This window comes from Abyssibius alkaniclasticus (genome assembly GCF_020447305.1).
Classification (GTDB): domain Bacteria; phylum Pseudomonadota; class Alphaproteobacteria; order Rhodobacterales; family Rhodobacteraceae; genus Abyssibius; species Abyssibius alkaniclasticus.
This window is the reverse complement of sequence record NZ_CP095732.1, coordinates 272,418-495,719: the sequence shown is the minus strand read 5'-3', so window position 1 is coordinate 495,719 and position 223,302 is coordinate 272,418. Positions and strand designations below refer to the sequence as shown.

Here is a 223,302-nt window from a genome sequence, read left to right as displayed (position 1 = left end):
ATCGGGTTTACTTTTGCGGTACGTCAAATTGGCGGAATCCGTCCGATGGATAAAGAGACCGGGCTTCCATCATATGTGTTTGGTCCTTTTGGACTTCACATTGTCGCATACACCCAGGAAGAAGACAGAACGCTTGGCGGAACTTATTTGGTCAAAACCAATGCAAAGAAATTTGAGTCGCGTGAGCAACAAGACCGCGCGATCAAGTTTATACTAGAAGGGTTTTCGGTTTTCACCGGGGCAAATACGCCAAGTGAATTAAAAGAAGGGAAAATTGGTGCCGTTGCAGGTTTTTCGCCTGAAGTTATAGAAAAAATTGCAGCCGGAGACTTTATTGAATTAGCGGTTACACCCTTCAGAACGCCTATGATGAGCTTGCGCAATTTTCGCATTTAACTGGTGACGCGTATTCTGACAAAGTTGCCGAAATATCCAACAAACTTAGTATCGATACTGGAATAGTTGGCACCACCATTGTGTATTCCGGTGGTAATACCACTGCAACAGTCGAGGCCTATGCCGCAAATAGTGCAGAAGCATACAATACCATCGGCCAGACGGATGTTGGAAAATTTTTGGGTAGCCCTGAGGTTAATGACGGATTGAGGAGTGCTTATGGCGTAGCCGCGGGTGCTGATATATACGGCACCCCACTTGGCGACCGCATAGGTGGCCCAACCAACGAAAGTCTGTGGGGACAAGCGTCCGAACGTTTTGCCAGCACTGCGTCCGGTGATGTTATTGCCATTGTTGGCGACGCTAACTCTGGACGTATCTTCTCAGACGTCGAATTGCAGGCATTACTGAATAACGATGCTGTCACGAGCATAAATGGCATTTCTAAATCAGCCCTGCTTGAGATTTATGATTTACCGCCAGATCCGAATGGCGTTAGGCCGTCTGGCATTGACGCGGTATTTGATCAACTAAAGATCAATGCAGCGGCAGCAAGCGCTGCTGGGGCTATCAGCTATGACAGCGATGGCAAAATTACATCAATAGATGTGGGCGCATATTCGCATTTTGTTACAGCAGATGGGCTCGTTTGGACCGAATATTGGAAACAAATCAAAAGTTACGATCTTACATTAGGCTTAAACTTAGGCGATTTATTTGAATTTGCGAACGATAATTATGAAGCATTTAAGAATGGAATGTTCAACGGTGATTGGGAGGAATTTCACGCAGCCCTCGAGGAGCTACCAGAACAAGTCGTAACAAATGCGATAGTTGGAGGGATATACTCTGGCGTAATCTATGGATTAACGGTGGTAGCTCAGGGAGCTACGACGGCGGCGGCGGCGACGGCGGCGACGGCGGCGTCGGTGGTTTTGACGGCGGCGGCCGTAGGATATGTTGCCTACACCGTTACTAAAGCCGTTCTAGAACTTGGCATTGATGTTACAACAGATATATTTAACTATCTCTTTGGCGATGACAATACGGATGCAGGTTCTGCTGGCGGTGAAGCTATTGCCAACGATGCACCTGATGATGGCAGCTTCCTGGATCCGGACACCTCACCTTTAGTTATTGACCTTGATGGTGATGGAATAGAGCTTGTAGCACTAGTGGATTCGACGGTTCAATTTGATCTCGATCTAGATGGATTTGCTGAGCTCACAGGTTGGGTCGCACCAGATGATGCGTTGCTGGCCTACGATGTCAACGGAAATGGCATTATTGACGATCAATCGGAAATTTTTTGGTAATTCAGAAGCATTTGCAAATGGCTTTCTATCGCTAGCAGCACTTGACAGCAATAGTGATGGCGTAATTGATCAAAATGATACGGCTTACGCAGATTTGGTTTTGTGGCAGGATGCCGATGTTGACGGCAATACAGACGCAGGTGAACTTACCACACTGGTTGATGCGGGGGTCGTTAGCATCGATTTGGGTTCTATATCCGTTGATGAGACCAACTCGGGTCACACAGTGAGTGATCGCAGTACGGTGACATGGGTCGATGGTCATTCTACTGTAATAGAAGATATTTGGTTTGAAGTAGACCAGCGCAAAAGCGACTATATTCTGCCAGATAATTTCACTTACTCAGCTGAGGCGATAGTATTGCCTGTTTTATATGGTTATGGACATATCCCCTCAACTTGGGTGGCGTTGTCGCAAGATGCCGCGTTGGTATCAGAATCGAGCAGCCTCGTACAACAAGTCAATAGTGGGGACATAGCTGGCTTTTTGGGGAACTTTGAGCAATTCATGCTAAACTGGGCCGGTGTAGCTGATGTGGACCCAAGCTCTCGTGGAAGCTATATAGATGGCAGACATTTGGCGTTTTTGGAAGAGTTCTACGGCACTGATTTCTTGCAACCCGGTCATGGTTCAAATCCTGGGAGCGCTAACCCCAACGCAAAAGCATCGGTAGACCTCGAAGCACAATTCGACGAGCTGGTTGAGAAATTCGCCGCGCGTTTCATGGCTCAGGCATCAGACTCGGGAATAATATTATCAGTAATGAATTCCGGCTCTCTTCCTACAACAGCAAGTGCGGTGGGATTTCTTAGTGTATTGGCCAGCACATTGGATGCGCAGACAAACCAGCTATCTGGATCAAATGCTGATATTTTCACTGCCGTATTTGATTCAGTTGCAAATGGCGCACTGAATTTAGAAAATGCTTTGGTTGTCATAAAATTATTAAAACTCGACTTAGATGATGGCCAGGGCGGCTATGATGCTGACTTTTCTATTGCCGCTCAAATATATGGCGATCCTGCAATCGCACAAACCATGCTCTATCTATACCAACACTCGAACGACACTTCGAATATGGAGACTGGTACGGATGGTGCCGATTCAATTTCAGGTTCGGCCGCAAATGATTTAATGTTCGGACTTGCTGGTGATGACAACTTAAGTTCGGGTAGTGGTAACAACGTTTTCTTCGGTGGCGCAGGTGATGATACTATGCTCGGAGGAACCGGGGATGACAAATACATCTATCGCTTAGGTGATGGAAATGACGTTATCACAGATCTAAACTCATCTCAGGACCAAGATACACTCGCGCTTATGAATATTGAGCTTAGCGACGTTGTATTTTCCCAAAATGCAGACCGTGATTTGATACTGACTATGCCAAATGGCGAAACAGTAACAATCGTGAATTACTTTAATTCAACCTCGAACGAGATTGAATTTATTGAATTCTCGGACGGCACCGTATTGGATACGGATGCAATTATGGCATCACTTGGGACAGCTGGGAATGACACTTTCTATAGCTGGGGGAAAAGCGATACCTTTGTGCTGCGTGCCGGTCAGGGAGACGATCAGATCGTCTCGACCTCGCATAACTATGGGGAAGTGGACACGCTGCGCTTTGAAGACGGCGTGACGGCAGCCGACCTGTACTCGGTCTATGTTGGCAACGATCTGAAGATCGGCTTCAAGGCATCGGATGGCAGCATCACCATTGTGAATGATGCGCTGGATGGCAGTGGCGCGTCGATCTACCAGATGACCTACTTCGTGTTCTCAGATGGCACAACCATGAGCCGTCAGGACTTTATGAACGCGACACTGGGTACTGCTGGCAATGATGTGTTCAACGGCTCGGGCGAGAACGATACCTTTGTGCTGCGCGCCGGTCAGGGAGACGATCAGATCGTCTCGACCTCGCATAGAAGCTAAGCGCGGCGGCGTTAAGGCCCAGACCATCCGGGGCTACCTTCCATTGCTCAAAACCATCACCGGGCCACTGCTGCAGGGCAGCCCCCAAGAGCGTGTTCACTATGCCTTGACCGGCGAAAAGCCGCACCGCGATGCGAAGCTGCTGTTGATGTTGGGCGACGAATTGGTATCAGCCCTGACAACTGCCCAACTGCGGCGCTGGCATGGCCTTATTCGCGTCGAGGTTGGCGCACACACGGCCAATAGAGTGATGTCGATGCTCAAAGGCATTCTCGCGCTGGCGGAAGAGGATTTTGGTGTGCGGGTCTGCGCGATGCCGACCAATCTGGCCAAGCGTAAATCCAAGCCCAAGAAAGAAATCCTCTCGCCCGAAGAAGTGGCGGCTTTGATCGCCCATGCCAAGGCGGACCCTGAGCGCGGCATCTTTTACGCCTTTCCGTTCCTCACCGGCGTGCGTGTTTCTGAACAGCTCGGCCTGCTCTGGTCGGATATCGATCTTGATCGCAACGTTATCACCATCTGCCGCGTGCAAGAGCGCGATGGCACCACCATCGAAACAACTAAAACCGAGGCTGGAGCGCGCGACATCCCGATCTCCGCCACCCTTCGCGGCCTGCTACTCGCATGGCGCTTGGTGTGCCCGCGCCTTGATGGTGAACTCTATCGGGTATTTCCCGGCCCCGGTGTGCCGCAGCAATGGCCGCTTCCGCGTTTGGGCGGGGGCGGCCCGGTGCTGTATTCAAACTTCCTCAAGCGCTATTGGCGGCCCGCCTTTAAGGCATCGGGCATTCGATACGTCACCCACCATTCTGCGCGGCATAGCTTCGTGTCTGTGCTGCAGGCGCAAGGTGTGGAGGTTGGGCTGGTTGCCAAGCTGGCGGGGCATGCCAGCGCCGCCGTGACACTCGGCCATTATACGCAAGCTGTGCGCGGTGGAGCCGATGCGCTGGCGTTGTTGGATCTGGCCTATCAGGGGCAGGGGGCGTGAAGGGCGGAGTGCGCGGGCGTCATCATTATGGAGATGGCAGGTCGCTCCATTTGACCCGCATATATCGTCCTGAACGCTTTGGCAGATCCTTCCGGTCGATCATGCGCCCAGACACTTGGAAATGTTCGTTGATCTTGACCACAAGCAACTTGTTGAAGTTTCCATTTTTGTCAACGACAACGACGTCTTTGGTCTTGAACGGTGTTATGGTCTTGACCTCGATATGGTCGTTATCAAGCCTTCCGTCCGAGCCTTGGGCATAGGTCTTGTTAAGTTTAATGCCATAGGTGATCGCGCCAAAGAGTTCACCAATGTCACCGTAAACAGCAAGATGTAACCCGGTTTCGTAGTGGTAACTTTCAGCCAAAGAAATCAGTTGCTCAAAATATGGAATCATTGACCGTATGGCATTTGGATACTTCGCACCCCACTCCTTAAAGCGAAGCTGCTCGTCAATTTCAGTCCACGTAACCCACTCGCCATCGTCATAAAACGCGCGATCATCCCAGTCGCTTTCGTCCATATGCCACCTCTCCAACGAAATACTTGGCGGCAATATGCGAGGTTTGTGGCGGCAATACTAGGCGTGCAGCTGACATGGGCTCCGCTCGCATAGTGCACCGCCCCACGGAGAGGCCGCCCTGACGCCCATACTGGCATCGTCGGCTCCGCCCCACCCATGCCACTGCCGCGTGCCTCCCCGGCGCCCCTAGCTGCCTGCCGCGCCGCACGTAGTGCCGCTCGGTCTGCGGGGTCGCCGGGTGATATGGGCGAGGTGGTCGGTGGTCAGCATGGAAGATCGCTCCCGTTTTCGATGCCCGTCGTTCTGGGCCCCGATATGCTTTCCCCGTAAAGACCACCTGCATGACCACCTATGATCTCCGGACCGGCTAGAGGTGGTCACGACCGGGTTCTCGGCCGCAAAAGCGGGCTCGCGCCGATAGTTGTGCCCGATGTTCGCACCATGATTTCCTGAAGTTTTTTGCTTCAGGCGAGGGTGGTGCGATGCGAATTTATTGGCTTACCGACAGATCAAATGGTGACGTGGCGCTGGTGGATTGCGCAACTGTTGAACGGGTGCTCGGCGTCGAGTTGGCGTATGTGGACCAGTGCATCTGGGATGTTGGCGAATTTGAAAACGCGAAGTGGGTGGTGTGGCTGAGCGGGGCGGTTGTGTGAGGCCAAGCAGCGTTTCGCAACAGGCCAGGCCTATAACGGGCCAAACCGGTCATCCATCTAGTCGCGGGGAAGCTCCGACGCACCAGTCAGAGCGGCCATTCTTTGGACAGCGCAGCATTCTCGTCGGCGGGAAGGCGGCAGCGCGGGATATTTTCGGCCACGCGTTGTTCCACTTGCAGGTCGAGTCGACCAATCAGGTTTTCGGCGATCAAATTCTCCCCCAATGTGTTGGTTGATGGAGGCACCAATAACGAGAAACTTTCTGCCGGGGTTGTCAACAGGGGATGCCGCACAACCTCATGTGCGCCAAAGAGCCGGGTCACATCCGCATAAAAAGTTGATCGGAATCCCGTTGGCTTCTATGACGGCGCGTTTCTCAAGCCAATCGCTGTCAACTGCGTTGTACACTCCAGTCCTAGCTTTGCTTGCCAGAGCCGCAAACACTCTGTCACTTGGATCAAAACCCGAATCAATGATTGGCTGCGGTAAGTCCTGATACTCACCGTCGGGCCGTTTTGGTAAGTCCAACCGCACTACCTTGTCCGGATGACTATTGATGACCTCCAGGTAAAATCTATCCCCCACACCTGGCTGCCCGCGTGGTTGGAGGTATCGCCGATACTCCGCTTGAATTGCCCCCTCGCTATCGAGAAACACCTTCCCATTCTCAATTGCATTCAACAATAATTCAACAGCGGCAAGTCGGCAGGTAGCGGAAATTCCGACGTCGTCACCGTTGGCGACAATTGGCACGTTTGTATCAATTACGTACTTCGGCACTTATTTCGCCGTCTTGCGTTTGAGGCGAGCAATTTCTGCTTGCGCTGCCTCACTAAAGGCGTCACCCATGAACTTGTCTGGCCAATTATTAATATTTCCAAAAAGATCAACATCAAGCTTAGTGATTTTACTCTCACCTTTAGGTGCATCACAAAAATACAGTAAAACATCATCGCTAGAAATCGCTTCTTCAGCGATTCTTCGTTGTAGCCGTAGAAGTAAGTGCTCTGAATGACTCTCAAGGATTACTTGAACTTTACGGTGGACTGCGGCTTGAATAATGACATCTGCTAGCGCTGCTTGTGCCAATGGGTGTAAGTGTATCTCGGGTTGTTCTAAAATGACAGTTGATCCTTCAGGCACATACTGAAGTAGTGTGATCACTGGCAATACCTGTGAAATTCCAAAACCTACATCAGTCAACAGGACCTCACTGGCATCCTTTCGCGTTTTCACTCGAGCCTGCCAGCGATTGGAATTCGGAGCGATCTCTTCGACTCGAAATTCTTCGATTAAGCACATTTCTTTCAGCCAATAGGCAATCATCTCCTGAAACGTCTTGAGGTGCCCTTTTTTCTTCAAATTTCGCTGTTCTTTCGCTTCCGTCGCGGCGAGTATTGCGTCGATGGCTTTTTCTCCTCGTTGCCCTACATCGGATGGCCGCGAACGCGACCAAAGATAGTCGCGCTGTGGATATTGCCGCAGCGGCCCGAGATAGTACAGTTGGTCTAATTGCGCCTCATAAGCAGCCTCTAAGTCCGCCAAAAATCCAGCGTTTTGAAAATAGGTTCGCGCTTGGTCGGGGAACGCATATGACTTGATTGGTCCAGGCAATTGCCATGCGCGGCCTTTTGTTCGCAGGAAACTAAAATCGACTGCGCCCTCTTGCAACTTTTTACAAGTTAGATCGAATTGAAGGTTCTGGCTCCCTTTAGGCTCAAGGGTGAATTCCAAACCCCCTAGGCGGTAGCTCAATCTATTAGAAATGGGTGCCTTGTTTTGGACGAAATTCGCCGCACTGACACCAAACTTTCTACTTTTTGCAATCACAGCAGTTCTTTTTTCAGTCGCGTCTGCTAGCGCCAGATCAGTTTCAAGAGTGAACTCCAGATCCCATCGTAGTAACAAGCTTTCATCGTGCCTGTGAATTGCGTCTGAAGCAGTTCCTAAGGATACCATGTCGCCGTTCAGATCGAGAGATATTGCCCTATCGGTTCCGTCTTTTGTTTGCTTCAGCATGAGCAGGAACTGTATCAAGCTTGTTTTGCCAGATGAGTTAGTGCCAAAGAAACCTGTGATGGGAGCGCAATCCAGTTCCGCTTCTCGCCAAGACTTGAAATTTTGGAAATGCAGTGACTTAAGCATAATTCATCCCCGCGGCCTTCCGGTTTGTGACTGCTTCTACTACCTATCCACTGGTAGAGGCCCAACGTGGCGTTGTAAACGCAGAAATCCGAAGAATTCAAAGCGGCATTCGTTCAATATCAGGCTTGCCAAACCGGTTCGGGTTCGCGTCCGTGCTGCTGGTACTTTCAAATTCAGGACGTTGGCTTACGTCATCAAAGGATGGCCGTTTCTGGGTCCATTTCTGGCTCGGGGCGGGCGTGAAGATGCGGCCAGATTTGCGTTCTCTCTCAGCCAGAGAATGTCCGGTCCGGCGCAGAAGCCTGAAATTTCGCGCTACCAGCGACTGACCGGCTCACCGCCCTTACTGTTAAAATGTGCTTGCCGCAGCATACGTCAGTTTGGGTTTATTATGACGGTTTACTGCATCTGAAGCCATCACATGTTCCCCAGTGCATTTATCTGCGCTAGCGCCACACGCAGTTGGCTGTCCGTTAACCCCCGCAACAGTGCCATCGCTTCCGCTTCTGAATTCAATCGGTTCTGGCTGACACCATGATCCAGCTCGCCGCTTGGGAAGAAGTCGCGCATCGGAACGCTAAGCGCCGCTGCAATCGCAATCAGCGTTTCCAGTGTCGGAATGCTTTTGCCGCGCTCGAGATTGGATATCGCTTCAGCGGTTCGTTCGATCCGCGCCGCCAGTTCGGCTTGGGTTAGCCCGGCCTTGCGCCGATACACCCGCAATTGCCCCGCCAGAAATGATCTAAGATGTTGCTCCATCCCTTGAAGTAGGGTTCAAGCGGTGTGCACATAAATAGACCGGGGTTCGATTTAGTTCGCAAAACAGAACTCAACTTCGTATACGAGGCATGAAACGCCAATAATGCGGAGTTAACTTTGTCCTCCAAGCCAAGCCCCAAAGATATTGTCGTCGCGGCTGTAGATGTTGGTTCGCCTAAGAATATCGGCTGGGCAATCATCGTTGGGGGTGATGTTGAGCACGGTACCAACCTAGATACCTTCATTGCGCGTTTTGCAGAAGTTTCGAACGGCAAGCCATCTGCGCTCGGCTTTGAAGCGCCGCTGTTCATCCCTTATGGCCGCCCACTGCAAAAGCTGACGGCACAACGCAGTGGTGATAATGGCCGCCCATGGTCTGCGGGGGCCGGGGCAACGGTTACAACGATTGGGCTTGCGGTTGTGAGCCATGTGCTGAGCGGGATGCGGGCAGCCGGGTGCAAGCAGCGCGCGGTCCTTGATTGGCAATCATGGCCGCGCAACGATGATCTGTTATTGTTTGAAGCCTTTGTTAGCGGCGATAATCATGCTGGGCCGGGCGAACATTGGAAAGACGCTCTAAACGCAGCAGAAGGCTTTGTGCGCGCCTTACCAGACCTCTCAGCCGCAAATGCGGTATCCGAGGCGAACGTGTTCTCAATGATCGGGGCGTGCATGATGCGCACCGGTTGGGCGGAAACCGGTATCGACTACCTATCGCAGTCTTGCCTTGTGATCCGCCCTTAGAAACGGGTTTGTGCGGCGATTTTCGACCTGCTATATCCAGACATTTTTCGATTTTGGAGGCGGTCGCTATGAGCGAAACATCAGAGAACCAATTCACTGCTGCGCTAACGTTCAGGGTTCCACAGAAGGTCGGTTGGTCCGTTCAGCGTGGCACGCAATCCTGGACTGGCGAACATTTGGCGGGACTGTCGGATTGCATGGCTCAAGTAGAGAAAGGCGATCCAGTGACCTTGTCGATATCGTTGATCTTTGAGTTGACCGGGAACGAAGAAACGGTACGTTCGGCGCAGGGGATGCCCCCGGGGGATGATTGATGACCGACAATATAGCATGGATTCAAACTTTCACCGGCAAACGGCTTGACCTTGATCCACCCAATCCTGATCAGATCGACATAGTCGATATCGCACACGGTCTGTCGATGCTGTGCCGCTTTAACGGGCAATGCACACGGTTCTATTCTGTCGCCGAACATTCGGTGCATGTATCCCACGAAATTGCCCCGAAATTTGCTTTGGTCGGACTTTTACATGATGCTGCCGAAGCCTATTTGGGTGATGTGCCCTCGCCGCTCAAGAAGCAACTTAGCCAGTTCAAAACCTTTGAAGGTAAAATGGAGGTAGCTATTGGCAAAAAGTTTGATATCAAGCCCGACCTATTCAAAGATCGCGAGCTGAAACGCGCTGACGTTCAGTTGTTGATAGACGAAAAAGCGGTTTTGATGGTCGACCCACCCGAACCATGGCCGCCCGGTGCGCCAGACGTGAAAGACGCAAGCCGGATCGAATGCTGGGAGCCTGCATTAGCGAAGCAGAAGTTTCTGGAACGGTTTGCGGAGCTCACGGCGATCTCGCCAGCACCAAATGAAACCGAACCACCGATGATCCTCCCCGATATTTTATCGACGGGACTAAAGGTAATATTTTGCGGCACGGCGGTCGGTCGAACATCCGCGCGTGAGGGGCGATATTATGCAAACAAGGGCAACTCGTTTTGGAAAACCTTGTTTGAGATTGGGCTAACCGACGAACCGCTAACTCCAGAGCGGCAACTTGAGCTGCTGCAGTATGGGGTTGGACTAACCGATTTGAACAAGTTCGAAACCGGTATGGATCGACAAGTTTCTCTAACCCAGCGTAATGCTGAACGGCTGGTAGGAATCGTAGAAGCCTACAAACCCCGTTCGGTCGCATTTAACGGCAAAAAGGCAGCGGAGACCGTTTTCGGCGGTAAAATGGATTACGGCATGCAAGCGCGTAGCGCACAATTCGGCGAAGTTGATATTTGGGTGCTACCATCAACGTCCGGTGCAGGTCGCGGATACTTCGACATCGATGTTTGGAATGACTTTGCAGCTTGGTTGAGCAAAACAGGGTGACCTCTTGTTTGAGTTCATTTGCCTACAAGCTCCGGCTTCACATGAACCTATAAAAAACAAGTCGAGCTGCGTTTCAGCACCATATTCTCGCGGATATTCCGAGCATCTAGCGGTGACACCACGGTGACCCGAGACTGCTTGCAAAACGGTGACAATGGCCCCAATAGGTAATCCGCTGTCGCGTAACCCGTTAAAATATATACCGAAAATCGTTCAGAGGAATGGTGGAGCCAAGGGGAGTCGAACCCCTGACCTCTTGCATGCCATGCAAGCGCTCTACCAACTGAGCTATGGCCCCATTCGCGCTTTTGCGCTGCGGTGTATCTATTGCCCCGCCCGCAAAGGTTCAAGCGAAAAAATGCGGGCGGGGCAGGAAATATGCGCTGCTATTACGACTCGTCGTCTTTGCTGGCGACATCGGCGATATCGTCAAGGCTGACGGTATCGTCATCGTCATCTTCCAGCAACTCGTCGCCGGGGTCGACATCATCATCCGAATCGTCGAGCAGATCGACATCATCATCGGCCTCGGCGGCGGCTTTGGCTTCGGCGGCCTTGGCCTTGGCGCCAGAACGCCCGCTCAGCTGCTCCAGAATGCTGGCCAGCGTGAAGCTATGCGCACAGCTCGGGCAAATCATCGGATCTTTGTTCAGGTCGTAAAACCGCGTCGCACATTTCGGGCAGGCGCGCTTTACACCCCATTCTTCATTGGGCATAGCCAATCGACTCCACATTCACTGTTTCGCGCCCAGTTGCCACAGGGGGGCGGGCTTGTCAAAGGCTTTAGAGGCATTTGCCCAGGCCGGAGCAATGCCGTGGCGGCAATTGTTGCATCTGCGAATAAGCCTTGCCGCGCTGCAAAACCGGGCGTAACGTCGCAAAACTGTAAACAGTCCCCGGAGAGCGAATGCTTTATCACGCCTACGAAATGACACATGCAGCCCTGTCGCCGATGCGGGCTGCCGCGCAGTTCAGCCGTGAAACCCTGCAAAATCCACTTAACCCCTTTGCCGCCAGCTATGGCGCGCGGGCCACGGCTGCGGCGTTTGAAATGTTCATCTCTGCCACGCGCCGCTATGGCAAACCCGAATTTGGCCTTGCCACCACGCTGGTTGACGGCGTTGAAACCCCGGTCGTTGAAGAGATCACCCAGCGCCTGCCCTTTGGCGATTTGCTGCATTTCCGCCGCGACACACCCGCCGCCGCCCGCCGTAACGACCCGAAATTGCTGATTGTTGCGCCCATGTCGGGCCATTACGCGACCCTGCTGCGCGGCACGGTTGCCGCCATGTTGCCCACGCATGATGTCTACATCACCGATTGGACCGATGCGCGTGACATTCCGCTGGCCGAAGGCAGCTTCGGGCTGGATGACTATGTCGACTACCTCATCAAATTCTGCGAAACGCTGGGGGCCGATGGCACGCGCCCCGCTGTGCTGGCCGTCTGCCAGCCAGGCGTGCCGATGATGGTTGCCTCGGCGCTGATGTCGGCGCGCGGCGATGCGTTCCGCCCGTCAAGTATTGCGCTGATGGGCTCGCCGGTTGATACCGCGATCAACCCGAAACAGCCCAACGAGCTGGCCACCAGCAACCCGCTTTCGTGGTTTGAAAACAACGTTGTCACCACCGTGCCCTGGCCGAACAAGGGGTTTATGCGCCGCGTCTATCCCGGCTTTTTGCAGCTTTCGGGCTTCATGACGATGAATTTCGAACGGCATATGGATGCCCATGTCAGCCAGTTCCACAATCTTACGCAGGGCGACGGGGAATCGGCGGAATCGCACAATAAATTCTATGACGAGTATAACGCGGTAATGGACCTGTCGGCCGATTTCTACCTCGAAACCATCGAGCGCGTGTTCCAAAAGCGGCTTCTGGCGCAAAACGCCTATGAATATCGCGGCAGGCGCATCGATATGGGCGCGGTCACAGACACCGCCTATATGACGATCGAAGGTGAAAAGGACGACATTACCGGCCTTGGCCAGACCGAGGCCGCGCTTGGCCTGCTGTCAAACTTGCCCGATGCGCAAAAGCTGCATTATGTGCAGGAAGGCGTGGGCCATTACGGTGTGTTCAACGGGCGCCGCTGGCGGGGCGAGATCCAGCCGCGGCTGGCCGCGTTCATCGCCGCGCATCGCGCTGCCCCCGCAAAGCCCCGTGTTTCGAAGGGCTGAACGCGCCCAAGGCGGCACGGTGCTGCACCTGGACGACCCCAAGGCTGCCGTGCATTTGCGCACACATGCCCGCGCCCGCAAGCTGACATTGCGGGTCTCATCGGTCGATGGCACCGTGACCCTGACCATGCCGCCACGCCTGCCCCTGGCCGAAGCACGCGCCTTTCTGGCCCGTCAGGCCGATTGGCTGCGCCCCAGGCTGGACGCCGCGCCCACGCTTATCCCCGTCACCAGCCTCACCCATATCCCCTTTCAGGGCGAAGACCTGCCGCTGCGCCCGCATTCCGGCAAGCGCGCGCAATTCGCCCCCGGCGTGCTGCTGCTGCCACAGGGCGAGGGCGCGGGCCCCGCTTTGGCGCGGCTGCTGAAAGCGCGTGCGCGGCTGGCTTTGGCCGAGGCGAGCGAGTGTTACGCCGCCGCCCTTGGCCGGCCCTATGGCCGCATCACTTTGCGCGACCCGCGCGGGCGCTGGGGCTCGTGTTCATCGCGCGGCGATCTGATGTTTGCATGGCGGCTGATCCTTGCGCCGCCCGCCGTGTTGGACTATGTGGCCGCGCATGAGGTGGCCCATCTGGCGGAAATGAACCATTCACCCGAGTTCTGGGCCGTTGTGGCGCGGCTTATGCCCGATTATGTCACCCCGCGCGACTGGCTGCGCGCCCACGGCGCCAGCCTGCACAGGTTCGACTTTTCTTGACTCTGCCGCGCTTTGTGATCACAAATTCACGATGATCAGACCGCGCCCCATCCAGACAGACCTTGTTTTGCCCGCGCATGAAGTGCTGTATCGTGCGCTGCGCACACGCATCATGCATGGGGAAATGGAGCCGGGCGAAAGCCTGACGCTGCGCGGCATTGCGGCAGCGCATGGTGTTTCGATGACCCCGGCGCGCGAGGCGGTGCGCCGGCTGGTGGCCGAAGGCGCGCTGAAAATGACGCAATCGGGCCGTGTTTCAACGCCCGAGCTTTCCAACGAGCGGATCGAGGAGCTGGCATCGCTGCGCGCCTTGCTGGAGCCTGAACTGGCCGCCCGCGCCCTGCCGCGCGCCCATGCGGCGCTGATCGAGCGGATGAGCGCCATCAATGCCACGGTTGACCAGATGATCGTAAAGGCCGATTCAACCGGCTATGTGCGCACCAATCTGGAGTTTCACCGGCTGCTCTATTTGCGCGCGCAAGCGCCCGCCATGCTGGCGCTGACTGAGACCGTCTGGCTGCAAGCCGGGCCGACGATGCGCGCGCTTTACCAGCGGCTGCGGCGGCGGCAGGGCAGCGAGCATCATCGCACGATACTGGCCTGTTTGCGGGCAGGCGATGAGCCGGGATTGCGCCTTGCGGTGCGCGCCGATGTGACCAACGGGTTGCGGATGCTGCTCGCCTGAAGCCGGCGGCTGGGGGTGTTGCCCCCGTCAGATGCCTCCGGCGGGGATATTTTTGAGCAAAAGATGATCAGGCGTGAACCGCGCCGTCACCACAGGCCAGAGCCGCTTCGCGCATGGCTTCCGAGAAGGTTGGATGCGCATGGCAGGTGCGGGCAATGTCCTCGGCACTGGCGCCGAACTCCATTGCCACGCAAATTTCGTGGATAAGCTCGCCCGCCGAAGGGCCGATCAGGTGGCAGCCAAGCACGCGGTCGGTATCCTTGTCGGCAAGGATCTTGACGAAGCCATCGCCCGCGAACACCGCCTTGGCGCGGGCATTGCCCATGAAGCTGAACTTGCCCACCTTATAGGCGCGGCCCTCGTCTTTCAGCTGCTCTTCGGTCTGGCCCACGCTGGCCACTTCGGGGGCGGTGTAAATGACACCGGGAATGACGCCGTAATTCACATGGCCCGCCTGGCCGGCAATGGTTTCGGCCACGGCAATGCCTTCATCCTCGGCCTTATGGGCGAGCATCGGGCCCACAATCACATCGCCAATCGCGTAGATACTCTCGATATTCGTGCGCCAATGCGCATCGGTTTTCACCTGTTTGCGCTCGGTCATCTCCACGCCCAGTTCTGCCAGCCCCAGCCCTTCGGTATAGGGGCGGCGGCCTGTGGCGACGAGAACGCACTCGGCCTCCAACGCGGCCTCTTTGTCGTTCTTGCGCAGTTTGTAGCTGACCGTGGCCTTGGATTTCGTCGCCTTCACGCCCTGCACAGCCGCGCCCATGATGAATTTCAGCCCCTGTTTGGCGAGCATCCGCTGGAAGACCTTGCAGATCTCGCCATCCATACCGGGGGTGATCGCGTCCAAGTATTCAACCACCGTCACCTCGGTGCCAAGGCGCGCATAGACGCTGCCCATTTCCAGCCCGATCACGCCCGCGCCAATCACCACCATCGATTTTGGCACTTTCGGCAGGCTCAGCGCGCCGGTCGATGTGACAACAACCTTCTCGTCCACCTCGACACCCGGCAGGGTGGAGGGTTCGGAGCCTGTCGCGATGACGATATTCTTGGCCTTATGCACATCATCGCCAACCGTCACCTCGTCCTTCGCGGTGATCTTGCCCCAGCCCTTGATATAGTCGACCTTGTTCTTCTTGAACAAAAACTCGATGCCCTGGGTATTGGCTTTGATGACATCATCCTTATAGCCAATCATCTTGCCCCAATCGACCGTGGGTTTGCCGCCCATCAGGCCCATTTTCTCGAAATTATGCTCGGCCTCGTGCAAGGAATGGCTGGCATGGAGCAGCGCCTTTGACGGGATACAGCCGACATTTAGGCAAGTGCCCCCCAGCGCGCCGCGTCCTTCAACACAGGCCACCTTCAGCCCCAGTTGCGCGCAGCGAATGGCGCAGACATAGCCGCCGGGGCCGCCGCCGATGATGATTACGTCATAGTCAGCCATTTTTATTACTCCTTAACAGCAGTCATGCGCAGCTCACATGAGTTTTGAAGTTTTGTGCGGCACCATCTCGGCAGGGTTTACGCCCGGATCCGATCGGGCCCTCTGCGGCCTGGACCCATCACAGGTCCATCAACAGCCGGCGCGGGTCTTCCAGCGCCTCTTTCACGCGCACAAGGAATGTCACCGCACCTTTGCCATCGACCACGCGGTGGTCATAGCTCAGCGCCAGATACATCATCGGGCGGATGACGATTTCGCCGTTCACCACCATCGGCCGGTCCTGGATCTTGTGCATCCCCAGAATGCCCGATTGTGGCGGGTTCAGGATGGGTGAGGACATCAGCGAGCCGTAGACGCCACCGTTGGAAATGGTGAAGCTGCCGCCCTGCATATCGGCCATGGAAAGTTTGCCGTCGCGCGCCTTCAGGCCCAGTTCGGAAATGGTTTTCTCGATCTCGGCAAAGCCCATCTGGTCGGCATCGCGCACCACGGGCACGACTAGCCCGGTGGGGGTGCCCACGGCCACGCCCATATGCACATAGTTCTTGTAAACCACATCGGTGCCGTCAATCTCGGCATTCACTTCCGGCACTTCGCGCAACGCATGGCAGCAGGCTTTCGTGAAGAAAGACATGAAGCCGAGCTTCACGCCGTGCTTCTTTTCAAATATCACCTTGTATTCGTTGCGCAAATCCATCACCGCCGACATATCCACCTCGTTATAGGTGGTCAGCATGGCGGCGGTGTTCTGCGCGTCTTTCAGGCGGCGCGCAATGGTCTGGCGCAGGCGGGTCATGCGCACGCGCTCTTGCCGGCTTTCATCATCGGCGGCCACGGGCGCGCGCGGGGCGGCGGGGGCGTCAGCCGGTTTGGCGGCGGCGGTTTGCACATCTTCCTTCATGATGCGCCCGTCGCGGCCTGTGCCTTTCACATCATCCGGGCTTAGCCCCTTTTCGGCCATCGCCTTCTTGGCGGAAGGAGCATCCTCCACATCCTTCTTGCCAGCGGGCGCGGCTTCGGCCTTCTTCTCGGCCTTGGCCCCATCGCCCAGAACCAGCGCTTCGGGCTTTCTGGCGGGGGCATCCGCCCCTTCGATGATGGTGCCGAGCAGCGCGTTCACACCCACGGTTTCACCCTCGGCGGCGACGATCTCGCCAAGCGTGCCGGCGGCCTGTGCGGGCACTTCAACCGTTACCTTGTCGGTTTCAAGCTCGCACAGCATTTCATCAACCGCCACGGCATCGCCCGGTTTTTTATACCATGTGGCGATGGTGGCTTCGGTTACACTTTCGCCCAGCGTCGGGACGCGGATTTCGATGCTCATGGTGTTATCCTTCCAATGTCAGCGCGTCATTGACCAGCGCGGCTTGTTGTTCCTGGTGCAGCTTGGCCAGCCCTGTGGCGGGCGAGGCGGCAGCCGGGCGGCCCACATAGCGCGGGCGGGTATGGGCCGCGCCAATGCGTTCCAGCACCCATTCGATATTCGGCTCGATAAAGCTCCACGCGCCCTGGTTCTTCGGCTCTTCCTGGCACCAGATAATCTCGGCATTCTTGAAGCGTTTCAGCTCGGTCGACATGGCCTGCGCCGGGAAGGGGTAGAACTGCTCGACCCGCATCAGATAGACATTGTTCAGCCCGCGCGCATCGCGTTCGGCCAGCAGGTCGAAATAGACCTTGCCGGAACACAGCACCACGCGCTTGATCTTGCTGTCGGCCACCAGTTTCGTATCCGAATTGCCGTATTGCGCATCATCCCACAGCACGCGGTGAAAGGAGGAGCCTTCGGCCATTTCCTCAAGCTTGCTGACGGCGCCCTTATGGCGCAGCAGCGATTTCGGCGTGAAGATGATCAGCGGTTTGCGAATGCTCCGGTGCAACTGGCGGCGCAGAATGTGGAAATAGTTGGCCGGGGTCGTGCAATTGGCCACAATCCAGTTATCTTCCGCGCATTGCTGCAAGAAGCGTTCGGGGCGGGCCGAGGAATGCTCCGGCCCTTGCCCTTCATAGCCATGCGGCAGCAGCATCACGAGGCCCGACATGCGCAGCCATTTCTTCTCGCCCGAGGAAATGAACTGGTCGATCATGATCTGCGCGCCGTTCACAAAATCACCGAACTGCGCTTCCCACAGGGTCAGCGCACGGGGTTCGGCCAGCGAATAGCCATATTCAAAGCCCAGAACCGCGTATTCCGACAGCATGGAATCCACCGCCTCATAGCTTGCCTGGCCTTCGCGGATATGGTTCAGCGACAGGTAGCGTTCTTCGGTTGTCTGGTCGATAATGCCCGAATGGCGTTGGCTGAATGTGCCGCGCGTGCTGTCCTGGCCCGACAGGCGCACCGGAAAGCCTTCCAGCAGCAGGCTGCCAAAGGCCAGCGCCTCGGCGGTGGCCCAGTCGATGCCCTCGCCGCTGTCGATCATCGCCTTGCGGTTTTCCAGCAGGCGCGCCACGGTTTTATGCGGATTGTAGCCTTCGGGCAGGCGGTGCAGGGCCGCGCCCACCTCTTTCAGCCTGTCCAGCGGGGCCGAGGTTTTGCCACGGTCATAATCGGCGCCCTGCTTTTCCATGCCCGACCAGCGCCCGTCCAGCCAGTCGGCCTTGTTGGGCTTATAGTCCTTGCCGATCTCGAATTCGTCATTCAGATGCGCCTGGAACTTGGCCTTGATGTCATCGATCTCGCCTTCGGGGATCAGCCCGTCGGCCACCAGACGCTCGGTATAAATCTGCAATGTGGTCTTGTGCTTCTTGATGTTGGTATACATCGACGGCTGGGTGAACATCGGCTCGTCACCCTCGTTATGGCCAAAGCGGCGATAGCAGAAAATATCCAGCACCACATCCTTGCCGAATTTCTGGCGATACTCGATCGCCACGCGCGCGGCATGAACCACGGCTTCGGGGTCATCGCCGTTCACATGGAAGATCGGCGCTTCCACCATCAGCGCGATATCGGTCGGGTAGGGGGATGAGCGGCTGTTATGCGGTGAGGTGGTAAAGCCGATCTGGTTGTTCACGATGATATGGATCGTTCCGCCCGCGCGGTGGCCCTTCAGCCCCGACAGGCCAAAACATTCAGCCACAACACCCTGGCCGGCAAAGGCCGCATCGCCGTGCAGCAGCAGCGGCAGCACCTTCTTGCGCTCGGTATCCTTGAGCTGTTCCTGCTTGGCGCGCACCTTGCCGATGACAACGGGGTTCACCGCCTCCAGATGGCTGGGATTGGCGGTGAGCGACAGATGCACCTCGTTGCCATCGAACTCGCGGTCCGAACTGGCGCCAAGGTGGTATTTCACATCGCCCGAGCCATCGACATCTTCGGGCTTGAAGCTGCCGCCCTGAAATTCGTTGAAAATGGCGCGGAAGGGTTTGCCCATCACATTGGCCAGCACCGACAGGCGGCCCCGATGCGGCATCCCGATCACGATATCCTGCACACCCAGCGCGCCACCGCGCTTGATGATCTGCTCCATCGCCGGAATAAGCGCCTCGCCGCCATCAAGGCCGAAACGCTTGGTGCCCATGTATTTCACATGCAGGAATTTCTCGAACCCCTCGGCCTCGACCAGCTTGTTCAAAATCGCGCGGCGCCCTTCGCGGGTGAAGGCGATTTCCTTGCCGTAGCCCTCGATCCGCTCTTTCAGCCAGGCCGCCTGTTCGGGGTTGGAAATATGCATGTATTGCATGGCAAATGTGCCGCAATAGGTGCGCTTCACCATGTCGAGGATCTCGCGCATACTGGCGGTTTCCAGCCCCAGCACATTGTCGATATAGATCGGGCGGTCCATATCCGCCGCGCCAAACCCGTAGGTGGCCGGGTCAAGCTCGGGCATTTCGGGGCTATGGGTCAGGCCGAGCGGGTCCAGATCAGCGGCCAGATGCCCGCGAATGCGGTAGGCGCGGATCAGCATCAGCGCGCGCAGACTGTCCAGCACCGCCTGCTTATGGCCAACTTCGGAGACAGGCGCACCGCTGGCTGCGGCTTTCGCCTTGATCTTGTCGGCAATCGCCGGCCATTGGCCATCAAGCGCGGCGGTCAGCTCATCTGCGGCGGCAGGCGGCCAATCGGCCCGCGCCCAGCTTGGCCCGGCGGCGGCCCGCACAGCCGCCTCACCCTCATCCAGTTCCTTGAAGTAATCCGCCCAGCTTCTGTCAACCGAAGACGGGTCGGCCACATAGGCCGCATAAAGCTGGTCAACATAGGCCGCATTATGGCCCTGCAGGAACGAGGAATCGTGAAATTCTTTATTCGGTGAGTGTTCGGTCATAACAGCGTCAGGTCGCGCCTGCTCCCAAAAAGCGGCCCAAGCGGGCCAAGTTCATAAGCCTGCGCACCCGATGCTCCGGCGCACAGGCCGTTGGTGTTTACCCAATCGCCTTCAGCACAGCCTCGCCAAGCCCGGCGGGGCTGTCGGCAACAACAATGCCCGCGGCGCGCATGGCTTCGATCTTGCTTTCCGCATCGCCCTTGCCGCCCGAAACAATCGCACCGGCATGGCCCATGCGGCGGCCCGGCGGGGCTGTGCGCCCGGCGATGAAGCCGGCGGTGGGTTTGCTGCGGCCTTTCTTGGCCTCGTCGATCAGGAATTGCGCGGCCTGTTCTTCGGCATCGCCACCAATTTCACCGATCATGATAATCGCCTGGGTTTCGTCATCTGCCAGAAACCATTCCAGCACGTCGATATGCTCGGTGCCCTTGATCGGGTCGCCACCAATGCCAACACAGGTCGACTGGCCAAGCCCGGCGGCAGTGGTCTGGGCCACGGCCTCATAGGTGAGCGTGCCGGAGCGGCTGACAACACCGACCGAGCCGCGCTTGTGGATATGGCCGGGCATGATGCCGATCTTGCATTCATCCGGGGTAATCACACCGGGGCAGTTCGGCCCGATCAGCCGTGATCTGGAGCCGATGAGCGCACGCTTCACCTTCATCATATCCAGCACCGGAATGCCCTCGGTGATGCAGACGATCAGCTCAAGCTCGGCGTCGATCGCCTCCAGAATGGCATCGGCGGCAAAGGGCGGCGGCACATAAATCGCCGTGGCATTGGCGCCGGTCACATGGCGCGCCTCGGCGACCGTGTTGAAAATCGGCAGGCCGATATGGCTTTGCCCGCCCTTGCCGGGTGTGACCCCGCCCACCATTTTCGTGCCATAGGCCATTGCCTGTTCGGAATGGAACGTGCCCTGCGAGCCGGTCAGCCCCTGGCAGATAACTTTGGTATTCTTGTCGACGAGTACGGCCATGATTCAGATGTCCACTTGCAATTGCGGCACGCTCATCCGGCGCGCCCGGTTATTGTTTATGCGGGCTGTCATCATCACAACCCGTTTGCCCGTGCGATGGCGCTATAGGTGCCGCCGCTGGTGGTTTGGAAAAACACGCCGACGCCGGGAATGCGCAGCGCCGCGAAACTGCTGGCCAGCGCGCCCGCGCCGGAATCCGAACGAAAGACCATTGTGCAGCGCCAGTTGCCCGGATTGTCGTATATCCGGAACTGCGCGTTCAGGCTGCGATGGTAGAACACATCGATCGGCGCTTCGGAAAACTGGCCGCTGGCGCGCATCTGCGGCGCGGCTTCGGCAAAGCTTGGTGCCGTCGCCCCGCAAACCTGCCGAAACAGGCTAACGGCCGTGCCGGTTGGCAGGTTGGCCTTGCCCGGCCCCACACGGGTGGGCAGGTTATAGGGCTGGTTGGGCAGATCCATTGGCACGCAGCCCGCCAACCCAAGGCTGGCGGCCAGAAAAGCGGCTTTTGCGGAAGAAAAGATCAACCCTTGACCGCCTTCACGATTTTATCTGCCGCATCGGAAAGATTGTCGGCAGCAATCACGTTCAGGCCGGATTCATTGATGATCTTCTTGCCAAGCTCCACATTCGTGCCTTCAAGCCGCACGACCAGCGGCACCTGCAGGCCGACTTCCTTCACGGCCACGATCACGCCTTCGGCGATCACATCGCAGCGCATGATGCCGCCGAAGATATTCACCAGAATCCCCTTCACATTGGGGTCGGATGTGATGATCTTGAACGCCTCGGTCACCTTTTCGGTGGTGGCACCGCCGCCAACATCGAGGAAATTCGCCGGGGCCGAGCCGTAAAGCTTGATGATATCCATCGTCGCCATCGCAAGGCCGGCGCCGTTCACCATGCAGCCGATCTCGCCATCCAGCGCGATGTAATTCAGGTCGAACTTGCTGGCGGCGAGTTCCTTCGGGTCTTCCTCGGTTTCATCGCGCAGCGCCAGAATATCGGCCTGACGGTAGAGCGCGTTAGAATCAAACCCCATTTTCGCATCAAGGCATTTCAGGTCGCCATCCGTGGTCACGATCAGCGGGTTGACCTCGAGCATCTCGCAGTCTTTTTCCACGAACATCTTGTAAAGCGTGTTGATCAGCGCCACGCATTGCTTCACCTGCTTGCCCTCAAGCCCCAGCGCGAAGGCAACCTGACGGCCATGAAAGCCTGAAATGCCGCTGGCCGGGTCCACCGTGAAGGTCTGCACCTTTTCCGGCGTGCTATGCGCGACCTCCTCGATATCCATCCCGCCCTCGGTCGAGCAGACAAAGGCAATGCGCGAAGTCGCGCGGTCGACCAGCACGGCCAGATACAGCTCACGCGCAATATCGGCACCGCTTTCGATATAGATGCGGTTCACCTGCTTGCCCGCCGGGCCGGTCTGCTTGGTCACCAGGGTGCGCCCGAGCATCTTTTGCGCCTCTTCGGCGGCTTCGGCGACCGATTTGGTGATGCGCACACCGCCCGCTTCGCCCGCCGAGGCTTCCTTGAACTTGCCCTTGCCGCGCCCGCCGGCGTGGATTTGGGCCTTCACAACCCAGATCGGGCCATCAAGCTCGCCCGCGGCCGATTTTGCTTCTTCGGCGCGCAGCACCGCGCGGCCTTCGGATACGGGCGCGCCGTAGTCCTTCAGAAGTTTCTTGGCCTGGTATTCGTGGATATTCATGGCAGCGCCCTTTCTGTTCGGTCCGGCGGTTTTGCACCCAAAAGGCTGCGAAATCCTTACCCGGTTCACCCCTCCCTATGCCATGCGCCCGCACAACATAAAACGTATTCCTGTGGAATCATCGCGCTTCGGCAGATAATTCCGTGTTTTGTGATCACACGCGAAAATTGTGTGATCACAAAGCCGCGTTCAGTTCAGAAATGCGGCAAACATAAGCCCGTCGCCCTGCACCATCCGGTCAAATGCGCGCCAGCTTGCGGCGTCGATCAGCGGGCCCTGCTCCATATAGGGCAGCAATGCGAATCCCTGCAAAAAGCCGACAATATCGACCGGCGGCGGGTCCATGAACAGCTTGCGGATATTGAGCCCCGCCCCCGGACCAAGCCGCCAGAAAGGCACCAGCTTGTCGCCCGTCAGCATCGCCTCAAGGTCGAACAGCACCGCCTGCCAGGCCTGTCCGGCATCCGCGGGCAAAACCAGCCCAAGCGCGGAAACCTGATTCTTGTTGGGAATCCACTCGCCCATATTATCGCTTTCAGCCGCCAGCGCCGCCCAGAAGGCGCGGTTCTCGCTGATCATGCTTAGAAAATGCGCATGGGCGGCGCGGGTATTGGTGGGGTCGGGCTGTTGGCGCAGGGCTTGGTAGAGCATCGTGAAATAATCCAGCCAATTGTCAAAATCCCCGCCAATCATCATCGCGCCCATATTCATCGGATTGGTGCCAAGGGCGGCGAATTCGGCGCGCACTTCAATCATCTGCGCAATGGCGGCGGTGGGGTCGAAGGCTGCGACCATGTCGGACAGGCCCGAAAGCAGATGCGTATAGGCGGCCAGCCAGCGGGCATCGGCATAGTCAAAGCGCACCACCACCGGCGCGCTGGTTTCATTCAGCCGCCGGTCCAGCGCGGCCGAGGCGATATTGGCCATAGCCTCGCCCGCCTGGCGCTGCCCGTCGGCATTCACATCAAACCAGATATCGGTAATGTTGATGGTCGCGCCAAAATCCGCCCCTTGCGGGATTTGTTCCAGAAAGCCGCGCGCCAGGTCCATATCGGCATCCATATCGGCGAAAATCCGGCTGACCAGTGCAGGTTCAAACGCCAGCGGGGCGGGGTTGGGGGCGATGGGCAGGCGCAGCACCGGAATATCGGTGCCCTGCATGGTCGCGCCATAGGTCCAGCGGGTTTGCATACTGCGCTCGACCCCGCGCAAAAACGCCAGCCCGCCTTGCAGGAACAGCGAGCCCGGGTCGGTCTTGCCCGCAAGCTCGGCCTGTGCAGCGGCAATTCCGCCCGTGGCAAGCGTGGCGTTGATCGGGTGCAGCGCCTGTGCATTGGCGGCCGGGCTGAAGGCAAGGGCAATCAACAGAATGATGCGGCGCATGGCGGCTCCTATTGCTTTTGGTGCAGCCTAGGGGGGAATCGCGCCACTGTCCAACGGCCTGTCAGCGTGCGGCGGCCAGCAGCGCATCAACATCCAGATGCGCCTCGATATGCGCGGCCAGCGCCTCCAGCGCCGCTTCGACCCCGGCGCCATATTCCGCCGCCCCCGCCACGCCCTGTGCCGCCAGCCAGGCATGGCGAAACGCGTCCTGGGTGAACATGCCGTGCAAATAGCTGCCCGCGATCTGCCGGTTGGCGGAACTGGCCCCTTCGGCCACACCGCCCACCGTAAACACAGGCCGCGCGCAATCGGCCCCCGTGGTTTGCCCGATATGAATTTCATAGCCCTGAACCCACGCGCCGCTGGCGATATGCACGGCCTCGACCTCGCTCACCCGTTTGGCGGCTTGCATGGTGGTGCGCACATCGAGCAGGCCCAGCCCGGCTACAGCGCCCGGCGCGCCCTCAATCCCCTCCGGGTCGGCAATCTCGCGCCCCAGCATCTGGTAGCCGCCGCAAATGCCCAGCACATGCCCCCCACGGCGGATATGCGCGGCAAGGTCCACATCCCAGCCCTGGGCGCGGAAATAGGCCAGATCGGCGATTGTGGCCTTGCTGCCGGGGATCAGCACCAGATCGGCATCGCCGGGCAGGGGCTGTCCGGCGCGCACCATCGTAATGCGCAGGCCCGGCTCGGCCATCAGCGGGTCCAGATCATCGAAATTGGCGATCCGGCTGAGCGCGGGCACGGCGATATGGTAGCCCCCCGCACCGCCGCTGCGCAAATCCAGCGCATCTTCGGCGGGCAGGGCATGGGCCTGGGGGAACCACGGCAAGACGCCAAAGCCGCGCCAGCCGGTATGGGCCTCAATCGCGGCATAACCCGCGTCAAACAGGCGCGGGTCGCCGCGAAACTTGTTCACCAGAAAGCCCGCAATCAGCGCGCGGTCCGAAGCATCCAGCACCGCTTGGGTGCCCACGATCTGCGCAATCACCCCGCCCCGGTCGATATCGCCGGCCAGCACCACCGGCACATCATGCGCGGCGGCAAAGCCCATATTGGCAATATCGCCGGCGCGCAGGTTGATCTCGGCCGGGCTGCCCGCGCCTTCGACAAGCACCAGATCGGCCCCCTGCCGCAGCCGCGCAAAGCTCTCACCCACCGCCGCCATAAGCTGCGGCTTCAGGGCTGCATAATCGCGCGCGCGCAGCGTGGTCAGCCGCTTGCCCTGCACGATGACCGCGCTGCCGGTTTCTGATTCCGGCTTCAGCAGAACCGGGTTCATATGCACCGATGCCGCCACCCCGCAGGCCAGCGCCTGCAAGGCTTGCGCGCGGCCTATTTCGCCACCATCTGCCGCCACGGCAGCGTTGTTCGACATATTCTGCGGCTTGAACGGGCGCACGACCAGCCCACGGTTGCGCGCAGCCCGGCACAGCCCGGCCACCAGCATGGATTTCCCTACGTTCGACCCTGTGCCCTGGATCATCAGGCTTCTGGCGCGGCTCATGGCCACTGCTTGCCATAGCAACCCCGCTTAGGCAATTGCCTTAAAATGGCGGGCGGGCATAGCGGCGCTGGCGCAGTTCCAGCCGCCGGATATCGCGCTGTTTGTTGCTGATGCGCGCTTCGAGTTGCTCGATCAGCAGCAATTCTTCCGGCGTCGGGGTCGGGTTCAGCAAAATCGTCTGGATTTCGGCGCGCAGCCGCGAAATGTCGCGGCGCGCATCGTCGATCTCCTGTTCAAATTCGTAGTAATCCAGACCCCAGTTATAGGCATAGCGCATGTTGTCGCGCTGCTGCGGCGTGCAGACCGGCGAAACATCGCGCCCGTCGCGCCCCAGCCTATAGGCATTTTCCGGGCTGCAATATTGCACCAGCCCCGCGTTGCGCCCCGATGTCCAGGCCGCCAGATCGGGCGTTATCCCAAGCTCGCCACAGGCGTCACGATGGGCGTTGATATAGCTGGGCGCGCGCCCGGCCGCGCCGTCGGCAAAGCCGATCTCGGCCCAGTTTCCGGTGGCACATTGCTGCGGAGTCAGGCTGGCACAGGCGCTCAGGCCAAATGCCAGCGTCAGAAAGCCTGTGGCAAAGCGTATCGACATGATGAATCCTTTTGCATGGCCCGTGCTTTGCCTGATACTACGCGCATCACGCGCCAGACTTGGCAGAAAAACCGCATTCATAACCTTGTTAGGCAGGATAATGCCGAAAATCAGCTCATTTACCACACTTGTCTGGCTTGCCATCGTGGCATTGGCTGCCGTCTCGGCGCTGTTTGTGCTTTGGCCGGGGCTGGATCTGGCCATCGCGCGCTGGTTTGGCGATGCGACGGGCTTTTGGCTGGCGCAACAAGGCTGGGCAATTGCCCTGCGGCTTGGCCTGCTATGGGCGACGCGGATCATCGCGCTGCTGGCGCTGCTCTGGCTGCTGCTTGCCCTGCTGCGCGGGGCACGGGCGCGCATCTCCTGGCGCTATCCGGCCTTTGCCTTTTTCTCATTCGCGCTTGGCCCCTGGCTGCTGGTGAACGAGCTGTTCAAAAACAACTGGGGCCGGGCGCGCCCCTATCAGCTTGCCGAATTCGGCGGCGAGGCAGGCTTTACCCCGGCCTGGAAAATCGCCGATCAATGCAGCACGAATTGCAGCTTTGTTTCGGGCGAGTCGGGGATGTCGGCCGCCACGGTGCTGGTGCTTCTGGTGCTGTTTGGCCGCGAAATGCCGGCCTGGGCGCGGGCGCTGCTTGTGGTGCTTGGCGTGGTTGGCGCAGCCTTGCGCATTCCCTTCGGCGGGCATTTCACCTCGGATGTGGTGATTGCCGCGCTGCTCTGCGCGCTGGTCGTTGCCGGGTTTTATGCCCTGCTGTTGCGCGGCCGCCCGCAGCCCGCCGCCATGTGGCGCGGCCTGCGCGACGATCTGCGCTTGCGCTAAAGCCGCCCGGCCAGATAGCGCCGCAGAAAATCGGCATCGCCATCCAGCCGCAACGCATCCAATGCCTGCGCGCGGCTCATGGCCCGCGCCTCGTGGAACGGCTCAGAGGGCTCGCCATAGCGCAGCACGGCGCGGGCCAGCCAGATATTGCAGGTTTTCGCGGCCCAGCGTTCGTATTCCGGCATATAGGTAAAGCGGCGATAGGCGCCAAGCCGGCGGATGGGGGCAATGCGCCAGCCGGTTTCCTCGAAGGCCTCGCGGTGCAGCGCGGCCAACTGCCCTTCGCCAGGGTCGATGCCACCGCCGGGCAGTTGCACCTCGTAATAGGGGCGGTGCTGCACGGTCATCAGCAGCCCGTTGCCATGCAGAATAATCGCATAGGCACCGGGGCGCGGCGGGTAGTATTGCCCTTCGACCACAGGCTCGCCAAACCGCCTCATGGGCGGGGGCTTTCGTGCAGGCGGGTTCGGTAAATCTGCATCAATCGGCCTGTGCTTTGGGTGGCGCACTCTGCCAAAAGCCGCCGCCTAGGGCAAGCGCGCCAGTTGCGCGGCCAGCCAGCTTTGCTCGGCGCTGTTGCTGCTGAGGTTTATCGCGCGCCGATAATCCTGCTTTGCCGCCGCGTGCGCGCCGAGCTGCGCGTGGATCTCGGCGCGGGTGGCGTAAAACGGCTGGTAGCTGGCCAAAGCCGCCTGAAGCGGCGCAAGCATTTCCAGCGCCGCGCCTGCATCGCCGCCAAAGGCAATGGCCGCCGCCCGGTTGAGTGTGACAACGGGCGAAGGCGCAAGCCCCTCCAGCGCCCGGTAAAGCCCGGCAATCTGCGCCCAGTCGGTTGCCGCAAAGCTTGCCGCCTCGGCGTGGAGTGCGGAAATCGCCGCCTGAATCTGGTAAGCACCGGGGTGGCGCTGCCCAAGCGCATGGGCCAGATGCGCGCGGCCCTTGGCGATAAGCCTTGCATCCCACAAACCACGGTCCTGATCGCGCAGGCTGACCAAGGCGCCGCTTTCAGTGCTGCGCGCACAGCGGCGTGATTCGTGCAGGTAGAGCAGGGCGAGCAGCCCCTCCACCTCGGGTTCGGGGCGCAGGGCGAACAGCAGTTCCGCCAGGTGCAGCGCCTCATGCGCCAGGTCGGTGCGGGTCGGGGTGTCGCCCTCATAGGCGCTATGGGCGGCGGTATAGATCAGGTAGACCACCGCCAGAACCTGATCGCGCCGTGCGGCAATATCCGCCGCCTCGGGCAGGCTGAAGGGAATGCCCGCGCCCGCGATTTTTGCCTTGGCGCGGGTAATGCGCGCCGCCATCGTGGTTTCCTGCACCAGAAAGGCGCGCGCAATCTCGCCCACGCTCAGCCCGCACAGGGTTTTCAGCGTCAGCGCGATTTGCGCTTCCGGGGCCAAAGCCGGGTGGCAGCAGGTGAAGATCAGCCGCAGGCGTTCATCGGGAATGGGGGTATCGGCATTCGGCATATCCTCTGCCTCCTCGGCCAGCATGGCGAGCGTGGCGCGCGCCAGCGGGGCGGCGCGCACCTTGGATTGGCGCAGCCTGTCCAGCGCCGCCCGCCGCGCCACGCTCAGCAACCAGGCGGGCGGATTGTCGGGCTGGCCACGCCTGGGCCATGTCTCGACCGCGCGCAAAAGGGCTGTCGCCAGCGCCTCCTCTGCAAGGTCAAAGTCGCGCAACCACGCAATCAGCGCCGCCAGAACCCGCCCGTAATGCGCGCGGATCATGGCGGCGAAATCAGGCGCTAATTGTCCCATACAATGATGGGGCGCACTTCAATCGTGCCATAGCGCGCGGTCGGGATTTTTGCGGCCCAGGCCAGCGCCTCGTCCAGATTCGCGCAGTCGAGCAGATAATACCCGCCCAGCACTTCCTTGGTTTCGGCAAAGGGGCCGTCGGTGACAACCGGCTTGCCGGCCTTCACGCGCACCGCACTGGCGGTGGCAATCGGCTGCAACGCATCGCCCGCCTTGAACACGCCCGCCGCCACCGCATCCTGGGTGAATGTGCCATATTGCGCCATCAGCGTTTGCTCATCAACATCGCTTGCGCCCTCGGCGCTATAGATCAGTGCCATATACTGCATGTGTCTCTCTCCTGTTTCATCGGGCAACAGCGCCCTGATACCATGATGACGCGCGCGCCTTCGCATTTTCGACAGGCGGGCCAAAAATTTTTCCAAAAACCTGCCCAAAGGCGTTAGGTTTTTGTGAATGCAACGCGAAGGCCCGATATGACCACGCCCAACCCCTATACGCAGCAGCCCGCCACTGCCTTCTGGCGCAGCGCCGTGGCTGAAAGGCATATTCTTGACATAGAGAATATCTGGCAGCCGCGTTTTGCCATAGATAAATCCACTCGCATTTCGACCTTCGGCTCGTGCTTTGCCCAGCATTTCGGGCGCGAATTGCGCAAGCGTGGCTTTGACTGGGTGAATGGCGAAATCGCGCCCCATGCGGCGTCAGAAGCCCTGCGCAAGAAATTCGGCTACGATCTGTTCTCCGCCCGCACCGGCAATATCTACACCACCAGCCTGCTGCGCCAATGGCTGCGCTGGGCGCTGGAAGACGCAGCCCAACCCGGCGAGGCATGGCAGGCCAATGGCCGCGTTTACGACCCGTTTCGCCCGGCGATTGAACCCGACGGCTTTGAATCGGTTGCTGAAATGCGCAAAAGCCGCGATGTGGCCGTGGCGGCCTTGGCCCATGTCGTGCGCCATTCCGATGTGTTCACCTTCACCCTTGGGCTGACCGAATGCTGGCGGCGCGTCGGCGGCGAGGTTGAATATCCGATCTGCCCCGGCACAAGTGCCGGCGCCTTCTCGGCGGCGAAATACGAGCATGTGCAGCAGGGGTTTGACGAGGTCTGGCGCAACCTGCGCCGCGCCATCACCTTGCTGCGCCGCGCGCGCCCGGGGCTGAAAATTCTGCTCACCGTCTCGCCCGTGCCGATGACGGCCACCGCGACAGGCGACCATGTGCTTGTGGCCAGCACGGCGGCCAAATCCATTCTGCGCGCCGTGGCCGATGCCGCCACCAAACGCTTTGATTTTGTAGACTATTTTCCGGGATACGAGCTTGTCAGCCAACCCCCTGCGCGCGGGATGTTCTATAGCGCCAATATGCGCAGCGTAAACGCGGTGGGGGTGGAATTTGTGATGCAGACCTTCCTGAAATCCATCACCCCCGCCCCAAGCGCGGCTGATGAATTCATCGGCGCGCTTGGCCCGCCCGAACCGGCGCGCAACCCCCTTGGCGCGGCCCCGAAACTGCCGCAAGCCGAAGAGATGGACGCGCTTGCCTGCGAAGAGGAAATTCTAGCAGCCTTTGGCCCGGATGGCGGGCGCGATGCATGAAAATCCTGCTGGTCGGCAATTCGCACAGCGCCACCCTGATGCGCGGCTTTGCGCATCTGGCCCCGCATTGCCCCGCCGTCAGCCTGACAGCTTTTGCGCATTACCACAGGTTTTTCGGGTTTTTCGCGGCGGATGAGGCGACTGGCCGCATTCAGATGACGCATCCAGCCATCCGCCACCGTTTCATCAAAACCCACGGCGGCGATGGCAGTTTTCGCCCGCTCGATTATGATGTCTGCATCATCATCGGCGGCTATTGGCTCTGGCCCGGCATGGTGCTTGGCCGCCATTCCCGCGCCTTCGAGGCGGCTTTGGTTGAAGAGCAGGTTGAAACCATGCACCCGATGGTGCTGCTGCGCAAAATCAGGGCTGTGTCGGATATTCCCGCGCTGATCATCTGCAACCCGTTCAGGGCCAGCCGTGGTGAGATGCTGCCCGATGCCAAGGCCGAACCAAACAACGGCGCCGCCCTCATCAACGCCGTGCTGACCCCGCGCCATGATGCGCGGCTGATCACGCAACCGCCCGAAACCCTGCTTCATCCGCGCCAGACAAGGCTGGAATATGCCGTGGGTGAAGCCATGTGGGGCAATTGGCCAAATTCCGGTTTTGAGCCTTATTTGTATGACGATATGCTGCATATGAACACCGCTTATGGCGTGCTGCTCATGCGCCAGATTCTGCGCGATCTGGGCCAAGAGATTGGCGCGGTCGACATCCCCCCTGCCGAGGGGCATTTGCCCTATGCGCAGAAAACCCGGCCCGGGCCGTAGCGGCCAAAACCCGGCAGGGGGTTTTAATTCGCCGCGCCCGCGCCTATGTGTGCCGCCTTGTGTGCAACTGCGAGGATGATATGGCCAGCGTGAACGAACTGATCTGGGATGATACCGTGCTGCCCTTCCAGCTGGACAGGGCCGATATGCGGGGCCGTATGGCGCGGATTGATGCAGCACTTGGCGAAATGCTGGCCCAGCATGACTACCCCAAACAGGTGCGCGAAGTGGTGGCCGAGGCGGTGTTGCTGGCCGCGCTCATCGGCCAGACCATGAAGCTGCGCTGGCGGTTTTCGCTGCAAATTCATGGCGATGGCCCGCTGCGCATGGTTGTGGCCGATTACTATGCCCCCAAGGCCGAGGGCGAGTCGGCGCGGATGCGCGCCTATGCCACCTTCGATCGTGACCGGCTTTTGCCCGAGGCCGCGCCCTATAGCCAGCTTGGCAAGGGCACCTTTGGCATAATGATCGACCAGGGCGAAGGCATGGCCCCCTATCAGGGGATTACGCCGCTGGTCGGCAGCTCGCTGGCCGATTGCGCCGAAACCTATTTCGCCCAGTCCGAACAGTTGCCCACCCGCTTTGCGCTGACGATAAGCGCCAGCGAAACGGCGGTGCGCGCGGGCGGGATCATGCTGCAACACCTGCCCAAGGCTTCGCCCCATGCCAATGGCGATGGCGGCTCGGCCGAGGGTGGCTTGCTGACCGGCGATGACCTTGTTGCCGGCGATGATGCCGAGAACTGGACCCGCGCCACAACCCTGCTGGCCACGGTGACCGCCCCCGAACTTCTGGGCCCGGCGCTGACGCCCGATCAGGTTTTGCTGCGCCTGTTCCACGAGGAAACCCCGCGGATTTATGATGCGCAGCCGGTGCGGTTTGGCTGCTCCTGCTCGGAAGCGGCGGTGCGCAAATCGCTGTCGATCTATTCGGCCAAGGACATTGCGACGATGACAACGGATGCAGGCACCGTCACCGCCGATTGCCATTTCTGCGGCGCGCATTACACGCTGGACCCGGCAAGTCTGGGCTTCGAGGCCGACAAGCAAGCCGATTAACCTTTGGCGGCAATGGTTAACATTGCCGCCAAAACGGCGCGATTAAAGTTACAATGTAGCTGCACTTTCGTGCAAAAAGCGCGCATTTCGTGCATTTCCGGCCCCGGCAAGCCCCCTTATTTTGCACCGTTAACCAGGTTAACGCCGGGCGGGCATGACTTGCGCAAAGGCCGATCATACCCCATCTTGAGCGCATGAACCGCCCCGATCCTTTCATGGCCGACACGGCCCGTCTGCGCCGCGCGCTGGCCTGTGCGAGCCCGCAGCCAAGCAGCGATTTTGATCTGGCGCCAAGCCTGCGCGCCAGCCTACCGAAGGGGCGCAAGCTGCGCGCGGCGGCGGTGCTTGTGGCCGTGCAGCCGGGGCCGCATGGCGCGCAGATTCTGCTGACCCGCCGCGCGCCGGGGATGCGCCACCATCCGGGGCAGGTGGCCTTTCCCGGCGGCAAGGTCGATGCGGGCGATGCAACCCCGCTGGCCGCCGCTTTGCGCGAAAGCCACGAGGAGATTGGCCTGCCGCCCGATACCGTAGAGGTGCTTGGCGCCATGCCCAGCCATGAAACCGTGACCGGGTTCGAGGTGGTGCCGTTTATCGGGCTGATTCCGGCCGGCTTTGCCCCGGTGCCCGAGGCGGGCGAGGTTGACGAGGTTTTTGCCGTGCCGCTGCGGTTCCTGATGGACCCGGCCAACCACGCCCGGCAGGCGCGCGTGTGGCAGGGGGTAAATCGCCCATATTTAACAATGCCTTACGGCCCGCACTATATTTGGGGGGCCACGGCGCGGATGCTGCAGGCCCTGTCTGTTGCCTGGGCGCGGGCGCAATGAAGCTGGCTGCGAAGCTGGCTGCCGACTGGCTGCACAGCCCCGAAGTGCAGGCGCTGTTTGCGCTGCTCGGCGGGGCAGGCCATAGCGTTCATGCCGTGGGCGGCTGCGTGCGCAACGCGCTGCTGGGCGCGCCGGTGGCCGATATCGACTTTGCCACCTCGGCCCCGCCCGAAACCGTTGGCCAACTGGCGAAAGCGGCGGGCCACCGCGTGCTGCCCACAGGCATTGCGCATGGCACGGTGACGGTGCTGATCGGGGCTTCGGCGTTCGAGGTGACGACATGGCGCCACGATGTGGCCACCGACGGGCGGCGCGCAACGATTGCCTATGCCGAACGGCTGGAGGATGACGCGGCACGGCGCGATTTCACCATGAATGCGCTGTATGTGGCTGCCGATGGCACGGTGCTGGACCCGGTTGGCGGGCTGGCGGATATTCGGGCCAAGCGGTTGAGATTTATAGGGAATCCTGCCGAACGACTGGCCGAGGACTATTTGCGTAGCCTGCGGTTCTTCCGCTTTTATGCCTGGTATGGGCAAGGCGCGCCCGATGCGGCGGCGCTGGCGGCGATTGCCAGGGCCGTGCCCGGCCTTGCGGGGCTTTCGGCAGAACGTGTGGGGGCGGAAATGGCCCGGCTGCTGGCCGCGCCCGCCCCGGTTGCCGCGTTGGAATTGATGGCGCAAACCGGCGTGCTGGCGGCCCTGCTGCCCGGCGCGGGCTGCACCCTGCTGCCTGCGCTGATGCAGGTGGAACAGGCCGAGGCCGCGCCGCCCGCCTGGCTGCGGCGCCTGGCGGCTTTGGGCAACAGGGCGGATTGGGCCGAAGGGCTGCGCCTGTCCAAGGCCGAGGCAGGGCATCTGGCCGCGCTGGCGCCTGCTGAGCGCGCGCGCAGCCATGCGGTTGCGGCACAGGAATTCGGGGCGGATGTGGCAACGGATGCCGCAGTGCTGGCCGCGGCGCGCGGCAAGGCCTTGCCCTTTGACTGGCGGGCCGAGATTGCGCGCGGCGCGGCGGCAAGGTTCCCGCTGCGCGCGGCAGATTTTCCGCAGCTTGCCGGCCCGGATTTGGGCGCGGCGCTGAAGGCTGCACGGGCGCGCTGGCTGGCAAGCGATTTGCGCGCCGATAAAGCCGTGCTTCTGGCGGGCTGACATATTCTGTGAACGCGGGCGAATTGACACGCCGCGCGGGCTTTGAAACTGTGCCGCGGCCTCAGCCCGAAGGAATGCGCCGTGCCGATAGACTCACTTCTCGCCCTGATTGGCATTCTGGTCGTGTCGGCCTGGACGCCGGGGCCGAACAACGCGATGCTCTCGGCCTCGGGGGCAAGTTTCGGGTTTCGTGCCACATTGCCGCATATGGCGGGCGTGGCCCTTGGCTTTCCGCTGCTGCTGTTTGCCAGCGCAATGGGCCTGGGGCAGGTGGTGCAGCAGGTTGACCTGCTGCGCGAGGCGATGCGCTGGCTGGGCGTGGCACTGCTGCTTTGGGTGGCATTCAAGATTGCCACAGCCCCGCTGCCCAGCCGCGATGCAGCCACGGCCAGCGGGCGCAAGCCGTTCACGTTTTTGCAGGCGGCGGCGTTTCAATGGGTAAACCCGAAGGCCTGGGCGATGGGCCTGGGCATAACCGCGCAGTTTGTCGATGGCAGGGCCCCGCTGCAAACCGGGCTGATTTGCGCAGGCGTGGCGGCATTGGTCGGCGTGACCTCGGCCAGCGGCTGGGCGGGGCTTGGCGTGGTGATGATGCGCTGGCTGCGCAGCGAGGCACGGTTTCGCGCCTTCAGCCTGATCATGGCCGCCATTCTGGTGCTGGGCGTGGCCGCGCTGATTTTCGGCTGAGCGCCGGGCCGCGCTACAGGCTTTGCCACCATGTATCTTGCGCCAGCGCGCGGCGCAGGTTTGTGCTGGTGAGCGCGGGCGCGGAGGTGATGTAGCGATGCGCCTCGGCGAGGTTTTCGCCTTGCAGGGTTTGCAGATAGGCAATGGCGGCGGGCAGTGTGAAGGGCTGCGCGGTGACATCGGTGAAATTGGGGGCAAGGTCTGTCCAGACGGCACCGTCATGGCCCGTGGCGGCGCACCATTTCTGCACCTGGGAAACGATCTCGGGCAGGCGGCCAAAGCATTCGGTTGCGCTGGCATAGCCGATTTGGTCAAGCGGGGTGCGTTCGCGCGCGGCAAGGTCGGCGCGGGCTTCAGCGAGGGTGGCGCGGCTCGAGGCGATGGCGTGGGTCGGGCAGGGCGTGCCGTCAACGGGGTCAAGGCAGACGACCAGCCCCATCTTGCGCTTGGGGGAGATGCGCGAAAACTCCATCGGCAGGGTCGGGCCGCCCTGCATGTGCCAGGGCAGGCGCACATGCGGGGCGAGATCGTCAAGATCCCATAACAGGCTGCCCCAGCCCAGAATGGCTATGGCCATTTGGCGACCGGGGGGAGCGACATCAGCACGGCTTCGGGGTTATGGCCGGTTTGAAGGCCGAACTGGGTGCCACGGTCATAGACGAGGTTGAACTCGGCATAGCGGCCCCGGCGGATGAGCTGATGCTCGCGCTCGGCCCCGGTCCATTCACTGTTCATGTGCTTTTCGGTGAGCGGAACGAAGGCGGCAAGAAAGGCGCGGCCAACGTCTTGGGTGAAGGCGAAATCCTCCTCCCAGTCTCCGGTGCAATGATCATCATAGAAAATGCCGCCCACCCCGCGCGGCTCGTTCCAGTGCTTGATCATGAAATACTCATCCGCCCAGGCCTTGTAGCGGGGGTAGTATGCGGGGTTGTGCCTGTCGCAGGCGGCTTTGAGCCGGGCGTGGAAAAACGCGGTATCCTCGGGGTTTTCGACCATCGGGTTGAGATCGGCACCGCCGCCGAACCACCAGCCGTGGGGTGTCCAGAACATGCGGGTATTCATATGCACGGCGGGGGTTTTGGGGCTGTTCATATGCGCGACCAATGAGATGCCCGACGCCCAGAAGCGCGGGTCATCGGCCAGCCCGGAAAGGCCGGGGCGGGCCGACATGCTGGCCTGTGCAGCCGCACCCAGCGTGCCGTAAACGGTGGAGATATTGACGCCGACCTTCTCGAACACGCGGCCGTCGCGCATGACCGACATGACGCCGCCGCCGGCATCGGCGCCATCGCCGCTATCGCGTTTGGTGGGTTTGCGCTGAAAGCGTGCGGGGGGCTGGGTGGCGTGGGGCCCGTCGGCAAGCGCATCTTCCAGCCGCTCGAAAGCGGTGCAGATTTCATTTCGCAAGCTTTCAAACCACGCGGCGGCCCTGGCCTTTTCCTGCTCCATTCTCACCCCTGCTTCCCTGTTCACGCTGTGGCAAATTCGCCGCAGTTTTCGGGTTTAGCGCGCAAAATATGCCAATGACAAGCAAAAGGGGCGTGACTGCGGCCAAAACACGCGCTATAGCGACCGGACCGCCGCAAAGTTATGTGCGGCGAATCCACCATTGGGGAGGAATGTTTATGACGTATTTCAAAGGATTTTCAGCGCGCAATAGCTGAGCCCTTTGTTGCGGGCTTTGGCCCGACGCGTCTTCACATTCCCTGAAATCGCACAATTCGGAGTGCAACCCAATGCTTTCTCATCTATATCATACGCAGCATCATTGCGCCGATTTGCGCACTGAGTCTGCTCATTACAACATTCGCGATGCGGCCGGGCGGTCTGTGGCCCTGTCGGCGCATCTGCGTGCCGATCTTGGGCTTGACCACGCCCCTGAAATGGCGCGCAAAGCCAGGTTCCGCCCTTGGAGGGGCTGGCGCATCGGCTTGCGCTGGCCGCTCTATGTGGAACGTATCGCACAGTAAATTTCGCCCAACCGGAGGCTTTTGACATGTTTCGGTATTTTGAAAACCTGATCGACCCCTATGCCAGCCATAAGGCGATAACCCCGCCAAAATCGCTTTGGCCCTATTTCAAGTGGCATTTGGCAAGTTACCGCCGCCTGCTGCCCTGGATGATTGGCGTTGGCCTGATCGTGGCGCTGATGGAAAGCGGGCTGATCTTCTATTCGGGCCGGGTGATTGACCTGATGGAAAGTGCCGGCACCGAAGCGGTATGGGCCCAGCACGGGCTGGAGCTGCTTTTGGCGGCCCTGTTCGTGCTGTTCGCCCGGCCCGCGCTGATTGGCCTGAACCATTTGCTGCTGGAACAATCGCTGGTCGGCAACATGCAGGAACAGGCGCGCTGGCGGGCGCATAAGCATATGCTGGGGCAAAGCGCGTCATTCTTCCAGAATGATTTTGCCGGGCGGCTTGCCAACCGCGTGATGCAGATGGGGCCAGCGACCGAGGATACGATTTACATGGCCTTCGAGGGGATCTGGTATGCGCTGGTTTATGTGCTGGGCGCGATCATTCTGCTGGCGGGCATGGATTGGCGCATCGCGCTGCCAATGGTGCTGTGGCTCATCGCCTATGTCTTTTATGTGCGCCATGTGGCGCGCAAGGTGGCGCGCGCGTCGGAACGCATGTCGGCCACACGCTCTATGGTGACGGGCCGCGTGGTCGATGCCTATACCAATGTGGAAAGCGTGAAGCTGTTTGCTGATGCCAGGCGCGAAGAGGGCTATGCCAAGACCGCGATGAAGCGGCACCGCGTGCGGTTCTTGCGCTTCTTGCGGCTGATGACCAGCCTCAGCTTTGGCCTTGCGGCCATGAATGGTGTGCTGATGGTTTCGGTGATCGGCCCGGCCATCTGGCTGTGGACCGAAGGCTTGGTGAGCATTGGCGCCACGGCGGCGGCGGCGGCGCTGGTGATCCGCCTGAACGGGATGACCGGCTGGATCATGTGGGTGACAATCCGGATGTTCGAGCATTTGGGCACCTTGCGCGAAAGCCTTGAAAGCGTATCGGTCGCGCATGGTGTGGTGGATCGGCCGAACGCGCCTGCGCTGATTGTAAGCAAGGGCGAGATTCGCTTTGAGGGGCTGAGCCACCATTACGGCAAGGAAAAGGGCGGGTTGGACAATATCAACCTGACCATTGCGCCCGGTGAACGTGTGGGGCTGATCGGGCGCTCGGGCGCGGGGAAATCCTCGCTTGTCAACCTGCTGCTGCGCTTTCGCGATGTGGAGGCGGGGCGGATACTGATTGACGGGCAGGATGTGAGTGCGGTGACGCAAGACAGTCTGCGCCGCCAGATCGGTGTGGTGACACAAGACAGCAGCCTGCTGCACCGTTCCGTGCGCGCCAACATTCTTTACGGTCGCCCCGATGCGAGCGAGGAGATGATGCGGCAGGCGGCGGGGCGCGCCGAGGCGCATGACTTCGTGCAGGGCCTGCAAGACCCGAAGGGCCGCATCGGCTATGACGCCTTTGTGGGCGAACGGGGGGTGAAGCTTTCCGGCGGGCAGCGCCAGCGCGTGGCGATTGCGCGGGTCATTCTGAAAGATGCGCCGATTCTGGTGCTGGACGAGGCGACGAGTGCGCTGGATTCAGAGGTGGAAGCGGCCATCCAGTCGACCCTGTTCGGGGTGATGGAGGGCAAGACCGTGATCGCGATTGCGCACAGGCTTTCCACCATCGCGCAGATGGACCGGATCATCGTGCTGGATGAAGGCCGCGTGGCCGAAGAGGGCACGCATAGCAGCCTGCTGGCGGCGAACGGGCTTTATGCCGGCTTCTGGAACCGCCAGTCGGGCGGGTTCATCGGGTTGGATGAGCAGGAGGCGGCTGAATAGCGGCTTTTGTGGCGGGCGGGCTGGACCCTTCCGCCACAAAGGGGCAGTCTGCCGCCATGCGCTTTTTTGAAAACCTGTTCGACCCGTTCGCCCAAGCTAGGGGCCGCCCGCCTTCGGGCTTTTGGGCCTTTATGCGCTGGGCCTATTCCGGCACGGGCAGGGCGATAAAGCTTCAGGCGGTGGTTTCGGTGGCTTTCGGGCTTTCGGATATTGTGGCGGCGTGGTGCGTGGGGCTGATCGTGGACCGGGTGGAGCTTGTGGGCGCGCCTGGGTTTTTCAGCGGCTACGGGCTGACCCTGGCGCTGATCATTGTCTTCATGCTGGTCATCCGCCCGCTGATCATGATGGCGCAGGCGGGGATGAATTCGCTGGCGCTGGGGCCGGGGCTGACACATATCGGCATCTGGCGGCTGCATAACCACACGCTGGGCCAGGACATGGCCTATTTCGAGAATGATTTCACCGGGCGGCTGGCGCAAAAGCAGATGCAGACGGCCACGGCGCTTGGCGATGTGGTGATGGAAAGCCTGAACGCGCTAACCTTTGGCGTGGCAATGGCGCTTGGCGCGATTGCGCTGCTGGGCGCGGCCGACTGGCGGCTTGGCGCGGTGCTTGGCCTGTGGCTGGGCCTGTATGTGCTGGTGCTGCGCTGGGGCCTGCCGCGCATCCGCGCGCGCGGGCGCGTGCGGGCAGAGGCGCGGGCCGGGCTTTCGGGGCAACTGGTTGATTCGCTGTCGAACATGGCGACGGTAAAGCTGTTCGCGCATGAGGGCGGCGAATTGGCGGCGGCACATGGCGCGCTGGCGCGGTTTCGCCATGCGGCGCTGGCCTTTGGCCGCATGACCTTTGCCTTTCGCGTGGCGATTGCGGTGCTGTCGGGGCTGTTGCCGATCTTCCTGATCGGGCTGTCGGTCTGGCTTTGGCAGGTCGGGCAGGCGGGGGCGGGGGTGATTGCCGTGGCGGCGCTGATTGCCGCGCGGCTAGGGGCCATGTCGGGCTGGTTTTCCTTCATGCTGATGGGGTTGTTTTCCAATATCGGCACGGTCGAGGACGGGATTGCCACGCTGGCCCGCCCGCCTGCTTTGGATGATGCGCCCGATGCGGTGGATATTGGCCGGGCCAAGGGCGCGGTGGCGTTTGAGGGTGTGCATTACCATTACGGGGCCGATGGCGGCGGCGGGCTGGCGGGGTTCGATCTGGCGGTGGCACCGGGCGAGAAACTGGCGCTGGTCGGGCGCACGGGGGCCGGTAAATCGACCGCGCTGTCGCTGCTGATGCGGCTGCGCGATGTCGAGGCGGGGCGCATCACGCTGGACGGGCAGGATATCCGCAGGCTTTCACAGGCATCGCTGCGGCGGAATTTTGCGATGGTCACGCAGGATGCGCAGATGTTCAACCGCTCGGTGCGCGACAATATCCGCTATGGCAGGCCAGAGGCGGACGAGGCGGCGGTGCGTGCCGCCTGTGAAGCGGCCGAGGCGCTGGAATTCATCGACGGGCTGGTCGACCATAAGGGGCGGCGCGGGATGGATGCGCATCTGGGCGAGCGCGGCGTGCGGCTTTCGGGCGGGCAGCGCCAGCGCGTTGCACTGGCGCGCGCCATTTTGCGCGACGCCCCGGTGCTGCTGCTGGACGAGGCGACGAGCGCGCTGGACAGTGAGGTTGAGGCGGCAATTCAGGACACGCTGGATGTGCTGACCAGCGGCAAGACCGTGATCGCGATTGCGCACAGGCTTTCGACCATCGCCAGGATGGACCGGATCGTGGTGATCGATGCGGGCCGCGTGGCAGAGGCCGGAAGCCATGCCGAATTGCTGGCGACGGGCGGCATTTATGCCGGGCTTTGGGCGCGGCAATCGGGCGGGTTTCTGGGGCTTGAGGCGGCGGAATAGATCAGGGCGCGTAGGCCGGTTTGGACAGGGCGGTGATGGCCTCGGCCAGATGTTCATCGGCGATGTGATGATCGCCGCGTTCGCTGCGGATGGTATGCGCCCTGGCCAGCACCTCGGCATGGGTATGGCCGGCGGGCGGCTCGAAGCGCCATGTGGCCAGTTCGATGAGCAGGCCGAGCGGGTCGCGGAAATAGAGCGAATCCATGAATCCACGGTCTTTCGGGCCATAGGCGGTAACGCCGCGCGCCTTTAGGTTGTCTTTTGCAAGCGCAAAATGCGACCGGCTGACATGAAAGGCGATGTGTTGGACATTGCCGGGATCCTGCGCAGCCTTGCCGCCCATCGGCTTGCGGGCCTCATCGGTGAAAATGGTGATCAGGCGGCCATCGCCTGGGTCGAAATAGAGGTGATTCTCGTCGGGATTGTCAAGATTGGGCTGCTCAAAGACAAAGGGCATTCCCAAGACCTCGCCCCAGAACTGCATGGATGTGGCGCGATCGGCCCCGGTCAGGGTGATATGGTGAACGCCCTGGGATTGGATGGGCTGCATGGCAAGGCTCCTGAAATTGCGGCTGGCCAAAGCATAGGCCCGCAGCAGGCAAGATCAAGCGGTGCTAGTCGCCAAGCTGGTCAAGCGCGCGCAACTGGTTCACCTCGGCCAGCAGATCGGCGCGGGCGGCGCGCGAAATCGCCAGCAAAATCTGGTCTTGCATGGCAATAAGCTCGTCGCGGCGGTCGCCCTCCCTGTCAACCGCCAACCCCTGGGCGACGGCCAGCAAAGCGGCCTTGTGGTCGCCGGATTTTTCGGCCAGCCTGGCCTGCAAAAGGCGGGTTTCGGGCGCGTCGCCCTGAAATTTGAGGCAGGTGGCAAGCGCGGCTTGCGACTCGGCCATGCGGCCAAGCTGCAACAGCGCGTCGGCACGAATGCGGTGCAGCGCCGGGGCCAAAGGGTTGAGGGTGAGCGCGAAATCGGCCAAAGCCAGCGCATCGTCGTAGTTTTCGGCCGGCATCAGCAGATGCGTGGCGATCTCTTCGGCCAGCGCCCAGTTGCGCGGCTGAAGCTGCATGGCCTTGGTATAAAGCCGCCGCGCCGCCTGAAAGGCATTGGCGCGCAGCATTTCGCGCGCGGCCTCGATCGGCAGGCGCAGGGCGCGTTGGCGCACCTCGCCAAACAGCAGATCGACCTCGTCAAACAGGTCATCGGCGGGGCCGTTATACAGCACGCGGCTATAAAGATAGCCCTCTTCCGCCGTGGGTTTGAGCCAGGCGGCTTTGGGGTGGGATGCGAAATGGCCGTCAAGCTGGTGGAAGTTGACAGCATGGGCCGCCGAAGCGCCGAAGCTTTGAAACTCGATCGTGTCCGACGGGTCGCGCGGCTCGGTCGTGCCGTAATCGGCCAGCAGGGCCAGCCCCGATGGTCGCAGATGCGCGATGATGTTTTCAATGCATGAAAGCGCGCCGTGGCAATGCATCATCGGGGTGTCGTCATCTTCGGGGACCGGGCCGATGGCCTCGGGCATGGGCAGGCTGGCAAGGTCGATATCGACATGCCGCGTCTGGATATTGAGCCGCTTGCGCAAGGGGATATGCCGGCCAAGATGGGCAATGCCGGGCAGGGCCAGATCGGCCTGCAAGGCTTTGGCCTGTTCGGCATCATCCAGCATACAGCGCATTTGCATCTGCCTGGTGCCGCGCGGGCCAAGCAGAAGGATCTCGGCGGGCAGACTGTCGAGGATATAGGAGGCGAAAACCCCGTCAAAGCCGCCGGCGAAACTTGCGGGCCAGTCGCCCGCCGCATCAAAGACCATGCTTTCCACCCGGCCCTGATGGGCGGCAAAAACGCCGTGTTCGGCCTGGGAGTCGAGCATGGTCTGGTTGCCATCGGTCACGACATAGGTGCAGGTGGCATAGATTTCCGGCGCCTGGTCTTTCAGCGCGTCAAGAAAGAGTTTGGCAAACAGGCCGGAGCCTGCGCCGATTTCAAGAAAGCGATAGGTTTGGCTGCCGCGCGCCTGGGCGGATTTGAGCAAAAGCTGCACGGCATCGGCTGAAAGCCGCCCGCTGGACGTGGCCCCGTAGGGCACATCGAGGCGCAAGAACACTTCGAGCCCGGAGTCCAGCCATGCGGCACGGGCAATGCGCAAGGCGGCACTGTTCCAGACGGGCTGGAAGCTTTCTACCGGATGCCCGGCAAAGGCGCCTTTTGCGACGATCTTGGCCGCATGATCCAAAGCGCGCTACTTGCCGCGCTTCTGATCGTAGGTTTTCAGCGCCTGATCGACCAGCTTCATGGTAATGCGTTCCTGCACGCGCGGATCGGCCATTTTGACCAGCTTCTTGGCGCCCTTGTCCATTTTGGCGAAACGGGCCTCCATTGCGGTGATGTGCTTATAGGATTTGGCATTTACGGTATTCTGGTCGCGCAGGTTGCGGTCGAACCGCTTTTCAAGCGTCGTGACATGCTTGTAGGTTGCGTCGGCGAATTTCTGAATCTCGGAAAAGGACGAATCAACGCGGCTTTCCAACTTGTTAAGGCGTTTTTCAATATCATCAATTTGTGCCATAAAAATTTCCTACTAAATGGATAGTGGAAACCATATTTTGCCCGAAATGCGCAAATCTGTCTAGGTTCTTGCGCTGCGCGCTTCTAGGCAAGCTCGGCCAGCAGCGGCGGGTTGCAGCCTTCGCGCGTGCAGTTGATGGCGGCGGCCTTGGCGGCGCGGTGCAGGATCGCGGCAAGGCGCTCGGCGCTAAGTGCTGCCAATGCGCCGGGTTCATCGAGGTTGAATTCCTGCATCTGGGCCAGCAGGCTGCCCATAAAGGTATCGCCCGCGCCAACGGTGTCGACCAGCGGGTTGGCGGCAATGCCGGGCTGGCGCTGCGTGGTGCCGTTGTGAAATGCAAGCGCGCCCTCGGCCCCAAGCGTGAGAACAAGCAGCGGGATGCGGTGCTGCGCGGCCAGCTTGGCGGCGGCCTCTTCAACCGGCGCGCCGGGCATGAGCCAGCCGATATCCTCATCAGAGAGTTTGACCATATCGGCGGCATCCAGCATCGCGGTCAGGCGGGCGCGGAAGGCGGGTTCATCGGCAATGAAGGCGGGGCGGATATTCGGGTCGATCGCGCAGAACAGCCCGCGCGCCTTGGCCACCTTGAAGCAGGCCGCCCAGGCCGGGCCATCATGCAGGCCGGAAAGCGCAAGCGAGCCGACCGAGAGGATGCGCGCCCCATCGGGCAGGGCAGCCACAAGGCTGTTGCCGGTAACGGCGCGTTCGGCCGTGCCTTCGCGGTAGAACTGATAGGCGGGCTGACCGTTTGACAGGGTGACAATGGCCAGCGAGCAGGGGGCGGCGGCGCGGGGCGAGAGCAGGACACCGCCATCGGCCTCGAAGGTTTGCGCCAGAATATCGCCGAACCTGTCATTCGAGATGGGGGTAAGATAGCCGGTGGGCTGGCCCTGGCGGGCGGCGGCGCGCGCCGTGTTATAGGGCGAGCCGCCGGCAATGGCGGCAAAATGCCCCGAAGGTTGCTGGATGAGGTCGATCAGGTTTTCACAGCCAACAACGATCATGTGTTCTGCTCCGGTTTGAAGGTGTTGCGCAGCGCGGCAAGGGCGCCGACCAGCAGGTTGATATCAATCCCTACAGCCACGAAATTTGCACCAAGGTCAAGATAATGCTGCGCGCGGGCCTGCTGGGGGGCCAATATGCCCGCAGACTTGCCCGCCGCACGGATGCGCAGCAAGGCGTCATCGATCGCCGCCAGCACTTCGGGCGCATCCGACTGGCCGGGAAAGCCCATATCGGCGGCAAGATCGGCGGGGCCGATGAACACGCCATCCACCCCGTCCAGCGCAAGAATCGCATCGAGCGCCGCCAGCCCGGCGCGGCTTTCCACCTGCAACAGCAGGCAAATGCCGGCATCGGCCCCGGCCATATAGCCCGCATCGCGGCCAAAATCCGAGGCCCGCGCCAGCCCGGCCCCCACCCCGCGCCGCCCCAGGGGCGGGTAGCGGGTGGCGGCAACCATCGCGGCGGCATGGGCGGCACTTTCCACCATCGGGATGAGCAGGGTCTTGCAGCCCGCATCCAGCACCTGTTTGACCATCCATTCCGCACCGACGGGCAGGCGCACAACCGGCGCGGATGGGCGCGCGGCCATCACGGCCAGCGCGGCGGTGATCGAGCGCAGATCATTGGGGGCGTGTTCACCGTCGACCACCACCCAGTCAAACCCGGCCCCGGCCACAAGCTCGGCCAGATAGGGGCTGGCATTGCCCATCCACAGCCCGATTTGCGGCACGCCACTGGCAAGGGCGGTTTTGAACGGATTTTCGGCTGCGGACATTTTGCTGCTTTCATTCGGGGCGCACAGAATGGCGTAAAATGCGCCCTGCTGTAAATGCCGCGCGGCAGGATTTTCCATGCAATGCGCAAAATCTGTGCTAGTTTGCATTCGGCTCAAAAATTGCATTGTGCAAGTTGGCCAGAAAGAAAGATAAAAGGGGACAAATCATGCGTGGAGTCGCGTTTCTGTTTTTCGTCACGGCGGTAATTTATGTGAGCATTGGCATGGCCTGGGGGATCATGATGTCGGCCACCAAAAGCTATGAGCTTGCCGGGGCACATGCGCATCTGAACCTTGTTGGCTGGGTCAGCACGGCGCTGTTCGGGCTGTATTACCATGTGGTGCCGGCAGCGGCGGAAACCAAACTGGCCAGGCTGCATTTCGGGGTGGCAACGCTGGGCGTGGTGCTGATGGTTCCGGGCATCGTGATTGCCATTCAAACCGACAATCCGGTGCTGGCGATCATCGGCTCGTTCCTGACAGCCGCCTCGATGCTGATCTTCCTTTACACGGTGGTGACAACACGCGCCCGCACCTAGCGGCGCGGCCACATGCGCGCCAGAAGGTTATCTTTTACCCAGAGCTGATGATAGAGCGCGGCGGCCACATGCAGGGCAACAAGACCCAAAAGGAGGTTTTGCAACAGAACATGCCCCGTGGCCGCTGCGCTGATCCCGGCGAACCAGCCGCTCATACCCGAAAGCGGCACGGCGAACAGCAGCACATAAATGCCCCAATGCACCACATGCCCGGCAAGCTGTTGCAGCCGCGGGCCTGCCGGGGCGGCGGGGGCGCCATTGCGAATGCGCAGCACAAGCCGCAGCACGGCCAGCACCAGCACCGTTATGCCGACAATGATATGGAGATTGCCCAAAAACAGCTCGGTCGTGCTGGGCGTGCTGCCGCGCCTGGCCGCGCGATACATGGCGTTCATGCCATCGGGCGCAATCAGGTTGAAAGCGATAAGCAGCAGGATCAGCCAATGCAGGATGATCTGGCTGCGGGCATAGTTTTGCGGTTTGCTCATTTTTGGCCCCATGCAGGATTTGTGCCGATAATACGCCGCACAGGGCCGGTTCCGTCGAGACTTATTTACATCGGGCGCGGGAATTTCCTGTAAAGCAGCTCGATTTCAGCAAGCAGATCGGCGCCAAGCCGCAGATCCGCCCCTTTGAGAATGCGTTCAAGCTGCGCCGATGTCGTGGCCCCGATGATGGAGGATGCCATTGTCGGGCGCGAGCTGCAGAAGGCCAGCGCCATATGCACCGGGTCGAGCCCGTGTTTCTGCGCAAGCGCGACATAGGCATCGGCGGCGTCCAGCGCCGATGGCGTGGCGCGGCCGCCAAGCTCGGGCTGGTTGACGCGGCGCGAGGGGGTGGGGATGGCATTGCCGGAATATTTGCCGGTGAGAATGCCCGCCGCCAGTGGCGAGAAGGCCAGAAGGCCAATGCCCTCGTGGTGGCAGGCCTCGGCGCAATCGGTATCATAGAGGCGGCAGAGCAGGTTGTATTCGTTCTGCACCGTGGCGATGGGCGTGCCGCCGGTGGCCTTTGCCATTGCCTGCCAGCTGGTCAGGCCCCAGGCGGTTTCGTTGCTTTGGCCAAAGGCGCGGATTTTCCCCTCGGCCACCAGATCGGTGACGCAGCCGACAAGGGCGGCCAATTCGTCGCGCGCTTGTGCTGTGTCCTGCTTTTCGGGTGCATAGCCCCAGTATTGGCGGAAGTGATAGGTGCCGCGGCTGGGCCAGTGCAACTGGTAAAGATCGACCGTTTCGGCCTGAAGGCGTTTGAGCGAGGCTTCGAGGGCGGCGCGCATCGTGGCGGGGGTGACGGTGGCGCCATCGCGCACCATGCTGCCGCGCCCGGAACATTTCGTGGCAATTTGCAGCGCATCGGCCCCGGCCCCGCGCGCCGCGCGCCAGCGCCCGATGATGGCTTCGGTATTGCCGATGGTTTCTTTCAGCACCGGGTTGACGGGATACATTTCGGCCGCATCCAGCAGGGTGATGCCGGCATCCACCGCCATATCGAGCTGGCGAAAGGCATCGGCCTCATCGGTGTTGGAGCCGAAGGTCATCGTGCCAAGGCAGAAATGGGTTGTGGTCAGGCCAGAGCGGCCAAGCGGGCGAATTTCCATAATGTCAGTCCTTTTTGGGCCATTGGTTTTGGGCGGCGGCGGCGCGGATGGCGGTGCCGTGGGCGTCTTTTTGCGGCGCGGCGGCGGGCAAGGGCATATCGGCACCCGAGAACACAATCGGCAGGCGGACCGAGCGGGTTTGCCCGTGGTCCTGCACCATGCCCCGCGCCAGCGCCTGCGGATCGGCCAAAGCCTCGGCCACGGTGTTGATGGGGCCGGCGGGCACGCCAGCGGCCTCCATCAGGGCCAGAATATCGGCGCGCGAATGACGGGCCATTTCGGCGGCGAGCAGCGGGATGATGATCTGGCGGTTTTTCACGCGGTCGGTATTGCGGGCAAAGCGCGCATCGGTATGGAACGCCACGCCCAGCTTTTCGCACAGATGCGCGAATTGGTGGTCATTGCCACAGGCAATGACAAAGGGCGCATCCGCCGCCTGAAACACCTGATAGGGCACGATATTGGGGTGGGCATTGCCCATGCGCCTGGGCACGATGCCAGAGGTGAGGTAATTGCCGGACTGGTTGGCCAGCACGGCAAGCTGCGTGTCAAACAGCGCCATGTCGATATGCTGGCCCTTGCCGGTAACGGCGCGCTGGGCCAGCGCGGCCTGGATGCCGATGACACTGTAAAGCCCGGTGAACAGGTCGGCATAGGCCATGCCGGGTTTCTGCGCCGCGCCATCAGGCTCGCCGGTGAGGTCCATGATGCCGCCCATTGCCTGAATGATGAAATCATAACCCGCGCGGGGGGCATAGGGGCCGGTTTGCCCAAAGCCGGTGATGGAGCAATAGACAAGCCCGGGGTTGGATGGCGCAAGGCTGGCATAGTCGAGCCCGAATTTCGCCAGCCCGCCAAGTTTGAAATTCTCGATGACCACATCGGCTTGTGCCGCCAGCGCCTTGACCATTGCAAGATCATCCGCGTTGCGGAAATCGGCGCTGACATCGCGCTTGCCGCGATTGGCGGCATGGTAATAGGCGGCGGCCCCATCGGGGGCAAAGGGCGGGCCCCAGTTGCGGGTTTCATCGCCCTCCGGGCCTTCGACCTTCACCACATCGGCCCCCATATCGGCCAAAACCTGCCCCGCCCAGGGGCCGGCCAGCACGCGGGCGAGTTCCAGAACTTTCAAACCGTGAAGGGGGGTCATTTCGGGCTGCTCCTGCTTGTTTGGCACAGTGCTAGCGGATTTGGCGGCGGGCTGCCAGCCTTGGCGGTGTTGTGCAGGCTTGTTGGCAGCGTGTGCGCGCCTTATGTCTGGGGCAACAAAAGGGGCGAAAGATGCGAATTTTACCGAAACGCAAGCCAAGCGTGGCCGTGATCCGGCTGAACGGGGTGATTGGCGGGGGCCGTGGGCTGGGGGGCGCGGGGCTGTCGGATGCCGCGCTGAAACCGGTGATCGAGGCGGCATTCCGCAAAAAGCCGGTGGCGGTGGCGCTGGCCATAAACTCGCCCGGTGGCTCGCCCACACAATCGGCGCTGATTGCCGCGCGTATCCGGCGCATGGCGGCCGAGGCTGAAATTCCCGTGCTGGCCTTCTGCGAGGATGTCGCCGCCTCGGGCGGCTATTGGCTGGCCACGGCGGGGGATGAGATTTTTGCCGATGACAGCAGCATTCTGGGCAGTATCGGGGTAATTTCGGCTGGCTTTGGCCTGCAGGAGCTGATCGGCAAGATCGGGGTCGAGCGGCGCATGTATACGGCGGGCGAAAGCAAATCCATGCTCGACCCGTTCCAGCCGGAAAAGCCGGAAGACCTGGAAAAGATGGATGTGATGCTGAAAGCCATCCATGAGAATTTCATCGCGCAGGTGCGGGCCCGTCGCGGGGCCAGGCTGAAGGAGGACGGGCTGTTTACCGGCGCGATTTTCGTCGGCCAGGCGGCGGTGGAAAACGGGCTGATCGATGGCATCGGCCATCTGGAACCGGTGATGAAGGCGCGCTTTGGCGACAAGGTGAAGTTTGTCGAACAAAAGCCCAAACGCGGCTTGCTGGCGCGCTTTGGCATCAAGGGGGCCGAGGCCGCGCCCGAAGCCATGCTCGCCGCGCTGGAAAGCCGTGCAATCTGGGCGCGGTTCGGGCTATAAGCGCATATGGTCAAGGTTGTCACATTCTTTTTGATCGGCATGATCATTCTGGGTATTTTCGGGCGGCTGAAAATGCCGCGCCTGCCCGGGCGCAAGAATGGCGGCGTGCTGGTGGCGAAATGCCCGAAATGCGGCGTGCCTGGCCCGGCCAAAGGCACCTGCCAATGTGGATACAAGGGGAAAAGATGAGCGCTTTGGTAACCGGGGGTGCGCGCAGGCTGGGCCGTGCGATGGTGCTGGAACTGGCCATGCGCGGCCATGATGTTGCCGTGCATTACGATCGCTCGGAAGATGATGCGCAAGCCACAGCCGCCGAGGCGCGCAAGCATGGCGTGCGGGCTATGGTTTTTCAGGCCGATCTGCTGGATGCCGATGCGGTGGCTGGCCTTGTGGGCCGCGTGACCGAGGCGATGGGCCCGCTTTCGGTGCTGGTCAACAATGCCTCGATTTTCGAATATGACACTTTGGCCAGCGCGAATGCCCAAAGCTGGGACCGCGCGATCGGCAGCAATTTGCGCGCGCCGATGTTTCTGATGCAGGCTTTTGCAGCCCAGGCCGGCAAGGGCGCGCGCGATGAGGCCGGCGAGCCGATTGCCAGCGCCAATATCATCAACCTGATTGATCAGCGCGTGCTGAAGCTCACCCCCGGATTTTGCAGCTATACGCTGGCGAAATTCGGGCTATGGGGGCTGACCCAGACCGCCGCGCAGTTTCTGGCGCCGGATATTCGGGTGAATGCCATTGGCCCGGGGCCAACCATGAAGGGTGCGCGCCAGAGCGAAGAACATTTCGCCACGCAGCGCGCCGCCGTTCTGTTGCAGCGCGGCGCGGATGACGGTGAAATCGCCCGCTGCATGGGGTTTATTCTCGACAGCCCCAGCATGACCGGCCAGCTGATTTGCATGGATGGCGGGCAGCATCTGGCGTGGAAAACGCCGGATATTCTAGGGGTTGAGTGAGACTCTTCGTGTGAATAACCGCATGGATTCCGGGGCTTTTTCGGCGCATGTAAATGAATTGTCCACCGGCGCGGGCGCGTTCACAGAACCGTCATATATTCTGTAATAATTTCAGGGGTTTATGTGATGTGGAAAATAATATCGTTAAAAATCAAGCCTTTAGGAATGTGCCTAATTTTTGTGCAAGGGGTTGAATCGCTATAAGATTCAGGGCGGCGCGACAATGTTACCCTATCTATGCACAAGGTTATCCACAGGAATCGTGGATGCCTTTTCTCTTGAAATCGCAACCCAGCGAAGGCAGCTAGTCAGAGAATCACCCGGAGCCGTTGATGACCGAGCCGACACCGCCCAAACCAAACGCCCCGCCCGTGACGGGCCATGCCTATATCAGGGCGTTCAACCGGCAGATTGACCAATCGCCGGGCGTGTATCGGATGCTCGATGCCAAGGGCGCGGTGCTGTATGTGGGCAAGGCGCGCAACCTGAACCGGCGCATCGGCAACTATGCCAAGCCCACGGGCCATTCGGCGCGCATCGCCAAGATGATTTCGGAAACCTGCACCATGATGGTGCTGACGACGAAGACCGAAACCGAGGCGCTGTTGCTGGAACAAAACCTCATCAAGCAGCTCAAGCCGAAATACAATGTGCTGCTGCGCGACGACAAGAGCTTTCCGAATATCCATGTCAGCGCGCATGATTTTCCGATGATTTCCAAGCATCGCGGCGCGCGCAAGGCCAAGGGGCAGTATTTTGGCCCCTTTGCCAGCGCAATGGCCGTGAACCGCACGCTGAACCAGTTGCAAAAGGCGTTCTTGCTGCGCAACTGCTCGGATTCGATGTTCGAGGGGCGCACGCGACCCTGTTTGCAATACCAGATCAAGCGCTGCTCGGCCCCCTGTGTGGGCAAGATCAGCCGCGCGGAATATGCGCAGACCGTGGACGAGGCGGTGCGGTTTTTAAGCGGCAAGTCGACCGATGTGCAGCAGGGATTGGCGGCGGAAATGGCCAAGGCGAGTGCCGAGATGGCGTTCGAGCGCGCGGCGGCGCTGCGCGACCGGATTGCCGCGCTGACCCTGGTGCAGGGCGCACAGGGCGTGAACCCGGCGGGTGTGGACGAGGCCGATGTGATTGCGCTGTTTCAGGAGGGCGGGCAGGCCTGCGTGCAGGTGTTCTTCATCCGCGCCAACCAGAACTGGGGCAACCATGCCTATTTCCCGCGCACGGGGGCGGATTTTGATAGCGGCGAGGTGCTTGAGGCGTTTTTGGGGCAATTCTATGCCAACAAGACCCCGCCCAAGCAGATTCTGCTGAGCGCCGAGCTTGACAATGCCGACCTGATGGCCGCCGCTTTGGGCGAAAAGCTGGGCCGCAAGGTGGATATTCTGGTGCCCAAGCGCGGCGAGAAGGCCACGCTGATCGAGGCCGCCTTGCGCAATGCGCGCGAGGAATTGGGCCGCAAGGTGGCGGAAACCGCCAGCCAGGCGCGTTTGCTGGAGGGGCTGGCCGAGCGTTTCGGGCTGGATGCACCGCCTGCGCGGGTTGAGGTTTATGACAACTCGCACATTCAGGGCGCATTTGCGGTGGGCGCGATGATCGTGGCCGGGCCGGATGGCTATATGAAATCGGCCTATCGCAAGTTCAACATCGCCGCCGACGGGCTGACGCCGGGCGATGACTTTGCCATGATGGACCAGGTTTTGCGGCGGCGCTTCGCGCGGCTGCAAAAGGAAGATGCCGAGAAGAAGGGCGATGGCTGGCCCGATCTGGTGCTGATCGACGGTGGCGCGGGGCAGTTGAGTGCGACTGTGAAGGTGTTCGAGGAATTGGGCGTGACCGGCGTGGCGCTGGTCGGCGTGGCCAAGGGCGAAGACCGCGATGCCGGCAAGGAAGAGTTTTACCGCCCCGGCAAGCCGGTCATGGCCCTGCCGCACCGCGACCCGGTGCTGTATTTCATCCAGCGACTGCGCGACGAGGCGCATCGTTTTGCCATTGGCACGCATCGCGCCAAGCGCAGCAAGGCGATTTCGGCCAGCCCGCTGGATGATGTGCCCGGCGTCGGGGCGGCGCGCAAACGGGCCTTGCTTGCGCATTTTGGCAGCGCCAAGGCCGTGGGGCGGGCGGCATTGGCGGATTTACGCGCAGTCGAGGGGATATCGAGCGCGATGGCGGAATCGATTCATGCCTTTTTTAACCCGACGGGATAAGGCATTAAGGGTAGGCGCATCTTTCGAGGTGGCGCGGCACGGGTATTGGCCCGTGCAGGAACAGACGGAAAGCTTATGCACACGCGGATACCGAATTTTCTGACCCTGTTGCGGCTGATCGCGGCGCCGATGGTCGGGCTGATCTATGTGCTGTTGCCCTCGCCCTTTGCGGATTGGATTGCGCTGGGCCTGTTTGTGGGCGCGGCGCTGACCGATTATCTGGACGGCGTGCTGGCGCGGCGCTGGAATGTTGTCACCGCCTTTGGCCGGATGCTTGACCCGATTGCCGACAAGGCGATGGTGGTCATCGCGCTGGCCGTGCTGGCTGTGCGCTGGAACGGCTATATTCCGGTGATGATCCCGATGATCCTGATCCTGTTCCGCGAGGTGTTCGTTTCGGGCTTGCGCGAGTTTCTGGGGGCCGATGCGGCGCGCCTGCAGGTTACGCGGCTGGCGAAATACAAAACCGCCGTGCAGATGCTGGCGATCACGCTGCTGTTTGGCGCGCTGCTGGCCAGCCATTACCTTGTCATGCTGACCTGGGGCATGGATGGCGCGATGGTCGATGAAATCATGGCCGGCCGGGTTGATGACATCTACGGGCTGCGCCTGCTGGAGCCGCTGGTGAATTTCACCTGGTGGGGCGGCATTGCCATGCTGTGGCTGGCGGCCGTGCTGACTGTGCTGTCGGGGCTTGATTATTTCGTAAAGGCGCTGCCCTATCTCAAGGAGCCCGAGGCATGAAGGTGCTGTATTTCGCCTGGCTGCGCGAGCGGATCGGCGCGGCCAGCGAAGAGGTTGAGAGCGCGGCCACCGATGTTTCCGGGCTGGTGGCCGAGCTTGCGGCGCGCTCTGAAGCCCATGCGCTGGCCTTTAGCGACATGCGCGCCGTGCGCGTAGCCCTGGATCAGCAACTCGGCACGCTCGATGCGCCTTTGGCGGGGGTGCGCGAGGTGGCCTTCTTCCCGCCGATGACCGGGGGCTAGGGATGGGCGTTTCGGTGCAGGCCGAGGATTTTGACCTTGGCGCGGAACTGGCGGCGCTGCGCGCCGGGCGCAGCGATATCGGCGCGCTGGTCAGCTTCAGCGGGCTGGTGCGCGATATGCCGGGCGGCGGCGGCGGGCTGACACTGGAACATTACCCCGGCATGACGGAAAAGGCGCTGGCCGCGATCGAGGCCGAGGCCTGCGCGCGCTGGGATTTGCAGGCCAGCCGGATCATCCACCGCTATGGCGCGCTGGCACCGGGGGCGCAGATTGTGATGGTCGCCGCCGCATCGCGCCACCGCCACGCGGCCTTCGAGGCGACGAGCTACATGATGGATTACCTGAAATCACGCGCCCCGTTCTGGAAGAAAGAGGGCGCAAGCTGGGTTGATGCACGCGAGGCCGACGAGGCCGCGCTGGCGCGCTGGACGCGCGAAGCCTAGTAGCGGATCACCTTGACCCAGCTGCCGACCGGCGGCAATTCGCCGGGCTCAAGCCCGTTCAGCACGGCAAACCAGTCGGCCGCAGCACTTTCGGCGGGGGCATCGGCGGTAAGCGATGCAACGCTGTCTTGCGCGCGCAGCTGATGGGCAGTCAGAATATAGGGCGCCAGTGCCGCGCCCGCATCGACCGGCAGGGCCGCAAAGCTGGCAACGGCCTCGGCCATCGCGCCCTGTGCGGTATCAGCCCCGCGCGCCGAAAGCGCGGTAAAGCGGTAGATTGTGCCGTTCAGGCGGATGGCGGTCAGGGTCATTTCCTGGTTGCGGCCCCGAAAGCGGCGGGTCAGCCGCGCCTGTGCGGCCTCGAGCCCGTTGATTTCGGTGCTGCGCACGCGGCTCAGCCGCGGGCGGGCCTGGCCGGTCTGGCGCAAGGCCGGCGCCCATTCATCGGCGATGAAGCGGCGCAGATCGCCCCCGCGGTCGCGCCCGCCTTCCATGATCAGCATGGCCCCGTCAGGGCCGCGCGCGCGCACGGCCTGCGCTGTGTTTTGCAGGGTAAAACCTTCGGGCACCAGAAAGGAAAACCCCAGCTCGCTATGGATGAAGGCGCGCCCGCGCACCATGCCCTGCGCGGGGCTATCGCCAAAAATCATTCCGTCAATCGCCGCCAGATAGGGTTCGGTGCCACGGACCGGCGGCTGGATGTAGGCCATGCTTTCGGCCAGGTCTCTGGCGCGCGCAATGCGCTCATCGGGCGCGGGGTGGTCGGCAAAGAACGGCACTTGCGACGGGTTGAAGCCACGCCCCTCCAGCCGGGCAACCAGCGCATATTGCGCACGCATCGCGACCAGAAAATCGGCGGCGGCATAGGGGTCATAGCCCGCTGCGACCAAAATCGGAATGCTCAGCGCATCGGCCTCGAATTCCTGTTCGCGACTGAATTCCATTTGCCCGCCAACCGCCGATTCGACGGTGTTGCGCACGGCATCGGCAAGGGGCGATTCGCTGCCGCTGATCAGCCCGCCTAGCAGGCCGCCCAGAAGATCGCCCACAAGCTCGCCGCTGTTATCCTCGGCCTGAACCGCAAGCCGGGCTTCAACATGCGCCGCGGTCACATGCACGATTTCATGGCCAAGCACGGCCGCCAGCTCGGCCTCATCCCCCGCAAGGGCCAGCAGGCCGCGCGTGATATAGACATAGCCGCCGGGCAGCGCGAAGGCGTTCACGCTTGGGCTGTCCAGCACTGTGAACTGCCAGTCTTCGTCGGGTTGCTCGCTGACGGCAACAATGCGTGCGCCAATCGTGGCGACATAGTTGATGAGCGCCTCATCGGGTATTTCACCGCCGAACCGGGCCAGAAGTTTCGGATGGTTCTCGGCACCGATCGCCGCCGCATCGGCGCTGCGTTCAGGCCCGGCACCGGCGGCGCCGCCCAAAGCCAGCACAAGGGATGCGGCCAGTGCCAGCCATCTCGTCTCAAAACGTCGCTTCATGCTTTTGCCCAATTCTGTCTGCCGGTTCAGCTTGGCAGAGCGGCCCCGGCGCTGCAAGCCACCTGCGCGGATTGCCGCCCAGCCCGCGCCAGCGCCCGCCAGCCCGCGCCAGCCCGCGCCAGCCCGCGCCAGATCGTGCCGAAGGCGGATGAGTATTGACCGGGCGGCGCCACAGGTTCAAACTTCCAGGGTTTCTACGGGCGCATCACGCCGCCCGAAAACCCACCTGAAGGAGCCTGTTATGAAAATCAGTTTGCTATCGCTTTTTGCCGCGACAACCCTGCTGGCCGGCTGCGAAACCGCCCCGCCACCCGCCCCCGCCGAAAATGAGGTGATCATGCTCGAATCCGAGCCGGCACCCTCGGTTGAAGAGGTTCTGTCCTTTTAAGAAGACCACGCCGGGCGGTGTCATCCGCGCCGCCCGCCTGCGGTTTTCACTGGTGTCATTGCGCGGAATTTTCAGGAGAGCCGCCATATGGACTTACGCAAAACCGCGCTTTTCATTGAGACAACGAAAACAGACGGGTTTGGCCAAACCTGTGCGCCGATTACCCGCGTGGTTGCGATAGCGGTGTTTCGTAGCCCGGTTGCGGGCCGATTTACCGAAGATCTTTCCGAACTGTTTGACATTGGCGGCACCCTTGCGACCCGGCTTTTTGGCGATGCGGTGGCCGCATTGCCGGGCCTGCCCGTCAGCTATGGCAAGGCGGCGCTTGTCGGCGTGGGTGGTGATATGGAACATGGCGCCGCGGTCATCCACCCCAAGCTTGGCAAGCCGATGCGCGCAGCAGTTGGCGGCGGTCAGGCGCTGATCCCCTCCAATGTCAAAATCGCAAGCCTTGGTGGCAGCATAGACCTGCCGCTTGGCCATAAGGATGAAGCATGGTCGTTTGACCATTTTGACACGATCACCATCGCGATTGGCGATGCGCCCCGCCCCGATGAAATTGTGCTGTGCATGGGTGTTGCCGATGGTGCGCGCCCGCATCCGCGTGTAGGCAAAGGGCCGATTACCAGCTGACTTCGGCCAGACTAGTCATGCGTTTGCATGAACATATACACCCAGTCACCCTTGTAATCCGGTGTTTCGGCGCGCAGTTCGGCAATGCGTGTGCGCAGCCATTCAAGATAGGGTTGCGCCGGTTCCACAGGGTCGCGCAGCCCTTCATAAAGCGGCACCGAGCTGGCATAGGCCACAACCAGTTCCAGCCCGAAGGGCGGGCGCACGCGCAGCTCGACCCCGGTGCCATCGTCGCGGTCATCGCCCACGGCAATCAGGTCGCCCGGCTGGTATTGCACAAGCGCCTCCCACTGGTTAGGGCGCAAATGCAGCACATTGCCCTCGGCATCGAAGAAATCGACATAGACATAGGCGGGAAAATCATAGGCGCGCATACGGATGATCACCCGCTCGCCCTCGGCATATTCAAAGGTGGTCAGCTGGGTTTGCGCGCCAAGCTGTAGCGGGTCGCGGGCTTGCAGGCGGCTTTGCGGCAGGCCCAGATCCTCCACCGCTTCAAGCATTCCGCATTGGGGCGATGGCAGCACGATCACATTGCCTTCAACGGGAATGGAATCGCCGAGCTTGGCGCGCAACTCGGCCAATATCGGATTGGCGGCATTGGCGTCGGGCACATGGCCGCGCAGTTCCAGCGTGCCGGTTTCGGGCACAAAGGTGGCCGAAAGCCGCGCGCAGGGGACCGAGTCGAGCAGATCGGCCATGTCATCACGCGGCGAGCCAGCCTCACTGGCCGTGTCCAGCGGGCGCATGAAGCTTTCAACCGCGGCCAGCGAAACCGGGTCGATATCGCCCGCGCCCGCCCAGCCGGTTGTTGCGGAAATTGTGGTGACGTCGGGCCTGGCCTGTGCGGCAAGCTCGCCTTGCGGCGCCAGCGTGGCGCTGGCCTCGGCCACCAGGGCGCTGGCGGCGGTGGGGGCAAGGCGCGGCGCACCGGCAACAAGCTGTTGGCCCGGCGGGGCGGCGGCGGCAACCGCTTCGGGCATGGCGGCTTGTGCGGCTTGCGCGGCGGGGGGTGTGGCAGCGGTCAGCCTTTGTTCAGCCAGTGCCAGCGTGGCGCTGACCTCGCTTGCCGGCGCAGTGGCCGCCGTTGCGGTTTGCGCATTCGGCGGGGCTTCGGCCAGCCTTGGGCCCTGCGCGGTGAGCGCGGGCACCGGCGCGCCACCGGCATCGGGTGTGGCGCTGAGCGGCTGGCTGGGCAGGCTGGCGGCCTGGGCTTGCGCGCTTGGCACGGCCCCGGCCGTGGCAGCGGCACCGCTGGCATCCTCGGTTTCAGCCGCTTCGGCATCGGGCTGTTCGGGCGTTGCATCCTGCCTTTCGACCACCTCGCTTTGCACACGGACCTTGCCGCGCATTTGCGGCTGGTCCTCCAGCGGTTCGGGCTTCACGGCGATCAGCACAAAGCCCGCAATCGCCGCATGGGCCAGCAGCGAAATGCCAAGGCCCGCGCCCCAGGTTATGGCCCCGCGCGCGCCGCTCATATCGGGTTTGGCGTGACGACAAGCACAATGTCGCCCACCCCCGCTGCTTCGATATCGGCCACAAGCGGCAGCAGGATCGACAGGCGCAGCGCGCCATGCGCATTGACCCGCACCAGCAAATCGGGCCGGCTTTCGCGCAAGGCGGCCAGCCGCGCCACCAGCGCCGCTGCATCAAGCTCAACACCATCCAGCGCCATTTGCCCCTCGGCCCCGATGGATACGGTCAGCCCGCCGGTGGGCAGGTCTTCGCCCAGCACCGAAATCGGCGGGGACACGTCGAACGGGGCGGTGGCATCCATCCGCCCGACCAGCATGAAAAACACCAAGAGAAAAAACACCACGTCGATGAGCGAGACCAGCGGGTCGGGCATTGTCAATCCGCGGCGGGCTTTCAGCCTCATTGCCCGCCCTCCGGCCTGATGACGCGAAGATCGGTCACGCCAGCGGCGGTGGCGGCATCAATCAGCCCGACAAGCGCCTGCGCATCGGCCGCACCCGAGGGCAGGACAAGCACGCGCAAGCCGGGGTTATCAGCCACCATGTCGGCCAGTTGCGCCCCGAGCGTGGCAATTTCCAGAACCTGCCCGCGCAGCCGCACCTGCCCGGCGGCGCTGAGCTGCACCAAAAGCGGCGCACCGGCGGCGGCGCTGGTGCCGGGCGGGGCTTCGGCCTCGTCACTGCTTTGCACCATCGGCATCATGTCCAGATCCAGATAGGTGGATGTGACCATGAAAAACACCAGCAGGATCAGCATGACATCGATCAGCGATGTCATGGAAATCAGCGCGCTGGGTTTTCTGCGCCGGGCAAGCTGCATGTCAGCCGCCCCGCGCGCGGGCAATCAGCAACAGGCGCCCGGCGGAAGATTCGATGCTATGCGCCGCACGTTCGGCGCCTGCCGAAAACAGGCTTGCGCCAATTGCCGCCGGAATGGCCACGACCAGCCCCACGGCGGTGGTCAGCAAGGCCTGCCAGATACCGCCGGCCAGCACCGAGGCATTGGCCGAGCCTTCGGCCATTTCAAGTTCTTGAAATGACTGGATCATCCCCAGAACCGTGCCGAGCAGGCCCAGAAGCGGCGCGATCAGCGCCACCAGCTCCAGCACGCGCAGCCAGCGGTTCAGTGCCTCGACCTCGCCATTGCCGCGCCGGGTCATCTCGGCATCGAGTGCGGCGACCGACAGGCCGGATTTCAGCCCCGCCACACCATAGGCAACCACACGCCCCGCTGGCCCCTTGCCACCGTCAAGCGTGGCGGCGGCGGCATCGTCCTGGCCTTGCTGCAACTGGTCAAGCGCCGTGACCACGCGCTTCCCCCCGCCCGTGCCCATGAACTGGATGGCCTTGACCACCATCACCGCGATGGACAGAACCGACAGGGCGGCCAGCACAATGATGACCGGGCCGCCATCGGTGAGCAGCCGGCTGATAAACCCCATCATGTTACTGCACCAGCGGTGCTGTGGCGCGCGAGCTTAGCTCCAGCATGGGAAAACAATCGGTCTCTTCGCCGTTCTGCGGGCGGCAGCTTGGCAGATCATGCAGCAAGACCGAGCCGACATCGCCACAGTCCAGCCCCGGAATGCCGAACAGCTTCAGCGTTGTGCGCCCGGCGGGCAGGGGGGCGGCGTCGATTGTCAGCAGCCGGTCGATCACGCCTTCGCTGTCCAGAATCGCCAATGACATCTCGAAGCCTTCAAAGCTTTCGCCGGTGGTGTTTCCGAACAGGAAATACGCCTGACAGCCCTCATCCGTCGGCTCGAACTTGTTCAACTCTACCGAAATCGCGCCGGTTTGCGCATGAACCATGCCGGCAATCAGCGTGGCGGCCAGCCCTAAACCCAATGTTTTCATCACATGCTCCAAAGAATTCCCCGAATCCGGCGATGCTAGCACAGGTTTGAATTTCGCCAAATGCTAAGGCGGGGGGCGGCGGTGCAATTGACATTGCGCGCAGCCGGGCCTAGCCCTTGCGGGTTGGCGCAGGAGCTATGCGAATGTCGAATTTCACCCAAACCCCAACCGCAGCAACCCCAGCCGCAGCGCCCGAAAAGAAGGGGCTTGTCCTTGGCGCGGTGGGGGCGTTGCTGTTGCTGGCGGCGCTCGATCAAACCATCGTTTCCACCGCCCTGCCCACGATCGTGGCCGAGCTTGGCGGGCTGAACCACCTGTCCTGGGTGGTAACCGCCTATCTGCTGACCTCGACCGTGACCGCACCGCTTTATGGCAAGCTGGGCGATCTTTATGGCCGCAAGCTGATGATGCAGATCAGCGTCATCATCTTTTTGCTGGGTTCGGCGCTTTGTGCGCTGGCCGAGTCCATGACCTTCCTCATCGCCGCGCGTGGCTTGCAGGGTGTGGGCGGCGGCGGGCTGTTCGTGCTGGCCCTTACCGTGGTAGGCGATGTCGTGCCCGCGCGCGAACGCGGCAAGGTGCAGGGCATATTCGGCGGCGTTTTCGGCATTTCCAGCGTGGCCGGTCCGCTGATGGGCGGGTTTTTCGTCGATGCGCTGAGCTGGCACTGGATTTTCCTGATCAACCTGCCCATCGGCATTGTCGCGCTGGTCATCTTCGCTGTGGCCTTCAAGGCGCGCGGCACGCGCACGCGCCATGAAATCGACTATTCCGGCGCGGTTCTGCTGACCGGCGCGCTGTCGGCGCTCGTGCTGTTCACCTCGCTTGGCGGGCGCAGTTTTGCCTGGGATTCGCCCATCATCATCGGGCTGATCCTGTTCAGCATCATCGCAACGCTTGGCTTCATCCGGGTGGAATCGCGCGCCAGCGAGCCGATTTTGCCGCTGGGCCTGTTCAGGCACCGCACATTTGCGGTTTTTGTCATTCTTGGCTTCATCGTCGGTGTCGCCATGCTTGGGGCCATCACGTTTTTGCCGCTCTATTTGCAGGTGGCCAAGGGGGTATCGCCCACCGCCTCGGGCCTTCAGATGATTCCGATGACCTTTGGCATTTTGCTGGGCTCCATCACCTCCGGGCAAATCATGAGCCGCACGGGCCATTACAAGATGCTGCCGATTGTCGGCGCGGTATTCATGTTTGCCGGAATGCTGCTGCTTGCGCGGCTCGACGCAAACAGCACGGCAGCTATGGTTGGCCTGTCTATGGCGGTTCTGGGTATTGGCCTGGGGCCGATGATGTCGGTCTCGACCACGGCCACGCAAAACGCCCTGCCGCGCGAAATGATGGGGGTGGCCACCGCCGGGCTGACGCTGTTTCGCCAGGTGGGCGGCTCGATCGGCGTGGCGCTGTTTGGCGCGGTGTTCAGCATCAGGCTGGCCGTGGGCATGGGCAATGCGCTGCCCGCGGGCGTCAGTGCAGATTCGCTGCGCGGCGACATGGTCGCCAGCCTGCCGGACCCGGTGCGCGTGGTTGTGCTTGAGGCCTTTACCAACGCGCTTGCCCCAATTTTTCTGCTGGGCGCCGCAGTGTCGGTTGTGGGATTCATCGTCGCCTTCTCCATTCGCGAAGTTCCGCTGCGCAGCCGCACCGACCCACCCCCAATGGCGGAATGAACATGACCAGCTTGCCCGATTTCAAGCTCGAAACACATTTCTCCAAATGGGAGTTTGCGGCGCGCTATCATCTGACCGCCTCTGATGCCGAAAGCATGAGCCTGGCCGACCTGCTTGCGCTGGCCAGCCCGGCGGCGCGGGCTGGCTTTGAAAACCTGTGGCTCGGCTATACCGAAACCTATGGCGCGCCTGATCTGCGCACCGCGATTGCCGCCACCTATGCGCAGCAAAGCCCCGACAACATTTTGTGCTTTGCGGGCGCGAGCGAGGGGATTTTTGCCGCCAATACCGTGCTGCTTGACCGTGACAGCCATGCGATATGCATAACCCCGAATTATCAAAGCCACGAAACCCTGCCGCTGGCGATTTGCGACGCCACCGGCATTCCGCTTGACCCTGCCGACAACTGGTCGCTCGATATCGACCGGCTCGCCGCCGCCATCCGCCCCAATACCCGGCTTGTCACCATCAACTTCCCGCATAACCCCACGGGCGCAATTCTTGCGGCCGATCGCTACACCGCGCTGATTGATCTGTGCCGCATGCACGGCATCTACATTCTGCATGATGAAATTTTCAACGGGCTTGGCCCCAGCGGCACGCAGCATCTGCCCTTCATTGCCGATGTTTACGAGCGTGGCTTGTCGCTCAACGTCATGTCCAAAGCCTATGGCCTGCCGGGGCTGCGCATTGGCTGGATCGCCTGTCAGGACAAGGAATTGCTGTCGCAAATGGAGCGGATGAAGCATTATCTCTCTATCTGCAATTCCGCCCCCAGCGAGCGGCTGGCGCTGATCGCGCTTGAAAACCGCGCGCAAATCCTTGCCCGCAACAACGCGCTGATAGATGAGAACCTGCCCAAGCTCGCCGCCTTTTTCGCGCGCCATGAGAACCTGTTCGAATGGTCCGCGCCCCAAGGCTCCTGCATGGGGTTCGTGCGCTATAAAGGCGCTGACGGGGTCGAGGCCTTTGCCCGCGATCTGGTGGAACAATCCGGCGTGCTGGTGCTGCCAAGTTCGATCTATTCCTCGGCCCTTGGCCAAACACCGCAAGACTATTTCCGCATCGGTTTTGGCCGTTCGGGGCTGGATGAGGCCCTTGCCGCATTCGAGGCGCATCTGGCGCGCAACGGCTAGCGCCGGTGGTTGACAGGCCGCGCGGTGCTGGCCATCCTGACCACAGTTACAACCAAAGGTTTTGCCATGAAAACGTATTATGCCGCATTTGCCCTAAGCGCCCTGCCGCTTGCCGCCGCCGCCCAAACCACCCCCGCCGATGTGCTGGCCGACTGGCAGGCGCTGGACGCGGCGTTTGGGTTTATGGAAATGTCCTATACCGTCACCACCGAAACGCGCGACTTTATCCGCCTTGATGATTTTGTCATCACCAGTTCCATCGACATGGGGTTTGGCAGCCTCGATTTCACCGCAAATCTCGGCTGGGCCGAATTGCGTGCGCAGGCCGATGGCACGGTGGCCTTTAGCGAAGCCGACACCATTATTCTGGATATGGCCAGCACGATGGAGATGGCAGGCGAGGTGACGCGCAGCGAAGCGCGCTCAACCCTGCAAATGCTGGGCGCCAGCACGATCATCGGCGGCACGCCCGGCCTGCACAACTATACCGGCCAGTATGACGAGATTCAGATCACCACCCAGCAAACAAGCTGGTTCAACGAGGGTGAGCCGGTCAAAACCACCGACACGCAAACCCATCGGGGGCTCGATTACACCTACACCATCCCTAGCGCGCCTCTGGGCATGGCCAGCTTTTCCTACAGCGTTGAAAGCGCGACCATAGCCACAAGCGTGCCGGCCGATCCGGCAAGCGCCATGCCCATTTCGGTTTCGACCGATATGACCATCGCCGCCCGGCAGGATGAAGGGCAGATCAACCTTGCCGCCTTTGCCGGCGAAACACTCGACCTTGGCGCGCTTGATTTTGCACTCAGCAGCACGGCTGAGGGCATGACGATGGACATGACTGGCGCTGGTATGCAGGTGCAGATGCGCTTTGGCGCGATGACCGGCGCGATGGCCCTGAATGCGCAGACGGTTTCATTCGCATTCGATATTTCGGATATTACCGCGCGCAACGCGATTATGGGTCTGCCGGTTGAATTTTCCTTCGACCGTTTCGCTGTTGATGCCAGCGCCCCGCTTGGCCCGCGCCACCGCATCGGCACCAGCCGCTTCGCGCTGGATATCGAGGGCTTCACGCTCGATGACGCGCTTATGGCGATGATGGACCCAAGCTCTGACCTTGGCCGCGGTCCGCTCGATCTGTCTGTCTCTGCCGAAGGCCAGACATCGGCGCTTTATGACCTTGCCAACCCGGTCGACCCCGAAACGATGGAGCCGCCCGAACTGCGCAGCTTCCGCTTTGATGTTGCGGGCGCGTTTACCGATTTCAACTTCACCGCCGACGGTTCCGGCCAGATGCAGGATGACAGGCCGGTCGGCACCGGGCAGGCTTCGGTGATGAACCTGCAATCCATGCTCGAACGGCTTGCCGCAGTGGGGCTGATCAGCAGCTTTGACATGTCGCTCGCCCAGGGGATGATTGCCGCCATGTTCACCCCCGGCCCGGCACCCGGCAGCCTGCGCACATCGGTTGAAATGCGCGCCGATGGCACGATCTGGGTGAATGGCGTGCAAATGCAGTAGCCGCGCGGCCGGTTTGCCTTGAGCATTGGGCGGCGCGCCCCTAAGTAGGGCGCAAGCAACAGGAGTGCGCCATGCCCCATAATCTTCAAGCCCTTGCCGAAAAGGCGCTCGCCGCCGCCAAAGCCGCCGGGGCCGGGGCCGCCGATGTGCTGGCCGTGGCGGGTGACAGCCTGTCGATCGAAGTGCGCCAGGGCGCGCTGGAACATGCCGAGCGGGCCGAGGGGGTTGACCTTGGCCTGCGGGTGCTGATCGGTAAGCGGCAGGCCTGTATCTCCATCTCCGACATTCGCGATGATGCGATTGAAACCGCCGCCGCGCGTGCCGTGGCAATGGCCAGGCTCGCCCCGGAAGACGCCTATTGCGGGCTTGCAGACCCCGACCAGCTCAGCGCGCTGCGCGCCGCCGATGGGTTGGAGCTGGAAGAGCCGGGCGATGCCCCCAACCCCGCCGATCTGCAGGCGCTGGCCTGCCAGGCCGAAGCGGCGGCGCTGGCGGTAAAGGGTGTGGCACAGGTGCAATCTGCCGGGGCCGACTGGTCGCGCCACAACATATGGCTTGCCGCCAGCAACGGGTTTTCGGGCGGCTACGCGCGCTCGTCACATTCGCTGGCGGCTGTGGCCATTTCCGGCACCGGCACGGCGATGGAGCGCGACTGGGCGGCGGAATCACGCATTTTCAAAGGCGATATGCCGAGCGCCGAGGATATCGGCCAGCGGGCAGGCGCGCGCGCTGTCGCGCGTTCCGGCCCGCGCAAACCGCCCACCGGCGCCTATCCGGTGCTGTATGACGAACGGGTCGCCTCTGGCCTTATCGGGCATCTGCTTTCGGCCATCAACGGGGCGGCCATTGCGCGCGGCGCAAGCTGGCTGCGCGATGCTTTGGGCGAGGCGGTGTTGCCCGAAGGCATGGACCTGGTGGAAAATCCGCGCCGTGCGCGCAGTGCCGCCTCACGCCCGTTCGATGCCGAAGGCCTGCCCACCCATGCCCGTTCCTGGGTGGAGGATGGCCGCCTCCAGGGCTATGTGCTGGACCTTGCCACGGCGCGCAAACTGGGCATGGATGCCACGGGCAATGCCGCGCGCGGCACCGGCGGTCCACCGGCGCCCTCCACCACCAATCTGGCGCTGACACAGGGCAGCCTGAGCCGCGAAGACCTGCTCCGCGAGATGGGCACCGGCCTGCTGATCACCTCGCTCATCGGTTCGTCCATCAATGCCACAACGGGCGATTATTCGCGCGGGGCTTCCGGCTTTTGGGTAGAGAATGGCGAGATTGCCGGCCCGGTCAACGAATGCACCGTGGCCGGCAATCTGCGCCCGATGCTGGCCAGCCTGATTGCCGGCAATGACGCGCAGATGCACAAATCCCACCAGATCCCCAGCCTGCTGGTCGAAGGGCTGACCATTGCTGGCGCCTGAACTTTCGCTGCTGGTCGATGCAGCACTTGAGGCGGGCGAGATTGCGCGGCGCCATTTCGGCAACGGCCCGGAAAGCTGGGACAAGGGTGACAGCCAGGGCCCGGTCTCCATCGCCGATATCGAGGTCAATGACATGCTGCGCGCGCGCCTGTGTGCCGCCCGCCCCGGCTATGGCTGGCTGTCGGAAGAAAGCCCCGACGATGCCGCCCGCCAAACGCCCGCGCGCACCTTCATCATCGACCCGATCGACGGCACGCGCGCCTTTCTGGCGGGCGAGCATAGCTTTGCGCATTCGCTGGCACTGGCCGAAGGCGGCGAGATCATCGCCGCCGTGGTGCATTTGCCCATGCGACAGGAAACCTATACCGCCAGCCGTGGCGGCGGCGCGTTTCTGAACGGTGTGCCATTAAGCGTTGGCGCGGCCCCGCTGTCGCCAAAGGCCCGCATCCTGACCAGCCGCGCCAGCCTGAATGCCGAACACTGGGCGCATGGCGCCCCAGCTTTTGCGCGCCATTTCCGCCCATCGCTGGCCTGGCGGATGTGCCTTGTCGCCGCCGGCCATTTCGACGCCATGATCACCCTGCGCCCCACCTGGGAATGGGATGTCGCCGCCGGTGCGCTGATCGTGGCCGAGGCGGGGGGCGCTGTGCTGACCCGCTCGCTTGCCCTGCCGCGCTTCAACAACCCCGACCCGCGCCTGAACGGGCTGCTGGCCGGGCCAAAGCCGCTTGTGGCAGAACTTGGTTCCGCGCTCAAACCCGCTGGCCAATAAGGCGAAAGCGGTGCTAAAAGGCGGCACGATCAGCAGAGGAGAGAACATGACCCAGCGCCTGCACCTCGTTTTCGGCGGTGAACTCGTCGATCCGCAATCGACCCAGTTTCGGGATGTGAACGCGATCGATATGGTCGGCATCTACCCCGATTATCAATCGGCCTTCAACGCGTGGAAATCGGCCGCGCAACGCACGGTGGATAACGCCCATATGCGCTATTTCATCGCGCATCTGCACCGCTTGCGTGACGAAGAACAGCCAGCCGGCCCGACCGGCGAACTCGACTGACCGGCAGCCCCCCATCCCCGGCGCGCGGGTTTGGCAACCGGCTGACCCGCCTGTTTGCCAGCCGCCCGGCCGCGCCAGCACCCGGCCTGCCGCAACGCCCGGCGGGGCGGCTGGTATGGCTGCAATCTGGCGATGATCTGCACAAGGCCGTGCGCGATGATCTGCTCGCGGCGCTGCTGGCCGCGCCCAAATCCAGGCTGCTGCTGACGGGTTGCACACAGAACCTGCCCGAAGCTGCGGCGGCGAAGGCCATCGTGCAGGCCGCGCCGGATGCGGCGTTTTTTGCGCATTTCGCACCCGATGCGCTGCTATGGTCGGGGGCGCCGCCACAGCCGCGTCTGGCCGAACAGCTCGTGCAGGCCGAAATTCCGGCCGCCCTGTTCAACCTGAGCGCCGCGCATCTTGGCGTTCGCCGCCAACGCCGCACGCTGGCGGGGCAACTGGCCGGTTTTTCGGCGGTCTACTGCGCCGATGAGGCGGCCCATGACCAGCTGCAATCGCTGGGCGGGCTGGTGCCAGAACTGCACCTGACCGGCCCGCTGCACCCAATGGTTGCCCTGCCGCCTGAAGATACACAAACCCGCAAGACCCTGTCGCAGCGCCTTGCCGGGCGGCCTGTCTGGGCGGCCTTGGGGGTGACGGCTGAAAACCTGCCAATTCTTGCCGCCGCGCAGGTTCATGCGCGCCGCGCAGCACCGGGGCTGATCGTGCTGGTCGTGCCGGCAAACGGGGTTGATGCGCCCGGCCTGAAGGCACAGTTCCCCGCGCTCGACATCCAGTCGGCGGTGATGGATGCCAGCGCCATCGAACCGGGCGCTTTGGTCCTTGCATCCGGGCAGGCTGCGCTGGCGGCGCGGCTGGCGCCGGTTGCCGTGCTGGCCGACAGCCTTGTGGCCGCAGGTGCGCAGGATTCGCCGCTGATACCCGCCAATCTTGGCGCGGCGCTCATTCATGGCCAGCATTTTGGCGGCTTCGGCGATGATTTCGCGCGGCTGCGGGCCGCCCGGGCCAGCCACAGCCTTGGCGACAATGCCGCGCTGGGCGCAGCCCTTGTGGGGCTTTTGCGCCCCGATGCCGCAGCGCAACTGGCCACCGCCGCCTGGGCCATGCTTAGCGAAACCGCCGATACGCTTGGCGCGCTTGCCGCCCTGTGCAAAGCAGGAGAGGGCTGATGCGCCCGCCCCGCTTCTGGCACCAGCCGGCGGGTATCCGCGCCGCCATGCTGGCGCCGATTGCCGCCATCTGGGCGCGCGCAACCGCCCGCCGCCTTGCCAAGACAGCGGGCCATGATCCCGGCGTGCCGGTCATATGCGTGGGCAATATCAATGCAGGCGGCACGGGCAAAACCCCGGCCACCATTGCCCTTTTGATGCGTCTGGCCGATCAGGGCGCGCATGTGATTACGCGCGGATATGGCGGCAAGCTCATCGGCCCGCACCGCGTGGACGTTTCCAAAAACACCGCCGCCGATGTGGGCGACGAGCCTCTGCTCATGGCCGCCTTTGCCCCGGTCTGGGTGGGGCGCGACCGTGTGGCCAGCGCCAAAGCCGCCGTGGCGGCCGGTGCCAGGCTGCTGATACTTGATGACGGGTTCCAGAACCCGAGCCTTGCCAAAACCCTGTCGATTGTCGTGGTCGATGCCGAGATCGGCTTTGGCAATGGCCGGGTCATGCCCGCCGGGCCCTTGCGCGAACCCGTTGCCGCGGGGCTGAAACGCGCCGATCTGGTGCTGGCCATTGGCGGGGCGTCTGCCCAGGCCAGCCTGCTGGACCGCGCCCCCGAACTGGCCGGAATGCCGCTGGCGCGCGGCCATCTTGCCGCTCTGCAAACCGGCCTGTCATTTGAAAGGATGCGCGTCATTGCCTTTGCCGGTATCGGGCGTCCCGGCAAGTTTTTTGCCACATTGCGCGGGCTTGGGGCCAATATCCTCGCCACGCATGAATTTGGCGACCACGCCCCGCTTGCCCCCCAGATGCTGGCCCGGATGCGTGCCGAGGCGAAAGCGAAAAACGCCATGCTCGTGACAACGGAAAAAGATGCGGTGCGGATGCCGCCCGCCGCCCGCGCCGGTGTCATTGCCCTGCCGGTGCGGCTGGAGATTACAGACAGCGCCGCGCTCGATGCGGCGCTGTCAGAAATTCTCTAGGCGGGCCTATTCGCCCAGCAGCCCGTCGAACTTGGCCACAAAGGTCTCATAGGGCGAATTCGTCATCTGCTCGCCATTGACAAAGAATGTCGGTGTGCCGGGAACGTCGTCACGCGCCATATTTGCCTGAAAATCCGCAATCAGAGCCTCGGCAAAGGCCCGGTCCTGCATACAGGCGGTGATGTCTTCTTCCGACATACCGGCAAGTTTGCCAATATTTACAAGGCTTTGCGCCACTTCTGCACCAGTTGCGCCGCGCGCCCAACTGGATTGCTGTTCATAGAGAATCGAAACGATGCCGAAGAATTTTTCCGGCCCGCCGCAGCGCGCCATCATATCGGCCCACAGGCCCGGCCCGTCAAAATAAACCGGGCGGTAGATGAGCCGCACCTTGCCGGTGTCAATGTAATCGGCGCGCAATTGCGGAAACACTTCCTGATGGAAACGCATACAATGCGGGCAGGTAAACGAGGCATATTCGATCAGCTCGATCGGCGCATCTGCCGCGCCCATGACCATTTCAACCACTTCGCGCACAGGTGTCTGAACGGGGGTTTGCGTGGTGTCTGGCGCGTCGGCTTCCTGGGCCAGCAGTGGCATTGCGCTGGCGCTGGCCAGCCCTGCGCCCATCATGCCAAGTGCGGCACGGCGCCCCATAAGTGGTGATAATTTCATGTAGTGCGTCCTTTTCTTTTCATTACATTGGCACCCAACAGCGCAAGCTGGGCGCGCAAAACCTTGTCTGTAACCTCGGCAACAGCCTTGGCAACGGTTTCGGGGGGTGCATCGCCAAGCCGGGGCGATGGCACATCGTCATAGGAAAACCCGGCCTGTTCTTCGGCGAACCCGCGCAACTGCACCTGGGTGATGCGGATATCGCGGATGGCGGCATAGCCATAGGCGGCGTTGATGCGGGCCAGCAAAGCGGGCAGTTGCATCTGCACTTCGGGGCCATGCGCGCCGTCGCATTCCAGGGCCAGCACAGCGCCAACCCCCTGCCTGGTGTAGCTGACCTTGCCGGGGCGGGTTTTGGCGGCCAGCTCCGGGCCGGCAATTTCTTCCCATTGGGTCAGCAGGCGGGTTTCGGCAAAGCCGCGCGCCCCGCCGATCTGGCGGATTTGCGCGGCCAGCAGCCCGCCCGTTTGCACGAAGCCCTTGCGTTTTCGCCGTAGGTGGTCAGTCTGGCTGGCCATGCTTGTCCTTCATTTCAAGTCAACTCAATCTAGCGGCCTTTTGCGCATATGCCATCCCCAAACCCAATCACAGAGACGTTATTGAAGCGGGATTCCGCCGTTTTGCTGGCCTGGTATGACCGTGCCGCGCGCCCGTTGCCGTGGCGCCGGCCGCCGGGGCAGGCAGGCCGTGCGAATCCTTACCATGTGTGGCTGTCGGAAATCATGTTGCAGCAAACCACCGTGGCGGCCGTAAAGCCGTATTTTACGGCATTTCTGGCCCGCTGGCCCAGCGTTGTCGCCCTTGCCGCAGCCGAAGATGCCGATGTCATGGCCGCATGGGCCGGGCTTGGCTATTATGCCCGTGCGCGCAACCTTCTGGCCTGCGCGCGCGCGGTTGGCGCTATGGGCGGTATCTTTCCGCAAGCCGAGGCTGATTTGCGCAAGCTCCCCGGCATCGGCCCCTATACCGCTGCCGCCATCGCCGCCATTGCCTTTGACATTCCCGCCACGGTGGTTGATGGCAATGTCGAGCGGGTCGTTGCGCGGCGCTTTGCCGTGCAAACCCCGTTGCCCGCCGCCAAACCGGACCTCTTCGCACATGCTGCAAGCCTGACCCCGCAATACCGCCCCGGCGATTATGCGCAGGCGATGATGGACCTTGGCGCCACCATCTGCACGCCGCGCAGCCCGAAATGCGAAATCTGCCCCTGGGCGCATTGCTGCAAAGCCCGCGCACAGGGCATTGAAGCAAGCCTGCCTGCCAAAACCCCAAAAGCCCCGCGCCCCAGGTGGCTGGGCCATGCCTATGCCGCTTTCAACGCACAGGGCGAGGTGCTGCTCGAAACCCGCCCGCCCAAGGGGCTGCTGGGTGGAATGCTGGCGCTGCCCTGTTCCGACTGGGGCGAAGCACCCGCGCCAAACCCGCCGCTTGTGGCGCAATGGCACATCCTCAACACGCCCGTGCGCCATGTGTTCACCCATTTCGAACTGCACCTGACCGTGCATTGGGCCATGACCGATGCCACTCCGGGCCGCGGGCGTTTCACACCCATTCCCGCCGCCACCGACCTGCCCAGCGTCATGCGCAAGGCGCTGGCGGCTGCCCGCGCGGCAGCGGGGCTTTGAAGGGCTTGAATGCGCCTCGCCGCCCCGCCAGAATGCGCCAAACTCCGAGGACGCCCATGACACGCCCCAAGCTCATCCTTGCGCTGCCCTTCGCCATAACCCTTGGCCTGCTGCCGATCTGGGCGCTGGCCATCTCTCAAGGCGGCTGGTGGATCGCGCTGATCCCGCTTTATGCCTCGCCGCTGATGTCGGTTCTTGACCGGATCTTCGGCCTGTCCAGCTTCAACCTGCCGCCGGAAACCGAAGATGCCGCCCTGTTCTGGCACCGCTTGCTGACATGGGTCTGGGTGCCCATACAGGTGGTGGTTATCTTCGGCGGCCTCATCGCGGCGTTCTGGTTCAACCACCTTGGCCCCTGGGAAAGCTTTTTCCTGCTCGCCGCCACGGGCATGTTGTCGGGCGGGGTGGGCATCGTCTATGCGCATGAGCTTATCCACCAGAAAAACCGCGCCGAGCGATTGCTGGGCGATATCCTGCTGGGCATGGTGCTTTACGGCCATTTCCGCACCGAACATGTGCTGGTGCATCACCGCCATGTCGGCACCCCGCGCGATGCGGTGACTGCGCGGTATAACGAGAATTTCTGGCGCTTCTGGGTCCGTGCCGTGGTCGACAGTTTCAAATCCGCTTGGCGGGTCGAGGCCGCGCGCTGCGCCAAACGCAGCCGCCCCATCTGGCACAAATCCAACCCGTTCTGGATATATTTCGGCCTTGCTGGCGGGTTTTTATTGCTCGCCGCGCTTATCGGCGGCTGGGCGGGCATCGGGCTGTTTTTTGTGCAGGCGGTCGTGGCGGTGTTCCACCTGGAAATCACCGATTACGTTGAACATTACGGCCTGACCCGCAAACATTTAGGCGAGGGCAGATACGAGCCGATCGCACCACGCCATAGCTGGAATGCCAACCACACGGTCACGAATTACCTGCTGATCAACCTGCAACGCCATTCCGACCACCACTACAAACCCTCACGCCGCTACCCGCTACTGCAAACCTATACCGAGACCGACGCCCCCCAACTCCCCTACGGCTACCCCGCCATGACCTTCATCGCCGCCTTCCCGATATGGTGGCGCCGCCTGATGAACCCCAAGGTGAAACAATGGCGCAAAATGTATTACCCCGAGATTGTGGACTGGGGGCCGTATAAGCGGGGGGAGACGGAGGTAAGGGGGGAGTGATTATAAGCTAATAGTCACAGCTACAAATGAGGAAGCTTTGTTGCTTCGTCTATTCATTCTAAGATAGGTCAATTTCTAATATCGCCTCTATTCGGCCTAGAACTTCACACATTGTTTGATGATCGGCCTTGCTATTAAATTCAACATTGCGTGCAATCCAGTCTAAAGTCCTTACTTGGCTTGCAATAACAACGCCACTAAGTTTAGCACCTCTCGGCAACTTTACATCAAAAGAATTTAATTTTTCTTTCGTGGTAATGGGACAAACTAACGCAAGCCCTGTGGCGATATTGAAGTCTTTTCCAGACAATACCAAGGCGGGCCTGCGCCCGCCTTGTTCTGTTCCTGCATTAGGCGTGAAGTCCAACCAAACAAGGTCTCCTCTGTCTGGTTGATAACTATTTCGACTTACCACGCCTCGTCACCTTCCTGTTTTCCCCAATCTACTTCCGCAGATTCTGACTTGTTATAGTCGGCTAATAGTTCGGAAAGTTTGAACTTTTTTCGCACTGGTGTTACGACAAGTGAGCCGTCGCGCGTTTCAAGGGTTACTTTTGCTCCTTCCGCAAGTCGCGCCTCACGCACCAAATGTCTGGGCAGCCGCAAAGCTAGGCTGTTGCCCCATTTGGAAATACTGAGTTGCATTTTATCCTTCCTTGGTTTCTCCGTTATGGATATACAACGGATATACATTTGTTGCCGCTTGTTCAACGATTCTTGCAAAAGATCACTAACAATTGCTTAAGCTAGAGTCCGCTTTGCAACATGTTGTATGATGGGCAGATACCACAGCTAGTCCTTGCATTGTTTTTGTAACTAAGGCGATCTGAATCGTTTCGGATTAAAAAAACCCCGCCCGAAGGCGAGGTGTAGGTTCGGAACTCTTGCCAGAGTTCCGGGCGGTTCCGGTGGGGCCAGCGCGCTCGCGCGGCCCGAATGTCAGTTGGTTTTCGCCATTTCCGAGCGGATCGCCTGACGCATCAGGTCAATCGGCATCATCTGGCCTTCTTTTTTATAGTGCCAATAGGTCCAGCCATTGCAGCTTGGCGCGCCCTCCAGCGCTGCGCCGACCTGGTGGATCGAGCCGCGTTGGTCATGCGCGATCAGCGTGCCATCGGCGCGGACCTTCGCGGAATGGCGGCCGTTGAAGGAATAGAGCTTGTCGCCGGGCGACAGGATCCCGCGTTCAACCAACTGGCCAAACGGCACCCGCACTTCGGCGCGTTTGCCGGGGGTCACTTGCAGGCTTTCGCTATCGTAACGCCGCACGGAAGCCAGCCGCGCCTCGGCCACTTTGCGATACGCCGCCTCACGCTCAATGCCAATGTAATGCCGCCCCAGTTTCTTGGCGACAGCGCCGGTTGTGCCGGTGCCAAAGAACGGGTCCAGCACCACATCGCCGGGTTTGGTGCTTGCGACCAGCACGCGGTGCAGCAGGCTTTCGGGCTTTTGGGTCGGGTGGGCCTTGTCGCCCGCCTCATCCTTCAACCGCTCACCACCATTGCAAATCGGCAGCACCCAGTCAGACCGCATTTGCACACCGTCATTCAGCTCTTTCAGCGCCTCATAGTTGAACGTGTATTTGGAGGCGTCGGACTTGCCCGCCCAGATCATCGTTTCATGCGCGTTGGTTAGCCGCTTGCCGCGAAAATTCGGCATCGGGTTGGATTTACGCCAGATCACATCGTTCAAAATCCAGAACCCCGCATCCTGCAAGGCGGCCCCAACGCGGAAGATATTGTGGTAGCTGCCAATCACCCAGATCGCCCCGTTTGGCTTCAAAATCCGGCGCGCGGCCTTCAGCCAGTTGCGCGAAAATTCGTCATAGGCGGCGAAGCTGGCAAACTGGTCCCAGTCATCATCGCAGGCATCGACCTTGCTGTTATTGGGGCGGTGCAATTCGCCCTTCAGCTGCAAATTATAGGGCGGGTCGGCAAAGATCAGGTCCACCGAATTTTCCGGCAGCGCATTCATCGCTGCCACACAATCGCCCGCCAGAATCGTGTCCAGCGGCAACTCTTCAATCGGCATATCTGCCGTCACTTTTGCCATGTCTCGCCTCGGTTTTATGTTTTAACCGAACATGAGTCAAAAGTGATTCGCCGTCAATTCCTTTTCGAATCAAGGGGTTATATTATTTTCTTCATACAACATCTTGTGGATGGGTCGAAAGGAACGTCTATGATGTGGGGTCACACCCAGTGTCTGGAGTGCCGCCCTATGCGCGGCTACCCCATAGCCTGCATTCGTCTCCCATCCATAGCCGGGATAGGCGTGGGCAAGCTCGCGCATGATGTCATCGCGCGTTTCCTTGGCAATGATGGATGCGGCGGCAATGCTCAGGCTTAGTGCATCACCCTTCACAATCGCACGTGCAGGCAGGGGGAAATCGGGTGGGATACGGTTGCCATCAACCAGTGCAAAAGCCGCGCCCAAACCGGCCACGGCTCGGCGCATCGCAAGGTCATTGGCGCGCAGAATGTTCAGCGCATCAATCTCCTCAACCGAAGCCACGCCAACCCCCCAGCGCGCGCGTGCCTTGATCTGGATGCACAAGGCCGCCCGGCGCGCCGCACCCAGCTTCTTGCTGTCATCCAGCCCCGCCGGAATATCGGCCATATCCAGCACCACGGCCGCCGCCACCACCGGCCCCGCCCAGGGCCCGCGCCCGGCCTCATCCACCCCGCAAACCGGGGCAGGGTGCTGTGTTTCAAAGCTCAGGTCGGGCATGGCGGCTCCCTTGGTGGTGCAAAACCGGGCTGGCAAGGCTTGACCCGGCAGAACTGCGCCCGCTTAATGCTGGTGCAAGCATAAGGCGAATTGGGCAGCGCATGTCTGTCAACTGGGATGATATCAGGATTTTGCTCGCCGTGGCCAGAAGCGGTTCGCTGTCGCGCGCGGCGGCGCGGCTGGAAATTGACCAGTCAACCGTCAGCCGGCGGCTGTCGGCGCTGGAATCCGCATTGGGCGCAAAGCTGTTCAAACGCTCGCATGTCGGCCTTGTGCTGACCGAAACCGGAGCGGCGATCTTGCAACATGCCACAGAGGTTGAAGGCACTATCGGCCAGATCATCGAGCAAGCCGCCGCGCCCGATGCCGGGCCAAGCGGGCTTGTGCGGCTGATCACCAATGCCTGGATCTTGCGCCGCCTGTCGCAAACCATGCTGCCGGCCTTCATGCAGACCTACCCCGAAATCGCGCTGCGGCTCCTGGCCAAGGCACCAAGCGCGCCCATCCGCTCTGATGCGACCATCTCGCTCTGGTTCGAAGCGCCGCCCCATAATGGCGATATTGCCAGGCCGCTGGGGGCCGTGCCCTTCGCGCTTTACCACCGTAAAGACCATGATCCCGACCAGCTGAACTGGGTGTCGTTTTACGACGAGGACGCGCCCGACCGCGCACCGTTGCGCCACTTGCGCAAGCTTGGCCATGCCGCTGAAACGCTGCCGCTTACCGCATCGGATGCCGATCTGGTGCATGTGCTTATCGCCCAGGGGGCGGGGAAAGGGTTTTTGCCGCGCTGCATGGGCGATCCGGACCCGACGCTTGTCGCGCTTGCGGATGGGCCCCATAGCTTTTCGCGCATTCTTTACTTGCACACGCATCCCGACCTGCAGGAAACCCCGCGCGTGCGGGCGCTGAGCCGCGCGCTGCACGATCAGTTCGCGGCGGTTTTTCTGCCCCGGCCCGCGCAGTAGCCGCATTTCTGCATAGCCAGCTTGCAGGTCTGCCTGTTCAGGGCAGGCCGATCAGCACCTATCTTCAGAGCTTATTGAATTCATTTTTCTTTCAGGACATTTCAACATGGCAACCCTTACAGATATGATTCCCGAATCCACCGCAAAGAAGGTGGGCAAGGCGCTGTTTGTTACCCATAAATCAAAGATCGGTGCCGTCATGGCCGCCTCCAAGGCCACCGATTCCGAATTGCGCGACCCCGAAAAGCTGAAGGAATGGTTTGGCCTGCCCGACGGTAAAAGCGTCGGCACAAAATCTGTCGATGTCAAAGCCTTCCGCCGGAAGTTCAAGCTGACCATCACAATGGTGGATTATACCAAGATTGCCCAGGCTCTGGACAAGGGCAACAAATGGTTTGAAACCCTGTCCAAGCTCAACCCGGTGCCCGAGGTCAACAAGCGCAAGAAGGCGGCCGAGAAGAATTTCATCCTGTTTGCCAAATCCGTCTACCACAATGGCGAGAATGGCGAGGAAACCATCAAACTTGCCGAAAAAGCCTATCCGCCGATTCTGGACCTCAGCGTCGAACTGGTCGATCTGCACGGCTATTATGTCGCCTGCAAATCCGTCTTTCCCAAGCACCAGAAGGTGTTTGAGGAATATGACAAGCTGTTTCGCGACGCGCGTGATGTGTTCGACAAGCTGCTGTCAAACATTCCGCTGCCACCCGCCATTCAGGCTGATCTTTTCGTGCATTACCAAAGCTGCGAGCAGATCAGCTCGAAATGCAAGACCGCGCGTGACCTTTGCAAGAAGATTGCCGCCAACGCCAACAAACACGAAAAATCCATCAAGGGCTATCGGATGATGATGCAGGGCTGGATGGAACATCTCGGCAAAACCCTGCTGCCAGTAAAGATCAAGGAAGGCATAAAAGCCGCCGAAGCCGCCGCCCGCCCGCTGATGAACATGTTCAAGAAAACCTTCGGCAGCTAAGGTTCCGGCCCCGGCATGGCGGCCCCGGCAGGGTTCGAACCTGCAACCTGCCCCTTAGGAGGGGGCTGCTCTATCCAGTTGAGCCACGGGGCCAGCGTTTGGGGGCCAGCGGTTGCGTTGCACCATATTTGCGCCGAGGTGACAATAGGGCCGTGCGATAAATGCATGTCGAATGGTGCGCAATGAATGCGCACCCCACGGGGCGGTTGATCGGACGTTCATATAATCCGTTGGGTGCGCATTCATTGCGCACCGCTCTGGCCGCCCGATGCGCACCGTCCGCCCCTAAAGTGAGTCTTCCTTCACGCTTTCCATTGCCACAAAGGTGCTGGTCGAAACCACATTCGGCAAAGTCGAAATTTTTTCGCCCATCACCCGCCGATATGCGTCGATGTCACGCGTGCGCACCTTCAGCAGATAGTCGAAATTCGCGGCAATCATGTGGCATTGTTCGATTTCCGCCACCTTGGCCACCGCCGCGTTGAATGCCTTCAGCGCGGTATCGCGCGTGTCTGAAAGCCGCACCTGCACAAAGGCGATATGGTCGAGCCCCAGGGCCGCCGCGTTCAGTTGCGCGCGGTAGCCAAGGATCACGCCATCGGCCTCCAGCCGTTTCAGCCGCGCTTGCGTGGGGGTTTTGGTCAGCCCGATCTCGCGGGCCAGATCGGTGATCGACATGCGGGCATTGGTGGAAAGGGCAACAAGAATCGCGTGGTCAAATGGGTCAAGGGTTACGGGCATTTTGGCGCTCAGCACTGATAATTTCGCACAGTTTGGGCGGAAAGCCTGAATAATGTCAATCTTTGGTGAAAACGCCTGTCAAGCCTATGGCATAATCGCGCAGCTTTGCAGGAGTGTCCAATGCCCATAGATTCGCTTGACCAGATCCGCACAACCATCCGCAGCCGTATCCGCATTCCCGAGGCGGAACTGCTGCCGATGCTGCTGAACGAGGCGGCGCTTGCCCCTGATGACCGTGCGCGCATCTCGGCCGCTGCCGCCGATCTGGTGCGCGCCATCCGCGCCAAGACCAACCCCGGCATGATGGAAGTCTTTCTGGCGGAATACGGCCTGTCAACCGATGAGGGTATCGCGCTGATGTGTCTGGCCGAGGCGCTGCTGCGCGTGCCCGATGCCGATACGATCGATGCGCTGATCGAAGACAAGATCGCGCCCTCCAACTGGGGCCAGCATCTGGGCAAATCCGCCTCCTCGCTGGTCAATGCCTCGACCTGGGCCTTGATGCTGACCGGCAAGGTTCTGGCCGATGAAAAGCCCGGTGTGGCCGGCGCGCTGCGCGGCCTTGTCAAACGTGTGGGCGAGCCGGTGATCCGCACCGCCGTGGCGCGTGCCATGCGCGAAATGGGCCGCCAGTTCGTGCTGGGGCGCAACATTGCCGAAGCGATGGAGCGCGCCAAAAAACGCGAGGCCAAGGGCTATACCTATTCCTATGACATGCTGGGCGAAGCCGCGATGACCGAGGCCGATGCCAAGCGCTACCATCTCGCCTATTCCGAGGCGATTTCGGCCATCGCCAAGGGGGCAACGCATGGTTCTGTTGCCGCCAATCCCGGCATTTCCGTCAAGCTTTCGGCGCTCTTCCCGCGCTACGAGGTCGCCAAATCCTCACGCGTGATGGCCGAGCTTGTGCCGCGTGTCCGCGCGCTTGCGCTGCTCGCCAAATCCGCCGGTATCGGCTTTAATATCGACGCCGAGGAATCCGCCCGGCTCGACCTGTCGCTTGATGTGATCGAAGCCGTGCTTGCCGATAAAGCCCTTGCCGGATGGGAGGGTTTCGGCGTGGTTGTGCAGGCTTACGGGCGCCGCGCCGGTGCCGTTCTCGACTGGCTCTATGAACTGGCCAAGGCCCATAACCGCCGCATCATGGTGCGGCTGGTCAAGGGCGCCTATTGGGATACGGAAATCAAGCTTGCGCAGGTCAACGGCCTGACCGATTTTCCGCTGTTCACCCGCAAGGCCGCGACCGATGTCAGCTACATCGCCAATGCCCGCAAGCTGCTGAATATGCGCAGCCATATCTACCCCCAATTCGCCACGCATAACGCCCATACCGTTGCCGCCATCCTCGATATGGCGGGCGATGCGCGCGATTTCGAGTTTCAGCGCCTGCACGGCATGGGCGACAGCCTGCATGATATTGTGATGGAGCGCGCAAGCACCCATTGCCGCATCTACGCCCCCGTCGGCGCGCATCGCGACCTGCTCGCCTATCTCGTGCGCCGCCTGTTGGAAAACGGCGCCAATTCCAGCTTTGTAAACCAGATTGTCGATGAAGACGTGCCCCCCGAGGAGGTTGCGTCCGACCCGATGGCCGCGGTCGAGGCCGCGCTGACCAACCCGACCAACCCCGGCACCATCCTGCCCGCCAATATTTTCGGCAAGCGCCGCAACTCGATGGGGTTCGACATTACCGACCCGGTGACGCTCGAATCCCTGCTCGCCGCGCGTGATGCTTATGGCGATGCGCAGTTTGCCGCCGCCCCCATGCTGGCCAAACCCGCCAGCCCGCAAGCCGCGCGCCCCGTGCTGAACCCCGCCAACCCGGCCGACCAGGTCGGCAGCCTGGCCGACGCCAGCCCCGCCGATACCGAGCTTGCGCTGGCCAGCGCCGCGCTTTGGGATGAACCCGTTGCCAAACGCGCCGCCGCCCTGCGCCGTGCCGCCGATCTGTATGAGGCCGACCATGCCGCGCTGTTTGCCATTCTGGCGCGCGAAGCCGGCAAAACCCTTGCCGATGCGGTGTCGGAGTTGCGCGAGGCGGTGGATTTTCTGCGCTACTATGCCGATGAGGCCGAAAAGCTGAACGGCACGGCACGCGGCACCATCGCCTGCATTTCACCCTGGAACTTTCCGCTGGCAATTTTCACCGGCCAGATCGCCGCCGCCCTTGCTGCGGGCAATGCCGTAATCGCCAAACCGGCGGAAGCCACCGGCCTGATCGCCGCACGCGCCGTCGCGCATCTCCATGCCGCTGGCGTGCCAAAGGCGGCCCTGCAACTTCTTCCCGGTGCGGGCAGCGTTGTTGGCGCGGCGCTGTCCTCCGATCCGCGCATCGCTGGCGTCTGCTTCACAGGCTCCACCGCCACGGCCCAGCATATCAACCGTGCGATGGCCGCCAATCTGGCCCCCTCCGCCCCGCTGATCGCCGAAACCGGCGGGCTGAATGCGATGATCGTGGACAGCACCGCGCTGCCCGAACAGGCGGTGCGCGACATCGTCGCCTCGGCGTTTCAATCCGCTGGCCAGCGCTGTTCTGCGTTGCGCGTGCTTTACGTTCAGGACGACATTGCCGACACGATCCTGCATATGCTGTTTGGCGCGATGGATGAACAGGAGCTTGGCGACCCCTGGCACCTTGCCACCGATATCGGCCCGGTGATCGACGGCACGGCGCTTGCCAAAATTCAGGCCCATGTCGAAGCCGCCCGCACCGAAGGCCGCCTGCTGCGCCAGTCCATCGCGCCCGCCACCGGCCATTTCGTCGCGCCCGCAGTCATCCGCGTGGATGGCATCGCCGACCTTGCGGAAGAAATCTTCGGCCCCGTCCTGCATGTCGCCCGCTTCAAATCGCGCGACCTGCCAAAGGTCATCGCCGATATCAACGCCACGGGCTACGGCCTCACCTTCGGGCTGCACACCCGCATCGATGACCGCGTGGAAGAGGTTATTTCCGCGCTCCATATCGGCAATGCCTATGTGAACCGCAACCAGATCGGCGCGGTCGTCGGCTCCCAGCCCTTTGGCGGCGAGAGCATGTCCGGCACCGGCCCCAAAGCCGGCGGCCCCTGCTATGTGCCGCGCTTTGTGCAGGGTAACACGCCCGAGGCCGATGATGACGGGCTGACCGCCAGCACCGAGCTTGCAAAGGCAATCGAGGCAGCGCGCAAATCCGTGCGCCAAACCCCTCTGGCTATGCACGACCTGCCCGGCCCGACCGGCGAATCCAACCGCCTGTCCGATGTGCCGCGCGGCGTGGTTCTGTGCCTTGGCCCGACCATCGCGCTGGCCGAAGCCCAGGCCGCCGAGGCGCGCGAACAGGGTTGCGGTGCGGTCATCCTAGGTGCCATCGCGCCCGAGAGCCTGACCCAGGCGCAGGGGTTTGATGCCGCCGTCTTCTGGGGCAAAGCCGCACAGGCCCGTGCCTACCGCCAGGCGCTGGCCGCCCGCCAGGGCCCGCTGCTGCCGCTGATCGTGGAGCGCGGCGACGCCATCCGCTACCGGCTGGAACGCCATGTCTGCATCGACACAACCGCCTCCGGCGGCAACGCGCAACTGCTGGCCGCAAGTGGCGATGCCTAGGCCAGCCAAACGAACCACGCCGCCCCGGGCCTGACCCGGGGCCTCGACCAAAAGCAGCCAGAGGCCCCGGGTCAGGCCCGGGGCGGCTCAGCGCTCAAGCCGCCACGACGGCCTGCAACGCCGCTGCCACCTCGGCGCCTTTTTTCACAAAATGCGCCTTGAAAAACGCATCATGCGCGGCGGTTTCCTGGTAGTTATGCGGTGTCAGCACAACCGAGAAGACCGGCACATCGGCATCGAGCTGCACGCGCATCAGCGCATCCACCACCGTGGCGGCCACAAAATCATGCCGGTAAATCCCGCCATCCACCACAAAGGCGCAGCCGATGACTGCATCGGCCCCGCCCGCAATGGCGCGTTTGGCAGCCAGCGGAATTTCAAAGGCACCCGGCACGCGAACAACCTTTACCGCATAGGCATCGCCCACCGCCGCCATAAACCCGGCCAGTGCTTCATCCACAATGTCGCTATGCCAGTTGGCGGCGATAAAGCTTACATTTTTCTTGATGGTATCTTTCATTTGGAATCCCCTAAGTTACGGACCCCAAGGCAGATGAAGCCACGCGCCACATGGCCCGCAACCCCGCTCTCTTTCATCCGGACTTTAACCGTCGGCCCCGGAATTACACCAGGTCTGCTGACCCCCGGCATCTGGCCGGGGCGCTCGCGGGCTATACCGCCGGTGGGGAATTTCACCCCGCCCTGAGAACTGCGCCACATTTGGCGTGACGCGGGCCAAGCGATAGCCCAATATCGCCGCGCTGACAAGGAGGAGCGATGACCGATCTGCCCGATGCCGCCGCGCTGTTCGCCGCAATGGATGCCACATGGCCGCCGCGCGCCACCCGCCCCTGCGGGCCGATCACTTTGCGCGACGGGGCGGGCGGTGGCAAACGCGTTTCCGCCGCCACATGCGCAAGCGGGCAGGCCAGCGCGGCCGAGGTTGAAGCCGCAGCTCAAGCCATGCGCGCAGCAGGCGAAGCACCGCTTTTCGGGCTGCGCGGCGATCAGGCCGCGTTTGATGAGCGGCTTGAAAGCATGGGCTATGCCATCATCGACCCGGTGGTGGTCTATGCCATTTCCGCCCCCGCCCTTGCCCAATTCGCCCCCGGCGGCATGGCAGCAATTTTTGCCGACGCGCCCCTGGGCATACAGGAGGAAATCTGGGCGCAAGGCGGTATCGGCCCCGCCCGGCTTGCCGTAATGGCCCGCGCCGCCGCCCCGAAAACCCACATCCTTGCCCGCCACAACGACCGCCCGGCCGGTGTGGCCTTTACCGGCATCCACGGCGATATCGCCATGCTGCACGCGCTGGAAGTCTTGCCCGCGATGCGCCGCAAGGGCATAGGTGCCGCCGCCTCGACAAGTGCCGCCAAATGGGCCGCCGCGCAGGGTGCGCGCATCTTTTCGCTGGTCACTACCGTTGAAAACACCGCCGCCAACGCGCTTTATGCCCGGCTCGGCATGGCGGTCTGCGCGCGCTATCATTACCGGATATTGAAGGAGCCATCATGAACCCCACCGCCCTGAACCTGCCCGAAGTCAGCCCGCTGCCCGCCGAAACCCGGGCCTATTTCGACCTGTGCCAGGAAAAGCTGGGCATGGTCCCCAATGTGCTGCGCGCCTATGCCCATAACATCGACAAGCTGAACGCCTTCACCGCCATGTATAACGACCTGATGCTCGCGACCTCGGGCCTGAGCAAGCTTGAACGCGAGATGATCGCCGTGGCGGTTTCCGCCGTGAACCGCTGCCATTACTGCCTTGTGGCGCATGGTGCCGCCGTGCGCGCGCTGGGCTCGCCGGAACTGGGCGAGGCGCTTGTCACCAATTACCGCGTGGCCGATATTTCACCCCGCCAGCGCGCCATGCTCGATTTTGCCGTCGCCATGTCCGAAGCCAGCGCCAGGATCGAGGAGGCCGACCGGCAGGCGCTGCGCGATCATGGTTTCACCGATGCCGATATTTTCGACATTGCGGCCGTGGCCGCGTTTTACAACATGACAAACCGCATGGCCTCGGCCATCGACATGCGGCCGAACCCGGAATATCACGCGCAGTCGCGTTAACGCCCTGTTAGGGCTGGAGTTACATTATCGCCGCACCGGATTTGGCGCAAAACTGGCCGAAATCGCTTGATTTTGGGCCGGTTTGGCGTCATTTAACGGTTACATTGTAACTTTAGGCGCCCCGACATGACCGAACCCTGCTCTGCCTGCACCGCAACCGAAGCCGCAAGCCAGGCCATCTCCAGGCGCGGTGCGCGCATGACCGGGCTGCGCCGCGATGTGCTGTCGGTCTTGCACCATGAGGCCCGCGCGCTGGGTGCCTATGAAATTGTCGAACAGCTTGAGGATGACGGCAAATCATCCGCCCCCGCCGCCATTTACCGCGTGCTGGATTTTCTGGTCGAAAACGGTCTGGCCCATAAGATCGAGGGGCTTTCGGCCTATTCGGCCTGCAGCTGTGCAGGGGTTGAAGGGCCACATGCCTCGGTGCTTTTGGTCTGCCTTGATTGCGGTGCCGTGGCCGAAAACCCCTGCAAGATCGAGGCGCCGCTTGGCGGGTTCGAGGCGCGAACAGGCTTTCACCCCTTGAGCATAACGGTCGAATCCCTGGGGGTTTGCGCGGCCTGTCAGGCAGAAAACAATGCCTGACATTCTGCTTGCGGCGCAGGCTGTCGGTGTGCGGCAGGGGCGGCGTATCTTGTTGGAATCAATAAGCTTTCAGCTTGAAGCCGGCGAGGTTGTAACCCTGATCGGCCCGAATGGGGCGGGCAAGACCACGCTTGTGCGCGCGCTGATCGGGGCGCTTGTGCCAACCACCGGGCGCATTGAAAAACGCGCCGGATTGCGCATTGGCTACACCCCGCAGAAAATGCAGCTCGAACAGATGATGCCCATGCCGGTTGCGCGCTTTCTGGCGCTGGCGGGGCGGGTGGATGCGGCGCGCCGCGCCACCGTGCTGGAGCAAACCCGCACATCGGCGATGACCGGCGCGCAGTTGCGCGACCTTTCGGGCGGCGAAATGCAGCGCGTGCTGCTGGCCCGCGCCCTGCTGCGCGCCCCGCATCTGCTGATACTCGATGAGCCGACCCAGGGGCTGGACCAGCCCGGAGAGGCGCGGTTTTACGCACTTCTGGCCGAAATTCGCGCGCAAAACGACATGGCAGTGTTCATGGTCAGCCATGATCTGCACGTGGTCATGGCGCAGGCCGATCGGGTGATCTGCCTGAACCGGCATATTTGTTGCCAGGGCGCGCCGGCGGCAATTTCCGAGGATCCGGCCTATCGCGCAATGTTTGGTGACCGTGCGGCGCTGGCGGTTTATCGGCATGACCATGACCACAGCCACGACCACAGCCACGGCCACAGCCACGGCCATAGCCACGCGCAGGAAAGCCATTGATATGATAGACGAATTCATCATCCGCGCGGCATTGGCCGGGCTGGCCGTGGCGCTGGCCGCCGCCCCGCTTGGCTGTCTGGTGATCTGGCGGCGCATGGCCTATTTTGGCGATGCCACGGGCCATGCGGCGCTGCTGGGCGTTGTGCTGGGCGTTGCGCTTGGGGTCATGCCGCTTGTCGGGGTGGTTGTGCTGGCGGCGACAATGGCGCTGGTCGTCTCTTTCGTCTCGAACCGTTCGGCTTACGGGGTCGATACGGTTCTTGGGGTTTTTGCGCATTCGGCGCTGGCGCTGGGGCTGGTGGCCGCGTCGCTTGTTCCCGGTGCGCGCATCAATGTGATGCGGATTTTGCAGGGCGATATTCTGCTGGTCTCCTGGGTGGAAACGGGCGGCATCGCGCTGGGGGCTGCGCTGATCATTGCTGTTGTTTCATGCTTCTGGCGCGGGTTGGTCAATGCCACGCTTAGCCCGGAACTGATGGTGGCCGAAGGCGGGTCGCTGCTGCGCGACCGGCTGGTGCTTACGCTCAGCCTTGCGGTTTTTGTGGCGGTTGCCTTGCAGCTTGTCGGTGTCTTGCTGATTACCGCGATGCTGATCCTGCCCGCAGCGGCGGCCGCGTCCTGGGCGCGCTCGCCTGAACATATGGCGCTGCTGGCCGCGGCCTTTGGCGGCTGGGCGGTGCTGGGCGGGCTGGGCATGAGCCTGGGGCTGGATACCCCGGCCGGCCCCTCGATCATTGTGATCGCGGCGCTGGTTTATGTCGTTTCGCTGCTGACGGCATCACGGGGCTAGTTACCAGTCGATCGGGCCGCGACCCTTGAAATGCTCGGCCAGAAAGTCGATCAGCACGCGCAGTTTTGGCTGAAGATACCGCCCTTCGGGATAGACGATATGCACCCCGATATCGCGTGCGGGCAATTCGGGCAGAAGCTGCACGAGCCCGCCTGACTTGAGCGCCTCGCAGCCCATGAAGCTGGGCGCATAGGCGATGCCAAGGCCGCGGGCTGCGGCCTGCAAAAGCGCTTCGCCGTTATTGGCCGTCAGCCGCCCGCCAACCCGCACCTGCCGTTCTTCGCCGCTTGGCGAGGTCAGCCGCCAGACATTGCCCGCCGCCATAAGCGAATAATGCAGCAATGTATGCTGGGAAAGCTCGTCGATCGAACGGGGCGTGCCGTGTTTTTCCAGATAGCCGGGCGCGGCCAGCAGCAGCATGGAGGCGCGGGCAAGCGTGCGCATTTTCAACGATGAATCTTCCAATGTGCCAATGCGCAGGGCGGCGTCATAGCCTTCGGCCACAAGCTCGGTAAAACGATCCTCGAACACGACATTGACCGAAACATCGGGATAGGCGGCCAGAAATTCGGTGATGACCGGCATCAGATGCCGCAAGCCGAAGCTGACAGGGGCCGAAATGCGCAGCAGCCCGCGCGGGTCGGATTGCATGGCCGTGACCATTTCATCGGCCTCGTTGGCGTCTTTCAGCACGGCAATGGCGCGGTCATAAAAGGCAAGACCGATTTCGGTGGGGTTGACGCGCCGCGTCGTGCGGTTGAGCAGGCGCACGGCAAGCCGTTCTTCCAGGGCGGCAACATGTTTGGAAACCGCCGATTTGGACAGGTTCAAGCGCCGTGCCGCATCGGTGAAGCCGCCCTGGTCAACCACGGCGATAAAGGCTTCCATTTCTGACAATCGGCCCATTTACGCCCCTATTGTTGCCTGTCAAGCATAAATGGGCGATGGGGCGCAAATGTCAACGATTTAACGGCAATAGGGGAGCTGGCTGCGGTATAGATCGGCCTGGCGCTGCACCTGACGGGCCACGGGCGGCAGCCAGGATTTCAGCCGGTAAGAGCCGCGCGCATAGCCTGTATGGCCCTCATGATAGGCCAGATACTGGTTTTCGGCATCATCCAGAGCGATATTGTTGCGCTGCAGGCTCTGGTTCATATACCAGCCGATGAAATCAACCGCATCGCGGAAGCTTTGGCGGCGCGCGCCGCGCGCATTGGTCTCGTCCTGATACCATTCCCAGGTGCCATCGAGCGCCTGTGAAAAGCCGAAAGCCGACGAGATATAGCCCGAGGGGATGGAGCCAAGCGAATAGGTGCGGCGCGTGCGGGCACGGGCGCGGAACGAGCTTTCCTTCCAGATGATCGCCATGACATCGGCCGGATGCACACCCCATTGGCGCTGCGTGCGCTCCAGGTCGTTCAACCAGCCGGGGCGCTGGTCGAGAATGGCGCAGATATTGTCTTGCTGGGTTGGCGGACGGTTCTGGTTAACGCAAGACGCAAGCGCAGATAACAGGAGGATTGCCACAACGGCAGATCGGCGGCTTAGGGTCATGGATTACTGCTCGTATTTATATTTTGCGCCATTTGGCCTGAAAAGGCACAAAAAAGCAAGTCACGACGGTAAAAGAACGAACAGCATCAGGGGAATCGCGCCGATGGAAAGCAAAGTGGAGACCACGACGAGCCCGGCAACCTCCTCGGGGTCGGCCTCGTATTTTTCGGCCAGCATATAGGCGGTAACGGCAACCGGCGTGGCCAGTTGCACGATGAGTGCGGCAAAGGCCAGGTCCGGCAGGCCAAACAGCCAGCCCGCGCCCGCCGCAATGGCAATGCACAGGAAGAGTTTGAGCGAGGACAGCCAGAAGGCGCGGCCAAGGGCGGCGGGGCGCAGGCGGGAAATGGCGGCACCAAGGGTGATGAGCATCATCGGAATGGCGATCTGGCCGATCGTATCCAGCGTGCGGGCGGCCCAGAGTGGCACGCCCCAGCCATTGTAAAGGAAAAGCGCGCCCAGCAATGTGCCCCAGAGCATGGGTTCGCGCAGGGCAGCACCAGGGCTGCGCTGGCCGGACACGATCCACACCCCGAAGGTGAAGGACAGCACCGCCATGACGGCAAAAATCACAACCGCGTAATCCAGCCCCGTTGTGCCAAAGGCAAACAGCGCCAGCGGCAGGCCGATATTGCCGGTATTGCCAAAGACGAGCGGCGATAGGAACACCCGCTGTTTGAGGCCGAGCAGCGCGATGAGCGCGGCCGTGACCACCGCAATGCCCGCATAACCCAAAGCCGCCGCAAGGGCGGTGTTGCGCAGGGTGGCCGGGTCGATGCCGGTGCGGATAAGCGCCATGAAAATAAGGCAGGGAATGGAGAGGGTCAGCGAGAGGCGGGTGACGAATTGCACCCGGTATTCATAGCCGAGCTTCACCCAGACATAGCCGATCAGCGCCAAAATGAAGATCGGCGCGGTGCTTTCCAGCACGCGGGCGGTGAGGGTGAGGATATCCATAGACCTGCCTTTGATTGCTTGTGCGAAGCAAATGGAATTTACCCGCAAAGGCAAGGGCAAATCGGCTTGCGTTGCGGGAATGGACATGGGTTTGGGGCGGTGCTACATCTGCCCGCCAGACAAGATAAAGGCGAATCCGATGCAGGCGCTCAAAGCGAAATTTGGTCTTGGTGAGGTGGTGCGCCACCGTCTGCACCCGTTTCGCGGCGTGGTTTATGATATCGACCCGGTGTTTGACAACACCGAGGAATGGTATCAATCCATTCCCGAAGAGCTGCGCCCGGCCAAGGACCAGCCCTATTACCACCTGCTGGCCGAGAATGACACGAGCTTTTATGTGGCCTATGTGTCGGAACAGAATCTTGTGCGCGATGACAGCGGCGAGCCGGTTGAACACCCCGAGGTTGAAGCGATGTTCGGCGCGCTTGAAGGCGGGCGCTATCGGCTTGGCGGGCGGTTGCACTAGGCTTTCGGTGGCGGCGCGGCTGCTGGTGCGCGCGCGGCAAGGGCGCGCCCGCGCCGCGCTGCGGGCATGGCGCTTGTTGCCGCCTCCGGCGGGGATATTTTCAAGCAAAAGATGGGCTAGGGTTTGCGGCGGGCGAGATAGGCGCGCGTGAATTCGCCATAGCCGTTGGCCGTGGTGCCCAGATGGTTGCGCATGAGCCTGTGCAGCCTGGGGAGCTGGTAGAAGGGCACCTGTGGCAATGTATGATGCTCAGCATGGTAGGGCATGTTCCAGGCCAGAAAGCGCATGATGCGGGTGGTGAATGTGGTGCGGGTGTTCAGCAGCATATTCGCCACTTGCGGGCAATCGCCATGTTCGGCCAGCAGATAGAGGCGCAGCGCGGGCTGGCCGATGAGGGCGGGGAGGATCCAGACCCAGAAGAGCAGTGGTGTAAAGATGAGGCTGGCGAGGGTGAGGGTGTAAAGCGCAAGCATGATCAGTGCTTCGGCCTGCATACGGGGTTTGGCGCCGCTGGGCAGATAGGGTGCGGAGTCTGCGCCACGGGCAAGGCGGAATATCAGGCGGATTTGTGCGGCCCAATAGGGCAGGCCCGAGATATGGCGCAGCCATTGGGTGCGGCTCTGGATGGGGGGATGCGCGAGTTCAGGGTCGCGCGCCGGATCATTGGTGAATTTATGGTGCGCAAGGTGGAAGTAGCGAAACCATGTGAAGGGCAGCAGCAAAACAAGCCCGCTGGCATGGCCCGCCAGCGTGTTCAGCCAGCGCGATTTGAACGGGGTGTTATGGGTGCATTCATGTTCCAGCGTGAACAGGAAGACCAGCAGCACCCCCTGCACGGGCAAGAGCAGCCACCAGAGCGGAATGCGCAGGGCGATGGCGGTGCCGGCCAGCGCGATCAGCCCCAGATGCAGCGCAAGGTGGCGCAGCCCGGCGGCATTGCTGGGCTGGTTGAGCGCGGCACGGGTTTCGGGCGCCAGGGTTTTGATGAAGGCGGTATGATCCATCGCGCAATGGTTCTGCGCTGGTTTGGCGGCTGTCAAGCCAGCTTTGCCCGAGATTGGCTTGACTCTGGCTGGACCTTGCGGCAATCGCAATTGGCCGGGGATTGGCTGTTGCCGCGGCATATCGCCTTGCAGCCGAAGAGGAATGCGCCATGATCACCCCGGTTCTGCCCACCTATGCCCGCGCCCCGCTGAGTTTTGAACGCGGCGAAGGGGTTTGGCTGATTGCCGAAGATGGCACGCGCTATCTGGACCTTGGGGCAGGTATTGCCGTGAACGCGCTTGGCCATGCGCACCCGCATCTGGTGGAAGTTTTGCGCGATCAGGCGGGCAAGCTGTGGCATACCTCGAACCTGTATGAAATTCCGCATCAGGCGCGGCTGGCGGAACGGCTGGTGGCGGCGAGCTTTGCCGATACCGTGTTCTTCACCAATTCCGGCACCGAGGCGATGGAATGCGCCGTGAAGATGCTGCGCAAGTATTTCAGCCATATCGACCAGCCCGAGCGGGTGGAGATCATCACCTTTGCGGGCGCGTTTCATGGCCGGTCGTCGGCGGGGATTGCCGCATCGGGCAGCGAGAAGATGACCAAGGGCTTTGGCCCGCTTCTGCCGGGTTTCGTGCAGGTGCCGTTTGGGGATCTGGACGCGCTCAAGGCGGCGATTTCCGCGACCACGGCCGCCATTCTGATCGAGCCGGTGCAGGGGGAAGGCGGCATTCGGGTTGTGCCTGACAGCTTTCTGAAGGCGCTGCGTGCGCTGTGCGATGAACATGGCCTGCTGCTGGTGTTTGACGAAATCCAATGCGGCGTGGGGCGCACGGGCAGGTTTTTTGCGCATGAATGGGCGGGGGTGACGCCCGATATCATGACCGTGGCCAAGGGCATTGGCGGGGGGTTTCCGCTGGGGGCCTGTCTGGCGAGCGAACGCGCGGCTTCGGGCATGGTGCTGGGCAGTCACGGGTCGACCTATGGGGGCAATCCGCTGGCCTGCGCGGTGGGCAATGCGGTGCTGGATGTGGTGCTGGCGGACGGGTTTCTGGAGCATGTGCGGCGGGTATCGGGGCATTTGCGACAGGGGCTGGAAGGGCTGGTGGCCAGCCATCCCGGCGTGTTTGAGGCCGTGCGCGGTGCGGGGCTGATGCTGGGGCTGAAATGCGTGGCGGTGAATGCCGATGTGGTGAAGGCCTGCTATGCAGAGCAGCTTATAACCGTGCCGGCTGCCGATAATGTGGTGCGCATCCTGCCGCCGCTGATCATAACCACAGATGAAATTGACGAGGCGCTGGCCCGGTTTGACCGTGCGGCGAGCGCGATAGAGAAAGATACGATATGAAGCATTTCCTCGATATCCACCAGACCGCACCGGATGCGCTTGCGCATATCATTTCTGAGGCGCGGCGCATCAAGGACGCGCGCGCCGGGCTGCCCAAGGGCACCAAGGATGCCGAACAGCCGCTGGCCGGGCATATGGTGGCGCTGATCTTCGAAAAGCCCTCGACCCGCACGCGGGTAAGCTTTGATGTCGGCGTGCGCCAGATGGGTGGCGAGACGATGGTGCTTTCGGGCCGTGAAATGCAGCTCGGCCACGGTGAAACCATTGCCGATACCGCGCGAGTTCTGAGCCGCTATGTCGATCTGATCATGATCAGGACATTCGAGGAAGCGACCCTGCTGGAAATGGCCGAACATGCCACGGTGCCGGTGATCAACGGGCTGACGAACCGCACGCATCCGTGCCAGATTATGGCCGATGTGATGACCTATGAAGAACAGCGCGGCAGCATCAGGGGCAAAAAGGTGGTCTGGGCGGGCGATGGCAACAATGTCTGCGCCTCGTGGCTGCACGCCGCCGGGCAGTTTGGTTTCGACCTGACATTTACCGGCCCGCCAACGCTGGACCCGGAGGCCGAGGCCGTGGTGTTTGCCCGCAATGCCGGGGTGCGGATTGCGATTGAGCGTGACCCGGCGCTGGCCGTTGCAGGGGCCGATCTGGTGGTGACCGATACCTGGGTGAGTATGCACGACCCGGAATCCGCCAAGGAGCGCCGCCATAACCAGTTGCGCCCCTATCAGGTGAATGAGGCCCTGATGGCCAAGGCCAGCCCGGAGGCCCTGTTCATGCATTGCCTGCCCGCGCATCGCAATGACGAGGTGACGAGCGCCGTGATGGACGGCCCACAATCGGTGATTTTCGACGAGGCGGAAAACCGGCTTCATGCGCAAAAGGCGGTGATGCGCTGGTGTTTGGGGGCCTAGCGCAGCCTGGCCGGCGGCAGATGCCTCCGGCGGGGATATTTAAGAGCAAAAGATGGCGGCTTGCACAAGGTGGCGGGCGCACCTAGGTTTGGTGGCGAGGACGACCTCGGCCAATGGGGACAGCAATTCGGGACGGCCCGCGAGCGAGGATTACAATGCGCAGAACCGCCGACCGTATTCGCCACGCCATAAGTTTTGAGATTATCGGGCTGGTGCTGATTACCCCGCTGGGGGCCTGGGCCTTTGACATGCCCTTGCACAGTATCGGGCTGGTGGCGCTTGTCGCCGCGACTTTGGCCACGCTTTGGAACTATGTTTACAATTTTCTGTTTGACCACGCCATGCTGCGGCTGCGCGGCGCTGTTTCAAAGAGGCTGAAGCACCGGATCGTTCATGCGGTGCTGTTCGAGTTGGGCCTGCTGATTATTCTGGTGCCGTTCATCGCCTGGCAGTTGGATATATCGCTGGTCGATGCCTTTATCATGGATGTGTCTTTCGCCCTGTTCTACCTGGTCTATGCCTTTGTGTTCAATTGGCTTTATGATGTGGTTTTTCCGGTCCCGGAACCGGAACCGGCCTCGGCATCCATCGCGCCATCCCAGTCATAGACGACAATCTCGGTGGTTTCGCGCCCCTTCAGATGCATATAAAGCGCGCGCGCGGCGATATTGTCGTGTTCGGTGGCCAACCAGATTCCGTGGCAGCCGCGCCCGCGCAGCCGGGTGAAAAGTGCCGCGCACAAGGCGCTTGCGATGCCCTGGCGGCGGTGGCTTTCCAGCACGCCAACCTCGTTGATGAAGCCCGCCGGGGGTTTGTCGGGGTGGAGCATGATAACCGCACTGCCCATGCCCACGGGTGAGCCATTGACCAATGCCAGCACCATTTCGTGGCGCGGATCGCCCAGAAAGGCGGCCGCCTGTATGGGGTCGATCGGGTTGTCGAACACGCCTTCGGGCACGCGCAGAAGCAGGCTCATATCGGCGGGGCCAAGGTGGTGGTATGTGACCGGATCGCTCATTTTTCTCTGGCTCCGTTGCAGGCCTGCGGCGTGCCTGGCTTTGGCTGATTTCAGGGCGATTCCGCCAGCCCTGCCTAAAAATCATACATAAACCAGCCGGCTGCACCTGGCAAACCTGCCGCGCAACCGCTGGCAATGGCGCGGCCATTGACCTTGGGCGCAATCTGCGAAACCCTAGGGGCAACAGGAGCCTCATGGATAAACCCGCCTTTTTCAATGAAATGTATGATGGCGAGGCGCTGCGCCCGGCCTATGCGCATATTGTCGAACTTTTCTCGAAATACGCGCCCGACGAGTTGGCACTGAAAAAAGCCGAGGCTGAAACGATTTTCCGCCGGCTTGGCATTACATTTGCGGTTTATGGCGAAGAGAACAACGCCGAGCGGCTGATCCCGTTTGATATGATGCCGCGGGTGTTTCTGGAAAGCGAATGGCGGCGGCTGGAGCGCGGGGTAAAGCAACGCGCCCGCGCGCTGAACGCTTTTTTATGGGATGTCTACCATCGGGGTGAGATCATCCGCTCGGGGCGGATTCCGGCGGAACTGGTTTATCAGAACGCGGCTTACGAGCCTTCGGTGGTGGGGATAACGCCGGCGCGCAAGATCTATTCGCATATCATTGGCATTGACCTTGTGCGCACGGGTCTTGGCGAGTTTTACGTGCTGGAGGATAATTGCCGCACGCCTTCGGGCGTTTCTTACATGCTGGAAAACCGCGAAATCATGATGCGGATGTTTCCCAACCTGTTCCACCGCGCGCGGGTGCAGCCGATTGACGATTACCCCGATGCGCTGCGCCGGACGCTGAAATCGGTTGCGCCCGCCAAATGCGAGGGCGAGCCCTGCGCGGTGATCCTTACGCCGGGGGCGTTCAATTCCGCCTATTACGAGCATTCCTTTCTGGCCGACCAGATGGGGCTGGAACTGGTGGAAGGTTCGGATTTATTCGTCGATGGCGAATTCTGCTATATGCGCACCACGCGCGGCCCCAAGCGGGTGGATGTGATCTATCGGCGGATTGATGATGCGTTTCTCGACCCGCTCTGCTTCAACCCGACCTCGCTGGTGGGTGTGCCGGGGCTGATGAATGTCTACCGCTCCGGCGGGGTGCAGATATGTTCCGCCCCCGGTGCTGGCGTGGCCGATGACAAGGCGGTTTACACCTATGTGCCCGAGATGATCCGCTTTTACTTAGGTGAAGAGCCGATCCTGAAGAACGTGCCCACATGGATGTGCCACAAGCCCGACGATCTGACCTATGTGCTTGAAAACCTGAAGGATCTGGTTGTGAAAGAGGTGCATGGTTCGGGCGGCTACGGCATGTTGGTTGGCCCCGCTTCAACCAAGGCCGAGGTGGAGGCCTATGCCGGGCGCATCAAATCCGACCCCGCAGCGTTTATAGCCCAGCCAACGCTGGCGCTGTCGACCAGCCCGACCTTTGTGGACAGCGGGCTTGCGCCACGCCATGTGGATTTGCGGCCCTATTGCCTTGTGGGTGATAAGGTTACGCTGGTGCCCGGCGGGCTGACACGGGTGGCCATGCGCGAAGGCTCGCTCGTGGTGAATTCCAGCCAGGGCGGTGGTGTGAAAGACACATGGGTGATTGCCGACGATGCTTAGCCGAACCGCAGAAAGCCTGTATTGGGCCGCGCGCTATATGGAGCGCACCGACGCAACCGCGCGGCTGCTTGAGGTGGGCTATCGCATGGCGATGATGCCCACGGCGGCGGGCGGCCATGCGAATGAGTGGGAATCGGTGCTGGCGGCGGCGGGGGCGGCACAGGGTTTTGCCGACCAGTTCGATGCCGCAACCAAAAGCGATACGGCCGAATTTCTGATTTTCGACGAGGCGAACCCGTCTTCCATCCGCAACTGTTTGCGGGCGGCGCGCAACAATCTGCGCGCCGCCCGCACGGCCGTAACGTCGGAAGTGTGGGAGGCGGTGAACGAATCCTACTTGCGCCTGCTGGAGATGGAAGCGCAGCGCGCCCTGTCTTTGCCCGAGCTGTGCGATTGGACAAAGCGCCAATCGGCCGTGTTGCGCGGCGCGTTTTCCACCACGCAATTGCGCTCGGACGGCTATGACTTTTTCAACCTTGGCTATTATGTCGAGCGCGCCGATAACACCGCGCGGCTGCTCGATGTGAAATATTACGTTCTGCTGCCGACGATCGACATGGTGGGTGGTGAGATTGACCGCTTTCAATGGCTGACCTTGCTGCGCGCGTTGTCTGCGCATCGGGCGTTTCACTGGGCCTATGGCGGCGATATCTCGCCCGAACAAGTGGCGCATTTCCTGATTTTGAACCCGTCTTCGCCCCGCTCCCTGCTGTTTTGCGCCGAGCAGATTGACCGGCATTTGAAACATCTGTCGCTTGCCAATGGCGGGCGCACCCCTGCCGATGATTTTGCCGCCGATATGTTCGAGGCGCTTGGCACCGCGCGAATTGACGCGATCATGGCGCAGGGCGTGCATGATTTTCTGACCGGCTGCATTGAACGCAATGCCAAGCTGCACAGGCTGATCGGTGAATCCTACCTGTTCGGGGCGATGTGACATGTTGCTGACAGTTTCGCATTCCACGACCTACAGCTATGCCACGCCGCAAAAGCGCATTGTGCAAAGCTACCGGCTGCTGCCCTCGCTTTGTGCCAATCAAAAGGTGCTGGCATGGGATATTGCCGTGGGCGATGCCACGCTGACCGCGCCGATTGCCGAAGGCAATGGCGACCGGATCATGACGATGACCGCCGCAGGCCCGGTTTCTGCGCTGAAAATCGAGGTGCGCGGGCAGATCGAAACGCAAGACTTTGCCGGGGTGTTGAAAGACCACACGGAAAGCATAAGCCCGCTGGCCTATCTGCGCGAAACGCAACTGAGCAAACCGGATGCAACCATGCGCGCCCGCGCCGCCGAGATTGCCGCAAGCCAGGCCGGTGGCACCCCGCTGGAGCTGGCCCATGCGCTGGCGGGGGCAACCTATGCCGCCATAGCCTATCTGCCCGGCAGCAGCCAGGCGGGTGATAGCGCCGCCAGCGCCTGGGCGGCGGGCAGGGGCGTGTGCCAGGACCAGGCCCAGGCGCTGATTGCGCTGGCGCGGTGCTGCGGCCTGCCCGCGCGCTATGTGATCGGCTACCTGTTTGCCGATGCGGCGGGCAATAGCCACGAGGCCAGCCATGCCTGGGCCGAGCTGCATGTGGCCGGGCTTGGCTGGGTCGGGTTTGATGTGGCCAATGCCTGTTGCCCCGATGATCGTTATATCCGGCTTGGATCGGGCCTTGACGCGGCCGATGGGGCGCCTATACGCGGAGTTGCGTTCGGCGCAGGCGCCGAGGGTATGGACATCAACCTGTCGGTCAGCGCCGACCAGTAAAAGAGCCTTGGCATGACATATTGTGTTGGTCTGCTGTTGAACGCCGGAATGGTGCTGCTGGCCGATACCCGCACCAATGCGGGCGTTGACAATATTGCAACCTATCAAAAAATGTTCACCTTTGAAGAGCCGGGCGAGCGGGTGATTGTGATCATGACGGCGGGCAGCCTTTCGGTGTCGCAAAACGTGATTGCGCGGCTTCAGGAAGATATAGCCGACCCCGATGTCGCGCCGGAAAACTGCATCATGGGCACCAAATCCATGCTGACCGTGGCGCAGATCATTGGCGACAAGCTGGCCGATGTCAGCCATGACATCAACCAGCGCATGGCGCGGATGAGCCAGGCGGCCAGTGCATCAATGCTGGTGGCAGGCCAGCGCAAGGGCGGTGTGGCGCGGATGTTCCATATCTATCCTGAGGGCAATTTCATCGAGGCTGCGGCCGATACACCCTATCTGCAGATCGGCGAGCATAAATACGGCAAGCCGCTGCTGGACCGGGTGATCACGCCCGAAACCTCGCTGGAAGACGGGCGCAAGGCGGTGCTGCTGTCGATGGATTCAACGCTGCGCTCCAACCTTTCGGTCGGGATGCCGCTGGACCTTGCGATAGTGCGCGACGGCGAGTGCAAGATCGCATCGCAAGAGCGGATCGAGGCCGACGACCCCGCGTTCCGCGCCATGTCCGAGGCCTGGTCGAAGGCGCTGCGCGACAGTTTCAGCGCGATATAGGCATACTTTGCACAACAATTCCTCGGGGGAATGACTGTTCGTGCAGAGAGAATAAAATTGGAGACATAACGTGCTTGTCTGGGCGTATCGTGGTCTGAGCTATCTTCTGGCGCCGATCTTTTGGCTTTACCAACGCCGGTCCATCATACGCGGTCGTGAGACTCCTTCAATGGCAGCCGAGCGCTGGGGTCGAGCCAGTGTCGCCCGACCAAATGGGGGGCAACTTGTCTGGATTCATTCATCAACGATTGGAGATTCAATAGCAGTGTTACGAGTTTTGAAACAGCTGCTTGAAAATGACGACCAGTTACATTTTGTGCTGACCACGCAAAGCAGCAATGCGCGTGCTGTTTTGCAACCAATGTTACCTCCCCGCGTTTTTCATCAATTAATTCCGTGCGAATACCGTCCGGCCATTGCGCGTTTTTTGAGCCACTGGCGGCCGGATTTAGTTGTTTGGACAGAGTCCGAACTTTGGCCCTCAATTTTGGATATGCTCGCCAGCCGCAATTTGCGACGCGTAATTATTAACGGGCGACTTTCTGCAAAAAGCTATAGAGGCTACAGGCGATTTGCACGCACCATGCGCTATCTGCTTGGTGGATTTGATTGGGCGCAAGTGCAAAATGCAGAAAGCGCCAAAAACCTCATAGCCTTAGGTTGCGCGAAGGGGCGGGTAGAGCTTGTGGGCTCGACCAAGGAAGCTTCGCCAAGGTTGGCTGTTAAGATCGAAGAATTAGACAAATTCCGTGCTCAAACTGGTGCACGGCCATGTTGGCTGGCTGCATCAAGCCATCAGCCAGAGTTTGAAACAATTCACGCAGCACAGTGTTTGATCAAGCAACAAGTGCCTGAAATGTTGTTGTTGCATGTCCCGCGGCACCCCGAGGATGGCTATCTTATCTTGGAAGCGGCGCGTAAAGTTGGGTTGAGTGCAGCAGCGCGGAGCTCGGGTGCAGAAATCACTTCAAATCTCGATGTGTATTGCTGCGATACACTTGGCGAAATGGGGCTTTGGCATAGCCTAACGTCCATCTGTTTTGTGGCTGGGTCACTTTGCGATGTCGGTGGTCACAATCCGTTTGAGGCGGTAGCGTTTCAAAATGCGGTTATCCACGGCCCAGAGGTCAGCAATTTTCCCGATGTTTATACGCGCTATGATGCCGCTGGAGCTGCAATCAAAGTTCACGATGCTCAATCATTGGCTACAGCAGTTCTTCAGCTTATGCACCCCATAGCATATTTAGCCCAAACGCTTGCGGCCGATGCAGAACGCGCAATAGGCGCAGCGTCATTCCAGCGCACCTGCACGCGCCTAGGTGCGCAGATTGCGTTGATAAAAGCGAGCTAGCCTTCCGTGCCTCTACGCGCGCGCAATGCGGCTTCGACCGGCGGGATATCGGCGGGAACGTCTACTGCTAGGCTACCCGGTTTGGTTTCCACCAGCACAATTTTGCGACCAAGCTCCAGAAACCGCAGAATCTCGATATCTTCTGAATGTTCCACCGCACTCTTGCGCCCGAATTTTGCATAGGCGCGCAGGTCTTCACGGGTGAAACCGTAGATGCAAACCTGCTTCATGTAGTTTTCGGGAGCGTTCTTTGGGTCTTTGAAGGCGGGCACGGCGGCGCGCGACATATAAAGCATCGTGCCATCTTCATTGGCGACAACCTTGGGAATATTGGGGCTATGCGGGTCTTCATCGGCACCCAGATAGCAAAACCCGTTCACAATCGCATCGGGCTGGGCGGCTTTGCGCTCGGCAATGCGCATAATATCACTGGGTTCGAGCAGGGGCTCGTCGCCCTGAACATTGATATAGATGTCATAGTCGATCATCTCGGCGGCTTCGGCCAGACGGTCGGTGCCGGTCATCGCGTCGGGCGAGGTCATCAGCGCATTGAACCCGTTCTGTGTTACGAGATCGGCGATTAGCTGGTCTTCGGTTGCTACATAAACATGGTCCTTGCCGACAGCCTTGGCCGACAGTTCCGCGACCCAAAGGATCATCGGTTTGCCCAGGATAGGCGCCAGCGGTTTTGCTGGAAACCGGGTGGAACGGAAACGCGCAGGGATGATGACACATTGCTTCATTATTCAGGCCTTGGGTTGAACTTGTCGAACGATATACTACTGGGAATGCGGCGGCATTCAACCACAGGTGCGCGCCCGCGCCACCTAAAAACCGCTTGTGCGGAATGCGGTGGTCTTTAAGCTTTGCGCATGAAAGAAAGCGGGACCGTTCGGATGCAGAAAAATTTCATGTCTGGAATCGTGCTGACCGGGCATGGCGGGCCGGAATGCCTGGTGTGGCGCGATGATCTGCCGATGCCGGTGCCCATGCAGGGTGAAGTGCTGGTGCGGCTGCGGGCGGCGGCGGTGAACAATACCGATATCAACACACGGCTGGCCTGGTATTCCAAGGGTGATGGCACGGTAGATGATGCAAGCTGGGCAGGGGTGCCAATAGCCTTTCCGCGCGTGCAGGGCATTGATGGATGCGGCGAAATCGTGGCGCTGGGCGAAGGTGTTGCGCCCGCGCGCAGGGGCGAGCGGGTGTTGATCGAGCCATGTCTGCGCTGGGCCAATGGGCGTGCGCTGGCGCAGCCCTGGTTTCTGGGTTCGGAATGCGATGGCAGTTTTGCGCAGTTTTTGCGCGTCGATGCCCGCCATGCGCACAGGGTGGACAGCCCGCTTTCCGATGGTGAACTCGCCAGCTTCCCCTGTTCCTATTCGACTGCCGAAAACATGCTGGTGCGCACAGGGCTTGGCGCGGGCGAGCGGGTTTTGGTGACCGGTGCCTCGGGCGGGGTTGGTTCGGCTGCTTTGCAGCTTGCACGCGCGCACGGGGCCGAGGTTGTGGCCATCACCGTGCCGCAAAAGGCCGATGCCTTGCGCGAATTGGGGGCGGCAGATGTGTTGGACCGCGATGCCGTGCCAGCTGCAAACAGCTTTGATGTGGTGGTGGATCTGGTCGGCGGCGCGCGCTGGCCGCTGCTTCTGGACGCGCTCAAACCCGGCGGGCGCTATGCGGTTTCCGGCGCGATTGCCGGGCCGATTGTGCCGCTGGACCTGCGCACACTCTATTTGAAAGACCTGCAGTTTTTCGGCTGCACGGCGCTGAATGACGGGGTGTTTGCCGGGCTGGTTGCGCAAATCGAGGCCGGGCGCATCAAACCGCTGGTGGCCGCCGAATACAGGCTGCGCGAAATAGCCGCCGCACAGGCGGCGTTTGCTGAAAAGCGGCATACGGGGAAAATTGTGTTGCTGCATGACTGAGCCGCGCAAAATTGTGGTTATGGGCGTTTCGGGCTGCGGTAAGTCGACCTTCGGGCAGGCTTTGGCCGCCGCGCTTGGGGTTGCCTTCAGCGATGGCGACGATCTGCACACCGCTGAAAATATTGCAAAAATGGCAGCAGGCCAGCCGCTGGATGATGAGGACCGCGCCCCGTGGCTGGCGCGGGTAGGGGCGCAATTGGCCGATGAAGCTGGTCGGGTGGTTGCCTGCTCGGCGCTGAAGCGCGCCTATCGTGATACAATCCGCAGCCACGCGCCCGAAGTGGTGTTTGTGCATCTGCACGGCGCGCGCGCGCTGCTTCAAGCACGGATGACCACGCGCCCCGGCCATTTCATGCCGGCCAGATTGCTGGACAGCCAATTGGCAACGCTTGAGCCGCCTGCAACGGATGAGCGGGCAATTCGTGTGGATATTGCACTGCCGCCAGAGGCGCAGCTTGCAGAGGTGCTGGCGGCGCTAGGCCTCTAGGATCGATTCAAATCCACCCCAGATCATCCGCTGGCCATCTATCGGCATGGCGCTGAAAATTTCACCCAGTCGCGGGTCTTGCATCCCTTCATTCATGCATCTGTCGCGCGCCGCCTTGTCGGGAAATACCAGCCATGACAGCACGACGGTTTCATCGCTTTCAAGCTTCAGCGCCTGCGGAAAAGAGGTATTTTCACCCATCGGAACATCATCGCCCCATGCCTCGACCGTGCTGATTGCACCATAGTCTTTCATCACCTCGAACATGGCGGCGACCAGCTTCACATAGTCTGCCTTCTGGGCGGTTTTGACCGGCAGCACAGCGCCTTGGATATACATGGTCTTCTCCTTGTTGGTTGCAGGGCCAGCTTACTTCACCCCCGGCGTGCCGTCGAACGTCTTCTCAAGCGAGGTCCAGCAGTCGATATAATCATCCTGCAAGGGGGCCTCCTTGGCGGCAAAGCGGGTCAGGTGCTGGGGGAAGCGGGTTTCGAACATGAAGGACATGGTATGGTCGAGCTTGTCGGGGCCAAGATTGGCGTTGGATGCGCCTTCAAACGCCTGTTTATCGGGGCCGTGGGGCAGCATCATGTTGTGCAGGCTCATCCCGCCGGGAACAAAGCCCTGCGGTTTGGCGTCATACTGGCCATAGATATTGCCCATGAGTTCCGACATGATGTTCTTGTGATACCAGGGCGGGCGGAAGGTGTTTTCGGCCACCATCCAGCGTTCGCGGAACAAAACGAAGTCGATATTCGCGGTGCCTTCAACGCCTGAGGGCGCGGTGAGAACGGTGAAGATCGACGGGTCGGGATGGTCGAACAACACAGCACCCACGGGGCAATAGGTGTTGAGGTCATACTTCACCGGCGCGTAATTGCCGTGCCATGCAACCACATCAAGCGGGCTATGCCCGATTTCGGTTTCATGGAACTGCCCGCACCATTTGACGGTAACTTTGGACGGTGTTTCACGGTCTTCAAAGGCGGCGACCGGTGTTTTGAAGTCGCGCCGGTTGGCCATGCAATTGGCGCCGATCGGGCCACGGCCGGGCAGGTCGAATTTCTGGCCATAATTCTCGCAGACAAAGCCGCGCGCCGGACCTTCGACAAGCTCCACGCGGTAAACCAGCCCGCGCGGGATGATGGCAATTTCCTGCGGGGCAAGGTCGATGATGCCAAGCTCGGTCGCCAGGCGCAGCTTACCTTCCTGCGGCACGATCAAAAGCTCGCTATCGGCGGAATAGAAATATTCATCCACCATCGAGGCGGTGACGAGATAGATATGGCTGGCCATACCGGTCTGCGTGTTCACATCGCCTGCCGTGGTCATGGTGTGCATCCCGGTCAGCCATGTGAGCGGGGCCTCGGTATGCGGCAACGGGTTCCAGCGGTATTGGCCCAGTGAAATGACATCGGGGTCGATATTGGGGGCCGATTTCCACTGCGGCAGGTCGATCTTGGTAAAGCGATGCGTGTGTTTGACCGAGGGGCGGATGCGGTAGCACCATGTGCGCTCGTTCTGGTGGCTGGGCGCGGTAAAGGCGGTGCCGGAAAGCTGCTCGCCATACAGGCCGTAATTGCATTTCTGCGGGCTGTTCATGCCCTGGGGCAGAGCGCCGGGCAGCGCCTCGGTCTCAAAATCATTGCCGAAACCGGGCATATAGCCAGCGGCGGGCGTGGCGGTGGGGTTGTCATATGTCATGGCGCGCTCCTGTCTTTGGCTTTGTCGTATTGGTTGAAAATGTAACTAACAAGCGGTAGTTTTGACGGATGGATACGGATGACGGCTTCGAGATCGGCACGTTTCTGCCCTATCTGCTGAACCAGGCGGGCGAGGCGGCGGGGCAGGAATTTCAGCGCTATTACAAAGACCGCTACGGAATGCTGCGCAGCGAATGGCGTGTGCTGTTCCATCTGGGGCGGTTCGGCGACCTGACGGCGCGCCAGATTTGCGACCGCGCGCGCCTGCATAAAACCAAGACCAGCCGTGCGGTGGCCGCGCTGGAGCGGCGGCGGTTTTTGAAACGCGCAGTAATGGCGCATGACCGGCGGCAGGAACAGCTATCGCTGACCGCAGCCGGGCAGGCGGCCTATAAAGACCTTGCGGGGATTGCGGCAGCGTTTGATGCCAGGCTGATGGCGCAATTCAGCGCGCAAGAGCAAAAAACCCTGCGCGCCTGTTTGCAGCGCTTGATGGCACGTTAGGGGGGGTGCCGGGCCGCATGGCCGCCCGGCATTGGGCTAAAGCGGTGAATAGTCGAGCTTGCCGCTGCCATCGGCCGGGCCGGTCACGATATAGGGTGCATCCAGCCCGCGATGGTTGACGAAAAATGTGATCTCGCCGTCTTTGATGCTGGGCGGGGCCATCTGCTCAAAATCGGGCAGCTCGAAATCACCCGCACGCAGGTTGAACTGGTCCCATTCAAGCTCTTCTTCCTCGGCATAACGCTTCAGGAAATCTTCCTTATAGGGCGCGATCTCCTCGATCACCCCATAGCTCATGCCCTGGTCAAAATGGTTGAGCGCCTTGGCCAGCAGCAGAATATGCGCAGGCTCGGCCACGAAGGGCGCCGCGGCAACAAGCTCGGCAACCGAGTGGTATTCATCCGGGCCGACCGAGGCGCAGAGCCTGTTGTCATCATCATAGCTGAAACCGACATAGGGCAAAGTATCAGTCATCGGAAATTCTCCTTTTGGCCGGGGTCAGGATAAGCGCGCTCATTCGGCCACCTGCCATTCTGTATTGATCCAGTCATCGCCAAGTGCTTCCAGCGTGCCGCTCGGTTCGGTTTTCTTGAACATTTTTGCCTCGCCGGTAATCGGGTCGGGGATGACAACGAAATAGGTGTGGCCATCCTTGTCGCCCCAGTTTGTATCGGCGATCACGAATTGTGGCGGCTCCAGATTGTCGATGATGTTGTTGGAAAAATCATCGTCGCTCCACGAGGCAATATCCTTTTTCCACTCTTCGACCTTTGCGGCAAGCGCGCCATTGCTGACAACTTCGCCTGCATCCTCTTGTTCCTTTTTCCAGACCTTGGCCCGTTCGCGCGCCATATAGTCGCGCAGCGGTTTGGTCGCCGCATCGACATGCGCCTTCAACTCGGATGGTTTCATCGCGGTTGTCGGGCGTTTGGTGCGCGCATCGGCCAGCAGGGCGGCCCCGCCGGAAAACAGATCCCAACCTTCCATAGCGTCAAGCTGCTGGTCAAAGAGCAGGCCGGTCTTTTCAACCGCCAGATCGGTTTTGGCCATCTCCTCGCCGGGTTTGAGAATGTATTTTTCAATCGCAGCCGCCGGGTCGCCTCCTTCTTTCAGCTTGTCAAGCGAGGGGTGGTTGGGCAGGCCGCCAAAGGCATGGATGCCCGAGGTCGACAGGTCGATCATTTCGGAATCCGGCCCTGCGGTTGCGAATTTGCCGATCAGACCCGCCACAACCTTTTTGGTGCGCTCGCCGGGCGCATCAATCGGGATGCGGTTCTTGTTGGCGTCGAGTTCATAATCGCCATTGGGAAGCAGCTTGTAATTGGTGGCGCTGATTTCCTTTTGCTGCGGATCGCCACCATGCAGCACTTTGGAAGGCCCGGTTGAAAATCCGCCACCCGGCAGTTCCCAGGGCTTGTAATCGCCTTCGCAAACAGCATCGATGAAGCTGTCACTTTTGCACAGATCGACAATCTTGACGCCGGTTTCGCTACTTTTATCCTCGCCCGTGGCGGCCAGTGCAATGCGGGTGATTGTCTTGATGAAGGCGTCCTTGGTCAGAATGGCCTTGTTGGTCGATTTATCAATGATCTGGAAATTGCCCTGGGTCGATGACCCATCATTGGAATCGCCAATTTCCGAGGTCGCATCGTAGCGAAAGCTCAACCCGTCGGCCAGGGCTGTCTGGATCTTGCCGCGCACTTCGGGCCATTTTGCTGGGTCGGGCAGCAGGGTTTTGATCTTTTTCATCCCGTCGGGATCGTTGAACAGGTAGTAGTTCAGATTGCTGCGCTCGATCGAATTGGCCATCGTCGCACCCGCCGTGGCAACCGTATATTCAAAGCTGCGCATCAGCTGGTTGTCATCTTCGGGCAGCTTGTTTGTGCTGATCGCCTTGATCTTGTCGCCCTGGGCGGTGGTGAAACGGCCTTTCATGGCAATTTCGGTGATATGGCCCATTGCCTTGGCGGGGTCTTCCTCAACCACGCGGCGCGCCGGACCCGTGGCAAAACACGAGCCGACCGGCCCCTGGTCGAGCGGGGTGAACATGGCCGACATCACGGAAGATTTCACATCTTCCTTGGTCACATCGCCCGGCGACTTGCCGATATTGCGCGCCACCAGCTTGCGCCCGGTGGCGCTTGTCGGGCGGGACTTGATTCCATCCAGCACATCCTGAAGCTTTTGCTTGTGCTTGGGGTCGTCCATTGCCGCGGACATGGTTTCGAAATGCATGTTCATGCCCGGCGTCTTGTTCTCCATCGTGCCGGGGTGGAAGTTCATCATCGCCAGCGCCTCTTGCGCCTTGGGCGATTTGGTGTCGATCTTGCCCTTGGAATCGAGCATTGAATCGGCAACATATTTTGCGCGGTCCTGCTCCAGTTTTTTCCAGGACGAGCCCGAAGCAAGCGGCACGGGGTTGGGTTTGTTCAGCCCGCCGCCTTCAACGAATTTCTCCATATTCTTGAAATAGTCGCCGCCCATCGCGGCCCCCATTTCAAGCGCGTCTTTGGCATATTGCTTCTGGGCGGCCTCATCGCCATAGGCATTGCCATCCTTGTCCTTGAAGCCGTTGCCCATGCCTTTGGTAATGCGCTCGATCCCATCGGCCAGATTGGCGCGGTCGCCGGATTTTTCGAGCAGGCCAAGGGCCTTTTGCCCCAACGCCGGGTCGGCCTCGAAAGCGCCAAGCACCTTGGCGATATCGGCATCAGACATGGGGTTCTTGCCATCGGGCGAAAGCACGCCGGTGGTAAGCGAATCCATCAGGTCTTTCTTGGCTTTGGTTGCCTTGACCTTTTCCTCTTCGGCACCGATCTTGCCCTTTGCGGCCTCGATTTCGGTGCCCTTGTCGCGCCAGTCCTGCTCTTCTTTATCCTGTGCGGCCTTGGTGGTTTTCACCTTCTCGATATCGGCGGCGCGTTTGGCCTTCAAATCCGCCTCGGCATTGATCAGCGCGTTCATCTGGTTCACAAGTTCCAGCTGCTTTTCCTTGGACAGTTTGGACATGTCCTTGGGCAGGTTTTTCTTGAACTCGGTCATGGCCGCAACGGCCTGCTTATACTGTGTGTCGCTGGCCTTGGCGTCGGTCACGGCCTGATCAGCCAGCGCCTTGGCGGCGTGGTATTGGCGCGCAATCGCCTTTTGCTCGGCCTCCAGCGCGGCTTTTTCGGTCTTGGCGTCATCCACCGCCTTCTTGGCCGCCTCAACGCCTGCTGCGGTTGGCACAAGATCGGCATGGTCGCCTTCCATCTTGGCCAGCACCTTCAGCGCGGCTTCAAAGCTTTTGGGGTTGTCGCGGGCCAGTTGCACCAATGAAAGCTGCTGGTCTTCGGGCAGATCGAAGTTCTTGAGCTTTTCCTTTTGCGCCTTGTCATGTTCGGAAAGAATGCCAACCTTGTCGCCCACGGCCTGCAAAACATCTTCGGCCTTTTCAAGCGCCTCCTCGCCAAGCTCCTTGAGGTCTTCAACCTTCTCGTCAATCGCGTCCGACACCTCGTCGACAAATTCGCCGACATTCTCCTTCACCGAATCGACAAGGCTGTCGAACATCGATTTGGGCTGGATCTTGGCCAGCGATTTCTTGATCTGCGACAGCATCGCCTTGGCGGTTTCGTATTCCTTGGAGTCCATCGCGCGCTTGAACCCAAGCTCGGCCTGGGCCAGCGCCTTTTTCAGGCTCTCCTCGGCCTGTTCGCGCTTTTCATCCAGCTCGGATTTCAGCACGCCATAGGCTTTGTGCAGAACCGGGCCAAGTGTGTCGGGTCCGGTTTTTCCGTCTGGTTTCAGACCATCGCCGCCGCCGCCATCGCTGCTTGGTGCCGGGCCGGTGCCGTTGCCATCATCCGTGGCGCCGGGCGCTTGCGGGGCCTGCACTGGTGCGCCGTCTTCTTCCTCCTCACCGTCGGCCAATGTTTTGCCACCGGGAAGTTCAAGGATGAGTTTCTTGATCGGCGCGCCGCGCGACATGAAATATTGGCGGATGCGTTTGGGGTAGTTGCCCGGCGGTTCATCCTCGGTTTTGATGAATGCGATCTTGTTTTCCAGGCGCATTATTCCGCAAACACCCTTGGGGCCGCCGCCCGACTTTTTGGCGGCACGGCGCATCATATCGGGGTTGCCCTTCGGGCTGCCCTCAACGACAAACGCGCCATCCTTTTCAAGAATGGCCACGTTGAGCGCGCGTTTCTTTGCAATGACCAGAAGGTCGCCAAGTGCTTTGCCCTCGGCTTTCAGGGCGGCTTTATCAGGTTTTGCCATAGGTCTTTCCTATCAAATGCGCAACTGCGCCACCCCATAGGGGCGGCCCGTTAGCGTTGAAATACAAGCGTTTCCTGCAAATGGATCGGCGAAAATAGGACTAAATACGAATCCAAAAAAGATAGCGCGCAAGCAGGCTTGCGTCCAGTCTGTCGGTGAAATTTTGGGGAATTTGGGGTTGCGCGGCGGCGCGCAAAGCTGGCGCGGCCCGCAAAGGGGGCCGCGCCAAATGTCTCAGTTCAGGCTGGAATCGATGCTTTTGCAGGCCGCAACAAGGCCCTTCACCGCCTCGATTGACTTGTCGAACATCGTCATTTCGTCTTTGTTCATGGAAATTTCGACGACGCGTTCCACGCCACCGGCGCCAATCACGGTGGGCACGCCCACATACATGCCCTTCAGGCCATAGGCGCCGTCGACATGCGCCGCACAGGGCAGCACGCGCTTTTGGTCTTTCAGGAAGGCTTCGGCCATCTGGATGGCGCTGGCCGCGGGCGCGTAAAACGCCGAACCGGTTTTGAGCAGGCCAACGATTTCGGCACCACCGTCGCGCGTGCGCTGCACGATTGCGTCAAGCTTGTCTTGCGTGGTCCAGCCCATATTCACAAGGTCGGGCAGGGGAATGCCGGCAACGGTGGAATAGCGTGTGAGCGGCACCATCGTATCGCCGTGGCCACCCAGCACGAAAGCGGTGACATCTTTGACCGAGACGTTGAATTCATCGGCAAGGAAGTGGCGGAAGCGGGCTGAATCCAGCACACCGGCCATGCCGCAGACCATGTTGGTCGGCAGGCCGGAAAACTGCTGCAAGGCCCAGACCATCGCATCCAGCGGGTTGGTGATGCAGATGACAAAAGCATCGGGCGCGTGTGCGGCAATGCCCTCGCCGACCGATTTCATGACCTTGAGGTTGATGCCAAGCAGGTCATCACGGCTCATCCCCGGCTTGCGGGCCACACCGGCGGTGACGATGCACACATCGGCGCCGGCAATCTCGGCATAGTCATTCGCGCCTTTGAAGCTGGCGTCAAACCCGGATACGGGCGCGCTTTCGGCGATGTCGAGCGCCTTGCCCTGCGGGGTGCCTTCGGCGATGTCGAACAGAACAACGTCACCCAGCTCGGCCAGGCCAGCCAGATGTGCCAAAGTGCCACCGATCTGGCCGGCGCCAATCAATGCTATTTTCGATCTTGCCATTGCAAGTCTCCTGAGTTGGAAGAATACCGGGCATGGCCTAACGCTGTTTGCATGTTTTCGCAAGTGCGAGATGGGCCAAGAGATGCTAGGCAGCGCCATAGAGGGCATCGGGAAAGGCAAAGTTATGGTTCTGGATCTGCAATTTTTCCTGTTTGCGGTGCCCGCGGTGCTGTTTGCCGGGCTGTCCAAGGGCGGGTTCGGCTCGGGGGCGGCCTTTGCCGCGTCGCCGTTTCTGGCGCTGGCGATAGACCCGAAGCTGGCCGTGGGGCTGATGCTGCCCTTGCTGATGCTGATGGATGTGGCCGGGCTGCGGGCCTTTTGGCGCGGCTGGAATTGGCCGGTGGCGCGCGCGCTGATGGTGGGCATGGTGCCGGGTGTGGCGATTGGCGCGCTGGTGTTCCGCCAGACCAACCCCGATGTGCTGCGCGTGCTGATCGGGGCTATTGCCATTGGTTTTGTGGCGTTTCAAATGGCGCGCGGGCGCGGCTGGTTGCGCATTGCAGCGGCCAGGGAAAGCCCCAGGCGCGGCATGTTCTGGGGGCTGGTGGCGGGGTTTACCAGCTTTGTCAGCCATGCAGGCGGGCCGCCGGCAATGGTGTATCTGCTGTCGCAGAACCTGTCCAAACGCACCTTCCAGTCGACCACCTTGCTGGCCTTCTGGTGGGTGAACCTGATCAAGGTGCCCCCCTATATTGCCATCGGGCTGTTCACGCCGCAAACCCTGCTGGCCAATCTTTTCCTTGCGCCCGTGGCGCTGATGGGCGTGGCCTGCGGGGTTTGGCTGCACCACCGCACGTCGGACAAGGTGTTTTTCGGGCTGGCCTATGTGTTTCTGGTGCTGACAGGGTTGAAGCTGTTTTATGACGGGCTGACCTGAACAAGGCCGCGCGCAAGGCTGCGCTTTTCGCGCCGTCAGCCTTGCGCGGCCCCGCGGCGGCGGGTTATGTTGCGGCGCAGCAATGACGGAGACGGAAGATGCATCCCTATCGCTCGGTTCTCTATATGCCCGGCTCCAATGCGCGCGCGCTTGAAAAGGCGCGCAGCCTGGATGCCGATGCGCTGATTCTCGACCTTGAGGATGCGGTTGCACCTGAACAAAAGCTGGCCGCCCGCGGCCTGGTGTGCGAGGCCGTGCGCGCCGGTGGCTTTGGTGCGCGGCGCGTGCTGATCCGCATCAACGGCGCCGATACCGACTGGGGCGCCGATGATCTGGCCGCCGCGATTGCCGCAAAACCGCACGGGATTTTGCTGCCCAAGGTCGATGATGCCGAGGATATTGCCCGCGCTGCCGCACGGCTTGGCGATGCCGAAATCGGCCTCTGGGCGATGATGGAAACCCCGCTGGCAATTCTGAATGCCGCCCGCATTGCCGCAGCGCCGGGGGTGCAGGGGCTGGTGATGGGCACAAATGACCTGGTGAAAGACCTTGGGGCAACGCCGGGGGCGGCGCGCAGCCAGATCATGACGGCGCTGTCGCTTTGCCTTCTGGCCGCCCGCGCGCATGGGGTTTTGTGCATCGACGGTGTTTACAACGCCTTTCGTGACGAAGGCGGTTTGCGCGCCGAATGCCTGCAAGGGCGCGATATGGGGTTTGACGGTAAAACCCTCATCCACCCGGCGCAACTTGCCATTGCCAACGACGTTTTCGCGCCAGACCCCGACCAGCTTGCGCTGGCAAAGCGCCAGATCGAGGCCCATGCCGCGGCTTTGGCGGCGGGCACGGGTGTTGCGGTTGTCGATGGCAAGATCGTTGAGAACCTGCATGTGGTGACCGCAAAAAACCTGCTTGCACGGGCAGAAATGATTGCCAAGCGCGCCAAAGACGCGCAAGGTTGAGCGGAAATATGCGAGGGATAGCATGACGATACTTGTATTGGGCGTTGCCCTGTGGTGGGCGGCGCATTTGCTGAAATCCGTCACCCCGCGGCTGCGCGACGGCATGACCGAACGCATGGGCGAAGCCGGTGCGCGCGGGGTGATTGCCGGGCTTGTCCTGCTCTCGGTCGTGCTGATGGTGGTGGGCTTTGTCTGGGCGCCCTTCCAGCACCTGTATACGCCGCCAAGCTGGGCGGTGCATGTGAACAATGTCGCCATGCTTGTGGCGATTTACCTGCTTGGGCTTGGCCATTCCTCGGGCCGGGCGCGCCGCTGGTTGCGCCACCCGATGCTGCTGGGCGTGATTGTCTGGGCGGGCGCGCATTTGCTGGCCAATGGCGACCTTGCCGCGCTCATTCTGTTTGGCGGGCTGGCGGCCTGGGCGATTGTGTCGATGCTGCTGATCAATATGCGCGAAGGGGCCTGGCGCCGCCCCGATGCAGGCTCGGCCAGGGGCGATGTCAAGCATATCGTGCTGACCGTGGTTATTTTCGCCGTTTTCGCAGGGGTGCATATGCTTGTTGGCCCCTCGCCATTTCCAGGAGGTTAAATGCTCGCCTATCGTTTGCTGACCGAGGATGATACCTCGGAATTTTGCCACAAGGTCTCGCTCGCCCTGTCCAAGGGCTGGCGGCTGGAGGGTAGCCCGACAATGGCCTTTGACGCCGCGCGCGGTGTGATGCGCTGCGCACAGGCCGTGGTGAAAGACTATGACGGCCCCTATTCGCCCGATATGAAGCTGGGCGCGGTGTAATGAGCAAGGTCACGGCGGGGCGGTTCTTTGAAGATTACCGCCTTGGCGAGACCTTGCACCACGCCGTGCCGCGCACGGTGTCGCCGGGGTTGCGCGATATTTACACATCGCTCTACCCCAGCCGCTTTGCGCTCTATTCATCGGATGAATTTGCGCGCGGCTGCGGGCTTGCGGCCAGCCCGATCGAGGATCTGGCCGCGTTTCATTTGGTGTTTGGCAAAACCGTGCCCGATGTCAGCCTGAACGCGGTGGCAAATCTGGGCTATGGGGCGGGGCGGTTTCTGGCCCCTGTCTGGCCGGGCGATACCCTGCGCGCCACATCCGAGGTGATCGGGCTGAAGGAAAATTCCAGCGGCAAGACCGGCGTCGTCTGGGTGCGCACACAGGGTTTCAACCAGCACGATGTTGCGGTGGTGGATTATGTGCGCTGGGTGATGGTGAAAAAGCACGATCTGGCCGCGCCCGCGCCCGCGCCCGTGGTGCCTGAGCTTACACAAAGCGTGGCGGCCACGGCGCTGGTTGTGCCCGAGGGGCTGGATTTTTCGCGCTACGATTTTACCCTGGCCGGCGCGCGGCATCGGGCGGGTGATTATGCGCCGGGCGAGATCATCGACCATGTCGACGGTGTCACCTTGTCGGAGGCCGAGCATATGCTGGCCACGCGCCTGTGGCAGAACACCGCCAAAGTGCATTTCGATACAACCGCACGGCCCGACGGGCGGCGGCTGATCTATGGCGGTCACGTCATCTCTATGGCGCGGGCGCTGTCGTTCAACGGGCTGGCCAATGCGCAGATGATTGTGGCACTCAATGCCGGAAGCCATGCCAACCCTGCCTTTGCGGGCGATACGGTTTGTGCCTGGTCGGAAGTGCTGGACATCGCCACAACCCCGGCCCCCGGCGTGGCCGCAATCCGCCTGCGGCTTGTGGCAACCCGCGGCCACCAGCCCGCCGGCGGCTTGCGCGCAGACGATGGCAAATACCTGCCCGATGTGCTGCTCGACCTTGATTATTGGGCCTTGATGCCCGCATGAGCGCGGCGCAGACAACACCGCCGCGCCCGAAGGTCTGCGTGATCGGCCTGCAGAAGACCGGCACAACATCGCTGGCGGCGGCGCTGCGCGCCCTGGGTTTGCGCATGGGCCAAGCCACCAACCGGCTTGCGCGCGAGGTGGACTGGAAACAGCCCGACCCCGCAGCCGAAATTACCCGCATCGCGCTGGATGTGCTGGCGCAAAGCGATGGCGTCAGCGACAGCCCCTATGGTTTTGTGTTCAAGGCGGTCGATGCCACCTTTCCCGGCACGAAATTCATTCTGACGAATCGCAGCTATGAAAGCTGGATTGAAAGCTACCGCGCCTATTTTCCCGATGGCAACAACCCGCTGCGCCGCTGGATGTATGGTGTGCCGCGACTTTCAGGCCATGAGGCGCAATACCGCGCGGCCTTTGAGGGCCAGCACGCGATGATGCGCACCTATTTCGCAGGCCGTGCGCAGGATTTTCTGGAGATGGATCTGGCCAGGGGCGATGGCTGGGCAGAGCTGGTGAAATTTCTGGCCCCCGACCATTTGCCGCCGTTTCCGCATAAGAATCGCGGCGCGGCCAGCGCGCGGTAATTTGTGATCACTAAAATTTTTGTCGTGATCACAAAGCGGCCAGACACGCATGACCGCGTTGGTTTTGCGCCTTTTTTCTGGCCACTGGCGCGGGCTTGGGCTAAGCCAAGGTAAAAGGGCAGATGCCCGCCAAAGGAGTGGAGGCCGTTATGGCTGATGTAAATCGGGGCGACCGCCCGCTTTCACCGCATTTAAGCGTGTATCGCTTTCAGTTCACCATGCTCACCTCGATCCTGCACCGGATTACAGGTATGGGGCTGGCGGTTGCGGCGGCGCTGGTTGTGTGGTGGTTTCTGGCGCTGGCAATCGGCGAGGATTATTTCGAACTCGCCAATGCCATACTCACCTCGACCCTTGGCTATATCATCCTGATCATCGCGCTCTGGGGGCTGAGCTATCATTTGTGCAACGGTATTCGGCACCTGATGTGGGATATCGGCAAGGGCTTCAGCCTTGGTGCCGCCTATGCCAGCGCCATTGCGGTATTTGTTGGTGCGACCGTGCTGACAGTGCTTGTCATCATTCTGGCGCAGGGGGTTTGAACCATGAGCTTTAGAACCGACCGCCAGCGCGTTGAAGGTTTGGGCACCGCCCATGATGGTGTGCATCATTTCTGGCTGCAGCGCGTAACCGCGCTGGCGCTTGTTCCGCTGGCCATTCTGTTCGTGCTGCCCTTTGCCTATAATCTGGGCGGCGATTTTGAAGACATGCGCGCAGCCTATGCCCACCCCATCAACGCCATCATCGCCATTCTGTTTTTCGGGGTGATGTTCAGGCATCTGCAACTGGGCCTGCAGGTGGTCATTGAAGATTATGTGCCCGGCAAGGCTATGCGCCTCACCTGCCTGTTCCTGAATATCGGATTTTGCTGGCTGTTCGGGCTTGCCGCCGTGTTCGCCATCGCCCGCATCGCCTTTACGGCCTGAGTTTTCGGAGTTTCCATGTCCTACGAATTTGTCGATCATACCTATGATGTCGTGGTGGTCGGGGCCGGGGGTGCTGGGTTGCGCGCCACGCTTGGCATGGCCGAACAGGGGCTGAAAACCGCCTGTGTGACCAAGGTTTTCCCCACCCGCAGCCATACGGTTGCCGCCCAGGGCGGCATTGCCGCCAGCCTTGGCAATATGGGCCCCGATAACTGGCAGTGGCATATGTATGACACGATCAAAGGGTCTGACTGGCTGGGCGATATGGATGCGATGGAATATCTCGCCCGCGAAGCCCCCAAGGCGGTGTATGAGTTGGAGCATTACGGCGTGCCGTTCTCGCGCACCGAAAAGGGGCAGATCTATCAGCGCCCCTTTGGGGGCCATACCACCGAATTTGGCGAAGGCCCGCCCGTGCAGCGCACCTGTGCCGCCGCCGACCGCACCGGCCATGCGATTTTGCACACGCTTTATGGTCAGAGCCTCAAGCATAATGCCGAGTTTTACATCGAGTATTTCGCGATTGACCTGATCATGTCCAAGGACGGGGTCTGCCAGGGCGTGCTGGCCTGGAAGCTGGATGACGGCACGATGCACCGTTTCAACGCCAAAATGGTGGTGCTGGCCACGGGCGGCTATGGCCGTGCCTATTTTTCGGCCACCTCGGCGCATACCTGCACCGGCGATGGGGGCGGTATGGTGGCGCGCGCGGGCCTGCCCTTGCAGGATATGGAATTCGTGCAGTTCCACCCCACGGGCATTTACGGTTCCGGCTGTCTGATCACCGAAGGGGCGCGCGGCGAGGGCGGCTATCTAACCAACTCGGAAGGCGAGCGTTTCATGGAGCGTTACGCGCCGACCTATAAAGACCTTGCCAGCCGCGACGTGGTTTCGCGCTGCATCACTATGGAAATTCGTGAAGGGCGCGGGGTTGGGCCGGAAAAAGACCATATGTTCCTGCATCTGGACCATTTGCCCCCCGAAGCCCTGGCCGAACGCCTGCCCGGCATTTCCGAAAGCGCGAAAATTTTTGCCGGCGTGGATGTGAATAAAGAGCCGATCCCGATCATTCCGACCGTGCATTACAATATGGGCGGTATCCCCACGAATTACTGGGGCGAGGTGCTGAATGCCGATGCCGAAAACCCCGAGCGCATCCAGCCCGGTCTGATGGCCGTGGGCGAGGCGGGTTGTGCAAGCGTTCATGGCGCCAACCGGCTTGGCTCAAATTCATTGATCGACCTTGTGGTCTTTGGCCGCGCGGCGGCGATCAGGGCGGGCAAGGTTGTCGACCCCGAAGCCGGCAACGCGCCGCTGAATCAGGAGTCGGTCGATGCCTCGATGGCGCGGTTCGATGCGCTGCGCCACGCACGCGGCAACACCAGCACCGCCGAGTTGCGTCTGACCATGCAAAAAGCCATGCAGGCCGATGCCGCCGTGTTCCGCACCGACAAAACCCTTGCCGAGGGTTGCGCGAAAATGGCCGCGCTTGCCAGGCAGATGAGCGACATCAAGGTCACCGACCGCAGCCTGATCTGGAACAGCGACCTGATGGAAACGCTGGAACTGACAAACCTGATGCCAAACGCGCTGGCCACCATTGTTGGCGCCGAGGCGCGCAAGGAAAGCCGGGGCGCCCATGCCCATGAGGATTACAAGGAGCGCGACGACAAAAACTGGCGAAAACATACACTTGCATGGGTGGGGGATGACGGCGCGGTCAAATTGGACTATCGTCCTGTGCATGTAGACCCGCTGACAGCCGAGTCTGAAGGTGGTATAGAGCTGAAGAAGATCGCCCCAAAGGCGCGTGTATATTAAGGAACGCGGCATGAAAACCGGCGCTATATTGGCAGTGGGACTGGCGGCAACAGCCGCCTGCACGCCTGTCTATGAAAGCTACACCCGGATTGAGGCCATCGAATTCTGCCAGCAAAAAGCCCGCGAGGCTGCCGGGCCGACCGGCGAAGCGACGGTGGGTGTCAACTCGCGCACCGGGCCGAATTTCGGCCTGTCGATCAACCTGTCAGATGACTATCTGCGGGGCCGTGATCCGGCACAAGTCTATGAGCAATGTATGACCAATCTGGCCGCAAGAGGCCAAATTTCGGAGGGTTCGTAATGACCATCAAGACCGCAATCGTCGCCGTGCTTATGCTGGGCACGCTTTCTGCATGTGAAAACGTAACCGGCGCCTATGAGCGCGGCGCCGTCTCGCGCCAGGGTGTTCAACTGCCGGAAGGGATTGTGCTTTCGCCCAATGATACCGCGATCTGGAACAATATGAGCGATGCCGAGCGTCAGCGCGCCATCCAGTTCCTTGTCAATGGCGGCACGGTCGCAGGCTCGGTGGGCGGGGCGTAAGGCGGCTCCAGATCCCGGAATCCGGGTTGCACGCATTGCGCTTTTTGGGCAATGACCCGTGCTTTGCCCCTGAGGCATGGCAGGGCGTGGCGTGGCATGGCTGAGGGCGGAGATTACGTGCGCTTTTCAAATGTGAGTCAGCGCCAAGATACTGGAAGCCAGTGCCGAAAACCGTTAAACCCGAAACATCAGATACGCACCGCCTAAAAGGACACGCATATGGTTGAACTCGCCCTTCCGAAAAATTCGCGTATGCGGGTTGGAAAAACCTGGCCCAAACCGTCCAGCGGCAATTTGCGCGCCTTTCGCATTTACCGATGGGACCCGGATGCAGGTGAAACCCCGCGGATCGATACCTATTGGCTGGATATGGATAGCTGCGGGCCAATGGTGCTGGACGCGCTGATCAAGATCAAGAACGAGATCGACCCCACACTGACCTTCCGCCGTTCTTGCCGCGAGGGGATTTGCGGGTCTTGTGCGATGAATATCGACGGGATCAACACGCTGGCCTGCATCTACGGGCTGGACGAGGTGAAGGGCGATGTCAAAATCTACCCCCTGCCGCATATGCCCGTGGTGAAAGACCTGATCCCGGACCTTACGCATTTCTATGCCCAGCACGCCAGCATCATGCCGTGGCTGGAGACCAAAACCAACAAACCCGCCGCCGAGTGGCGCCAGTCGATCGACGACCGCAAGAAGCTCGACGGGTTGTATGAATGCGTGATGTGCGCCTGCTGTTCCACCTCTTGCCCAAGCTATTGGTGGAATGGCGACCGTTACCTTGGCCCGGCCGCGCTGCTGCACGCCTATCGCTGGATTGTGGATAGTCGTGATGAGGCAACCGGCGAACGGCTGGATGCGCTGAACGACCCGTTCAAGCTGTATCGTTGCCATACGATCATGAACTGCACGCGCACCTGCCCCAAAGGGCTGAACCCCGCCAAGGCGATTGGCGAAATCAAGAAAATGATGGTCGAGCGGGTGGTGTAGGACCGTGGCGGCCGAAAGTTTCTGGGCCGCCATCGCGCTTTCAGGCATTGCGGGGGCGGCCATTCCGCTGGGCGGCGCCATCTCCGCCATTGACCGCATTCGCCCCAACTGGCTGGAACAGGAATTGCGCCACACGGTTGCCGCTTTCGGCGGGGGCGCCCTGCTGTCTGCCGTGGCGCTGGTATTGCTGCCCGAAGGCACCGCGCGGGTTGGCCCCGGCCTTGCGCTGCTGCTGTTCGGGCTGGGTGGGCTGGCCTTTTTCATTGTCGACCGCGCGCTGCATGAACGCGGCAGTTCCACCGCGCAACTGCTGGCGATGCTGCTCGATTTTCTGCCCGAAGCAATGGCACTTGGCGCGCTTTTGGTCAGCGACCGGGCGACGGCTTTGCTGCTGGCCATTCTTATTGCGCTGCAAAACATTCCCGAAGCCTTTACCGCTTTTCGCGAGCTGAAATCGAGTTCGGCCATACGCACTGGGCGGCTTTTGCTGCTCTTTGCGGCCATCGCGCTTCTGGGGCCATTGGCGGCGATACTGGGTGAGGAGGTGCTGATCAACCTGCCCGGGCTGCTTGGCGGCATCATGCTGTTTGCGGGGGGCGGCATTCTCTATCTGATTTTCGCCGATATCGCCCCGCAGGCCAGGCTCGATCAGCACTGGGCGCCGCCGCTTGGCGCGGTTGGCGGGTTCATGCTTGGCCTTGCCGGGTCGCTGTTTATCGGCTGAAGCGGCTTTCTTTCAGCCATGCGCTCGGCTCTTATATACGCATGAACAGAATCACCCCGCCCCCCGACGCCGATGCCCGCCGCGCCATAGCGCCGGTTATCTGCTATCCGACCGCAACGCTGCCCGCGCCCGACATGCCGAAACTTCTCGCCGCCCGCGCGTCATTGCAGCCAACTGGCGAGGTGCTTGTCCCGCCCCGCGATGCGCGCTGTTTTCGCGTGCCAGCGGGTCATTTCTTCCGCATCCATTCGGTTGAAGGCCCACAAGTTGGCGACCTCAACCTGTTCAACGCCGATGATCTGGCCGAGCGGTTCTATTCCGGCAAAACCCGCGCGCTGCATGGCAGCCATATCACGACGGGGGCGCGCATGTGGTCAGGCTTTCCGGCGCTGCGGCCTATGGCGACACTCACCCATGATACGCTTGCATGGTATGGGCGCGACGCATTTGGCGGGGCGGTGCATGATGTGATTGGCACACGCTGCGACCCCTATACGCATAAGCTGCTGTCGGGGGGCGAATATCATCACTGCTGCCATTCCAATCTGACCCGCGCCTTGGCGGCTGAAACCGGCATGGGGCTGCACGCGGCCGAGGCGCATGTGCATGACGTGCTGAATGTGTTCATGTGCACAGGCTTCACGCGTGATACCGGCCAGTATTTCATGAAGGCCAGCCCCGTGCGCCCCGGTGACTATCTGGAGTTCTATGCCGAGATCAACCTGCTTGGCGCGCTGTCGGCCTGCCCCGGCGGCGATTGTTCGGCCGAACATTCATCCGATGCCGCCGCCTGCTACCCGCTGAGGGTGGAGATTTTGCGCAGCCACGGCGAGCTGCCCGCCGCGCCCCTGCCAAACGGCTATTCCCGAAGCCACGGGCTCTAGGGCGGCGCGGCGGCGTCGGGCGTGCCGCTCTGTTGCGCCCGCGCCGCCTTGCAGCCTTGGCGCCCGGATCAGCCGTGCATGAAGTGCAGCTTGTTGAACCGCGCGCGCAATGCGGCCGTGCGCGGGGCGATGCTGGCAGGGTCATTGCTGCGCAGGGCTTCGGCCACAAGGGCGGCAATTTCGGGAATGTCATCAACCGTCACCCCCCAGCGCACCAGTTCCGGTGTGCCTATGCGCAGCCCGTTCATATCGCCCGCAACCGGCGCTATGGGCAGGCCGATGCCGCAGGCGAGAAACCCCGCCTTGCGCAGGGTCTTGCTGGCGGCCTGCCCGCCGCCAAAGCCTTTGGCCTCCAGCGCAAACTGGTGGCTGCTGGTTGCGCCTTGCGCCGTTTCAAACACCGGCAGGCCAAGGTCTTTCAGCGCATTGGCAAAGGCGCGGGCGGTGGCGATCATCGCCGCGCCATAAGCGGCACCAAAATCGCGCCAGTCGAGCATGGTCAGCGCCAGCGCCGCCGATTTCGCCGCATCGAAATTCGCGGTCATGCCGGGAAAGGCGATGGCGTCGAGCCCTTCGGCAATATCGGCCTCGTTCGTGACGATCAGGCCCGAAGCCGGGCCACCAAGGCTTTTATAGGTGCTCATCGTCATGATATGCGCACCCTCGGCCAGCGGGTTTTTCCACGCGCCGGAAGCGATGATCCCGCATTGATGCGCGGCATCAAACAGCAGCTTGGCCCCCACCTCATCGGCAATGTCGCGCAACTCGGCCACCGGATGCGCGAACAGGTTGAGGCTGGCACCGATGGTGATGAGCCTGGGGCGGACCTTGTGCGCCAGCGCGCGCAGGCCCGCAACATCGACCGTATAGCCATCGGCCAGCACGGGGGCTTCATGCGTGATGAGCCCGTAAAGCCCGGCGCAACCGGCGCCATGATGGGTGACATGGCCGCCAATGCTGGCCGGCGGGGCGATGATGCTATCGCCCGGTTTGCAGGTGGCCATGAAGGCGTAAAGGTTGCCAATCGCGCCTGATGGCACGCGGATTTCGGCGTATTTCGCGCCAAACACCTCGGCGGCCAGTTCCGCGGCAATCACCTCGATTTCCTCGATCGCCTCCAGCCCCATTTCGTATTTGTCGCCGGGGTAGCCAAGCGAAGGGCGGCTGCCAAGGCCAGCAGCCAAAGCCGCCTCGGCACGCGGGTTCATCACATTGGTGGCGGGGTTGAGGTTGAAGCACGCACGCTCGTGAATTTGCCGGTTGGCGGAAATCAGCGCGGCGATGCGGGCGGCACTATCGGTGCTGCTGCGCGTGGCGGTCTCATTGGCATAGCGCTGGATCAGGCTTTCGCAAGCGGCGGGCACCCAAGGGCGCATGGCAAGGTTGGTCATGGTCGGCTCCTGTTGCGGTTGGGGCAGTGTGGCGCGTCATGGGGCTTGTGCGCAAATCAGTTTTCTGAAAAATTAGGCTTAGGAAAGTTAAGCCAAATGCCCCCAATCCCATGCCAGTAGCCCCGCCGCGCCCCAAAGACCTGCCGCTGAATGCCCTGCGCGCCTTTGAGGCGGCCGCGCGGCTGCAAAGCTTTGTGCTGGCAGCGGGTGAGCTTGGGGTCACGCCCGGGGCGATTACCGCGCATATCAAGGGGCTGGAGGCGGCATTGGCCGCGCCGCTATTCATTCGCCATGCGCGCGGCGTGGCACCAACCCCGTTGGCGCGGCAGGTTCTGCCGGGTTTTGTGGCGGGGTTTGATGCGCTTGGCCAGGCCGCGCAAAGCCTGCGCGATGCGGCGGCGCCCCAGCATGTGCATATTGCCACATTGCCCGCGCTTGCCCAGCTTTGGCTTTCACCCCGCCTGCCGGGGTTGCGCGCGGTTGCGCCAGAGATCGAAATTTCGATCACCGCAATGGAAGCCCCGCCGAACCTGAAGCGCGCACCCTATCATTTATGCCTGTTCTACCAGAACAATCCGGCCCGCGATGCACTGGTGCCGGACGAGATTTTCCCTGTTTGCGCGCCAAGTCTTGCGGCGCAACTCAGCAGCCCTGCCGCGCTGGCGGATACGCTGCGCATTTCCGATGCCGTCTGGCAGGATGACTGGGCGCTTTGGGCAATGCAGGCCGCGCCGGGGTTGGAGCTTGCCGCCAACGGCCCGGCCTATTCGCTTTATGCGCTGGCGGTGGAAGAGGCGGTGAACGGTGCCGGGGTGCTGATGGGGCACGCTGCACTGGTTGAGCGGCATTTGCAAAGCGGTGCGCTGGTTGCGCCCTTTGCGGCGCGCGTAACATTGCCCCGCAGCCTGTGCCTATGGGCGGCGCGCCCCGCACAGGGCGGGGCCGTGGCGCGGGTGGCCGACTGGCTGCGCGCTGCAACTCAGGCGAATGCGGCCTCCAGCGCGATCTGAACCATGTCGCCAAAGCTGCGCTCGCGCGCCTCTGGCGGCAGGGATTCGTGGGTTTTGAGGTGGTCGCTGACCGTCAGCACCGCCAGCGCGCGGCAGCTATGGCGGGCGGCCAGCGTGTAAAGCTCGGCCGCTTCCATTTCCACCGCCAGAATGCCGTGGCGGGTAAGTTGTTCATCCAAAGCGGCATCTTCGGCATAGAACACATCCGATGAATAGATATTGCCGATATGCGTGGCAATGCCCGCCTTGGAAGCCGCAACCGCCGCGCCCAGCAGCAAGGACCAATCGGCGCAGGGCGCAAAATTCGCATGGCCAAACTGGCTGCGATTCATCGCGCTCGCATGGGTCGTGGCCATTGCCAGAACCACCTCGCGCAGCTTCACATGCGGCTGCATCCCCCCGCAAGAGCCGATGCGGATAAGGGTTTTCGCCCCGTATTGCTTGATCAGCTCATTCACATAAATCGAAAGCGAAGGCATACCCATGCCGGTGCCATGCACGGTGACGGGGTGGCCGTTCCAGCTGCCGGTCCAGCCCTCCATGCCGCGCACCTCGTTCACCAGGCGGGCATCGGTCAGGAAGCTCTGCGCCACCCAGCGCGCGCGGCGCGGATCGCCCGGTAAAAGCACAGTTTCGGCAATGTCGCCCTGTTTGGCGTTGATATGCGGGGTCATAAGCGGCCTTTCTGATGTTTGCGCTATTCTGCCGCCAATTCAGCGCCCTTGCCAGCGAGTTTCACCAGATCGCCCATAATTACGTTCAGATCAAAGTCTTTTGGCGTGTAGACCCGCGCCACACCTTCGGCGCACAGCGCCGCCGCATCATCGGGCGGGATGATACCGCCAACCACCACCGGCACATGGCCAAGCCCGGCTTTGGCCATGCGGGCCAGCGTTTCGCGCACCAGCGGCACATGGCTGCCCGACAGGATAGACAGGCCAAGCACATCGGCGCGCGCGTTTTCCACCGCCTGCACAATGGCTTCGGGTGTCATGCGAATGCCCTCATAAATCACCCGCATTCCGCAATCACGCGCGCGCACGGCGATTTGCTCGGCCCCGTTGGAATGCCCGTCGAGCCCCGGCTTGCCGATGACCAGCGTCAGGCGGCGCTGCGCCGTGCTGGCGAATGCGGCAATTTCGGCGCGCAAACCGTCAAGACCGATGGCCGAGTTCGAGATGGTTTCGCCAACCCCCGTTGGCGCGCGATACTCGCCGAAAATATCGCGCAAAGCCGCCGCCCATTCGCCCGTGGTTACCCCCGCTTTGGCGGCGATGATCGAGGCGGGCATGATGTTTTCCCCCGCTTCTGCCGCTGCGCGCAGCCCCGCCAGAGCCGCGCGCACAGCGCCTGCATCGCGCGCGGCGCGCCATGCGGCGAGCTTTTCGATCTGCTCCGCCTCGGCTGCCGGATCGACCACCAGAATCTTGCTGTCGCCGGTGGTCAGCGGGCTTGGCGCGCCGCCGGTATAGCGGTTCACGCCCACAACCGGGGTTTCGCCCGCCTCGATCCGGCCAAGTCGTGCGGCATTGCTGTCAACCAGCGCGCGTTTCATCGTGTCGATTGCCGCAACCGCGCCGCCCATTGCCGCAATCTGCGCCAGTTCCTTGCGCGCGGCGGCCACCAGTTCTGCAACCTTGCCCTCAACCACAGGGTTGCCATCGAACAGATCGTCATGGTCGAGCAGGTCGGTTTCCAGCGCCAAAATCTGCTGCATCCTGAGCGACCATTGCTGGTCCCACGGGCGGGGCAGGCCAAGTGCCTCGTTCCAGGCGGGCAGTTGCACGGCGCGCGCGCGCGCGTTCCTGGACAGGGTCACCGCCAGCATTTCCAGCACAATCCGCGTGGCGTTGTTTTCCGGCTGCTGTTCGGTCAGGCCAAGCGAGTTGACCTGCACACCATAGCGAAACCGCCTGTGGCGCGGGTCGGTCACGCCATAGCGTTCCAGACAAATCTCATCCCACAGGGCGACAAAGGCGCGCATCTTGCACATTTCGGTCACAAACCGGATGCCCGCATTCACAAAGAACGAGATCCGCCCGACCATTGCGGGAAAATCCTCGGCGGGCACCTGGCCCTGCACCTCGTCCAGCACGGCAATCGCGGTGGCCAGCGCAAAGGCCAGTTCCTGTTCCGGCGTCGCGCCCGCCTCTTGCAGATGGTAGGAACAGATATTCATCGGGTTCCATCTGGGCACAGCATTCAGGCAAAAGCTGGCAACATTGCCGATCAGCCGCAGGCTGGCCTCGGGCGGGAAAATATAGGTGCCGCGGCTCAGATATTCCTTGATCAGATCATTTTGCACCGTGCCTTGCAGCGCGGATATATCGGCGCCCTGCTCCTCGGCCACGGCAATGTAAAGCGCCAGCAGCCACGGGGCAGTGGCGTTGATGGTCATCGAGGTGTTCATCTGTTCCAGCGGGATCGCATCAAACAGCGCCCGCATATCGCCCAGATGGCCCACAGGCACGCCCACTTTGCCCACCTCGCCGCGCGCCAGCACATGGTCGCTGTCATAGCCGGTTTGCGTGGGCAGATCAAAAGCCACCGAAAGCCCGGTTTGCCCTTTCGCCAGATTATCGCGAAAAAGCTGGTTGGACGCCGCCGCCGTGGAATGCCCGGCATAGGTGCGGAAAAGCCAGGGTTTGTCGGGCATGATGAGTTCCTGCAAGCAATATAATTACGTTGAAACACTGATATTAGAAATATAGTGGCGCTGTCAATTCGCTGCACTGCAAAATCTTCGCAGATGCACAAATTTCTGGCGCTTTACCGCGGCCGGTTTCTCTGTCAGCTTCCAGCCATGTCGCAACCCGTCACGCTTCCCCTTTGGCTTTTGGTGCTGATATTGGCTTTTGCGGGCGTCACCTTTGCATCGCATTTCCTGTTTCCCTCGGTGCGCTGGTTTTTCCGGCGCCGGATGGAGCGGGTGGTGGCCCGCCTCAATGCGCGGCTTGAACGCCCCATCCAGCCCTTCAAGCTGATGCGCCGGCACGACATGATCATGCGCCTCATTCATGACCCCGACGTGATGGAGGCGGTGGTTGAAGAGGCCAGCAACACGGGCGTGCCCGAACAGGTGGTGCTGGAACGTGCCCGGCGCTATGCGCGCGAAATCGTGCCGGCCTTTTCCGCCTCGATCTATTTTGGCATCGCCACGCGCGCCGCACGCTTCATTGCGCGCATGTTCTACCATGTCCGCGTGGGAAATTTTGATGCGTCCGAATATAAAAGCCTTGACCGGGAAGCGACGGTGATCTTCGTGATGAACCATCGCTCGAATATGGATTATGTGCTGGTCACACATCTGGTGGCGGACCGTTCGGCGCTGTCCTATGCGGTGGGGGAATGGGCGCGTGTCTGGCCGCTTTCGCGGCTAATTCGCGCAATGGGGGCCTATTTCATCCGCCGCAAGGACAGCTCGCCGCTTTATCGACGCGTGCTTGCGCAATATGTGCGCATGGCCACCGATCAGGGCGTGACACAGGCCATCTTCCCCGAGGGCAGGCTTTCGCTGACCGGCGCATTGGCCCCCGCCAAGCTGGGGCTTTTGGCCTATATCATTGGCGGGCAGCGGCGCGGTGGGCGCGATGTCATCTTCGTGCCGGTCGCAATTTCATATGACCGTGTGCTTGAAGATCGTATCCTGACCGAGGCCGCCGAGGCGGGCGCGCGGCGGTTCCGCGCGCGCATTTCAAGCATTGTCGCCTTTGGCTTGCGCAACCTGTGGCGGCGATTGCGTGGGCGGTTCAAGCGTTTCGGCTATGCCGCTGTCAGTTTTGGCACACCGCAATCGCTGGAAAGTTTCATGGCGACCGGCCCGCGAGACCCGGCCAATGGCCTGGCCGATCTGCTGATGGGCCGTATCGCCAGGGTCATGACCGTGCTGCCCGTGCCGCTGGTTGCCGCCGCTTTGGGGGCCGACCGGCGCATCAGCCGCAGCGCGTTGCTGGCCCGCGCCGCAGCACTGGCCGCAACGCTCAAGGCGCAAGGCGCCAGCGTGCATTTGCCCCGATCCTCGGCGCAACTGGCCGCCGAATCTGGGCTGGATGCTTTGTGCCTGCACGGGCTGCTGGCCGAGTCGGACGGCGCAATCACCCTCGCCGATGAAAACGCCGCGCTCATCGCCTATTACGCGGCATCGGTGACAGAGGTGCAGAACGCAGTTGCAGCAGATTTTCCGGCATTTTCCGACCAAATTGAAACCGACAAGACATAAAATTGCGCAACATCATAAATCTGGGTTGCATTATTACCGCCTAAACGCTACTCCATCCCTGAAGCCGCCCGAAATGCGGGCTGCGCTTCGCAACTGCACAATGAGGGAAAGAGGGCATGGCCTTGGATCAGAATGCCGCAAACGCGCCGCAGCAAGACCTTTACGAGCTGGGGCAAATACCGCCGCTTGGCCATGTGCCCGCGCAAATGTATGCCTGGACCATACGGCGCGACCGTCACGGCGAGCCGGATAAAAGCTTTCAGGTCGAGGTGGTCGACACCCCGCAGATTGACAGCAACGAGGTGCTGATCTTCGTCATGGCGGCGGGCGTCAATTACAACGGGGTCTGGGCCGGGCTTGGCATTCCGCTTTCGCCCTTCGATGTGCATGGGGCCGATTACCATATCGCGGGCTCCGATGCGTCGGGCATCGTCTGGGCCGTGGGCGACAAGGTGAAACGCTGGAAGGTTGGCGATGAGGTTGTCGTGCATTGCAACCAGGATGATGGCGATGACGAGGAATGCAATGGCGGCGACCCGATGTTTTCGGAAAGCCAGCGCATTTGGGGCTATGAAACCCCCGATGGCAGCTTTGCGCAATTCGCGCGCGTGCAATCCCAGCAGCTTATGCACCGGCCCAAGCATTTAACATGGGAGGAATCGGCCTGTTATACGCTTACGCTGGCCACCGCTTACCGGATGCTGTTCGGCCACCGCCCGCATGTGCTGCGCCCGGGGCAGAACGTGCTGGTCTGGGGGGCATCCGGCGGGCTTGGCTCTTTTGCCATCCAGTTGATCAACACCGCAGGCGCCAATGCGATCGGGGTGATTTCCGATGAGGACAAGCGCGATTTCGTGCTGTCGCTTGGGGCAAAGGGCGTGATCAACCGCAAGGATTTCAACTGTTGGGGCCAGATGCCCACCGTCAATTCGCCGGAATACAAGACATGGCTGAAAGAGGCGCGCAGCTTTGGCAAGGCGATCTGGGAAATTACCGGCAAGGGCAACAATGTCGATATCGTGTTCGAACATCCGGGCGAGGCGACCTTCCCCGTTTCCACACTTGTGGTGAAAAAGGGCGGCATGGTCGTAATCTGCGCGGGCACAACGGGCTATAACCTGACCATCGATGCGCGCTATCTGTGGATGCACCAGAAACGCGTGCAGGGCAGCCATTTCGCCAATCTCAAACAGGCGAGCCAGGCCAACCAGCTTATGCTGGAACGCCGGATAGACCCCTGCATGTCAGAGGTATTCCCCTGGAGCCAGATTCCCGATGCGCATGTGAAAATGCGCGCCAACCAGCACAAGCCGGGCAATATGGCGGTGCTGGTCAACGCGCCGCGCACCGGATTGCGCACCTTTGAAGATGCGTGCGAGGCGGCCAGATCCTAGCAAATTTCAGCCACCGCGCGGCAATTGCCGCCGGTGGCTGGTCATGGCGGCGGGGCTGGTCTATCAAGCCTTATGAATGCCAGTATCATCCAGTTTTCCGACGATCAGGCCGAGGCCTATGACGGGATCACCGCCGCGCTTCTGGCGGCTGGTGTCGACCTTGACAACGCCCGCACCCTGCCAAAGGCTGAAGGCGAGGGGCAGGTTGTGGCCGTGCTGGGCAAGGCCGGGTCGGGCAAGACCATGCTGCTGGCCAAAATCGTCGAAGCCCTTGGCGAGGCGGGGGTGGAAACCGTGTCGCCCGACTATACGTCGCGCAAGAAATCGACCAGGCGCACGCTGGCTGTGCTGGCCCCCACCAACAAGGCCGCCAGCGTGTTGCGCAACCGTGGTGTGCCCGCAACAACCATCCACCGCATCATCTATTCCCCCATGTTCAGCCCCGAATATGAGGCGATAGCCGAATGGCTGACAGGCGATGCCGAGCGCCCCGAGGTTGAGGGGCTGACCGACACCGCCCTTGACCGCGCCAAGCTGTTTTACGAGGCGCATAAATCCATTCCCGGTGCCTTGGCGGCGGCGGGTCTGCGCGGGTCCGACTTCATTGCCGGCTGGAAGCGCCGCGAAGACCCGCTTGATATTGGGCTGGTCGATGAAAGCTCGATGCTCGATGACAGCCAGCTTGCCGATCTGCGCGAGATTTTCCACACGCTCGTGCTGGTGGGCGACCCGGCGCAACTGGCCCCTGTCGGCCAGTCGGGGGCCATGTCGTTTGACAAGCTTTCCGAGAAATCGCGCTTCTACCTCACCCGCGTGCATCGGCAGGACAGGGGCAACCCTATCCTTGACCTCGCCCATGCGCTGGGCGATGCGGCGCTTGATTTTCATACATTTGAGAAGATGATCGAAGACGCTGCCAGCCGCGATGATCGTGTCATCATCGCCCCGCGCGTGGATGCCGAAATGATGGCGCGCAGCCCCGTGCTGGTCTGGCGCAACGCCACGCGCATCCGCCTTATCCACGCCTTTCGCGCCGCTTACAGCGCGCCGGAACTGGAGCTTCTGCCCGGCGAGCCGCTGATCTGCGACGGTATCGAACTGCCGCTCAAACACCGCAAGAAGCGCATAGACCTTGAGGCGCGCGGCCTGATCAAAGGCGCGCAGGCCATCTATCTTGGCCCCGGCAAGAAGCCCGGCTTCTCCAAACTGTTCATGGTCGGCGCGCCCGAGCCCAGCGTCAACGTCGCCTCGATCATCCAGATCGAAGCGCCCGAGCGCGAAGAGCCCTTCATCCCCTATGCCGCGCGCATGGGGGCCAGCTTTTTGCACGGGGCGGCGGTGACCATCCACAAAGCCCAAGGCAGCCAATGGCCGCAAGTGCAGGTATTTGCGCCCGATCTTTATGCCGCCGCCCAGGCAGGCCGCAGCGAGGCGGGAATCGCGCTGTGGAAGCGGCTGGCCTATGTCGCCATTACCCGCGCCGAGGAACGGCTGCTCTGGGTCACACGCTACCGGCTTGGCCGCCCCGAAACCCCGCTTGGCACCGATGATCTGCCCCGGATCGAGGCCGAGACCGGCCTGCCCCTCTAGAAGCCCCTGCAAAAACGCCGAATTTTCGCGCGTCGGGCATGGTTTTTGGCAAATTCTATAGTATCACTTTCAAAAGCCCGGGGCAGACTCACGGGCAGGTGGGACAAATTAACCATGCGCAGTGCGATTTTGAAATTCATGAACCAGAAATGGGTTAGCCCGTTCATTCTGGCGGTTATTGTCGTCAACGCGATTGTTCTGGGGCTGCAAACCTCACCCAGTATCGAAGCGGCGATCGGCGGCGTGCTTGGGCTGATCGACACGCTTTGCCTTGGCATTTTTACGGTCGAGCTTGTGCTGAAGCTCATCGGCCAGGGGCCGCGGTTTTTCAAAGGCGGCTGGAATGTGTTTGACTTTCTGATCGTCGGCATTTCCCTTACCCCCGGCGCGGGCGGGCTTTCGGTGCTGCGCGCCTTGCGCATCTTGCGCGTGCTGCGGGTCATTTCCATTGCCCCCAGCCTGCGCCGCGTGGTCGAAGGCTTCATCACCGCACTGCCCGGCATGGCCTCGGTGTTTTTCCTGATGGCGCTTATCTTCTATATCGGCGCGGTCATGGCCACCAAGCTGTTTGGCGGGGTGTTTCCGCAATGGTTCGGCTCGATCGGGGAATCGGCCTATTCACTGTTCCAGATCATGACGCTGGAAAGCTGGTCGATGGGCATCGTGCGCCCGGTCATGGAGGTTTTTCCGCAAGCCTGGGCCTTCTTTGTGCCCTTCATCATGGTCACTACTTTCGCGGTTGTGAACCTGCTGGTCGGTCTGATCGTGAATTCCATGCAGGAAGCCGGTGCCGAGGATTCCAACTCGGCAACCGATGTGTATCGCACCGATGTGCTGGCCAGGCTCGACCAGATCGCGGCGCGGCTGGAGGCTTTGGAGAAACGCTAGCGCCGCAGCAGGCGGAAGGCTTCGGATGCCGCCCAGCCTGCGGCCAGTGCCACCAGCAGCGACAGAATGCCGTAAAGCAGCGGCTGTTCATGCGCCATGATGTAAATCCAGCGGCCAATGCCGGCCTTGCGCACGGCGATCACGCTGTCAACCACACCCAGCGCCACACGGTCGCGCGCCAGCAGAATGCGCACGGTATAATCGCCTTCCACAAGGTCGGAGGGCAGGGCGATGGCGGTGGAAAACAGGGTTTCCTGCTCCAGATCGACATGGCCGTCAATCTCGGCATACAGGCCCGATTTCTGGCGAATGCGCACCACGGCCTCGTTGAATGCGGGCACGTCATTGGTGCCGTTGGCCTCGCCCACCGTGCGCACCAGCCGGTCCAGGCCAATGCCATAGCGCAGCCGGTCGGTCGCGCTCAAGATCTCGGTCAGCTCGCCGGTTGTGGCAATGGTGTAAAGGCTGGGCGCGGCATCCACACGCACCGATTCCGTGTTCACCCAAATGCCCCAGCGGCGTTCTTTCTTGCGCACAATCAGGGGCCGCACCGGTCCGGTGACCATGATGACCACCTGCAAGGGGCCGGCATCTTCGGGCACGGGCGCATCGCGCGCGACGGCCCCGAAAATGAAAATCTCGGACCCGTCAAAATCGGCGGTGATCGAAACCCGGTTCTGGTTCATCGAGGCGATGATGGTTTCCTGTGCGGCCACAGGGGCGGCTACAGCAGCGGCCAGCAGAAACACCAGCAGGGCAAGTGCGCGGCGCATCACTCCGTGACCTCGCTGATCGAATACAGTTCGGACGGGGTCAGCACAAGGTCGGCGGCCAGTTTGAAACAGACGATCAGCACCAGCATGGCCAGCAAAATGCGTAACTGCTCGGCCTTCATGCGCATCCCGATGCGGGTGCCGAACTGCGCACCGATCACCCCGCCAATCAGCAGAATCAGCGCGAGCAGCGCATCAACCGTCTGGTTTTCAACCGCGTGCATGATCGAGGTGGCCGCGGTGACAAAGATGATCTGGAAGAGCGATGTGCCGACCACAACCTTGGTGGGCATTCCCAGGATATAGATCATGGCTGGCAGCATGATAAAGCCGCCCCCCACGCCCATGATCGCCGCCAGAACCCCGACCATGACCCCGATGATGATTGGCGGAATGACCGAAATATAAAGGTTGGAGACCCGGAACCGCATACGCAGCGGCATGTGATGCACCCAGGTATGCCGCTTGCGCGTGGGCTGGGCGCGCCCGCCGCGCGTGGCGCGAATGGCGCGCAGGCTTTCCACGAACATCAGCGCGCCTATGGCCCCAAGAAACACCACATAGAACAGGGTGACCATAAGCTCCACCTGCCCGAGCGCGGTGAGATAGGCAAAGACCTGCACCCCCACGGCCGAGCCGACAAGCCCGCCGCCCAGCAGCACCAGCCCCATGCGAAAATCGACCGTGCGGCGGCGCACATGCGCCAGCAGGCCCGAAAAGGACGAGGCGACAATCTGGTTGGCCTGAGTGCCCACAGCCACGGCGGGCGGAATGCCGATGAAGAACAAAAGCGGCGTCATCAGAAACCCGCCCCCCACGCCGAACATGCCCGAAAGCAGGCCCACAAGGCCGCCAAGGCCGAGCAGCAGGAACAGGTTCACCGAGACTTCGGCTATGGGAAGGTAAATTTGCACGACTCACCTGCAAATGACTTGGCCAGCCATACCGCAAAGTGATTCGCGTTTCACCCCTTGTCTGGCGCCATCTTCAAAATTCTATACAGCCAGATCGCGCAGATAGCGGCGCAACAGCGTTTCGAGCTTGGCCGCACCTACCGGGGCCATCGTTTTGGTGTGTTCATGGCTGATATGCTCATCGCTCATGCCGGCCGCCATATTGGTAATGGTCGAGATCGCCGCCACTTTCAGCCCTAAAAACCGCGCCAGAATGCATTCGGGCACGGTCGACATGCCCACCGCATCGGCCCCGATAATTTTGAGCGTGCGAATCTCGGCCTTGGTCTCGAAACTCGGGCCGGAATACCAGGCGTAAACGCCTTCAGCCAGGCTCTGGCCCTCGGCCTTTGCGGCGGCCTGCAGGGCGGCGCGCATGGCCGGGTCATAGCAATCGGTCATGTTCACGAAACGCGCATCCGATTTTTCGCCGATCAGCGGGTTGAGGCCGGAAAAGTTGATATGGTCATTCAGCATCATCAAATCGCCGGGGCGGTTTGCGGCCACCAGCGAGCCTGCGGCATTGGTCAGGATCAGCGCCTCGGCGCCCAAAGCGGCCAGCACCTCCAGCGGTTTGCGCATCGCGTCGCCACGCCCGCTTTCATAGTAATGCGCGCGCCCGCCGAACACCGCCACGCGCACGCCCTCAAGCATCCCGATCACCAGCTTCGGGTTATGGCCCGACACGCCCGCATGGGGAAAGCCGGGCAGGTCGGCATAGTCGATCGCCGCGCCCTCCACCGCCTCGGCCAGATGCCCAAGTCCCGAGCCAAGGATCAGCCCCAGCCTGACCGGCGCGGCACCGGCACGCGCGCGAATGGTTTGCAGCAGCGCCTCCATCATCGTTCCTTCACATAGGGCTCGCCACCGGCTTTTGGTGGAATGGCCTTGCCAACGAACCCCGCCAGAATGACCACGGTCAGGATATAGGGCAGGGCCTGCATGAACTGCACCGGCACCACGAACAGCCCGATATCGAGGCTCTGATACTTGTTGGCAATCGCATCGAGCAGCCCGAACAGGAATGTGGCGCCCAGCGCGGGATAGGGGCGCCATTTGGCGAAAATCAGCGCCGCCAGGGCGATAAAGCCCTTGCCCGCGCTCATATCCTTCAGGAACCCCGCCGCCGAGGTGCCAAGGCTCAGATAGGCCCCGGCGACGCCGCATAAAATGCCGCAGATGATTGTTGCCGTATAGCGCAGCCGCACCACGTTGATGCCCGCCGTATCGACCGCTGCCGGGTTTTCACCGACGGCGCGCAGATGCAGTCCAAAACGTGTGCGGTTCAGCACCCACCAGGTAAGCGGCACCATCGCCAGCGCCACATAGACCAGCAGGTTATGGCCCGAGATCAGCTGTTCATAGATCGGCCCGATGACAGGAATGGAATCGCCAAGCGTTTCCGCCCCCGGCAGGGTAATCGATTCAAACCGCGCATGGCCTTGCAACTGCGGGGTCTGCCCGCCCATCCTGAACCAGTTCTGCCCGACCAGCACGGTGGTGCCGGCGGCAAAAAAGTTGATGGCAACGCCCGAAATCAACTGGTTGCCGCGCAGCGTGATCGAGGCCAGCCCATGCACCAGCGACAGCACGACCGAAATGAGGATGCCAAAGAACAGCCCAACCCAGGCCGCGCCCCAGCTCATGCCCCAGCCGCCCTGGTCAATGGGCATGGCGGCCGTGGCCGACATGGCCGCAGCCACAAAGGCCCCGGCCAGCATCTTGCCCTCCAGCCCGATGTCAAAAATGCCCGCGCGTTCGGAATAGAGCCCGGCAAGGCAGGCCAGCAACAGCGGCGCCGACAGGCGCATGGCGGAATCGAGCAGTTGCAGAACGGTCAGAAAATCCATCACGCGCCTCCCTTGCCAAAGCGCAGGAACAGCTTGCTGACCGGAATGCGCACAAGGTTTTCAAGGCTGCCGGTAAACAGAATGACAAGCCCCTGGATAACCACAATCATTTCGCGGCTGATGCCCGGCATTTCAAAGGCCAGCTCCGAGCCGCCTTGGTAAAGGATGCCGAACAGAAAGGCCGCCAGCACCACGCCAAGCGGGTGGTTGCGCCCCATCAGCGCCACGGCAATGCCAACAAATCCGGCGCCCTGCACCGCGTCAAGCACAAGGCGCTCGGCCTCGCCCATCACGGTGTTGATGGCCATCATGCCCGCCAGCGCGCCCGAAATCAGCATGGCGATCATGGTAATTTTCAGCGGCGAGATACCGGCATAAACCGCCGCCCCGTCCGAATGGCCAAAGGCACGGATTTCATAGCCGATGCGGCTTTTCCAGATCAGCAGCCAGACCAGAACACAGGCGATGAGCGCCATGAACAGGCTCACATTCACCGGCGCGTTCCTGTCAAAGGCAATGCCGAACACCGCGAACATATCGTGCAGCGTGGGCAGGCTGGCCCCGGGCGGGAAGCTCGATGATTCCGGGTTGCTGCCCGGCGCCTGCATCGGCCCGACCAGCAGGAAGTTGATGACCGAGGCGGCAATCAGGTTGAACATGATCGTGGTGATGACGATATGGCTGCCGCGCTTGGCCTGCAAATAGGCCGGAATGGCCGCCCAGCCCGCGCCAAACACCATGCCCCCCAACGAGGCGGCCAGCAATGCGATAGACCAGTGCGGCCAGTCAAATGCCAGCGCGACCAGCGCCACGCCAACCCCGGCCATCGCCGCCTGCCCTTCGCCGCCAATGTTGAACAGGCGGGCATGAAAGGCGACGGCGACCGCAAGGCCGGTAAAAATGAAATTGGTGGTGTAATAAAGCGTAAAGCCAATCCCATAGGGTGCAAACGCGCCCTGGATGATCAGCTTCATGGCGCGAAACGGGTCTTCGCCGATGAACACCACAACCAGCCCGGCCACCAGAATGGCCAAAGCAAGGTTGAGCAGCGGAATCAGGATGATATCGGCCCATCTGGGCAGGGTCCGGTTCATGATTTGCCCCCGGCTTCTGGGTTTTTGGCGGCGCCGGCCATCATCAGGCCAAGCTCGCGCTCGTCGGTGTCATCGGGCAGGCGTTCGCCCTGAATGACCCCGTCAAACATCACGATGATCCGGTCCGACAGCGACTGGATCTCGTCAAGCTCGACGCTGACCAGCAAAATCGCCTTGCCCGCATCGCGCAGGTTCACAATCTGCTGGTGGATGAATTCAATCGCGCCAATATCCACCCCGCGCGTGGGCTGGCCCACAAGCAGCACTTCGGGATTGGCCTCGATCTCGCGGGCCACAACGATTTTCTGCTGGTTGCCGCCGGAAAAATTGCTGGCGATCAGGTTTTCATTGGGCGGGCGAATGTCGAAACGTTCGATCTTCTTGCGCGCATCTTCGCGCATGGCGGCCTGATCATGCAGCCCCATCCTGCCCTGAAATTCGGCCTTGTTGTGATAGCCAAGCGCGGTGTTTTCCCAGGCCATGAAGGGCATGACCATGCCACGGCGGTGGCGGTCTTCGGGAATATGGCCAATGCCTCGGCTGCGCCGCATCCCTGCATTGGCCTTTGGCGAAAGGTCGATCAGCGCGCCATTGACGCGGATTTCGCCCGAAGTCGCGGCGCGAAAGCCACCCAGCACTTCCAGCAATTCCGACTGGCCGTTGCCCGCAACCCCGGCAATGCCCAGAATTTCGCCCGTGCGCAGCGTGAAGTTCACATCTTTCAGCTTCTTCACGCCCTGGCTGTCGGTCACGTTCAGCCCCTTCACCTCCAGCACCACATCGCCCGGCTTGGCAGGGGTTTTGGCAACCTCCAGCAACACGCGCCGCCCGACCATTTTTTCGGCCAGATCGGCGGGGCTGGTGGTGCTTGTCGGGATGGTTTCTGTCATCTCGCCGCGGCGCATAACAGAAACGGAATCGGTCGCATCCATGATCTCGCGTAGCTTGTGGGTGATCAGGATGATGGTTTTGCCCTGGTCCTTGAGGTTGCGCAGAATGCGGAACAGGTGGTCGGCCTCGGCGGGGGTCAGCACGCCGGTCGGCTCGTCCAATATCAGAATATCGGCCTGTCGATACAGCGCCTTCAGAATTTCCACGCGCTGCTGGAAGCCGACAGACAGTTCGCCGACAATCGCATCGGGGTCAACATCCAGTTCAAACTCTTCGGCCAGTTGTTTCAGCGTGGCGCGGGCCTTGGCCAGCGATGGCCGCAAAAGCCGGCCTTCCTCGGCGCCCATCACCACGTTTTCAAGCACGGTGAAGGGTTCAACCAGCATGAAATGCTGATGCACCATGCCAATGCCAGCGGCAATCGCGGCATGGCTGTCGGTAATGTTGACCTTGTTGCCATTGATGAACACCTCGCCCGCATCGGCCTTGTAAAAGCCGTAGAGGATGGACATCAGCGTTGATTTTCCCGCGCCATTCTCGCCCACAATCCCGTGGATCGAGCCTTTGGCGACGGTCATCGAAATATCTTTGTTCGCCTTCACCGGCCCGAAGGATTTTGAAATTCCCTTCAGCTGGATGGCGGGTGGAGTTGGGGCGGCCGAATCCGACCGCCCCGCTTCCGTGTTTTCTGCAACACGCACGAATATGTCCTTACTGCACTGGGCAGGACATATCGCTCTCGTAGTTATGCACAACAATCGACCCGTCGATGATGCCGGCGGATGCAGCATCAACCGCGGCCTGCATTTCAGGGGTGATCAGTGCGGCATTGTTTTCGTCCATCGCATAACCGACACCGTTTTCGGCAAGGCCAAGCACAACAACACCCGAGGTGAACTCGCCGTTCTGCACGTCCATGAATGCGTCATAAACAGCCACGTCAACGCGCTTCAGCATCGAGGTCAGCACCGAACCGGGGAACATGCCGTTCTGGTTGCTGTCAACGCCAATGCCCAGAATGCCGGCATCGGCGGCGGCCTGCAGAACGCCACGGCCTGTGCCGCCGGCTGCATGGTAAACAACATCAGCGCCCGATTCGATCTGGCCCATTGTCAGCTCGCCGCCGCGCACGGGGTCGTTCCAGGCTGCGCCGGTCGTGCCGGTCATATTGGCAATCACGGTGGCGTCGGGGTTGGTTGCAAGCACGCCCTGTGCATAGCCGCACGAGAATTTCTGGATCAGCGGAATATCCATGCCGCCGACAAAGCCGACCACGCCGGATTTCGAGGCCATCGCGGCCAGAACGCCGACCAGATAGCTGCCTTCCTGCTCGTTGAACACGACCGAGCGCACATTGTCGCCTTCAACAACCGAATCCACGATCACGAAGTTGGTGTCGGGAAATTCGGGTGCAACCGTTGCCAGAGCGGTGCCATAGGAAAAGCCGGTCACAACCACGGGGTTGTTGCCGGCCTGTGCAAAGCGGCGCAGCGCCTGTTCGCGCTGGGCGTCGGACTGCAATTCGAACTCACGATATTCGATGCCGGTTTCATCGGCGAAACGCTGCGCGCCGGTATAGGCAGATTCGTTGAAGGATTTGTCGAACTTGCCGCCCAGATCATAGATGATCGCGGGGTTGGCCTGTGCGTTTGCCAGTGTTGCGGCACCCATAAGTGCGGCTGCGCCCAGCAGGGTTTTGGTGAATTTCATGACTCTCTCCGTGTTATGCAGACCGCTGCCATTTGGATGATGGTGCGGCGCGGCTGCTATGTTCTAAAGGCAACAGTAAACGGGGCCGAATGCAAGCAGTCAATGAAAACTTGACCAATTGGTCTAATATCTCAGAGCGGGCGGTGCAGAATTAGGGCGTCTACCGCCGTTTTATCGGGTGAAATGTAATATTTGGGGCGGATTCCCGCCGCGCCATAGCCTGACGCCGCGTAAAGCGCGCGGGCCGGGCTGTTGTTTGCCGCCACTTCCAGAAACACCTGTCGCACGCCAAGGCTGTGCAGGCGGCTATGCAGGGCCGCAAGCAACCGCCAGCCAGCCCCCTGATTCTGTGATTCGGGGGCAATGCAGATGGTCAGAAGCTCGGCTTCATCCAGCGCGATCCGCGCTATGGCAAAGCCATGTGCGCCATGCTCGACCACGCAGGCCGGGTCGGCCAGCAGGGTGGCAAAGGCGGCGGCGCTCCAGGGGGGCGGGGTGGTGAAGCAGCGCGCGTGCAGGGCGGCAAGTGTTGCCGCATCGGGCGGCATGTCAGCCAGCGTCCAGTATAACGGGCGGTGCATCGGCGCCCGGTGCTGCATCGGCGGCACGCAAGTAAAGCGGCGCGGGCGCGGCACTGGCCGTGCCCATTCGCGCCAGCACCAGCAGCCCCATCCGGTGCAAATCGGGCGCAGTGGCCTCGGGTGCCAAGCTCGCTTCAATCACTTCGGGCTCAGCCGTGGCCACGCCATGCTCGAAATGCTGCTGATAGGCATGGCCGCGCCCGGCGGGCAGGGTGATTATGGCCTGGCCCTTGGCGGGCGCGCGCATTTCCAGCGCGGTAATCCCCACAGCCGGAATGCCCAGCGCCAGCGCCAGCCCGCGCGCGGCCGATACGCCCATCCGCAGCCCGGTAAAATTGCCGGGGCCGATGCCCACGCCAAGCGCGGCAAGGTCAGCCCAGACCAGCCCTTCGCCTGCCAGCAGCTCTTCCAGCAGCGGCAACAGGCGTTCGGCCTGCCCGGTTTTCATCGGCTCGATGCGTTGGGCCAAAAGCTGCTCGCCACATAAAATTGCAGCCGCACAATGCGCGGCTGCGGTGTCGAATACCAGTATATGCGGTTGGTCAGGCGGCAACGGGCCGCACCTCGACCACCTCGGGAATGTAGTGGCGCAGCAGGTTTTCAATGCCCATTTTCAGCGTCATGGTCGAGCTTGGGCACCCGGCGCAAGCGCCCTGCATATGCAGATAGACAATTCCACGGTCAAAGCCATGAAAGGTGATGTCGCCGCCATCCTGCGCCACGGCCGGGCGCACGCGTGTGTCCAGCAATTCCTTGATCTGGTTGACGATTTCACCATCCGGCCCGTCATGCACCGCATGGCCGACCGTGCCGCTTTCATCGCCCAGCACCGGCTGGCCCGATTGGAAATGCTCCATGATCGCGCCCAGAATGCCGGGTTTGATATGCGCCCATTCCACGCCATCGGCCTTGGTCACGGTTACAAAATCGGGGCCGAAGAATACGCCAGTCACATTGCCGGTGGCGAAGATGCGCGCCGCCAGCGGCGAGGCTTCGGCCGCCGCCTCATTGGGAAAATCGGCCGTGCCAGCGGCCAGAACAGACTGGCCGGGCAGGAATTTCAGCGTGGCGGGGTTGGGGGTTGATTCGGTCTGGATAAACATGGTGCCTCCGGGGTTGCCGGTAATCTGGTGGTTCCGAGTAAAAAAGTCAAGTTATTTAGAACGATTCCAGACTACGAAACCGCGATGATCGCTTCCTTGGTCATTCCGCCCGGCACAATGGTTACGGGAATGGGCATATCGCCGCCCTGCCGCCCGACAAGCTGTGTCACCAGCGGCCCCGGCCCGTCGCCCGAAACGCCGGCGCCCAGCACCAGAACACCCACTTCCGGGTCTTCCTTGATCTGGTCCATCACCTCTTTGGCCTTGTCGCCTTCGCGGATCACAAGCTCGGGCGAAATGCCTTCCTTGTCGCGCATCCATTTGGCAAAAACCTCGAAATGCGCCTCGATCCTTTCGCGCGCTTCGGCGCGCATCGCCTCGCCTACGCCCAGCCAGTGCTGGAATTCTTCGGGCGAGATGATGCCCAGAATCTCGACCGCGCCGCCGGTTTTGCGCGCACGAATGGCGGCATAACGCAGCGCGTTCAAAAACTCGGGGCTTTCGTCCATGACGACCAGAAACTTGCGCAAAATACCCTCGCTTAGGTTGATGGAGGCGCAGATTGCCCGAAACCGCGCCATTGCGCAACGGGCGATGCAAATCCGGGCAGGGCGCGGCTTATAGTTACAATGTAACCGCAAAAACGTGCAAAAACGCGCCATTCAGGCGCATTTAGGGTGCATTTCAGGCGCATTTAGGGTGCTTTAGGCACAAAAAGCCCGCCTTTTGGGCGGGCTTTCCGGTTAATGCAGGCTTAACCTTCGATGGCCGGGGCCGAGGCCTTGCCGCGGGTTTCGATCTTGATCGAACGCGGTTTCAGCGCCTCGGGCACTTCGCGGACCAGGTCGACATGCAGCAGGCCGTTTTCGGTTGTGGCCCCGGTGGCGCGGACATGGTCGGCAAGCTGGAAGCGTTTTTCAAAGGCGCGGTTGGCAATGCCCTGATGCAGGTAGCTGCGGGCATTGGCGCCGTCTTCCTCTTCCTTGCGGCCTGTCACCACAAGCTGCCCGTCGCGGGCCTCGATCGAAAGCTCGTCTTCGGTGAAGCCGGCCACGGCGATGGAAATGCGATAGGCATCCTCGCCGGTTTTTTCGATGTTATACGGGGGGTAGCCGTTCTGGTTGCCATCCAGGCGGGTGACAGAGTCGAGCATATTGGCCAAACGGTCAAAGCCGACGGTGGAACGGTAAAGGGGGGTCAGATCAAAAGTGCGCATGGTATCCTCCATAAGAAGCGACACGATAAGTGGCCGTCATGTGACCGGCCGGTTGGTTTGCCGGGCCCATTCTGGCGCCCGGTGCTAAAGATTTAGGCAGGGTTTTCGGCGCGTCAAGAGGGGCTGCGCAAATTCACGGGTTTGTGCGGCCAAGCTGTTCGGCAAGGCTTTGGGCCTGTGCAGGGCGAAACATGATGCCGCCCGGTGCCGCGCGCAGAAGCGGCAGCAGCACCGCCATTGCCGGGCCGATTTCGGCCCCGGCGGAAACCTGGTCGCCCCCCCATTGCCCGATGGCCGAGATCAGCCCGACCATTTGCAGCCTGCCGCCCACATTGGCCAGAATGGGCGCACCCGATGCCCCCGGCCCGGCGCTGCACGAAAGCAACAGCGCGCCGGATTCGCGTGCGACGATGGCGCAATCTTCCTCGATCGAGGGGGCATTGGCGCGGTCGACAGCATAGGAGATGACCGAAACCGCAAGACTGTCCGGCGCATGATCGGAAATATCCAGCGGGGCAACGCCGCCGGTATTTACAGGCAGATCAAGCTCGATGATCGCAATATCGCGTGCCAGCCGATAGGCCCAATCCTGCCCGGAAAGCTGGAATTCGGGGTGGATGGCGAAGCGTTTGGCGCGCCGATAGGCGGCGGCACCACCATTGCGCCAGCCGGGCTGAAACTCGATCGCCTCTGGCGGATAGGCCACGCCGTCCGATCTGAAAAGGCAATGCGCGGCGGTCAGCACCAACCGGTCGCTGACAAGCGTGGCTGAACACAGCGCGGTGCCATTGCCGATGGACAGCCGCCCCACGGCCTGCCACTGGCGCGCGGCATCGGCGCTGGTCAGGCTGCGCAGCGGGGTTTGCGCGGCCAGCGGGGCGGCAGCGGCACACAAAGCAAGCAGGGTAAGAATGCGCAACATAACGCCCGTTATACGCCCCCTGCCAACAAGGCGGCAACGCTATTTCGCGCGCCTGTCCAGGTGGTAGCGCAGCGCGTCAAGCACCATCCGGGCGATGATGGCTTTGGGCAGGGCGGCGGCATGGGCAAAACCCGCCGCGCGGTTGTCGATGAATTCGACGCCCGAAAAAACCTCGCGCCATACGGTGACAAGCGTTGTGGTGCAGGGCACATAAAGCAACGCGTGGCTGGGGCTGGCGCCAATGCGCAGCGTGGTGCCGATGCGGGGTTTGCGCGGCAAATAGGCGGGCTGGCCCCATTTGAGGCATTCATCCAGCCCACCGAGTTCGGGCATGGCTTGCGCGGTTTCAAGCACAAGCGCGCGCAGGGCCAGCGCGCGGGTCTGCCCCTCGGGGGGGAGAGCATCATAGGCGGCTTGGATTGCGGGTGCGGGCATAGGCTAGCCTTCTGCGGCAAGTAATTGCGGCGGTTTCGGCCCGCCTGTTGCCCAGTCGAGCAGCTCGGCCGTATGCACAACGGGAATGCCGGTTTTCGCGCCGATCTGCATCATGCAGCCGATATTGCCGGCGGCAATGACATCGGGGCGGATGGCGGTCAGCGTGGAGACCTTGCGCCGCCCAAGCTCGGCCGCGATTTCGGGTTGCAGCAGGTTATAGGTGCCCGCCGAGCCACAGCACAAATGGCTGTCGGCGGGTTCCAGCACGGTGAAACCGGCGCTGCGCAGCAAATCCTTTGGCGCGGCGGTAATGCGCTGGCCGTGTTGCAGCGAACAGGCAGCATGGTAGCCGACGCGCAGCGGCGGGGCAAAGGCCTGGCCAAGGCCGATTTCGGCCATGACCTCGGTAATGTCGCGGGCAAGGGCGGCAATGCGGGCGGCGGGTTCGGCCAGTTCGGTGCCTTCAAACATGATGCCATAATCCTTGATCGTCGTGCCACAGCCCGATGTGGTGATGACCATCGCATCCAGCCCGCCCGTTGCAATTTCGGCCATGAAGGCGCGGATATTGGCGGCAGCGAGCGCGTGGCTTTCCTTGCCGCGCCCCATATGATGGGTGAGCGCGCCGCAGCAGCCCATGCCTTTGGGGATGACCACATCGGCCCCGTGGCGGGTAAGCAGGCGGATGGCGGCGGCAGAGATATCGGTGTTGACGGCACGCTGCGCACAACCGGTGAGGAGCGCGACGCGCATCCGCCTGGGGGCGGTGGCGGCATGGGTCTGCGGGTCTTCATGCCGGGCGCGGGGCGGGATGGATTTGGGGGCAAATGCGACCATGCCCTTAAGGCGGCCGGGCAGGAACCGCGCGATGGGGCGGGCCAGCCATGCGCCTAAAATCGCAGCGCGAAAGCGGTTCGGATAGGGTAGGATTTTGGCCAGAATGAAGCGCAGCGCCCGGTCGGGGAGTTTGCGCTTGTGCGTGGCCTCGATATGCGCGCGGGCATGGTCGAGCAGGTGCATGTAATCCACCCCGCTGGGGCAGGTGGTGGTGCAGGCAAGGCAGCCCAAACACCGGTCGATATGCGTAACGAGCCTGGGGTCGGCGGCGCGGCCGGCCTCAAGCATGTCCTTGATCAGGTAGATGCGCCCGCGCGGGCTGTCAAGCTCGTCGCCCAGAACCTGATAGCTGGGGCAGGTGGCGGTGCAAAACCCGCAATGCACGCAGGCGCGCAGGGCTTTCTCCGAGCGCGCGGTGATCGGGTCGGCAAGCTGTTCCGGGGTGAAACTGGTTTGCATGTCAGGCCATTCTTGCAGGGTTGAAGAGCGATTTCGGGTCGAATTTTTGCCGGAGCGCGGCGGCAAGCGCGGCATTGGCCGCAGGTTCGGGGTGGAAGGCCCGGGCGTGCCTGTTCATGCGCGTGGCATGGCCCTCGTGCGGCAATGCGGCGCGCAGATCGGCGGTGTCGGGTGCAACGGCCCAGACAAGACCGCCGGCCCAGTCATAGGCAATGCGGCTGGCCCCCGCGGCGCGCAGGGCAGCGCCGGTGGCGGCACCAAAGCTGGGGCGGGTGGAGATACGCCAGAGCGTTTCGCCCTGTGCCGGGGCAAGCCGGGGCAGCGCGCGGGCGGCTTGCCAGTCGTGTTCGGCCAGCGCGAATTGCGGCAGCAGCTTTTGCAGGGCGGCGGCGCGGGCCTGCACGCTGGCGGCAAAGCCTTCAAGGCGCAGCAGGGTGACGCCCGCGCCATGCTGCGCGGCGGAAACATCATAGGGCGTGGCAAGCGCGGCGGTGAGCGCGGCAATCGCGGCACCATCCTCCAGCCCCTCGGCGCGCAGGGTGAGGGTGGTTTGCGGCGCGGGCAGAAGTTTCAGCGCGACCTCGGTGATCAGCCCCAATGTGCCGTGGCTGCCGCAGAGCAGGCGCGTGGTGTCATAGCCGGTGACGTTTTTCATGACCCGCCCGCCCGCGCGGTGGATCTGGCCCAACCCGTCGATGAAGCTCAGGCCAAGGGCGGCATCGCGGCACGCCCCCGCTGCAATGCGCCGCGCGCCGGAGGCATTGGCCGCGACCACGCCGCCGATGGTGGAGGCCCCGCTGCGGCCAAGGGCGGCGCCGGGCAGGATGGGCTCAAACGGCAATATCTGGTTGTTTTCGGCGAGCGCGGCCTCGACCGCGGCCAAAGGCGTGCCCGCGCGGGCGATGATGGTCAGCGCGGCGGGGTCGTAATGGGTGATGCCGGTCAGGCTTTCGGTGGAGATCGGCGTGCCGGTATCCGGGCCAATGGCGCGCGTGCCACCACCGGAAATATTCAGCGGGCCGGTGGCGGATCTGATCTGCGCGACAAGGGATTCAACGCTCATGCGCGGCGGCTTTCGGTCAGCGCGAGCGGGAAAACCTTGCCGGGGTTGAGCAGCCAGCCGGGGTCGAACACGTCTTTGATGTGCAGTTGCAGGGTCAACTCGGCCTCGGTGAACTGGGTGAGCATCAACTCGCGTTTTTCAACGCCCACGCCATGCTCGCCGGTCAGGCAGCCGCCAGCGGCCACACAGGCGCGCAGAATGTCGGCGCCAAGGGCTTCGGCCTTTTCAAGCTCGCCCTGCTGGTTGGCATTGAACAGGATGAGCGGGTGCATATTGCCATCGCCCGCATGAAAGACATTGCCGACGGCAAGGCCGTATTCCGCGCTGAGGCTTTCGATTTTCTCAAGCATATCAGGCAGTTCACTAATGGGGATGGTGCCGTCTAAACACATATAATCGTTGATCTGCCCCATTGCCCCGAAGGCGGCCTTGCGGCCCTTCCAGATATTCGCGCTTTCCGCCGCCGATTTGCTTTGGCGGATTTCGGCAGGGTTCAGCGCCGTGGCAATCGCGGCAATGCGCGCGAGTTGCGCGTCGATCTCGGCATCCGAACCCTCGACCTCGACAATCAGCAATGCGGCAACATCGGGATAGCCCGCACCGGCAAAATCCTCGGTGGCGCGAATGACCGTGCGGTCCATATATTCAATGGCAACAGGCAGGATTCCGGCGCGGATGATATTGGCAACGCATTGGCCAGCGACCTTGGGTTCATCAAAGCCGATCAGCACCGGGCGCGCGCCTTCGGGTTTGTGCAGGATGCGCAAGGTCGCCTCGGTCACAACACCAAGCTGGCCCTCCGAGCCGCAGATGAGGCCGAGCAGGTCAAGGCCGGGCGCATCCAGATGGCCGCCGCCAAGCGTAACGATCGTGCCATCCATCAGCACCATCGTCACGCCAAGCAGGTTTTGCGTGGTCACCCCGTATTTGAGGCAATGCGCCCCGCCCGAATTCATGGCGATATTGCCGGCAATGGCGCAGGCAAGCTGCGAGGACGGGTCGGGCGCATAGAAAAACCCAAGCGGTTCAACCGCGCCGGTGACAGACAGGTTCGTGCGCCCGGTCTGCACGCGGATGATGCGGTCGGTCGTCGAGATTTCCAGCACCTCGGTAAGGCGGGCCACGCCAAGCACCACGCTATCGGCCGAGGGCAGCGCGCCACCGGCCAGCGATGTGCCCGCCCCGCGCGGCACGACCGGCACGCCGAAAGACTGGCAGATTTTCAGCGCGTCCGACACGGCTTGCGTGGAGCGCGGCAGCACCACGGCCATCGGCGCGCAGCGATAGGCGGCGAGCGCGTCGCATTCATAGGCATGGGTTTCACGCGCATCGTCGATGACGCAATCATCGCCCAAAGCGCGTCGCAGGGCGGCCACAATGGCGGGCTTTTGCGCAAGCAGCGCGGCTTTGGGCGGGGGCATGTGCATATGTGCGGCCTTATTCGTGGTTTGGGCCAAGTGTATGGGCTGGCCCGCGCCTTGAACAGGGGCAAAGCGGAGTTGGCGGCGAGGCCCCGGATCAGGTCCGGGGCGGCGGCAGGGGTGACGCAATCTTAAGCGCAGTCACATGCGCCATGAATGACCGAATGTTTTTTTTATGGGCCGCCTTTCAAGGCTCTGCGTCCATCGCCATTCCTGCTAGACCTTCGGCTTAGATATCGCGCGGTAGCGGGGGGCGAAAAATGCCGAGAAGGCTTTCACCTCGGGGCGGCGATAGGCTTCGGGCGAGATGAGTAGCCATGTCGCCGATTCAGTGCCTTCGGGTGGTGGAAAACAGCGCAGCAGTGCGCCGTAATCATTGGCAAGCGAGGTTGGGACCGCGCCAAGCCCGAACCCGGCCATGATGGCGGTGATCACACCCTCGATATCGGAACACTGCGAGGCGATTTGGCCCGGCGCGATTTGCTTGCGCAGCAGGTCATTGAGCGGGCTTGAGCGGGTCGCATCCGGGCCGGCGCGTAGGTCACTGCCCAAAAGAACAAAGTGGTGGCGCGCCAAATCATCCATGCTTGTGGGCAGGCCGTGGCGGTCGGCATAGGATTGGGTGCCGTAGAGCGCGCTTGTGGCGGTTGTAAGCTTGGTGCAGATCAGCCGTTCATCATCAACCTTTGTGGCAAATCGGATGGCGATATCGGCTTCACCTGCAACCAGATCCAGCACTTTGTAGCTGGAGATCAGCTCGAAATGCACACCGGGATTGGTGGCGCTGAACTCCGACAGGATGGCGGCGAAATTGGCCGAAAAATTCACGCGCGGGGCGGTGATGCGGATGGGTTTGGTTTCGGCATGGCGCAGCTTGTCGGCCTGATGCGCAAAGCTATCGGCAGCGCTGGCAATGGCGGTGGCATGGGCGTGCAGGTCCTTGGCGGCGGTGGTGGGTTTGAAGCCGCGTGTATCGCGCTCGAACAAGGTGAGCTTGAGCGCGTGTTCAAGCGCGTCGATCCGGCGCGCGACGGTCGGCTGCGACATGGCAAGCTGCTTGGAGGCGGCCAAGGTCGAGCCGGACTGGTAAACCGCGAGGAAGACCAGAATATCGGACCAATTATAGGGCGCGCTATTCATATTTGTATAACAGCACAACTTTGGCGCGGATACCAGCGCGGCGTTGGGCGGCGTAAATTGGGCCAAGAGGTTTTCGCATGAAAGGAATGGACCATGACCACGCTGACCAGACCACAGGGGTTTTTGCAGAAAGTTGCCGGGTTTGTGGCACGCAGTCGGCCAAGCGCGCAGCCCCGCGCCGCTACGCGCGATGACACCGTTTTACGGCGCGAGTTTGTGGCCGAGATGATGGCGCGCAACCCTGATGCCTTTGCCTCAGAGTTGGATGTGCAAAGCATGATGCATTGCTTTCCGAGCCGGTTTTGAATGCGCGCATCATGCAATGCAACCATTCGTGTCAGGCATGGCGGTGCAACTGTTTCGATGCCGCCCCGGCCCTGAGCCGGGGCCTCTTGCTTGCAGATGGCGGTGCGGGTTGAAAGGCGGAGGTCCCGGCTCGAGGCCGGGACGGCGTGGGATATGGGGTGAGGTCAGCGCCCTTCGCGCCGCCATGCCAGCAGCGCGAAACTGGCGGCCAGCAGCAGCCAGACCCAGGGTTCGGCCAAAGGCGATTGGCGCAAATTGGTGACGGCATAGGCGTTGCGGCGCACGAGGCCAGCCCAGCCGCGCCCGGCAGCAAGACGGCCTTCGTTCACGCGGATGATGTCGGGCATTCCGTCTTCCAGCCGGAACACACCGCCGCCCGAGGCATTGATATGCTCGGCCAGCAGGGCCGATGTGGCGACCGGCTCTTCAAACTCGCGCGGGGCGGCGGGGCCGGTGGCGACGATGGCCACAAGATCGCCTTCGGAGAGGCGGTAGATGCCGGATTGATCGGCGGTGAAACTGCCCTGAAACGCGCCCGGCGCCACCTCGGAGAGGGTGATTTCGGCGGTGCTGCCATCCGGGGCGGTGATGGTCACGGGGCCGGGCGTGCCTTCCAGCAGGGAACGGGTCACGGTCACATTCGGGCCGTTGGCGCTGCCGCGCAGCACGTCTTCCTCCAGCTCGGGTTCCTGCATCAGCCAGTGCGACAGGCGGCGCAGAAGCTCGGCCTGCGGGCCGCCGCCCTCATAGCCGCGCGCCCAGAGCCAGACCTGATCGGAGGCCAGAAGCGCCACGCGGCCCGCGCCGGCGCGCGCCAGTTGCAACAAGGGCGCACCACTGCTGCCCGTCATCACGGTATAGCCGGTTTGCGGGATGACATCGACCTGCTGGAACCAGCGGCCCCAGCTTGGCCCGGCGTCGTTTTCGACCAGCCCCTGCCAGCCATCCAGCCCGCGTGTGACCGGGTGGCGCTGGCCGAGTTCGGTGATTTCGGGCTGGAATGGCTGCTCGAAAACCTGCCCGGTCGGGGCGGCGGGCAGCACCTCGCGCAGGGGTGTGCGGTAAAGACTGTCGGGGCCGGCATAGCCCTCGGCATCGGCCACGAGCAGCGCGCCGCCATTCTGCACATAGCGGGCGATGTTTTGCAGATAGGGGTCGGGCAATACGCCCTGCCGACGGAACCGGTCAAAGATGATCAGGTCGAAATCATCGACCTTTTCCATGAACAGTTCCTGTGTGGGGAAGGCGATGAGTGAAAGTTCGGTATAGGGCACGCCATCTTGCTTTTCGGGCGAGCGCAGGATGGTGAAATGCACCAGATCGACTGCCGGATCGGCCTTGAGCAGGTTGCGCCATGTGCGTTCGCCCGCATAGGGCTCGCCAGACACCAGCAGCACGCGCAGACGGTCGCGCACGCCAGTGACGGGGACGATGACGCGGTTATTGGCCTCGGTCAGTTCGCCTGTCGCGGCGGGGGTCCAGATTTCCAGAATATTCTCGCCGGCGCGGCGCAGGATGAGCGAAAGCGGGGTGGAGGCATTCACCGGCTGGTCGTTGAGGCGGATCACCTCGCCGCCATTGATGGTGGCAAAAACCGGCACGGCAGGGGTGCCGGGGGCGGCGCCGGAATCCTCGATCCGCAGCATGATTTCAACGCTTTCACCGACGATGCCGTAAGCGGGGGCGTTTTCGACGAAAACGCGACGGTCCCAGTCGGCCTCACGGCCGGTTTGCAGCAGGTGCAGCGGGGCTGGCAGGGTTTGCAGCGCACCGGCATCATGCAGGCGGCCATCGGAAATGGCGAAAGCACCGGCCACGCGGCGCGGATCGTGGCGGCCAAGGGCTTCGGCCAGCGCGGTTTCAAGCCGGGTGCCGTCATTGCCCTGGTCGCTCAGGCGGGTAATGTCGAGTTCTATCCCATCGGGCAGGGCGGCGATAAGGTTTTCAAGCGCGGCCGCTGCGCGCGCGGTTTGTTCGGCACGATCGCCCAGGCTGGCCGAGGTGGTTTCATCGACCACGATGACCGCAACATCGGGATAGGGCTGGCGGGTTTCCTGCTGCAACTGCGGATTGGCAAGCGCGCCCAGCAGCGCGGCCAGCGACAGCGCCCGCCAGAAGGTGCCGGGCAAGCCGCGCCATGCCGCCAGCGCCAGCAACACAAGGCCGGCACCGCCCAGGGCTGCAAGCAGAACCCAGCCAAATTGCGGAACAAAGACGATGGACGATATCATTGACCCAGCCTTTCGAGCAGGGCAGGCACATGCACCTGGTCGGATTTGTAGTTGCCGGTCATCACATACATGATGAGGTTGACGCCGACGCGGCGCGCAATTTCGCGCTGGCGTTCCCCCGCCATGCCCGCGCCGACGGGAAAGAGCGGGCGGCCATCTTCGCCCATTGCCCAGGCGGCAGCGAAATCATTGCCGGTAATCACAACGGGGGTGACGCCATCATTGAGGTTGCGAAACGGGCTGCCGTCAATCGCAGTGAGGTTTACGGGCGCTTCAACCCAAAGCGTGCCGTTGCCCCAGCGCCCCGGATAGGTTTCGAGCAGGTAAAAGCTGCGGCCAAGCACATGGTCGGATTCAATGGGCGCAAGGGCGGGAATATCGAGATTTGCCGCGATGCGCTGCAACATGCGGGCGTTTTCGGTGTTCTGGCCGAGATATGCGTCCTGTGTGTCGAACATGATCATGCCGCCACCGCGCAGATAGGCGTTGATGCGCGAAATGGCGGCATCGCTCAGGCTTGTCTGGTTGGGGGTGACGGGCCAGTAAAGGAAGGGAAAGAAGGTGATGTCTTCGCTATTCGGGTCTACCCCCATTGGCGCGGCAGGCTCGATCGAGGTGCGCTCGAACAAGGTGCGCGACAGGCCGTAAAGCCCGGCGGCGCTGGCCATGTCGGTGCGGGTATCGCCGGTGATGACATAGGCCAGAACGGTTTCGGTTGCGGCGATCTGCGCATCATAGGGCTGGCCCTGGGCCTCGGCGCTGTGCGGCTGGCCCGCCAGCAGAACAGCCAGAACAAGCGGGGCGACGCGCCCGCCGATCAGACGGCCCGACACGAAGGTTGCGGCGAGAATGTCCAGAACCAGCAGGCAGAGCGCGGCGAGAAGAAAGAACTGCCCCAGCGGCTGCGGTGGCGTATCGGCCAGGCTGATGCGCGTGGCACTGGCGGGCAGGGGCAGCGGCACAAGCGCGGCTTCGGGGCCAAACAGGTTGATGGCCACCTGCCGCCCGGAGGCGGATTCATAAAGCCCCGGCGGGGTGGAGATGTCGCGCGGGCTGTCAGACAGGGTTTCGCCCGCAACCGCCACGGCAAGCGCCGGCTGGCCAAGGCGGCCGAACCCGTCGAGCGTGGCTGTGGGCAGCCATGTCTGGCCTGCCAGATCGGCCGCAGTGGCCCCCTGGCCGCCCGCGCCAATGGCAAGGCGTTCGAGCATGTCAACGAACAGGCCCGATAGCGGCAAGTCGGACCATTCGGCATTGGCGGTGACGTGGAACAGCACAAGCCGCCCCTGGCCAAGCCGCGACCAAGTGACCAGCGGCGTGCCATCGGCCAGTTGCGCGATGACCTTGTTGGGCAGGTCGGGGTCGGGCTGGGCCAGAACCTGCGCGGTGACGGTGACATCATCGGGCACGACAAGCCCGGCAAAGGGGCTGGCTTCGGGCCAATCGCCCAGCGGGCGGGGCTCGGCCCAAGTCATCGCACCGCCAAGCGCGCGGCCACCGGCGCGCAGATGCACGGGCAGTAGCGGGTTGGTCTCTACCTGTTCGGCGGCGGCCTGGGCGACGCGCGGGCCGGCAAAGCGCAAAAGCGTACCGCCATCTTCCACCCATGCCTGCAATGCGGCGGTATCGGCATCGGGCAGGGTGGCGATATCGGCCAGCACGATGACATCGGGCGCGGTGGCCATCAGCGTGGGCATATCCGCCTCGACCAGCTCGGCCGAGGGGGCGAGCGCGTTCATCAGATAGTAATGGGGCGAAACCAGCGGCGGGGTTTCGCTGGCCGAAGATGTGGTCAGCAGGCCAACCTTGCGGCGGCGCAAGCCATCATCGGCAAGGGCAACCGTGCCCGCGCTGGCAAAGCCCGCCAGCGCAATGCGGCTGATGCGGTTGCGTAATTCCAGCGGCATGTCGAACAGGGCGCTGGCGGCGGTGTCATTCGCGCTAAACGCGGCTGTGGCGCGCCAAAGCGCAACTTCCGCCCCGCCCGGCGCCGGGCCATAGGCCACCAGATTGGCGGTATAGGCGGCACCGGCGCTGGCGCGGATGACCGGCTGGATGAGGCCGGTTTCATCCAGGCTTGGCGGCAGCAGGGCAAAAGCGGGCGTATCGGGCAGGACGATCTGCACATCGCCCGCCGCAGCCAGCACGGCGCCCAGCCCGCCATCCTCGCCCAAAGCATCGGTAAACCAGACCGTGTCAAAGCCGGTGGCACCACCCAGCCATTCGGCCCAGGCGGCGCGGTCGGGCGCATAGGGCGCAGGCGCAAGGCCGGGCAGCGTGGCAAGCAGGTCTTGTGCGGTGCCAAATTCAAGCGGGCTGGCGGGGATGGGCGATGTCAGCAGGTGCAGCGCACTCGGGCGACCATCGCGCGCGGCCTCGTTCAGCACCGACTCCAGCCGCTGGCTGCGCGCGGTCCAGTCGGGCGCAGAGGCCCAGCTTGCATCCATGACAATAAGCAGCGGGCCGGAGCCTGCCGCCTCGGTCTTGGGGTTCAGCACGGGGGCGGCAAAGCCGATAATGGCGGCGGCAAGCGCGGTGAGGCGCAGCAAAAGCAGCCACCACGGGGTGCGGACGGGGGTGTTTTCGGGGTCTTTCAGGCCCAGCAGCAGGCGCACGGCGGCAAAGGGGCGGCGCACGGGGGCGGGCGGCACGGCGCGCAGCAGCAGCCACAGAACGGGCAGGGCGAGCAGGGCAAACAGCAGGAACGGGTAGAGAAAGGCGATCATGTGAGCCCGCCAATCGCGGCATAGAGCCAGAGCAGCGGGGCGGATGGCGCGGTATCGGTGCGATGGGTGGTGAACTGCCATCCGGCATGATGCGCCCAATCGGCCAAAAGCGCGCGGCGCGCGGAGAGCCGCTCTTGATAGGCGGATTTGAGGGCGCGCGCGCGGCGCGTTTCGAAGCTGACGGCACCGGCGAGCGATTGGAAGATGACCCGGCCATCATAGGGGAAGGCTTCTTCCGCCGGATCGGTGATTTGCAGCAGGGCGCCGCGTGTGCCACGCGCGGCCAGTGCGTTCAGCCCGGCGCGCAAGCCCGCCTCATCCATCATGAAATCGGAGACAAGCACGTAATGGCCGGCGGTGATCGGGCCGGGTTCGGGCAGGGCGGCCACATCATCGGTGCGCAGCTTTTCGGCCAGACTGGCGGCAAAACGGTTGAGCTGGTTGCGCCCGGCGCTGGGGCGGGCAAGCGGTGTGTCAAGCAGGCCGATACGCTCGCCCGCACGGGTGAGCAGCACGCCAAGCGCCAGCGCCAGAAGCCGCGCGCGGCTCGATTTTGGTGGATGATCGGCGGAGGCAAAGCCCATGCCTGCAGATGGGTCGGCCCAGAACAGCACCGATTGTGCCGCCTCCCATTCGGTTTGGCGGATGTAAAGCGTATCGCCCCGCGCCGAGCGCCGCCAGTCAATCGAGGCGGCAGAATCGCCGGGCATGGCCTGGCGGTATTGCCAGAACGTCTCGCCACTGCCCGCACGGCGGCGGCCATGCACACCGGGCACAACCCCCTGGGCCAGCCGTTCGGCCGCGGCCAGAAGCGGCGGCAGGCTGGCGGCAAGGCTTTCGGCCTCCGAGCGCAGTGCGGCGGCGCGCGTTGTGGTGGCGGTCTGGTTCACGCGGCGGCACCGGTGCTGGTTTTGGTGGCCGATGCGGTGATTTCGTCGATGACCTGATCAAGCCGGATATTCTGGGCGCGGGCGGCATAACCCAGCGCCATGCGGTGCTTCAGCACGGGTTGTGCAAGCGCGGCCACATCGTCAACCGTGGGCGCAAAGCGGCCATGCAGCAAGGCCCAGGCGCGCACGGCAAGCATAAGCGCCTGCGCGGCGCGCGGCCCCGGCCCCCAGGTGACATTGTCGCGCACAAGGGCGGGCGCATCGGCATCGGGGCGGGCGGAACGCACAAGGTCAAGAATCATCTCGACCAGATTTTCGCCCACCGGCATGGCGCGCACAAATCGCTGCGCCTCCATCAGTGCGGCGGTGTCCAGCACCTGTTCAACCTGCTGGTCTTGCGAGCCGGTGGTGGCCAGAAGGATGGCGCGCTCGTCGTCGCGGTCGGGGTAATCCACGTCAATCTGCATCAGGAACCGGTCGAGCTGGGCTTCGGGCAGCGGATAGGTGCCCTCCTGCTCGATCGGGTTTTGCGTGGCCAGCACGTGGAAGGGCGCGGGCAGGTCATGGCGCGCACCGGCAATGGTGACATGATGTTCGGCCATCGCCTGCAGCAGGGCAGATTGCGTGCGCGGGCTGGCGCGGTTGATCTCGTCAGCCATCAGCAACTGGCAAAATACCGGCCCCTTGATGAAGCGAAAGGCGCGGGCGCCATCGGCGCCGGTTTCCAGCACCTCGGCACCGAGAATATCGGCCGGCATCAGGTCGGGGGTGAATTGCACGCGCGCGCCATTCAGGCCGAACACCGTGCCAAGCGCCTCGACCAGCCGCGATTTGGCAAGGCCGGGCGCGCCGACAAGCAGCCCGTGGCCGCCACATAGCAGCGTGGTCAGCGTCAGGTCGACGACCTTTTCCTGCCCGATCACGCGGCGCGCAATCATTTTGCGGGCCGATTGGAGCTGTTCGGCCAGCGTGGTAAGCTGTGCGGTGATTGCTGGGTCGGCGGTGCGCATCAAATTGTCCTTAACTTCGGGCTTCACGGTGGAATTTGCATCAGATTAGCGGCTTGGATAGATTAGTCCACCCAACCCAAGCGTGTTCGCGCAAGTCTATACGGCATAAACCAGCGAGGCAGCCCCGATATGCACAAACCTGATCAGAATTCCGTGACAGGGCAGAAGGCGCCACATGACCCGGCGCGCGCCGAAAACCTTGCCGCAGCCGCCAAAGCCGCCAGCAAAAAGGGCCCGCCGCCCGTGCATTTGTGGAACCCGCCCTTTTGCGGCGACCTTGATATGCGTATCGCGCGCGACGGGACGTGGTTTTACATGGGCACGCCGATTGGCCGCAAACCGCTGGTGAAGCTGTTTTCCTCGATCATCAGGCGTGATGGCGATGCGTATTTCCTGGTCACGCCGGTGGAAAAGGTGGGCATTCAGGTGGATGACGCCCCCTTTGTGGCGGTGGATTTCGAGGCCACGGGCACGGGACGCCAACAGGTGCTGCGCTTTGTCACGCAGGTCGATGAAGAGGTGGCGGCGGGGCCGGACCACCCCATCCGCGTGGTGCGGGCCGAAGATGGCGAGCCGTCGCCCTATGTGCATGTCCGTCGCAATCTGGAGGCGCTGATCGACCGCAAAAGCTTTTACAGGCTGGTGGAGATTGGCACGGTGGCGCCGCATGAGGGGGCGGACTGGTTCGGCCTCTGGTCGGGGGGTGAGTTTTTCCCCATCATTCCGGCGGCAGAACTGCCCTAGCTCCCCGAGGCTCTGACGCGCGGCGGCTGCGTCCTTCGGCCTTGCCCCCGCTTGCCGGTGGCGGCGCGACAGGCGTTGCGCCTGTCATGCGGTCAGCCCCGCGCCGCCCGCAACCCGCAGCGCGTTCCGCACAATTGCCAAACCGCATCTTTCGTTCTCAAATATCCTGCGGGGGTCCGGGGGTGCAAAACCCCCGGTTCTGCCGCTGGTTCAGGGACAGAACCAGCGCCCATATCGCGCAACGGGCGCGGCAGTTGCACGAAGACGCTAGAGTTTGGGGCCAAACTCGGCCAACACGCGCGCATAAACATCGCGCTTGAAGGGCACGATACTGGCGAGCAGCGCCTCGGGTGCCATCCATTGCCAGCGGCTGAATTCGGGAATGTCGGTCTGGATGTTGATCTGGCTTTCATCACCCACCAACCGCATGAGGAACCACATCTGCTTTTGGCCGCGATACCTGCCGCCCCAGAGCTTGGGGATAAGATCATCGGGCAGTTCATAGGTTACCCAATCGGCGGTTTGCGCCTCGATCTGCACAGCACTTGCAGGCAGGCCGGTTTCCTCGGCCAGTTCGCGCAGCGCGGCGGTTTGCGCATCTTCGCCCTTGTCTATGCCACCCTGGGGCATTTGCCAGGCGTCAGAGGCGAAATCGAGCCGCTGGCCCGCAAATATCTGCCCCCTGGCATTGGCCAGAACAATCCCCACGCAGGGGCGGTAGCCAAGTGAGCCGCGCTCTATCACGATAATCCCAACCCTTGCAGCTATGCGCAAAGCGCAGCGACAAGCGCCGGGCGGGGTTCGATGCCCCGCCCGGCGCTGGCCCGGCGGTTAGTTGCCGTTCAGCACCGACAGGCCTGTGATGATGTCAAGCGCATAGGCGAGCTGGTAATCCTGATCGCGCAGGCGCGCGGCGGCTTCCATATCGGCACGCTGGGCTTCCAGCGCTGCGCGTTCCTCGTCTGACAGCGAATCACCGGCAAGCGCCCCACGCAAATCGCCCTCTGAACGGCGGCGCAACGCGGCGGTGGCCTCACCTTCCTCATTGGCGGCAACCGGCGGGCGCTGTTCGACCAGAATGTCGGGGGCAACGCCAAGCGCCTGGATAGACCGCCCCGAAGGTGTGTAATAGCGCTGCGTGGTCAGCCGGATCGCGCCTTCACTGCCCAGCGGCATGATGGTCTGCACCGAGCCTTTGCCAAAGCTCTGTGTGCCGACCACGACCGCGCGGTTCTGGTCTTGCAGTGCGCCGGCCACGATTTCCGAGGCCGAGGCCGAGCCGCCATTGATCAGCACAACAATCGGCAGACCCTGAGCGAGATCGCCGGGCTGGGCATCGTAGCGTTCGGCGTTGCGATCATCGCGGCCGCGGGTCGAGACAATCTCACCCTGTTCCAGAAACGCATCCGAAACCGCCACGGCCTGATTGAGCAGGCCGCCGGGGTTGTTGCGCAGATCCAGCACAACGCCCTGAACATTCTCTATCCCGCCGGCAGCTTCAATTTCCGCAAGAATGCCCTGTTCGAGATTGTCGAATGTCTGCTCGCTAAAGGTGGTGATGCGCGCGACAATCGCATGGCCTTCGGTGCGCACGCGCACGGCGGTAAGCCGGATCGTATCGCGCACAAGCGTAACATCGAACGGGTCTTCATTGAGATCGCGCACAATGGTGAGGGTGATTTCCGAGCCGACCGGCCCGCGCATCATTTCAACCGCCTCATCCATTGTCAGCCCCAGGGTCGGCTCGCCGTTTACATGGGTTATGAAGTCACCCGACATGATGCCGGCATTATCGGCGGGGGTGCCATCCATCGGCGAGACAACCTTGATCCAGCCTTCTTCCTGGGTCACCTCAACACCAAGCCCGCCAAACTCGCCGCGCGTATCGAACTGCAACTCGGCATAGTCATCGGGCGACATGTAGCTGGAATGCGGATCAAGCGAGGTGAGCATCCCGTTGATGGCGGCGCGGATCAGCGCCTCGTCATCGACCTCTTCGACATAGGCCGAGCGGATACGCTCGAATATATCGCCGAACAGGTCGAGCTGCTCATAGGTGCTGCGGCCTTCGTTGATGTCTTGCGCAACAAGCGGTGCGGCGAATTGTGTGGTGAACAGCACCCCGGCCAACGCGCCGGTTGTCGCTGCGATCCAATATTTCTTCATGCTACTCTTCCTGTCATTGCAGCGGCGCGAACCAGGGGGTCGGATCGACCGGCGTGCCTTTGCGTCTAAGTTCCATATAGAGCGTTTCTGATCCGGATGCGCCAGTAACTGACGAGGTTTCGATCAAAAATTCTTGTGCAATGGGCAAATCCCCGCCCATTTCGCCAACAGGGTCGCCCGCCGCGAGGATATCGCCCTCGGTCACGAAGCTGCGGCCAAGCCCGGTATAGGTGATCAGATAGTCGGGCGCGGGTTCCAGAATGATCACCAGCCCGTAATTCAGAAACTCGCCCGCATAACGCACCGTGGCCGCCGTGGGGGTAGAGACCAGCGCCAGCGGTTGGGCCGAGAAGATCACGCCGGGGCGGCGGATGCCGGCCGCATCGGCGGCGTTGAAGCCACGCAAGATTTCGCCCACAACCGGCGCGGCCAACACCCCCTGCAACGAGACAAAATCGACCTGACCAGGGATTTCGGGCGCGGGCATTGCCGCCAGACCATCGGCAAAAAAGGCCAGGTTTTCAGACGCGCGCAGCAGCGAATCGAGCTGCTCTGCCGCGACCGGGCTGACGCTGACGCGCTGGCGCTGGCCTTCGGCATCGCGCTGGTCAAGGGCTGCATTGAGCGCCCCGCGCGCCTGCTGAAGCTCGCCAAGGCCGATGCGCAAATTCGTTTCAGCATCTTTGCGCAAGGCATTGATCACGCGTAGCTGGTCGAGCTGGCCGGACAGGGCGGCCACCTCTTTTTGCATATCCGGCGCCATTGCCGCCATCAGCGCCCCGGCACGGGCCGAGGCAAGCGGGCCATCAGGGTGCAGCAGGGTCAACGGGGCGGGGGCGCTTTCCAGCGCAGCAATCACCCCGAGCAGTTGCACGAGTGTTTCACGCTCGCCCGCCAGCGCATTGGCGATTTCGCGTTCCTGCACGGCGGCACCACGCAGGGCGGTGCGCATGGCGTTCAGCCCAAGTTCATAGGCGCGGATGGCCGCGGTCAGCGCGGCGATGCGTGAATCAAAGCCCTCGGAGGCGGCGAGCGCCGCGCCGGCTTCGGCCAACTGGGTGGAGGCTTCGGTCAGGTCGCGCAACACCTGTTCGGGCTGGGCCGTGGCCGGGCGCAGCATGAGCAGGGCAAGGAACAGGGCGAGCGACAGGGTTTTCATGGGGCGAGCAGGGTCTCTCCGGTCATCTCGGCAGGCTTGGGCAGACCCATGAGCGACAGCAGGGTCGGGGCAAGGTCGCCAAGTTTGCCGCCATCGCGCAGCCGCGCGCCTTTGGGCCCGCCAAACAGCGCCACCGGCACGGGGTTGAGCGTGTGGGCCGTGTGTGGCCCGCCGGTTTCGGGGTCGATCATCAGCTCGCAATTGCCATGATCGGCGGTAAGCAGCATCGCCCCGCCCACCGTTTCGAGCGCGGCAACCGCTGCGGCCACGCCCGCATCCACCGCCTCGCAGGCGGCAATGGCGGCGGGCAGGCTGCCGGTATGGCCGACCATGTCGGGGTTGGCGAAATTCACGATGATCAGGTCGTGCTTCTGGCCGGTAATGGCGCCGACCAGCGCCTCGGTCACTTCGGGGGCCGACATTTCGGGTTGCAGATCATAGGTGCGGACCTTGGGGCTGGGGGCAAGGTGGCGCTCCTCGCCTTCATTCGGGGCCTCGACCCCGCCATTCATGAAAAAGGTGACATGCGGATATTTCTCGGTTTCCGCCAGCCGGAACTGGGTTTTGCCGTGCCGTGCGACCCATTGGCCAAGCGTGTTCACAATGCTTTGGGCGGGGAACATTGCGGTCATATAGTCGTTATGCGCCTTTGAATATTCGACCAGCCCGCAGATATCGGCCCATTTCGGGCGGGGGCCGGTCTCGTAGCTCGCAAAATCGGGGGCGGCCAAGGCAGCCAAAATCTGGCGCGCGCGGTCGGCGCGGAAATGCAGAAACATCAGCCCGTCGCCATCGGCGGGGGCTTTATAGGCGGGCAGGCGGGTGGCGGTGATGAACTCGTCGGTATCGCCATTGGCATAGGCTTTGGTGATCGCCTCATCAACGCTGGCGGCAGGCGCGCCTTCACCATGCAGGATAAGGCCGGTAGCCGTGCTGACCCGTTCCCAGCGATTATCGCGGTCCAGCGCGTAGAACCGCCCGATCAGCGTGTGGATTGCCGCCCCTTCGGGCAGTTTTGCACTGAAATCGTCAAAATAGCTTCTGGCCGATTGCGGGGCAACATCGCGGCCGTCGGCAAAGGCATGGATGGCGACCGGCACACCGGCAGCCGCAATGGTGCGCACGGCGGCCACAAGCTGGTCGTGATGCGCATGAACGCCGCCTGTGGAGATGAGCGAGGCGAGATGCGCCGTGCCGCCGCTCTCCTTCAGTTTGGCGATAAAACGCTCCAATGCGGGGTTTTCGGCAAATTCGCCGCTGGCAATGGCATTGTCGATGCGCGGCAGGTCCATCCACACCGTGCGGCCCGCGCCGATATTCATATGCCCCACCTCGGAATTGCCCATCTGCCCTTCGGGCAGGCCAACGGCGGGGCCATGCGCGGTAAGGGTGGAATGGGGGCAGGTGGCCATCAGCGCGTCAAAGGCGGGGGTTTTGGCAAGGGCAACGGCATTGCCCTCGGTTTCGGCGCGCAGCCCCCAACCATCGAGAATGCAAAGAACAACGGGTTTAGGCCTGGACATGAAGCTCTCCGAAAGATTGCACCAGTCATATGCGCTGGCGCATTGCGGGGCAACCCGCTGAACGCCGCAGATGACGTGAAACTGGACCGGGTGCCAAAATCACGTAAGATAAAGACGTATTTGAGATTCGAGGTTTTCATGATGCTGCGGCACCTACTGTCTGCATGGCTGCTGTGTCTGGCGGGTTTGGCCAGCGCGCAGCCGCGCAATCTGGCGCTGATTGTGGGCATTGACAGCTATGACAGCCTGCCAAGCCTTGCGCGCGCGGTTGAGGATGCAAGCGGCTATGTCACGCTGTTTGACGAGATGGGCTATGAGGTGACCGCGCTGACCGACCCTGGCAGCACCGAGTTCCGGCTGGAACTGGCGCGGTTTTATGACAGCATCACCGAAGGCGATAGCGTGGCCTTTGTCTATTCCGGCCACGGCTGGAGCGACGGGTCGCAAAACTATCTGGTGCCCGCGGATACGCCCGCATCGCTGAGTGCGGCCGAAGCCGCCGTTCTGTCGCTACCGCTGCGCAACGGGCAGAACGGCATCATGGATGAAATTGCCAAACGCGGCGCGGGCCTGTCGCTGGCGATTATCGATGCCTGCCGCAACAACCCTTTTGACACCGGCGAAACCCGCGCCCTGGGCCTGGTCAGCGGGCTGGCACCGGTCGAGCCGCCTGCCGGGTCGTTCATCGTGTATTCGGCGGGGGCCAACCAGACCGCGCTTGACCGGCTTGGCCCGGCTGACGATTTTCAGTATTCGGTGTTTACGCGGTTCTTTCTGCCCAATCTGCGCGAGTTTGGCGATTTGCGCCGCGCCATCGTGGTGACGCGCAGCCAGGTGCAAGAGGCGGCCTCGATCATCAACCACAACCAGCGGCCCGCCTATTATGACGAGCTTTCGGGCAGCGCCTGCCTGATTGGCACCTGCGATGCGCTGGCCGTGCCCGCCACCATATCTGCCGCCGAAATCGCCGCCAGCCAGTTTGCCGAAAGCGAATGGGGGCTGATCCAGAATTCGACCGATACCGCCCTGCTGGGCGCCTATATGGACCGCTACCGTGACACGGTTCCGGAAATGGCGGAACGGGCGCGGGCGCGGATTGCGGCCCTGCAGCCCGAAACCGCCAGCCCGCCGGGCGCGGGCAGTGCCGAAAGCAGCATCGAAAATACGCCGGCTGAAGCCGCCCCGCGCCAAGACACCACCGCCGAGGTGCTGGCGCTGAACAGCCCCAGCGCCTTTATTGCGCCCGCCCCAGGCAAGCCGCCACTGCCGGGCATGACCCGCAGCAATGTTGCGCCCCCAGCGGCGGTATCACCCGTGGCGCCGGACACGGCCACAACCGTGGCGATGCCCGCCAATACCCGCAGCATCATAGATGAATGCGACGCCATTGCCGCCATGTGGGGCAATCCCGATAATCCGCCGGGCCTGCAGGGGCGGCTCAGCCTTGTGAACATTGCCGCCGAGGCCGTGGCAACCTGCGATGTCGCCGTGCGCAACCACCCCGATATTCCGCGGATGCGCTTCAATCTGGCCGCGGCGCTTTATGACCGTGGCGAGCGTGGCGATTTTGCGCAAGTGCATGATATTTCGATGCAATTGATGCGCGAAGGCTATGCGCCAGCCGGGATTTTGCTGGGCAATCTCTATTTTCTGGGGGACGGGGTCGAGCAGGACTGGCCCTTGGCGGCCGATTACCTGCGCCGCGCCGAGGCGGGCGGCTTCAAGGCGGCAACCGCCATTCTGGCCTATCGTGACCTGATTGATGAAAGCCGCGTGCGCGCGCGCGGGCAGGCGTTTTTGCGGCTGAACCAGCTTGTTGCCGAAAACGATGTGACGGCGCAATATCTGCTGGGCGCGGCCATGCTTTTTGGCGAGGGTGTGCGCCAGAATGTCGAGCGCGGGTTGGAGCTTTCGGAACTGGCCGGCCAGCAGGGCCACGCCTATGCCTATGAATCCATTGCCGAATATTACGAAGGGCGCAACAATTACAACCCCGATGATATCGCATTGGCGCTGCAATATTATGCCCGCGCGCGCGCAGCGGGCAGTGCCACGGCAGATTTCTATGTTGGCAATATCTACAGCTATGGCACCGGTGTTCCGGTTGATCATGAACAGGCGTTCAATTACTATCAGGCGGCGGCGCGGCTGAACCATGCCGGCGCCTATAACAACCTCGCCTTCATGTATGAGAACGGCCAATATGTCGAAGTCGACCTGTCCGAGGCGGTGGGGTTTTACGAGATTTCATCGGAACTCGGCTCGGAAGTGGCGAGCTATAACCTTGCGCTGGCCTATCTGGAGGGCAAGGGCGTGCCGGTCAATTACGCCAAGGCCGCCGATCTGTTCATGCTGGCGCTGGAGCGCGGCAACCGCACGGTGATCGAAGATGCCGGGCTTGATCTTGGCACCGTATATTTTGCCGCCTTCCAGCGGCTTTTGCAGGCGCGCGGCTACCGTTCCGGCCCGGTCGACGGGTTCCTGTCGCGGGCGGATATTTCGGCGATGGAGCAGATCTGCAACTGCGCCGGCTAGCGCAGTTTCTGCACCCCGACAAGGCGGCGCAGCCCGCGCACGAAACTGCCATAGGCCCAGAACGGCAGGGTTGCGGCGCGCAGCCAGGCAGATGGCAGAAGGCAAAGCAAAATGAAGGGCGCAAGCGTGCGGGTGCGCAACATGCGCAGCAATACATTATGCCCGCCATAATTGATGAGATAGTGGCGAATAAGGCGCGGACGGATCGCCGCCATGCGCGCCATCGCAAGGCTGTCGACCTCGCTTTTGGCCCCGGCAAGGTTCACAAGCTTGCCCGCGCGTTGCGCAAAGCAGGGGCATAGAACGTCAAACCCGTGGCTGGGGTTCAGAAGGTCGGCCGGCACACGCGGCACCCCGGCACTGAACCGCCCGCCAAAGGACAGGCCAAGATCGGCGCCCAGCAGATCGGCGATGCGCAATGCATAGGCGCCCCCGGCACTGAAGCCCAGCACATTGACCTCGGCATAGGTTTGCGGCGCAAACCGGGCAACAATGCTTTGGGCCACCTGATGCGTGGACCGGCCAAACCCTTTCAGGCCCCTGGCATAGAAAATGCCCAGGCCCGAACGCAGAACCAGCACATCCTTTGGCCCCTTGGGCAGATTGTGCAGCACAACCGAAAGCGGGATGTAAAACTGGCCATCCTCGCCGCTGAACAGAATGAAAAGCCGCTTCCGGGCAGGTTCGCTGCCGGGGGTTGTGAACAGGCTGTAGGTTGGGTCGCTGTGATTGGCAACAAGCTGTGGTTGGCGCGCCGCGCGCCGCCTTGCAAATCCCGTCATATAGCGAAACTGCGGCGCATCGCGGCAAAGCCCGGCGCCGCCAATTTCGTGAAGCTGCGCATAAAGCGTGGTCAGCGCACCCGGTGGCAGGTGGTTCGAAGCGGCTTGCAAAATGCTTTTGCGCCGCAGGCTGCGCGGCTCGGCACGCAGGGCCGCGGCATATTCCCCGGCTGTGTCCATTCAGGCGGGCAGTTTTGCGTGCAGGCGGTCCAGCACGGTTGCAAGGCTCGGATTGTCGAACATTTCCGAAGTTTCGATCTCTATCTCCAGCGCCTCTTCGATCTGGAAACACAACTCGGTCAGGCGAATGCTGGAATCGGTCAACGCATCCATTCGGAAAGTGTCGTGCTGCAAAAGCCCGTCAAGCTCGCCCTTCGGGCGGTCGTTGAACACGGCGTAAATGGCGGCGGCAATCTTTTCGCGTAGCTCAGCGCGGGTCATGTGTAATCCTGACATCGATACGGTTGGGGGCGTTGAACAGCCAGTGGGTTGCGGGTTCAAACCCGATAAGGGTGATACGTGTTGTGAGCCGCGCCAAACCGGCTACAAGCTCGCGCCAGACGATCATCGACATGCCGCGCCCCATGCAGCTATGCGCGCCGATGCCAAAAATTTCGCCGCGTTTGCCGCCAAGCGCGGGGTCTGACAAGAGCCGTGTTTCCACCCGAAACGCGCGCATCGGGCAGGTTTCGGCGGGCAGATCGGCCGGGGCAAAGCGCACGGCGTGTTTGACGGCAGGCTCCAGCATCGCGTCGGGCCAGGCTATATCGCAAAGCCGCTGGCCGGTATTCTGCTGCAACAGCGCCAAAAGCGCGGCCCCAATCCCGGCGGTCAGCGGTTCGGTGCCCAGCAGCGCAAGGGTAACGCGCATCGCCTGCGCATCTTCGCTTTCATCGGGGAAAAGCGCGGCCACCTTGGCGCGCATCGCTGCGAGCCGCGCCTCCAAAGCATGGTTCTTGCGCAGACTGCGGCGGGGCGAGAGGATGTCGGAGGCCACAAAATCGGCGCTGATCCCGGCAAGCGCCTCGGTCAGGCCGCGCGCGATCGGGCGCACGATTTCGGCCATCACATCAAATTCGCCTTGTGTTGCAAATCGCTGGATTGCGGCGGCAACGAGCGCGGTGCGCGCCTGGCGCTGCGCAAGCCCGCTTTTGTTGAACTGCGCGGCGGCCAGCTTGCGCAATTCCGCATGGCGCGGCCCGTCATTGGTGAGCAAAAGATAGCCGGTATAATAGCGGATCAGCGGAAAATCGCGGCCAATCTCATCGGCCAAAAGCCGGTAATAGCCGGGCAGATCGGTAACGGTGAGCGCCGGGCAGGACAACACGTCGCGCGCTGCGGCACCGCTTTTGGCGCGCCACATCTTGTCATCGGCCAGATAGTCGAATTCGGGTGGCGAAAACATTTGCGAACTGCTGAAAACAAATCAAATATGAGCAATAGTAACAGCGCAGAAAAATTCATGCAATTGGTACCCGCGGCCGGACTTGAACCGGCACGGCCATACGGCCCAGGGATTTTAAGTCCCATGTGTCTACCATTCCACCACGCGGGCAGGGAATTGGCGGCACAATAGTCGGTGCGCGCGGCTTGTAAAGCCTTAGCCGAGCGGATTTTCGGGGTAATCGACCGCCATCAGATACAGCCCGTGCGGGGGTGAAACCGGGCCACATGCGGCACGGTCGCGCGCTGCCAGTGCGCGGGCCACATCATCGGGCTGCCAGTTGCCGCTGCCCACACGTTCGAGCGTGCCAATGAACGAGCGGACCTGATTGTGCAGAAAGCTGCGCGCGCTCAGGCTGAAGCGGTATTCCACCCCGTCGGAATGCGGAATTTCAGCAATCTCCAGCCGGTCAAGGGTTTTGATGGGGCTTGCGGCCTGGCAGATGGAGGAACGGAAGGTCGTGAAATCATGCTGGCCAAGCAAATGCGCGGCACCCGCGCGCATGGCGTCAAGATCAAGCGGGGCGCGGACCTGCCACATGCGCCCGGCAGCAAAGGTCAGCGGGGCGCGGCGGGCAAACAGGCGAAACCGGTAGTGCCGCGCAAGCGCCGAGAAGCGCGCGTGAAAGCCGGCATCCACCTGGCTGGCGGCCAGAATTGCCACCGGCGCGGGGCGCAAATGCGCGTTGAGCGCGGCGGCAAGGCGCTCGGGCGTCCAGTCCTTGGCCAGATCGACATGCGCGACCTGGCCTGCGGCATGAACGCCGGCATCGGTGCGCCCGGCACCGTGCAGATGGGGCGCGTCGGGCTGGAGCCTGGCGAGTGCAGCCTCGATCGCGCCTTGCACGCTGGGCAGGTCGCGCTGGCGCTGCCATCCGTGGAAGGGCGCGCCGTCATACTCTATTTTCAGCGCATAGCGCGGCATGGGCTTCGCCCTCTCCACTTTTCGGCATTTCGTGCTTATATCATTTGAAGAACAGGATTCCAGAGCAGGAAAAGGCAAGGTTTATGGGGCTGGGCGCAATCAGCGATGCGGTATTGTCGCGCCTTGAGGCGGGTGCCGCCGATGCCCGTGCCGCCTTTGAACCTGTGGTGCGCCTCGGGGTCACGGGGCTGGCGCGCTCGGGCAAAACCGTGTTCATCACCTCGCTTGTGGCCAATCTGCTTGATCGCGGGCGTATGCTTGGGTTTACACCCGAGGCCGAAGGGCGGATCGTGGCGGCGTATCTGCAACCGCAGCCCGATGCGACCGTGCCGCGCTTTGATTATGAGGGGAATTTGGCCGCTTTGACCGCGACCGCTCCGAACTGGCCCGACAGCACGCGCGCCATCAGCCAGCTGCGCCTGTCGCTGCGGCTGCGCCCCGGCGGGATGCTGGCGTCGATGCGCGGGGCGCGGATGGTGCATATTGATATTATCGACTATCCCGGCGAATGGCTGCTCGATCTGGCGCTGCTGGACCAAAGCTATGCGCAATGGTCGCAAGCCGCGCTGGCGCGCGCGGCCAAGCCGGGCCGGGCGGGCATGGCAAAGGCGTGGCTGGCGAAGCTGGAGGGCGTTGACGCGCTTGCCGTTCTGGATGAGCCCACCGCGCAAAGCCTTGCCGCCGCCTTTACCGCCTATCTGCAAAACACGCGCGATGCGGGGCTGTCGCCCGGCGCACCGGGGCGGTTCCTGCTGCCGGGCGATCTGGCGGGCTCGCCCGCGCTGACCTTTGCGCCAATGCCGCCGCCGGCAAGCCGCGCGCGCAACACAAGCCTTTATCGGGCGTTCGAGCGGCGGTATGAGGCTTATCGCAGCGAGATCGTGAAACCCTTTTTCCGCCAGCATTTTGCGCGGCTCGACCGGCAGGTCGTGCTGCTCGATGTGCTGGATGCGCTGCATACCGGCCCCGCCGCCATGCAGGAAATGCGCGATGATCTTGCAAGCGTGCTGGCCGCCTTTCGCCCCGGCGCCGATAGCTGGCTGGGCCGTTTGCTGCGCCGCCGGATCGACCGGATATTGTTTGCCGCCACCAAGGCCGACCATTTGCACCATACCAGCCATGATGATCTGGCCGCGCTGACCACCGCCTTGCTGCGCGAGGCGCGGGACCGTGCGGCTTTTGCAGGGGCTGAAACCAGGGGCATGGCGCTGGCCGCCTTGCGCGCCACGGTGGAGCAAACGCTGAGCCATGAGGGTGCGGCGCTGAACTGTGTGCGTGGCCTGCTGGCAGGCAACCCGCCACGCGAAGCCGCGCTTTACCCCGGCGCGTTTCCAGACGACCCCGATGCCGTTCTGAACGATGCCCGCGCCGCGCAGCCGCAATGGCTGGGCGGCGGGTTCGAGATGATGTCCTTTCTGCCCCAGCCCGGTGCGCGGCAAAAAGGCATGGGTCTTGCGCATATCCGCATGGATCAGGCGGCGGAATTCCTGCTGGCGGACAGGCTATGAGCCGCGCCTACACCCTTCGCCCCGCACGCCCGCGCGATGCCGCCGCAATGGCCCGCATTCTGGCAAGCTGGATTGATGAAACCCCGTGGTTTACCAGCCGCGCGCCAAAATCGGCAAGCCGCGCGGCAATGGCCGCATATGTGCGGCGCGCGCATGTCGTTGTGGCACAGCGGCGCGGGCTGATGCGGGGGCTTGTGGGGTTTGGTGTGCGTGATGGCAATGCGCTTGCCGCACTTTACGTGGCCCGCGCGGCGCGCAAACAGGGGGTGGGGCGGGCCCTGCTGGCGAAACTGGCCGACGGGCAGGAGGATTTGCACCTGACCAGCTTTGCCGCCAACGCGCCCGCCCGCAGTTTTTACCGCGCAATGGGCTGCGTCGAGCTTCGCCAGACCGCGGGTGACAACGAGGAAGGCCTGCCCGATGTGCGGCTGGTGCTGCGCGCAAACCCGAAAAGGAGCCCGCATGGCTGAGCCGCCAAAACAGTCGCGACCGGTGGTGATTGAAGCCAATGCGCTGCCGCCCCTGCCCGGGGACAACGCCGAAGCCGACCCGTTTGCGCCCGAAGGCCGCGCCATGCAGGCGGTGGGCGCACGCGCCGGTGCCGGGCCAGCGCGGCGGGGGAGCTGGTTCAAGCGGATGTTCTGGGCGGCGGCGGCGGCGCTGCTGACGCTGGTCATTTCTTTGGCCGCCTATGAGAGCCTGGCCGCGCTCATCAGCAGCTATCCGCTGTTGGGGGCCATTGCCAGCGGGCTTGGGGCCATCGTTGCGCTGGGCCTGCTGGTGGTGGTGATGCGCGAGGCGGCAGGCATTGCACGTCTGCGCCGGATTGACGGGCTGCGCCGCAGGGTCGATGCGGCGGCGCGCGGCAATACCCGCGCACAGGCGCTGGAGGCGGTGCAGGTGCTTGGCGCATTCTATGCCGCGCGCGAAGATCTGCGCTGGGCGTGGCGCGATGTCGAAAAACGCCTGCCCGACGCGCTGGATGCACCCGCCCTGCTGGCATTGGCCGAACGTGGGCTGATGGAACCGCTTGACAGCGCCGCGCGCATCGAGGTGGAACTGGCCGCGCGGCAGGTTGCGGCGGCCACGGCAATCATTCCGCTGCCGCTGGTCGATGTGCTGGCCGCATTGGCGGTGAACCTTAAAATGCTGCGTCGGGTGGCCGCCATTTATGGCGGGCGCACGGGCACGCTCGGCTCGTGGCGGCTGTTGCGGGCTGTGGGGGCGCATTTGCTGGCCACGGGGGCGGTGGCAATGGGCGATGATCTGCTTGGCTCGGTCGTCGGCGGCGGAGCAATCGGCAAGGTCTCGCGCCGTTTGGGCGAGGGGGTTGTGAACGGCGCGCTGACCGCGCGGGTGGGGATAGCGGCAATGGATGTCTGTCGCCCGATGCCCTTTGCCGCGCTCAAACGCCCGCGTGTGACCAGCCTTGTAAAACGCGCCTTGACGGGGCTGTTCAGCTAGGCGCCAAAGGCGCCGCTGCGCAAATCGGGCGGGCCACCGGCGGGCTGGCCGCGCGCCACCAGCCCCATGCGCAACCCGCGCCCGATACGGTGGGCAAGGGCGGAAAAGGACTGCGCGCGGTCAGCGGGCAGTTCTGCGGCCAGAACCTCGTCGAACAAGGCCAGCCACGGGGTGAAATGGCCGGGCAGCACATCGGGCCGCGCCTGATGCACCTGCATCGGGTTGCCGGCATACGCACGCTCCAGCAAGATCGCATTGCGCCAGAAGGCGGCGATCTTCGCCTCGTGGGCAGGCCAGTCTTTCACATGGGCGTTGAAGACCGGCCCAAGCGTTTCATGGCTGCGGATGCGGGCATAAAACCGGGTAACGATGCGGCCAATCTCATCGGCGGAAATGTCAAAGCGGGGCGGTATCGGCATGGCATCCTCGTGCATTTGCAGCCAGTCTGCGCCTTTGGGGCCGATGCGCAAGCCGCACAGTGTCGCAGCACAGGTAACGGGCTATTTACGCGCCCGCCCAATGCGCCTATAAGGCCGCGCATGGGTTTGAATCTTGCTATCATCATTCGAATTAGCAACCCGGCGCGCTGAAGCTCAGTCGCCGGGACCAGGCGCATGGCCTTGCCGCGCCGCATTCACCCTTGCAGAATTTTCCTAGATTGAATGAGCCATATCATGTGCGCCGATACGCCCGACTATAAAGACACGCTGAACCTGCCCGAAACCGATTTTCCCATGCGCGCGGGCCTGCCCGGCCGCGAGCCCGACTGGCTGGCAAAATGGGAAAAGATGGGGATTTATGACCGGCTGCGCGCCAAGCAGGGCCGCACGCCTTTTGTTCTGCACGATGGCCCCCCCTATGCCAACGGGCATTTGCACATTGGCCATGCGCTGAACAAAATCCTGAAAGATATGGTGGTGCGCAGCCAGCAGATGATGGGCAAGGATGCCCGCTATGTGCCGGGATGGGATTGCCACGGCCTGCCGATTGAATGGAAGATTGAAGAGCAATACCGCGCCAAGGGTCTGGACAAGGACGCCGTCAGCGCGGTCGATTTCCGTCAGGAATGCCGCAAATTCGCCGAGGGCTGGGTCGATATCCAGCGCGACGAGTTCAAGCGCCTTGGCGTGCAGGGCAAATGGGATGACCCCTATCTGACCATGAATTTCAACGCCGAGGCGGTGATCGCCGAGGAGTTCATGAAATTCCTGATGAATGGCAGCCTGTATCAGGGCTCCAAACCGGTGATGTGGAGCCCGGTAGAAAAAACCGCTCTGGCCGAGGCGGAGGTCGAGTATCACGAGCATACCAGCCATACGGTTTGGGTGCGGTTTAAGGTAGAGAAAGCACTTTCTGTAAAGTATTGGCGAAGCTCTCATGGTCCTGAAGAGGCCATCAAAAAACGCGAATATGCTCTAGAAAAACGAGCAGAGCGCGAAGCTGACCTGCTTGCAGCATCAGTTGTAATCTGGACAACGACGCCTTGGACAATCCCACAGAACCGTGCAGTCGCTTTCGGACCGGGGCTGTCTTACGGGCTTTATCGTATAACACCTTCCGAGGGCGAACCGGAAAATGTGCTACTAGGTGACGCTCTTGCCAAAACTGTATTCGCACAAGCCAAGCTGGAGCCTGAACAGGTTGAGCGCTTGCGCGATGTTTCGGCGGATGAGTTGGACAACCTGACCCTCGCCCATCCCTTCCGTGGCGTTGAAGGCGCCAATGGCGAATGGGATTATGACATCCCCATGCTGCCCGGCGATCATGTCACCGACGAGGCGGGCACGGGCTTTGTGCATACCGCACCCAGCCATGGTGATGATGACTATCAGCTTGGCCTGAAACACGGGCTGGAGATGACCTATAACGTCGAGCCCGATGGCAGCTATCGCACAAGCCTGCCGCTGTTCGGTGGCCAGCACATCATCCAGCCCGATGGCAAGGAAGGCCCGGCCAATGTGAGCGTCATCAAGCAGCTTGCCTATGCGGGCGCGCTGTTTGCCAAGGGCAAGATCAAGCATAGCTACCCGCATTCATGGCGCTCCAAAGCGCCGGTGATCTATCGCAACACACCGCAATGGTTTGCCGCGATTGATAAGGAAATCGGCGGCAATAACGAATATGGCAAAACCATCCGTGAACGTGCCCTGACTGAGATCGACCATGTGAAATGGACCCCGCAATCGGGCCGCAACCGCCTTTACTCGATGATCGAGGCGCGCCCCGACTGGGTGCTGAGCCGCCAGCGCGCATGGGGCGTGCCGCTGTCCTGTTTCGTGAAACGCGGCGCCTTGCCAGGCGATGACGATTTTCTGCTGCGCGACCCGGCCGTGAATGCCCGCATTGCCGAGGCGTTCCGCGCCGAGGGGGCCGATGCGTGGTATAAGGACGGCGCGAAAGAGCGGTTCCTGAACGGCCTGCACGACCCCGACGCCTATGAGCAGGTGACCGACATTCTGGATGTGTGGTTTGATAGCGGCTCCACCCACGCCTTTGTGGTGCGCGACCGGGCCGATGGCAGCCCCGATGGTGTGGCCGATCTGTATCTGGAAGGCACCGACCAGCATCGTGGCTGGTTCCATTCGTCGCTGTTGCAAAGCTGCGGCACCAAGGGGCGCGCGCCCTATAAGGCGGTGCTGACGCATGGCTTCACGCTCGATGAAAAGGGCATGAAAATGTCCAAATCCATTGGCAATACCATCGTGCCGCAAGAGGTGGTGGACCAGTATGGCGCCGATATCCTGCGGCTTTGGGTGGCGCAGACCGATTACACGATCGACCAGCGCATCGGCAAGGAAATCCTGAAAGGTGTGGCCGATAGCTACCGCCGCCTGCGCAACACCCTGCGCTATATGCTGGGCGCGCTGGGCGGTGCGGCGGTGGAGCCCGTGGCACTGGCTGACATGCCCGAGCTTGAGCAGGTGATCTTGCACCGCTTGGCCGAGTTGGATGGCGTGGTGCGCAAGGGCTATGCGGCCTATGACTTTCAGGGCGTGTTCCAGAAACTATTCCAGTTCTGCACGGTCGATCTGTCGGCCTTCTATTTCGACATCCGCAAGGACGCGCTGTATTGCGATGATGCGGGCAGCCTGAATGCGCGTTCGGCCCGCACGGTCATGGCGGCCTTGTTCGAGCGGCTGACCACATGGCTGGCCCCGATGTTGCCCTTCACAATGGAAGATGTCTGGCTGAGCCGCCATCCGGGCGATGACAGCTCGGTGCATTTGCAGGACTTCCCCGAAACACCCGCCGATTGGCTGAATGCCGATCTGGCGGTGAAATGGGAAGGCATTCGCCGCGTGCGCCGTGTGGTCACGGCGGCTTTGGAGGTGCAGCGCAGCGCCAAGGTGATTGGTGCCAGCCTGGAGGCGGCGCCGCTGGTCTATATCTCCGATCCGCAACTGGCGCGCGATGTGAACAGCGTTGATTTCGCCGATATCTGCATCACATCTGCGATCATGTTCAGCACCGAAGCCGCAATCGCCGATGTGTTCAGCTTGCCCGATGTGCCGGAAGTGGCGGTGGTCTTCGGCCGTGCCGAGGGCGAGAAATGCGCGCGCTGCTGGAAAATCCTGCCCGATGTCGGCACACATGCCCATGCAGGCACCTGCGCGCGCTGCGACAGCGCGCTGGGCTGAGCAAAAGGCTGCGCTGCCCCGGGCTTGACCCGGGGCCTCGACCTGAATGAGAGGCCCCGGGTCAAGCCCGGGGCGGCATGTCCTGCTTGCGTTGGGTCGCGACTGTCGCCAAGCTATTGTCATGCCGGAATCTTCCCTTCAAAGCCCCTATGGCGCGCTGACCCTTGTCGAGCGCGATGGCGCGATTGCGGCGTTGCGCTGGGGTGGCGGTGCCGGTGATGAAACGCCGCTGCTGCGTGAAGCGGCTGCGCAACTTGCTGACTATTTCGCTGGGGCGCGCCAGAAGTTTGACCTGCCCCTAGGCTTTGCCCCCGGCCTGACCGGTGCTGTCATGCTGGCCATGTGCGCCATTCCCTTTGGCGAGACCCGCACATATGGCGAGCTTGCCCGCGCCCTTGGCGCTTCGGCGCAAGCCATCGGGCAGGCGTGCGGGGCGAATCCCATTCCGATCATCGTGCCCTGTCACCGGATTCTGGGCGCCAAAGGGCTTGGCGGTTATTCCGGCGGCGGGGGGATTGAAACCAAGATTGCCCTGCTCAGGCATGAAGGCGCGGCGGGCCTGCTGCTCTAGCCCGCACTTGCACCCGGCCCATCGCGGCGCTAGGGCTAGGGCGGGTCCATAGGGTGCAGGCATGAGCGTTACGGTTTTTCTGGTGGTTCTGTTTGCAGCCCTGCTTCATGCAAGCTGGAATGCGGTCATCAAAACCGGGGGCGACCGGTTTCAGGGCATGTTGCTGCTAACGCTGTCCCAGGGCGTGATGGGGTTGCTTATGGCGGTGGTTTTCCCCTGGCCGGCCAGCGCCGCCTGGCCGTGGCTGCTTGCCTCGGGTGTTCTGCACACCGCCTACAAGCTGTTTTTGGCCGCCGCCTATGGGCATGGCGATTTGAGCCGCGTCTATCCGATTGCGCGCGGCACGGCACCGATGATCACCGCGCTGGTCGGGGTGTTTGTGCTGGCCGACGAGGTGAGCGGCGTTGAATATGCGGGCATACTCGCCGTTGGTTTAGGCGTGGTGCTGATGGCGCAAGGTGTGTTTGCCAATGGCGAGGGGCGGCGCTTGTTGCCGCTTGCCCTTGGCTCGGCGCTTTGCACGGCGGGCTATTCACTGGTTGACGGGGTTGGCGCACGCATCGCGATGGATGCGGCCAGCTTCACCGGCTGGATGTTCTTTCTTGATGCGATGTTTTTTGCGGTTGCCGCCCTGTTCTGGCGCGGCGCTGCGGTGTTCAGCGCCAGTGGTCTGGCCTGGCGGCGTGGCACGCTGGCCGGGGCCCTGTCGCTGGGGGCCTATTGGATTGCGGTTTGGGCGATGACCAAGGCGCCGATCGCGCTGGTGGCGTCGTTGCGCGAAACCTCGGTGCTGTTTGCCATGCTCATTGGCGTCTTCATCATGCGCGAGCGCGCGGATCCGGGCAAATGGCTGGCCGGCGGGCTTATTTTGAGCGGCGTGCTTTTGATGCGGCTATAGGCCAGATCTGCATGGCCACGCCGATGAACAGCAGATAGCTGCTGGTAATGATCAGCAGGATTTGCGCCAGCCGCGTTGGCTGGAAATCATCGAACCCAACCCAGAACGACACCCCGACCCAGGCGACCATCATCGCCAGCGAAAGCGGCCGGAACCGCCGCGTGCGCACCGGATGAATGAATTTGAGCGGGAAGAACTGCGCCAGCGCCAGCACGGCCACAATGCCCATCATCAGCGGTTTGGGCATGTCGACCGCGAAAAACACCAGCACTACCATGTTCCAGCAGCCCGGAAAGCCGGAAAAGGAGTTGTCAGCGGTTTTCATGCGGGTATCGGCAAAGTAGATCGCGCCTGTCAGGCAGACGACCAGCGCCGCAATCCAGCCCGGCCAGCCCGGCAGCAACCCCGATTGGAACAGCGCATAGGCGGGAATGAACACATAGGTCAGATAGTCGATGATCAGGTCGAGCAGCACACCATCCCATTGCGGGGCGTATTTCTTGACGTTGAATTTGCGCGCAAGCGGGCCGTCGATCCCGTCAACCACAAGCGCGGCCAGCAGCCATAAATACATCATCGACCAGTCATGCGTGCCCGCAGCAAGCATGGCGACAAGCGCAAGCCCGGCGCCTGTGGCGGTGAACAGGTGAACGGCGAAGGCTGGGATGTAATGCTTCATAAAAGCGTCATAAAGAAGCTGATGCGCGGATAACAGCAATTTCTTGCGTTTCAAGTGCGGGAAATGCCGCCCCGGACCTGATCCGGGGCCTCTCACCACCAAACAGGAGGCCCCGGATCAGGTCCGGGGCGGCATGGCTCGCGCCGCTAGTCCTTGCCTGCACGGGGATGGGCGGCGCGGTAAACATCCATCAGCCGGGCCTGATCGACCCCGGTATAAACCTGTGTTGTGGCCAGCGAGGCATGGCCAAGCAGCGCCTGTATGGTGCGCAAATCCCCCCCTGCCGCCAACAGATGCGTGGCAAAGGAATGGCGCATGGCATGGGGGGTTGTGCTGTCGGGCAGGCCAAGCTGGCGGCGGGTATCGGCCATTGTTTTTTGCACGATGCGCGGGCTGAGCGGGCCGCCGCGCAGGCCGATGAACAGCGGGCCATCGCCCATGAGCCTGTGGGGGAGCAGGCGCAGATAGTCATCAACCGCGGCGCGGGCCACGGGCAGAACCGGCACCAGACGTTCGCGCTTGCCCTTGCCAAGAATGCGCAGCACATCGGGCAGGGGGGCATCGGCGCGGCGCAGCCCCAAAGCCTCGGAAATGCGCAAACCGCAGCCGTAAAGCAGGGTCACGACAGCCACATCGCGCGCCGCCACCCACGGCTCGGCCGCCTGAAGCCCGGTCCGGCTGATCATGTCGCGCGCGGCATCCGGGCTGATGGGGCGGGGCAGGCGCGCACCCGCCTTTGGCGCGCGCATGGCCAGAACGGCGCTGGTATCCACGCCCTCGGCCTCTCCCAGCCAGCGATAGAAGGATTTGACGGCCGAAAGCGCGCGCCCAAGGCTGCGCGCGCCCAGACCGTCGGCGCGTTCATGCGCCATCCATGCGCGCAAATCGGCCGTGCGCACGGCCCCAAGGGCGGCAAGCCCGACATCCCCGCCCAGATGCGCCGACATGAAGCCAAGATAGGCGGCAACATCATGGCGATAGGCTTCAATCGTATGGGGGCTGGCGTCGCGCAACCCTTGCAGTTGCGCCAGCCAGCGACCCATAAGATCGGAGGACTGGGCGCTGGGCAGGGTCACGTCAGCCAGCGGCGCAGCACACGTTCCAGCGCGCGGGCCAGAAAGTTGAGAAGATCGCCACCCTGATCGGGCGAGAAATGCGCCGGGTCTTTTGCGCCAAGCGCCAGCAGCGCGGGCAGACGGCCCGCGCCAAGGTCGAGCGCCAGCAAGGCTTCGGACTTCACACGCCCGGCGGCGCCGGTAAACAGCCGCGCCGTATGCGGGCCGGCACCGCGCAGCACAACGGCGCGCTGCGGTGTGGTCGGACTGCCGGTTGCCGCAACACGAATCGTGCCGGGCTTCATCGGGGTAATGACTGGATGCGGCAGGTCCACATCCTGCGCGCCGCTTTCAAGGCAAAGGCGCACAACATCGATTCCCAGAATCGGGGGCAGGTCGCGTTGCAGCGCATCAAGCAGGCCGGCAAAACTGTCGGGCTCCAGCAAGGTCAGCACGGCGCGCTGCACCTGATTGGTGCCCGAGAGATTTTCGTAAGCCGCCGCCACAACCGTGCGATGGGTGCTTTCCAGCGCACCAAGCTGGCCTTCAAGTTCGGCCAGAAAACGTGCGCGCAGATCGACGACATTGCGGTCGGCCTTGTCCTGTGCGCCGATCAGGGCGCGCAGCACATCGGCATCGGCCAGAACCGCTTCGGGATGCTCCAGAATGGCGGCTTTGAGCGTATCTGCGGCGGTGAGGTCCGGATTTTGCATTCCCGCTTACAGGATTTTCTGGCCGGTTTTCGCCCAGTCGGCCATAAAGGCGGCAAGCCCGGCGTCGGTCAGCGGATGGTCGGCCAGCTTTTTCAGCACGGCGGGCGGTGCCGTAACCACATCGGCCCCGATAAGCGCCGATTGCGTAACATGGTTGACGCTGCGCACCGAGGCGACAAGGATCTGGGTTTCAAAGCCGAAATTGTCATAGATCGTGCGGATATCGCCGATCAAATCCATGCCATCGAGGTTGATGTCATCGAGCCGGCCCACAAAGGGCGAAATGAATGTCGCCCCGGCCTTGGCGGCCAGCAGCGCCTGATTGGCGGAAAAACACAGGGTGACGTTGACCATATGGCCTTCATCGGTAAGGGTTTTACAGGTTTTCAACCCAGCCCATGTCAGCGGCACTTTCACCGCGATATTGGGGGCGATCCTGGCGAGTTTGCGGCCTTCGGCGATCATGTCATCGGCTTCCAGCGAGACAACCTCGGCGGATACCGGGCCTTTGACCAGCGCGCAGATTTCCTTGGTGACTTCCAGAATATCGCGCCCCGATTTCAGGATAAGCGAGGGGTTGGTGGTAACACCATCGACCATCCCGGTTGCATTCAGCTCGGCAATCGCGTCAATGTCGGCCGTGTCCACGAAAAATTTCATCTGCTCGTCCCGTCTTTTTGTGCTGATAATGCAGCCCGTTCGGCTGCGCGCGCATCGTAGCGGAACGCGCGGTGGGATGGAATACCAATGAGTGACTTGTTTGGCCAGGAGCGGGATTTTGATGAGGGCGAAGCGGTTGCCGTGCTGACAACCGAGCCGCTGGACCGCTATCTCGACTATCGCGCGCCGTTCGGCGGCGTCGATCTGGGCGCGCTGGTTGAAGTGCCGCTTGGGCCGCGCCGCGTGCTTGGCGCGGTCTGGGGGCCGGGGCAGGGCGGGTTTGACCGTGCCAAACTGCGCAGCATCATCCGTGTGCTGGACGAGCCCGCCATCCCCGCCCCGATGCGCGACTTTCTTGCCCGCGCCGCCGATTACACCATCACCCCGCTCAGCCAGATGCTGCGGCTGGCCACGCGCGCACCGGGGCTGATGCACCCGCCGGGCGATACCAAGGTGCTGGTCGCTGGCACAGCCGCGCCCGACCGGATGACACCGGCGCGTGAAAAGGTGCTGGCGCTGGTCGAGGACTATGGCGGCCTGCCCTTTCAGCCGGGCGAGTTGGCCAATATGGCGGGGGTGTCGGGCTCGGTCATCAAGGGGCTGGTGGCGCAGGGCTGTCTGGTCGAGGTTTTTGCCCCGCGCGACGGGCCGTTCCCGGCGCTCGACCCTGGCCTGCCGGGGGCTGCGTTGAATGCCGAACAGGCGGTGGCGGCGGAACAACTGCGCGCGGGCGTGGCGAGCGGCACCTATGGCACAACGTTGCTGAAGGGCGTAACGGGCTCGGGCAAAACCGAGGTGTATCTGGAAGCCGTGGCCGAGGCGCTGAGGCTTGGCCAGCAGGCTTTGGTGCTGTTGCCGGAAATTGCGCTGAGCGTTGAATTCATGGCCCGCGTTGAAAAACGCTTTGGCGCGCGCCCCGCCGAATGGCATTCGGGCGTGACAATGGCCGAACGCCGCCGCGCATGGAAGGCGGTGGCGCGCGGGCAGGCGCAACTGGTTGTCGGCGCGCGCTCGGCACTGTTTTTGCCGTTTCGGCACCTTGGGGTGATCGTTGTCGATGAAGAACATGACGGCAGTTACAAGCAGGAAGACGGGGTGCATTACCACGCCCGCGATATGGCGGTTCTGCGCGCCAGCATTCTGGGCGCGCAGGTGGTGCTGGCCAGCGCCACGCCCAGCCTTGAGACCTGGGCCAATGCGCAGGCGGGCAAATATGCGCGGCTTGATCTGGCCGAACGGTTTGGTGTGGCCGAAATGCCGGAACTGAGCGCCATTGATATGCGCACCGAGCCGATGCAGCCGAACCAGTGGATTTCGCCCATGCTGGCCGATGCCGTGGCGCAGCGTATGGCCGATGGCGAACAGGCGCTGCTGTTCTTGAACCGGCGCGGCTTTGCGCCGCTTACGCTTTGCCGTGCCTGTGGCCACCAGATCGGCTGCGAGTATTGCGATGCGCGGATGGTCGAACACCGGTTCCTGGCGCGGCTGGTCTGCCATCAATGCGGCGAGAGCAAGCCCGTTCCTGCCGCCTGCCCGTCATGCGCGGTGGAAGGCAAGCTCGCCCCCATCGGCCCCGGCGTTGAACGCCTGGCCGAGGAGGTGGCGGCGCGCTTCCCGGATGCGCGGATTGCGGTGCTTAGCTCTGACATGGCGGGCAGCACACGGGCGATGAAGGCGCGGATTCTGGAGATCGCGCAAGGTGGGGCCGATATCATCATCGGCACGCAGATGGTGGCCAAGGGCCATAACTTTCCGCTGCTCACGCTTGTCGGGGTGATCGATGCCGATCTAGGGCTGGAGGGGGGAGACCTTCGCGCCGCCGAGAAGAGCTTTCAGCTTATCAGGCAGGTGGCGGGCCGCGCCGGGCGGGCCGACAAGCCGGGGCAGGCGCTGATCCAAAGCCACCAGCCCGACCACCCGCTGATCAAGGCGATTATCGCGGGGGATGAGGAGGCGTTTTGGGCGGCAGAGGCCGCAAGCCGGGCGCGTGCCGGCGCCCCCCCCTATGGGCGCATGGCGGGGATTGTGCTGTCTGGCCCGGATGAAGGCGCGGTCTATGCGCTGGCGCGCGAGATGGCGCAGGCTTGGGCGGGGCGGGCAAAGATCGACTCGCAGCTTTTTGGCCCGGCGGCGGCACCTGTTGCGCGCATTCGCGGCCGCCACCGCGTGCGAATGCTCATCAAAACCCCGAAAGGCGCGCCAATCCAGGAGGCGCTGCGCCGCTGGACCGACGGGCTGCGCCTGCCCGCCAATATCCGCCTGACAATCGACATTGACCCGCAAAGCTTTTATTAGGCTGGCCTAGGCGCGAAGCACCCGCTAAAGAAAACCGGTATTTGCAGCCAGAAAGCAGTGAAGAAATGAGCGCGCATCCCACGATTACCCCGCAGCCCGGCATATTGGATATCAGCCTTTATGTCAGCGGCAAGGCGCGGGTGGATGGCGCGCAGAACCGCGTAACCAAGCTTTCGGCCAATGAAAACCCGCACGGGCCGGGGCCGGCTGCGCGCGCCGCTTATGCGGCGGCGGTTGAAGGGCTGGGTGTTTACCCCGAAACCGACCATGCGGGGCTGCGCGGCGCGATTGGTGCGGTGCATGGCTTGGCGGCGTCGCGCATTATCTGCGGTGTCGGCTCGGACGAGATCATCCACTTTTTGTGCCAATGCTATGCCGGGCCGGGTGACGAGGTTCTGTTCACCGAGCATGGTTTTGCCATGTATCGCATTGCGGCGCTGGCGGCCGGGGCAACCCCGGTTGAAGTGGCCGAGCGCGACCGCCACACCGATGTTGATGCGCTGCTGGCTGGCTGCACGGACGCCACGAAACTGGTGTTCATCGCCAACCCCAACAACCCGACCGGCACGATGATTTCGGCTTCTGAAGTGGCGCGCCTGGCCGAGGGGCTGCCGCCACAGGCGCTGCTGGTGCTGGATGGCGCCTATGCCGAATTTGTGCCGGGTTTCGACGGCCATGCCGGGCTTGCGACGGCGCGCAACAATGTGGTGATGACGCGGACATTCTCCAAAATCTACGGGCTGGGTGGGCTGCGCATCGGCTGGGGCTATGGGCCGCAACATGTGATAGACGTGCTGAACCGCATTCGTGGGCCGTTCAACCTGTCGGCCAGCCAGTTGGCGGTGGCCGAGGCGGCGGTGGCTGATCGGGAATATGTGGATGCGTGCCGCGCGGAAAACGCGCGGTTGCGCGACTGGCTGGCGGGTGAATTGGCCGCGATTGGCATTCCGTCGGACCAGAGCCATGCGAATTTCATTCTGGCACGGTTTGACAGCGCCGCGGTTGCACAGGCCGCCGATGCCGCCCTGCAGGCGCGCGGGCTGATCGTGCGCTATGTGGCGAATTACAAACTGCCGCAATGTTTGCGGATCACAATTGGCGATGATCTGGCCTGCCAGGCCGTATTGTCCTGCCTGACGGATTTCATGAAAGGCGGGGCCGATGGCTGAATACAAGCATGTAGCACTGATCGGGCTGGGGCTGATTGCAGGCTCGATCGGGCTTGCAATGCGCCGCGCGGGGATGACTGCGCGCATTTCAGGCTATGCCCGTTCAGCCGCAACCCGCGCCAGGGCGCTGGAGCGCGGGCTGGTTGATGAATGCTTTGAAAGCGCCGCGGAAGCGGTTGTCGGGGCGGATCTGGTTATCCTGTGTGTGCCCGTTGGGGTTATGGGGGCGCTCGCCGCCGAAATTGCCCCGCATCTGGCTTCGGGCGCAACCGTGTCCGATGTCGGCTCGGTCAAGGCCGAGGTGATGGAGGCGATTGCCCCGCATCTGCCAGACAACGTGCATTTCGTGCCCGCGCATCCGCTCGCCGGAACCGAGCATTCGGGGCCGGATTCCGGCTTTGCCAGCCTGTTTGACAACCGCTGGTGCCTGATGACCCCGGATGAAGGAAGCGACCCGGAGGCTGTTCAGCGGCTCATCGATTACTGGAGGGCGCTGGGTGCCAGGGTAGATACGATGGATGCTGCGCATCATGATCTGGTTGTTGCTGTCACCAGCCACGCGCCGCATCTGATTGCCTATACGATGGTGGGTGTCGCGGATGATCTGAAGCGGGTCACGGAATCTGAAGTCATCAACTACTCCGCCGGCGGGTTTCGGGATTTTACGCGCATCGCCTCATCGGACCCAACCATGTGGCGCGATGTGTTCCTGCACAACAAGGCCGCGACGCTGGAAATTCTCGGTCGCTTCACCGAGGAGCTGTTTGCGCTGCAACGCGCCATCCGCACCGGAGATGGCGATATGCTGCATGACTATTTTACCCGCACGCGTGCGATTCGCCGTGGTATCATCGATGCAGGCCAGGACAGCGCCGCCCCGGATTTCGGCCGCGTCAAACCCTGAGCCGCGCGGAAAATCGCGCAAGCCACCGTGCAAGGCTGACCGGGGCGGCGATTTGCGCTAGGCTGTGGCAAAGGAGCGGCGGATGCGGATGGTCTTGTGGCTGACGATGATGATTGGGCTGGCGGCCTGTATCGGCCGCTCGTCCTATACGCCATCGCCCGGGCTGGTGCGGCTGTGCAATGACAATCGGATTTATGGCGAGCGCGTTGGCGTGGTCGAGGGGAGCGGCATTTGTGGCATTGGCAATGCGGTGCGCATTCGCGAAATTGCCGGTGTAACGCTTGACCCTGGCGCCACGCTGAACTGCCGCTCGGCCAAGGTGCTGGCCGATTGGGTGGAGGCGGATGCGCGCGCCGCGCTGCGCAGCATGAATGCGCGGCTGGCAAGTATGCGTGTTTTTGCCTCATATGCCTGCCGGCCGCGCAACTCGCAGCCCGGCGCGCGGATATCGGAACATGCCTTGGGCAATGCGATAGATATTGGCGAATTCCGGCTGAGCAATGGCGAAACGCTGGTGGTGGAAAGCGACTGGAAACAAGGCGCGGCGGGCGATGCGCTGGAGCGTTTGCACAGCAGCGCCTGTGGCACATTCGGCACCGTTCTGGGGCCGGACTCAGACCGGTTCCACTATAACCATTTCCATTTTGATACGGCTGAATACCGGTCGGGCAGTTATTGCCGCTAGCAGTTTTTGCGCCTTGCGAGCGCTAGCGGGGGGGGTTCACACCCCCAGACCCACGCCCAAGGCTGGGGGTTTCACACCCCCAGACCCATGCCTAAGGCTGGGGGTTTCACACCCCCAGACCCCCGTGGGATATTTCCAAGCAAAAGATGGGGTCAGCGGCGGTTTATCTGCGGGGCGGGGCCAAGATTGATTGGGCCGAGCCGGGTGCGGCGATTGTTAAAGCGCAGCGGCAGGGTCAGCGTATTGCCGCGCGCGGCCAGCTGTGTCAGCGCGGCGATGGTGCCACCTGCGAGGTTGGGCTCCAGCACCCCGGCGGCGCGTAGCGCCGCAATCGCCAGGCGCACGTTTTCGATGCGCAGTGAGATTTCGCCGTCAAGCGTGCCATCGGCCAGCACATCGACTTCGCCCTGGGCGGTGAGCCCAAGCTCGCCCCATTGAAGCGCGAAGCTTTGCAGGCTGATATGGCGCGCGCGCGGGGGGCGGGTTTCAAAGCTGAGCCTGTCCCAGGGCGCATCATAGGTGGTGGTGCTGTCAATGGCGATGGACTGGATGAGACGCGGCAAATCGGGTGGGGTGCCCTGCCAGCGGATTCCGGGGTTGAAGGCGCTCAGCGACAGGCCGAAACGATAGTCCAGCGGGCTGTCGGTGACTTTTTCAAAGGCCAGGTAGGCAAAGTCAAACGCGGCCTCCCAGCCTGTGCCGCCCTGGATTTCCATATTCGCGGCTTCGAGCCGGACACGTTCGAGCGAAAGGTCGACGGAGGGTTCCACGACCACCGAGGCGCGCAGCGTGCGCGCGTTCAGCCGTGCAACCAGTTGCGGGGTCGACAGGGTTTGTTCGCCCTGAAAGGAAATGATCACATGGTTGGGTTTGTAGGAGAGCGCGGCAATTTTGAGCGCATCGCCTTGCAGACCCCAGCGGGCAAAGGGGTTTTCGAGCAGGTAATCGGTGATTGTCGTATCAAAGCGGTTGGGAAAGCCGCGCACGTTCAGCGTGTCGTATTGGGCTGTCCAGCCGCGCGCGGTCTGGGTTTTGAACCATTCGGTCAGCGCGATATTCTTGGCCGATGCGCCGATAAACCAATAGCCGCCCCAAAGCGAGGCGGCAAGGATGACCAAAAAGAGAAGTTTGCGCATGATTGCCTGTTTTACTGTTTGCCCCGTCTGACTATACCAAAGCGACGCGCAGCAACAGGGTCAACGCAACGGAGGCAGGATGGCGGACGAGTTTTGAGTATTTGCCTATGGCAGCCTGATCTGGAACCCCGGTTTTGAGGTTGCCGAGGCCTGTCTTGCGCGTGCCGAAGGGTTCCGTCGCGGGTTTTACATGCGCTCGGTGCATTATCGTGGCACCCATGAGCGGCCGGGGCTGGTGCTGGCGCTGGATGTATGCGCGGGGCAAAGTTGCACCGGTATGGCGCTGCGGGCGGCGCCCGGAACCGGCGATGCCGTTCTGGCCTATTTGCGCGACCGCGAGTTGATTTCCTATGCCTATTACGAGCAGACCTGCCACCTGACCTTGCAGGATGGCCGCGCAGTCGATGCGACAACCTTTGTTGTTGCCCGCGATCATGCGCAATATGCCGGCGATTTGCCGCTTGAGGCGCAAGCCGAAATAATCGCGCGCGCCGAAGGCTCCGCCGGGCCGAACCGGGACTATCTGGAGAATACGGTGAACAGCCTGCGCGGGCTGGATATTGACGCGCCTGATCTGTTTGAGCTGGCGCGAATGGTTCAGGCCCGCAGCGCATAAAAAACCCCGCCGAAGCGGGGTTCTTTTGGCATTTCGGTCAGGTTACTGCGCCGAAAGCTGGCGGCTGACGATCAGGAACCATTCGCCCGATTCAACCATTGCGCGCAGACCTGCATTGAGCAGGGCGATCTGGCTGCGGCCCATCGGATTGGTTTTCGGTGTCAGCACATGCAGGGTTTGAATCGACTGAAGGCCGGGCACTTCGGCAACCTGGGCTTCCAGCCCCAGCGCGCCGATGGTTTCTTCGCCGGTCAACTGGTTGATGGTGTAAACATCGACCTCGCCAGAGGCCAGCATCCGCAGACATTCCTGCGGGGTTGCGGGTGATACCAGCGTGGCATTTTCGATCAACCCGGCCTGGGCAAGGTCAAACTGGAAATAGCCTTCCGGGCGGCAGATGGTTGTGCCGTAAATATCTTCGGGCTTCTGGGCGCGGGCATAGGGGCCGTCGGCCAGAACGAACATCGAGATCACAACCTCGTAGAACGGGTCTGAATGGTCGAATTTCGTGCAACGCTCGCGGTCAGACTGGTTCAGGGGTTCAAGATTGGTGCAATCGGGCAGATACCAGGGGAAGCCCATATCATAGGCGCCATTGGGTAGAAGCGTTGCCAGGTGTGAGCCCCAGTCCTTGACGAAATCGACACGCGCTTCGCGGTTCGGATCGGCAATTTCAAGCGCGCGCATCACAAGTTCGGTATACATGCCGCCTTCGGGCAATTCGGGGCCGGTGAAAGGCGCATAGTCAGCGCCGGTCACAAAGGTGATCGGGGCGACGAACGGGGTCATACCGCCGGTGGGAGGCGCGACCGGCTCGCTGAGCGGTGGCACGGCGCCTGCGCTGACGGTGCTGGCGTCGACCGTGCTGGCAAAGCTGCCCGCGGAGGTGTTCGCGCCGGGGTTCGTGCCGTCTTCGCATGGCATTTGAATGACGGTTCCAACCGTGATCAGGTTCGGGTTGGCGCCAATCACATCGCGGTTGGCCAGATAAACGAGCTGAAACAATGCCGGATTGTCAAAGGCGCGCCGCGCGATGGATTGCAACGAGTCGCCTGCGCGAATTGTATAGTTGTCACAGGGCGTTTGCGCCTGCGCCGTGCCAAATGTTCCTGCCGCGACAAGTAGCGACATAGTGACGATGCGTTTTAGCATTAATCCCCTCCCGTAGGGTCTTTTTCAAACACCGGCAGACATCACGCGTCTGCGCTCATTATTCGTTTTCGGGCCGGACGTAAGGGGAGGGTCGAAAACCCGAGCGCCCCTGGCCAGCGCGCGGCTACCCCGGATCAGGATAGCAAGTCTCTCATCATGGCGCGCCATTCGCCGCTGGACACCATATTTGCGAAGCCTTCATTCAACATGCTGAGCATTTTCACGCCCTGGGCATTGCCGTTATGCGAAACGGCATGAACGGTTTTGGTCCAGGTGAAGCGGCTGATAACGGCCACATCGCCGCGCAGATCGATATTGCCGATCGCATTGTCGACCGACAGGAAATCGGCATAGACCAGATCGGCTTCGCCCGACCAGAGCTGGTCGAAACAGGCGGAAATCGAGCCCGGTTCGGTCATCGTGGTGGAATCGAGCGCAAGGCCCAGATCCTGAAGCTCTTCGAACGGATAGAAGTCGGGGATGCAGACAACCTTGCCGGCAAGCTCTTCGGCCGTGGAAATTTCCAGATCATCGGCTTTGCGCGAAAACAGGGTCGTGACCACTTCGAACATTGGTGCGGAGAAGTAGAAATCGTTGCACAGATTGCGCGAAACGCCGCTTAGATTGCCCGAAAAACAATTGGGGCGGATCACCGGAAAGCCGACTTCGAGCCGTGCATCCTGATACATGGCTTCAAGCGATTGCGCACTGCCAAGCGTTGACAGGCTGACCGCGGGCATCCCTTCGCCCGCGCGCATCAGCGCCTGGGCCATAATGGTTGGCATGGCACCACCATTGGGCAGATCGGCCCCGGTAAAGGGCGCTTCCGACAGCAGGGCAATCAGCCCGCCGTTGAATTCGGCCGTTTGCGCACTGGCTGCGGGCGCGCCAAGCGAGCGCGTCGCCCCGGCGGATGCCGTGGCGGCTGGCGCTGGCGCGGCCGGCGCGGGTGCCAAAGCGGCGGGGGCGGCAGCGGCTGCGGGGGCGGCGCCTGCAACCACGGTTTGCCCGCCCGTTTGCCCTGGCGCACAGGGAATGTTCAGAACCATGCCAATTGTTATCAGGTTCGGATCACCGCCAACAACCGCACGGTTGGCACGGTAGATGATCGGCGACTGATCGCGCGTTCCCAGATAGCGTTCTGCAATTATTCGCAGCGTTTCACCACGCACAACAGTGTGCGACGAACAAATGTCGGACTGTTGGGCATAACTTGCGGTGGAGATAGTCAGTGCGATAAGCACAGCAGGTAAAAGTTTCACGTGCGCGTCCCGTTAATTAACCCCGAAATCAACGCCACTATCATACTATTCTGCAATGGGTGCAAGTGTTTCTAGGCGCAAGAGTTGCGTTCACATCAATATGTTACCGTATAACGGCGCACAGCCAGTCGAATGCGCCGGATGCGCGCAAGCGCAATTGGCCCCGGGCGCCCCGCCCCGGCGCGCCAAACGGGCTTTGGTGAAGCAACGGCGGCTGGGGTCAGGCCTCGATCACCAGCCGCACACCATCGACCGCCTTGATCTTGACCATGTCACCGACCTCGGCCGTGGCACCTTCGGGCCAGGCCGCCGGCCATTGCACGCCGCCAACCTCGACATGCCCCTCGCCCTGATTGAAGCTGATCACCTTGGCCCGGCGGCCCACCAGCCCGCCGGTGCGGGCGTTCAACCCGGTGGTGGGCACATCGTCGCTGGTGCGGTTGAACATGGCGCGGCCTGCAAAGGTCAGCGCAAGGGCCAGCAGCGCAAAGCCTATGGTTATCACCTCGCCCGACAGGCCGGGCACAAGCCAGACGACCAGCGCCACAATCATTGCCGCAAAGCCGGGCCAGATCAGGATGAAGGCGGGTGCCAGAATTTCGGCGGCCAGCAGCAACACACCAAAGGCGAACCAATACCACGGCGGTATCGCCGCAATTTCCGCAAAAAAGGCCGAACCGGACATTATTTGCCATCCTTGCCAAAGGTCGCCTTGGCAATGTCGCCAATGCCCGCGATAGAGCCGAGCAGGCCGGACGCTTCGAGCGGGATCATCACGGTCTTGGTGTTGGGCGAGCTGGCAATGCCCTGCAGCGCCTCGGTGTATTTCTGTGCGATGAAGTAATTGATCGCCTGAATGTCACCGGCGGCAATTGCCTCGGACACCATTTTCGTGGCCTTCGCCTCGGCTTCGGCGGCGCGTTCGCGGGCCTCGGCATCCAGGAAGGCGGCCTCGCGGCGGCCCTCGGCCTCGCGGATCTGCGCCTCGCGCTCACCCTCGGCCTTCAGAACGGCGGCCTGTTTCATGCCTTCGGCCTGCAAGATGGCGGCGCGTTTTTCACGCTCTGCCTTCATTTGCCGGGCCATTGCCTCGTTGATATCGGCGGGTGGCGCAAGATCCTTGATCTCGATTCGCGTCACCTTGACCCCCCAGCTGTTGGAGGCTTCGTCGATCACCGAAAGCAGCTTGTGGTTGATGACATCGCGATTCGACAGGCTTTCATCGAGGTCCATCGAGCCGACGACGGAACGGATATTGGTCTGGCTGAGGTTGGACAGGGCGCGCTCGAGGTCGCGCACCTCGTAAGCGGCGCGGGCGGCATCGACGATTTGATAAAAGGCCACCGCATCGGCCACGACCATTGCGTTATCGCGGGTAATCACCTCTTGGCTGGGAATATCCAGCACGGTTTCCATCATGGAAATTTTCGCGCCAAGCTTGTCGATGATCGGGATCAGAAAGCCGATACCGGGCTTGAGCGTGCGTGTGTAACGGCCAAATCGCTCAACAGTCCATTCTTCGCCCTGCGGGATGGTTTTCACCATCATGAAAATCATGATCAGTGCGAAGACGACGATCGCAATGGCGGCTGGTCCGATGGTGCTGAGCATAATCTTCTTCCTTTGCAGAGCGATTAACAAATACCTGAATGTAAATTAGCCCAGTTGTGCTTTGACGCAAGCGATATTGGGCAGTAGTTTGCGAAGGTTGGCATCGGTGCAGTGGCGTTTTGTGCCGATCAGCTAATGTATGAAGGGGTAATTATGCTTTTAGACACGGCCAAAGAGCCGCATTTCAGCCAGCCGACACGCCAAACGCTGACCATGTTTGTCATTCTGGGGCTGGTTGGTGGCGGTGCCTATGTCTCTTACCCGTTTGTCGAGCCGATCATCCTGGCCTCGCCCTATCTGAACGGGTTTATCCTTGCGGTCTTTGTGATCGGGCTTTTCGCCTGTTTCTGGCAGATGTGGACGCTCACGCTTTCGGTGCAATGGATCGAGGGTTTCGCGCTCGACCGGCCCGGCAACGAATTTGTGGCCTCGCCGCGGCTGCTGGCCCCGCTTGCGGCCATGTTGCGCGATACACGCGCGCGCCGCTCGCTGACCTCAACGTCGACCCGCTCGATCCTTGATTCGGTGGCCACCCGGCTGGATGAGGCGCGCGACATCACGCGCTATATCATCAACCTGCTGATTTTCCTTGGCCTTCTGGGCACGTTCTTTGGCCTGGCCACCACGGTGCCGGCCGTTGTCGACACCATTCGCAGCCTTGCCCCGCAAGAGGGCCAGTCGGCGATGGACTCCTTTGGCCGCCTGATGACCGGGCTTGAAGAACAGCTTGGCGGCATGGGCACCGCCTTTTCCAGCTCGCTGCTGGGGCTGACCGGTTCGCTGGTGGTGGGGCTGCTGGAACTCTTCGCCGGCCACGGCCAGAACCGCTTTTACATGGAGCTGGAAGAATGGCTGTCCTCCATCACGCGTATCAGCCTGTTTTCGGGCGATGGCGATGGTGGCGGTGATACATCGGGCCTGCATGGCCTGGCCGAGCAAACCGGGCTACAGCTTGAAACCCTGAAAGATGTCGTGCTGCGCGGCGAAGAGGCCCGTCAGAAGACCGATGCAAGCCTGGCCCGCCTTGCCGAAGGCATTTCGGATATGACCCATGCGGTGCAAAAGGGCGGCAGCGGGGGTGGCATTGGGGGCAGCGCAATGGCCGTGCTGGAGCGGATTGCCGCCTCGCAGGCCGAAGTTGCCAAGGTGCTGCGCAGTCGCGAAGAAGAAGCCGGCCTGCTGGACAGCGAAGCGCGCGCGCGGCTGCGCAATATAGATGTGCAGCTTTTGCGCATTCTCGAAGAAATGTCGGCCGGGCGGCAGGATGCAATTGCCGAACTGCGCTCGGACCTTGCGCAGATTGCGCAAAGCGTGGTCGCCCTGGCACATGCACAGGGCCAGAACCCCAGGGGCAAGGACTAGCCGATGGCCTTGTCGCGGCGCGGATTCTCACGCTCTGAGGCCAATATCTGGCCCGGTTTCGTCGATGCGATGACCGCGCTGATTCTGGTGCTGTTCTTCGTGCTGTCGATTTTCATGATCGTGCAGTTCACCTTGCGCGAAACCATTACCGGGCAGGCCAGCGAGCTTGACGAGCTGACCGCGCAGGTTGCCGGGCTGGCCTCGGCGCTTGGCCTGCAAGAGGCGCGCAACCGCGCGCTGAACACCGAGATCGGCGCGCTTGACGCGCGGCTTGCCGATGCCGCGCGCAATGCCGATAGCCAAAGCGCGGTCATCGCCAGCCTCACGCGCGAACGTGCGGCCTTGCTTGATGCGCAGGCGGCGGCGCGCGCGCAGATCACCAGCTTTGAAGAGCAGGTCGCCAGCCTGCTGGCGCAGCGCGATGATCTGGATACGCGGCTCATCATGGCGCAATCCGAACTTGCCGACACGCAAGACACGCTTGCCGAGACCAGCGCAACACTGGATGAAAGCCGGGCCACGCTGGCGGCGCTGCAAGAGGCGCAGACGGTAGAAATATCCGCCCGCGAAGCGGCTGAAATTGCGCTTGCCCAGGCGCGAAGCGAAATTTCAGCCCAGGAACAGGAGGCGCGGCTTGCCGCAGCCCGCGCCGAAGCCCTGGAGCAAATGGTTGCCGGATTGCGCGCCGAATCAGCGGCGCGGGCCGATACCATCGCCTCGTTGCAGGATCAGGTGGCCACAAATGCACAGGCGCTGCTGTTGGCCGAAGCCGCTCGGCGCGAGGCCGCGGCGCGTGTTGCCAGCCTCGAATCGGCTCAGGGCGATGTTACCGCGCAGGCGCGCGACTTGCGTGACCGTCTGGATGCCGCCACCGCCGAGCTTATCGCCAATGCCGAGGCGCAGCGCCTGCTGGATGAGCGGCTGAGTGCTGCCGAACTGGCCCGCGTGGCGGTGTTGGCCGAGCTTGCCGATGCAATGCGCGAACGCGACGATGTGGCCGCCGCACTGGCCGAAACCGAAGCGGCGCGCGCTGCAGCACTTGATGCGCAGGCGCAATCCGAAGCCGATGCCGAAAGACTGGCCGAGCTGCTGTCGACCAAGAACAACGCCATTGCGGCTGCCGAACTTGCGCTTGCCGAGCGCGCAGCGGCGCTGACCGAAGCCGAACAGGCCCAGCTTGCCGAGGCCGCCGCAGCGGAAGCGTTGCGCGCCCGGCTCGCCGATGCCAACAGCGAGTTGACGGCCATGACCCTGGCGCTGGAAGAGCAGCGCCGCCGCGCCGAGGAAGCCCTGCTCGAACTGGCCGCCGCCCGCGCTGCCGCCGATGAACTGGCCGCGCTGCGTGGCGATGCAACGGCCGAGCTGCGCGCCCGCGATGTTGCGCTGGAAGAGGCGCGCGCCATCATCAGCCAGCGCAACCGCGAGGCTGAGGAAGCTGCCAGCGAACTGGAATTGCTCAACCAGCAGACCGCCGCGCTGCGCAGCGAGTTGAACGCGCTGCAAGGCTTGCTCGACGCCTCTGCAGCGCGCGATGCCGAAGCGCAGGTGCGGCTGGAAACGCTTGGATCAGAGCTGAATGCCGCGCTGGCGCAGGTCGCCTCGGAACAATCGGCGCGTGCCAGTGCCGAAGCCGCCCGTGCCGATGCCGAAGAACAGGCGCGCCTGCTGCTGGAAGCCGAGGCTGACCAGTTGCGCAACTACCGCTCGGAATTTTTTGGCCGTGTGCGCGAAATTCTGGGCGACCGTGAGGATGTTGTCATTTCAGGCGATCGGTTTGTCTTCCCCTCCGAGGTGCTGTTCGCCGCCGGATCCGCCGATCTGGGTGCCGAAGGCCGCGCCGAGATTGCCAAGGTTGCGGCGATCGTGCGCGAGGTTTCCGCCGAAATTCCCCCGGAAATTGATTGGGTGTTGCGGGTTGACGGCCATACCGATGCACGCCCTGTCGCTCCCGGAGGGCGGTATCGCAATAACTGGGAGTTGAGCCAGGCGCGCGCGCTTTCCGTTGTGCTGTTTTTGGTCGAGCATGAAGGGATCCCGGCAGAGCGGCTTGCCGCCACGGGCTTTGGCGAATTCCAGCCCATTGACCTTGGCGACAGCCCCGAAGCCCTGGCACGGAACCGCCGGATCGAGCTGAAATTTACCGAACGCTAGAAATTGCGGCGGCGCGCGCAGCATGTCGGTGGCCGCGGCCCGCAGCATTGCGCGCGCCGAGAGGCTGCGCCGGCCGCGGGTCGTGAGTGCTGGATGCGTGGCAACGTCGCAACAGCGCCCCGCTCAGCGCCCTCACCAAAGGCGCAATGTTGCACGGCGGCGCGGGAGCGGGGTTGCACAGGGCGCTACATCGGCCGCGCCGCCACCGCCGGGCGAAGCCCGGCAATCGCAGCGATGCGGCTTCGTGCTAATCGGCGGCCAGAAGCGGGGTTTTGCGCCCGGTGATCTGCTTGGCGGCCAGGTCCGCATATTCCAGCGCAAGCGCGCCGTCTTTCACGACAATCCGCACGACGCCGCCCTTGATCAGCTTGCCAAACAACAGCTCTTCGGCCATCGGCTTTTTGACATGTTCCTGAATGACCCGCGCCAAGGGCCGTGCGCCCATCTTGTCATCAAAGCCCTTTTCGGCCAGCCATTCAGCGGCTTCGGGGGTAAGGTCCAGATGCACATTGCGGTCCATCAACTGGTTCTCAAGCTGCATGACAAACTTGTCGACCACCTTCAGGATAACAGCGCGCGGCAGTGGTGCAAAGGAAATGACCGCATCGAGCCGGTTGCGGAATTCGGGCGTGAACAGCTTTTCAATTGCTGCCATGTCCTCGCCCTCGCGCCGGTCGCGCCCAAAGCCGATGGCGGATTTGGCCTGGTCGGCCGCGCCGGCATTCGAGGTCATGATCAGCACGACATTGCGGAAATCCACCTGCCGGCCGTTATGGTCGGTCATCTTGCCGTGGTCCATAACCTGCAGCAGAATGTTGAACACATCGGGATGGGCCTTTTCGATCTCGTCGAGCAGCAGCACGCAATGCGGGTGCTGGTCGACCTGGTCGGTCAGCAAACCGCCCTGATCAAAGCCAACATAGCCCGGCGGTGCGCCGATCAGCCGGGATACGGCGTGTTTCTCCATATATTCCGACATATCAAAGCGTAGCAGCTCAACGCCCAAAGTATCGGCCAGTTGCTTGGCAACCTCGGTTTTGCCCACACCTGTCGGCCCGGCAAACAGGTAGTTGCCGATGGGTTTTTCAGGTTCGCGCAACCCCGCACGGCCAAGTTTGATGGCCGAGGCCAGCGCCTCGATCGCCGTATCCTGCCCGAACACCACGCGCTTGAGGCTTTTTTCGAGGTCGCGCAGGTTTTCGGCATCGCTTTTGGAAACCGATTTCGGCGGAATGCGGGCAATGGTGGCCACAACCGCTTCAATATCCTTGGTGCCGATGGTTTTGCGGCGCCTGGATTCGGTGACCAGCATTTGCGCCGCCCCCGCCTCGTCGATCACGTCGATCGCCTTGTCTGGCAATTTCCGGTCGTGAATGTAGCGGGCCGACATTTCAACGGCGGTCTTGATCGCGTCATTGGTGTAGCGGATGTTGTGATGCTCTTCGAAATAGGGTTTCAGACCCATCAGGATTTTGATGGCATCCGGCACGCTCGGCTCGTTCACGTCAATCTTCTGGAAACGGCGCGACAGCGCGCGGTCCTTGTCAAAATGCTGGCGGAACTCGGTGAAAGTGGTGGAGCCCATGCATTTCAGCTTGCCGCCCTGCAACGCCGGTTTCAGCAGGTTCGAGGCATCCATCGCCCCGCCCGAAGTTGCACCTGCACCAATAACGGTGTGGATTTCGTCGATGAACAGCACGGCAGAAGGATGCGCTTCAAGCTCCTTCACCACCTCTTTCAGGCGTTCTTCAAAGTCACCCCGATAGCGGGTGCCGGCCAGAAGCGCGCCCATATCAAGCGAATAGATGGTGGTTCTGGCCAGAACCTCCGGCACCTCGCCCTGCACGATCTTGCGTGCAAGCCCTTCGGCAATGGCGGTTTTGCCAACCCCGGGGTCGCCCACCAGAAGCGGGTTGTTCTTGCGGCGGCGGCAGAGAATCTGGATACAACGGTCCACCTCTGCCACACGGCCGATCAGCGGGTCGACATCGCCCTTTTTGGCCTTGGTGTTCAGATCGACACAATATTTGGCCAGCGCGCTTTCGCCCTTTTCCTTCTGGCCGCCATCGGTGCTGCCCTGGCGCACCTCTTCCACGCCCTTCACGCTGCGCGGCTCGGAATATGTGGGGTTTTTGGCAACGCCGTGGCTGATGAAATTCACCGCGTCATAGCGGGTCATATCCTGTTCCTGCAGGAAATAAGTGGCGTGGCTTTCACGCTCGTTGAAGATCGCCACCAGCACATTGGCGCCGGTCACTTCGGAATGACCGGAGGTTTGCACATGAATGGCGGCGCGTTGGATGACGCGCTGAAAGCCGGTGCCGGGCGAGGCTTCGCTGCCCTCGATATCGGAGATCAGCGAATCCAGGTCTTCGTCGAGATAGCGGATCAGGTCTTTGCGCAGCTTTTCAACATTCACCCCGCAGGCCTGCATCACATGCAGCGCGTCAGGCTCGTCGGTCAGCGAAAGCAGCAGATGTTCAAGCGTCGCCAATTCGTGGCGGCGGTCATTGGCAAGGCTGAGCGCGCCGTGGATCGCGGTTTCTAGCGTGCTGGAAAATGTCGGCATCAAAGGCCTCCTGTCTCGTCTATGCGGTGCAGCGCCATCAAGCCTAGCGCGCTTTCCTTAAACTTCGGTTGTCATGCGACAAGGTTCAAGGGGTCAGCGTGACTCAGGCGTTCACGTTCTGTTAATAGAACAATGCGCCCACCCCGATAGCAATGTCAAAACATGTCTTTTTTGCGGCGAATGGCGGCGAATACAGCGGCATCTGTGGCGGTCTCCATGCCAAGCGCGGCGCGAATGCCGGCATCGGCCGCGCGCAAAAACGGGTTTGTGGCCAGTTCCAGCGATAATTGGCTGGGCACGGTGGCTTTTCCAGCCGCCCGAAGCGCGGCAATTTCGGCCACCCGCGCGGCCAGCGCCGCGTTTCCACCGTCGATGGATTGTGCGAACCGCGCATTGGCCGCTGTATATTCATGGCCGGAACAGACCTGGGTTTCGGGTGGAAGTGCTGCGAGTTTTTGCAGGCTGTCATGCATCTGCTCCATCGTGCCTTCAAACACCCGCCCGCAGCCCATTGCCATAAGACTGTCGGCGGTAAAGACGGCGCGCGCGTCCGGCACATACCAGGCGATATGGTTGATCGTGTGGCCCGACACATCCAGAATTTGGCCCGCAAGCCCGCCAATCGCCAGTTCATCGCCCTCGGCCAGGGCAATATCGAGCGGCGGCAGGCGCCGGGCGTCGGCGGCACAGCCTGCCACTTGCGGGGAATAGGCAGTGCGAATTTCACCCAGCCCCTGCACGTGGTCGGGGTGGTGATGGGTCAGCAGCACCTTGTCGATCCGCCAGCCGCGGGCTTTGACCTCGGCCAGAATTGGCGCCGCCTCGGGCACATCCACCAGCATGGTCTGGCCTGTGGCGCCATCATGCAGCAGAAAGGCGTAATTGTCCGAAAGGCAGGGAATGGTGATGATTTCTGCTGACATTTCTGCCATCCTCCGCAATCTGTGACGCCAGCTTTCAGTCTGGCCCAACACTGGACAAGATACAATGCACCTGGATGTTGTCGACCTGCGCGCCTTTTACTATCGCACCAAGCTGGGGCGGGCGGTGCAGCGCGACCTGCAGGAAACCATTGCCAAACGCTGGCCGGATTCGCGCCAGATGCAGGTTGTCGGCTTTGGCTTTGCGGCCCCCCTGCTGCGCCCGCATCTTGGCACTGCGCGGCGCGTGCTGTCGCTTATGCCCGCCGCCCAGGGGGTGATGCGCTGGCCGCCGGGCGATGCCAACCTGTCAACCCTTGTGGAAGAAACGCAATGGCCGCTGCCCGGCGGGTCCGTCGACCGGATCATCGTGGCCCACGGGCTGGAAACCTGTGAAGCACCCGAAGCCTTGCTCGATGAGATATGGCGCGTGCTTGCCCCAGGCGGCAAGGTCATGTTCATCGTGCCCAACCGCGCCGGGTTCTGGGCGCGGCGCGATACCACGCCCTTTGGCTATGGCCGCCCCTATTCGATGGGCCAGCTCGAAGCCTTGTTGCGCGCGCGGCGCTTCCAGCCGGGCTGGCACGCCAAGGCGTTGTATATGTGGCCAAGCCATCGCGCCTTCTGGCTGCGCACGGCGCGGCTGTTTGGCCGCATCGGCCGCCGCCTGGGTTTGCGCATCATGGCAGGCGCGCTGGTGGTCGAGGCAACAAAGCAGGTCTATGCCCCGCCCAGCGGGCTGCGCGATGCGGTGCGCGCGCCGCTTGATGTGCTGCAGGGGCTGGCGCGGCCACGCCCCGCCACCAACCGCGCACCCAACCGCACGCGCGGGGCTTCCACGCAAGAGCAAAGATTCGGCAACTCCACCCCGAAAGGGGAAGATATTCCGCCCGCCTAGCGCAACAAAGCGTCGCACTTGCCGCGCATTTGCGTTATATCCTGTAAATCGTGGATTTTTAGCACAGGCTATTATCCGCCGATCACTTGCCTGCTAAGAAATGCTCTGCTATCAGGGCGCCGATTTAGTTGGGTTGCCCAGGTGGCCCAATCCTGTCGCGTCGCGATTCTCGCGGCGTGTTTAACCAAAGGGGTGCCCGTGTCAGCCACTGCTTCATTGACCTCCGGAGCCGCCGGTCGCTATGCAACCGCGCTGTTTGAAATCGCAGCCGAAAGCAAAAGGCTCAAGCCCGTCGAGGCCGATCTCGATACGCTTGCCGCCGCACTGGCCGAAAGCAGCGATTTGCGCGACTTGACGCAATCGCCGATCTATCCGCGCGATCAGCAGGGGGCGGCTATGGCCGCAATTTGCACAAAAATGGAACTCGGGGCCGAGGTGTCTTCCACCGTGGCGCTTATGGCGTCCAACCGCCGCCTGCCCGAGCTTGGCGCAACCATCGCCGCCTTCAAAGCCCTTGCCGCCGAAGCGCGCGGCGAGATAACGGCCGATGTGACCGCCGCCAGCAAGCTTTCTGCCGAACAGCGCAAGGCGCTCTCGGCAACCCTGGCCGAAAGCCTGGGCAAGAAGATCACCATGAATGAAACCGTCGATCCATCGCTGATTGGCGGTTTAATCGTAAAAGTCGGTTCGGTAATGGTTGATACGTCGATCAAATCGAAACTCTCACAACTTCAAAACGCAATGAAAGAGGTCGGGTAATGGGTATCCAAGCTGCAGAAATCTCTGCGATCCTCAAAGAGCAGATCAAGAATTTCGGCTCCGAGGCGCAGGTCGCTGAAGTGGGCCGTGTGCTTTCGGTCGGCGACGGGATCGCCCGTGTCCACGGACTGGACAATGTGCAGGCCGGTGAAATGGTCGAATTCCCCGGTGGTATCCGTGGAATGGCGCTGAACCTTGAAAGCGACAATGTCGGTGTTGTTATTTTCGGGTCGGACCGTGACATCAAGGAAGGTGACACCGTCAAGCGCACCAACGCGATTGTGGACGTGCCCATCGGCAATGGTCTGCTTGGCCGCGTTGTCGACGCGCTTGGCAACCCGCTCGATGGCAAAGGCCCGATCGAGTCCGACACGCGCGCTGTTGCCGACGTGAAAGCCCCCGGCATCATCCCGCGTAAATCGGTGCATGAGCCGATGGCGACCGGCCTGAAATCGGTCGACTCGCTCATCCCGATTGGCCGTGGCCAGCGCGAACTTATCATCGGCGACCGCCAGACCGGTAAAACCGCCGTGGCGCTCGACGCGATTTTGAACCAGAAGTCGTATAACGATGCGGCTGGCGATGACGAATACAAAAAACTGTATTGCGTTTATGTTGCCATCGGCCAGAAGCGTTCGACTGTTGCCCAGCTTGTGAAAAAGCTCGAAGAAAGCGGCGCGATGGCCTATTCCATCGTTGTTGCGGCTACCGCGTCCGAGCCTGCACCGATGCAGTATCTTGCGCCTTATGCTGCCACCACAATGGCCGAGTTCTTCCGCGACAATGGCCGCCATGCGCTGATCATCTATGATGACCTGTCCAAACAGGCCGTGGCCTATCGCCAGATGTCGCTGCTGCTGCGCCGCCCGCCCGGCCGCGAAGCCTATCCCGGCGACGTTTTCTACCTCCATTCCCGCCTGCTGGAGCGTTCGGCCAAGCTGAACGACGATATGGGCAATGGTTCACTGACCGCCTTGCCGATCATCGAAACCCAGGGTGGCGACGTGTCGGCCTTCATTCCGACCAACGTGATCTCGATCACCGATGGCCAGATCTTCCTGGAAACCGAATTGTTCTTCCAGGGCATCCGCCCGGCTGTGAACACCGGTCTGTCGGTTTCGCGCGTGGGCTCAAGCGCCCAGACGAATGCCATGAAATCGGTTGCGGGTTCGATCAAACTCGAACTGGCACAGTATCGTGAGATGGCGGCCTTTGCGCAGTTTGGCTCCGACCTCGATGCCTCGACCCAGCGCCTTCTGGCCCGTGGTGCGCGCCTGACCGAATTGCTCAAGCAGCCGCAATATTCGCCGCTGACCAATGCCGAGCAGGTTTGCGTGATCTATGCAGGCACCAAAGGCTACCTTGACAAGGTTGCTGTGAAAGATGTCAGCCGCTTTGAAAAAGGTCTGCTGTCGCATCTGCGCGCCAACAATGCCGATCTTCTGAAAGACATCACCGACAATGACCGCAAGGTCAAAGGTGAGCTGGAAGACGCCATCAAGGCGGCAATCGATGGTTTCGCCAAAGGTTTCGCCTGATCGTAGCCCGGTAACGGAAAGGAGCGTTTGGCATGGCCAACCTCAAAGACCTGAAAGTCCGGATCGCCAGCGTTAAATCAACGCGGAAGATCACCAAGGCGATGCAGATGGTATCGGCTGCGAAACTGCGCCGTGCGCAGGACGCCGCCGAAGCCGCGCGCCCCTATGCAGACCGGATGAACGCCGTTCTGTCGAATCTTGCGCGTGGCGCGGCAAACTCCGCCTCGGCCCCGCGCCTGTTTCAGGGCACGGGCAGCGACAAGGTGCATCTGCTGATCGTGGCCACGGCCGAACGCGGCTTGTGCGGCGGGTTCAACAGCTCGATCGTCAAACTGGCGCGCGCCCATGCCCAAAAGCTGGTCGCGGCTGGTAAAACGGTCAAAATCCTCACAGTCGGCAAGAAAGGCCGCGAACAGCTACGCCGTGATATGGGCGACAAGCTGGTGGCGCATGTCGACAATTCAGCCGTGAAAAAGCTGGGCTATGCCAATGCGCAAGACGTGGCGCGCGACGTTCTGGCCCGGTTCGATGCGGGTGAGTTCGATGTCGCAACGCTGTTCTTCAGCAAGTTCAATTCGGTTATTTCGCAGGTGCCAACCGCGCAGCAACTGATTCCGGCGCAGTTTGAAGACACGGGCGAAGCGGGCACGCTTTACGACTATGAACCTGAAGAAGAGGCCATTCTGGCCGATCTGCTGCCGCGCTCGATTGCGACACAGATTTTCACAGGCTTGCTTGAAAATGCTGCCAGCGAGCAGGGCGCGCGTATGACCGCAATGGACAACGCAACCCGCAATGCTGGCGAGATGATCGACAAGTTGACGATCGAGTTCAACCGGTCTCGCCAGGCGGCGATCACCAACGAGCTGATCGAAATTATTTCGGGCGCGGAAGCGCTTTAACGGACTGGAGATAGATATGGCGAAATCAGTCGGAAAAATTACGCAGGTGATCGGCGCGGTTGTCGACGTTCAGTTCGATGGCGCCCTGCCTGAAATTCTGAACGCACTTGAAACCGACAATAACGGCACAAAGCTCATTCTTGAGGTTGCGCAGCATCTGGGTGAAAATACCGTGCGCACCGTGGCGATGGCCGCGACCGAAGGTTTGGTGCGTGGCGGCAAGGTTACCGATACCGGTGCCACAATTCAGGTGCCGGTGGGCGATGCAACGCTTGGCCGCATCATGAACGTTGTTGGCGAACCCGTAGACGAAAAAGGCCCGGTGAAAGCCTCTGAGCATCGTTCGATCCACGCGCCGGCCCCCGATTTCTCGGAACAGTCGACAAGCTCGGAAATTCTGGTGACCGGCATCAAGGTCATCGACCTGCTGGCCCCCTATTCCAAGGGTGGTAAAATTGGTCTGTTCGGTGGTGCGGGCGTTGGTAAAACCGTTCTTATTCAGGAACTTATCAACAACATCGCCAAGGTGCATTCGGGCTATTCGGTGTTTGCCGGTGTGGGTGAGCGCACCCGCGAAGGCAACGACCTTTACCACGAATTCATCGAATCCGGTGTTATCGACGCCGAAGACCTGACCAAGTCGAAAGTGGCCCTGGTTTACGGCCAGATGAACGAGCCGCCGGGGGCGCGTATGCGTGTGGCCCTGTCGGGTCTGACAATGGCCGAACAGTTCCGCGACCAGTCCGGCACCGACGTTCTGTTCTTTGTCGACAACATCTTCCGCTTTACGCAGGCAGGCTCCGAAGTGTCGGCACTTCTTGGCCGTATTCCTTCGGCCGTGGGCTACCAGCCAACGCTGGCCACCGATATGGGTGCGATGCAGGAACGCATCACCTCGACCAAGAACGGCTCGATCACCTCGGTGCAGGCGATTTATGTGCCAGCCGATGACTTGACCGACCCCGCGCCGGCCACATCCTTTGCCCACCTTGACGCGACCACCACGCTGAACCGCGCCATCTCGGAACTGGGGATCTACCCCGCCGTTGACCCGCTCGATTCATCCTCGCGCCTGATGGACCCGCAGGTTCTGGGTGAAGAACATTACAGCGTTGCCCGTGACGTTCAGGGGATTTTGCAGCGTTACAAGTCGTTGCAGGACATCATCGCCATTCTTGGCATGGACGAATTGTCGGAAGAAGACAAACTGGCCGTATCGCGTGCGCGTAAAATCCAGCGCTTCCTGTCCCAGCCGTTTGACGTGGCGCAGGTCTTCACCGGCTCGCCCGGTGTGCAGGTGCCGCTGGAAGTGACCATCGACAGCTTCAAGCGCGTTGTTGCCGGCGAATTCGACCATCTTCCCGAGGCGGCCTTCTACATGGTTGGCGGCATCGATGAAGTGATCGCAAAAGCCGAGAAACTGGCCGCCGAAGCCGCCTAAGTGAAAGGGGCCCAAAATGGCCGAAACGATGCAGTTTGATCTGGTTTCCCCCGAACGGCAGCTGGCCTCGCTGGCCGCCGATGCGGTGGAAATTCCGGGGGCCGAGGGTGACCTGACGGCAATGGCAGACCATGCGCCGTTCCTGACCACGCTGCGCCCGGGCCTTGTGCGGGTGCATGTGGGCAGCACGGTCACCGAATATGTGGTGACTGGCGGCTTTGCCGAACTCTCTGCGGCGGGCACCTCGATTCTGGCCGAAGTGGCTGTGCCCAAGGCTGAATTCGGGGCCGATATACTCGCGGGCCTGATGTCGGATGCCGAAGCCGCCGCCGCATCGGCTGCCGAAGAGAACAAGGCCGCCACGGCGCTGCGGGTCAATGACCTCAAGACGCTGGGCAGCCAGCTCGGCCTTTAGGCTTTCTTGCGAACCGCGCCGCCCCGGACCTGATCCGGGGCCTCTGGCTCAATCACAAACCGCCCCGGAGCAAATCCGGGGCGGTTTTGTTTCATGTCAGATATGTCGAGAAATGCGCCAATGTCCGCTCCCAGGCCAAATTGGCCGCAGCCTCGTCGAAGCGTGGCGTCGTGTCATTGTGAAAGCCGTGGTTCACGCCGTCATAGATATACGCCTCATAGCGCGTTCCGGCAGCCTTCAATGCGGCCTCGTATGCCGGCCAGCCCGCATTGATCCGCTCATCCAGTCCGGCATAATGGATCAACATTGCCGCCCTGATCCTGGGCACATCGGCAATATCGGGCTGGCGGCCATAAAACGGCACCGAGGCGGCCAGTTCAGGATAGGCCACCGCCAGGGCATTGCACACGCCGCCGCCATAGCAAAATCCGACCGCGCCCACCTTGCCGGAACTGTCGGCATGGGCCATCAGATATTCGAAACCGGCAAAGAAATCCTGCATCAGCTTGGCGCCGTCGATCTGGCTTTGCATTTCGCGCCCGGCATCGTCATTGCCGGGATAGCCGCCAAGTGGCGACAACCCGTCCGGGCCAAGCGCCATATAGCCGGCCTTGGCGCAACGGCGCACGACATCTTCGATATATGGGTTCAGCCCGCGGTTCTCATGCACCACCAACACGGCAGGCAGCGGGCCAGGCGCCCCGGCGGGCCGCGCCATCAGCCCGGAAATATCGCCGTTGCCATCGGGTGAAGCATAGGTGATACGCGTGGTTTCTATAGCCGGATCATCCGGCGCAACCTGCTGGGCCAGCGCGTAATTCGGCTGCAACATCTCCAGCATGGCCGCAGCACCGACCCCGCCAATGGTAAACTTCGCGGCATGGTCCAGAAAGGCCCGCTTGCTCATCTTGCCATGCACATAGCCGTCATAAAGCTCCAGCAGGCGGGGGTGAAAATCACTTGCACGCATACGCTTCATAGCAATCTCCCTCTTTTCTTGAATGATCAGGCGACCAGTATGTGCCACATGCGGCGCAATCACAATTGCGGGAAGGCGATACGGCAGATATGGGAGTGGCATGAAACCCAAGGCCGGCCTTGCTTTTGCAATCGCAACCATCCTGCTCGATGCCATTGGCGTCGGGCTGATCTTCCCGATCATGCCCGACCTTATGGCCGAAGTCGGGGCGGGTGATATCGGCAGCAGCGCCATTTGGGGCGGTATTCTGATGTCGGCCTATGCGGTGATGCAGTTCCTGTTTTCTCCGTTGATCGGCAACCTGTCCGACGCCTTCGGGCGGCGCGGCGTGTTGTTGCTGGCACTTGCCGCCCTGACGCTCGACTATCTGCTGATGGCCCTGGCGCAGACCTTCTGGCTGCTGCTCATCGGGCGGATCGTGGCGGGCATTGCCGGGGCGACCTATTCAACCGTTACCGCCTATCTGGCCGATATCAGCGCGCCTGCGGAAAAGGCGGCGAATTTCGGGCTGATCTCGGCGGTGTTTGGCGTGGGGTTCATTCTTGGCCCCGCACTTGGCGGCCTACTGGCTGGGGTTGATCTGCGCGCGCCGTTTTACGCCGCTGCCGTGCTAAGCGCGGCCAACTTCGCCTTTGGCTGGTTCTTCTTGCCGGAATCACTGCCCAAAGCGGCGCGCCGCCCGTTCAGCCTGCGCAAAAGCAGCCCATTCACGGCGTTGCGCGATGCCTTCGCGCTGCCCGCCCTGCGCGTGCCCCTGACCGTGTTCATGCTGTTCGAGCTTGCCGCTTTTGTCTACCCCGCCGTCTGGGCCTATTTCGGCAAAGCCTCTTTTGGCTGGTCAACCGTTACCGTGGGCATTTCGCTAACCGCCTATGGCGCGCTGCTTTTCGTTGTGCAGGGCGGTTTGCTGCGCGTGCTTGTCCCGCGCTGGGGAGAGCGCCGGGTGATATTGTTTGGCATGTGGATGGCGTTTTTGGGGCTGTTCGGCATCGGGCTGGCCCCCAGCAGCCTTGTGGTTTTCATGCTGTTGCCGATCTGCGCACTCTCCGACCTTGCCCCGCCCAGCTTGCAGGGGCTGATGTCCAACCGGGTCAGCGACAATGAACAGGGCAAGCTGCAAGGTGTCATCGGCAGCCTTGGTGCGCTTATCTCCATCGCTGGCCCGCTGATCATGACAGGCACGTTCTGGGCCTTTACCAGCCCTTCCATGCCCTATATTCCCGGCGCACCGTTCTTTCTGGCCGCGCTGATCACGCTGGCCATCATCCCGTTGGCATGGCGCAAGATTTAGGCGCCGGGATAGTAGGCCTCGTAGAGGGGGCCAAGCGTATTGTCATCAAACAGGCTCGAAACCGAGGTGCCATTGGAGATGTTTACAATCGCCTGCGCAAACATTGGCGCGGTCGGCACGAAGCGGATTTTCTTGCATTTTTTCACTGCGCCGTTGGATTCAATCGAATCCGTCACCACCAGTGATTTCATCGAGCTTGCGGTAATGCGCTCCACCGCCGGGCCCGACAAAACCCCGTGGCTGATATAGGCATGAACTTCCTTGGCGCCCTTCTCGATGAGCAGATCGGCGGCTTTGCACAGGGTGCCTGCCGTGTCGACGATATCGTCGATGATCACACAGATGCGGCCCTTGATGTCGCCAATAACGTTCAGGCTTTCCACCTCACCGGGGCCCGAGCGGCGTTTGTCGACGATCGCCAGATCGGCGCCAATGCGTTCGGCCAGTTCGCGCGCCCGCGCCACGCCGCCCACATCGGGCGAGACAACGGTGATCTGGTTCAGGTCCTTGAAGTGATGCTTCACATCCAGCGCAAAAACCGGCGAGGCGTAGAGGTTATCGACCGGAATATCGAAAAAGCCCTGAATCTGTGCGGCGTGCAAATCCATTGTCAGCACCCGTTCGACACCCGCTTGCGCGATGAGGTTGGCCACCAGCTTGGCCGAAATCGGCGTGCGCGCCTTTGTGCGGCGGTCTTGCCGGGCATAGCCGAAATAGGGAATGACGGCGGTGATGCGCGCAGCAGAAGAGCGGCGCAAGGCATCGGTCATGATCAGCAGTTCCATCAGGTTGTCGTTTGCAGGGTTCGAGGTTGGCTGGATGATGAACATATCCTCGCCGCGCACATTGTCATAAACCTCGACAAAAATTTCCTGATCGTTGAAGCGTTCGACCCGCGCCTTGATCAATTCCACTTTTCCGCCGGAATGCAGGCTCATCCGCCGCGCAATGGTTTTGGCCAGCGACTGGTTGGCATTTCCGGAAATCAGTTTGGGTTGCAGGCTGCGGCTCATGACGGTCCCTCATGTCAGCGGCGCAATGTCGCGCCAAATTTACCTTGGCCGTGGCTTAACATTGCCGCGCGCCCTTGCAAAGCCTGCAAAGACCGTCATTCTGGGGGCGCGGCAACCTGACGGAGGAAATATGGCGCAGATCGACTATTTTTTTACCCCGCTATCGCCCTATACCTACCTTGCAGGGACACGGTTAGAGCAAATTGCAGCCCAGAGTGGCGCGGACATAACCTATCGGCCGATTCTACTGGCCAAAGTGTTCGAGGCAACGGGCGGTGTGGCCCTGCCGCAGCGCCACGAATCACGCCAGGCCTATCGGTTCCAGGATCTTGCGCGTTCCGCAGCAATGGAAGGTTTGGCGATCAACCTTCGCCCGGCGCATTTTCCCACCAACCCCGTGCCGGCAAGCTGCGCCATTATTGCCGCGCAAGATGCGGGTGGCGGCAATCTGGGCGCGCTCTGCCACAGCCTGTGCCGCGCGGTCTGGGCGGAAGAGCGTGACATCTCCCAGGATGAGGTGATTGCAGCCTGCCTGACAGCGGCAGGGTTTGACGCCGGGCTTGCCACATCGGGGATGCTGTCGGGCGTCGATGTGCTGGAGCGTAACACGCAGGACGCCATCAAGGCGGGCGTGTTTGGCTCGCCCAGCTATGTGGTGGGCGATCAGGTATTTTGGGGCCATGACCGGCTGGCACATCTGGCCGCGCATTTGGGCTGAAGGCACCACAAGAACGACACCGTCCCGGGCCTGACCCGGGACCTCATGTTTGCGGCTGCGAGGTCCCGGGTCAGGCCCGGGACGCGTGGCGCTACCTGGCTGATGCAAACACGCTGGTAAAGCGGGCGATTTCGGCATCGGTTGTATGCCAGCTTGTGACCAGCCGCGCAGAGATGAGTTCATCGGCGGGGCCAGTCGCTTCGGCATCATGCGGCCATTGGTAATATTTGGCGCCTGCTGCGGCCAGAGCATCATGCGCGCGGCGCGGCCAGGAGGCGAAAATCATGTTCGCCTCGGCCGGGTGCAGCAGTGAAAAGCCTTCGCAGGCGGCCAGACCCGTCGCCAGGCGCTGCGTCGCTTCATTGGCGCGGGCGGCCAGTTTCAGCCACAGATCATCGGCCAGATAAGCCTCCATCTGGGCCGACAGATAGCGGTGTTTGGAAAACAGATGCCCGCCGCGCTTGCGCCGCAATTCAAACTCCCAGGCCTGTTTCGGGTCAAAGAACACCACGGCTTCCACACCCATCAGCCCGTTCTTCGTGCCACCGAATGACAGCACATCAACCCCCGCCTTCCAGCTCATCTCGGCGGGGGTGCAGCCAAGCGCCACCAGCGCATTGGCAAAGCGCGCGCCGTCCAGATGCACGGGCAGGTCATGCATATGCGCCAGATCGGCTATCGCGCGCATATGCTCAAGGCTGTAAACCGCGCCCATTTCGGTAACGGTCGACATGGAAACCGCGCCGCGCTGCACATTATGCACACCCGCCGGGGCGGCATATTTCAGCGCCCTGGCGAGGGCCTCCACATCCATGCGTGCATCATCGCCCGCGATCAGGCTGAGCTTGGCGCCGCCGGTGTAAAACTCGGGGGCTGCGCATTCATCTTCGGCAATATGGGCATGGGTGGCGCAGTAAATCGTCGCCCAGGGCGGGCAGATTGTGGCCAGAGCCAGCGCATTGGCCGAGGTGCCGGTGGGCACGAGATAGACCGCAGCCTCAGGCGCTTCAAATATCTTTCGAATGCGCGCGCTCACCCGCGTCATGATCTCGTCGCCACCATAGGATGCCGCATGGCCCTCATTGGCGGCCAGCATGGCCTGCATCACTTCGGGGGCGGCCGGAGCGGCATTGTCGGATGAAAAGATCATTACAGCATTCCTTCAATGATATGCGCATCAAGCTCGTCGGGGTCGACATCATACTCGGTAAGCGTGCGGTTCTTCATGGAGACCCCAGCTTCATGCACCGAATTTGCATCGCCGGAAAGCAGCGGGTGCCAGTCGTAAAGCGGCTTGCCTTCGGCGCGCAGCCGATAGGCGCAGGTGGCGGGCATCCAGTGCTTGTTCTGCTCCAGCGTTTCGGGGGTAAGGATGACGCAGCCCTTCACCAACTGGCGGCGCAGCGGGTAGTTGCCACAGCGGCAGGTGGCACTGTCAAACAGGCGGCAGGCCACGCGGGTATAGGCGAATGCGCCGGTCTCCTCGTCTTCCAGCTTAAGAAGGCAGCACTTGCCGCAGCCATCGCACAGGGCTTCCCATTCTTCGCGATCAAGGCTTTCCAGCGGCTTTTCCCAGAACCTCTTGCGCATCATTCAGCGTCCAGAATGGCGGCGATGCGGGCGCAGTCATTCTGCATTTGCGCAACCAGCGCATCAATCCCGTCAAACTTCAGCTCGGGGCGGAGGTAGTCGACCAGCGCGACCGAAAGTTCGGCCCCGTATAAATCACCCTCAAAATCGAAGATGAACACTTCGAGATTCGGGATATTTTCGCCAAAAGTGGGCCGCGTTCCAATGCTGGCCGCCCCGCGATAAGCGCCTTTATGCGGCCCGGTCAACACATCGACCCAGACGGCATAAATGCCAAGGCGCGGCAGGTGCAGATCGACAAGCGCCATATTGGCGGTGGGATAACCAAGCGCGCGGCCACGCTGGTCGCCCTTGATGACAATGCCGTTGATCCGGTGCCAGTGGTCGAGCATTTTGGCGGCATCGCGCGGGCGGCCCGCCGCCAGGGCGGTGCGGATCGCGGTCGAGGATACATCTTCGGCCTCGGCCTGCACGAGCGGCGCAATTTCAACCTCGATGCCAAATTCTTCGCCCAGGGCCTGCAGCATGTCTGCACTGCCCTCACGCCCCTTGCCAAAGCGAAAATCGGCGCCCACCACCACACGGGCCAGGCCAAGCCCGTCGGCCAGAACATCGCGCACGAAGTCGCGCGCCGAAAGGTTGGCCAGATCGGCGTTGAACGGCAGATCGAACAGCAGATCGACCCCAAGCTTTTCCAGCCGGTGCGCCTTGGTGGCCGGGCTCATCAGCCGGAAGGGCGGGCCATCGGGGGCGAAATACTGGCGCGGATGCGGCTCGAAGCTCACCACGGCCAGCGGCATATCGGCATGGCGCGCACGCTCGATTACCGCGCGGTGGCCGATATGGACACCATCGAAATTCCCCATCGCGGCAGAGGATTCGCGCGCAGCCTTGGGGATTGCGTGAAATGAGTTAAAAACCTGCATGGCCCTCGCAGGTATGCCTGCGCCCTAGTCGAATTTGCGGCTGGGCGCCATAACCAGCGCATCGCCTTTCAGCACCACGGTATCGCCCACGCGGCAGGCACAATCAAGGGTCACGCGGCGTTTTGCATAGTCAATCTCGCGCACGCTTACGCTGGCATCAACCCGGTCACCGGGGCGCACAGGTGCCATGAAGGTCAGGTTTTGCCGAAGGTAAACCGTGCCGTGGCCCGGTAATTGCTCGCCAATCACCGCCGAAATCAGCCCGGCGGTCAGCATCCCATGCGCGATGCGCCCGCCGAAAATGGTTTGCTGGGCGTAATCGTCGTCCAGATGCACGGGGTTATGGTCGGTCGAAAGTTCGGCGAACATCTCAATTTCCGCATCACCAATCACCTTGGACAATTCGCGCAGCATCCCGATTTCCAGATCCTCGATGCAGATCGTGCCGGGTTCGAAGTTTCGCGGGGCAAGGCTGGACATGGGCTTTTCCGAAATGGCTGGCGCGTATTGCGGCGCACAATCGCTAACATGCGCATGTGCCGCGCGCAAGGGTCGCGCAACAAAAAAACACATCCGGCTTCCGGAAGGTAATTAAATTACCGCAAAAACCCAATTGCAGCGGTGGGCGATTGCTGGTGCCTGGCCAGATAGGCCTGCAAGGCCGCCGCATCGGGCATCCCGTTTTCCAGCGGAATGTCCGGTCCGGCCAGCCCGCCGGTAATGAACAATGTTTCCAGCCCCTCGGCCATGCCGCCCTGCACATCGGTGGCAATCCCGTCACCTATGCAGAGCATCCGCTCATCCACCGGCAGTTTGCCATCCATCGCGGCAAGGCGGCGGCGGGCGAGTTCATAGACCGGGGCGTGGGGCTTGCCGAAATACAGCGCCTCGCCACCCATTTCCTCGTAAAGCGCGGCCAGAGCCCCGGCGCAGTAAAGCCGGTTTTCGCCCTTGTCGACCATGATATCGGGGTTCGCGCAGATCATCTTCAGCCCGCGCGCCTTGGCGCCCAGCAGCACCTCGCGATACATATCCGGCGTTTCAACCCTGTCATCGGCCAGCCCGGTGCAAATTACACCTTCGGCCTGATCCAGCGGCACGCGGGCAATGGTTATGCGCTGAACAATGTCATCCGAAAAGGTCGTAAAGAAATTCTCATCGGCCTTGGCGCCGATATGGAACACCTTGTCACCAACCAATCCGGCCAGCATCGCTTCCTGTGCGGCATCGCCCGAGCTTACGATGACATCGTAGCAATCGGTTGGCACGCCCATAGCATTGAGATGCGCGCGCACCGCGGCTTCGGGGCGCGGCGCATTGGTCAGCAGAACCACCCGCCCGCCAGCTGTGCGAAATGCCTGCAACGCGGCCACAGCATCGGGGAAGGGGTGGATACCGTCATGCAGACAGCCCCAAAGGTCGCATAAAAGCACGTCGTAGCGGCGGGCAATATCGCCCAGGCTTGCGATAATCTCGGTCATGGGGCGGGCCTTTTCGGGCTAGATTTTAAGGTTGGGGATGATCTGCTTCTTGCGGCTCATAATGCCGGGCAGCACCACGCTATCGCCTGCAACCGTAGCGCCAAAACTGGCTTCGGCAATGGATTTGACCACATCATTGGGCACCAGAAGCGTGGCTTCCTCACGCAGAATATCGACAACGAACAGCAAAACCTGCTCGGCACCGTCGTCCGCCGCCACGCCGGGCATGGCCGCCATCAGCGCGGCCTTGCGGTCCAGCACCGATTGCGGCGAGGTGGTTTCCAGCACCGAAACCCGCAGATTTACCCCGCCAACCGCATATTCCTTGCTGTCCATGCGCAAAAGCTCGGCTTCAGAAAAGCGCGAAACATCCGATTTTGCGGCGAACATTTCGCTGGCATAGGCGGCGATGTCGATTTCAAGCTCGGCGGCAAGCGCCTCGGCAAGGGCGCGGTCAACGGGTGTGGTGGTCGGGCTGCGAAATTCCAGCGTGTCAGACAGGATGCAGGTGAGCATGACACCCTTGGCCCAGGCGGGCATCTGCGCAGCATCCTCTCCCATCAGCGCGTGCATCACGGTTACGGTGCAGGCCAGCGGGCGGATGGTCATGTCGATCGGGCCTTTGGTTTCAATCCCGCCAACAAGCTTGTGATGGTCGATAATCGCCAGAATATCGGCATCGTTGATTCCTTCGGGCAGTTCGGCGGGGTTGTTCGTGTCAACGATCACCACCGGCGTGCCGGGCGCAACGCCTGAAATAATCTCAGGCTTGGGCAGGTCCCAATGTTTGAGCATGAAGGCGGCTTCGGTATTGGGCTCGCCCAGCAACACGGCCTCGGCGCCTTGGCCCCTGACCTCGTTCAAATACCACGCCCAGATGATGGCGGCGCCGGTGCTGTCGGTATCGGGGGCCTTGTGGCCAAAGACTTTGATGGTCATTGAAATTTCCGTAACTTGGCTGATTTTGCCGCCTTATAGGGCGGCGCAGACCGCTTGTCACGGGCTGCATTTGTCGCGTGTCGTGGCACAGGCGCAACGCGGCTTCTACCCCACAAAAAATAGTATGTCGGGTAGGAGTTTACCCTGCAAAGTATTTATTGTAGGGTATGGCTATGGAACCATTCAGATACCACTCGCATATCGGCCAATCCGCCTGGACGGATCTGCGGCGCCTGCTGCTGGATGAGGCGGTCAGCGATCTTCGCGGAATGCCGACGCTCAAGCGAATTGGCGGACGAAAATACTGGTATGACCGCTATCGCCTTGGCACGAAAACCGTCGACAAATATATCGGCGAGGATGGTGACGCGTTGCGCGCACGGCTGGAGCGGCACAAGCAGGCCAAATCCGAACGCGATGAGGCCCGCCGCCAGCGCAGTCGTCTGATGCAGGTTTTGCGCGCCGAGGGGTATCTGGCGCCGGATGTCGCGACCGGCCAAGTCATCGCAGCTCTTGCACAGGCCGGGGTTTTCCGGCTTGGCGGCACGATTGTGGGCACGCAGGCCTTTCGCGCCTATGAGGGCGAGCTTGGCGTGCAGATCGGGTTTGACCAATCCGCCCAGACCGATGACATCGACATTGCCAGTTTCGAGCGGCTTTCGCTGGCGCTTGGCGATCAGGTCAGCACCGAGTTGCAAGAGGTTTTTGCCGGGCTGAAGTTCAACCCGCTTCCGGCCATGCAGCCCGGCCATGTCTGGCGATGGATGCAGTCGCACCGGCAAACGCAGGTCGAATTTCTGACACCGTCATTTTCCGATGATGAAGATTTGCGCAAGTTGCCTGCTCTGGGCGTTTCGGCGCAATCGCTGCATTTTCTGAACTATCTGATCGCAGAACCGATCACCGTGCCGCTGCTCTATCGCAGCGGCGTGCTTGTCCAGGTGCCACGCGCCGAACGCTATGCCATTCACAAACTGATCGTCGCCACACGAAGGCGCCCAGGCGAAGGCCAGCAAAAGGCCCGCAAAGACCGCGCGCAGGCTGATTTTCTTGTGCGTTTTCTGGCCGAAGAACGCCCCGATGCACTCGCCGAGGCCTATCAGCAGGCCCGCAACGCTGGCAGCGCATGGCGCAAGGCGATTGATCAAAGCCTTGCACAATTGCCTGCAACCGCTGCTGCTTTGGCATCGCTTCCGGGCTAGGGCAGATATTTGTCCACTGTCATATTGACACAAGCCGTCACCCCGCTTAAATCCACTGCGTTAGCACTTAGGGGTGGCGAGTGCTAAGACACATAAAGCCACCGTAGACACGTAGTCTCAAAGGAGCCTTTTCATGGCATTCACTCCTCTGCATGACCGTATCCTGGTCCGTCGCATTGAAGGCGAAGAGAAAACCAAGGGCGGGCTGATCATTCCTGATTCCGCCAAAGAAAAACCCTCCGAAGCCGAAGTCATTTCGGTTGGCGCAGGCGCACGCAAAGACAGCGGCGAGCTGATCCCGATGGACGTTAAAGCCGGCGATCGCATCCTGTTTGGCAAATGGTCGGGCACCGAGATCAAACTCGACGGTGAAGACCTGCTGATCATGAAAGAAAGCGACGTGCTTGGGATTATTTCCTAAGCCGCGCCCAACCTCGAATTTATAGGAGCTATCTGACATGGCTGCAAAAGACGTAAAATTTGACACCGATGCCCGGAACCGGATGCTGAAAGGCGTCGACATTCTGGCCAACGCCGTCAAAGTGACCCTTGGGCCCAAAGGCCGCAACGTGGTTATCGACAAAAGCTTTGGTGCACCGCGCATCACCAAGGACGGTGTGACCGTTGCCAAAGAAATCGAACTGGAAAACAAGTTCGAGAACATGGGCGCGCAGATGGTGAAAGAAGTCGCCAGCCGCACCAATGACACGGCCGGTGACGGCACCACCACCGCAACCGTTCTGGCCCAGGCCATTGTGCGCGAAGGCCTGAAATCGGTTGCCGCCGGCATGAACCCGATGGATTTGAAACGCGGCATCGACCTGGCTGTGACCAATGTCGTCGCCTCGATCAAAGCGGCTGCACGCCCCGTTGCCGATAGCGACGAAGTTGCACAGGTTGGCACCATTTCGGCCAACGGCGAATCTGAAATCGGCCGCCAGATTGCGGATGCGATGCAGAAAGTCGGCAACGAAGGTGTGATCACCGTCGAAGAGAACAAGGGTCTGGAAACAGAAACCGAAGTTGTTGAAGGTATGCAGTTCGACCGCGGCTACCTGTCGCCCTATTTCGTGACCAACCCTGAAAAAATGGTTGTCGAAATGGAAGACGCGCTGATCCTGTTGCACGAGAAGAAACTCTCCTCGTTGCAGCCGATGGTGCCGCTCTTGGAAACCGTTATCCAGTCGGGCAAGCCGCTGCTGATCATCGCTGAAGATGTTGACGGCGAGGCGCTGGCAACCCTCGTTGTGAACCGTCTGCGTGGTGGCCTCAAAGTGGCAGCCGTGAAAGCCCCCGGCTTTGGCGACCGTCGCAAAGCCATGCTGCAGGACATTGCCATTCTGACCGGTGGTCAGGTGATCTCTGAAGATCTGGGCATGAAACTGGAAAATGTTGGCCTCGATATGCTTGGCACCGCCAAGAAAGTGACCATCACCAAGGACGAAACCACCATTGTGGACGGTCATGGCGAGAAGTCGGAAATCGAAGCCCGCGTGACCCAGATCAAACAGCAGATCGAAGAAACCAGCTCCGATTATGACCGCGAAAAACTGCAGGAACGTCTGGCCAAACTGGCTGGCGGCGTTGCGGTAATTCGTGTTGGTGGCAACACCGAGATCGAAGTGAAAGAGCGCAAAGACCGCGTTGACGATGCGCTGAACGCAACCCGTGCAGCCGTGCAAGAAGGCATTGTTGTGGGTGGTGGTGTTGCGCTTGTGCAGGCCGGCAAGAAACTGGCCGACCTGAAGGGCGCAAACTCTGACCAGGACGCCGGTATCAAAATCGTGCGTCGTGCTTTGGAAGCGCCCTTGCGCCAGATCGCCGACAATGCCGGTGTTGACGGGGCCGTTGTTGCGGGCAAAATCCGCGAAAGCAGCGACCTTTCCTTTGGCTTCAACGCCCAGACCGAAGAATATGGCGACATGTTCAAGTTTGGCGTGATCGACCCCGCCAAAGTGGTGCGCACTGCGCTGGAAGATGCAGCCTCGGTTGCCGGCCTGCTGATCACCACCGAAGCGATGATCGCCGACAAGCCCGAGCCGAAAGGCCAGGGCGGTGCCGGTGGCGGTATGCCCGATATGGGTGGCATGGGCGGCATGGGCGGCATGATGTAAATCATCCCGTTCCGCCAGGAACCCGGGGCGCTCCGAAAGGGGCGCCCCTTTTTGTTCTACAGGCTGGTGGCAAGCTGAAACAGCAACCCGGCGCTGAACGCCCCGACCAGCGCGAAGCCGATATAGAGCGCAAAGACCGGCGGGCGCACCAAGGCCCAGACAGCCAGCGCTGCGGGCATGGATGTAACGCCGCCGGCCACCAGAAACGCCATGCCAGCGCCGGCGCTCATCCCCTGGCCCATAAGCCCGTCGACCAGGGGCAGGGCGGCATAGCCGTTCATATAGGCGGGCACGCCCAGCAGGCTTGCCAGGGCTATTGGCCCAAGCCCTGATCCGCCCAGCGTTGCGGCGATCATCTCGGCGGGCATATAGGTCAGCAGCAGGCTTTCCAGCGTGAAGGCCAGCAGCAACCATTTCCCAAGGAACAGCGTGGTTGAGCGGGCTTCATACCCAAACCGTGCGCGGCGCGCGGCATCGCGCCAGAAAGCCCAGACTATCGGCTTGGGTTCGGTTACGCGGTTCATATTGGCCCGCGCAGCCAATTCGGGGCGCAGCACATCGGAAAAATATCCGGCCTTCGAGGCAAGGTGAATGAGGCTGCCGCCTGCAACGCCCAGCCCGATGGCGGCAAGCAATTTGCCGATTGCAAAGCTTTGGCCCAGCACGCCCACGGTCAGCACGAACATTGACGGGTCGATCACCGGTGAGGCCAGCCAAAAGGCCATGACCGCCGAAAGCGGCACGCCCATCACCAGCAATGCGGCAATCAGCGGGATCACCCCGCAGGAGCAAAACGGCGACAGCCCGCCAATCATCGCGGCAATGATGATCATTTTTACCGGGTTTCCGCGCAGCGCACGGGCGATAAGCTGGTCGGCCCCCGTGGCCGTGCTATAGGCGGCCAGCGCAACCGAAAGCAGCAAGAACGGCGACACGCCGAACAAAGCCGTGGCCACAAAGCGGATATTTGCAATTGCCAGCGCTGGAGAGATGGCGAACATGCCCAGCAACAGCGCTGCGCTGATCAGCCAGATACGTTGGCGCTTGATTTGCCGCCAAAACGGTGTGGGGGCGAAAAGGCTGGTATCTATCATATCTATAATCCTAGGTTAGTAGTTGTTTATGGGCAAAAAAACTAGTCAGGCGGGCCTTTGCAGCATTCCGCCATCAAGAACGCCACAGCGCCGTTGATCGTGGCGAAATTGGCCCGGTTGACCACCTGACGGCCCTGCCGCTGTTGGGTGATCAGCTTTGCATCGACCATCGCCTTGAGATGATGGGCAAGGGTCGAGGGCGTCAGCTTCAACCGCGTGCCGATTTCGCCCACCAACATGCCCGCATCGCCGCAGCGCACGAGAAGCTGAAAAATTTCAATCCGCGCCGTATGGCCAAGCGCGGCCAGGGTTTGGGCAATATGCTGCGAATCGGGTTGGGCTGATATGCTCATGCTGCAATATAACTATATTTCTAGTTATACGGCAATGTGAAATGTCAGCCTCTTGCTCATGCCGCTTGGCTAGGGTCAAAGGGGCTATGAAAATTACGCTCATAACCCTGCTTGCGCTGGTTGCCTTTGCCGCCAATTCGGTGCTTGCCCGCGCCGCACTGGCTGATGGCGCGATAGATGCCGCCGCCTTCACAGCCATTCGCATTGCATCGGGTGCCGTTGTGCTGGCATTGCTGCTGGCGCTCCGCCAGAAAAATGCCATACGCTTTGGCAACTGGCCCGCAGCATTGGCGCTTTTGCTCTATGCTGCCGCATTCTCCTTTGCCTATCTTAGCCTTGATGCCGGATTGGGCGCGCTTATCCTGTTTGGTGCCGTCCAAATTACCATGTTCACCGGTGGCATTATCGAAGGCGAGCGCCCGCAACTTGGCCGCTGGCTCGGAATGGGTTTGGGGCTGGTCGGCCTTGCCGTGCTGTTCGTGCCGGGCGCAGCCACACCGTCTGCCATAGGTTCGGCACTTATGCTGGCTGCTGGCGTTGGCTGGGGCATTTATTCGCTTCTTGGCCGCCACACAAAGCAACCCTTGGCCGCAACGGCCGGGAACTTCCTGCGCGCCGCACCTTTGGGCCTGCTTATATGGGCGCTTGTGGGTGGTGGGGCAAATGCGCCGGGCATTGCCTTGGCCGTTGCGTCCGGTGCGCTGGCCTCGGGGTTGGGCTATGCAATCTGGTATTATGCCCTGCCAAAGCTCGATGCCAGCCTTGCCGCCATTGCCCAGCTTTGCGTGCCGATCATTGCGCTGGGCGGTGGCATTATCTGGCTTGCAGAGTCGCCAACACCCACCTTCATGCTCGCCAGCGCGCTTATTCTGGGCGGAATTGGCTTGGCCGTTTACAGCCGCGGCAAGTAACCAAGGGCTTGCAGCGCAGTTAAGATTTTTGCAAGGTGGGCAGGTGGCCGGGTGCCGCACCCCAAATGAAGCCGCCGACACAGGCCGGCACAGCAACAGGATGGAATTTATGGCGGGCGAAAACGACAAGTTTGAAGTGTATCAGGACAAGCGCGGCGAGTGGCGCTGGCGGCGCAAGGCCAGCAACGGCCAGATTGTCGGCGCGGCCTGTGAGGGTTACAAATCCAAGTCGGATTGCGAGGCCAATATGAACCGTGGCCCGAAAGACAGCGACAAATGGGAGTTTTACACCGATAAACGCGGCGAACACCGCTGGCGGCGCAAAGCCTCCAACGGGCAGATCGTGGGCGCTTCTTCGGAAGGCTACAAAGCCAAGGGCGACGCCGAAGCGAATGCCGCGCGGCAGGGATATGCGGGCTAAACGGCCGCAATACGCTAAAAAGCCCCGGTTTTGCCGGGGTTTTTTGTTGGGGGCGACAGGCTTTGTGCGAAAGGCCGGATGCCTCCGGCGGGGATATTTTTGAGCAAAAGATGATCAGCTTTTGGGCGATATCCGTATCGTATGGCCCATTTTGCGCCCCGGGCGTGCTTCGGCTTTGCCGTAAAGGTGCAGCGCATCGGTGGTGCTTGGCCAGATGTTCACATCATCACCGATCAGGTTGGTCATGAGGGCGTTGGCATGGCGGCTGCCATCGCCCAGCTTCCAGCCTGCAATGGCGCGGATATGCTGTTCGAACTGGTCCACAAGGCAGGCGTTTTGCGTCCAATGCCCTGAATTATGCACGCGCGGCGCGATTTCGTTGACGATAAGGCCGGCGGCGGTGACGAACAGCTCCACCCCCATCACGCCGATATAATCAAGCGCGTTCAGAATGCGGCCCGCCAGCAGCACCGCATCCATATGCTGGCCCGCCTTCAGCGTGGCGGGCACGGTGGTTGTGTGCAGGATCCCGGATTTATGCACATTCTCGCCGGGGTCATAGCAGGTGACAGCGCCATCGGGGCCGCGCGCGGCGATGACCGAAATTTCACGCTCAAACGCCACGAAGCCTTCCAGAACGGATGCAGCACCCGTCATTTGCGCCCAGGCAGCCTCGGCCTCGTCAGTAGCGTTGATCCGCACCTGCCCCTTGCCGTCATAGCCAAGGCGGGTGGTTTTCAGAATTGCGGGGGTGCCGATGCTGGCCAAAGCGGCCTGCAGGTCGGCCAGCGAGTTAACCGGCGCAAAGGGCGCAACATTCAGGCCAAGCCCCACGAGGAACTGTTTTTCAACAATCCGGTCTTGTGCCGTGGCCAAGGCGCGGCGGTTGGGGTGGATGGGGCGCAAAGCCTCCAACGCATCCAGCGCGGCGGTGGGGATATTCTCGAATTCATAGGTGATGACATCAACGCCCCGGGCAAAGGCCGTTAGCGCAGCGATGTCATCATAGCCCGCCACCACATGCTTGGCGGCCACCTGTGCGGCGGGGGCGTTCGCATCGGGGTCATAAATGTGGCAGGCAAGTCCAAGGCGGCTGGCGGCCACGCTGAGCATCCGGCCAAGCTGCCCGCCGCCCAGAATGCCGATGGTTGCGCCGGGGGGCAGGGGGCCAATGGGTTGCTGGCTAGTCATCAACCGGCTCCTCGGGGATTGAGGCTGAGAGGGCGTCGCGCCACGCATCAAGCCGCGCGGCAAGTGCTGCGTCATGCAGCGCCAGAATGCCCGCCGCCATCAACCCGGCATTGGCGGCACCCGCCGCCCCTATCGCCATTGTGCCCACGGGAAAGCCGCGCGGCATTTGCACGATGGAATAAAGGCTATCGAGCCCGCCTAGCGACTTGGTTTCAATCGGCACACCCAGCACCGGAATGCGGGTTTTGCTGGCCATCATGCCGGGCAAATGCGCCGCCCCGCCTGCGCCGGCAATGATCACCTGCAGGCCACGGCTGGCGGCGGAACGGCCATAGTCCCACAACCTGTCGGGCGTGCGATGGGCGGAGACGATCTTCGATTCGTAAGCCACACCAAGCTCGTCGAGCAACTCGGCCGCCTTGCGCAGAGTTGGCCAGTCTGACTGGCTGCCCATGATGATACCGACCGAGATGCCCATGACCGCCCCTTTCAGAATTGAAGCGCGCATCATAGCCGCAGGGCTGCCGGGGGCAAGGGCGGTTTGCCGCATATCTGTGCGCCCGTGCGGCTGCTAGGCTGCGCGCATGATATGGATTCTCACCACCATTCTAACCGCGCTTGCTGCCCTGCACCTTCTCTGGGCTATCGGCTTTTGGTGGCCGATACGGGACGAGGCGCAGCTCGCCCGCGCCATTGCCGGGTTCAAAGGTATCCGCAAAATGCCGGGCGCTGTGCCTTCGGCGCTGGTGGCGGTGGCACTGATGGCGGTGATCTGGTTGCTGCTGGGCTGGCCACATGGCACATGGCGCAGCCTGGGGCTGGCAGGTGCTGCGGCGGTGTTCACCCTGCGCGGGCTGGCCGCCTATAGCCCCGCCTGGCGGCGCATCACGCCCGAGCAGCCCTTCGCGCGGCTCGACCGCCGCTATTACGGCCCGTTATGTTTAGTCATCGGGGCGGGGCTGGCTTCTCAGCTCTAGGCAATAATATCCGGGTTCAACTCATCCTCGATCCGGAAAATCCGGTCCTTCAGGGCCAGCTTTTGCCGCTTCAACCGCTTCAACACCAGCGCATCGCCGCGATTGGCATCGTGCATGGCGGCGATGGCGGTATCAAGGTCGCGGTGCTCTTCCTTCAGCCGCGCCAGCTCATAGCGCAAAATCTCGTCATGGCTCATCGTGTTGAAATTGGTCATGGCATATCCCGTTCGCGCGCTTCCAAACTAGCCCCGTGCAAGTGGGTGGGCAAGGGCTTGCATCCGCCGCGCCTGCTGCCCATATTAATGGCTACGGTGCCCGTTTGGGGCCGCAATGCCAAGTCGCTTCGCAAAAGGGCTTTATGACCATGACCAAGGCAAGTTTTGCCACCCACCCTTTCCTGCTGGGGTTTGAGCAGCTCGATCGTCTGGTGGAACGCTCCACCAAGAATGATGGCTACCCCCCGTATAATATCGAACAATCCGGCGATAACGCCTATCGCATTACCCTTGCGGTTGCCGGTTTTGCCGAAGAAAACCTGACCATAACCATCGAAGATGCGCAGCTTAAAATCGCCGGCAATCAGCTCGATGACGGGCCCGAGCGCGTGTTCCTGCATCGCGGCATCGCCGCGCGGCAATTCCTGCGCAGCTTCGTGCTGGCCGATGGGGTGGAGGTGCGCGGCGCCTGGCTGGAGAACGGCTTGCTGCATATCGACCTGACGCGGCAGCAGCCGCAATCGGTTGTGCGCAAGATCAAAATCAACGGATAGGAGGCCGCCATGCATACCCCATATAACTTCGGCGATACCGAAGAGAACCGGATGGTCTATATCCGCCCCGTCAAACGTGCCGACCTGCCAAAGGATATGCGCGATCAAACCGCCGAAATGCCAAATATTTTCGCCGTGCATGATGCCAATGGCCAGCGCCTGGCACTTGTCGCCGACCGCGACCTGGCCTTTGCTTTGGCGCGCGAGCATAACATGGCGCCAGTGTCGGTGCATTAGTCGACCTGCGCATTGCGCAACTCAGGCCGAACAACAGTAAATCGGTCGATTGCATGTTCGGGGTGACATTGGTGCGGCCGCGCGCGCCGTCCCGGGCTTGACCCGGGACCTCTGGTTCTGCGGCCAAAAGGCCCCGGGTCGAGCCCGGGGCGGCGCAGCTCTGCGGCCTATCCGGCAATCAGCCCCATCTGCTCCAGTTTCAAAATCACCTGATGGGCGCAGTTATCCACCTCGATATTCTCGGTATCCAGCCGCAGTTCCGGCAGTTCCGGCACTTCATAAGGGTCTGAAATGCCGGTGAATTCCTTTATCTTGCCTTCGCGCGCAAGCTGGTAAAGCCCCTTGCGGTCGCGGCGCTCGCATTCCTCAAGGCTGGTGGCCACATGCACTTCGACAAAGGCGCCAAAGGCCTCGATCTCCTCGCGCACAGCGGCACGGGTCGCGGTATAGGGTGCAATCGGCGCGCAAATGGCAATGCCACCATTCTTGGTGATTTCGCTGGCGACATAGCCGATGCGGCGAATGTTCAAATCGCGGTGTTCTTTGGAAAAGCCAAGCTCCGAGGACAGGTTCTTGCGCACCACATCCCCGTCGAGCAATGTCACGGGCCGGCCACCCATCTCCATCAGTTTGACCATCAGCGCATTGGCAATGGTCGATTTGCCCGAGCCCGACAGCCCGGTGAAAAACACGGTGAAGCCTTGTTTGGAGCGGGCAGGCTTGGTGCGGCGCAGTTCCTTGACCACATCGGGAAAGCTGAACCATTCCGGAATTTCCAGCCCTTCCGAGAGACGGCGGCGCAACTCGGTGCCGGAAATATCCAGAATCGTCATGCCCTCGGCCACCTCGTCGCGCGGCTCGTATTGGGCTTTTTCCTGCACATAGACCATCTGCTTGAAGTCGACCATTTCAATGCCGACTTCCTCCTGATGCTGGCGCACCAGTTCCTGCGCATCATAGGGGCCATAAAAATCCTGCCCCTGGCTGTTCTTGCCCGGCCCGGCATGGTCGCGGCCCACAATCATATGGGTGCAGCCGTGGTTCTTGCGGATAATCGCGTGCCACAGCGCCTCGCGCGGGCCACCCATGCGCATTGCCAGGTTCAGCAGGCTCAGATGCGTGGTCGAGGAGGGGTATTTATCTAGCACCGCCTCGTAACAACGCACGCGGGTGAAATGGTCGATATCGCCGGGCTTGGTCATGCCCACAACCGGATGGATCAGCAGGTTGGCCTGTGCTTCCTTGGCGGCGCGGAAGGTCAGTTCCTGATGCGCGCGGTGCAGCGGGTTGCGGGTTTGAAAGGCCACAATCCGCCGCCAGCCCATTTTGCGGAAATAGGCGCGCAGCTCGTTCGGTGTGTTGCGGCTGCCGCGAAAATCGTAATGCACGGGCGCCTGAATGCCGGTAATCGCCCCGCCAATATAGACGGGGTTGGATTTGTTCAGCAGAAAGTTGACGGCGGGGTGCTTGAGGTCGGTCGTGCCGAACACCGCCTGCGCCTCGGCCTCACGGTCGGGCGCCCAGATATCGGAGATTGACAGCGTGGCCAGAATAACCCCTTCGGCATCGCGCAGCGCAATGTCCTGACCCACAGCCACGCTTTCGGCGAATTTCTCGGTCACATCGAGCGTGATCGGCATCGGCCAAAGCGCACCGGAGGCTGTGCGCATCGTGTCGCGCACGCTTTCATAATCGGCCTGCCCCAGAAAGCCGGTTAGTGGCTGGAAGCCGCCATTCATCAGCAATTCCAGATCGCAAACCTGCCGCTGGCTCAAATCCCAGCTTGGCAGATTGGCCGCTTCGCGCTTCAGCTTGGCGGCGCTGTCATAGGAAACATAAAGCTCGGGGATCGGGGCAAGGTTGGCGGCGGTCATTGTAATTCCTGTGTAAAAGCGCGAATTTGGCTGCGTATTGCACCTGCCAAGCGGCAATTGCAACGGGTTGCCGTTCAATTAGAATAGGTATTCGGCACAATTAAGGCAGGGCAAAACCCCGTTCTGTTTAGTCCTCGCCGCTCAGAAAGCGTTCCGCCTCGAGCGCGGCCATACAGCCCATGCCGGCACTGGTTACGGCCTGGCGGTAGACATGATCTGTCAGATCGCCCGCCGCAAACACACCGGGAATGCTGGTGGCGGTGGAATCAGGGGCGGTGACCACATAACCGCCCATATGGGTTTCCAACTGGTCTTTCACCAATTCGGAGGCGGGCGCATGGCCGATGGCCACAAATACGCCGGCGCAGTTTAGCTCCTGCGTTTCGCCGGTTCTGGCGTGTTTTACGCGCACGCCGGTCACACCGCTTTCATCGCCCAGAACCTCGTCCAACTCATGAAACCACAGGGTTTCGATTTTCGGGTTCTTCATCAGCCGGTCTTGCAAAATCCGTTCGGCACGCAGCGTATCGCGGCGGTGGATCAGCGTAACTTTCGTGGCGAATTTCGTCAGGAACAGCGCCTCTTCAACCGCCGTATTGCCGCCGCCAATCACCACAACCTCGGCCCCGCGGTAAAAGAACCCATCGCAAGTGGCACAGGCCGAAACGCCCTTGCCCTTGAACTTTTCCTCGCTTTCCAGCCCCAGCCAGCGCGCCTGCGCACCCGTGGCCAGCACCAGCGCCTCGGCAATATAGGTCGTGCCGCTGTCGCCTTTGGCCACGAAGGGGCGTTTGGACAGATCCACGCTGTTGATGTGGTCGCCGATAATCTCGGTGCCCGCAGCGGTGGCGTGTTCTTCCATCGCCACCATCAAATCCGGCCCCTGCACTTCCTTCAGGCCGGGCCAGTTTTCAACCTCGGTGGTAATGGTCAACTGCCCGCCGGGCTGGATGCCCTGCACCAAAATCGGCTCCAGCATGGCGCGCGCGCCATAAACCCCGGCGGTATAGCCTGCCGGGCCGGAACCGATGATCAGAAGGCGGGTGTGGCGGGTCTCGGACATGGCGGCCTCATGCATGAATATGTTTCCCCGCCTATATAGGCATGGCCGCGGGCAGTGAAAACCCTATGAATCGTGGCATGATTTGCCGTGCTTGCTTGAAATATTATTGCGCAAACGGGCGCAACCGCGTAATCAGACGTAAACTCACCGTGGATGCCCAGCAACAGCCTATGCCCCATATCAAGCTCGACCCGATTGACCGTAGAATCCTTGCCGAATTGCAGGCCGACGGGCGGATGACCAATGTTGAACTGTCGCAACGCGTGGGCATTTCCGCGCCGCCCTGCCTGCGCCGTGTGCGCGCGCTCGAAGACATGGGCCTGCTGACCGGCTATCATGCCACGGTCAACGCGCGTGCCTTGGGGTTCGAGGTGCAGGTCTTTGCAATGGTCGGGCTGCATTCACAGGCCGAAAAAGACCTTGCGGCGTTCGAGGCACAGGCCCGCACCTGGCCCTTCGTGCGCGAATGCCACATGCTCAATGGTGAGATAGATTTCATTCTGAAATGCGTCGCCCCCGATCTTTCGAGCTTCCAGAGCTTTCTGACCGAACATCTTACCAGCGCGCCCAATGTCGCCGCCGTGCGCACCAGCCTTGTCATCCGCTGCGCCAAGGACGAGCCCGGCGTGCCCTTCGACATTCTGGAAGCCCGCGCCGAGGCCGAAGACTGAACCCGCCTAAACGTGCTGGTCAATCAGCACGGCATTGCCATCGGGGTCGATGCATGTGGCGCTGGCCGGGCCGGTGGTGGCCTCGTCGGCTTCGCTGCTCAACACGATCCCCGCCGCTTTCAGCTTTTTCTGAATCTCGCGCACATCCTCGAAGCCTTCAACCGGCTGGGCGTTCTGGTCCCATCCGGGGTTGAAGGTCAGGATATTGCCTTCGAACATCCCCTGAAACAGCCCGATTTTCGCATCGCCATTGGCCATTATCAGCCAGCCCTGCGCCTGATCGCCGTGGAATTTCTCAAAGCCGAGCGCCTCGTAAAAGGCCCGCGATTTTGCGATATCCTTTACCGCCAGACTGACCGAAAATGCACCGAGTGCCATATGTCTCTCCTATGAATTTCGCGCGCTCATTGTGCCACGGATGGCGCAAAGCTCAAAGCGCGGCCAGTTCATCGGCCAAAAGCGCCTGAAGCTCCCAGAGCATTTCATCATGCAGGCCAGCGGCTTCCAGCTGCTCAACCGTGTTCAGCACGTAATCGGGCATATTGCCAAACATCCCCACGGCGGGGGCAATCTGTCGGGCGATTTGCGAAAGGCTCAACCCGCTTGTGCGCACGATCTCGTCAGTCGGGGCGACAAAGCACAGCGCCCTGATCGGGCCATCATCGCTTGTCAGGTCCAGCCAGACGGGCGGCGCGGGCGGCTCGCGGGTGATCAGGGTCATCAGATGCGCCGCAATATCCGCCTCGGGCAGGCGCAAGGCCACGCCGTTGCACTGCCCGCCGGGCGCAAGGCTAAGCATGATCCCCGGCGCATCCGGGTTGCCGCGATAGCGCGTATCCGGCCCAAGGCAGAAGGCGCGGTGCCAGCCTTCGGCCCGCGCAGCACAGCGCGCTTCAACCGGCACGCCGGGGTTCCAGATGAGCGAGCCAAAGGCAAAAACCCAAAACGGCCCCGGCGGGCGGGCGGCCAGAGCATCGGCATGGCGCGCGGCAATCGCCGCCTCGGTGTTCAGCGCTTCGACATCGGGCATCGGGCCCGGGTCGGGGATCGTGGCGGCGATTTTATCGACAAGCGCGCGCGTCAGCTTCATCTTGCGTGTCATTCCCACCCCCTTTTGGCTTTTATAAGCGAATAACGGCAATCTGTCGCCCGTAATCCGGCTCGCCCCTTTGGGTGGCACGGCGATACGAGTAGAACCGCGCCTCGTCGGAATGGGTGCAATGGCCTGTCCAGGCGGCCTGCACGCCGGCTGTGCGCAGCTGCGCCAGCAAAAAGCCGGGCAGATCAAACATCAGCCTGTCGCCCTGGCCCTGGGCAAAGAACCGGGCATGGGCGGGGTCGTCGGCCAGAAAATTATCCATGTAATCCGGCCCAACCTCATAGGCGCGCTGGCTGATCGTCGGGCCGATGGCCACGGCGATATCGCCGCGCCGCGCGCCCAGATCCTCCATCGCGGCAATCGTTGCCAGCGCCACGCCATCCAGCGCCCCGCGCCAGCCGGCATGGGCGGCCCCCACAACGCCGGCGCGCCTGTCGGCAAACAGCAACGGCGCGCAATCGGCGGCCAGCGCGCAAATGGCAATGCCGGGATGCGCGGTGACAAGCGCATCGGCCCTGGGGCGCGGGCCGTCCCAGCCGGGGCGGGCCACACGCACAACCGTGGTGGAATGCACCTGATGCAGGCTCATCAGCGCCTCGGGCGGCACGCCGAAATGCGCCGCCACAAGCGCGCGATTCTGCGCCACGGCCGCCGGGTCGTCATGCGAGCCAACCCCGCAATTCAGCCCCTCATACAGCCCGCGCGAATGCCCGCCGGGCCGGGCCATGAACCCGTGCTGAACGCCCGAAAGCAGGTCAGATTGCAGGGCTAAAATGCTCATTCTTGTCAAATCCCGCCAAATTTTGCGCCCCTGGCCCAAGTGCCAGCACCTTGAACAGGTTCCCCATTTCTTCCGGGTGGGTCAAGCGGCGATGGGCCGCCACCACATCCGCCGCCATATCCGCCGCCCCCGCTTTGGCAAGCGCCTGTGCGCGCGCGGTAATGCCCAGCCGCTCCAGAAACCTCCCCTGCGTGGTAAAGGCCCCCGCCTGGCCCGCCGCTGCCGCCAGCGGGCCAAATTGCACATGCGCGGTAAGATCGGCCTGGCCCGGTGCTTCAAACGGGTTGGCGGCCTTATGGGCGCGCAGCGCCTGCAGCGTGTCGCCTGTGCCGTGCCAATCGCCATAATCCACCGCCAGCCCCGCCCCGCCATATGCGCGCAGCCGCGCGCCAAGTGCCGCGGCAAAGCCCTCGGCAGGCGCGCAAACCTCGCCCACCGTGCCGGGCGCGGTGCCAAACCGTGCATCCAGCCCCGCATCGGCAAAGGCTGCGCCAAGCGAAGGTTTCAGCCCCGCGCCGACCAGCACCTCCTGCCAGCCATCGGCCCCGCGCTGGAACTGGCGTATGGGCAGGGCATCAAAAAACTCGTTGGCAACGAAAATCAGCGGCAGATTTGGCAGCGCGGCAAGGTCATCGGCCCAATTCACTGCCCCCAGCCGCGCCTTTTGCACCGCGCGCAGCGCCGGTGAAGTCTCGATCAGCCAGACCTGCGGCGCAAAGCCTTCCACGCGCGCTGTGGCGCGCAGAATATCGGCCATCAGGCTGCCGCGCCCCGGCCCGGCCTCGGCCAGCACAAAATCGGCAGGTGCGCCCGCATCCATCCAGGCCTGCGCCAGCCACAGGCCGACAAGCTCGCCGAACATCTGGCTGATTTCCGGCGCGGTCGTAAAATCGCCGCCCGCGCCCAGCGGGTCACGCGTTGGGTAATAGCCGTGCTGCGGATGCCCCAGCGCCAGCGCCATGTATCTG

The 223,302-nt window shown here is 61.8% G+C and carries 229 protein-coding genes, 3 tRNA genes, 1 pseudogene and 1 riboswitch (2 of these 234 running past the window's edge); of the genes and pseudogenes, 113 read left to right on the top strand and 120 right to left on the bottom strand.

Features of this window, described 5'->3' with window-relative positions:
• The 4 genes from LGT41_RS02665 to LGT41_RS02650 form a co-directional block, all read left to right on the top strand.
• Positions 1-396, top strand: partial view of a hypothetical protein gene (locus LGT41_RS02665; protein ID WP_274128484.1) — the 3' portion only. It extends 153 nt beyond the left edge of the window; the window shows 396 of its 549 coding nt (coding positions 154-549); its start codon lies off the left edge, out of view; the stop codon is at positions 394-396.
• Positions 397-476: 80 nt separating this feature from the next.
• Positions 477-1,712 (top strand): hypothetical protein, encoded by a 1,236-nt coding sequence (locus LGT41_RS02660; RefSeq protein WP_274128483.1) that lies wholly within the window; start codon positions 477-479, stop codon positions 1,710-1,712.
• On the top strand, positions 1,675-3,654 hold the full coding sequence (locus LGT41_RS02655) for a calcium-binding protein (protein ID WP_274128482.1): 1,980 nt from the start codon (positions 1,675-1,677) through the stop codon (positions 3,652-3,654). The genes LGT41_RS02660 and LGT41_RS02655 overlap by 38 nt, the downstream gene beginning before the upstream one ends.
• 43 nt (positions 3,655-3,697) lie before the next feature.
• Complete coding sequence (locus LGT41_RS02650; protein ID WP_274128481.1) at positions 3,698-4,642, top strand: tyrosine-type recombinase/integrase; 945 nt, start codon at positions 3,698-3,700, stop codon at positions 4,640-4,642.
• A gap of 25 nt (positions 4,643-4,667) precedes the next feature.
• On the opposite strand, the gene LGT41_RS02645 is transcribed toward LGT41_RS02650, so the two are convergent.
• Entirely contained in the window at positions 4,668-5,165 is a 498-nt protein-coding gene (locus LGT41_RS02645; protein WP_274128480.1) for a hypothetical protein, read from the bottom strand.
• A 482-nt stretch (positions 5,166-5,647) separates the two neighbouring features.
• Here LGT41_RS02645 and LGT41_RS02640 point away from each other — a divergent pair, with 482 nt between their 5' ends.
• Positions 5,648-5,821, top strand: a complete 174-nt coding sequence (locus LGT41_RS02640; RefSeq protein ID WP_274128479.1) for a hypothetical protein — start codon at positions 5,648-5,650, stop codon at positions 5,819-5,821.
• Positions 5,822-5,907: 86 nt separating this feature from the next.
• On the opposite strand, the gene LGT41_RS02635 is transcribed toward LGT41_RS02640, so the two are convergent.
• The 4 genes from LGT41_RS02635 to LGT41_RS02620 form a co-directional block, all read right to left on the bottom strand.
• On the bottom strand, positions 5,908-6,033 hold the full coding sequence (locus LGT41_RS02635) for a hypothetical protein (RefSeq protein WP_274128478.1): 126 nt from the start codon (positions 6,031-6,033) through the stop codon (positions 5,908-5,910).
• Between the two features lie 85 nt (positions 6,034-6,118).
• Entirely contained in the window at positions 6,119-6,601 is a 483-nt protein-coding gene (locus tag LGT41_RS02630; RefSeq protein WP_274128477.1) for a hypothetical protein, read from the bottom strand.
• Positions 6,602-7,966 carry an AAA family ATPase gene (locus LGT41_RS02625; RefSeq protein WP_274128476.1) on the bottom strand — a complete coding sequence of 455 codons (1,365 nt, stop codon included), beginning with the start codon at positions 7,964-7,966 and terminating at the stop codon, positions 6,602-6,604.
• Positions 7,967-8,383: 417 nt separating this feature from the next.
• Complete coding sequence (locus LGT41_RS02620; protein ID WP_274128475.1) at positions 8,384-8,725, bottom strand: helix-turn-helix transcriptional regulator; 342 nt, start codon at positions 8,723-8,725, stop codon at positions 8,384-8,386.
• A gap of 117 nt (positions 8,726-8,842) precedes the next feature.
• On the opposite strand from LGT41_RS02620, the gene LGT41_RS02615 reads away from it, so the two are divergent.
• From LGT41_RS02615 to LGT41_RS02605, 3 genes are all read left to right on the top strand, one after another.
• Positions 8,843-9,469: a hypothetical protein gene (locus LGT41_RS02615; protein WP_274128474.1), complete on the top strand. Its 627-nt coding sequence runs from the start codon at positions 8,843-8,845 to the stop codon at positions 9,467-9,469.
• 68 nt (positions 9,470-9,537) lie between these two features.
• Complete coding sequence (locus LGT41_RS02610; protein ID WP_274128473.1) at positions 9,538-9,783, top strand: hypothetical protein; 246 nt, start codon at positions 9,538-9,540, stop codon at positions 9,781-9,783.
• The gene (locus tag LGT41_RS02605; protein ID WP_274128472.1) at positions 9,783-10,847 is read left to right on the top strand and encodes a uracil-DNA glycosylase family protein; all 1,065 of its coding nucleotides are present in this window, start codon (positions 9,783-9,785) and stop codon (positions 10,845-10,847) included. Before LGT41_RS02610 ends, LGT41_RS02605 begins: the two co-directional genes overlap by 1 nt.
• 222 nt (positions 10,848-11,069) lie before the next feature.
• Here LGT41_RS02605 and LGT41_RS02600 read toward each other — a convergent pair.
• A tRNA-Ala gene (locus LGT41_RS02600) sits at positions 11,070-11,145 on the bottom strand.
• A gap of 91 nt (positions 11,146-11,236) precedes the next feature.
• Positions 11,237-11,563, bottom strand: coding sequence for a TIGR02300 family protein (locus LGT41_RS02595; RefSeq protein WP_274128471.1), 327 nt, complete (start codon positions 11,561-11,563; stop codon positions 11,237-11,239).
• Positions 11,564-11,754: 191 nt separating this feature from the next.
• Between LGT41_RS02595 and LGT41_RS02590 the strand changes: the two genes are divergently transcribed.
• Genes LGT41_RS02590 through LGT41_RS02580 form a run of 3 tightly spaced genes read left to right on the top strand, consistent with a single transcriptional unit; the run spans position 11,755 to position 14,408 of the window.
• Positions 11,755-13,026, top strand: coding sequence for a polyhydroxyalkanoate depolymerase (locus LGT41_RS02590; RefSeq protein ID WP_274128470.1), 1,272 nt, complete (start codon positions 11,755-11,757; stop codon positions 13,024-13,026).
• Between the two features lie 19 nt (positions 13,027-13,045).
• On the top strand, positions 13,046-13,723 hold the full coding sequence (locus LGT41_RS02585) for a M48 family metallopeptidase (protein WP_274128469.1): 678 nt from the start codon (positions 13,046-13,048) through the stop codon (positions 13,721-13,723).
• A 31-nt stretch (positions 13,724-13,754) separates the two neighbouring features.
• Positions 13,755-14,408: a GntR family transcriptional regulator gene (locus tag LGT41_RS02580; RefSeq protein ID WP_274128468.1), complete on the top strand. Its 654-nt coding sequence runs from the start codon at positions 13,755-13,757 to the stop codon at positions 14,406-14,408.
• 67 nt (positions 14,409-14,475) lie between these two features.
• On the opposite strand, the gene lpdA is transcribed toward LGT41_RS02580, so the two are convergent.
• From lpdA to LGT41_RS02535, 9 genes are all read right to left on the bottom strand, one after another.
• On the bottom strand, positions 14,476-15,864 hold the full coding sequence (gene lpdA, locus LGT41_RS02575; protein WP_274128467.1) for a dihydrolipoyl dehydrogenase: 1,389 nt from the start codon (positions 15,862-15,864) through the stop codon (positions 14,476-14,478).
• A 118-nt stretch (positions 15,865-15,982) separates the two neighbouring features.
• The gene (gene odhB / locus LGT41_RS02570; RefSeq protein ID WP_274128466.1) at positions 15,983-17,188 is read right to left on the bottom strand and encodes a 2-oxoglutarate dehydrogenase complex dihydrolipoyllysine-residue succinyltransferase; all 1,206 of its coding nucleotides are present in this window, start codon (positions 17,186-17,188) and stop codon (positions 15,983-15,985) included.
• A gap of 4 nt (positions 17,189-17,192) precedes the next feature.
• The gene (locus LGT41_RS02565; protein WP_274128465.1) at positions 17,193-20,129 is read right to left on the bottom strand and encodes a 2-oxoglutarate dehydrogenase E1 component; all 2,937 of its coding nucleotides are present in this window, start codon (positions 20,127-20,129) and stop codon (positions 17,193-17,195) included.
• 97 nt (positions 20,130-20,226) lie between these two features.
• Positions 20,227-21,108 (bottom strand): succinate--CoA ligase subunit alpha, encoded by an 882-nt coding sequence (gene sucD, locus LGT41_RS02560; RefSeq protein WP_274128464.1) that lies wholly within the window; start codon positions 21,106-21,108, stop codon positions 20,227-20,229.
• Positions 21,109-21,182: 74 nt separating this feature from the next.
• Positions 21,183-21,635: a hypothetical protein gene (locus LGT41_RS02555; RefSeq protein ID WP_274128463.1), complete on the bottom strand. Its 453-nt coding sequence runs from the start codon at positions 21,633-21,635 to the stop codon at positions 21,183-21,185.
• Entirely contained in the window at positions 21,632-22,825 is a 1,194-nt protein-coding gene (gene sucC / locus LGT41_RS02550; RefSeq protein WP_274128462.1) for an ADP-forming succinate--CoA ligase subunit beta, read from the bottom strand. Before sucC ends, LGT41_RS02555 begins: the two co-directional genes overlap by 4 nt.
• A gap of 189 nt (positions 22,826-23,014) precedes the next feature.
• Positions 23,015-24,208, bottom strand: a complete 1,194-nt coding sequence (locus tag LGT41_RS02545; RefSeq protein ID WP_274128461.1) for a hypothetical protein — start codon at positions 24,206-24,208, stop codon at positions 23,015-23,017.
• 61 nt (positions 24,209-24,269) lie between these two features.
• A complete protein-coding gene (locus LGT41_RS02540) occupies positions 24,270-25,718 on the bottom strand; it encodes a cobyric acid synthase (RefSeq protein ID WP_274128460.1) in 1,449 nt (482 codons plus the stop codon).
• A gap of 40 nt (positions 25,719-25,758) precedes the next feature.
• Positions 25,759-26,313 (bottom strand): DUF2799 domain-containing protein, encoded by a 555-nt coding sequence (locus LGT41_RS02535; RefSeq protein WP_274128459.1) that lies wholly within the window; start codon positions 26,311-26,313, stop codon positions 25,759-25,761.
• Positions 26,314-26,413: 100 nt separating this feature from the next.
• Here LGT41_RS02535 and LGT41_RS02530 point away from each other — a divergent pair, with 100 nt between their 5' ends.
• Positions 26,414-27,136: a phosphatase PAP2 family protein gene (locus LGT41_RS02530; RefSeq protein WP_274128458.1), complete on the top strand. Its 723-nt coding sequence runs from the start codon at positions 26,414-26,416 to the stop codon at positions 27,134-27,136.
• Here the strand turns inward: LGT41_RS02530 and LGT41_RS02525 are convergent.
• From LGT41_RS02525 to LGT41_RS02515, 3 genes are all read right to left on the bottom strand, one after another.
• Entirely contained in the window at positions 27,133-27,576 is a 444-nt protein-coding gene (locus tag LGT41_RS02525) for an NUDIX domain-containing protein (protein WP_274128457.1), read from the bottom strand. The two genes, LGT41_RS02530 and LGT41_RS02525, sit on opposite strands and share 4 nt — an antisense overlap.
• 87 nt (positions 27,577-27,663) lie before the next feature.
• Complete coding sequence (locus LGT41_RS02520; protein ID WP_274128456.1) at positions 27,664-28,863, bottom strand: RNA polymerase sigma factor; 1,200 nt, start codon at positions 28,861-28,863, stop codon at positions 27,664-27,666.
• Positions 28,864-28,880: 17 nt separating this feature from the next.
• Positions 28,881-29,222: a YciI family protein gene (locus tag LGT41_RS02515; protein ID WP_274128455.1), complete on the bottom strand. Its 342-nt coding sequence runs from the start codon at positions 29,220-29,222 to the stop codon at positions 28,881-28,883.
• Between the two features lie 147 nt (positions 29,223-29,369).
• On the opposite strand from LGT41_RS02515, the gene LGT41_RS02510 reads away from it, so the two are divergent.
• The 6 genes from LGT41_RS02510 to LGT41_RS02485 all read left to right on the top strand — a co-directional run bounded on the left by LGT41_RS02510 (position 29,370) and on the right by LGT41_RS02485 (position 34,981).
• Positions 29,370-30,491, top strand: a complete 1,122-nt coding sequence (locus tag LGT41_RS02510; RefSeq protein WP_274128454.1) for a GSCFA domain-containing protein — start codon at positions 29,370-29,372, stop codon at positions 30,489-30,491.
• Positions 30,488-31,264, top strand: coding sequence for a hypothetical protein (locus LGT41_RS02505; protein ID WP_274128453.1), 777 nt, complete (start codon positions 30,488-30,490; stop codon positions 31,262-31,264). Before LGT41_RS02510 ends, LGT41_RS02505 begins: the two co-directional genes overlap by 4 nt.
• Before the next feature lie 80 nt (positions 31,265-31,344).
• Entirely contained in the window at positions 31,345-32,322 is a 978-nt protein-coding gene (gene hslO, locus LGT41_RS02500; protein ID WP_274128452.1) for an Hsp33 family molecular chaperone HslO, read from the top strand.
• Positions 32,323-32,516: 194 nt separating this feature from the next.
• Entirely contained in the window at positions 32,517-33,146 is a 630-nt protein-coding gene (locus LGT41_RS02495; protein ID WP_274128451.1) for a CoA pyrophosphatase, read from the top strand.
• Positions 33,143-34,294: a CCA tRNA nucleotidyltransferase gene (locus LGT41_RS02490; protein ID WP_274128450.1), complete on the top strand. Its 1,152-nt coding sequence runs from the start codon at positions 33,143-33,145 to the stop codon at positions 34,292-34,294. The genes LGT41_RS02495 and LGT41_RS02490 overlap by 4 nt, the downstream gene beginning before the upstream one ends.
• Before the next feature lie 81 nt (positions 34,295-34,375).
• Positions 34,376-34,981, top strand: a complete 606-nt coding sequence (locus LGT41_RS02485) for a LysE family translocator (RefSeq protein WP_274128449.1) — start codon at positions 34,376-34,378, stop codon at positions 34,979-34,981.
• A gap of 13 nt (positions 34,982-34,994) precedes the next feature.
• On the opposite strand, the gene LGT41_RS02480 is transcribed toward LGT41_RS02485, so the two are convergent.
• Positions 34,995-35,558, bottom strand: a complete 564-nt coding sequence (locus tag LGT41_RS02480; protein WP_274128448.1) for a hypothetical protein — start codon at positions 35,556-35,558, stop codon at positions 34,995-34,997.
• Positions 35,549-36,430 carry an oxygen-dependent coproporphyrinogen oxidase gene (gene hemF, locus LGT41_RS02475; protein ID WP_274128447.1) on the bottom strand — a complete coding sequence of 294 codons (882 nt, stop codon included), beginning with the start codon at positions 36,428-36,430 and terminating at the stop codon, positions 35,549-35,551. Before hemF ends, LGT41_RS02480 begins: the two co-directional genes overlap by 10 nt.
• A 287-nt stretch (positions 36,431-36,717) precedes the next feature.
• On the opposite strand from hemF, the gene LGT41_RS02470 reads away from it, so the two are divergent.
• Genes LGT41_RS02470 through LGT41_RS02460 form a run of 3 tightly spaced genes read left to right on the top strand, consistent with a single transcriptional unit; the run spans position 36,718 to position 40,717 of the window.
• A complete protein-coding gene (locus LGT41_RS02470) occupies positions 36,718-36,951 on the top strand; it encodes a hypothetical protein (RefSeq protein ID WP_274128446.1) in 234 nt (77 codons plus the stop codon).
• A 26-nt stretch (positions 36,952-36,977) separates the two neighbouring features.
• Positions 36,978-38,825 carry an ABC transporter ATP-binding protein gene (locus tag LGT41_RS02465; protein WP_274128445.1) on the top strand — a complete coding sequence of 616 codons (1,848 nt, stop codon included), beginning with the start codon at positions 36,978-36,980 and terminating at the stop codon, positions 38,823-38,825.
• Between the two features lie 56 nt (positions 38,826-38,881).
• Positions 38,882-40,717: an ABC transporter ATP-binding protein gene (locus LGT41_RS02460; protein ID WP_274128444.1), complete on the top strand. Its 1,836-nt coding sequence runs from the start codon at positions 38,882-38,884 to the stop codon at positions 40,715-40,717.
• 1 nt (position 40,718) lies between these two features.
• Here the strand turns inward: LGT41_RS02460 and LGT41_RS02455 are convergent, their stop codons facing one another.
• From LGT41_RS02455 to LGT41_RS02435, 5 genes are all read right to left on the bottom strand, one after another.
• On the bottom strand, positions 40,719-41,267 hold the full coding sequence (locus tag LGT41_RS02455; RefSeq protein ID WP_274128443.1) for a VOC family protein: 549 nt from the start codon (positions 41,265-41,267) through the stop codon (positions 40,719-40,721).
• 64 nt (positions 41,268-41,331) lie between these two features.
• Positions 41,332-42,948: an SAM-dependent methyltransferase gene (locus tag LGT41_RS02450; RefSeq protein ID WP_274128442.1), complete on the bottom strand. Its 1,617-nt coding sequence runs from the start codon at positions 42,946-42,948 to the stop codon at positions 41,332-41,334.
• A gap of 6 nt (positions 42,949-42,954) precedes the next feature.
• The gene (locus tag LGT41_RS02445; RefSeq protein ID WP_274128440.1) at positions 42,955-43,281 is read right to left on the bottom strand and encodes a hypothetical protein; all 327 of its coding nucleotides are present in this window, start codon (positions 43,279-43,281) and stop codon (positions 42,955-42,957) included.
• Between the two features lie 83 nt (positions 43,282-43,364).
• Positions 43,365-44,285, bottom strand: a complete 921-nt coding sequence (locus tag LGT41_RS02440; RefSeq protein WP_274128439.1) for a carbohydrate kinase family protein — start codon at positions 44,283-44,285, stop codon at positions 43,365-43,367.
• Complete coding sequence (locus tag LGT41_RS02435; protein ID WP_274129647.1) at positions 44,282-45,061, bottom strand: HpcH/HpaI aldolase/citrate lyase family protein; 780 nt, start codon at positions 45,059-45,061, stop codon at positions 44,282-44,284. The genes LGT41_RS02440 and LGT41_RS02435 overlap by 4 nt, the downstream gene beginning before the upstream one ends.
• Before the next feature lie 167 nt (positions 45,062-45,228).
• On the opposite strand from LGT41_RS02435, the gene LGT41_RS02430 reads away from it, so the two are divergent.
• Entirely contained in the window at positions 45,229-45,600 is a 372-nt protein-coding gene (locus LGT41_RS02430) for a hypothetical protein (RefSeq protein ID WP_274128438.1), read from the top strand.
• Here LGT41_RS02430 and LGT41_RS02425 read toward each other — a convergent pair.
• The 3 genes from LGT41_RS02425 to LGT41_RS02415 form a co-directional block, all read right to left on the bottom strand.
• The gene (locus LGT41_RS02425; RefSeq protein WP_274128436.1) at positions 45,597-46,088 is read right to left on the bottom strand and encodes a cytochrome b; all 492 of its coding nucleotides are present in this window, start codon (positions 46,086-46,088) and stop codon (positions 45,597-45,599) included. The two genes, LGT41_RS02430 and LGT41_RS02425, sit on opposite strands and share 4 nt — an antisense overlap.
• Positions 46,089-46,153: 65 nt before the next feature.
• A complete protein-coding gene (locus tag LGT41_RS02420) occupies positions 46,154-47,197 on the bottom strand; it encodes an aldo/keto reductase (protein WP_274128435.1) in 1,044 nt (347 codons plus the stop codon).
• A gap of 4 nt (positions 47,198-47,201) precedes the next feature.
• On the bottom strand, positions 47,202-48,347 hold the full coding sequence (locus LGT41_RS02415) for a CaiB/BaiF CoA transferase family protein (RefSeq protein ID WP_274128434.1): 1,146 nt from the start codon (positions 48,345-48,347) through the stop codon (positions 47,202-47,204).
• Positions 48,348-48,478: 131 nt separating this feature from the next.
• On the opposite strand from LGT41_RS02415, the gene LGT41_RS02410 reads away from it, so the two are divergent.
• The 7 genes from LGT41_RS02410 to LGT41_RS02380 all read left to right on the top strand — a co-directional run bounded on the left by LGT41_RS02410 (position 48,479) and on the right by LGT41_RS02380 (position 53,880).
• Positions 48,479-49,282 (top strand): S49 family peptidase, encoded by an 804-nt coding sequence (locus LGT41_RS02410; protein ID WP_274128433.1) that lies wholly within the window; start codon positions 48,479-48,481, stop codon positions 49,280-49,282.
• 6 nt (positions 49,283-49,288) lie between these two features.
• Complete coding sequence (locus tag LGT41_RS02405; protein ID WP_274128432.1) at positions 49,289-49,471, top strand: hypothetical protein; 183 nt, start codon at positions 49,289-49,291, stop codon at positions 49,469-49,471.
• Entirely contained in the window at positions 49,468-50,241 is a 774-nt protein-coding gene (locus LGT41_RS02400) for an SDR family oxidoreductase (RefSeq protein ID WP_274128431.1), read from the top strand. Before LGT41_RS02405 ends, LGT41_RS02400 begins: the two co-directional genes overlap by 4 nt.
• A gap of 332 nt (positions 50,242-50,573) precedes the next feature.
• The gene (gene uvrC / locus LGT41_RS02395) at positions 50,574-52,451 is read left to right on the top strand and encodes an excinuclease ABC subunit UvrC (RefSeq protein ID WP_274128430.1); all 1,878 of its coding nucleotides are present in this window, start codon (positions 50,574-50,576) and stop codon (positions 52,449-52,451) included.
• Positions 52,452-52,526: 75 nt separating this feature from the next.
• Entirely contained in the window at positions 52,527-53,195 is a 669-nt protein-coding gene (gene pgsA, locus LGT41_RS02390; RefSeq protein ID WP_274128429.1) for a CDP-diacylglycerol--glycerol-3-phosphate 3-phosphatidyltransferase, read from the top strand.
• Positions 53,192-53,437 carry a molybdopterin converting factor subunit 1 gene (moaD, locus tag LGT41_RS02385; RefSeq protein WP_274128428.1) on the top strand — a complete coding sequence of 82 codons (246 nt, stop codon included), beginning with the start codon at positions 53,192-53,194 and terminating at the stop codon, positions 53,435-53,437. Before pgsA ends, moaD begins: the two co-directional genes overlap by 4 nt.
• Before the next feature lie 2 nt (positions 53,438-53,439).
• Positions 53,440-53,880, top strand: coding sequence for a molybdenum cofactor biosynthesis protein MoaE (locus LGT41_RS02380; RefSeq protein WP_274128427.1), 441 nt, complete (start codon positions 53,440-53,442; stop codon positions 53,878-53,880).
• Here LGT41_RS02380 and LGT41_RS02375 read toward each other — a convergent pair.
• The gene (locus LGT41_RS02375) at positions 53,877-55,370 is read right to left on the bottom strand and encodes a M48 family metalloprotease (RefSeq protein ID WP_274128426.1); all 1,494 of its coding nucleotides are present in this window, start codon (positions 55,368-55,370) and stop codon (positions 53,877-53,879) included. The two genes, LGT41_RS02380 and LGT41_RS02375, sit on opposite strands and share 4 nt — an antisense overlap.
• A gap of 241 nt (positions 55,371-55,611) precedes the next feature.
• Here LGT41_RS02375 and LGT41_RS02370 point away from each other — a divergent pair, with 241 nt between their 5' ends.
• Both LGT41_RS02370 and LGT41_RS02365 read left to right on the top strand, forming a co-directional pair.
• On the top strand, positions 55,612-55,758 hold the full coding sequence (locus LGT41_RS02370; protein WP_274128425.1) for a hypothetical protein: 147 nt from the start codon (positions 55,612-55,614) through the stop codon (positions 55,756-55,758).
• Positions 55,759-55,845: 87 nt separating this feature from the next.
• A complete protein-coding gene (locus LGT41_RS02365) occupies positions 55,846-56,391 on the top strand; it encodes an amino acid synthesis family protein (RefSeq protein ID WP_274128424.1) in 546 nt (181 codons plus the stop codon).
• A gap of 11 nt (positions 56,392-56,402) precedes the next feature.
• On the opposite strand, the gene LGT41_RS02360 is transcribed toward LGT41_RS02365, so the two are convergent.
• The 5 genes from LGT41_RS02360 to LGT41_RS02340 are packed head-to-tail and all read right to left on the bottom strand — an operon-like array spanning position 56,403 to position 59,723.
• The gene (locus LGT41_RS02360) at positions 56,403-57,869 is read right to left on the bottom strand and encodes a DUF4384 domain-containing protein (protein WP_274128423.1); all 1,467 of its coding nucleotides are present in this window, start codon (positions 57,867-57,869) and stop codon (positions 56,403-56,405) included.
• Positions 57,866-58,270: an ExbD/TolR family protein gene (locus tag LGT41_RS02355; RefSeq protein ID WP_274128422.1), complete on the bottom strand. Its 405-nt coding sequence runs from the start codon at positions 58,268-58,270 to the stop codon at positions 57,866-57,868. The genes LGT41_RS02360 and LGT41_RS02355 overlap by 4 nt, the downstream gene beginning before the upstream one ends.
• Complete coding sequence (locus LGT41_RS02350; RefSeq protein ID WP_274128421.1) at positions 58,267-58,686, bottom strand: ExbD/TolR family protein; 420 nt, start codon at positions 58,684-58,686, stop codon at positions 58,267-58,269. The genes LGT41_RS02355 and LGT41_RS02350 overlap by 4 nt, the downstream gene beginning before the upstream one ends.
• Before the next feature lies 1 nt (position 58,687).
• On the bottom strand, positions 58,688-59,311 hold the full coding sequence (locus LGT41_RS02345; protein ID WP_274128420.1) for a MotA/TolQ/ExbB proton channel family protein: 624 nt from the start codon (positions 59,309-59,311) through the stop codon (positions 58,688-58,690).
• Between the two features lies 1 nt (position 59,312).
• Positions 59,313-59,723: a hypothetical protein gene (locus LGT41_RS02340; protein WP_274128419.1), complete on the bottom strand. Its 411-nt coding sequence runs from the start codon at positions 59,721-59,723 to the stop codon at positions 59,313-59,315.
• Positions 59,724-59,866: 143 nt separating this feature from the next.
• On the opposite strand from LGT41_RS02340, the gene LGT41_RS02335 reads away from it, so the two are divergent.
• The 8 genes from LGT41_RS02335 to lpxK all read left to right on the top strand — a co-directional run bounded on the left by LGT41_RS02335 (position 59,867) and on the right by lpxK (position 68,687).
• Positions 59,867-61,396, top strand: coding sequence for an MDR family MFS transporter (locus LGT41_RS02335; protein ID WP_274128418.1), 1,530 nt, complete (start codon positions 59,867-59,869; stop codon positions 61,394-61,396).
• Positions 61,397-61,398: 2 nt separating this feature from the next.
• Positions 61,399-62,532 carry a pyridoxal phosphate-dependent aminotransferase gene (locus tag LGT41_RS02330; RefSeq protein WP_274128417.1) on the top strand — a complete coding sequence of 378 codons (1,134 nt, stop codon included), beginning with the start codon at positions 61,399-61,401 and terminating at the stop codon, positions 62,530-62,532.
• Positions 62,533-62,598: 66 nt separating this feature from the next.
• Positions 62,599-64,062 (top strand): hypothetical protein, encoded by a 1,464-nt coding sequence (locus tag LGT41_RS02325; protein WP_274128416.1) that lies wholly within the window; start codon positions 62,599-62,601, stop codon positions 64,060-64,062.
• 71 nt (positions 64,063-64,133) lie between these two features.
• Positions 64,134-65,480, top strand: coding sequence for a TldD/PmbA family protein (locus LGT41_RS02320; protein WP_274128415.1), 1,347 nt, complete (start codon positions 64,134-64,136; stop codon positions 65,478-65,480).
• Positions 65,467-66,252 (top strand): 3'(2'),5'-bisphosphate nucleotidase CysQ, encoded by a 786-nt coding sequence (locus tag LGT41_RS02315; protein WP_274128414.1) that lies wholly within the window; start codon positions 65,467-65,469, stop codon positions 66,250-66,252. Before LGT41_RS02320 ends, LGT41_RS02315 begins: the two co-directional genes overlap by 14 nt.
• A 46-nt stretch (positions 66,253-66,298) precedes the next feature.
• Positions 66,299-66,541 (top strand): DUF4170 domain-containing protein, encoded by a 243-nt coding sequence (locus LGT41_RS02310; RefSeq protein ID WP_274128413.1) that lies wholly within the window; start codon positions 66,299-66,301, stop codon positions 66,539-66,541.
• A 149-nt stretch (positions 66,542-66,690) separates the two neighbouring features.
• A complete protein-coding gene (locus LGT41_RS02305) occupies positions 66,691-67,713 on the top strand; it encodes a hypothetical protein (RefSeq protein ID WP_274128412.1) in 1,023 nt (340 codons plus the stop codon).
• Positions 67,713-68,687 (top strand): tetraacyldisaccharide 4'-kinase, encoded by a 975-nt coding sequence (lpxK, locus tag LGT41_RS02300; RefSeq protein WP_274128411.1) that lies wholly within the window; start codon positions 67,713-67,715, stop codon positions 68,685-68,687. Before LGT41_RS02305 ends, lpxK begins: the two co-directional genes overlap by 1 nt.
• Before the next feature lie 6 nt (positions 68,688-68,693).
• Here the strand turns inward: lpxK and LGT41_RS02295 are convergent, their stop codons facing one another.
• Positions 68,694-69,362 carry a DsbA family protein gene (locus tag LGT41_RS02295; RefSeq protein WP_274128410.1) on the bottom strand — a complete coding sequence of 223 codons (669 nt, stop codon included), beginning with the start codon at positions 69,360-69,362 and terminating at the stop codon, positions 68,694-68,696.
• Positions 69,359-69,880: a DUF721 domain-containing protein gene (locus LGT41_RS02290; RefSeq protein WP_274128409.1), complete on the bottom strand. Its 522-nt coding sequence runs from the start codon at positions 69,878-69,880 to the stop codon at positions 69,359-69,361. The genes LGT41_RS02295 and LGT41_RS02290 overlap by 4 nt, the downstream gene beginning before the upstream one ends.
• Before the next feature lie 48 nt (positions 69,881-69,928).
• On the opposite strand from LGT41_RS02290, the gene LGT41_RS02285 reads away from it, so the two are divergent.
• Entirely contained in the window at positions 69,929-70,987 is a 1,059-nt protein-coding gene (locus LGT41_RS02285) for an A/G-specific adenine glycosylase (RefSeq protein ID WP_420720197.1), read from the top strand.
• 56 nt (positions 70,988-71,043) lie between these two features.
• A complete protein-coding gene (locus LGT41_RS02280; RefSeq protein ID WP_274128407.1) occupies positions 71,044-72,168 on the top strand; it encodes an alkane 1-monooxygenase in 1,125 nt (374 codons plus the stop codon).
• 58 nt (positions 72,169-72,226) lie between these two features.
• On the opposite strand, the gene LGT41_RS02275 is transcribed toward LGT41_RS02280, so the two are convergent.
• The 4 genes from LGT41_RS02275 to LGT41_RS02260 form a co-directional block, all read right to left on the bottom strand.
• Complete coding sequence (locus tag LGT41_RS02275; protein ID WP_274128406.1) at positions 72,227-72,583, bottom strand: type II toxin-antitoxin system PemK/MazF family toxin; 357 nt, start codon at positions 72,581-72,583, stop codon at positions 72,227-72,229.
• On the bottom strand, positions 72,577-72,813 hold the full coding sequence (locus tag LGT41_RS02270) for an AbrB/MazE/SpoVT family DNA-binding domain-containing protein (RefSeq protein ID WP_274128405.1): 237 nt from the start codon (positions 72,811-72,813) through the stop codon (positions 72,577-72,579). The genes LGT41_RS02275 and LGT41_RS02270 overlap by 7 nt, the downstream gene beginning before the upstream one ends.
• A 294-nt stretch (positions 72,814-73,107) precedes the next feature.
• A complete protein-coding gene (locus LGT41_RS02265) occupies positions 73,108-74,220 on the bottom strand; it encodes a site-specific DNA-methyltransferase (RefSeq protein ID WP_274128404.1) in 1,113 nt (370 codons plus the stop codon).
• Positions 74,221-74,289: 69 nt separating this feature from the next.
• Complete coding sequence (locus LGT41_RS02260; RefSeq protein ID WP_274128403.1) at positions 74,290-74,898, bottom strand: ribonuclease HII; 609 nt, start codon at positions 74,896-74,898, stop codon at positions 74,290-74,292.
• A 101-nt stretch (positions 74,899-74,999) separates the two neighbouring features.
• Between LGT41_RS02260 and LGT41_RS02255 the strand changes: the two genes are divergently transcribed.
• Both LGT41_RS02255 and LGT41_RS02250 read left to right on the top strand, forming a co-directional pair.
• Positions 75,000-75,866, top strand: coding sequence for a LysR family transcriptional regulator (locus tag LGT41_RS02255; protein WP_274128402.1), 867 nt, complete (start codon positions 75,000-75,002; stop codon positions 75,864-75,866).
• Between the two features lie 106 nt (positions 75,867-75,972).
• On the top strand, positions 75,973-76,842 hold the full coding sequence (locus tag LGT41_RS02250) for a nitrogenase component 1 family protein (protein ID WP_274128401.1): 870 nt from the start codon (positions 75,973-75,975) through the stop codon (positions 76,840-76,842).
• A 16-nt stretch (positions 76,843-76,858) separates the two neighbouring features.
• On the opposite strand, the gene LGT41_RS02245 is transcribed toward LGT41_RS02250, so the two are convergent.
• Positions 76,859-76,935 (bottom strand) — tRNA-Arg (locus LGT41_RS02245).
• A gap of 192 nt (positions 76,936-77,127) precedes the next feature.
• Positions 77,128-77,583, bottom strand: a complete 456-nt coding sequence (locus LGT41_RS02240; RefSeq protein ID WP_274128400.1) for an Lrp/AsnC family transcriptional regulator — start codon at positions 77,581-77,583, stop codon at positions 77,128-77,130.
• 120 nt (positions 77,584-77,703) lie between these two features.
• Between LGT41_RS02240 and putA the strand changes: the two genes are divergently transcribed.
• Positions 77,704-81,162: a bifunctional proline dehydrogenase/L-glutamate gamma-semialdehyde dehydrogenase PutA gene (gene putA, locus LGT41_RS02235; protein ID WP_274128399.1), complete on the top strand. Its 3,459-nt coding sequence runs from the start codon at positions 77,704-77,706 to the stop codon at positions 81,160-81,162.
• A 94-nt stretch (positions 81,163-81,256) separates the two neighbouring features.
• Here putA and LGT41_RS02230 read toward each other — a convergent pair whose 3' ends face one another.
• A complete protein-coding gene (locus LGT41_RS02230) occupies positions 81,257-81,682 on the bottom strand; it encodes a 6,7-dimethyl-8-ribityllumazine synthase (protein ID WP_274128398.1) in 426 nt (141 codons plus the stop codon).
• A 61-nt stretch (positions 81,683-81,743) separates the two neighbouring features.
• A riboswitch (FMN riboswitch) is annotated at positions 81,744-81,876 on the bottom strand.
• Between the two features lie 63 nt (positions 81,877-81,939).
• Between LGT41_RS02230 and LGT41_RS02225 the strand changes: the two genes are divergently transcribed.
• From LGT41_RS02225 to LGT41_RS02205, 5 genes are all read left to right on the top strand, one after another.
• Positions 81,940-82,677: a GNAT family N-acetyltransferase gene (locus tag LGT41_RS02225; RefSeq protein WP_274128397.1), complete on the top strand. Its 738-nt coding sequence runs from the start codon at positions 81,940-81,942 to the stop codon at positions 82,675-82,677.
• Positions 82,674-83,231, top strand: coding sequence for a peroxidase-related enzyme (locus LGT41_RS02220; RefSeq protein ID WP_274128396.1), 558 nt, complete (start codon positions 82,674-82,676; stop codon positions 83,229-83,231). The genes LGT41_RS02225 and LGT41_RS02220 overlap by 4 nt, the downstream gene beginning before the upstream one ends.
• A 126-nt stretch (positions 83,232-83,357) precedes the next feature.
• Positions 83,358-83,819, top strand: a complete 462-nt coding sequence (locus LGT41_RS02215; RefSeq protein WP_274128395.1) for a Fur family transcriptional regulator — start codon at positions 83,358-83,360, stop codon at positions 83,817-83,819.
• Positions 83,812-84,570 carry an ATP-binding cassette domain-containing protein gene (locus LGT41_RS02210; RefSeq protein ID WP_274128394.1) on the top strand — a complete coding sequence of 253 codons (759 nt, stop codon included), beginning with the start codon at positions 83,812-83,814 and terminating at the stop codon, positions 84,568-84,570. Before LGT41_RS02215 ends, LGT41_RS02210 begins: the two co-directional genes overlap by 8 nt.
• Position 84,571: 1 nt before the next feature.
• Positions 84,572-85,360 carry a metal ABC transporter permease gene (locus tag LGT41_RS02205; RefSeq protein ID WP_274129645.1) on the top strand — a complete coding sequence of 263 codons (789 nt, stop codon included), beginning with the start codon at positions 84,572-84,574 and terminating at the stop codon, positions 85,358-85,360.
• On the opposite strand, the gene LGT41_RS02200 is transcribed toward LGT41_RS02205, so the two are convergent.
• Genes LGT41_RS02200 through LGT41_RS02190 form a run of 3 tightly spaced genes read right to left on the bottom strand, consistent with a single transcriptional unit; the run spans position 85,361 to position 87,871 of the window.
• Positions 85,361-86,266 carry a LysR family transcriptional regulator gene (locus tag LGT41_RS02200; RefSeq protein WP_274128393.1) on the bottom strand — a complete coding sequence of 302 codons (906 nt, stop codon included), beginning with the start codon at positions 86,264-86,266 and terminating at the stop codon, positions 85,361-85,363.
• A 60-nt stretch (positions 86,267-86,326) separates the two neighbouring features.
• Complete coding sequence (locus LGT41_RS02195) at positions 86,327-86,914, bottom strand: transglycosylase SLT domain-containing protein (protein ID WP_274128392.1); 588 nt, start codon at positions 86,912-86,914, stop codon at positions 86,327-86,329.
• 60 nt (positions 86,915-86,974) lie between these two features.
• Entirely contained in the window at positions 86,975-87,871 is an 897-nt protein-coding gene (locus LGT41_RS02190) for an AEC family transporter (protein ID WP_274128391.1), read from the bottom strand.
• A gap of 139 nt (positions 87,872-88,010) precedes the next feature.
• On the opposite strand from LGT41_RS02190, the gene hspQ reads away from it, so the two are divergent.
• On the top strand, positions 88,011-88,337 hold the full coding sequence (gene hspQ, locus LGT41_RS02185; protein ID WP_274128390.1) for a heat shock protein HspQ: 327 nt from the start codon (positions 88,011-88,013) through the stop codon (positions 88,335-88,337).
• Positions 88,338-88,453: 116 nt separating this feature from the next.
• Here the strand turns inward: hspQ and LGT41_RS02180 are convergent, their stop codons facing one another.
• Positions 88,454-89,341: a fatty acid desaturase gene (locus LGT41_RS02180; protein ID WP_274128389.1), complete on the bottom strand. Its 888-nt coding sequence runs from the start codon at positions 89,339-89,341 to the stop codon at positions 88,454-88,456.
• A gap of 149 nt (positions 89,342-89,490) precedes the next feature.
• Between LGT41_RS02180 and LGT41_RS02175 the strand changes: the two genes are divergently transcribed.
• From LGT41_RS02175 to LGT41_RS02165, 3 genes are all read left to right on the top strand, one after another.
• The gene (locus LGT41_RS02175; RefSeq protein ID WP_274128388.1) at positions 89,491-90,672 is read left to right on the top strand and encodes an aspartate aminotransferase family protein; all 1,182 of its coding nucleotides are present in this window, start codon (positions 89,491-89,493) and stop codon (positions 90,670-90,672) included.
• Complete coding sequence (gene argF, locus LGT41_RS02170) at positions 90,669-91,595, top strand: ornithine carbamoyltransferase (protein ID WP_274128387.1); 927 nt, start codon at positions 90,669-90,671, stop codon at positions 91,593-91,595. The genes LGT41_RS02175 and argF overlap by 4 nt, the downstream gene beginning before the upstream one ends.
• 155 nt (positions 91,596-91,750) lie before the next feature.
• Complete coding sequence (locus LGT41_RS02165; protein ID WP_274128386.1) at positions 91,751-92,203, top strand: PACE efflux transporter; 453 nt, start codon at positions 91,751-91,753, stop codon at positions 92,201-92,203.
• On the opposite strand, the gene LGT41_RS02160 is transcribed toward LGT41_RS02165, so the two are convergent.
• A complete protein-coding gene (locus tag LGT41_RS02160) occupies positions 92,134-92,613 on the bottom strand; it encodes a GNAT family N-acetyltransferase (protein ID WP_274128385.1) in 480 nt (159 codons plus the stop codon). The genes LGT41_RS02165 and LGT41_RS02160 overlap by 70 nt on opposite strands.
• Positions 92,614-92,807: 194 nt before the next feature.
• On the opposite strand from LGT41_RS02160, the gene LGT41_RS02155 reads away from it, so the two are divergent.
• The 5 genes from LGT41_RS02155 (at position 92,808) to LGT41_RS02135 (ending at position 98,069) form a co-directional block, all read left to right on the top strand.
• Positions 92,808-94,232: a circularly permuted type 2 ATP-grasp protein gene (locus LGT41_RS02155; RefSeq protein WP_274128384.1), complete on the top strand. Its 1,425-nt coding sequence runs from the start codon at positions 92,808-92,810 to the stop codon at positions 94,230-94,232.
• Positions 94,225-95,169: an alpha-E domain-containing protein gene (locus LGT41_RS02150; RefSeq protein ID WP_274128383.1), complete on the top strand. Its 945-nt coding sequence runs from the start codon at positions 94,225-94,227 to the stop codon at positions 95,167-95,169. The genes LGT41_RS02155 and LGT41_RS02150 overlap by 8 nt, the downstream gene beginning before the upstream one ends.
• Before the next feature lies 1 nt (position 95,170).
• Positions 95,171-95,986, top strand: coding sequence for a transglutaminase family protein (locus LGT41_RS02145; protein WP_274128382.1), 816 nt, complete (start codon positions 95,171-95,173; stop codon positions 95,984-95,986).
• 12 nt (positions 95,987-95,998) lie between these two features.
• Positions 95,999-96,718: an Ntn hydrolase family protein gene (locus LGT41_RS02140; protein ID WP_274128381.1), complete on the top strand. Its 720-nt coding sequence runs from the start codon at positions 95,999-96,001 to the stop codon at positions 96,716-96,718.
• Positions 96,719-96,887: 169 nt separating this feature from the next.
• Positions 96,888-98,069, top strand: coding sequence for a 3-deoxy-D-manno-octulosonic acid transferase (locus LGT41_RS02135; RefSeq protein WP_274128380.1), 1,182 nt, complete (start codon positions 96,888-96,890; stop codon positions 98,067-98,069).
• Here LGT41_RS02135 and LGT41_RS02130 read toward each other — a convergent pair.
• Positions 98,066-98,812, bottom strand: coding sequence for a 3-deoxy-manno-octulosonate cytidylyltransferase (locus LGT41_RS02130; protein WP_274128379.1), 747 nt, complete (start codon positions 98,810-98,812; stop codon positions 98,066-98,068). The two genes, LGT41_RS02135 and LGT41_RS02130, sit on opposite strands and share 4 nt — an antisense overlap.
• A 168-nt stretch (positions 98,813-98,980) precedes the next feature.
• Between LGT41_RS02130 and LGT41_RS02125 the strand changes: the two genes are divergently transcribed.
• Positions 98,981-99,997, top strand: coding sequence for a zinc-binding dehydrogenase (locus LGT41_RS02125; protein WP_274128378.1), 1,017 nt, complete (start codon positions 98,981-98,983; stop codon positions 99,995-99,997).
• Positions 99,990-100,484 (top strand): gluconokinase, encoded by a 495-nt coding sequence (locus tag LGT41_RS02120; RefSeq protein ID WP_274128377.1) that lies wholly within the window; start codon positions 99,990-99,992, stop codon positions 100,482-100,484. Before LGT41_RS02125 ends, LGT41_RS02120 begins: the two co-directional genes overlap by 8 nt.
• Here LGT41_RS02120 and LGT41_RS02115 read toward each other — a convergent pair.
• Together LGT41_RS02115 and hmgA are read right to left on the bottom strand one after the other, a co-directional pair.
• Positions 100,473-100,823, bottom strand: a complete 351-nt coding sequence (locus LGT41_RS02115) for a DUF1428 domain-containing protein (protein WP_274128376.1) — start codon at positions 100,821-100,823, stop codon at positions 100,473-100,475. The genes LGT41_RS02120 and LGT41_RS02115 overlap by 12 nt on opposite strands.
• Positions 100,824-100,853: 30 nt before the next feature.
• A complete protein-coding gene (hmgA, locus tag LGT41_RS02110) occupies positions 100,854-102,188 on the bottom strand; it encodes a homogentisate 1,2-dioxygenase (RefSeq protein WP_274128375.1) in 1,335 nt (444 codons plus the stop codon).
• Positions 102,189-102,256: 68 nt separating this feature from the next.
• Here hmgA and LGT41_RS02105 point away from each other — a divergent pair, with 68 nt between their 5' ends.
• Positions 102,257-102,691, top strand: a complete 435-nt coding sequence (locus LGT41_RS02105; protein ID WP_274128374.1) for a MarR family winged helix-turn-helix transcriptional regulator — start codon at positions 102,257-102,259, stop codon at positions 102,689-102,691.
• A gap of 36 nt (positions 102,692-102,727) precedes the next feature.
• On the opposite strand, the gene LGT41_RS02100 is transcribed toward LGT41_RS02105, so the two are convergent.
• The 3 genes from LGT41_RS02100 to mdh form a co-directional block, all read right to left on the bottom strand.
• Entirely contained in the window at positions 102,728-103,165 is a 438-nt protein-coding gene (locus tag LGT41_RS02100; protein ID WP_274128373.1) for a hypothetical protein, read from the bottom strand.
• A 39-nt stretch (positions 103,166-103,204) separates the two neighbouring features.
• Positions 103,205-106,951 carry a hypothetical protein gene (locus tag LGT41_RS02095; RefSeq protein ID WP_274128371.1) on the bottom strand — a complete coding sequence of 1,249 codons (3,747 nt, stop codon included), beginning with the start codon at positions 106,949-106,951 and terminating at the stop codon, positions 103,205-103,207.
• A gap of 234 nt (positions 106,952-107,185) precedes the next feature.
• Complete coding sequence (gene mdh / locus LGT41_RS02090; RefSeq protein WP_274128370.1) at positions 107,186-108,148, bottom strand: malate dehydrogenase; 963 nt, start codon at positions 108,146-108,148, stop codon at positions 107,186-107,188.
• A 124-nt stretch (positions 108,149-108,272) separates the two neighbouring features.
• On the opposite strand from mdh, the gene LGT41_RS02085 reads away from it, so the two are divergent.
• The 14 genes from LGT41_RS02085 (at position 108,273) to LGT41_RS02020 (ending at position 118,289) form a co-directional block, all read left to right on the top strand.
• Complete coding sequence (locus LGT41_RS02085) at positions 108,273-109,025, top strand: sulfite exporter TauE/SafE family protein (RefSeq protein WP_274128369.1); 753 nt, start codon at positions 108,273-108,275, stop codon at positions 109,023-109,025.
• Positions 109,026-109,123: 98 nt separating this feature from the next.
• A complete protein-coding gene (locus LGT41_RS02080; RefSeq protein ID WP_274128367.1) occupies positions 109,124-109,984 on the top strand; it encodes an HpcH/HpaI aldolase/citrate lyase family protein in 861 nt (286 codons plus the stop codon).
• A 22-nt stretch (positions 109,985-110,006) separates the two neighbouring features.
• The gene (locus tag LGT41_RS02075; protein ID WP_274128365.1) at positions 110,007-110,573 is read left to right on the top strand and encodes an NnrU family protein; all 567 of its coding nucleotides are present in this window, start codon (positions 110,007-110,009) and stop codon (positions 110,571-110,573) included.
• Positions 110,574-110,777: a DUF1737 domain-containing protein gene (locus LGT41_RS02070; RefSeq protein ID WP_274128364.1), complete on the top strand. Its 204-nt coding sequence runs from the start codon at positions 110,574-110,576 to the stop codon at positions 110,775-110,777.
• Positions 110,777-111,811, top strand: coding sequence for a MaoC family dehydratase (locus LGT41_RS02065; protein ID WP_274128363.1), 1,035 nt, complete (start codon positions 110,777-110,779; stop codon positions 111,809-111,811). Before LGT41_RS02070 ends, LGT41_RS02065 begins: the two co-directional genes overlap by 1 nt.
• Entirely contained in the window at positions 111,808-112,395 is a 588-nt protein-coding gene (locus tag LGT41_RS02060) for a sulfotransferase (RefSeq protein WP_274128362.1), read from the top strand. The genes LGT41_RS02065 and LGT41_RS02060 overlap by 4 nt, the downstream gene beginning before the upstream one ends.
• Positions 112,396-112,544: 149 nt before the next feature.
• On the top strand, positions 112,545-112,937 hold the full coding sequence (sdhC, locus tag LGT41_RS02055) for a succinate dehydrogenase, cytochrome b556 subunit (protein WP_274128361.1): 393 nt from the start codon (positions 112,545-112,547) through the stop codon (positions 112,935-112,937).
• A gap of 3 nt (positions 112,938-112,940) precedes the next feature.
• Entirely contained in the window at positions 112,941-113,321 is a 381-nt protein-coding gene (gene sdhD, locus LGT41_RS02050; protein WP_274128360.1) for a succinate dehydrogenase, hydrophobic membrane anchor protein, read from the top strand.
• 15 nt (positions 113,322-113,336) lie between these two features.
• Complete coding sequence (gene sdhA / locus LGT41_RS02045; RefSeq protein ID WP_274128359.1) at positions 113,337-115,142, top strand: succinate dehydrogenase flavoprotein subunit; 1,806 nt, start codon at positions 113,337-113,339, stop codon at positions 115,140-115,142.
• Positions 115,143-115,152: 10 nt separating this feature from the next.
• Entirely contained in the window at positions 115,153-115,443 is a 291-nt protein-coding gene (locus LGT41_RS02040) for a hypothetical protein (RefSeq protein ID WP_274128358.1), read from the top strand.
• Complete coding sequence (locus LGT41_RS02035; RefSeq protein WP_274128357.1) at positions 115,443-115,685, top strand: hypothetical protein; 243 nt, start codon at positions 115,443-115,445, stop codon at positions 115,683-115,685. The genes LGT41_RS02040 and LGT41_RS02035 overlap by 1 nt, the downstream gene beginning before the upstream one ends.
• 219 nt (positions 115,686-115,904) lie before the next feature.
• The gene (locus LGT41_RS02030; RefSeq protein ID WP_274128356.1) at positions 115,905-116,681 is read left to right on the top strand and encodes a succinate dehydrogenase iron-sulfur subunit; all 777 of its coding nucleotides are present in this window, start codon (positions 115,905-115,907) and stop codon (positions 116,679-116,681) included.
• Positions 116,682-116,685: 4 nt separating this feature from the next.
• The gene (locus LGT41_RS02025; protein WP_274128355.1) at positions 116,686-117,405 is read left to right on the top strand and encodes a ZIP family metal transporter; all 720 of its coding nucleotides are present in this window, start codon (positions 116,686-116,688) and stop codon (positions 117,403-117,405) included.
• A gap of 41 nt (positions 117,406-117,446) precedes the next feature.
• A complete protein-coding gene (locus LGT41_RS02020; protein ID WP_274128354.1) occupies positions 117,447-118,289 on the top strand; it encodes an urea carboxylase-associated family protein in 843 nt (280 codons plus the stop codon).
• Positions 118,290-118,357: 68 nt separating this feature from the next.
• On the opposite strand, the gene LGT41_RS02015 is transcribed toward LGT41_RS02020, so the two are convergent.
• Positions 118,358-119,680 (bottom strand): serine hydroxymethyltransferase, encoded by a 1,323-nt coding sequence (locus tag LGT41_RS02015; RefSeq protein ID WP_274128353.1) that lies wholly within the window; start codon positions 119,678-119,680, stop codon positions 118,358-118,360.
• A gap of 110 nt (positions 119,681-119,790) precedes the next feature.
• Here LGT41_RS02015 and LGT41_RS02010 point away from each other — a divergent pair, with 110 nt between their 5' ends.
• Positions 119,791-120,690 (top strand): LysR family transcriptional regulator, encoded by a 900-nt coding sequence (locus LGT41_RS02010; protein ID WP_274128351.1) that lies wholly within the window; start codon positions 119,791-119,793, stop codon positions 120,688-120,690.
• Here LGT41_RS02010 and deoD read toward each other — a convergent pair.
• Positions 120,660-121,364, bottom strand: coding sequence for a purine-nucleoside phosphorylase (deoD, locus tag LGT41_RS02005; protein WP_274128349.1), 705 nt, complete (start codon positions 121,362-121,364; stop codon positions 120,660-120,662). The genes LGT41_RS02010 and deoD overlap by 31 nt on opposite strands.
• Positions 121,365-121,387: 23 nt before the next feature.
• On the bottom strand, positions 121,388-123,346 hold the full coding sequence (locus LGT41_RS02000; RefSeq protein WP_274128347.1) for a methylmalonyl-CoA mutase family protein: 1,959 nt from the start codon (positions 123,344-123,346) through the stop codon (positions 121,388-121,390).
• A 147-nt stretch (positions 123,347-123,493) separates the two neighbouring features.
• Here LGT41_RS02000 and LGT41_RS01995 point away from each other — a divergent pair, with 147 nt between their 5' ends.
• The 4 genes from LGT41_RS01995 to LGT41_RS01980 all read left to right on the top strand — a co-directional run bounded on the left by LGT41_RS01995 (position 123,494) and on the right by LGT41_RS01980 (position 128,781).
• Positions 123,494-124,909: a 1-acyl-sn-glycerol-3-phosphate acyltransferase gene (locus LGT41_RS01995; RefSeq protein WP_274128345.1), complete on the top strand. Its 1,416-nt coding sequence runs from the start codon at positions 123,494-123,496 to the stop codon at positions 124,907-124,909.
• A 116-nt stretch (positions 124,910-125,025) separates the two neighbouring features.
• Positions 125,026-126,303, top strand: a complete 1,278-nt coding sequence (ccrA, locus tag LGT41_RS01990; protein WP_274128343.1) for a crotonyl-CoA carboxylase/reductase — start codon at positions 125,026-125,028, stop codon at positions 126,301-126,303.
• 72 nt (positions 126,304-126,375) lie between these two features.
• Positions 126,376-127,893: an ATP-dependent DNA helicase gene (locus LGT41_RS01985; protein ID WP_274128342.1), complete on the top strand. Its 1,518-nt coding sequence runs from the start codon at positions 126,376-126,378 to the stop codon at positions 127,891-127,893.
• 114 nt (positions 127,894-128,007) lie between these two features.
• Complete coding sequence (locus LGT41_RS01980) at positions 128,008-128,781, top strand: ion transporter (protein WP_274128341.1); 774 nt, start codon at positions 128,008-128,010, stop codon at positions 128,779-128,781.
• Here LGT41_RS01980 and LGT41_RS01975 read toward each other — a convergent pair.
• The 18 genes from LGT41_RS01975 to LGT41_RS01890 form a co-directional block, all read right to left on the bottom strand.
• Entirely contained in the window at positions 128,778-129,554 is a 777-nt protein-coding gene (locus tag LGT41_RS01975; RefSeq protein ID WP_274128340.1) for a TIGR02186 family protein, read from the bottom strand. The two genes, LGT41_RS01980 and LGT41_RS01975, sit on opposite strands and share 4 nt — an antisense overlap.
• On the bottom strand, positions 129,554-130,468 hold the full coding sequence (locus LGT41_RS01970; protein WP_274128338.1) for a sulfite exporter TauE/SafE family protein: 915 nt from the start codon (positions 130,466-130,468) through the stop codon (positions 129,554-129,556). The genes LGT41_RS01975 and LGT41_RS01970 overlap by 1 nt, the downstream gene beginning before the upstream one ends.
• An 81-nt stretch (positions 130,469-130,549) precedes the next feature.
• Positions 130,550-131,350, bottom strand: coding sequence for a purine-nucleoside phosphorylase (locus tag LGT41_RS01965; protein WP_274128336.1), 801 nt, complete (start codon positions 131,348-131,350; stop codon positions 130,550-130,552).
• On the bottom strand, positions 131,347-132,357 hold the full coding sequence (locus LGT41_RS01960; protein ID WP_274128334.1) for an ABC transporter permease: 1,011 nt from the start codon (positions 132,355-132,357) through the stop codon (positions 131,347-131,349). Before LGT41_RS01960 ends, LGT41_RS01965 begins: the two co-directional genes overlap by 4 nt.
• The gene (locus LGT41_RS01955; RefSeq protein ID WP_274128332.1) at positions 132,357-133,451 is read right to left on the bottom strand and encodes an ABC transporter permease; all 1,095 of its coding nucleotides are present in this window, start codon (positions 133,449-133,451) and stop codon (positions 132,357-132,359) included. The genes LGT41_RS01960 and LGT41_RS01955 overlap by 1 nt, the downstream gene beginning before the upstream one ends.
• On the bottom strand, positions 133,448-135,043 hold the full coding sequence (locus LGT41_RS01950; protein WP_274128330.1) for an ABC transporter ATP-binding protein: 1,596 nt from the start codon (positions 135,041-135,043) through the stop codon (positions 133,448-133,450). The genes LGT41_RS01955 and LGT41_RS01950 overlap by 4 nt, the downstream gene beginning before the upstream one ends.
• A 10-nt stretch (positions 135,044-135,053) precedes the next feature.
• Positions 135,054-136,052, bottom strand: coding sequence for a BMP family lipoprotein (locus LGT41_RS01945; protein ID WP_274128328.1), 999 nt, complete (start codon positions 136,050-136,052; stop codon positions 135,054-135,056).
• A gap of 131 nt (positions 136,053-136,183) precedes the next feature.
• Complete coding sequence (locus LGT41_RS01940) at positions 136,184-136,633, bottom strand: GNAT family N-acetyltransferase (RefSeq protein WP_274128327.1); 450 nt, start codon at positions 136,631-136,633, stop codon at positions 136,184-136,186.
• Positions 136,602-137,186 (bottom strand): tRNA (adenosine(37)-N6)-threonylcarbamoyltransferase complex dimerization subunit type 1 TsaB, encoded by a 585-nt coding sequence (gene tsaB / locus LGT41_RS01935; RefSeq protein ID WP_274128325.1) that lies wholly within the window; start codon positions 137,184-137,186, stop codon positions 136,602-136,604. The genes LGT41_RS01940 and tsaB overlap by 32 nt, the downstream gene beginning before the upstream one ends.
• Positions 137,176-137,736: a NifU family protein gene (locus tag LGT41_RS01930; protein WP_274128323.1), complete on the bottom strand. Its 561-nt coding sequence runs from the start codon at positions 137,734-137,736 to the stop codon at positions 137,176-137,178. Before LGT41_RS01930 ends, tsaB begins: the two co-directional genes overlap by 11 nt.
• Positions 137,737-137,807: 71 nt before the next feature.
• Complete coding sequence (locus LGT41_RS01925) at positions 137,808-138,266, bottom strand: universal stress protein (protein WP_274128321.1); 459 nt, start codon at positions 138,264-138,266, stop codon at positions 137,808-137,810.
• A gap of 224 nt (positions 138,267-138,490) precedes the next feature.
• Positions 138,491-138,952, bottom strand: a complete 462-nt coding sequence (locus tag LGT41_RS01920; RefSeq protein ID WP_274128319.1) for an Hsp20 family protein — start codon at positions 138,950-138,952, stop codon at positions 138,491-138,493.
• Between the two features lie 133 nt (positions 138,953-139,085).
• Positions 139,086-139,874: a trypsin-like serine peptidase gene (locus LGT41_RS01915; protein ID WP_274128317.1), complete on the bottom strand. Its 789-nt coding sequence runs from the start codon at positions 139,872-139,874 to the stop codon at positions 139,086-139,088.
• 39 nt (positions 139,875-139,913) lie between these two features.
• A complete protein-coding gene (locus tag LGT41_RS01910; RefSeq protein ID WP_274128316.1) occupies positions 139,914-140,309 on the bottom strand; it encodes a hypothetical protein in 396 nt (131 codons plus the stop codon).
• Between the two features lie 3 nt (positions 140,310-140,312).
• Positions 140,313-141,605, bottom strand: a complete 1,293-nt coding sequence (gene glcF, locus LGT41_RS01905) for a glycolate oxidase subunit GlcF (RefSeq protein ID WP_274128315.1) — start codon at positions 141,603-141,605, stop codon at positions 140,313-140,315.
• Position 141,606: 1 nt separating this feature from the next.
• The gene (locus tag LGT41_RS01900) at positions 141,607-142,668 is read right to left on the bottom strand and encodes an FAD-binding protein (protein ID WP_274128314.1); all 1,062 of its coding nucleotides are present in this window, start codon (positions 142,666-142,668) and stop codon (positions 141,607-141,609) included.
• Positions 142,665-144,095, bottom strand: coding sequence for an FAD-linked oxidase C-terminal domain-containing protein (locus LGT41_RS01895; RefSeq protein ID WP_274128312.1), 1,431 nt, complete (start codon positions 144,093-144,095; stop codon positions 142,665-142,667). Before LGT41_RS01895 ends, LGT41_RS01900 begins: the two co-directional genes overlap by 4 nt.
• A gap of 210 nt (positions 144,096-144,305) precedes the next feature.
• Positions 144,306-145,229, bottom strand: coding sequence for a LysR family transcriptional regulator (locus tag LGT41_RS01890; RefSeq protein WP_274128311.1), 924 nt, complete (start codon positions 145,227-145,229; stop codon positions 144,306-144,308).
• A 93-nt stretch (positions 145,230-145,322) separates the two neighbouring features.
• On the opposite strand from LGT41_RS01890, the gene LGT41_RS01885 reads away from it, so the two are divergent.
• Positions 145,323-145,535 carry a hypothetical protein gene (locus LGT41_RS01885; protein WP_274128310.1) on the top strand — a complete coding sequence of 71 codons (213 nt, stop codon included), beginning with the start codon at positions 145,323-145,325 and terminating at the stop codon, positions 145,533-145,535.
• A gap of 164 nt (positions 145,536-145,699) precedes the next feature.
• Here LGT41_RS01885 and LGT41_RS01880 read toward each other — a convergent pair whose 3' ends face one another.
• From LGT41_RS01880 to LGT41_RS01865, 4 genes are read right to left on the bottom strand one after another with little or no spacing between them, the layout of a single operon-like run.
• On the bottom strand, positions 145,700-147,766 hold the full coding sequence (locus LGT41_RS01880) for a hypothetical protein (RefSeq protein WP_274128309.1): 2,067 nt from the start codon (positions 147,764-147,766) through the stop codon (positions 145,700-145,702).
• The gene (locus LGT41_RS01875; protein WP_274128308.1) at positions 147,763-150,492 is read right to left on the bottom strand and encodes a DUF4159 domain-containing protein; all 2,730 of its coding nucleotides are present in this window, start codon (positions 150,490-150,492) and stop codon (positions 147,763-147,765) included. Before LGT41_RS01875 ends, LGT41_RS01880 begins: the two co-directional genes overlap by 4 nt.
• Entirely contained in the window at positions 150,489-151,382 is an 894-nt protein-coding gene (locus tag LGT41_RS01870) for a DUF58 domain-containing protein (RefSeq protein ID WP_274128307.1), read from the bottom strand. Before LGT41_RS01870 ends, LGT41_RS01875 begins: the two co-directional genes overlap by 4 nt.
• Positions 151,379-152,392, bottom strand: a complete 1,014-nt coding sequence (locus LGT41_RS01865) for an AAA family ATPase (protein ID WP_274128306.1) — start codon at positions 152,390-152,392, stop codon at positions 151,379-151,381. Before LGT41_RS01865 ends, LGT41_RS01870 begins: the two co-directional genes overlap by 4 nt.
• 129 nt (positions 152,393-152,521) lie before the next feature.
• Between LGT41_RS01865 and LGT41_RS01860 the strand changes: the two genes are divergently transcribed.
• Positions 152,522-153,136 carry a DUF1285 domain-containing protein gene (locus LGT41_RS01860; protein WP_274128305.1) on the top strand — a complete coding sequence of 205 codons (615 nt, stop codon included), beginning with the start codon at positions 152,522-152,524 and terminating at the stop codon, positions 153,134-153,136.
• Positions 153,137-153,403: 267 nt separating this feature from the next.
• Here LGT41_RS01860 and LGT41_RS01855 read toward each other — a convergent pair whose 3' ends face one another.
• The 4 genes from LGT41_RS01855 to gpmI all read right to left on the bottom strand — a co-directional run bounded on the left by LGT41_RS01855 (position 153,404) and on the right by gpmI (position 157,984).
• Positions 153,404-153,880, bottom strand: a complete 477-nt coding sequence (locus tag LGT41_RS01855) for an RNA pyrophosphohydrolase (protein WP_420720196.1) — start codon at positions 153,878-153,880, stop codon at positions 153,404-153,406.
• 87 nt (positions 153,881-153,967) lie between these two features.
• A complete protein-coding gene (locus LGT41_RS01850; RefSeq protein ID WP_274128304.1) occupies positions 153,968-155,302 on the bottom strand; it encodes a S41 family peptidase in 1,335 nt (444 codons plus the stop codon).
• A 13-nt stretch (positions 155,303-155,315) separates the two neighbouring features.
• Positions 155,316-156,461: a murein hydrolase activator EnvC family protein gene (locus tag LGT41_RS01845; protein WP_274128303.1), complete on the bottom strand. Its 1,146-nt coding sequence runs from the start codon at positions 156,459-156,461 to the stop codon at positions 155,316-155,318.
• The gene (gpmI, locus tag LGT41_RS01840) at positions 156,458-157,984 is read right to left on the bottom strand and encodes a 2,3-bisphosphoglycerate-independent phosphoglycerate mutase (RefSeq protein WP_274128302.1); all 1,527 of its coding nucleotides are present in this window, start codon (positions 157,982-157,984) and stop codon (positions 156,458-156,460) included. Before gpmI ends, LGT41_RS01845 begins: the two co-directional genes overlap by 4 nt.
• Positions 157,985-158,122: 138 nt before the next feature.
• On the opposite strand from gpmI, the gene LGT41_RS01835 reads away from it, so the two are divergent.
• Entirely contained in the window at positions 158,123-160,519 is a 2,397-nt protein-coding gene (locus tag LGT41_RS01835; RefSeq protein ID WP_274128301.1) for a caspase family protein, read from the top strand.
• Here LGT41_RS01835 and LGT41_RS01830 read toward each other — a convergent pair.
• The 5 genes from LGT41_RS01830 to truA all read right to left on the bottom strand — a co-directional run bounded on the left by LGT41_RS01830 (position 160,516) and on the right by truA (position 163,669).
• The gene (locus LGT41_RS01830) at positions 160,516-161,481 is read right to left on the bottom strand and encodes a hypothetical protein (RefSeq protein WP_274128300.1); all 966 of its coding nucleotides are present in this window, start codon (positions 161,479-161,481) and stop codon (positions 160,516-160,518) included. The genes LGT41_RS01835 and LGT41_RS01830 overlap by 4 nt on opposite strands.
• Positions 161,482-161,742, bottom strand: a complete 261-nt coding sequence (locus LGT41_RS01825) for a phosphopantetheine-binding protein (protein WP_274128299.1) — start codon at positions 161,740-161,742, stop codon at positions 161,482-161,484. It abuts the gene before it with no gap.
• Positions 161,729-162,706 (bottom strand): cytochrome P450 family protein, encoded by a 978-nt coding sequence (locus LGT41_RS01820; protein WP_274128298.1) that lies wholly within the window; start codon positions 162,704-162,706, stop codon positions 161,729-161,731. Before LGT41_RS01820 ends, LGT41_RS01825 begins: the two co-directional genes overlap by 14 nt.
• 64 nt (positions 162,707-162,770) lie before the next feature.
• A tRNA-Leu gene (locus LGT41_RS01815) sits at positions 162,771-162,856 on the bottom strand.
• Positions 162,857-162,901: 45 nt separating this feature from the next.
• Entirely contained in the window at positions 162,902-163,669 is a 768-nt protein-coding gene (gene truA / locus LGT41_RS01810) for a tRNA pseudouridine(38-40) synthase TruA (RefSeq protein ID WP_274128297.1), read from the bottom strand.
• Between the two features lie 83 nt (positions 163,670-163,752).
• Here truA and LGT41_RS01805 point away from each other — a divergent pair, with 83 nt between their 5' ends.
• The 3 genes from LGT41_RS01805 to LGT41_RS01795 are packed head-to-tail and all read left to right on the top strand — an operon-like array spanning position 163,753 to position 166,641.
• Positions 163,753-165,177 carry a YcjX family GTP-binding protein gene (locus LGT41_RS01805; protein WP_274128296.1) on the top strand — a complete coding sequence of 475 codons (1,425 nt, stop codon included), beginning with the start codon at positions 163,753-163,755 and terminating at the stop codon, positions 165,175-165,177.
• A complete protein-coding gene (locus LGT41_RS01800) occupies positions 165,174-165,647 on the top strand; it encodes a GNAT family N-acetyltransferase (RefSeq protein WP_274128295.1) in 474 nt (157 codons plus the stop codon). Before LGT41_RS01805 ends, LGT41_RS01800 begins: the two co-directional genes overlap by 4 nt.
• Positions 165,640-166,641: a YcjF family protein gene (locus tag LGT41_RS01795; RefSeq protein ID WP_274128294.1), complete on the top strand. Its 1,002-nt coding sequence runs from the start codon at positions 165,640-165,642 to the stop codon at positions 166,639-166,641. The genes LGT41_RS01800 and LGT41_RS01795 overlap by 8 nt, the downstream gene beginning before the upstream one ends.
• Here the strand turns inward: LGT41_RS01795 and LGT41_RS01790 are convergent.
• On the bottom strand, positions 166,638-167,060 hold the full coding sequence (locus LGT41_RS01790; RefSeq protein ID WP_274128293.1) for a group III truncated hemoglobin: 423 nt from the start codon (positions 167,058-167,060) through the stop codon (positions 166,638-166,640). The genes LGT41_RS01795 and LGT41_RS01790 overlap by 4 nt on opposite strands.
• A 255-nt stretch (positions 167,061-167,315) precedes the next feature.
• On the opposite strand from LGT41_RS01790, the gene ileS reads away from it, so the two are divergent.
• The 3 genes from ileS to LGT41_RS01775 all read left to right on the top strand — a co-directional run bounded on the left by ileS (position 167,316) and on the right by LGT41_RS01775 (position 171,748).
• Positions 167,316-170,279: an isoleucine--tRNA ligase gene (gene ileS, locus LGT41_RS01785; RefSeq protein WP_274129628.1), complete on the top strand. Its 2,964-nt coding sequence runs from the start codon at positions 167,316-167,318 to the stop codon at positions 170,277-170,279.
• A 121-nt stretch (positions 170,280-170,400) separates the two neighbouring features.
• Positions 170,401-170,850, top strand: a complete 450-nt coding sequence (locus tag LGT41_RS01780; protein WP_274128292.1) for a methylated-DNA--[protein]-cysteine S-methyltransferase — start codon at positions 170,401-170,403, stop codon at positions 170,848-170,850.
• A gap of 61 nt (positions 170,851-170,911) precedes the next feature.
• Complete coding sequence (locus LGT41_RS01775; RefSeq protein ID WP_274128291.1) at positions 170,912-171,748, top strand: EamA family transporter; 837 nt, start codon at positions 170,912-170,914, stop codon at positions 171,746-171,748.
• Here LGT41_RS01775 and LGT41_RS01770 read toward each other — a convergent pair.
• From LGT41_RS01770 to fsa, 4 genes are all read right to left on the bottom strand, one after another.
• Positions 171,714-172,427, bottom strand: coding sequence for a CDP-alcohol phosphatidyltransferase family protein (locus LGT41_RS01770; protein ID WP_274128290.1), 714 nt, complete (start codon positions 172,425-172,427; stop codon positions 171,714-171,716). The genes LGT41_RS01775 and LGT41_RS01770 overlap by 35 nt on opposite strands.
• 146 nt (positions 172,428-172,573) lie before the next feature.
• Positions 172,574-173,503, bottom strand: a complete 930-nt coding sequence (locus LGT41_RS01765) for a tyrosine recombinase XerC (protein WP_420720195.1) — start codon at positions 173,501-173,503, stop codon at positions 172,574-172,576.
• On the bottom strand, positions 173,500-174,195 hold the full coding sequence (locus tag LGT41_RS01760) for a DUF484 family protein (RefSeq protein WP_274128289.1): 696 nt from the start codon (positions 174,193-174,195) through the stop codon (positions 173,500-173,502). Before LGT41_RS01760 ends, LGT41_RS01765 begins: the two co-directional genes overlap by 4 nt.
• A gap of 6 nt (positions 174,196-174,201) precedes the next feature.
• Positions 174,202-174,855, bottom strand: a complete 654-nt coding sequence (gene fsa, locus LGT41_RS01755) for a fructose-6-phosphate aldolase (protein ID WP_274128288.1) — start codon at positions 174,853-174,855, stop codon at positions 174,202-174,204.
• Between the two features lie 87 nt (positions 174,856-174,942).
• Between fsa and LGT41_RS01750 the strand changes: the two genes are divergently transcribed.
• The 4 genes from LGT41_RS01750 to LGT41_RS01735 all read left to right on the top strand — a co-directional run bounded on the left by LGT41_RS01750 (position 174,943) and on the right by LGT41_RS01735 (position 179,908).
• Positions 174,943-177,150 carry a primosomal protein N' gene (locus LGT41_RS01750; protein WP_274128287.1) on the top strand — a complete coding sequence of 736 codons (2,208 nt, stop codon included), beginning with the start codon at positions 174,943-174,945 and terminating at the stop codon, positions 177,148-177,150.
• 65 nt (positions 177,151-177,215) lie between these two features.
• Positions 177,216-178,319, top strand: coding sequence for a histidinol-phosphate transaminase (gene hisC / locus LGT41_RS01745; RefSeq protein WP_274128286.1), 1,104 nt, complete (start codon positions 177,216-177,218; stop codon positions 178,317-178,319).
• Positions 178,312-179,223, top strand: coding sequence for a prephenate/arogenate dehydrogenase family protein (locus LGT41_RS01740; RefSeq protein ID WP_274128285.1), 912 nt, complete (start codon positions 178,312-178,314; stop codon positions 179,221-179,223). Before hisC ends, LGT41_RS01740 begins: the two co-directional genes overlap by 8 nt.
• Before the next feature lie 82 nt (positions 179,224-179,305).
• The gene (locus tag LGT41_RS01735) at positions 179,306-179,908 is read left to right on the top strand and encodes an extensin-like domain-containing protein (protein ID WP_274128284.1); all 603 of its coding nucleotides are present in this window, start codon (positions 179,306-179,308) and stop codon (positions 179,906-179,908) included.
• A gap of 152 nt (positions 179,909-180,060) precedes the next feature.
• Here LGT41_RS01735 and LGT41_RS01730 read toward each other — a convergent pair whose 3' ends face one another.
• Positions 180,061-181,044, bottom strand: a complete 984-nt coding sequence (locus LGT41_RS01730; RefSeq protein ID WP_274128283.1) for a DUF2125 domain-containing protein — start codon at positions 181,042-181,044, stop codon at positions 180,061-180,063.
• Positions 181,045-181,141: 97 nt separating this feature from the next.
• Between LGT41_RS01730 and LGT41_RS01725 the strand changes: the two are divergent.
• Positions 181,142-181,660 (top strand): annotated as a pseudogene (locus tag LGT41_RS01725) (gamma-glutamylcyclotransferase); the annotation flags it as partial.
• A gap of 42 nt (positions 181,661-181,702) precedes the next feature.
• Here the strand turns inward: LGT41_RS01725 and LGT41_RS01720 are convergent.
• The 4 genes from LGT41_RS01720 to LGT41_RS01705 form a co-directional block, all read right to left on the bottom strand.
• Positions 181,703-182,812 carry a transporter substrate-binding domain-containing protein gene (locus tag LGT41_RS01720; RefSeq protein WP_274128282.1) on the bottom strand — a complete coding sequence of 370 codons (1,110 nt, stop codon included), beginning with the start codon at positions 182,810-182,812 and terminating at the stop codon, positions 181,703-181,705.
• Between the two features lie 134 nt (positions 182,813-182,946).
• The gene (locus LGT41_RS01715; protein WP_274128281.1) at positions 182,947-184,074 is read right to left on the bottom strand and encodes a transporter substrate-binding domain-containing protein; all 1,128 of its coding nucleotides are present in this window, start codon (positions 184,072-184,074) and stop codon (positions 182,947-182,949) included.
• 220 nt (positions 184,075-184,294) lie between these two features.
• Positions 184,295-184,759, bottom strand: coding sequence for an NfeD family protein (locus LGT41_RS01710; protein WP_274128280.1), 465 nt, complete (start codon positions 184,757-184,759; stop codon positions 184,295-184,297).
• Entirely contained in the window at positions 184,759-185,685 is a 927-nt protein-coding gene (locus LGT41_RS01705; RefSeq protein ID WP_274128279.1) for an SPFH domain-containing protein, read from the bottom strand. The genes LGT41_RS01710 and LGT41_RS01705 overlap by 1 nt, the downstream gene beginning before the upstream one ends.
• Before the next feature lie 153 nt (positions 185,686-185,838).
• Here LGT41_RS01705 and LGT41_RS01700 point away from each other — a divergent pair, with 153 nt between their 5' ends.
• Both LGT41_RS01700 and LGT41_RS01695 read left to right on the top strand, forming a co-directional pair.
• Positions 185,839-187,047: a biopolymer transporter ExbB gene (locus tag LGT41_RS01700; RefSeq protein WP_274128278.1), complete on the top strand. Its 1,209-nt coding sequence runs from the start codon at positions 185,839-185,841 to the stop codon at positions 187,045-187,047.
• A 3-nt stretch (positions 187,048-187,050) separates the two neighbouring features.
• Positions 187,051-189,198: a peptidoglycan -binding protein gene (locus LGT41_RS01695; protein WP_274128277.1), complete on the top strand. Its 2,148-nt coding sequence runs from the start codon at positions 187,051-187,053 to the stop codon at positions 189,196-189,198.
• Positions 189,199-189,445: 247 nt separating this feature from the next.
• On the opposite strand, the gene clpA is transcribed toward LGT41_RS01695, so the two are convergent.
• Both clpA and gloB read right to left on the bottom strand, forming a co-directional pair.
• Positions 189,446-191,767, bottom strand: a complete 2,322-nt coding sequence (gene clpA / locus LGT41_RS01690; RefSeq protein WP_274128276.1) for an ATP-dependent Clp protease ATP-binding subunit ClpA — start codon at positions 191,765-191,767, stop codon at positions 189,446-189,448.
• Positions 191,768-191,922: 155 nt separating this feature from the next.
• The gene (gene gloB, locus LGT41_RS01685) at positions 191,923-192,690 is read right to left on the bottom strand and encodes a hydroxyacylglutathione hydrolase (protein ID WP_274128274.1); all 768 of its coding nucleotides are present in this window, start codon (positions 192,688-192,690) and stop codon (positions 191,923-191,925) included.
• A gap of 64 nt (positions 192,691-192,754) precedes the next feature.
• On the opposite strand from gloB, the gene LGT41_RS01680 reads away from it, so the two are divergent.
• From LGT41_RS01680 to LGT41_RS01655, 6 genes are all read left to right on the top strand, one after another.
• Entirely contained in the window at positions 192,755-193,585 is an 831-nt protein-coding gene (locus tag LGT41_RS01680) for a class I SAM-dependent methyltransferase (RefSeq protein ID WP_274128273.1), read from the top strand.
• A gap of 198 nt (positions 193,586-193,783) precedes the next feature.
• Positions 193,784-194,344, top strand: a complete 561-nt coding sequence (locus LGT41_RS01675) for a F0F1 ATP synthase subunit delta (RefSeq protein WP_274128272.1) — start codon at positions 193,784-193,786, stop codon at positions 194,342-194,344.
• A complete protein-coding gene (gene atpA, locus LGT41_RS01670; RefSeq protein WP_274128271.1) occupies positions 194,344-195,882 on the top strand; it encodes a F0F1 ATP synthase subunit alpha in 1,539 nt (512 codons plus the stop codon). Before LGT41_RS01675 ends, atpA begins: the two co-directional genes overlap by 1 nt.
• A 32-nt stretch (positions 195,883-195,914) precedes the next feature.
• Positions 195,915-196,784 (top strand): F0F1 ATP synthase subunit gamma, encoded by an 870-nt coding sequence (locus LGT41_RS01665; RefSeq protein WP_274128270.1) that lies wholly within the window; start codon positions 195,915-195,917, stop codon positions 196,782-196,784.
• A 16-nt stretch (positions 196,785-196,800) separates the two neighbouring features.
• Positions 196,801-198,225 carry a F0F1 ATP synthase subunit beta gene (gene atpD / locus LGT41_RS01660; RefSeq protein WP_274128269.1) on the top strand — a complete coding sequence of 475 codons (1,425 nt, stop codon included), beginning with the start codon at positions 196,801-196,803 and terminating at the stop codon, positions 198,223-198,225.
• A 16-nt stretch (positions 198,226-198,241) separates the two neighbouring features.
• The gene (locus tag LGT41_RS01655; RefSeq protein WP_274128268.1) at positions 198,242-198,640 is read left to right on the top strand and encodes a F0F1 ATP synthase subunit epsilon; all 399 of its coding nucleotides are present in this window, start codon (positions 198,242-198,244) and stop codon (positions 198,638-198,640) included.
• Between the two features lie 91 nt (positions 198,641-198,731).
• Here the strand turns inward: LGT41_RS01655 and yghX are convergent, their stop codons facing one another.
• Positions 198,732-199,619: a YghX family hydrolase gene (gene yghX / locus LGT41_RS01650; protein WP_274128267.1), complete on the bottom strand. Its 888-nt coding sequence runs from the start codon at positions 199,617-199,619 to the stop codon at positions 198,732-198,734.
• 100 nt (positions 199,620-199,719) lie between these two features.
• On the opposite strand from yghX, the gene LGT41_RS01645 reads away from it, so the two are divergent.
• Complete coding sequence (locus tag LGT41_RS01645; RefSeq protein WP_274128266.1) at positions 199,720-200,910, top strand: TCR/Tet family MFS transporter; 1,191 nt, start codon at positions 199,720-199,722, stop codon at positions 200,908-200,910.
• Here the strand turns inward: LGT41_RS01645 and LGT41_RS01640 are convergent.
• Positions 200,907-201,923 carry a ribose-phosphate pyrophosphokinase gene (locus tag LGT41_RS01640; protein ID WP_274128265.1) on the bottom strand — a complete coding sequence of 339 codons (1,017 nt, stop codon included), beginning with the start codon at positions 201,921-201,923 and terminating at the stop codon, positions 200,907-200,909. The two genes, LGT41_RS01645 and LGT41_RS01640, sit on opposite strands and share 4 nt — an antisense overlap.
• Positions 201,924-202,053: 130 nt before the next feature.
• On the opposite strand from LGT41_RS01640, the gene LGT41_RS01635 reads away from it, so the two are divergent.
• Complete coding sequence (locus tag LGT41_RS01635) at positions 202,054-202,641, top strand: 2-hydroxychromene-2-carboxylate isomerase (RefSeq protein ID WP_274128264.1); 588 nt, start codon at positions 202,054-202,056, stop codon at positions 202,639-202,641.
• A gap of 91 nt (positions 202,642-202,732) precedes the next feature.
• On the opposite strand, the gene LGT41_RS01630 is transcribed toward LGT41_RS01635, so the two are convergent.
• The 6 genes from LGT41_RS01630 to LGT41_RS01605 form a co-directional block, all read right to left on the bottom strand.
• Positions 202,733-203,791, bottom strand: coding sequence for a threonine aldolase family protein (locus tag LGT41_RS01630; protein ID WP_274128263.1), 1,059 nt, complete (start codon positions 203,789-203,791; stop codon positions 202,733-202,735).
• The gene (locus LGT41_RS01625) at positions 203,791-204,231 is read right to left on the bottom strand and encodes a YcgN family cysteine cluster protein (RefSeq protein WP_274129624.1); all 441 of its coding nucleotides are present in this window, start codon (positions 204,229-204,231) and stop codon (positions 203,791-203,793) included. The genes LGT41_RS01630 and LGT41_RS01625 overlap by 1 nt, the downstream gene beginning before the upstream one ends.
• Entirely contained in the window at positions 204,231-205,157 is a 927-nt protein-coding gene (locus tag LGT41_RS01620; RefSeq protein WP_274128261.1) for a bifunctional riboflavin kinase/FAD synthetase, read from the bottom strand. Before LGT41_RS01620 ends, LGT41_RS01625 begins: the two co-directional genes overlap by 1 nt.
• A 24-nt stretch (positions 205,158-205,181) precedes the next feature.
• Positions 205,182-205,637 (bottom strand): MaoC family dehydratase, encoded by a 456-nt coding sequence (locus LGT41_RS01615; RefSeq protein ID WP_274128260.1) that lies wholly within the window; start codon positions 205,635-205,637, stop codon positions 205,182-205,184.
• A 116-nt stretch (positions 205,638-205,753) separates the two neighbouring features.
• Positions 205,754-206,638: a TIGR01459 family HAD-type hydrolase gene (locus LGT41_RS01610; RefSeq protein WP_274128258.1), complete on the bottom strand. Its 885-nt coding sequence runs from the start codon at positions 206,636-206,638 to the stop codon at positions 205,754-205,756.
• 18 nt (positions 206,639-206,656) lie between these two features.
• Positions 206,657-207,577 (bottom strand): manganese-dependent inorganic pyrophosphatase, encoded by a 921-nt coding sequence (locus tag LGT41_RS01605; RefSeq protein WP_274128257.1) that lies wholly within the window; start codon positions 207,575-207,577, stop codon positions 206,657-206,659.
• A 173-nt stretch (positions 207,578-207,750) separates the two neighbouring features.
• On the opposite strand from LGT41_RS01605, the gene LGT41_RS01600 reads away from it, so the two are divergent.
• The 3 genes from LGT41_RS01600 (at position 207,751) to groL (ending at position 210,893) form a co-directional block, all read left to right on the top strand.
• Positions 207,751-208,779, top strand: a complete 1,029-nt coding sequence (locus LGT41_RS01600; protein ID WP_274128256.1) for a nucleotidyltransferase family protein — start codon at positions 207,751-207,753, stop codon at positions 208,777-208,779.
• A 133-nt stretch (positions 208,780-208,912) separates the two neighbouring features.
• Positions 208,913-209,200, top strand: coding sequence for a co-chaperone GroES (locus tag LGT41_RS01595; protein ID WP_274128254.1), 288 nt, complete (start codon positions 208,913-208,915; stop codon positions 209,198-209,200).
• A gap of 37 nt (positions 209,201-209,237) precedes the next feature.
• Positions 209,238-210,893: a chaperonin GroEL gene (gene groL / locus LGT41_RS01590; protein ID WP_274128253.1), complete on the top strand. Its 1,656-nt coding sequence runs from the start codon at positions 209,238-209,240 to the stop codon at positions 210,891-210,893.
• A 56-nt stretch (positions 210,894-210,949) separates the two neighbouring features.
• Here groL and LGT41_RS01585 read toward each other — a convergent pair whose 3' ends face one another.
• Both LGT41_RS01585 and LGT41_RS01580 read right to left on the bottom strand, forming a co-directional pair.
• Positions 210,950-211,987 (bottom strand): permease, encoded by a 1,038-nt coding sequence (locus tag LGT41_RS01585; protein WP_274128252.1) that lies wholly within the window; start codon positions 211,985-211,987, stop codon positions 210,950-210,952.
• A 41-nt stretch (positions 211,988-212,028) separates the two neighbouring features.
• A complete protein-coding gene (locus tag LGT41_RS01580) occupies positions 212,029-212,340 on the bottom strand; it encodes an ArsR/SmtB family transcription factor (protein WP_274128251.1) in 312 nt (103 codons plus the stop codon).
• An 86-nt stretch (positions 212,341-212,426) separates the two neighbouring features.
• On the opposite strand from LGT41_RS01580, the gene LGT41_RS01575 reads away from it, so the two are divergent.
• On the top strand, positions 212,427-213,251 hold the full coding sequence (locus LGT41_RS01575) for a DMT family transporter (protein WP_274128250.1): 825 nt from the start codon (positions 212,427-212,429) through the stop codon (positions 213,249-213,251).
• A 109-nt stretch (positions 213,252-213,360) separates the two neighbouring features.
• Positions 213,361-213,672, top strand: coding sequence for a YegP family protein (locus LGT41_RS01570; protein ID WP_274128249.1), 312 nt, complete (start codon positions 213,361-213,363; stop codon positions 213,670-213,672).
• Between the two features lie 114 nt (positions 213,673-213,786).
• On the opposite strand, the gene LGT41_RS01565 is transcribed toward LGT41_RS01570, so the two are convergent.
• Entirely contained in the window at positions 213,787-214,863 is a 1,077-nt protein-coding gene (locus LGT41_RS01565; protein WP_274128247.1) for a 5-(carboxyamino)imidazole ribonucleotide synthase, read from the bottom strand.
• Complete coding sequence (gene purE, locus LGT41_RS01560) at positions 214,856-215,341, bottom strand: 5-(carboxyamino)imidazole ribonucleotide mutase (RefSeq protein WP_274129622.1); 486 nt, start codon at positions 215,339-215,341, stop codon at positions 214,856-214,858. Before purE ends, LGT41_RS01565 begins: the two co-directional genes overlap by 8 nt.
• Before the next feature lie 106 nt (positions 215,342-215,447).
• Here purE and LGT41_RS01555 point away from each other — a divergent pair, with 106 nt between their 5' ends.
• Positions 215,448-215,840 (top strand): DUF3995 domain-containing protein, encoded by a 393-nt coding sequence (locus tag LGT41_RS01555; protein ID WP_274128245.1) that lies wholly within the window; start codon positions 215,448-215,450, stop codon positions 215,838-215,840.
• Here LGT41_RS01555 and LGT41_RS01550 read toward each other — a convergent pair.
• A complete protein-coding gene (locus LGT41_RS01550) occupies positions 215,837-216,055 on the bottom strand; it encodes a YdcH family protein (protein ID WP_274128244.1) in 219 nt (72 codons plus the stop codon). The genes LGT41_RS01555 and LGT41_RS01550 overlap by 4 nt on opposite strands.
• 149 nt (positions 216,056-216,204) lie before the next feature.
• Between LGT41_RS01550 and LGT41_RS01545 the strand changes: the two genes are divergently transcribed.
• Positions 216,205-216,609 (top strand): Hsp20 family protein, encoded by a 405-nt coding sequence (locus LGT41_RS01545; RefSeq protein ID WP_274129621.1) that lies wholly within the window; start codon positions 216,205-216,207, stop codon positions 216,607-216,609.
• Positions 216,610-216,618: 9 nt separating this feature from the next.
• A complete protein-coding gene (locus LGT41_RS01540) occupies positions 216,619-216,846 on the top strand; it encodes a DUF1150 family protein (RefSeq protein ID WP_274128243.1) in 228 nt (75 codons plus the stop codon).
• A gap of 167 nt (positions 216,847-217,013) precedes the next feature.
• On the opposite strand, the gene LGT41_RS01535 is transcribed toward LGT41_RS01540, so the two are convergent.
• The gene (locus LGT41_RS01535) at positions 217,014-218,720 is read right to left on the bottom strand and encodes a bifunctional sulfate adenylyltransferase/adenylylsulfate kinase (RefSeq protein WP_274128242.1); all 1,707 of its coding nucleotides are present in this window, start codon (positions 218,718-218,720) and stop codon (positions 217,014-217,016) included.
• 127 nt (positions 218,721-218,847) lie between these two features.
• Positions 218,848-219,783: a thioredoxin-disulfide reductase gene (gene trxB / locus LGT41_RS01530; protein ID WP_274128241.1), complete on the bottom strand. Its 936-nt coding sequence runs from the start codon at positions 219,781-219,783 to the stop codon at positions 218,848-218,850.
• A gap of 170 nt (positions 219,784-219,953) precedes the next feature.
• Here trxB and LGT41_RS01525 point away from each other — a divergent pair, with 170 nt between their 5' ends.
• Positions 219,954-220,454 carry an Lrp/AsnC family transcriptional regulator gene (locus LGT41_RS01525; RefSeq protein ID WP_274128240.1) on the top strand — a complete coding sequence of 167 codons (501 nt, stop codon included), beginning with the start codon at positions 219,954-219,956 and terminating at the stop codon, positions 220,452-220,454.
• A 6-nt stretch (positions 220,455-220,460) separates the two neighbouring features.
• Here the strand turns inward: LGT41_RS01525 and LGT41_RS01520 are convergent, their stop codons facing one another.
• The 4 genes in view from LGT41_RS01520 to LGT41_RS01505 are tightly spaced (at most 52 nt apart) and all read right to left on the bottom strand, a layout consistent with a single transcriptional unit that may run on beyond the window.
• Complete coding sequence (locus tag LGT41_RS01520) at positions 220,461-220,832, bottom strand: VOC family protein (protein ID WP_274128239.1); 372 nt, start codon at positions 220,830-220,832, stop codon at positions 220,461-220,463.
• A gap of 52 nt (positions 220,833-220,884) precedes the next feature.
• Positions 220,885-221,556, bottom strand: a complete 672-nt coding sequence (locus LGT41_RS01515) for a gamma-glutamylcyclotransferase (protein WP_274128238.1) — start codon at positions 221,554-221,556, stop codon at positions 220,885-220,887.
• 19 nt (positions 221,557-221,575) lie between these two features.
• The gene (pgeF, locus tag LGT41_RS01510) at positions 221,576-222,334 is read right to left on the bottom strand and encodes a peptidoglycan editing factor PgeF (protein WP_274128237.1); all 759 of its coding nucleotides are present in this window, start codon (positions 222,332-222,334) and stop codon (positions 221,576-221,578) included.
• Positions 222,309-223,302 carry the 3' portion of a class I SAM-dependent methyltransferase gene (locus LGT41_RS01505; RefSeq protein ID WP_274128236.1) on the bottom strand. Its footprint extends 62 nt past the window's final position, so 994 of the gene's 1,056 nt are visible here — the last part of the coding sequence; its start codon lies off the right edge, out of view; it ends in the stop codon at positions 222,309-222,311. Before LGT41_RS01505 ends, pgeF begins: the two co-directional genes overlap by 26 nt.

Coding starts and splice junctions, on each gene's coding strand:
- LGT41_RS02655 (WP_274128482.1), top strand. CDS start 1,675: ATGGCATTATTGACGATCAATCGGAAATTTTTTGGTAATTCAGAAGCA.
- LGT41_RS02645 (WP_274128480.1), bottom strand. CDS start 5,165: ATGGACGAAAGCGACTGGGATGATCGCGCGTTTTATGACGATGGCGAG.
- LGT41_RS02640 (WP_274128479.1), top strand. CDS start 5,648: ATGCGAATTTATTGGCTTACCGACAGATCAAATGGTGACGTGGCGCTG.
- LGT41_RS02625 (WP_274128476.1), bottom strand. CDS start 7,966: ATGCTTAAGTCACTGCATTTCCAAAATTTCAAGTCTTGGCGAGAAGCG.
- LGT41_RS02620 (WP_274128475.1), bottom strand. CDS start 8,725: ATGGAGCAACATCTTAGATCATTTCTGGCGGGGCAATTGCGGGTGTAT.
- LGT41_RS02610 (WP_274128473.1), top strand. CDS start 9,538: ATGAGCGAAACATCAGAGAACCAATTCACTGCTGCGCTAACGTTCAGG.
- LGT41_RS02605 (WP_274128472.1), top strand. CDS start 9,783: ATGACCGACAATATAGCATGGATTCAAACTTTCACCGGCAAACGGCTT.
- LGT41_RS02595 (WP_274128471.1), bottom strand. CDS start 11,563: ATGCCCAATGAAGAATGGGGTGTAAAGCGCGCCTGCCCGAAATGTGCG.
- LGT41_RS02590 (WP_274128470.1), top strand. CDS start 11,755: ATGCTTTATCACGCCTACGAAATGACACATGCAGCCCTGTCGCCGATG.
- LGT41_RS02580 (WP_274128468.1), top strand. CDS start 13,755: ATGATCAGACCGCGCCCCATCCAGACAGACCTTGTTTTGCCCGCGCAT.
- lpdA (WP_274128467.1), bottom strand. CDS start 15,864: ATGGCTGACTATGACGTAATCATCATCGGCGGCGGCCCCGGCGGCTAT.
- odhB (WP_274128466.1), bottom strand. CDS start 17,188: ATGAGCATCGAAATCCGCGTCCCGACGCTGGGCGAAAGTGTAACCGAA.
- LGT41_RS02565 (WP_274128465.1), bottom strand. CDS start 20,129: ATGACCGAACACTCACCGAATAAAGAATTTCACGATTCCTCGTTCCTG.
- sucD (WP_274128464.1), bottom strand. CDS start 21,108: ATGGCCGTACTCGTCGACAAGAATACCAAAGTTATCTGCCAGGGGCTG.
- sucC (WP_274128462.1), bottom strand. CDS start 22,825: ATGAATATCCACGAATACCAGGCCAAGAAACTTCTGAAGGACTACGGC.
- LGT41_RS02545 (WP_274128461.1), bottom strand. CDS start 24,208: ATGCGCCGCATCATTCTGTTGATTGCCCTTGCCTTCAGCCCGGCCGCC.
- LGT41_RS02540 (WP_274128460.1), bottom strand. CDS start 25,718: ATGAGCCGCGCCAGAAGCCTGATGATCCAGGGCACAGGGTCGAACGTA.
- LGT41_RS02535 (WP_274128459.1), bottom strand. CDS start 26,313: ATGTCGATACGCTTTGCCACAGGCTTTCTGACGCTGGCATTTGGCCTG.
- LGT41_RS02530 (WP_274128458.1), top strand. CDS start 26,414: ATGCCGAAAATCAGCTCATTTACCACACTTGTCTGGCTTGCCATCGTG.
- LGT41_RS02525 (WP_274128457.1), bottom strand. CDS start 27,576: ATGAGGCGGTTTGGCGAGCCTGTGGTCGAAGGGCAATACTACCCGCCG.
- LGT41_RS02520 (WP_274128456.1), bottom strand. CDS start 28,863: ATGATCCGCGCGCATTACGGGCGGGTTCTGGCGGCGCTGATTGCGTGG.
- LGT41_RS02515 (WP_274128455.1), bottom strand. CDS start 29,222: ATGCAGTATATGGCACTGATCTATAGCGCCGAGGGCGCAAGCGATGTT.
- LGT41_RS02510 (WP_274128454.1), top strand. CDS start 29,370: ATGACCACGCCCAACCCCTATACGCAGCAGCCCGCCACTGCCTTCTGG.
- LGT41_RS02505 (WP_274128453.1), top strand. CDS start 30,488: ATGAAAATCCTGCTGGTCGGCAATTCGCACAGCGCCACCCTGATGCGC.
- hslO (WP_274128452.1), top strand. CDS start 31,345: ATGGCCAGCGTGAACGAACTGATCTGGGATGATACCGTGCTGCCCTTC.
- LGT41_RS02495 (WP_274128451.1), top strand. CDS start 32,517: ATGAACCGCCCCGATCCTTTCATGGCCGACACGGCCCGTCTGCGCCGC.
- LGT41_RS02490 (WP_274128450.1), top strand. CDS start 33,143: ATGAAGCTGGCTGCGAAGCTGGCTGCCGACTGGCTGCACAGCCCCGAA.
- LGT41_RS02480 (WP_274128448.1), bottom strand. CDS start 35,558: ATGGCCATAGCCATTCTGGGCTGGGGCAGCCTGTTATGGGATCTTGAC.
- hemF (WP_274128447.1), bottom strand. CDS start 36,430: ATGGAGCAGGAAAAGGCCAGGGCCGCCGCGTGGTTTGAAAGCTTGCGA.
- LGT41_RS02470 (WP_274128446.1), top strand. CDS start 36,718: ATGCTTTCTCATCTATATCATACGCAGCATCATTGCGCCGATTTGCGC.
- LGT41_RS02465 (WP_274128445.1), top strand. CDS start 36,978: ATGTTTCGGTATTTTGAAAACCTGATCGACCCCTATGCCAGCCATAAG.
- LGT41_RS02460 (WP_274128444.1), top strand. CDS start 38,882: ATGCGCTTTTTTGAAAACCTGTTCGACCCGTTCGCCCAAGCTAGGGGC.
- LGT41_RS02455 (WP_274128443.1), bottom strand. CDS start 41,267: ATGCAGCCCATCCAATCCCAGGGCGTTCACCATATCACCCTGACCGGG.
- LGT41_RS02445 (WP_274128440.1), bottom strand. CDS start 43,281: ATGGCACAAATTGATGATATTGAAAAACGCCTTAACAAGTTGGAAAGC.
- LGT41_RS02440 (WP_274128439.1), bottom strand. CDS start 44,285: ATGATCGTTGTTGGCTGTGAAAACCTGATCGACCTCATCCAGCAACCT.
- LGT41_RS02435 (WP_274129647.1), bottom strand. CDS start 45,061: ATGTCCGCAGCCGAAAATCCGTTCAAAACCGCCCTTGCCAGTGGCGTG.
- LGT41_RS02430 (WP_274128438.1), top strand. CDS start 45,229: ATGCGTGGAGTCGCGTTTCTGTTTTTCGTCACGGCGGTAATTTATGTG.
- LGT41_RS02425 (WP_274128436.1), bottom strand. CDS start 46,088: ATGAGCAAACCGCAAAACTATGCCCGCAGCCAGATCATCCTGCATTGG.
- LGT41_RS02420 (WP_274128435.1), bottom strand. CDS start 47,197: ATGGAAATTCGCCCGCTTGGCCGCTCTGGCCTGACCACAACCCATTTC.
- LGT41_RS02415 (WP_274128434.1), bottom strand. CDS start 48,347: ATGACCCCCCTTCACGGTTTGAAAGTTCTGGAACTCGCCCGCGTGCTG.
- LGT41_RS02410 (WP_274128433.1), top strand. CDS start 48,479: ATGCGAATTTTACCGAAACGCAAGCCAAGCGTGGCCGTGATCCGGCTG.
- LGT41_RS02405 (WP_274128432.1), top strand. CDS start 49,289: ATGGTCAAGGTTGTCACATTCTTTTTGATCGGCATGATCATTCTGGGT.
- LGT41_RS02400 (WP_274128431.1), top strand. CDS start 49,468: ATGAGCGCTTTGGTAACCGGGGGTGCGCGCAGGCTGGGCCGTGCGATG.
- uvrC (WP_274128430.1), top strand. CDS start 50,574: ATGACCGAGCCGACACCGCCCAAACCAAACGCCCCGCCCGTGACGGGC.
- pgsA (WP_274128429.1), top strand. CDS start 52,527: ATGCACACGCGGATACCGAATTTTCTGACCCTGTTGCGGCTGATCGCG.
- moaD (WP_274128428.1), top strand. CDS start 53,192: ATGAAGGTGCTGTATTTCGCCTGGCTGCGCGAGCGGATCGGCGCGGCC.
- LGT41_RS02380 (WP_274128427.1), top strand. CDS start 53,440: ATGGGCGTTTCGGTGCAGGCCGAGGATTTTGACCTTGGCGCGGAACTG.
- LGT41_RS02375 (WP_274128426.1), bottom strand. CDS start 55,370: ATGAAGCGACGTTTTGAGACGAGATGGCTGGCACTGGCCGCATCCCTT.
- LGT41_RS02370 (WP_274128425.1), top strand. CDS start 55,612: ATGAAAATCAGTTTGCTATCGCTTTTTGCCGCGACAACCCTGCTGGCC.
- LGT41_RS02365 (WP_274128424.1), top strand. CDS start 55,846: ATGGACTTACGCAAAACCGCGCTTTTCATTGAGACAACGAAAACAGAC.
- LGT41_RS02360 (WP_274128423.1), bottom strand. CDS start 57,869: ATGAGCGGCGCGCGCGGGGCCATAACCTGGGGCGCGGGCCTTGGCATT.
- LGT41_RS02355 (WP_274128422.1), bottom strand. CDS start 58,270: ATGAGGCTGAAAGCCCGCCGCGGATTGACAATGCCCGACCCGCTGGTC.
- LGT41_RS02350 (WP_274128421.1), bottom strand. CDS start 58,686: ATGCAGCTTGCCCGGCGCAGAAAACCCAGCGCGCTGATTTCCATGACA.
- LGT41_RS02345 (WP_274128420.1), bottom strand. CDS start 59,311: ATGATGGGGTTTATCAGCCGGCTGCTCACCGATGGCGGCCCGGTCATC.
- LGT41_RS02340 (WP_274128419.1), bottom strand. CDS start 59,723: ATGAAAACATTGGGTTTAGGGCTGGCCGCCACGCTGATTGCCGGCATG.
- LGT41_RS02335 (WP_274128418.1), top strand. CDS start 59,867: ATGTCGAATTTCACCCAAACCCCAACCGCAGCAACCCCAGCCGCAGCG.
- LGT41_RS02330 (WP_274128417.1), top strand. CDS start 61,399: ATGACCAGCTTGCCCGATTTCAAGCTCGAAACACATTTCTCCAAATGG.
- LGT41_RS02325 (WP_274128416.1), top strand. CDS start 62,599: ATGAAAACGTATTATGCCGCATTTGCCCTAAGCGCCCTGCCGCTTGCC.
- LGT41_RS02320 (WP_274128415.1), top strand. CDS start 64,134: ATGCCCCATAATCTTCAAGCCCTTGCCGAAAAGGCGCTCGCCGCCGCC.
- LGT41_RS02310 (WP_274128413.1), top strand. CDS start 66,299: ATGACCCAGCGCCTGCACCTCGTTTTCGGCGGTGAACTCGTCGATCCG.
- lpxK (WP_274128411.1), top strand. CDS start 67,713: ATGCGCCCGCCCCGCTTCTGGCACCAGCCGGCGGGTATCCGCGCCGCC.
- LGT41_RS02295 (WP_274128410.1), bottom strand. CDS start 69,362: ATGAAATTATCACCACTTATGGGGCGCCGTGCCGCACTTGGCATGATG.
- LGT41_RS02290 (WP_274128409.1), bottom strand. CDS start 69,880: ATGGCCAGCCAGACTGACCACCTACGGCGAAAACGCAAGGGCTTCGTG.
- LGT41_RS02285 (WP_420720197.1), top strand. CDS start 69,929: ATGCCATCCCCAAACCCAATCACAGAGACGTTATTGAAGCGGGATTCC.
- LGT41_RS02280 (WP_274128407.1), top strand. CDS start 71,044: ATGACACGCCCCAAGCTCATCCTTGCGCTGCCCTTCGCCATAACCCTT.
- LGT41_RS02270 (WP_274128405.1), bottom strand. CDS start 72,813: ATGCAACTCAGTATTTCCAAATGGGGCAACAGCCTAGCTTTGCGGCTG.
- LGT41_RS02265 (WP_274128404.1), bottom strand. CDS start 74,220: ATGGCAAAAGTGACGGCAGATATGCCGATTGAAGAGTTGCCGCTGGAC.
- LGT41_RS02260 (WP_274128403.1), bottom strand. CDS start 74,898: ATGCCCGACCTGAGCTTTGAAACACAGCACCCTGCCCCGGTTTGCGGG.
- LGT41_RS02255 (WP_274128402.1), top strand. CDS start 75,000: ATGTCTGTCAACTGGGATGATATCAGGATTTTGCTCGCCGTGGCCAGA.
- LGT41_RS02250 (WP_274128401.1), top strand. CDS start 75,973: ATGGCAACCCTTACAGATATGATTCCCGAATCCACCGCAAAGAAGGTG.
- LGT41_RS02240 (WP_274128400.1), bottom strand. CDS start 77,583: ATGCCCGTAACCCTTGACCCATTTGACCACGCGATTCTTGTTGCCCTT.
- putA (WP_274128399.1), top strand. CDS start 77,704: ATGCCCATAGATTCGCTTGACCAGATCCGCACAACCATCCGCAGCCGT.
- LGT41_RS02230 (WP_274128398.1), bottom strand. CDS start 81,682: ATGAAAGATACCATCAAGAAAAATGTAAGCTTTATCGCCGCCAACTGG.
- LGT41_RS02225 (WP_274128397.1), top strand. CDS start 81,940: ATGACCGATCTGCCCGATGCCGCCGCGCTGTTCGCCGCAATGGATGCC.
- LGT41_RS02220 (WP_274128396.1), top strand. CDS start 82,674: ATGAACCCCACCGCCCTGAACCTGCCCGAAGTCAGCCCGCTGCCCGCC.
- LGT41_RS02215 (WP_274128395.1), top strand. CDS start 83,358: ATGACCGAACCCTGCTCTGCCTGCACCGCAACCGAAGCCGCAAGCCAG.
- LGT41_RS02210 (WP_274128394.1), top strand. CDS start 83,812: ATGCCTGACATTCTGCTTGCGGCGCAGGCTGTCGGTGTGCGGCAGGGG.
- LGT41_RS02205 (WP_274129645.1), top strand. CDS start 84,572: ATGATAGACGAATTCATCATCCGCGCGGCATTGGCCGGGCTGGCCGTG.
- LGT41_RS02200 (WP_274128393.1), bottom strand. CDS start 86,266: ATGGGCCGATTGTCAGAAATGGAAGCCTTTATCGCCGTGGTTGACCAG.
- LGT41_RS02195 (WP_274128392.1), bottom strand. CDS start 86,914: ATGACCCTAAGCCGCCGATCTGCCGTTGTGGCAATCCTCCTGTTATCT.
- LGT41_RS02190 (WP_274128391.1), bottom strand. CDS start 87,871: ATGGATATCCTCACCCTCACCGCCCGCGTGCTGGAAAGCACCGCGCCG.
- hspQ (WP_274128390.1), top strand. CDS start 88,011: ATGCAGGCGCTCAAAGCGAAATTTGGTCTTGGTGAGGTGGTGCGCCAC.
- LGT41_RS02180 (WP_274128389.1), bottom strand. CDS start 89,341: ATGGATCATACCGCCTTCATCAAAACCCTGGCGCCCGAAACCCGTGCC.
- LGT41_RS02175 (WP_274128388.1), top strand. CDS start 89,491: ATGATCACCCCGGTTCTGCCCACCTATGCCCGCGCCCCGCTGAGTTTT.
- argF (WP_274128387.1), top strand. CDS start 90,669: ATGAAGCATTTCCTCGATATCCACCAGACCGCACCGGATGCGCTTGCG.
- LGT41_RS02165 (WP_274128386.1), top strand. CDS start 91,751: ATGCGCAGAACCGCCGACCGTATTCGCCACGCCATAAGTTTTGAGATT.
- LGT41_RS02160 (WP_274128385.1), bottom strand. CDS start 92,613: ATGAGCGATCCGGTCACATACCACCACCTTGGCCCCGCCGATATGAGC.
- LGT41_RS02155 (WP_274128384.1), top strand. CDS start 92,808: ATGGATAAACCCGCCTTTTTCAATGAAATGTATGATGGCGAGGCGCTG.
- LGT41_RS02150 (WP_274128383.1), top strand. CDS start 94,225: ATGCTTAGCCGAACCGCAGAAAGCCTGTATTGGGCCGCGCGCTATATG.
- LGT41_RS02145 (WP_274128382.1), top strand. CDS start 95,171: ATGTTGCTGACAGTTTCGCATTCCACGACCTACAGCTATGCCACGCCG.
- LGT41_RS02140 (WP_274128381.1), top strand. CDS start 95,999: ATGACATATTGTGTTGGTCTGCTGTTGAACGCCGGAATGGTGCTGCTG.
- LGT41_RS02135 (WP_274128380.1), top strand. CDS start 96,888: ATGGCAGCCGAGCGCTGGGGTCGAGCCAGTGTCGCCCGACCAAATGGG.
- LGT41_RS02130 (WP_274128379.1), bottom strand. CDS start 98,812: ATGAAGCAATGTGTCATCATCCCTGCGCGTTTCCGTTCCACCCGGTTT.
- LGT41_RS02125 (WP_274128378.1), top strand. CDS start 98,981: ATGTCTGGAATCGTGCTGACCGGGCATGGCGGGCCGGAATGCCTGGTG.
- LGT41_RS02120 (WP_274128377.1), top strand. CDS start 99,990: ATGACTGAGCCGCGCAAAATTGTGGTTATGGGCGTTTCGGGCTGCGGT.
- LGT41_RS02115 (WP_274128376.1), bottom strand. CDS start 100,823: ATGTATATCCAAGGCGCTGTGCTGCCGGTCAAAACCGCCCAGAAGGCA.
- hmgA (WP_274128375.1), bottom strand. CDS start 102,188: ATGACATATGACAACCCCACCGCCACGCCCGCCGCTGGCTATATGCCC.
- LGT41_RS02105 (WP_274128374.1), top strand. CDS start 102,257: ATGGATACGGATGACGGCTTCGAGATCGGCACGTTTCTGCCCTATCTG.
- LGT41_RS02100 (WP_274128373.1), bottom strand. CDS start 103,165: ATGACTGATACTTTGCCCTATGTCGGTTTCAGCTATGATGATGACAAC.
- LGT41_RS02095 (WP_274128371.1), bottom strand. CDS start 106,951: ATGGCAAAACCTGATAAAGCCGCCCTGAAAGCCGAGGGCAAAGCACTT.
- mdh (WP_274128370.1), bottom strand. CDS start 108,148: ATGGCAAGATCGAAAATAGCATTGATTGGCGCCGGCCAGATCGGTGGC.
- LGT41_RS02085 (WP_274128369.1), top strand. CDS start 108,273: ATGGTTCTGGATCTGCAATTTTTCCTGTTTGCGGTGCCCGCGGTGCTG.
- LGT41_RS02080 (WP_274128367.1), top strand. CDS start 109,124: ATGCATCCCTATCGCTCGGTTCTCTATATGCCCGGCTCCAATGCGCGC.
- LGT41_RS02075 (WP_274128365.1), top strand. CDS start 110,007: ATGACGATACTTGTATTGGGCGTTGCCCTGTGGTGGGCGGCGCATTTG.
- LGT41_RS02070 (WP_274128364.1), top strand. CDS start 110,574: ATGCTCGCCTATCGTTTGCTGACCGAGGATGATACCTCGGAATTTTGC.
- LGT41_RS02065 (WP_274128363.1), top strand. CDS start 110,777: ATGAGCAAGGTCACGGCGGGGCGGTTCTTTGAAGATTACCGCCTTGGC.
- LGT41_RS02060 (WP_274128362.1), top strand. CDS start 111,808: ATGAGCGCGGCGCAGACAACACCGCCGCGCCCGAAGGTCTGCGTGATC.
- sdhC (WP_274128361.1), top strand. CDS start 112,545: ATGGCTGATGTAAATCGGGGCGACCGCCCGCTTTCACCGCATTTAAGC.
- sdhD (WP_274128360.1), top strand. CDS start 112,941: ATGAGCTTTAGAACCGACCGCCAGCGCGTTGAAGGTTTGGGCACCGCC.
- sdhA (WP_274128359.1), top strand. CDS start 113,337: ATGTCCTACGAATTTGTCGATCATACCTATGATGTCGTGGTGGTCGGG.
- LGT41_RS02040 (WP_274128358.1), top strand. CDS start 115,153: ATGAAAACCGGCGCTATATTGGCAGTGGGACTGGCGGCAACAGCCGCC.
- LGT41_RS02035 (WP_274128357.1), top strand. CDS start 115,443: ATGACCATCAAGACCGCAATCGTCGCCGTGCTTATGCTGGGCACGCTT.
- LGT41_RS02030 (WP_274128356.1), top strand. CDS start 115,905: ATGGTTGAACTCGCCCTTCCGAAAAATTCGCGTATGCGGGTTGGAAAA.
- LGT41_RS02020 (WP_274128354.1), top strand. CDS start 117,447: ATGAACAGAATCACCCCGCCCCCCGACGCCGATGCCCGCCGCGCCATA.
- LGT41_RS02015 (WP_274128353.1), bottom strand. CDS start 119,680: ATGACCAACCTTGCCATGCGCCCTTGGGTGCCCGCCGCTTGCGAAAGC.
- LGT41_RS02010 (WP_274128351.1), top strand. CDS start 119,791: ATGCCAGTAGCCCCGCCGCGCCCCAAAGACCTGCCGCTGAATGCCCTG.
- deoD (WP_274128349.1), bottom strand. CDS start 121,364: ATGACCCCGCATATCAACGCCAAACAGGGCGACATTGCCGAAACTGTG.
- LGT41_RS02000 (WP_274128347.1), bottom strand. CDS start 123,346: ATGCCCGACAAACCCTGGCTTTTCCGCACCTATGCCGGGCATTCCACG.
- LGT41_RS01995 (WP_274128345.1), top strand. CDS start 123,494: ATGTCGCAACCCGTCACGCTTCCCCTTTGGCTTTTGGTGCTGATATTG.
- ccrA (WP_274128343.1), top strand. CDS start 125,026: ATGGCCTTGGATCAGAATGCCGCAAACGCGCCGCAGCAAGACCTTTAC.
- LGT41_RS01985 (WP_274128342.1), top strand. CDS start 126,376: ATGAATGCCAGTATCATCCAGTTTTCCGACGATCAGGCCGAGGCCTAT.
- LGT41_RS01980 (WP_274128341.1), top strand. CDS start 128,008: ATGCGCAGTGCGATTTTGAAATTCATGAACCAGAAATGGGTTAGCCCG.
- LGT41_RS01975 (WP_274128340.1), bottom strand. CDS start 129,554: ATGCGCCGCGCACTTGCCCTGCTGGTGTTTCTGCTGGCCGCTGCTGTA.
- LGT41_RS01965 (WP_274128336.1), bottom strand. CDS start 131,350: ATGATGGAGGCGCTGCTGCAAACCATTCGCGCGCGTGCCGGTGCCGCG.
- LGT41_RS01960 (WP_274128334.1), bottom strand. CDS start 132,357: ATGGATTTTCTGACCGTTCTGCAACTGCTCGATTCCGCCATGCGCCTG.
- LGT41_RS01955 (WP_274128332.1), bottom strand. CDS start 133,451: ATGAACCGGACCCTGCCCAGATGGGCCGATATCATCCTGATTCCGCTG.
- LGT41_RS01945 (WP_274128328.1), bottom strand. CDS start 136,052: ATGAAATTCACCAAAACCCTGCTGGGCGCAGCCGCACTTATGGGTGCC.
- LGT41_RS01940 (WP_274128327.1), bottom strand. CDS start 136,633: ATGCACCGCCCGTTATACTGGACGCTGGCTGACATGCCGCCCGATGCG.
- LGT41_RS01930 (WP_274128323.1), bottom strand. CDS start 137,736: ATGTTTATCCAGACCGAATCAACCCCCAACCCCGCCACGCTGAAATTC.
- LGT41_RS01920 (WP_274128319.1), bottom strand. CDS start 138,952: ATGCGCACTTTTGATCTGACCCCCCTTTACCGTTCCACCGTCGGCTTT.
- LGT41_RS01915 (WP_274128317.1), bottom strand. CDS start 139,874: ATGTTGCGCATTCTTACCCTGCTTGCTTTGTGTGCCGCTGCCGCCCCG.
- LGT41_RS01910 (WP_274128316.1), bottom strand. CDS start 140,309: ATGCCCGCACCCGCAATCCAAGCCGCCTATGATGCTCTCCCCCCCGAG.
- glcF (WP_274128315.1), bottom strand. CDS start 141,605: ATGCAAACCAGTTTCACCCCGGAACAGCTTGCCGACCCGATCACCGCG.
- LGT41_RS01900 (WP_274128314.1), bottom strand. CDS start 142,668: ATGAGCGTTGAATCCCTTGTCGCGCAGATCAGATCCGCCACCGGCCCG.
- LGT41_RS01895 (WP_274128312.1), bottom strand. CDS start 144,095: ATGCACATGCCCCCGCCCAAAGCCGCGCTGCTTGCGCAAAAGCCCGCC.
- LGT41_RS01890 (WP_274128311.1), bottom strand. CDS start 145,229: ATGAATAGCGCGCCCTATAATTGGTCCGATATTCTGGTCTTCCTCGCG.
- LGT41_RS01885 (WP_274128310.1), top strand. CDS start 145,323: ATGACCACGCTGACCAGACCACAGGGGTTTTTGCAGAAAGTTGCCGGG.
- LGT41_RS01880 (WP_274128309.1), bottom strand. CDS start 147,766: ATGATATCGTCCATCGTCTTTGTTCCGCAATTTGGCTGGGTTCTGCTT.
- LGT41_RS01875 (WP_274128308.1), bottom strand. CDS start 150,492: ATGATCGCCTTTCTCTACCCGTTCCTGCTGTTTGCCCTGCTCGCCCTG.
- LGT41_RS01865 (WP_274128306.1), bottom strand. CDS start 152,392: ATGCGCACCGCCGACCCAGCAATCACCGCACAGCTTACCACGCTGGCC.
- LGT41_RS01860 (WP_274128305.1), top strand. CDS start 152,522: ATGCACAAACCTGATCAGAATTCCGTGACAGGGCAGAAGGCGCCACAT.
- LGT41_RS01850 (WP_274128304.1), bottom strand. CDS start 155,302: ATGAAGAAATATTGGATCGCAGCGACAACCGGCGCGTTGGCCGGGGTG.
- LGT41_RS01845 (WP_274128303.1), bottom strand. CDS start 156,461: ATGAAAACCCTGTCGCTCGCCCTGTTCCTTGCCCTGCTCATGCTGCGC.
- gpmI (WP_274128302.1), bottom strand. CDS start 157,984: ATGTCCAGGCCTAAACCCGTTGTTCTTTGCATTCTCGATGGTTGGGGG.
- LGT41_RS01835 (WP_274128301.1), top strand. CDS start 158,123: ATGATGCTGCGGCACCTACTGTCTGCATGGCTGCTGTGTCTGGCGGGT.
- LGT41_RS01830 (WP_274128300.1), bottom strand. CDS start 161,481: ATGGACACAGCCGGGGAATATGCCGCGGCCCTGCGTGCCGAGCCGCGC.
- LGT41_RS01825 (WP_274128299.1), bottom strand. CDS start 161,742: ATGACCCGCGCTGAGCTACGCGAAAAGATTGCCGCCGCCATTTACGCC.
- LGT41_RS01820 (WP_274128298.1), bottom strand. CDS start 162,706: ATGTTTTCGCCACCCGAATTCGACTATCTGGCCGATGACAAGATGTGG.
- truA (WP_274128297.1), bottom strand. CDS start 163,669: ATGCCGCGCTATGCGCTGAAAATAGAGTATGACGGCGCGCCCTTCCAC.
- LGT41_RS01805 (WP_274128296.1), top strand. CDS start 163,753: ATGGGGCTGGGCGCAATCAGCGATGCGGTATTGTCGCGCCTTGAGGCG.
- LGT41_RS01800 (WP_274128295.1), top strand. CDS start 165,174: ATGAGCCGCGCCTACACCCTTCGCCCCGCACGCCCGCGCGATGCCGCC.
- LGT41_RS01795 (WP_274128294.1), top strand. CDS start 165,640: ATGGCTGAGCCGCCAAAACAGTCGCGACCGGTGGTGATTGAAGCCAAT.
- LGT41_RS01790 (WP_274128293.1), bottom strand. CDS start 167,060: ATGCCGATACCGCCCCGCTTTGACATTTCCGCCGATGAGATTGGCCGC.
- ileS (WP_274129628.1), top strand. CDS start 167,316: ATGTGCGCCGATACGCCCGACTATAAAGACACGCTGAACCTGCCCGAA.
- LGT41_RS01780 (WP_274128292.1), top strand. CDS start 170,401: ATGCCGGAATCTTCCCTTCAAAGCCCCTATGGCGCGCTGACCCTTGTC.
- LGT41_RS01775 (WP_274128291.1), top strand. CDS start 170,912: ATGAGCGTTACGGTTTTTCTGGTGGTTCTGTTTGCAGCCCTGCTTCAT.
- LGT41_RS01770 (WP_274128290.1), bottom strand. CDS start 172,427: ATGAAGCATTACATCCCAGCCTTCGCCGTTCACCTGTTCACCGCCACA.
- LGT41_RS01760 (WP_274128289.1), bottom strand. CDS start 174,195: ATGCAAAATCCGGACCTCACCGCCGCAGATACGCTCAAAGCCGCCATT.
- fsa (WP_274128288.1), bottom strand. CDS start 174,855: ATGAAATTTTTCGTGGACACGGCCGACATTGACGCGATTGCCGAGCTG.
- LGT41_RS01750 (WP_274128287.1), top strand. CDS start 174,943: ATGAGTGACTTGTTTGGCCAGGAGCGGGATTTTGATGAGGGCGAAGCG.
- hisC (WP_274128286.1), top strand. CDS start 177,216: ATGAGCGCGCATCCCACGATTACCCCGCAGCCCGGCATATTGGATATC.
- LGT41_RS01740 (WP_274128285.1), top strand. CDS start 178,312: ATGGCTGAATACAAGCATGTAGCACTGATCGGGCTGGGGCTGATTGCA.
- LGT41_RS01735 (WP_274128284.1), top strand. CDS start 179,306: ATGCGGATGGTCTTGTGGCTGACGATGATGATTGGGCTGGCGGCCTGT.
- LGT41_RS01730 (WP_274128283.1), bottom strand. CDS start 181,044: ATGCGCAAACTTCTCTTTTTGGTCATCCTTGCCGCCTCGCTTTGGGGC.
- LGT41_RS01720 (WP_274128282.1), bottom strand. CDS start 182,812: ATGCTAAAACGCATCGTCACTATGTCGCTACTTGTCGCGGCAGGAACA.
- LGT41_RS01710 (WP_274128280.1), bottom strand. CDS start 184,759: ATGTCCGGTTCGGCCTTTTTTGCGGAAATTGCGGCGATACCGCCGTGG.
- LGT41_RS01705 (WP_274128279.1), bottom strand. CDS start 185,685: ATGCTCAGCACCATCGGACCAGCCGCCATTGCGATCGTCGTCTTCGCA.
- LGT41_RS01700 (WP_274128278.1), top strand. CDS start 185,839: ATGCTTTTAGACACGGCCAAAGAGCCGCATTTCAGCCAGCCGACACGC.
- LGT41_RS01695 (WP_274128277.1), top strand. CDS start 187,051: ATGGCCTTGTCGCGGCGCGGATTCTCACGCTCTGAGGCCAATATCTGG.
- clpA (WP_274128276.1), bottom strand. CDS start 191,767: ATGCCGACATTTTCCAGCACGCTAGAAACCGCGATCCACGGCGCGCTC.
- gloB (WP_274128274.1), bottom strand. CDS start 192,690: ATGTCAGCAGAAATCATCACCATTCCCTGCCTTTCGGACAATTACGCC.
- LGT41_RS01680 (WP_274128273.1), top strand. CDS start 192,755: ATGCACCTGGATGTTGTCGACCTGCGCGCCTTTTACTATCGCACCAAG.
- atpA (WP_274128271.1), top strand. CDS start 194,344: ATGGGTATCCAAGCTGCAGAAATCTCTGCGATCCTCAAAGAGCAGATC.
- LGT41_RS01665 (WP_274128270.1), top strand. CDS start 195,915: ATGGCCAACCTCAAAGACCTGAAAGTCCGGATCGCCAGCGTTAAATCA.
- atpD (WP_274128269.1), top strand. CDS start 196,801: ATGGCGAAATCAGTCGGAAAAATTACGCAGGTGATCGGCGCGGTTGTC.
- LGT41_RS01655 (WP_274128268.1), top strand. CDS start 198,242: ATGGCCGAAACGATGCAGTTTGATCTGGTTTCCCCCGAACGGCAGCTG.
- yghX (WP_274128267.1), bottom strand. CDS start 199,619: ATGAAGCGTATGCGTGCAAGTGATTTTCACCCCCGCCTGCTGGAGCTT.
- LGT41_RS01645 (WP_274128266.1), top strand. CDS start 199,720: ATGAAACCCAAGGCCGGCCTTGCTTTTGCAATCGCAACCATCCTGCTC.
- LGT41_RS01640 (WP_274128265.1), bottom strand. CDS start 201,923: ATGAGCCGCAGCCTGCAACCCAAACTGATTTCCGGAAATGCCAACCAG.
- LGT41_RS01635 (WP_274128264.1), top strand. CDS start 202,054: ATGGCGCAGATCGACTATTTTTTTACCCCGCTATCGCCCTATACCTAC.
- LGT41_RS01630 (WP_274128263.1), bottom strand. CDS start 203,791: ATGATCTTTTCATCCGACAATGCCGCTCCGGCCGCCCCCGAAGTGATG.
- LGT41_RS01625 (WP_274129624.1), bottom strand. CDS start 204,231: ATGCGCAAGAGGTTCTGGGAAAAGCCGCTGGAAAGCCTTGATCGCGAA.
- LGT41_RS01620 (WP_274128261.1), bottom strand. CDS start 205,157: ATGCAGGTTTTTAACTCATTTCACGCAATCCCCAAGGCTGCGCGCGAA.
- LGT41_RS01615 (WP_274128260.1), bottom strand. CDS start 205,637: ATGTCCAGCCTTGCCCCGCGAAACTTCGAACCCGGCACGATCTGCATC.
- LGT41_RS01610 (WP_274128258.1), bottom strand. CDS start 206,638: ATGACCGAGATTATCGCAAGCCTGGGCGATATTGCCCGCCGCTACGAC.
- LGT41_RS01605 (WP_274128257.1), bottom strand. CDS start 207,577: ATGACCATCAAAGTCTTTGGCCACAAGGCCCCCGATACCGACAGCACC.
- LGT41_RS01600 (WP_274128256.1), top strand. CDS start 207,751: ATGGAACCATTCAGATACCACTCGCATATCGGCCAATCCGCCTGGACG.
- LGT41_RS01595 (WP_274128254.1), top strand. CDS start 208,913: ATGGCATTCACTCCTCTGCATGACCGTATCCTGGTCCGTCGCATTGAA.
- groL (WP_274128253.1), top strand. CDS start 209,238: ATGGCTGCAAAAGACGTAAAATTTGACACCGATGCCCGGAACCGGATG.
- LGT41_RS01585 (WP_274128252.1), bottom strand. CDS start 211,987: ATGATAGATACCAGCCTTTTCGCCCCCACACCGTTTTGGCGGCAAATC.
- LGT41_RS01580 (WP_274128251.1), bottom strand. CDS start 212,340: ATGAGCATATCAGCCCAACCCGATTCGCAGCATATTGCCCAAACCCTG.
- LGT41_RS01575 (WP_274128250.1), top strand. CDS start 212,427: ATGAAAATTACGCTCATAACCCTGCTTGCGCTGGTTGCCTTTGCCGCC.
- LGT41_RS01570 (WP_274128249.1), top strand. CDS start 213,361: ATGGCGGGCGAAAACGACAAGTTTGAAGTGTATCAGGACAAGCGCGGC.
- LGT41_RS01565 (WP_274128247.1), bottom strand. CDS start 214,863: ATGACTAGCCAGCAACCCATTGGCCCCCTGCCCCCCGGCGCAACCATC.
- purE (WP_274129622.1), bottom strand. CDS start 215,341: ATGGGCATCTCGGTCGGTATCATCATGGGCAGCCAGTCAGACTGGCCA.
- LGT41_RS01555 (WP_274128245.1), top strand. CDS start 215,448: ATGATATGGATTCTCACCACCATTCTAACCGCGCTTGCTGCCCTGCAC.
- LGT41_RS01550 (WP_274128244.1), bottom strand. CDS start 216,055: ATGACCAATTTCAACACGATGAGCCATGACGAGATTTTGCGCTATGAG.
- LGT41_RS01545 (WP_274129621.1), top strand. CDS start 216,205: ATGACCAAGGCAAGTTTTGCCACCCACCCTTTCCTGCTGGGGTTTGAG.
- LGT41_RS01540 (WP_274128243.1), top strand. CDS start 216,619: ATGCATACCCCATATAACTTCGGCGATACCGAAGAGAACCGGATGGTC.
- LGT41_RS01535 (WP_274128242.1), bottom strand. CDS start 218,720: ATGACCGCCGCCAACCTTGCCCCGATCCCCGAGCTTTATGTTTCCTAT.
- trxB (WP_274128241.1), bottom strand. CDS start 219,783: ATGTCCGAGACCCGCCACACCCGCCTTCTGATCATCGGTTCCGGCCCG.
- LGT41_RS01525 (WP_274128240.1), top strand. CDS start 219,954: ATGCCCCATATCAAGCTCGACCCGATTGACCGTAGAATCCTTGCCGAA.
- LGT41_RS01520 (WP_274128239.1), bottom strand. CDS start 220,832: ATGGCACTCGGTGCATTTTCGGTCAGTCTGGCGGTAAAGGATATCGCA.
- LGT41_RS01515 (WP_274128238.1), bottom strand. CDS start 221,556: ATGACACGCAAGATGAAGCTGACGCGCGCGCTTGTCGATAAAATCGCC.
- pgeF (WP_274128237.1), bottom strand. CDS start 222,334: ATGAGCATTTTAGCCCTGCAATCTGACCTGCTTTCGGGCGTTCAGCAC.